General features: G+C 69.1%; 167 protein-coding genes, 1 tRNA gene and 2 pseudogenes. 68 read left to right on the top strand and 102 right to left on the bottom strand.

Going from position 1 to position 187,438, the window contains the following annotated elements; translation table 11 throughout:
• Positions 1-714 precede the first annotated feature (714 nt).
• Both ACF088_RS17520 and ACF088_RS17525 read left to right on the top strand, forming a co-directional pair.
• Positions 715-1,341 (top strand): hypothetical protein, encoded by a 627-nt coding sequence (locus ACF088_RS17520; protein WP_392376928.1) that lies wholly within the window; start codon positions 715-717, stop codon positions 1,339-1,341.
• A 532-nt stretch (positions 1,342-1,873) separates the two neighbouring features.
• Positions 1,874-2,503, top strand: a complete 630-nt coding sequence (locus ACF088_RS17525) for a hypothetical protein (RefSeq protein WP_392376644.1) — start codon at positions 1,874-1,876, stop codon at positions 2,501-2,503.
• A gap of 174 nt (positions 2,504-2,677) precedes the next feature.
• Here ACF088_RS17525 and ACF088_RS17530 read toward each other — a convergent pair whose 3' ends face one another.
• Positions 2,678-3,259, bottom strand: a complete 582-nt coding sequence (locus ACF088_RS17530; RefSeq protein ID WP_392376645.1) for a hypothetical protein — start codon at positions 3,257-3,259, stop codon at positions 2,678-2,680.
• 580 nt (positions 3,260-3,839) lie between these two features.
• Between ACF088_RS17530 and ACF088_RS17535 the strand changes: the two genes are divergently transcribed.
• Together ACF088_RS17535 and ACF088_RS17540 are read left to right on the top strand one after the other, a co-directional pair.
• Complete coding sequence (locus tag ACF088_RS17535) at positions 3,840-4,289, top strand: hypothetical protein (RefSeq protein ID WP_392376646.1); 450 nt, start codon at positions 3,840-3,842, stop codon at positions 4,287-4,289.
• 727 nt (positions 4,290-5,016) lie between these two features.
• Entirely contained in the window at positions 5,017-5,307 is a 291-nt protein-coding gene (locus ACF088_RS17540; RefSeq protein ID WP_392376647.1) for a helix-turn-helix domain-containing protein, read from the top strand.
• A gap of 394 nt (positions 5,308-5,701) precedes the next feature.
• Here ACF088_RS17540 and ACF088_RS17545 read toward each other — a convergent pair.
• Positions 5,702-6,740, bottom strand: a pseudogene (locus ACF088_RS17545) (FAD-dependent oxidoreductase); the annotation flags it as partial.
• A gap of 238 nt (positions 6,741-6,978) precedes the next feature.
• Between ACF088_RS17545 and ACF088_RS17550 the strand changes: the two are divergent.
• Positions 6,979-7,575 (top strand): hypothetical protein, encoded by a 597-nt coding sequence (locus ACF088_RS17550; RefSeq protein ID WP_392376648.1) that lies wholly within the window; start codon positions 6,979-6,981, stop codon positions 7,573-7,575.
• 376 nt (positions 7,576-7,951) lie between these two features.
• On the opposite strand, the gene ACF088_RS17555 is transcribed toward ACF088_RS17550, so the two are convergent.
• Entirely contained in the window at positions 7,952-8,914 is a 963-nt protein-coding gene (locus tag ACF088_RS17555) for a transcriptional regulator (RefSeq protein WP_392376649.1), read from the bottom strand.
• 238 nt (positions 8,915-9,152) lie between these two features.
• On the opposite strand from ACF088_RS17555, the gene ACF088_RS17560 reads away from it, so the two are divergent.
• Complete coding sequence (locus ACF088_RS17560; RefSeq protein WP_392376650.1) at positions 9,153-9,656, top strand: hypothetical protein; 504 nt, start codon at positions 9,153-9,155, stop codon at positions 9,654-9,656.
• Between the two features lie 328 nt (positions 9,657-9,984).
• Here ACF088_RS17560 and ACF088_RS17565 read toward each other — a convergent pair whose 3' ends face one another.
• From ACF088_RS17565 to ACF088_RS17575, 3 genes are all read right to left on the bottom strand, one after another.
• Positions 9,985-10,398 (bottom strand): hypothetical protein, encoded by a 414-nt coding sequence (locus ACF088_RS17565; RefSeq protein ID WP_392376651.1) that lies wholly within the window; start codon positions 10,396-10,398, stop codon positions 9,985-9,987.
• 1,916 nt (positions 10,399-12,314) lie between these two features.
• Entirely contained in the window at positions 12,315-12,632 is a 318-nt protein-coding gene (locus tag ACF088_RS17570) for a hypothetical protein (protein ID WP_392376652.1), read from the bottom strand.
• Positions 12,633-12,723: 91 nt separating this feature from the next.
• On the bottom strand, positions 12,724-13,104 hold the full coding sequence (locus tag ACF088_RS17575; RefSeq protein WP_392376653.1) for a hypothetical protein: 381 nt from the start codon (positions 13,102-13,104) through the stop codon (positions 12,724-12,726).
• Between the two features lie 424 nt (positions 13,105-13,528).
• Between ACF088_RS17575 and ACF088_RS17580 the strand changes: the two genes are divergently transcribed.
• Positions 13,529-14,068 (top strand): hypothetical protein, encoded by a 540-nt coding sequence (locus ACF088_RS17580; RefSeq protein ID WP_392376654.1) that lies wholly within the window; start codon positions 13,529-13,531, stop codon positions 14,066-14,068.
• A gap of 244 nt (positions 14,069-14,312) precedes the next feature.
• Here ACF088_RS17580 and ACF088_RS17585 read toward each other — a convergent pair whose 3' ends face one another.
• Positions 14,313-14,891 (bottom strand): endonuclease domain-containing protein, encoded by a 579-nt coding sequence (locus ACF088_RS17585; protein WP_392376655.1) that lies wholly within the window; start codon positions 14,889-14,891, stop codon positions 14,313-14,315.
• Between the two features lie 867 nt (positions 14,892-15,758).
• Between ACF088_RS17585 and ACF088_RS17590 the strand changes: the two genes are divergently transcribed.
• The 8 genes from ACF088_RS17590 to ACF088_RS17625 all read left to right on the top strand — a co-directional run bounded on the left by ACF088_RS17590 (position 15,759) and on the right by ACF088_RS17625 (position 23,470).
• Positions 15,759-16,292, top strand: coding sequence for a hypothetical protein (locus ACF088_RS17590; RefSeq protein WP_392376656.1), 534 nt, complete (start codon positions 15,759-15,761; stop codon positions 16,290-16,292).
• 13 nt (positions 16,293-16,305) lie between these two features.
• Positions 16,306-17,631 (top strand): hypothetical protein, encoded by a 1,326-nt coding sequence (locus ACF088_RS17595; protein ID WP_392376657.1) that lies wholly within the window; start codon positions 16,306-16,308, stop codon positions 17,629-17,631.
• A 1,165-nt stretch (positions 17,632-18,796) separates the two neighbouring features.
• Positions 18,797-19,069 (top strand): hypothetical protein, encoded by a 273-nt coding sequence (locus ACF088_RS17600; protein WP_392376658.1) that lies wholly within the window; start codon positions 18,797-18,799, stop codon positions 19,067-19,069.
• Between the two features lie 52 nt (positions 19,070-19,121).
• Complete coding sequence (locus ACF088_RS17605) at positions 19,122-19,382, top strand: hypothetical protein (RefSeq protein WP_392376659.1); 261 nt, start codon at positions 19,122-19,124, stop codon at positions 19,380-19,382.
• A gap of 352 nt (positions 19,383-19,734) precedes the next feature.
• On the top strand, positions 19,735-20,010 hold the full coding sequence (locus ACF088_RS17610) for a hypothetical protein (RefSeq protein WP_392376660.1): 276 nt from the start codon (positions 19,735-19,737) through the stop codon (positions 20,008-20,010).
• A 495-nt stretch (positions 20,011-20,505) separates the two neighbouring features.
• A complete protein-coding gene (locus ACF088_RS17615; RefSeq protein ID WP_392376661.1) occupies positions 20,506-20,922 on the top strand; it encodes a hypothetical protein in 417 nt (138 codons plus the stop codon).
• A gap of 423 nt (positions 20,923-21,345) precedes the next feature.
• Entirely contained in the window at positions 21,346-22,251 is a 906-nt protein-coding gene (locus ACF088_RS17620) for a hypothetical protein (protein ID WP_392376662.1), read from the top strand.
• 787 nt (positions 22,252-23,038) lie between these two features.
• A complete protein-coding gene (locus tag ACF088_RS17625) occupies positions 23,039-23,470 on the top strand; it encodes a hypothetical protein (RefSeq protein ID WP_392376663.1) in 432 nt (143 codons plus the stop codon).
• A gap of 857 nt (positions 23,471-24,327) precedes the next feature.
• On the opposite strand, the gene ACF088_RS17630 is transcribed toward ACF088_RS17625, so the two are convergent.
• From ACF088_RS17630 to ACF088_RS17640, 3 genes are all read right to left on the bottom strand, one after another.
• Positions 24,328-24,555, bottom strand: a complete 228-nt coding sequence (locus ACF088_RS17630) for a hypothetical protein (protein ID WP_392376664.1) — start codon at positions 24,553-24,555, stop codon at positions 24,328-24,330.
• A gap of 111 nt (positions 24,556-24,666) precedes the next feature.
• A complete protein-coding gene (locus tag ACF088_RS17635) occupies positions 24,667-25,617 on the bottom strand; it encodes a hypothetical protein (RefSeq protein WP_392376665.1) in 951 nt (316 codons plus the stop codon).
• 709 nt (positions 25,618-26,326) lie between these two features.
• On the bottom strand, positions 26,327-27,751 hold the full coding sequence (locus ACF088_RS17640; RefSeq protein WP_392376666.1) for a hypothetical protein: 1,425 nt from the start codon (positions 27,749-27,751) through the stop codon (positions 26,327-26,329).
• Positions 27,752-29,951: 2,200 nt separating this feature from the next.
• On the opposite strand from ACF088_RS17640, the gene ACF088_RS17645 reads away from it, so the two are divergent.
• From ACF088_RS17645 to ACF088_RS17660, 4 genes are all read left to right on the top strand, one after another.
• The gene (locus ACF088_RS17645; RefSeq protein WP_392376667.1) at positions 29,952-30,737 is read left to right on the top strand and encodes a hypothetical protein; all 786 of its coding nucleotides are present in this window, start codon (positions 29,952-29,954) and stop codon (positions 30,735-30,737) included.
• 91 nt (positions 30,738-30,828) lie between these two features.
• A complete protein-coding gene (locus ACF088_RS17650) occupies positions 30,829-31,044 on the top strand; it encodes a hypothetical protein (RefSeq protein WP_392376668.1) in 216 nt (71 codons plus the stop codon).
• Between the two features lie 539 nt (positions 31,045-31,583).
• Positions 31,584-32,366 (top strand): hypothetical protein, encoded by a 783-nt coding sequence (locus ACF088_RS17655; RefSeq protein ID WP_392376669.1) that lies wholly within the window; start codon positions 31,584-31,586, stop codon positions 32,364-32,366.
• Between the two features lie 129 nt (positions 32,367-32,495).
• Positions 32,496-33,278 (top strand): hypothetical protein, encoded by a 783-nt coding sequence (locus ACF088_RS17660; RefSeq protein WP_392376670.1) that lies wholly within the window; start codon positions 32,496-32,498, stop codon positions 33,276-33,278.
• Between the two features lie 472 nt (positions 33,279-33,750).
• Here the strand turns inward: ACF088_RS17660 and ACF088_RS17665 are convergent, their stop codons facing one another.
• Both ACF088_RS17665 and ACF088_RS17670 read right to left on the bottom strand, forming a co-directional pair.
• Positions 33,751-34,326: a hypothetical protein gene (locus ACF088_RS17665; RefSeq protein WP_392376671.1), complete on the bottom strand. Its 576-nt coding sequence runs from the start codon at positions 34,324-34,326 to the stop codon at positions 33,751-33,753.
• Positions 34,327-34,428: 102 nt separating this feature from the next.
• Positions 34,429-35,412, bottom strand: a complete 984-nt coding sequence (locus tag ACF088_RS17670) for a hypothetical protein (RefSeq protein WP_392376672.1) — start codon at positions 35,410-35,412, stop codon at positions 34,429-34,431.
• A 233-nt stretch (positions 35,413-35,645) separates the two neighbouring features.
• Between ACF088_RS17670 and ACF088_RS17675 the strand changes: the two genes are divergently transcribed.
• The 5 genes from ACF088_RS17675 (at position 35,646) to ACF088_RS17695 (ending at position 39,598) form a co-directional block, all read left to right on the top strand.
• A tRNA-Ala gene (locus ACF088_RS17675) sits at positions 35,646-35,718 on the top strand.
• Between the two features lie 207 nt (positions 35,719-35,925).
• Entirely contained in the window at positions 35,926-36,540 is a 615-nt protein-coding gene (locus tag ACF088_RS17680; protein WP_392376673.1) for a hypothetical protein, read from the top strand.
• Entirely contained in the window at positions 36,540-36,746 is a 207-nt protein-coding gene (locus ACF088_RS17685; RefSeq protein WP_392376674.1) for a hypothetical protein, read from the top strand. The genes ACF088_RS17680 and ACF088_RS17685 overlap by 1 nt, the downstream gene beginning before the upstream one ends.
• Positions 36,747-37,392: 646 nt before the next feature.
• Entirely contained in the window at positions 37,393-38,658 is a 1,266-nt protein-coding gene (locus ACF088_RS17690) for a hypothetical protein (protein ID WP_392376675.1), read from the top strand.
• 43 nt (positions 38,659-38,701) lie between these two features.
• Complete coding sequence (locus ACF088_RS17695; protein ID WP_392376676.1) at positions 38,702-39,598, top strand: hypothetical protein; 897 nt, start codon at positions 38,702-38,704, stop codon at positions 39,596-39,598.
• 77 nt (positions 39,599-39,675) lie between these two features.
• Here the strand turns inward: ACF088_RS17695 and ACF088_RS17700 are convergent, their stop codons facing one another.
• The 4 genes from ACF088_RS17700 to ACF088_RS17715 form a co-directional block, all read right to left on the bottom strand.
• Positions 39,676-40,722 carry a hypothetical protein gene (locus ACF088_RS17700; RefSeq protein WP_392376677.1) on the bottom strand — a complete coding sequence of 349 codons (1,047 nt, stop codon included), beginning with the start codon at positions 40,720-40,722 and terminating at the stop codon, positions 39,676-39,678.
• Positions 40,723-41,511: 789 nt separating this feature from the next.
• A complete protein-coding gene (locus tag ACF088_RS17705) occupies positions 41,512-41,844 on the bottom strand; it encodes a hypothetical protein (protein WP_392376678.1) in 333 nt (110 codons plus the stop codon).
• A gap of 279 nt (positions 41,845-42,123) precedes the next feature.
• A complete protein-coding gene (locus tag ACF088_RS17710) occupies positions 42,124-45,777 on the bottom strand; it encodes a hypothetical protein (protein WP_392376679.1) in 3,654 nt (1,217 codons plus the stop codon).
• Positions 45,778-46,189: 412 nt separating this feature from the next.
• Positions 46,190-46,405 (bottom strand): hypothetical protein, encoded by a 216-nt coding sequence (locus ACF088_RS17715; protein ID WP_392376680.1) that lies wholly within the window; start codon positions 46,403-46,405, stop codon positions 46,190-46,192.
• Between the two features lie 376 nt (positions 46,406-46,781).
• On the opposite strand from ACF088_RS17715, the gene ACF088_RS17720 reads away from it, so the two are divergent.
• Positions 46,782-46,934 carry a hypothetical protein gene (locus ACF088_RS17720; protein WP_392376681.1) on the top strand — a complete coding sequence of 51 codons (153 nt, stop codon included), beginning with the start codon at positions 46,782-46,784 and terminating at the stop codon, positions 46,932-46,934.
• A gap of 116 nt (positions 46,935-47,050) precedes the next feature.
• On the opposite strand, the gene ACF088_RS17725 is transcribed toward ACF088_RS17720, so the two are convergent.
• From ACF088_RS17725 to ACF088_RS17735, 3 genes are all read right to left on the bottom strand, one after another.
• Positions 47,051-47,194 (bottom strand): hypothetical protein, encoded by a 144-nt coding sequence (locus ACF088_RS17725; RefSeq protein ID WP_392376682.1) that lies wholly within the window; start codon positions 47,192-47,194, stop codon positions 47,051-47,053.
• A 91-nt stretch (positions 47,195-47,285) separates the two neighbouring features.
• The gene (locus ACF088_RS17730) at positions 47,286-47,453 is read right to left on the bottom strand and encodes a hypothetical protein (protein ID WP_392376683.1); all 168 of its coding nucleotides are present in this window, start codon (positions 47,451-47,453) and stop codon (positions 47,286-47,288) included.
• Between the two features lie 536 nt (positions 47,454-47,989).
• The gene (locus ACF088_RS17735) at positions 47,990-48,490 is read right to left on the bottom strand and encodes a hypothetical protein (RefSeq protein ID WP_392376684.1); all 501 of its coding nucleotides are present in this window, start codon (positions 48,488-48,490) and stop codon (positions 47,990-47,992) included.
• Between the two features lie 458 nt (positions 48,491-48,948).
• Between ACF088_RS17735 and ACF088_RS17740 the strand changes: the two genes are divergently transcribed.
• Complete coding sequence (locus ACF088_RS17740; protein ID WP_392376685.1) at positions 48,949-49,179, top strand: hypothetical protein; 231 nt, start codon at positions 48,949-48,951, stop codon at positions 49,177-49,179.
• 894 nt (positions 49,180-50,073) lie between these two features.
• Here ACF088_RS17740 and ACF088_RS17745 read toward each other — a convergent pair.
• Positions 50,074-50,409 carry a hypothetical protein gene (locus ACF088_RS17745; RefSeq protein ID WP_392376686.1) on the bottom strand — a complete coding sequence of 112 codons (336 nt, stop codon included), beginning with the start codon at positions 50,407-50,409 and terminating at the stop codon, positions 50,074-50,076.
• A 205-nt stretch (positions 50,410-50,614) separates the two neighbouring features.
• Between ACF088_RS17745 and ACF088_RS17750 the strand changes: the two genes are divergently transcribed.
• The 6 genes from ACF088_RS17750 to ACF088_RS17775 all read left to right on the top strand — a co-directional run bounded on the left by ACF088_RS17750 (position 50,615) and on the right by ACF088_RS17775 (position 56,385).
• Positions 50,615-51,010 (top strand): DUF6205 family protein, encoded by a 396-nt coding sequence (locus tag ACF088_RS17750; RefSeq protein WP_392376687.1) that lies wholly within the window; start codon positions 50,615-50,617, stop codon positions 51,008-51,010.
• Positions 51,011-51,601: 591 nt separating this feature from the next.
• Complete coding sequence (locus ACF088_RS17755) at positions 51,602-52,000, top strand: hypothetical protein (RefSeq protein ID WP_392376688.1); 399 nt, start codon at positions 51,602-51,604, stop codon at positions 51,998-52,000.
• Positions 52,001-52,262: 262 nt separating this feature from the next.
• Positions 52,263-52,760 (top strand): hypothetical protein, encoded by a 498-nt coding sequence (locus ACF088_RS17760; protein ID WP_392376689.1) that lies wholly within the window; start codon positions 52,263-52,265, stop codon positions 52,758-52,760.
• A gap of 515 nt (positions 52,761-53,275) precedes the next feature.
• Positions 53,276-54,859 (top strand): class I adenylate-forming enzyme family protein, encoded by a 1,584-nt coding sequence (locus ACF088_RS17765; RefSeq protein ID WP_392376690.1) that lies wholly within the window; start codon positions 53,276-53,278, stop codon positions 54,857-54,859.
• Between the two features lie 394 nt (positions 54,860-55,253).
• Positions 55,254-55,793 carry a hypothetical protein gene (locus ACF088_RS17770; RefSeq protein ID WP_392376691.1) on the top strand — a complete coding sequence of 180 codons (540 nt, stop codon included), beginning with the start codon at positions 55,254-55,256 and terminating at the stop codon, positions 55,791-55,793.
• A gap of 313 nt (positions 55,794-56,106) precedes the next feature.
• Positions 56,107-56,385 (top strand): hypothetical protein, encoded by a 279-nt coding sequence (locus ACF088_RS17775; RefSeq protein ID WP_392376692.1) that lies wholly within the window; start codon positions 56,107-56,109, stop codon positions 56,383-56,385.
• A gap of 1,040 nt (positions 56,386-57,425) precedes the next feature.
• Here the strand turns inward: ACF088_RS17775 and ACF088_RS17780 are convergent.
• Positions 57,426-57,764, bottom strand: a complete 339-nt coding sequence (locus tag ACF088_RS17780; RefSeq protein WP_392376693.1) for a hypothetical protein — start codon at positions 57,762-57,764, stop codon at positions 57,426-57,428.
• On the bottom strand, positions 57,761-58,162 hold the full coding sequence (locus ACF088_RS17785; RefSeq protein WP_392376694.1) for a hypothetical protein: 402 nt from the start codon (positions 58,160-58,162) through the stop codon (positions 57,761-57,763). The genes ACF088_RS17780 and ACF088_RS17785 overlap by 4 nt, the downstream gene beginning before the upstream one ends.
• A gap of 197 nt (positions 58,163-58,359) precedes the next feature.
• Here ACF088_RS17785 and ACF088_RS17790 point away from each other — a divergent pair, with 197 nt between their 5' ends.
• The gene (locus ACF088_RS17790) at positions 58,360-58,599 is read left to right on the top strand and encodes a hypothetical protein (protein ID WP_392376695.1); all 240 of its coding nucleotides are present in this window, start codon (positions 58,360-58,362) and stop codon (positions 58,597-58,599) included.
• Positions 58,600-58,776: 177 nt separating this feature from the next.
• On the opposite strand, the gene ACF088_RS17795 is transcribed toward ACF088_RS17790, so the two are convergent.
• The 13 genes from ACF088_RS17795 to ACF088_RS17855 form a co-directional block, all read right to left on the bottom strand.
• On the bottom strand, positions 58,777-59,319 hold the full coding sequence (locus ACF088_RS17795) for a hypothetical protein (RefSeq protein WP_392376696.1): 543 nt from the start codon (positions 59,317-59,319) through the stop codon (positions 58,777-58,779).
• A 302-nt stretch (positions 59,320-59,621) separates the two neighbouring features.
• A complete protein-coding gene (locus tag ACF088_RS17800) occupies positions 59,622-60,107 on the bottom strand; it encodes a hypothetical protein (protein WP_392376697.1) in 486 nt (161 codons plus the stop codon).
• Between the two features lie 231 nt (positions 60,108-60,338).
• Positions 60,339-61,319, bottom strand: a complete 981-nt coding sequence (locus tag ACF088_RS17805; protein WP_392376698.1) for an NAD-dependent epimerase/dehydratase family protein — start codon at positions 61,317-61,319, stop codon at positions 60,339-60,341.
• Positions 61,316-63,280 (bottom strand): D-glycero-beta-D-manno-heptose 1-phosphate adenylyltransferase, encoded by a 1,965-nt coding sequence (rfaE2, locus tag ACF088_RS17810; RefSeq protein WP_392376699.1) that lies wholly within the window; start codon positions 63,278-63,280, stop codon positions 61,316-61,318. Before rfaE2 ends, ACF088_RS17805 begins: the two co-directional genes overlap by 4 nt.
• A gap of 85 nt (positions 63,281-63,365) precedes the next feature.
• Complete coding sequence (locus tag ACF088_RS17815) at positions 63,366-64,742, bottom strand: GDSL-type esterase/lipase family protein (RefSeq protein ID WP_392376700.1); 1,377 nt, start codon at positions 64,740-64,742, stop codon at positions 63,366-63,368.
• 76 nt (positions 64,743-64,818) lie between these two features.
• Complete coding sequence (locus ACF088_RS17820; RefSeq protein ID WP_392376701.1) at positions 64,819-66,549, bottom strand: carbamoyltransferase; 1,731 nt, start codon at positions 66,547-66,549, stop codon at positions 64,819-64,821.
• Between the two features lie 64 nt (positions 66,550-66,613).
• Positions 66,614-67,783, bottom strand: a complete 1,170-nt coding sequence (locus ACF088_RS17825; RefSeq protein WP_392376702.1) for a glycosyltransferase family 9 protein — start codon at positions 67,781-67,783, stop codon at positions 66,614-66,616.
• A complete protein-coding gene (locus ACF088_RS17830) occupies positions 67,780-69,066 on the bottom strand; it encodes a hypothetical protein (protein WP_392376703.1) in 1,287 nt (428 codons plus the stop codon). The genes ACF088_RS17825 and ACF088_RS17830 overlap by 4 nt, the downstream gene beginning before the upstream one ends.
• A complete protein-coding gene (locus tag ACF088_RS17835) occupies positions 69,063-70,364 on the bottom strand; it encodes a cytochrome P450 (RefSeq protein WP_392376704.1) in 1,302 nt (433 codons plus the stop codon). The genes ACF088_RS17830 and ACF088_RS17835 overlap by 4 nt, the downstream gene beginning before the upstream one ends.
• Complete coding sequence (locus ACF088_RS17840; protein WP_392376705.1) at positions 70,357-71,472, bottom strand: radical SAM protein; 1,116 nt, start codon at positions 71,470-71,472, stop codon at positions 70,357-70,359. The genes ACF088_RS17835 and ACF088_RS17840 overlap by 8 nt, the downstream gene beginning before the upstream one ends.
• 234 nt (positions 71,473-71,706) lie before the next feature.
• Positions 71,707-72,432 carry a hypothetical protein gene (locus ACF088_RS17845; RefSeq protein WP_392376706.1) on the bottom strand — a complete coding sequence of 242 codons (726 nt, stop codon included), beginning with the start codon at positions 72,430-72,432 and terminating at the stop codon, positions 71,707-71,709.
• Positions 72,420-72,959, bottom strand: a complete 540-nt coding sequence (locus tag ACF088_RS17850; protein ID WP_392376707.1) for a helix-turn-helix domain-containing protein — start codon at positions 72,957-72,959, stop codon at positions 72,420-72,422. The genes ACF088_RS17845 and ACF088_RS17850 overlap by 13 nt, the downstream gene beginning before the upstream one ends.
• A 91-nt stretch (positions 72,960-73,050) precedes the next feature.
• Positions 73,051-74,091: a DNA-binding protein gene (locus tag ACF088_RS17855; protein ID WP_392376708.1), complete on the bottom strand. Its 1,041-nt coding sequence runs from the start codon at positions 74,089-74,091 to the stop codon at positions 73,051-73,053.
• A gap of 622 nt (positions 74,092-74,713) precedes the next feature.
• On the opposite strand from ACF088_RS17855, the gene ACF088_RS17860 reads away from it, so the two are divergent.
• Together ACF088_RS17860 and ACF088_RS17865 are read left to right on the top strand one after the other, a co-directional pair.
• Positions 74,714-75,184 carry a hypothetical protein gene (locus ACF088_RS17860; protein WP_392376709.1) on the top strand — a complete coding sequence of 157 codons (471 nt, stop codon included), beginning with the start codon at positions 74,714-74,716 and terminating at the stop codon, positions 75,182-75,184.
• 3 nt (positions 75,185-75,187) lie between these two features.
• Positions 75,188-77,008 carry a hypothetical protein gene (locus ACF088_RS17865; RefSeq protein WP_392376710.1) on the top strand — a complete coding sequence of 607 codons (1,821 nt, stop codon included), beginning with the start codon at positions 75,188-75,190 and terminating at the stop codon, positions 77,006-77,008.
• A 564-nt stretch (positions 77,009-77,572) separates the two neighbouring features.
• Here ACF088_RS17865 and ACF088_RS17870 read toward each other — a convergent pair.
• On the bottom strand, positions 77,573-78,715 hold the full coding sequence (locus tag ACF088_RS17870; protein ID WP_392376711.1) for an ADP-ribosyltransferase: 1,143 nt from the start codon (positions 78,713-78,715) through the stop codon (positions 77,573-77,575).
• 1,167 nt (positions 78,716-79,882) lie between these two features.
• Between ACF088_RS17870 and ACF088_RS17875 the strand changes: the two genes are divergently transcribed.
• A complete protein-coding gene (locus ACF088_RS17875) occupies positions 79,883-80,851 on the top strand; it encodes a cytochrome P450 (protein ID WP_392376712.1) in 969 nt (322 codons plus the stop codon).
• A 14-nt stretch (positions 80,852-80,865) separates the two neighbouring features.
• Positions 80,866-81,630 carry an enoyl-CoA hydratase/isomerase family protein gene (locus ACF088_RS17880; RefSeq protein ID WP_392376713.1) on the top strand — a complete coding sequence of 255 codons (765 nt, stop codon included), beginning with the start codon at positions 80,866-80,868 and terminating at the stop codon, positions 81,628-81,630.
• Between the two features lie 769 nt (positions 81,631-82,399).
• Here ACF088_RS17880 and ACF088_RS17885 read toward each other — a convergent pair.
• From ACF088_RS17885 to ACF088_RS17910, 6 genes and pseudogenes are all read right to left on the bottom strand, one after another.
• Positions 82,400-82,687: a hypothetical protein gene (locus ACF088_RS17885; protein ID WP_392376714.1), complete on the bottom strand. Its 288-nt coding sequence runs from the start codon at positions 82,685-82,687 to the stop codon at positions 82,400-82,402.
• A 563-nt stretch (positions 82,688-83,250) separates the two neighbouring features.
• Positions 83,251-83,598: a hypothetical protein gene (locus ACF088_RS17890; RefSeq protein ID WP_392376715.1), complete on the bottom strand. Its 348-nt coding sequence runs from the start codon at positions 83,596-83,598 to the stop codon at positions 83,251-83,253.
• A gap of 1,348 nt (positions 83,599-84,946) precedes the next feature.
• A complete protein-coding gene (locus ACF088_RS17895; protein WP_392376716.1) occupies positions 84,947-85,597 on the bottom strand; it encodes a hypothetical protein in 651 nt (216 codons plus the stop codon).
• 244 nt (positions 85,598-85,841) lie between these two features.
• Complete coding sequence (locus tag ACF088_RS17900) at positions 85,842-88,430, bottom strand: MXAN_6230/SCO0854 family RING domain-containing protein (protein WP_392376717.1); 2,589 nt, start codon at positions 88,428-88,430, stop codon at positions 85,842-85,844.
• A gap of 637 nt (positions 88,431-89,067) precedes the next feature.
• Positions 89,068-89,548, bottom strand: a pseudogene (locus ACF088_RS17905) (ribonuclease H); the annotation flags it as partial.
• A 19-nt stretch (positions 89,549-89,567) separates the two neighbouring features.
• Positions 89,568-90,227 (bottom strand): hypothetical protein, encoded by a 660-nt coding sequence (locus ACF088_RS17910; RefSeq protein ID WP_392376718.1) that lies wholly within the window; start codon positions 90,225-90,227, stop codon positions 89,568-89,570.
• Between the two features lie 292 nt (positions 90,228-90,519).
• Between ACF088_RS17910 and ACF088_RS17915 the strand changes: the two genes are divergently transcribed.
• Together ACF088_RS17915 and ACF088_RS17920 are read left to right on the top strand one after the other, a co-directional pair.
• Positions 90,520-91,965 (top strand): hypothetical protein, encoded by a 1,446-nt coding sequence (locus ACF088_RS17915; RefSeq protein WP_392376719.1) that lies wholly within the window; start codon positions 90,520-90,522, stop codon positions 91,963-91,965.
• Positions 91,966-92,174: 209 nt separating this feature from the next.
• The gene (locus tag ACF088_RS17920) at positions 92,175-92,558 is read left to right on the top strand and encodes a hypothetical protein (RefSeq protein ID WP_392376720.1); all 384 of its coding nucleotides are present in this window, start codon (positions 92,175-92,177) and stop codon (positions 92,556-92,558) included.
• A 537-nt stretch (positions 92,559-93,095) separates the two neighbouring features.
• Here ACF088_RS17920 and ACF088_RS17925 read toward each other — a convergent pair.
• From ACF088_RS17925 to ACF088_RS17940, 4 genes are all read right to left on the bottom strand, one after another.
• Entirely contained in the window at positions 93,096-93,644 is a 549-nt protein-coding gene (locus ACF088_RS17925) for a hypothetical protein (RefSeq protein ID WP_392376721.1), read from the bottom strand.
• 22 nt (positions 93,645-93,666) lie between these two features.
• Complete coding sequence (locus ACF088_RS17930) at positions 93,667-95,478, bottom strand: hypothetical protein (protein WP_392376722.1); 1,812 nt, start codon at positions 95,476-95,478, stop codon at positions 93,667-93,669.
• A 293-nt stretch (positions 95,479-95,771) separates the two neighbouring features.
• Entirely contained in the window at positions 95,772-96,542 is a 771-nt protein-coding gene (locus ACF088_RS17935) for a hypothetical protein (protein WP_392376723.1), read from the bottom strand.
• 149 nt (positions 96,543-96,691) lie between these two features.
• Positions 96,692-96,973: an HU family DNA-binding protein gene (locus ACF088_RS17940; RefSeq protein ID WP_392376724.1), complete on the bottom strand. Its 282-nt coding sequence runs from the start codon at positions 96,971-96,973 to the stop codon at positions 96,692-96,694.
• Between the two features lie 1,143 nt (positions 96,974-98,116).
• On the opposite strand from ACF088_RS17940, the gene ACF088_RS17945 reads away from it, so the two are divergent.
• The gene (locus tag ACF088_RS17945; protein WP_392376725.1) at positions 98,117-99,433 is read left to right on the top strand and encodes a hypothetical protein; all 1,317 of its coding nucleotides are present in this window, start codon (positions 98,117-98,119) and stop codon (positions 99,431-99,433) included.
• 226 nt (positions 99,434-99,659) lie between these two features.
• Here the strand turns inward: ACF088_RS17945 and ACF088_RS17950 are convergent, their stop codons facing one another.
• Entirely contained in the window at positions 99,660-101,060 is a 1,401-nt protein-coding gene (locus tag ACF088_RS17950) for a competence protein CoiA family protein (RefSeq protein ID WP_392376726.1), read from the bottom strand.
• A gap of 15 nt (positions 101,061-101,075) precedes the next feature.
• Positions 101,076-101,825, bottom strand: coding sequence for a nuclease-related domain-containing protein (locus ACF088_RS17955; RefSeq protein WP_392376727.1), 750 nt, complete (start codon positions 101,823-101,825; stop codon positions 101,076-101,078).
• 512 nt (positions 101,826-102,337) lie between these two features.
• Between ACF088_RS17955 and ACF088_RS17960 the strand changes: the two genes are divergently transcribed.
• Positions 102,338-103,180 (top strand): hypothetical protein, encoded by an 843-nt coding sequence (locus tag ACF088_RS17960; protein ID WP_392376728.1) that lies wholly within the window; start codon positions 102,338-102,340, stop codon positions 103,178-103,180.
• 1,116 nt (positions 103,181-104,296) lie between these two features.
• Here the strand turns inward: ACF088_RS17960 and ACF088_RS17965 are convergent.
• The 23 genes from ACF088_RS17965 to ACF088_RS18075 form a co-directional block, all read right to left on the bottom strand.
• On the bottom strand, positions 104,297-104,755 hold the full coding sequence (locus tag ACF088_RS17965) for a hypothetical protein (protein ID WP_392376729.1): 459 nt from the start codon (positions 104,753-104,755) through the stop codon (positions 104,297-104,299).
• Between the two features lie 114 nt (positions 104,756-104,869).
• Positions 104,870-105,103 (bottom strand): hypothetical protein, encoded by a 234-nt coding sequence (locus tag ACF088_RS17970; protein WP_392376730.1) that lies wholly within the window; start codon positions 105,101-105,103, stop codon positions 104,870-104,872.
• Positions 105,104-105,115: 12 nt separating this feature from the next.
• Positions 105,116-105,286, bottom strand: coding sequence for a hypothetical protein (locus tag ACF088_RS17975; protein WP_392376731.1), 171 nt, complete (start codon positions 105,284-105,286; stop codon positions 105,116-105,118).
• Positions 105,287-105,540: 254 nt separating this feature from the next.
• A complete protein-coding gene (locus tag ACF088_RS17980; RefSeq protein WP_392376929.1) occupies positions 105,541-106,230 on the bottom strand; it encodes a hypothetical protein in 690 nt (229 codons plus the stop codon).
• 667 nt (positions 106,231-106,897) lie between these two features.
• Positions 106,898-107,599 carry a hypothetical protein gene (locus tag ACF088_RS17985; protein ID WP_392376732.1) on the bottom strand — a complete coding sequence of 234 codons (702 nt, stop codon included), beginning with the start codon at positions 107,597-107,599 and terminating at the stop codon, positions 106,898-106,900.
• A 104-nt stretch (positions 107,600-107,703) separates the two neighbouring features.
• Positions 107,704-108,330: a hypothetical protein gene (locus ACF088_RS17990; protein ID WP_392376733.1), complete on the bottom strand. Its 627-nt coding sequence runs from the start codon at positions 108,328-108,330 to the stop codon at positions 107,704-107,706.
• A gap of 166 nt (positions 108,331-108,496) precedes the next feature.
• Positions 108,497-108,898, bottom strand: coding sequence for a hypothetical protein (locus ACF088_RS17995; RefSeq protein WP_392376734.1), 402 nt, complete (start codon positions 108,896-108,898; stop codon positions 108,497-108,499).
• A 276-nt stretch (positions 108,899-109,174) separates the two neighbouring features.
• The gene (locus ACF088_RS18000; RefSeq protein ID WP_392376735.1) at positions 109,175-109,993 is read right to left on the bottom strand and encodes a hypothetical protein; all 819 of its coding nucleotides are present in this window, start codon (positions 109,991-109,993) and stop codon (positions 109,175-109,177) included.
• A 122-nt stretch (positions 109,994-110,115) separates the two neighbouring features.
• A complete protein-coding gene (locus ACF088_RS18005; RefSeq protein WP_392376736.1) occupies positions 110,116-110,877 on the bottom strand; it encodes a glycosyltransferase in 762 nt (253 codons plus the stop codon).
• A gap of 24 nt (positions 110,878-110,901) precedes the next feature.
• Complete coding sequence (locus tag ACF088_RS18010) at positions 110,902-111,255, bottom strand: hypothetical protein (RefSeq protein ID WP_392376737.1); 354 nt, start codon at positions 111,253-111,255, stop codon at positions 110,902-110,904.
• Positions 111,252-112,499: a PTS transporter subunit EIIC gene (locus ACF088_RS18015; RefSeq protein WP_392376738.1), complete on the bottom strand. Its 1,248-nt coding sequence runs from the start codon at positions 112,497-112,499 to the stop codon at positions 111,252-111,254. Before ACF088_RS18015 ends, ACF088_RS18010 begins: the two co-directional genes overlap by 4 nt.
• A gap of 71 nt (positions 112,500-112,570) precedes the next feature.
• Positions 112,571-113,734 (bottom strand): MFS transporter, encoded by a 1,164-nt coding sequence (locus ACF088_RS18020; RefSeq protein WP_392376739.1) that lies wholly within the window; start codon positions 113,732-113,734, stop codon positions 112,571-112,573.
• An 813-nt stretch (positions 113,735-114,547) separates the two neighbouring features.
• Positions 114,548-115,453 carry a hypothetical protein gene (locus ACF088_RS18025; protein ID WP_392376740.1) on the bottom strand — a complete coding sequence of 302 codons (906 nt, stop codon included), beginning with the start codon at positions 115,451-115,453 and terminating at the stop codon, positions 114,548-114,550.
• A gap of 405 nt (positions 115,454-115,858) precedes the next feature.
• On the bottom strand, positions 115,859-116,317 hold the full coding sequence (locus ACF088_RS18030; RefSeq protein WP_392376741.1) for a DUF6233 domain-containing protein: 459 nt from the start codon (positions 116,315-116,317) through the stop codon (positions 115,859-115,861).
• Between the two features lie 76 nt (positions 116,318-116,393).
• Entirely contained in the window at positions 116,394-117,176 is a 783-nt protein-coding gene (locus tag ACF088_RS18035) for a Ku protein (RefSeq protein ID WP_392376742.1), read from the bottom strand.
• A gap of 78 nt (positions 117,177-117,254) precedes the next feature.
• Positions 117,255-117,929, bottom strand: coding sequence for a lysophospholipid acyltransferase family protein (locus tag ACF088_RS18040; protein WP_392376743.1), 675 nt, complete (start codon positions 117,927-117,929; stop codon positions 117,255-117,257).
• Between the two features lie 114 nt (positions 117,930-118,043).
• On the bottom strand, positions 118,044-118,415 hold the full coding sequence (locus ACF088_RS18045) for a fic family toxin-antitoxin system, toxin component (RefSeq protein WP_392376744.1): 372 nt from the start codon (positions 118,413-118,415) through the stop codon (positions 118,044-118,046).
• A 15-nt stretch (positions 118,416-118,430) separates the two neighbouring features.
• Entirely contained in the window at positions 118,431-118,655 is a 225-nt protein-coding gene (locus ACF088_RS18050) for a hypothetical protein (RefSeq protein WP_392376745.1), read from the bottom strand.
• Between the two features lie 218 nt (positions 118,656-118,873).
• A complete protein-coding gene (locus ACF088_RS18055; protein ID WP_392376746.1) occupies positions 118,874-119,728 on the bottom strand; it encodes a DciA family protein in 855 nt (284 codons plus the stop codon).
• Positions 119,725-121,056, bottom strand: coding sequence for an ArsR/SmtB family transcription factor (locus tag ACF088_RS18060; protein WP_392376747.1), 1,332 nt, complete (start codon positions 121,054-121,056; stop codon positions 119,725-119,727). The genes ACF088_RS18055 and ACF088_RS18060 overlap by 4 nt, the downstream gene beginning before the upstream one ends.
• Positions 121,057-121,193: 137 nt before the next feature.
• Positions 121,194-121,628, bottom strand: a complete 435-nt coding sequence (locus ACF088_RS18065) for a hypothetical protein (protein WP_392376748.1) — start codon at positions 121,626-121,628, stop codon at positions 121,194-121,196.
• Positions 121,628-122,446 (bottom strand): sortase, encoded by an 819-nt coding sequence (locus ACF088_RS18070; protein WP_392376749.1) that lies wholly within the window; start codon positions 122,444-122,446, stop codon positions 121,628-121,630. Before ACF088_RS18070 ends, ACF088_RS18065 begins: the two co-directional genes overlap by 1 nt.
• 141 nt (positions 122,447-122,587) lie before the next feature.
• Positions 122,588-123,769, bottom strand: a complete 1,182-nt coding sequence (locus ACF088_RS18075) for a collagen binding domain-containing protein (protein ID WP_392376750.1) — start codon at positions 123,767-123,769, stop codon at positions 122,588-122,590.
• 316 nt (positions 123,770-124,085) lie between these two features.
• On the opposite strand from ACF088_RS18075, the gene ACF088_RS18080 reads away from it, so the two are divergent.
• Entirely contained in the window at positions 124,086-124,985 is a 900-nt protein-coding gene (locus ACF088_RS18080) for a helix-turn-helix domain-containing protein (protein ID WP_392376751.1), read from the top strand.
• 350 nt (positions 124,986-125,335) lie between these two features.
• Here the strand turns inward: ACF088_RS18080 and ACF088_RS18085 are convergent, their stop codons facing one another.
• A complete protein-coding gene (locus ACF088_RS18085) occupies positions 125,336-126,613 on the bottom strand; it encodes an MAB_1171c family putative transporter (RefSeq protein WP_392376752.1) in 1,278 nt (425 codons plus the stop codon).
• Complete coding sequence (locus ACF088_RS18090) at positions 126,606-127,121, bottom strand: hypothetical protein (protein WP_392376753.1); 516 nt, start codon at positions 127,119-127,121, stop codon at positions 126,606-126,608. The genes ACF088_RS18085 and ACF088_RS18090 overlap by 8 nt, the downstream gene beginning before the upstream one ends.
• 764 nt (positions 127,122-127,885) lie before the next feature.
• Here ACF088_RS18090 and ACF088_RS18095 point away from each other — a divergent pair.
• Positions 127,886-128,896, top strand: a complete 1,011-nt coding sequence (locus ACF088_RS18095) for a hypothetical protein (protein WP_392376754.1) — start codon at positions 127,886-127,888, stop codon at positions 128,894-128,896.
• Between the two features lie 528 nt (positions 128,897-129,424).
• Positions 129,425-130,546: a hypothetical protein gene (locus ACF088_RS18100; RefSeq protein WP_392376755.1), complete on the top strand. Its 1,122-nt coding sequence runs from the start codon at positions 129,425-129,427 to the stop codon at positions 130,544-130,546.
• 113 nt (positions 130,547-130,659) lie between these two features.
• Here the strand turns inward: ACF088_RS18100 and ACF088_RS18105 are convergent, their stop codons facing one another.
• Positions 130,660-131,121 carry a hypothetical protein gene (locus ACF088_RS18105; protein ID WP_392376756.1) on the bottom strand — a complete coding sequence of 154 codons (462 nt, stop codon included), beginning with the start codon at positions 131,119-131,121 and terminating at the stop codon, positions 130,660-130,662.
• Between the two features lie 424 nt (positions 131,122-131,545).
• Here ACF088_RS18105 and ACF088_RS18110 point away from each other — a divergent pair, with 424 nt between their 5' ends.
• Positions 131,546-132,238 (top strand): ScbR family autoregulator-binding transcription factor, encoded by a 693-nt coding sequence (locus ACF088_RS18110; RefSeq protein ID WP_392376757.1) that lies wholly within the window; start codon positions 131,546-131,548, stop codon positions 132,236-132,238.
• A gap of 200 nt (positions 132,239-132,438) precedes the next feature.
• Here ACF088_RS18110 and ACF088_RS18115 read toward each other — a convergent pair whose 3' ends face one another.
• From ACF088_RS18115 to ACF088_RS18230, 24 genes are all read right to left on the bottom strand, one after another.
• Entirely contained in the window at positions 132,439-133,146 is a 708-nt protein-coding gene (locus tag ACF088_RS18115) for a hypothetical protein (protein WP_392376758.1), read from the bottom strand.
• A gap of 634 nt (positions 133,147-133,780) precedes the next feature.
• Positions 133,781-134,347, bottom strand: a complete 567-nt coding sequence (gene cyaB / locus ACF088_RS18120) for a class IV adenylate cyclase (protein ID WP_392376759.1) — start codon at positions 134,345-134,347, stop codon at positions 133,781-133,783.
• A 38-nt stretch (positions 134,348-134,385) separates the two neighbouring features.
• A complete protein-coding gene (locus ACF088_RS18125) occupies positions 134,386-135,447 on the bottom strand; it encodes an aldo/keto reductase (RefSeq protein WP_392376760.1) in 1,062 nt (353 codons plus the stop codon).
• Positions 135,448-135,462: 15 nt separating this feature from the next.
• Positions 135,463-137,628 carry a B12-binding domain-containing radical SAM protein gene (locus ACF088_RS18130; RefSeq protein WP_392376761.1) on the bottom strand — a complete coding sequence of 722 codons (2,166 nt, stop codon included), beginning with the start codon at positions 137,626-137,628 and terminating at the stop codon, positions 135,463-135,465.
• Positions 137,629-137,693: 65 nt separating this feature from the next.
• Positions 137,694-138,446: an HAD family hydrolase gene (locus tag ACF088_RS18135; protein ID WP_392376762.1), complete on the bottom strand. Its 753-nt coding sequence runs from the start codon at positions 138,444-138,446 to the stop codon at positions 137,694-137,696.
• Positions 138,446-140,392 (bottom strand): hypothetical protein, encoded by a 1,947-nt coding sequence (locus ACF088_RS18140; protein ID WP_392376763.1) that lies wholly within the window; start codon positions 140,390-140,392, stop codon positions 138,446-138,448. The genes ACF088_RS18135 and ACF088_RS18140 overlap by 1 nt, the downstream gene beginning before the upstream one ends.
• Entirely contained in the window at positions 140,389-141,171 is a 783-nt protein-coding gene (locus ACF088_RS18145) for a class I SAM-dependent methyltransferase (RefSeq protein WP_392376764.1), read from the bottom strand. Before ACF088_RS18145 ends, ACF088_RS18140 begins: the two co-directional genes overlap by 4 nt.
• A complete protein-coding gene (locus tag ACF088_RS18150) occupies positions 141,168-141,632 on the bottom strand; it encodes a hypothetical protein (RefSeq protein ID WP_392376765.1) in 465 nt (154 codons plus the stop codon). The genes ACF088_RS18145 and ACF088_RS18150 overlap by 4 nt, the downstream gene beginning before the upstream one ends.
• The gene (locus ACF088_RS18155; protein ID WP_392376766.1) at positions 141,625-143,130 is read right to left on the bottom strand and encodes a hypothetical protein; all 1,506 of its coding nucleotides are present in this window, start codon (positions 143,128-143,130) and stop codon (positions 141,625-141,627) included. Before ACF088_RS18155 ends, ACF088_RS18150 begins: the two co-directional genes overlap by 8 nt.
• Before the next feature lie 41 nt (positions 143,131-143,171).
• Positions 143,172-144,032, bottom strand: a complete 861-nt coding sequence (locus ACF088_RS18160; RefSeq protein ID WP_392376767.1) for a GNAT family N-acetyltransferase — start codon at positions 144,030-144,032, stop codon at positions 143,172-143,174.
• A gap of 282 nt (positions 144,033-144,314) precedes the next feature.
• Positions 144,315-146,363 (bottom strand): hypothetical protein, encoded by a 2,049-nt coding sequence (locus ACF088_RS18165; protein ID WP_392376768.1) that lies wholly within the window; start codon positions 146,361-146,363, stop codon positions 144,315-144,317.
• A 160-nt stretch (positions 146,364-146,523) separates the two neighbouring features.
• Positions 146,524-147,405, bottom strand: coding sequence for an SAM-dependent methyltransferase (locus ACF088_RS18170; protein WP_392376769.1), 882 nt, complete (start codon positions 147,403-147,405; stop codon positions 146,524-146,526).
• On the bottom strand, positions 147,402-148,403 hold the full coding sequence (locus tag ACF088_RS18175) for an NUDIX domain-containing protein (protein ID WP_392376770.1): 1,002 nt from the start codon (positions 148,401-148,403) through the stop codon (positions 147,402-147,404). The genes ACF088_RS18170 and ACF088_RS18175 overlap by 4 nt, the downstream gene beginning before the upstream one ends.
• Positions 148,404-148,429: 26 nt before the next feature.
• Entirely contained in the window at positions 148,430-148,579 is a 150-nt protein-coding gene (locus tag ACF088_RS18180) for a hypothetical protein (RefSeq protein ID WP_392376771.1), read from the bottom strand.
• Between the two features lie 181 nt (positions 148,580-148,760).
• On the bottom strand, positions 148,761-152,003 hold the full coding sequence (locus ACF088_RS18185) for a lantibiotic dehydratase (RefSeq protein WP_392376772.1): 3,243 nt from the start codon (positions 152,001-152,003) through the stop codon (positions 148,761-148,763).
• A 116-nt stretch (positions 152,004-152,119) separates the two neighbouring features.
• On the bottom strand, positions 152,120-153,922 hold the full coding sequence (locus ACF088_RS18190) for a glycoside hydrolase family 15 protein (protein WP_392376773.1): 1,803 nt from the start codon (positions 153,920-153,922) through the stop codon (positions 152,120-152,122).
• A 188-nt stretch (positions 153,923-154,110) separates the two neighbouring features.
• Positions 154,111-155,139, bottom strand: a complete 1,029-nt coding sequence (locus tag ACF088_RS18195; protein ID WP_392376774.1) for a Scr1 family TA system antitoxin-like transcriptional regulator — start codon at positions 155,137-155,139, stop codon at positions 154,111-154,113.
• Positions 155,136-155,591, bottom strand: coding sequence for a hypothetical protein (locus tag ACF088_RS18200; RefSeq protein ID WP_392376775.1), 456 nt, complete (start codon positions 155,589-155,591; stop codon positions 155,136-155,138). The genes ACF088_RS18195 and ACF088_RS18200 overlap by 4 nt, the downstream gene beginning before the upstream one ends.
• Positions 155,592-155,751: 160 nt before the next feature.
• Positions 155,752-156,456: a hypothetical protein gene (locus ACF088_RS18205; protein ID WP_392376776.1), complete on the bottom strand. Its 705-nt coding sequence runs from the start codon at positions 156,454-156,456 to the stop codon at positions 155,752-155,754.
• Between the two features lie 163 nt (positions 156,457-156,619).
• The gene (locus tag ACF088_RS18210) at positions 156,620-157,075 is read right to left on the bottom strand and encodes an NUDIX domain-containing protein (RefSeq protein ID WP_392376777.1); all 456 of its coding nucleotides are present in this window, start codon (positions 157,073-157,075) and stop codon (positions 156,620-156,622) included.
• Between the two features lie 47 nt (positions 157,076-157,122).
• Entirely contained in the window at positions 157,123-158,364 is a 1,242-nt protein-coding gene (locus ACF088_RS18215) for an acyl-CoA dehydrogenase family protein (RefSeq protein WP_392376778.1), read from the bottom strand.
• 425 nt (positions 158,365-158,789) lie between these two features.
• Complete coding sequence (locus ACF088_RS18220; RefSeq protein WP_392376779.1) at positions 158,790-159,269, bottom strand: hypothetical protein; 480 nt, start codon at positions 159,267-159,269, stop codon at positions 158,790-158,792.
• 193 nt (positions 159,270-159,462) lie between these two features.
• Positions 159,463-159,894, bottom strand: a complete 432-nt coding sequence (locus ACF088_RS18225; protein ID WP_392376780.1) for a hypothetical protein — start codon at positions 159,892-159,894, stop codon at positions 159,463-159,465.
• 157 nt (positions 159,895-160,051) lie between these two features.
• Positions 160,052-160,501, bottom strand: coding sequence for a hypothetical protein (locus ACF088_RS18230; RefSeq protein WP_392376781.1), 450 nt, complete (start codon positions 160,499-160,501; stop codon positions 160,052-160,054).
• 252 nt (positions 160,502-160,753) lie between these two features.
• Between ACF088_RS18230 and ACF088_RS18235 the strand changes: the two genes are divergently transcribed.
• The 4 genes from ACF088_RS18235 (at position 160,754) to ACF088_RS18250 (ending at position 164,677) form a co-directional block, all read left to right on the top strand.
• Positions 160,754-162,139 (top strand): Tat pathway signal protein, encoded by a 1,386-nt coding sequence (locus ACF088_RS18235; protein WP_392376782.1) that lies wholly within the window; start codon positions 160,754-160,756, stop codon positions 162,137-162,139.
• Between the two features lie 72 nt (positions 162,140-162,211).
• A complete protein-coding gene (locus tag ACF088_RS18240; RefSeq protein ID WP_392376783.1) occupies positions 162,212-162,712 on the top strand; it encodes a TrmO family methyltransferase in 501 nt (166 codons plus the stop codon).
• Positions 162,713-163,395: 683 nt separating this feature from the next.
• Positions 163,396-164,262, top strand: coding sequence for a DUF5753 domain-containing protein (locus tag ACF088_RS18245; protein WP_392376784.1), 867 nt, complete (start codon positions 163,396-163,398; stop codon positions 164,260-164,262).
• A gap of 169 nt (positions 164,263-164,431) precedes the next feature.
• Positions 164,432-164,677, top strand: a complete 246-nt coding sequence (locus ACF088_RS18250; RefSeq protein ID WP_392376785.1) for a DUF397 domain-containing protein — start codon at positions 164,432-164,434, stop codon at positions 164,675-164,677.
• A 241-nt stretch (positions 164,678-164,918) separates the two neighbouring features.
• Here the strand turns inward: ACF088_RS18250 and ACF088_RS18255 are convergent, their stop codons facing one another.
• On the bottom strand, positions 164,919-165,674 hold the full coding sequence (locus ACF088_RS18255) for a GntR family transcriptional regulator (protein WP_392376786.1): 756 nt from the start codon (positions 165,672-165,674) through the stop codon (positions 164,919-164,921).
• An 831-nt stretch (positions 165,675-166,505) separates the two neighbouring features.
• On the opposite strand from ACF088_RS18255, the gene ACF088_RS18260 reads away from it, so the two are divergent.
• The 10 genes from ACF088_RS18260 to ACF088_RS18305 all read left to right on the top strand — a co-directional run bounded on the left by ACF088_RS18260 (position 166,506) and on the right by ACF088_RS18305 (position 177,372).
• Positions 166,506-166,763 carry a WhiB family transcriptional regulator gene (locus ACF088_RS18260; protein ID WP_392376787.1) on the top strand — a complete coding sequence of 86 codons (258 nt, stop codon included), beginning with the start codon at positions 166,506-166,508 and terminating at the stop codon, positions 166,761-166,763.
• 54 nt (positions 166,764-166,817) lie between these two features.
• Positions 166,818-166,964: a hypothetical protein gene (locus ACF088_RS18265; protein WP_392376788.1), complete on the top strand. Its 147-nt coding sequence runs from the start codon at positions 166,818-166,820 to the stop codon at positions 166,962-166,964.
• Positions 166,965-167,087: 123 nt separating this feature from the next.
• Positions 167,088-167,528, top strand: a complete 441-nt coding sequence (locus tag ACF088_RS18270; RefSeq protein ID WP_392376789.1) for a hypothetical protein — start codon at positions 167,088-167,090, stop codon at positions 167,526-167,528.
• An 819-nt stretch (positions 167,529-168,347) separates the two neighbouring features.
• On the top strand, positions 168,348-168,872 hold the full coding sequence (locus ACF088_RS18275) for a hypothetical protein (RefSeq protein WP_392376790.1): 525 nt from the start codon (positions 168,348-168,350) through the stop codon (positions 168,870-168,872).
• Between the two features lie 216 nt (positions 168,873-169,088).
• The gene (locus tag ACF088_RS18280; RefSeq protein WP_392376791.1) at positions 169,089-169,532 is read left to right on the top strand and encodes a hypothetical protein; all 444 of its coding nucleotides are present in this window, start codon (positions 169,089-169,091) and stop codon (positions 169,530-169,532) included.
• Between the two features lie 140 nt (positions 169,533-169,672).
• Positions 169,673-172,102: a hypothetical protein gene (locus tag ACF088_RS18285; protein WP_392376792.1), complete on the top strand. Its 2,430-nt coding sequence runs from the start codon at positions 169,673-169,675 to the stop codon at positions 172,100-172,102.
• Between the two features lie 1,530 nt (positions 172,103-173,632).
• Complete coding sequence (locus ACF088_RS18290) at positions 173,633-174,205, top strand: hypothetical protein (RefSeq protein ID WP_392376793.1); 573 nt, start codon at positions 173,633-173,635, stop codon at positions 174,203-174,205.
• Between the two features lie 13 nt (positions 174,206-174,218).
• A complete protein-coding gene (locus tag ACF088_RS18295) occupies positions 174,219-174,743 on the top strand; it encodes a hypothetical protein (protein ID WP_392376794.1) in 525 nt (174 codons plus the stop codon).
• A 257-nt stretch (positions 174,744-175,000) separates the two neighbouring features.
• Positions 175,001-175,840: a hypothetical protein gene (locus ACF088_RS18300; protein ID WP_392376795.1), complete on the top strand. Its 840-nt coding sequence runs from the start codon at positions 175,001-175,003 to the stop codon at positions 175,838-175,840.
• A 620-nt stretch (positions 175,841-176,460) separates the two neighbouring features.
• A complete protein-coding gene (locus ACF088_RS18305; protein ID WP_392376796.1) occupies positions 176,461-177,372 on the top strand; it encodes a hypothetical protein in 912 nt (303 codons plus the stop codon).
• Positions 177,373-177,549: 177 nt separating this feature from the next.
• Here ACF088_RS18305 and ACF088_RS18310 read toward each other — a convergent pair whose 3' ends face one another.
• The 3 genes from ACF088_RS18310 to ACF088_RS18320 all read right to left on the bottom strand — a co-directional run bounded on the left by ACF088_RS18310 (position 177,550) and on the right by ACF088_RS18320 (position 179,564).
• On the bottom strand, positions 177,550-178,428 hold the full coding sequence (locus ACF088_RS18310) for a hypothetical protein (RefSeq protein ID WP_392376797.1): 879 nt from the start codon (positions 178,426-178,428) through the stop codon (positions 177,550-177,552).
• Between the two features lie 136 nt (positions 178,429-178,564).
• Positions 178,565-179,074: a hypothetical protein gene (locus tag ACF088_RS18315; protein WP_392376798.1), complete on the bottom strand. Its 510-nt coding sequence runs from the start codon at positions 179,072-179,074 to the stop codon at positions 178,565-178,567.
• A gap of 172 nt (positions 179,075-179,246) precedes the next feature.
• Positions 179,247-179,564, bottom strand: a complete 318-nt coding sequence (locus ACF088_RS18320; RefSeq protein WP_392376799.1) for a hypothetical protein — start codon at positions 179,562-179,564, stop codon at positions 179,247-179,249.
• Positions 179,565-179,835: 271 nt separating this feature from the next.
• Here ACF088_RS18320 and ACF088_RS18325 point away from each other — a divergent pair, with 271 nt between their 5' ends.
• The 9 genes from ACF088_RS18325 to ACF088_RS18365 all read left to right on the top strand — a co-directional run bounded on the left by ACF088_RS18325 (position 179,836) and on the right by ACF088_RS18365 (position 187,322).
• Positions 179,836-180,039: a hypothetical protein gene (locus ACF088_RS18325; protein ID WP_392376800.1), complete on the top strand. Its 204-nt coding sequence runs from the start codon at positions 179,836-179,838 to the stop codon at positions 180,037-180,039.
• Positions 180,040-180,154: 115 nt separating this feature from the next.
• Positions 180,155-180,496 (top strand): hypothetical protein, encoded by a 342-nt coding sequence (locus tag ACF088_RS18330; protein WP_392376801.1) that lies wholly within the window; start codon positions 180,155-180,157, stop codon positions 180,494-180,496.
• A 1,874-nt stretch (positions 180,497-182,370) separates the two neighbouring features.
• Positions 182,371-182,595: a hypothetical protein gene (locus tag ACF088_RS18335; protein ID WP_392376802.1), complete on the top strand. Its 225-nt coding sequence runs from the start codon at positions 182,371-182,373 to the stop codon at positions 182,593-182,595.
• Positions 182,596-182,658: 63 nt separating this feature from the next.
• On the top strand, positions 182,659-183,420 hold the full coding sequence (locus tag ACF088_RS18340; RefSeq protein ID WP_392376803.1) for a VWA domain-containing protein: 762 nt from the start codon (positions 182,659-182,661) through the stop codon (positions 183,418-183,420).
• Between the two features lie 50 nt (positions 183,421-183,470).
• Complete coding sequence (locus ACF088_RS18345) at positions 183,471-183,854, top strand: hypothetical protein (protein WP_392376804.1); 384 nt, start codon at positions 183,471-183,473, stop codon at positions 183,852-183,854.
• Positions 183,835-184,704: a GntR family transcriptional regulator gene (locus tag ACF088_RS18350; protein ID WP_392376805.1), complete on the top strand. Its 870-nt coding sequence runs from the start codon at positions 183,835-183,837 to the stop codon at positions 184,702-184,704. The genes ACF088_RS18345 and ACF088_RS18350 overlap by 20 nt, the downstream gene beginning before the upstream one ends.
• 16 nt (positions 184,705-184,720) lie before the next feature.
• Positions 184,721-185,830, top strand: a complete 1,110-nt coding sequence (locus ACF088_RS18355; RefSeq protein WP_392376806.1) for a hypothetical protein — start codon at positions 184,721-184,723, stop codon at positions 185,828-185,830.
• A gap of 388 nt (positions 185,831-186,218) precedes the next feature.
• Positions 186,219-186,782, top strand: a complete 564-nt coding sequence (locus ACF088_RS18360; protein WP_392376807.1) for a hypothetical protein — start codon at positions 186,219-186,221, stop codon at positions 186,780-186,782.
• Between the two features lie 24 nt (positions 186,783-186,806).
• Positions 186,807-187,322 carry a hypothetical protein gene (locus ACF088_RS18365; protein WP_392376808.1) on the top strand — a complete coding sequence of 172 codons (516 nt, stop codon included), beginning with the start codon at positions 186,807-186,809 and terminating at the stop codon, positions 187,320-187,322.
• Positions 187,323-187,438 lie beyond the last annotated feature (116 nt).

The raw sequence follows: 187,438 nt of genomic DNA on the forward strand, positions 1-187,438 counted from the left end.
CCCGGCTACGCCGGGTAACCCCCTGGCCTTCGGCCAGGGAGGCTTGGGCCTTCGGCCCTTCGCGGGTGTGAACGGTGAACTCCCGTGCTTCGCACGGGAGTTGGCGGGGCCTTCGGCCCGCGCGGGGTGCGCGGGGGGTCGGGGCCGAGGGCTGGCGCCCTCGGTGTGGCCGGGTGGGCGCTGCGCGCCCTGGGTTCTGGGGTGGGTCAACTCCTGCGCTGCGCTGCGGAGTTGGGTGGTTGGGGAGTGTGGGGTCGGGGGCTGGCGCCCCCGGGTTGGGAGGGTGTGGGGGCGCTCCGCGCCCCGGTGGGTGGGTGTGGGGTCAACTCCTCCGCTGCGCTGCGGAGTTGTGGGGTGTGGGTGAGGGTTTGCGGATTCGTTTGCTGGGGGTGGGTTTTTGGGTTTCGGGGGTTGGTTACTTTCTGTGATGTGTGAGGGGGTGTGGAGTTGATCTTGTTGGGGAGCGCTCCGCGCTCTGGATCGTGGTGGGGTGACGAGCGGTCGGGTGGGTGGGTCGAGGGGGTGTCACGTCCGTTGGTGTGGGCGGGGGGTGGCCGGCGGGCGGGCCGGGGTGGCCGGTGCTCTGGGGTGATGTCATACGGGCGCGTTGGACAGTTAGTTGAGTTGCCCTCACTCCCGGGTCGGTGTGGCCGGCCGAGGTGGGCCCGTATGCTTCTTTGTATTTTGCAAAATACAAAGAAGCTGGTGAGGGCTATGACGCGTGGTGCGCTGAGGGCCGTGAATGTCGCGGTGGATCATGGTGTTCCGCTGCTGCTGAGCGCCGCGGTGGAAGCGGAGTCGGTGCGGCGGACGGTCCTGTCGGCGGCACCGGAGTGGCGTACGTACGGACTGCCGCGGGCTGAGGCGGCCGGGGTGCGGGCGCGGTGGCGGCAGGAGGTGCAGCGGCTGCGGGCCGCGGGTGAGCTGCTGGACACCCGGGACGTCGTGCTCGCCCACGGGGTGCGAGCCGAGCTCGCGGCGCGGGGCTGGGACCGCGAGTGGGACGAGGCGCCCGAGGAGGCGTGGGATCAGGGGCGGTGGCCCGGCTCACGGAACGGCGGGTACCCCGACCGTGTGCCGGCGCGGCTCGACGAGGCGCTCGTGCGGCAGGTCGTGGCGGCCTGCTGGCACACCTCCTGCGAGGCAATCACGGCACTGCGCGCCTGGCGCGACGCCCACCCCCACATCGTCCTCCTGCGGCACCGGCCGGCCGACGGCGACGAACCCACCGGGCCCCTGGCCGAGTACGAGCGCCTCGCCGCGCAGGTCACCACCACCGGCACCATCTACCGCGCCGGCCTCACCCGCGGCATCAACGCCGCCCACGCCCTCACCCCCTGAAAGCCCAGGTCAGCCCGGGGACACCACCTCACCTACCCGCACGATGGCCGCTGGCCGGCCCGGTTGGCCGGACGGCGAAGGACGGATGTGGACGGCGTTGGACACTTCTGGACAGCTTCGGACGCCACCGAAGGAACCCGCAGCGGGCCGGCGGAGCGGCGGTCGGACACTGCTCGGACCGGGGCGCGGCCTGGGCAGGCCCCGCCGGCCGCGCCTCGGCCAACGCAGACACGCCCCGGAACACCGCAACAGCCCGGCAGCACAGGGCACAACACCTCCACCGGGCCGGCACCTCACACACCCGACCGCAAATCACAAGCCACAGACCCATGTTCACCTACGGATCGCAGACGCCAGACGGCGGCAAAACCTCCGATTGCACGGCGCGCCCCCAACGCCGGCCCGCCGGCAGACCGCCGGCCGATGCTTCACCGGCCGCGGGTCCGGGCGGTACCGGCGCCAGACCGTCACCGCGGCGCGCACCAGCCGGACTGCGTCGCCCACCGCACCCAGAAGACAAGGAAGGCACCGCGTGAGCACCGAACAGCACGACGCCGACGCCTACGGCCAGGAGCTGGCCCGCATCAGCCACCACCAGCACGAAGCCACCGCAGCCCGCTTCACCATCTTCCAGGCCCTGGCCGCCGCCACCACCGGACGCGGGCGCGCCGCCTCCAGCGCCATGCTCCTCGCCCACCTCCAGCAGACGGCCTCCCCCGCCCCGAAGGAAGCGCCGGCAGAAGCACCCGCCCCGGCCGCGGCGCCGCAGCCGGAGGCGAAGGACGTCCTGGCGGCAGCGGAGCGCTTCCCCTGGGCCCTGGCCGCCCTGGGCGAGCGGCACTGGCCGGCCGGGGAGTTCCTGGACGTCGCGCTGAGCGCGGTGCGCGACAAGGAACGCGAGGGGTACACCGAGCGCCTGGAGACGTTCGTGAAGCAGCACCGGGCCCGCCTGGAGGAGCTGCTGCGCGCGTACGGGCCGGGCAGCAAGCCCGCCTCGCACGGCCGGTACGCACTGGTCGGGCAGCCCGAGACCCTGGCCATCCTGGAGCGGATGGAGACCAACCCGTTCGGTCTGCGCGCCCAGTGGGAGAAGGAACTGGAAACCGTCCTGCTGGACGACCTCGAGTTCGCGTGGGGGCCGCGCATCCGCCTCAGCCGGTGAGCAGCCGGGAACGAGCAGCGGGCCGGGCAGGGTGATCCGGCCCGGCCCGCTGCCGTCGGGTTGTCGAGGTTCCAGCCGCGAGCGGGCGTGCAGGCGGCTTCACGCTTCCCGGGGCGCCTCCGGCGTCCCGGAACGAGAACGGCGGCGGCCGTACAGGCCGGTGACCAGCGGAAGCTACTGCGCGTCGACGCAGGGCCCTTGGGCACGGAAGCGCGCGCGGGTTTCCGGCCAGGGCGTCGCGCTGTCATGACCGAAGCAGCCCGCGCCTCCGCAAAGAGGTCGTGAGTCGCGCGCCGGCCTGCCGTTGATCAGCGCCACCCGCCCATACGCCTCGTAGCGCTCGCGGCTGTCCTCGCCGTCCACCAGATCGCCTGCGAGCTCCTGCTTGGTGCAGCGTGCGAGATCTGCGCGCGAAACGCGCCGCCTCCTGAGGATCATGGCCATGAGCTCCGCTTTGGAGTGGTCGCGCATCAGAGCGTTCCTCCGCTGGAACAGCTCGTTGGCGAGCTCGACTTCGGCTGCGGGGGCCGGCGTGATCGAGGAGCGGATGTACTCGGGGTCCTCGTCCGCATCGAAGATCATGATGCAGTGCGCGTGCGGTGCGCAGACGGCGATCTTGCCCGGATTCTCCGTCTGCGCCTCGGCGGTGGCGCGTACCCAGTTGAGGGCTTCGTGGTAGCTGAAGTGTGTGCCCTGCTCGCGCGCGGTGCGCTGGAGCTCGCGGGCGCGCTGCTGCTCGGTAGTGCGTTTGGTCATGGACGAGTCCTCTCGGCACCGGGTTCTCGCCCCCACACGGCAACCCCGGCTCGATGGGACGTCAAGGTGTTCGTCGAGCGGCCCGTTGATCCCAAAAGACCTTCCACCAGTGTTCCGGGCAGTGTGGGTGTCCGGGTGCGGTGTGGGCGTCGGCGAAGCCCAGGCATCAGCCCTGCGGGCAGGATACCGGTCCGGCCGTCGGCTCTTCCGTCGTCGCCGACGGCGGAAGAGCCGACGGCCTGCCGCAGCCCGGCGGCGCGGCGTCCGGCGGGCGAAGGCGACGATGCCGGGCAACTGCGGGCGACGGGCGGCGACCTCAGCCGGCACGTACCCAGGGACCGCGGCTTCGTGCGGCGCGACGCTCTCCCCTGCTGCAGCTGCGCGAGCACGGCCGACACGACGCCGGCGTCCAGCCGCCCCGGCCTTCGACGGTGCGATCCCGGCCAGCTCCGCACGGGGCGCCCCAGCCCGGGCCCTGCCCCGGCCGGCTCCCTCCGAGCCCGGCCGGCCGCCGGCAAGGCACCCCAGGACGCTTGGTCAATATCTTGACCGGTCAAGATATTGACCATAGGGTGGTGTCATGACCTCGAACACGCAGATCGCATTGGAGAGTTACATCAGCGCGCGGCGGGCGCTGCTGGACGCCATGCTGGCCGACCACCGCAGTGGAACATCCGCCAACGACATCGCGCACATGACGAGCACTGCCTGGTCACGCCCGATCACGCTGGACTACCTCAGCCTGCGGGACCGGGCCGCCCGGGCGCGCGAAGCCCTGAAAGCCGCCGGCCTCAGCGGCTACGTCGACGTGCGCACCACCGGCGACATCGCGGGACCGCGCCAGGTACTGCTCCAGATCGCCTGCGACCCCGTCGACATGGAACCGGATGCATGGCAGGAGCTGCCGAACCGGATCGCAGGCGCGCTCGTCGACGCACGGATCGGCTGGACCGTCTCCGGTGTCCTCGGACCTTCCCTGAACGCCCTTCTGCTGGACGAAGTCGAGCACGTGGAACTGATCGATCTGTGACCAGCAGCCGCAACGGGCCCGCCCGGCGGGCCCACCCGGCCGCTCCGCACTCCGGGGCGCCGGCCGGCACGGCGCGCGGACCGGGACGAGCGGACCGGCCGCGACGCGGGCCGCACCGGGCGACACCGGGCCAGCCGGCCGCGGTGACCGAGGCGGCCAGGGGCAGGCACTGGCGCGCCGGCCCGCTCCAGAGGCCGGCCAACCACCCGCACCGGACTGGCATAACCCTCCCCCAGCCCGCTCGTTGAACAGATACGGGGACTCCTGACCTCGATCCGGGCCGGCTCCCTCCCGGGCGCGCCCCGGCCGACTGGACGGGCGCTTCACGCCGAAGGCACCCACCGCACGCTCACCCCCGCCGACAGCCCGACGGCGTGAACCCGGGACAGCCCCACCCCACGGGCCACAACCGGACCCAGGACACAGCCGGACCGCGCCGACCTCACCAGCGTTGACCAGCACCTCGCCCAACACCACGGTCCCAGCCGGACGGCGGCCCGCAGCATGTCCGGCGGCGATCGGCCACAGGTGCTCAACGCCGCGCCAGCCGGCTCCAGCACTCCACCGGGTGGGCAAGGCCCCGGGCGCCGGCCCGCAGGCCGGCCGCGAACAGCGCGCCACGCACCACCGCCGCGGTCAAGCCCTGTACAGCAGCGGCCGGCAAGAACGCCCCCGCCGACCACATCCGAGCAGCGATCGAGAGTTCGCGTCCGTGGGACCATGAGCCATGCCGCGGAGCAACAACGACCAGCCGCCCTGCGCGTACGTGGTGGGCGGGGAGTGGCCACGTGCTGTGCTGGCCGATGACGCACCGGTCAGCGCCTTCTACGGCCAGGAGGTGGCGAAGAAGCTCGCCCGAGCCATGGAGGAGCATGAATTCGGGCTCCGCCGACTCGGCGAGGAAGCAGGCGTCGCCCACACGACCATTGGCCGCATCATCCGCGGCCAAGTGCTACCCGACATCGGCACGTTGGCCCGCCTGGAAATGACGCTCGAAACGGTGCTCTGGCCCATCTGAACCGTGCCCCATCAGCTCACACCGTGCCGCCGACCGCGGCCAGCGGCCCGCGGCGAGCAGAACCCGCACGGCTCTTGCCGACCAGACGTCCGGATCCACGACCATCTCCACCAAGTCACCCACATCAAGCGCCAGTTCCGCCGTCACCGACACCCGGCCGGCGGCCCGGCCGGCTTGATACGGCGCAGCACGCCGAGCAGCGGGGGAGCCGGCCAGCCAACACGACGCGCGGCGAGACCACCGCGGCGGCACCCGGGCGGCGGCCGCCGAGCCCGCCGGCGCGCTGCAGCGCGCCGTCCAGGAGCCGCGGCAGCAGCCAGCCCAGGACGCCCCACGTGCCGGCCACGGACGCCAGCGGACCCGCGGGACATCGTCGGCAGACCACCTTGTTCACGGGCCCGGGCAGCGAGTGGCAGTAGATCTCGGAGGGCGGGGCGGCCGGCGGGCTGCCGGCGGCGGCCTGCCGGTAGGCCCGTTCCAGCTGGTCGTAGCCCTCGGCGATGTGGAAGGTGCCGGAGAACGCCTCCCGCGGGTCCACCCCGGTGTCGCGGAGCCGGGTGAGCAGCATGTTCACCTTGAGCTGGGCGCCCTCGGCGGGCGGCGGCGCCTCGCCGAGGAGGCGGGCGAGTTCCCGCGGCGAGGCGCCCACCAGGGCCCGGCGGGCGCCGATCGTGCCCCGCTCGCAGGTGACCTCGGCGGTGCGGCCGTCGGTGGCGAGCGCAGTCACCGGGCAGCTGGTGACGATCTCCGCGCCGGCCCGGCGGGCGGCGTCGGCCAGGGCGTCGGTGAGGGCGCCCATACCGCCCAGGGGGACGTCCCAGCCACCGGTGCCGCCGCCGATGACGTGGTAGAGGAAGCAGCGGTTCTGGGCGCAAGGACGGATCGTGGGCGGTGGCGAACGTACCAATGAGGGTGTCGGTGAGGACCACACCGCGCAGCGCAGCCCGGAGTGGCCCGGCTTCGGCTCCCGTATCCGTCCGTCACCGTCGACCACTGCCGCTTGGACGCAAAGCATGTCCGAAGCTGGCCCCCAGACCCCCGATGGGCTGGAACAACTGGTCGCACTACGTCTGCGACTCGCGCCGCCGCCGACCAGGCGGCCGGCGGGGCGGCCGTCGCGTATGGCGGGGGTGTAGGGGGAGAAGGTGCGTTTGCGGACCGTGAAGCGCGGCCCCAGGTCCCGCACGATCTTCGGCGGGAGCAGGCTGACGAGGTAGGAACAGCGGGACAGACGGACACCGGCCCGGCGGACGCACGGCCACAGCGGTCCTCCGTCCTCTACAACTTCCGCTACAACGCACGCTGCGCCTCGCCCGGCAGCCGGGCACCGGCCCAGCAGACACCCTGATCGCCACGGTTGCGCCGCCGGCGTGGTCCAGCCGCTCCAGCACCGGCACCCTGCGCCCGGCGCGTGCGAGATAGGCGGCGGCGATCGGTCAGGCGTGCCCGCATCCGACGATGGCCGCGTCATACGAAGTCCGTTCCGGCATGCCCCCTGGTCGCACGTGGTGATCCCGGGTCGCCAGGTGCAGGCGGCTGAAACCTCCGGGCGGGTTGGTGCGGCTTCTTGACCGGGCCGGGACCGACTTTTAGCGTCCGGCCACCTTCCATCCCGGGCCCCGCATCCGCAGGGCGTACGGACCTACCCAAAGGCCAAGGAGGCCACCCGCCATGTCGAACACACCAGCTCCCCAGAACACACCCCAGCCCCGCAAGCGCGGCGGCCTCCTCGTCACGGTCGTTGCCGCCGTCGTCGGCTGTGGCGGGTGGGGCATCTTCACCCTCAGCGCCGGCGAGCACCCGCAGGGGCCGACGGTAAAGATCAACAACGCCTGCGCCGCCCTGATCGGCTGTACCACCTCCTCAGGCAGTCCGCCGCGGACGTCCCACGACGGGCGAGGCACCAGTCAAGAGGAGCGGCACGACGCCCCGCAGCTCATACCCGCACAGGACGTGCGCGCCCACGTTCTCGATCGGCGCGACGGGCCCGCCATCGTGCGCAGCACCCCGTCTGTCAACGGGCACTTCCTGTACACACTCGATCCCTACCACCACCCGACCCAGATCAAGATCATCTGTCAAACCTGGGCCGACGCGGTCCAGCCCGCCAAAGGAGCATCCACCGCCCTGTGGGATCGCATCGGCCCCGACGAGTGGATCAGCGACGCGTACCTCGACACCGGCACGTCCCGGCCCGTGACCAGAAGGTGCGAACAGCCGCCCGATGAGGGCCAGCCAACCGACGGGGACACCACGACGCCGGACTGAGCCACCTCATCGGGCGGGCCTCGGCCGCCGCAGCCGGCCGACTGCGGCGCCCGCCGGCTCGTCGACGCCCGCGGGCCTGTGTGCGGCGGCCGCCGCGGTCACAGCCTGCGCACGCCGCTCCTCGGGCTACACGATCCGGACTGGCCTCAAGCCCGGCCCTACCGCGCCCACTTGCAGCATGTCCGTCCTCACAGAGGACCACGTCCCACTGACATGCGGCCGGGCCCCGGCAGCCGGCCGCGCGCGGGTGCACGGCCGCCGCGGCGCAGCAGGAAGCGACCAAGGGCGGCCGGGGATGCCGGCCGGCGCACCACGCGCCGCCTCGGCCGGCTTGCGCGGAAACTTCGGGTTGCGCCGCGCCGGCGGCGACTTCGAGTCAGTGCGGGGACAGCGCAGCGCCGGTGCGGTGGGCGTACTCGGCAAGGCCGGGCAGATCGGGCCGGCGGCCGGCGACCTGGGCGGTCAGGGCACGGACGGAGGGCCGGCCGGCTTCGTGGGGCGCAGCGAGCTCGACGAGGCGGAGCTGGGTGAAGGCGCCGGCGGTGTCGCCGGCGTCGAGGAGGGCTCGGGCGGTGTCGGTGGCGGCGCGGGCCCGGCGTTCGGCGGTGGGCAGTTGCTCGGGGTTCAGCCGGCGGGCGGCGGCAAGGGCGGTGTCGAGATCTCCCAGGTGGCGGTGGATCCCGATCCGGTACAGGGCGCACTGGCCGGCGGTCAGCTCCCAGATGCCGGCCGTGTGCGGGTGGCGGGCGAGGCGGTGGGTGCTCTCTTCAGCCAGGTCCGCGAAGTCGCGGGCGGCGGCGGGCAGGTGGGCCTGGGCGGCGGTGTAGGCGGCGGTGAGCGCCACCATGCCCGCCGCATCCAGCTCCGCGGCCGTGGGCCGGGAGCCGGCCGTCAGGTGGGCGCGGGCCTCCTGGAGCAGGTGCAGGGCCTCTGGCGCACGGCCGGTGCGGCGCAGCGGGGTCGCCGCCGCGCGGGCCGCGGCCGCAAGTACCACCGCCTCGCCGGAGCGGCGGGCCGCGGCGCCGGCTCTGCTCGCGTACACGCCGGCGGCTTCGGTCCGGCCGCGCTTGACGGCCAGTTGGGAGGCCAGGACCCACACACCGGCGGCCCGGGCAGCTCCGGCCGGGCCGCCGGCGGCCGCACCGTGCCGTGCGCCGGCCAGAAGCGTAGGCAGCACCCGGCCGAGCCGGTCGTAGGCGCCGGCGGCGAACAGCCTGCGCCCCGCGGCGACGTCGCCGGCGGACAGCGGCGCAGCCTGGCCGGCCCACGCCGTCGCCGGCCACACCAGCGCCGTGGTGGACAGGGCAACTCCCGCGGTCAGCACGCTCCGTCGCTCCATACCGCTCTCCCTCTCCGCGCCCCGGGGTGCCGGCCGCACAGGCCGGCACATCGGTTGACGCTACGGCCCGCCCCGCCATGGCCGACAGGGCGCACAGCACCACATGCGCGCCCCACGAGCCGGCCAGGCGGCGCGGTGCGGCAGCAGGGTGGTGTGGCGGGCGGTGACGCCGGGCAGGTCCGGCCGGCGGGCGGCGACATCGGCCGTCAGGGCACGTACCGAGGGACGGCGGGCTTTCTTGGGGCGCGGCCTCCTCCACGCGCCGCAGCTGCGCGTACGCGGCCGGCACGTCGCCGGCGGCCAGCAGCGCGCGGGCGGTGTCGGTTGCCGCACGGGCCCGGCGCTCCGGCGTCGGCAGCACGGCGAGGACCAGGCGCACCGCGTACGCGAGGGCCCGGTCGACGTCGCCGAGCTCGCGATGGACACCGACCCGGTACAGCAGACGCTGCGCCGCCGACAACTCCCCACCCACCGAGCACCGGCCACGGGTGTGTGCGAGGCGTGCCGCGGTCTGCTCGGCCAGGGCCGCGAACTGACCCGCCGCAGAAGGTACTCGCCCGCGGTGAACAGCGCCCGCCCGGCCGCCAAATCCCCCTCCTCCAGCCGTCCGGGCCCGTCGGCGAGCGCCGGCACCGTCCCGCCCGACCCAACACCGTCCTGCGCTCCACCCGCCACCACCGCGCCGAGCCCCGCCCCCAACACCGTCCCGGGCCCCAGGGCCGCCGTGGCAATACTCCGCTGACGTGCGGCACGGGCAACGGTGCAGCTGGCACCCGGCCCGACGGGCCGGCGGAAGCAGCGGGCGCGGCGTGAGGGCAGCCCGGCCAGGTCCGGCGGCGTGCATCGGCGACGAGGCCCCGTGCCACCTGCGGGACGGAATCGGACAGTGCCGGACACCGGCGGATACCGGCGTGAATTCACCGATCGGACCCACAACCGGCAAAGTCGGCGCAGCGGATGACCGGCAAGCAGGCGCGGGCGGGCGGTGCACCAGGTGGGCCGTCTGGGCGGGCCGTCCGACGGCTCGCCCAGAAGCTGATCGTCCGCCTGTGCGCAGCCGGCCGGGTTGTTCAGGTGTCCTGTGCTTCGATCCACCGGCGCATTTCGGCGCCGCTTATGGCCTTGCCGTTGGGCAGCTCGACCTGGGCGCTGTCCTCGAAGTGGGAGTTGGCCAGCATCCGGATCAGGTGGGCGTCGTCCGGTCCGATCTCGTGTGCGTGCAGCGGGGCAGATTCAATGCCGTCGCTCGGCTCGGTGGGGTGCCGGTCGACACGTCGGCCCATGTCGCTCCGGCCCTCCGGCTCGGTGGCCTGGCCCGCACGTCGCTGCCTGCCCCGCTCCACCTCCGCCAGCAGCTCCTTTAGACGCGGATTGTCTGCCGCGCGCTGCGTCAACTCGGGTAGCACCCGCTTGTGCAGATCCGGCTCTGGCGAGTCGGAAGATCCCGGCCCGTCGGGCTGCTTGCGTCGTTTGAAGATCGCCATGACTTGTCCTCGTTGCATCGAGGGTAGGCCGAAGAGCCTACCTGGGGTCGTGGTGAACTACGTCCCGATGATCGTTTGCATGGTGTGCCCGGCTCGACAACCGCCAGGGCCTGCATGGCTTCGACTGTGCCCGGTCGCGGCTATGCACCTTGTCGGTGCCCCACGGAGTTCCGGGGAGGAGCTGCTCGATGACGAACAGCTCCCGAGACATGGCCGCATCGATGAGCGCACGTACCTCGTCCGGGGCCAGATCTACACCGGCCATACGGGCTCCTGTCCTGGATGGGTTCGGTGAAAGACCCAGGAAGTCCGCCTGGCACAACAACGCTGCCCCGCACCGGGGTTAGTCCCGCAGCCACCCAGCCACTCCTCACTGCGCCGGACCAGGCGACGAGCGACGGTCGACGACAGCGAAGCCGAAATGTCGTCGGACACAGGAGGTGGGGCCGGCGGGCCGGCCCCGGCCGGCCCCGGCCGGCGCTGGACGTCGTAGAGGTCGGTGTGAAGCCGCGCCGGGGCATGACGGCCGGAGGCGGCTCGCGTGGGCGGCCGGGACAGCGGGGCTCCATGCGGCCGGCCCGGCACACCATGCCTAGGTGACGTGAACGGGCCTAAGTGAAGCCGTAGTCGGAGTCCCAGGCGGGCCGGGCCCGGGACAAGGACAGCGGGCTCGGCGACGGTCCGGTCGGTCGAGCAGCCTGCGCGGCCGGCCCGCGGCACGGCAGCACGCACAACGCACCCCGGCTGCGCCCGCGGCCGGGGCGGCACCCCCACCCGCGCACCGGCTCGTGCCCGTCCGGTCACGGAGGCCGGCGTCGTTGGAGCACCAGCGCCGGCCGGCACCTGTGCGGGCATCGGCGGCGCGGCCAGCTGGCGCGCAAGGGCCGTTGCCCTGAGCCCTGCTCCGTCGTTGAGAGAGGTGTTCACGTCCCCCGCGAACACACGTGGCCCGGCCGGCGGCTCTACCGGCCGGGCCACGCTGTTGGAGCGTCCGCCTCGGCGTGAAGCGTCGGCTCGGTTCCCGCCGAGTGGGCATGATGGCCGGATGCCGCACAGCGACCCCAGGCCAGCGGGGCAAAGCGCCGTCGGGCGCCCCGATGCAACGGCGGTGCCGCTTCGGCAGCACCGCCGTTGGCATACCCCCACGAAGGCACCCTCCGCCTCTCGACCTCCTTGGCCGCCAGCTGGGGGCGAGCACCCTCGCCCCGGCCACCCCGGCCTCGCGCGCACGGGCAGCAGCATCGGGAGCACCTGGTGCAGGCGGCCCTACTGGCCCGCGGTGAACAGCCTCGGCGCGGCGGCGAGGACGCCGGGCGAGCACAGCCGCGGTGAAGATCTGCTGCCGCAACGTCCCCGGCAAGGCGGGGCGGTGAACATGCGGTCGTCCACGGCGACCAGAGCGCGGCGCCGGGCCGGCGGGGAGGTCATCGATCATTCTCGGGGCATTGCCGACCCGGGGGGGGAGGCGCCCGGGGAAAGTGGGCGGGGGCACCGGCACGTCAGGGTACCTTCCAGCGCTGCCTGCCTTGGGGTGGCTCGGTGGCCGTGGGCCGGGATCCAGCCGTCAGGTGGGCGCGGACCTCCGTCAGCAGGTGCAGGGCCTCGCCGGTGCGGCCGGTGCGGCGCAGCGGGATTGCCCCCGCACGGGCCGCGGCGGCCAGCACCACGGGTCGCCACAGCGTCGGGCCGCCCCGTTCGCGAGCCGCGGCGCTTCAACTCCGGCCAAACCAGCGGCCGGCTGCACCACGGTGCCGGGCCGGCCGGGGCGCAGCGGCGCGTCCGGGCGGCCACCTGCTCCCCCGGCCATCGACGCTGCACCGGCGGCGGCCGGGCGCAGCGGCGCGAAGCCGGCACGCCCTCCCGGGCCCGGATTGCACGGGAACTCCGGTTGTGGCGTGCCGGCGACGGGTTCGCGGTCAGTGCGGGGACGCCACGGCGGTGGTGCGGTGGGCGTAGTCGGCAAGGCCCGGCAGATCGGGCCGGCGGTCGGCGATCCGGGCGGTCAGGGCCCGGACGGCGGGCCGGCGGGCTTCGTGGGGCGCAGCGAGCTCGACGAGGCGGAGCTGGGCGAAGGCGCCGGCGGTATCGCCGGCATCCAACAGCGCGCGGGCGGTGTCGGTGGCGGCGCGGGCACGGCGCTCCGCGGTGGGCAGGACCTCGGTCTGCAAGCGGCCGGCGTAGGCCAGGGCGGTGTCGACGTCCCCGAGGCGGCGGTGGATCCCGATCCGGTACAAGACACACTGCTGGCCGGACAGCTCCCCGGGGCCGGCCGGGTGCGGGCGGCCGGCGAGACGCAGGGCCGTCTGCTCGGCCTGGGCCGCGAAGTCACCGGCGGCGGCCGGCAGATGGGCCTGAGCGGCCGTGTAGGCGGCGGTGAGCGCCGCATCCAGCTCCGCGGCCGTGGGCCGCGCCAGCGGCTTCGGTACGGCCCTGCTTGACGGCGAGCTGGGAGGCGAGCACCCACACGCCGGCGGCCCGGGCGGCGCCGGCCGGGCCCTGATCCATGCTGCGCGCGGCGGCGGCCAGCAGCAGCGGCAGCACTTCGTCGAGCCGCGTGTAGGCGCCGGCGGCGAACAGGCGGCGGCCGGCGGCGACGTCACCGGCGGACAACGGCCGCGTCGCGGCCGCCCGTGCCGGCGCCGCCCGTCCGGCCAGCGCCACGGCCCCCAGCGCAACTCCCGCTGCCAACAGGCTTCGTCGCTCCACACCGGCCCCTTTCCTGGACGCCGCGCCGAGCGGACGCGGACTTCGCCGACGCTACGGCCCGGTGGGCCGGCCGCAGAAGGGCGCACAAGCCGGCCGTGCGCGCCCCGCGGGGTCGTGGGCCGGTGGCAGGGCCCGGCCGGCGAACGCGCCCCGCGCCCGGGCCGAGCCGGCCGTACCGCGTGACCTTCTTCGGTCTGGCGCGTTGCCAGGTGACACGTGCGCGTAATGGCCGGCCCATGCCGGGCGCCGTGCGGCGGGGTCGCCACCGCACGGGCCGCGGCCGCAAGCACCACCGCCTCGCCGGAGCGGCGGGCCGCGGCGCCGGCTCTGCTCGCGTACACGCCGGCGGCTTCGGTCCGGCCGCGCTTGACGGCCAGTTGGGAGGCCAGGACCCACACACCGGCGGCACAGGGAGAATCAAGCCATGCTGCTGCACTATGTCCTCACCCTCCAGTGGAACGATGCCTCCGCGCCGTCAACGACCCATTCGGTGCCCGGCGTCGACGGCCCCCTCACTCTCAGCCCGGCACCACGGACAACCACAGAAGACGGCACGCTGGAGTTCAGGAACGGCATGACAAGCCAAGATGTCTTCCGCGATGTCCTCGCACGCGTGCGCACCGTAAACGCGCTCCCCGACGGCGCGGGCACATCCGTCCTCCACTGGTCGCTGAGCCCCAACGAGATCAGCGCGAGCACACCGCTGCACTATGCCCTCACCCTCCAGTGGAACGATGCCTCCACGCCCCTGGCTACCAATGTGCCCGGGATCGGCAGCATCGTCGCCTTCAAGACCGGGCCATCCACCGGCTCAGCGGAAGGCATCGTGGAGCCGGCGAAGGGCACCACCAGGGAGGCCCTCTTCCGTGACGTCCTCGCACACGTGCGCACCGTAAACGCGCTCCCCGACGGCGCGGGGATATCCGTCCTCCACTGGTCGCTGAGCCCCAACGAGGTCATCTGAACCAGGTGTGTCGTCCTCGCCCGGCGCCAGCCGCGGGTAGCCCTGCCCCAGCACGCTCGACTTCCCCTGGAGGCCGCGCCGAGCGGACGCGGGCTTCGCCGACGCTGCGGCCGGACCGGCCGGTCGCAGAAGGGCGCACGGGCTGGCCGTACGCGCCCCGCCCGCGGCCGGCCCACAAAGCAGGCCCTGCGGGCGGAGGCAGCGGCCGCAGGACCGTGACCTGTGGGCATGGCCAGGGACCCGGTCAGGTCCCACGCCCGAACAGGGAACGGGCGTCGCCGGTGAACGGCTTGACCAGGCCGCGCGGGAAAGGGCTGTTCACGCCGTCGTCCGGCTCGAGCGTGGCCAGGACCACCTGCCGAGGCCCGGGCCGGCAGGCAAGACGGTCGTGGTGCCGGTCCGCCTCCTGTGTGTCCGCCAGCGGGCCGATCTTCGTCCACTGGGTGTCGCGGGTGACGGGTGGCCCGAACTCGGTCCAGTACACGTACGGAAGCGCCAGCAGGCGGCGCACCCGCCGCAGACCGTCCGCGAACTGCTCCCCGGTCATGCCCAGGTAGGACAGCTCCCCCGCGTACCAGGTCAGTGCTGCCGTGCCGCCGGCCTCGAACCGCCAGTGCAGGTACGCCGCCTGGTTCTGCATCCTGCGGCGGGGCACGCGCAAGGCCGCCTCCATCGAGCCCAGCCAGCTGTTGCAGGGATTGCACAATGCGCCGCGTACCCACCCCGTCCGCGCGTCGTGGTCGACGGCAGACGAGGGTCTGCGCCGGCACAACTCGCAGACGGGGCGCTGCTGACGCAGCCGGGCCCGGTCGGCGTTCGACATGCGCGCATACACCAGCTCCGGTTTCCGGCGGGCCTGCCACTGCCGGACCGAAACCACTGGGACCGGGACTGCCCGGGCCCGGTGTGGCGGTTTCAACAGGCCAGGTCCGTCCGCCAAGGCTGCCGGGCGCCCGTCGCTGACCGAAGGGGCGGGCGCGGGGGCGGGGTCATCAGGCGGACGCTGGTCGGGCCCGGCGTTCAGGGGCGCGGCGGGAGGGGGCGCAGCACGGCCCCGCACCACCCGCGCCCTGAGTGCGGCCACGCATGCCCGTACGGTCATCTCCCTCTCCCCCGGGCGCTGTGCGGGCCTGGGGCAGGGCGGCGGAGCGAACGGCGGGCAGCGTGCGTGAAGCCGGGCTGACGGGCAGCAGACTCCGGGAACGGCCGGGTGCCGTACCCGCTCAGTCGCCGCAGCACATCGGGCACAGGTCGGGCATGCCGGGTACAGGGTGCTTCCCGCAGGTGACACACAGCCATTCCCGGCAGTTCGCGCAGGAATCGCTGTCCTCGTGCACAGGGGCACACCGGCCCACACAGGAGTCGACGCGCACGAGATCCTCGGGCACGCCGTAGCAGACAGGGCAGAAGACCGCGCGGTGCACAACCGGGGCTGGAGCCGGGGCTTGTGACTCAGAGGAAATGGTCATGAGCAGCAGCCTTGAGCTGCTGGCCTGTGGACAGCGGCTGCCGACCCAGCCGCGAGCGTGGGGCGGCCGTGCTCGCCCGGCAGGGGGCGTGGGCGACCGGGTCGGCGCGCCTGGGCTGGCAATGTCCCCGGGGCCGGCCGGAGGGCCTGGAGGCCGTGACCTGCCGGCCCGGTTGTCGTTGAGCGGGCGGAGCCCCTGCCCGCCTGCCGCTGGAGTTGCCCGTGCCGGTCCTCACGGCCCCGCCCGCGAACGCGCAGCCCGGCCTCGCGCCCACCGGGGACCGCGGGCCCCTCGAACTGGCCGTCGTGGACGGCGCGCTCGCCGCGGCGGAACCCGAGACCCTGGTGCGCACCGACATCCCCCAGCCCGACGGCTCGGTGCGCCTGTACGCAGCCTGGACCGACGGCGGCGGGCCCCTGGCCGACCACATCGACCGCGTCGCGCTCGCGCGCGGGCTGGACGCCTGGTCGTGGGTCGAGATCCTCACCCACAGCGCCCGCACCGCCCACCGCGGCCGGATCGAGGTGCGCACTCACCCGCTGCGGCAGGTCCTCGCCGACGTCGACCGCGGCCACCGGGGCAGCGAGGAGTACCGGGCCGGCCTCGCCCGGCTGCTGGCCGACGACGCCGTCCAAGCCGGCCGCCCGCCGCTGCCCGTACCCGGCATCCCCGCCTGGCCGGGTGTCGGCCCCCTGCTGTGGCACCGCTGGCAGCAAGGCCGGCCCGTCGTCGAGCCGCGCGGGCTGGGCCACTGAAGAGAGGACCGACGTGCCCGCGACGTTCGCCACCATGACGCCCGGCAATCCGGCGAGTGAGGCGTACGCCCGCCTCATGCACGGCGCCGCCCTGACCGATGCCGCCCGGCTCACGCCCGAGGAAGAACAGCGCTGCCAGGAGGAGTACTCCCGGATCTGGGAGCGGCTTCTGCACAACGCCGAGGTGACCAAGTGGCTGGCCCCCGGGCAGGACCTGAGCTGGCGCGGCGGGACACCACGCCGGGTACTGCGCGCGAAGGGCGGGAGCAACACGGACCTGGTCAGGCTCATCCCGTGGGTGCTGCGCGAGAAGCTCGCCGGCGACGTGATCTACGAGGACACCGCCGGGCGCGAGGAGCAGGTCACCCGCGGGCACGGCCTGGAGCCGGGCGACGCCGCCAGCATCCGATTCCGGAGCACGAACCCGGCCACCGCCGACGGACAGCCGCTGCCCGGCCGGGAGCGGGAGGTCGAGCGGTTCCTCGACCTGCAGATGATGCTCGCTGCCTACACGGCCACGCCGCACTTCGTGCCAGCCGCCGAAGCGTTCGACGCCGCCACCGGCCTGCCACCGGAGCGCGAGGCGCAGCTGCGGCTGACGGCCGAGGCCGTCCTGGTCTTCCACGACGGCGTCCCGCTGCCGGCCGTCATCGCCGACGACGAGGCCCTCCACGCCCACGCCGCCGCCCACTTCGGCGCCGGCCACGACCCGCTCCTCGGCTGGCTGATCATCGCCAACCTCCTGCACGACGGCCATTACGCCTGGGCGATGCACCCGGTCCGCCGGCTCGATGCCAACCCCGGCCCGGCCGCCCGCGTGCTGCGCACCTACGCCGCCCTCAACGCGCTGGAGGGCTGGGACACACCCCCACCGGTCCCGGGCCAGGCCCGCACCAGCGGCAAGAGCAAGAAGAACCAGCTGCCGGCGGCACAGCGGCGTCGGCAGCAACTGGAGCAGGCTGCCCGTACCCCGCAGGCCCGGGCCGGCGCGCTCCTCGGCGTCCGGGTGCTCTCCTTCACCGCACCGCCCCACCAGGCCGCCGCTCCCCCGCCGCCTCGCACGTCGAACAGGGCGCCCGCGCAGTACCGCGACTGGCGACGCGCCCACTGGACCCGCAACACCCGCGTCCACCTCCTGAACGAACACGGCCGGCCTTCCGGCCCCGTCTACGGGCCGGACGCCGTCGAGGACGTGACGTTCACCCGGCGCCGGACCCGGGTCAAGGGGATCTGGATCAACGAACACCTCCCCCCGCGCCCCGGCCAGGCCCCCATCTACGCGGTGGACCCGCAACTGGCCCGGACCACCAAGGAGGGCTCCGACCGCAGCCGCCCCTGACCGGCCCGGGCCAGGTGCCCTGGGCCGCGGCCCGGCCGGCCGCCGCGGCAGCCGGCGGCACAACGAGCAGCAGCGAAACGGCGCAGCCGGCAAGCAACAGCGGGCGGCGGCGCAGCCCGGGCTGGCAACACCACGGCCAGGGCGGCCGGCGGAGGGGCGCCGCTGCAGGTCCGGCCCCACGGCATTTCAGCCAGCCCGGCCCGGCCCACGGACACGCCGGATCGGAGGCTGGGCGCGGGCTGGTCGGTCCGTCGCGTCGAGGGGCTGGGACGGGCGGTGGCGAACTCCCTCATGCCCTCGGGTCCACGAACTGCGCGCGGGCACGCTTGAGGATCGCGGTGCCATGCCTCGACCGTGCGCCAGTCGCCGCCGCGGTACCAGCAGCAACCGCGGGCGCCACGGCCCGGCAGCGCCTGACCCGCCACCGGGCGCACCGGCCAGCTGCGCGCCGGCCCGGAACGGATGCGGCCGGCCACCGCGAACTCCCCGAACACCAGCCGCGGTTCCCCTCGGCGGGCGCGGCACGCAGCCCGGCGACGTGGTTCATCACGGCGGGACCCGTGGGCCGGTGGCAGGGCCCCCGGCCGGCGAGCGCGCCCCGCACCCGGGCCGGGTCGTCCCACATCGCGTGACTTTCTCCGGGCCGGCGCGTTGCCAGTGACACGTGCGCGTGATGGCCGGCCCATGCCGGGCGCCGTGCGGCGGCCCGACTCCGGCACCGGCGTCCGGGCCGCCACCACCCCTGCCCAGCAGGCCGTTGACGAGAATTCCAGACCGACGTCTGCCGCCCGCTGCTGGAGCGGCCGCAGAAACGACGAAGGGCCCGGCAGAGCCGGGCCCTTCGTGTGCCCCTTGGGGCAAGCCCTCTACGGGCTGATGAGTGCAAAGCGCGCGAATTGCCAGGCAAAGCACGTACCTTGCGATCCCTCCAGGGATCAATGAAGAGGCTGCGTGCGACGACGAGAAGCAACAAGCAAAAGTGAAAGTGCTGTTGCGATCCCTCAAGGGCTGATAACGGCGTCGCACACGACCCGCGCCGGCCCCGAAGGACTGGCACAGCTACGACGTTAGCAGCCTGCGGTCGCAGCGGAAGGGGTGTTCACCATCCTGGGTAGAGATAGCCGACCCGCCACACGAACCGCCCCGCCCCTGCTACCGAAGCGGCATGAACCAACTCTCTGCACAGCAGCAGAGCACCCCGGCCTGGCTGCCGTTCCGCACCGGTCACACACCGCACCGACGCACCAGGCACTACCGGCGCCGGGACGCGGCGGCCAGAGCGGCGCAGGCACCGGACAATCAGGCGCAGCCGGGGCGGACCGCGGGACCGGCCGGCGCGGGACCGCGGCGGAACGACATGTGGGGAGTCATCGTCCGCAACGGACACGCCGAGAAAGTGAAGCCGACCGTGGCCTGGCCAGGGGACACCAACACCTGACCAAGCACCCGGCGCAGCTGCTCAAGCCCGCCTCGCCACACAGGAGCTCCCCATGGACGCCGACACCAACCCTGACGCCATACGTGAGGCGTTCGCCCGCCTCCCCGAGCGCATCACCGCCGAGGAAGTCGCCGCCGCCACCGGCCGCACCGCCCACGCAGTGCGCGTTCACTGGCACCCCGCGCCCGGCTACCCGGCCGGCACCCACGACCGCGACGGCCAGGTCCGCCGCGAGCGCGACGCCGTGCTCGCCTGGTACCTCGAACAGCACACCGGCAGCACCGAACAGCCGACGCAACACACAACGGGCTGAACCCCACCGGCTCCACCCCTCGTCGGCCCGGGACCCAAGCCACCGACCGCCGACCGCCGACGAACACACCACCAGACCGCCGCCTTCAACTCCGCCGCCCACGGGCCGCCATCGCACAGCGCGCCGGGCGGCAGGCCGACCGCGAGGGCGCGCGCCACGGGCCCAGTCGCGATCAGGTCCGGCGCAGCGACGGGTGCAACTAGGACCGCCGGTAATAGCGGCACGCCCTCCCCATGCAGCCCTAACACCCGAATTGACACTTACTGCGATATTGGCTAAATTACTTATTGTGCGGTGCAGGGAACCACCCCCGCCGACGCCACCACGAACACCACCAGGGAAGGGGCCCGCGATGAGCAGCGCGAACCAGGACGTGAAGAAGACGAGGAGCCGCCCTCCGGCCGCAGCCAACGCCTTTCGCTGGGCCGAGGTGGCCGAGAAGCATGCCCGCCTCCAGAAGGAAGCCAGCGAATTCGCCCAAACCGCCCGCGCCGAAGAAGGCAACTGGTTACCCGCCGCAGGCGACGCCGACTTCCAGGGCAAGAAGAAGGACGACGCCATCCAGATGGCACTGATGTGGGCCACCATCGCCCAAGTGCAGACCGGCACGCACGAAGACACCCCCTGACACCCGCAACCGGGCACTTCCATGCGGACAGGCGCGGCCTCCTGCGGGCCTGTGCGGAGCGCGATCGGGACAGTGGGCGTGGTCGCCCAGTCGGCCGCGAGGCGGCGCAGCGCCGGAAGTACCACGCAGCCCGGTCAACATCGCCAGCACTTTCAGCGTCGGCACAAGCCTGGGCCACGGCGTGCGCCACCCGCCTTGTGGGATGCACCCCGGGCCCGGCCCGCCACATCCCCACCACCGGGCGGACGCACGGCGGGAATTGGCCCACAACCACGCCACCGGCACAATCACCGGCCAACCGACCACCCCATCGGCACCATCCACCGCCCCCCACCACCGCTGGACCACCACCACCCGCTAACCCAACAGCGCGCACCAGGAACCCGACGAGTCGATGCCGCGGAAACATTCCTCACGGTCCACCGCCCCCGGTGCCACCAGCGCCCCGAAGGCAGCTATGAGCGGCGGCGCAACTCCGCGTACATGGAGGATGGAATGGACAATGCAGAAGTTGACACCATCGGCGAGCTGGATGCTGCCCTGGCCGCGGCGCGCCATAGCGCCGAAGCCGCGCTGGCAACCGTCATCTCACTGATCGGCCAGCTCTATCCAGGGGCGAGATACCTGACCCTGTCCGCAGGCAAGGGAAGCGCAGCCATCTCCGAGACTCTCACCGCCGAGGAAACGCCGTACGTGCTGCCCGCCCGCGACGGCAAGCCAATGCTTGCGTGGGTCGTCGGCGACCGCCCCTTGGCCGACCTGCCCGAGGAAGCACAGCCTCTTCTCGGGCACCACGCCGTGGATCGGACACGCACCCTCAACAGCATCCTCACTGACTGCTGGCGGATAGGAGCCCGCTTCCCGGCCAGCTCCATCCGGCGCCACAGCACAGTCCGCCTCACACTGCGCTGACGCACCTCTCCGCCCTCCACTCCGTCGCCACGAGCACAACCCACCCACCACCGGCCGCACCGCCCACGCGGTACGCCTCCACTGCACCCGCGCCCAGCTACCCGGCCGGCCCCCATGGCCGCGACACCGTACTCGCCTGGTACCCCGACCCGCCTGCGGACGCCGGGCGGGCGGGTCAGCCGGAGAGTGCAGCATTTCGGCCGAGCCGCGGCGGGGCTCCCCCTCCGGGTGTCCGATGCGGCCGCTACGATGACGGAGCACCATCGGGCAACCGCGCCGCGCCCGGTCCACAACCTCGACGCCCACACCGCCGAAGGGGACCGCAGACGTCTGAGACTCGCGCGAGCAGCTTCGTCATGGCCTCTTCCACCTTGGACCGGCCGGCGCGTGTGGGGCAGCAGGCCGAACCAGGAGTGAGACGTCATGACCCATCGCCGCACCAGGGAGCAGGACCGCGCCGTACGCGCGTACAAGCGGCATCACCCCGGCATCACCCTGGACCAGGCCCGCAAGGCCGTCGCCGCCCGCGCCGGCCGCCCGCAGGGTCTCCCGGACCGGATCCCGGGTGTGCCTCTGCCGCGGCCCGCCGAGCGGCTGGAAGGCTACGTGAAGCGCATCGCCGCCGCGGCCGGCGTCCAACGCCACCGTGCCATGGAACTCCTCGGCCTCCAGCCCGGCACCTCCGCCACCGAGCGTCTCGACGAACTTGCCGCCGGTCCCCTGCCCGAGACCGCCGTCAGGGCCCTCGTCGCGGCCACCGGCATGACCGCCGACCAGGCCCGCGCTCTGACCGCCCCCCGCTCCGCCCGCCCGGACCTGGCGGCCGTACGGCACATCACCGAGCACAACTTCACCGCCGGGCACTACCACCGCGCCGGCGCGGACAAGACCTCAACCTCCCCCGAACTGTCGGTGACCCTGGCGCTCGCCCTCGGCCTCCGGCCCGGTACCTCGGCCACCGGCATGACCGCCGACCAGGCCCGCGCCCTGACCGCCCCGCGCACCCCCGCTGACCGGACCCCGGAACTAGAGAACCTGGCGCGGCGGCTCCTGGACGAAAAGCACATCCGGCCCGGAGGCGCGGACAAGACACGTACGGACGCGGGCGACCTCGCCCGGCTCCTCGCCGAGACGAGCGGCCAGCGGGCCCTCCTGTTCGACCTGCCCGGCAACGAACCGCGCCCGGCCCCCTACACCCCGGTCATCGTCGATCTGGACTGGCCGTCCGATGCCACCAGGCCGCCCATCGACCCCGAGGTCTTCGACGAGGTCGCCAAGGCCCTCGGGATCGGGCAGGAAGCCGAGACGGACACCCCGCCACGCAAGTAGCCGGCGGCGTACCCGGGCGGACTGCCGCGAGACGAGTAGCGCGACGCCGGGAAGGACCGGTGCGGGCGGGCAGGACCGCGGCCGGCCGCCGCAGACTTCAAACCCACCGCCGCGCCGGCCCGGTGCCAGCCAGTCAGCCGCCGCGGCCAACTGCGCAGCCAGGGACGCGAGAGCCAGCCGGGCGCGACTCCTTCCACAGGCACAACACCTCAGACGTACGGCCACCGGCCACACCGGCGGCCGGCGCGGTGCCGGCCGCAGCGCTGCGTCAAGACCGCACAGGCGCCGGCACCGCCCGCCGTGGCATACCAGCCGGCAGCTAGCCGCGGCCCCCAAGTCGCCCACACCAAGCGTCGGTTCCCACATGGCCGGCAGCCGCCAATCGCCAGCGGGCCGGGACCGGGACGGGGTGGCGGGCCCACGATGGCGGCCGTCAGCCCGACGTCCGCCCGATGGTGGCGACCTTGGACCGGCGGCTGGGCCGCCGGCGGGAAAGGCCGGCACACACAGCCGCTGCGCAGCGGGCAAAGCAGCCTGGCAGACACCAGTCGCGTTTCCCCCGCCGCAGTCACACCCTGGCAGCAGACCCTGGCAGGTCAGCCAGGCTTCTGGCCCCGACCGCACCGACCAGAAGCGGCCACCGGATGACCACACACAGCCAGCACACGGCCTCGGCGTGCCGCAGCGCCGGAAACAGGCTGCGGGCCCGCACAGTTCTCGCCAGCCAGCACCGGGGCCACGCCGCTGCGCTATTCTCCCCGCGCCGACCACCCCCGGAGAGGACCCAATGGAGCCCCACGAACTTCCGAGCCGAGACTCCGAACCCGGCGAGACCTACCTGCTGGGCGGACGACCGATGTTCATGCCCGGCCACCCCAGCATCCGCTGTGTGACCCGCAATCAGAGCGGTACGCGCTGCGTGACCAAACTGCCCTCGCCCACCCCCTGGCGACACTCCCTGCTCGCGCTCACCACCGGCAACGGCCTGGTATGGGTGCGCGCCACTCAGGTCCCCGACCACCTCGCTGATCAGTACACCGCCCAGCACTGCACCCGCCACCACACCCCTTCCTCCCCACCTGCGGACGACATCCCGCCACAGTGGGAGGTCTTCGACCCCCAGCGTCACCCCGGCGGCCACACCCTTGAGCTCCCACCCGGGCAGTGGACCCCTCTCCCCTTCGATGACAACCCCACTTTGATCTCACGGGACAGTTGACGGACCGGGCACGGCGCGGCCGAGCGCGAGCAGCAGCTCCTCGGCACCGGCAAGGCCCAAGCATCCACCAGTGCTCGCACGCCGCGCTCATCCACTCAGCGCCTCAGCCACCGCCCCGCCCAGGGCAGCCGACATCCCGGCCGGCTCGGGCCCGGCACACGCCGACGCCGGGGCGGGCTCCACCGCGTGCACAGGCCCGCATAGGCCGGCGACCTCGGTACGGACCTTTGTGCCGGCCTCCTACGAGGCGCGACAGGCCGTCGGCGACCTGCTCGGCCCTCAAGTCGCCCACCTCAAGCGCCGGTTCCCACACGGCCGGCAGCCGCCGATCACCACGTGGCCTCCACACCCACAAAGCGGCCTGGCATACACCAGCCGCCTTTCCCTCGCCACGGGCACGCCCTGGCAGCTGGCAGGCGCAGGTCAACCGGTTCCTGACCTCGACCACACCGACCAGAAGAGACCACCGGCTGATCACGCATGGCCAGCACGCGTCCTCAGCGTGCTCGCTCAACGCGACAGGCAGCGCGGTAAAACAGCACGCTTCACAAGCGCGCTCATCCAACGTGACCAGGCAGCTCGATGACCCAGCCCGAGACAGGCCGCGCAACAGCAACGCGCTGGAAGTGCGGGCCGGGCACCGGCCTACCCGAGCACACAACCCTGCCGCGCCCGCACACCGCAGTCCGGGTCGGCACCGGCACAGCCGGAAGCCGGCAATGCCCCTGGCCCGGCCGGACGGCGGGCGGCGGACGCGAATCGCCGGCCGCGGGACTTCGCCACTCCTCCACCGCTCAACGACCCGTGCAGACGCCGTCCTCCGCCCGGCGGCCGGCCCGCGCAGGGCTCCGGCCGGCCTACGACGGGGCGACGTCGTGGTGCGGGAGCGGGTAGCGGCCGCTGAGCGTGTCCGCGGCCAAACGCAGGTGCACGGACGCCGCGGCATAGCAGGGGCCGATCACGGTCAGCAACTGCTCCGGACTGTAGGGAAGTCGGTCAGCACGTTCAGCGAGATTGAGGCCAGCCTCCAGCGTGTTCGCGACGATCTCCAGAACGGACCCCATGGCACGGGCGGCGGTGGCCACGCGCGGACCGAACCCTGCCACGGGCCATGGCACTGCGCCCCGCCGACGCGCACGTCCGGCTGCAACTCGTCGAGTACCGCGCCCGCCCGGCCCCGGACCGACCGGTGCGCCCTACGGCTCGAGGTCCTGCTCCCGGGCGCGCTCGCGGGCCTTGACCCAGTTCTTGGCCCGGTACTGCGGGGGATCTTTGCGGTTGCCCGGCTCGGGCGGGTTCAGGGTGCGCACGACGGTGCAGTCCGGGGTGAGGGTCATCGTGACCTTCTTCCCGGTCACGGTGATGGCGTCGGGGCCGGTGACCACCGTGCCCTTGCTCGGCGCGCGCAGGAGGAGATCCAGGACACGCTGCAGGGCCTCGCACCGGCGCTCCACGGGCACTTCGCGGAAGAAACTGCTGTTCAGCGCGTCGGAGTGGAACACGACATGAGGCAGGCGCCCGACGCGGCGGATCCTGGCCTCGTCGGTGATCGGCCGCCGACGCGCGGGCTCCGGCGCCGGGTTGCCGTCTCGGCCGTAGTAGCCGACCGGCAGCTGTGGCCACGTCGGCTGGAGGCGTTTCGGCTGGAGGGCTGCCGCCCGGCGGGCCGCGGCCGCCTCCTGCTGCTCCTGCATCCGCTGTTCGTGCGCCGCACGGCGCCGGCGTTGCTCTTCGCGGCGCTCCTGCTGTTCCGCCTGGTGTCGGCGGAGTTCTTCGAGCGGCGCGCGGATCTCGTCGAACCAGGAGACGGCCGGCCCCACGTAGCCGACGACGTGCCGGGTCTCCATGTCCAGGAGGAAGGAGTACGGATGCTCCTTCCCGTCGGCCTTGGGGCAGCGGGCCCGCACAGTGCCGCTGGCCCCGCGGGCCAGGTGCCCGACCTGGAGGAAGCGCTCGACCAGCTGCCGGATCTCAGCGTCCGCGGTGGCCTCGGAGACGATGTGCGTGCCCATGTACTCCCGCCGGGCGTGCCGGGTGACCCTCGCAGTCCGGGCGAACTCCTCTGCCTCCTGCTGAGGGAGGACCTCGATCCGGTGCCATCGGCCCGGTGTGTGGCCGGCGCCCGGAGCTGGTGTGGAATCGTGCATGACCGGCACCGTACCGGCCCGAGGAGGAGGGGCGACGATGCCCGGTACCCGGGCACTCGCCGCACTGGTGCGGTGCCCTCTCGCCGGGTGCTCGTCATCGGGCCAGGTGGAGGGAGTTCCTGAGGATCACAAGATCCTCACCAAACGGGGCGGGCAGGTGCGGGTCCACGGTGCGTAGCCTACGCGGCCGGCCCACACCCGCGGCGGCCGAAACGCCCGGGTAGCAGACCCGCTGACCGCCCGACGCCGAGGGCCCCGGCGGCCGCGAGCAGGGTGCGGGCGTGCGCGCGGACCTCGATGTCGTACCAGGGCCGCGGCGGGGCGGGTGAGCAGATGCGCGGCCCGGATCAGGGCGTCAGACTCGCGTGGGTGGGCGACGCGCGTTTGGCGACGTCGCTGGCGCCAGACCCGCCTCCAACACCGCGGTCCACCACCGTGCTGCCGCATCCAGGGCCGCGGCGAGCGGCAACGAGGTGGCGGCCGGGGCCCGGCCGCCACCGGGCACGTCAGCCAGGGCGCCCGCGTAGTACCGCGGCTGGCTGGCCTGGCACTCAACTGGCCGACAGGAGGGCTCAGTCACAGGTCGGCAGCCGGCGGCGCGGCCGGTGAACAGCGGCAGCGGGCGGCGGAGGCACAACCCGGGGCCGGCGACACCACGGCCAGGACGGCTGGCCGACGGACGCCGCAGCATGTCCGGCCCCATGGTGGTTCAGCCGGACCCGGCCTCCACGGGCGCGGCCGACGCGTCCTGGGTCAGGAGCGGGTGCTCGGCGAGGATCTGCTCGAGCGTCCCGTAGAACGCGCCGGCCCGCGCACTCGCCGAACTGCCGAAGACCTCCCGCTCGGCGGTCATCAGCAGCAGCCAGTGCGCGCCGGTCATCCGCATCCGCTGGGCGGCCCGTACCGCGGACAGCACACGGCGCTGCTCGTTCACCTTCAACGTCCCCCGCACCGGCGTCACCAGCCGGTACGCGGCCACCGACAGGTTCTGACGCAGATGCAGCGGCACCTGGTCCCACGCCGGGGCGTCCTCCCCGGGCAGCAGCCGGCCCCGCGCGGCCCCCGCCTCCGCCCTCACCGACGGAACACCCGACGCGGACGTCGCGGGCGAGGCGGCCGGCTCGGACGGGGCGTCATCGGCCGGCCGCAGCTCTGCTTCCCTCGGCCCCGGCACAGCCGCGGGCCCGGCGCCGTCCACCGGCTCCGCCGCGTCGCCCCCGGCGTCGGGCCCGGCCGCGCAGACACGCACCAGCTCATCGACGGCCTCGGGGGCGCGGTCGGGTTCGGGAGCAGGGGCTGCCTCGGCGGAACCGGGCTCGGACACCGCGCCCTCCGCGGACACCGCGGTCTTGGCGACGGCCGGAGCCACGTACTCGGCCACCACCTGCTCCAGAACCTCGAACACCCGCTGCGCCCGCTCACTGCGCGCACTGCCGAACGCCCCCCTCGGCGCACCCAGCAACGCCAGCCAGTGCTTCCCGGCCAACCGCATGCCATCAGCCGCCCGCAGCGCGTACCGCACCCCGGCATTCCCCTTCTCCCGCAACACCGGCTGCTCCGGCGTCACCAGCCGGTACGCGGCCACCGACAGGTTCTGACGCAGATGCAGCGGCACCTTCCGCCACAACCCGTCATCCGGCCCCGGCAGCAACAACCCCCGAGCCACGCCCGCCCCAACCCGCACCGGCCCTGTGTCCTGACCGACAGGCCCGCCCATGCGGCTCTTGTCGTCCTCGAACACGGGCGCGTGCGGGGGCAGTTCCTCGACGGCCCGGCCCCCGCCCGCCGGCACCCCGGCCCCGTCCGGCTCGGGCTCGGCCCGGCCGGCGCCCTCGCACCCGCCCCCACGCACATGAGCAGCCAGCCCCGCCGGCTTCCCGGCGTACGCGCAGCCCTCGCAGCTCACCCAGCCCGCCCGGTCGATCGCCTCCTGGACCACCGAGCGCTCCGGCCCGAATCCCGCCTTGTCCAGCCGCTCCGGCAGGCTCAGCTCGCCCTCTTCGACGGTGCGCAGCGCGCCGGCGGACGTGATGTCGTGCCCGAGCACGAACCACCGGCCGATGCCCACCTCCTCGCCGCAACCGCAGAAGCAGTAACCCGTCGGCAACAGCCGCTTTTTCCTCGTCTCCGTCACAGCTCCAGGACCCTAAGGCCCCGGTAAACCCACGGTCAGCACCACCGCGCCCCTGGACCGGAACTGACCGAAAGCGACCGGACAACAGGCACGCATGACCAACACGCCCACCACACGCGCCACCGCTGCGAGCTGGCGAGCGTGCAGCAGCAACACCCCATGGCAGCGCACCAACCAGCGCAGGTGACCGGCATGCGCGGCAGACACGCTTGCCCAGCACGCTCCACAGCGCGCTATCAGACCGCGTCTCAACAGCGCGCTGCATCAGACCGTGAAAGCAGCGCGAAGCAGCACGCCCCACACAGACGCGGGGTGCGACAACGACCGGCAGCCGGCAGCGACGCGCGGCCGGCGGGGCAGCAAGCGGCCGGCGCGGCAGGGCGACGGCGTGCGGGACGGCGGCGCGGGGCGGCGGCCACGGCCCGGCGGAGGCGCGGCAGGACGGAGCCGGGCGGCACGGCCGGCCGGGGCTCGGGACACGACGCCGGGCCCGGAGCGGCGGGACGACCGGACGGGCGCGGGCCGGACACCGGTGCCCGGCGACCGGACCGGGGCGGGGCTGCGGCGGAGCACGGCCGGGGGCCGGGAGGTAGGCGGCCGCGGGGCCGCGACCGGGAACGCGCGGGACATCTGACGGACCGGGCACGGCGCGGCCGAACTCGAGCAGCAGCTCCTCGGCACAGCGGCCAGAGGCTCGGCAGCACGGGCACGGGCGTTGACCAGCAGCGCGCGGGACCGCGCAGCGGCCCGGCGACGGGGCGCGGCGGACGGCCGGGACGGCGAACGGCGGACGAGGCGAGCGCGGCACGAGCAGCAACTTCCCCTCGACGCCGGACGGCGGGGCACGCCGACGCCGGACGGCGCGACCAGCCGGCGGAGACGGGCGGCGCGCGGCACGGCTCGGCCGGGCGACGTACGGCGAGCAGCAACTCCCCATACCCACAAGCGAACAACGACTGACGGACCCGCCGGACGGGACGGGCGCGGCGACAGACGATGCCGGCCGGCCGACAGACGGACGACGGACGGACAGGCTGCCGACGGACGGACAGGCGGCGGACGACCGACGGGGCGGCCGGCGGACGGCACGACAGGGCGGCCGGCGGACGGCCGGGACAGCACGACGGGGCGGCGGGGCGCGGCGTACGGGGCGCGGCCGGGACGCGCGGCCCGGGACGGGCGGTGCGCGGGCACAGCGGCGCGGGCGCCGGCCGCAGGCACCGGACAGGAGGCACAGCTGGCGGACGGGGCAGGCGGCACGTGCGCGGAGACACAGGAGGCGGCCAGGGGGCGGCCGTTGAGCCGCGGGGCGCGGCCGGCGGCTGAGGGCCGGGACAGCGACACGGCACGGCACGGCCGCAGGCCGGGGCCGACCCCGACGACGACGGCGCGGCGCGCCGCGGTGCGGCGAGCGGCGGCGCGGGGCGACGGCGACGGCGACGAGCCAGCACGAGCACGGACCGGGAACAACCGGCCGCGACGGGCCCGGAGACACCGAGACGCGGGGACAGCCGGCCGCCGCGACGGACGACGGCCAGGCCCTGGGCAACCGGAGCTGGCCGCGACGGGCGCAAGCAGCAGGCCAACGACCCGGCACGGCCGAGCAGCACCGAGCAGCACCGGCCGCGGCGCGGCGGGCGACGGCGCGACGACGACCCCGGCGGGCACCGCGACCAGGCAGCAGACCGGCACGACGCAGCGCGACGGCACGCGGCCGACAGCCGACAGCCGCGCGACGGCAGCGCGACGGGAACGGCGGCGCGGGACGGCGGCGGACGGCGGCACGCAGACGGCGCGGGGCGCGGCAGGCGGCCGGCCGCTACTCCCCCGGACCCACACAGTCGGGCAGCAGGTGGCGGCCGGGCACGAACTGCCGGCGAAGCGGCGCGGGCCAGACCGCCTCGGGGCAGACCCTGGCCATGGTCTCGACCCTGGGCTGACGGGCGGCGGGCCCTCGCGCAGCGACTCCCGGGCAGGCTGTCACCTTCCGGTGACAGTAGGGGTTCGTGAGGCGGTAGGCTGCCGACCAGCGGCAGGACGCGCACGCCGCACGTCACGAGACGCCCGGCTCCCACGCTGCCGGACGGTGGCCAAGGACCCCCGGGTGCTCCCGGCGCGGGCCCGCGGAACGTAGTGCACCTGCCCGCGCTGATGGCGCCCGAGCCCGGCGGGATGCGTGGGGTCCCGTGACGGAGGTGTCATGACCAAGAGCGGAGCCAGCGGCCCGAAGTCCCGCGCCCGCGCGCGCAAGGAGCGCACCGGCAACAAGTACACCCAGGCCCGGCGCGGTACCACCGCCGTCACCGCCGCCGGGGCGGCCGTGCCCACCGAGGTCACCGAGGTCACCGAGGTCACCGAGGTCACCGAGGTCACCGAGGTCACCGAGGTCACCGAGGTCACCGAGATGACCTTCCGCAGGGGCGAGCCTCTGCCGCGCACCGCGCCGGACATCAACTGGCTGTGCCACCGGTGCGGTGCTGCCACTGACCTCTGTGCGCTGACGACCGACGCCGGCGAGGGGCATCTGCGGCCGTACTGCCTTTCGTGCCTGCCGCCCCCCGACCTCTACCCCGCGCGGCGGGCCTTCGCCGACCACCTCCGCGGCCTCCAGGCCCTGGCGGACTGGCCTTCGGTCGAGGGTCTCGCCCGGCAAGTCGAGGCGGCGACGGGCCACCTGGCCGCCGCCACGGTGCGCAATGTCCTGAGCGGAGCCGTCCTGACGCGCTGGGACACGGTGCAGGCCCTCGTGCACGCCCTGGGAGGCGACGGCGGTGACGTCGAGGCCGTTCTGCATCTGTGGCAGGCGGCCGACCAGGAGCAGAGGCAGGAGCAGGGCCAGGTAGTGGACAGGCTCGCTCGCCGCAGCCGCGTCGGGCTCACGGTCAAGGAGCAGGTCGACCTCGACTGGATGAGGGTGCTGGACAAGGTCGCCCGCCGAGAGGGCAGGACCGGGTTCACGCCTCACCGGCTGAGCGACTTCGACTGAGCTGCCTGCACCGGCCCGTGCCGTCACCCGTCCAGGTGGAGGTGATCGTGTCGGCGCGGCCGCGCCACATCACCTGCGCCACGGTGGGCAGATGCGCCGCCGTCCCGCCTTGCTGATCCCGCTGGTTCTCCTCCTCGCCACGGCGTGCGTCAGCGTACGGGCCGACGGCCGCCCGGCCCGGCCTCCGGCGACGACCTCCGCCGCGGTCGCTCCCTCGGAGGGCACAGCCGGAGCAGACCCGGCTGGCAGTGAGCAGCAGAACTCCAGCAGCATCAGGGCGGCCGGAGGCGCGGCCACCAAGCGGTAGCCGTCGGCGCCGGCCCGTCGGCCCCAGCCGCGTCCCCCAAATCGCCCACATGAAGCGTCGGTTCCCACATGGCCGACAGCCGCCGATCGCCACGTGGCTCCACACCCACAAAGCGGTCTGACAGACACCAGCCGCCTCTTCCTCGCCACGGTCACGCCCTGGCAGCTGCCGGGCGCAGGTCAGCCGGTTCCTGACCTCGACCACACCGACCAGAAGAGACCACCGGATGACCACGCACGGCCAGCACGCATCCTCAGCGTGCTCGCTCAACGCGGCAGTCCAGCGCGGTAAACAGCGTCGGTTATCTAGGGTCCGGAGGCACTTCACACAGGTCAGGCTGCATGGCCCGCTGTCAGGCAAGTAAGGCAAGAGGTGGCGTCGGAAACGGTTCGATCGAACCGTTTCCGAGACTGCCGGCGGTGCACAGCTCTCCGGGGGCTGGACGTCTATCGAGGCGGCGCCCCTCGCCCGCCTTGAAACTATGCCCCACGTGGGGCATAGTTTACTCAGGCACCCCGCCTCATCCCGGAGGAGAGATCATGAGCGACCTGGAGTACAGCATCGGACAGGCTCTCAGTGACGGCGTCGAGGACTACGACATCGACGCCATCGCCGCCGCCCTTCGGCGACTGGGTGTCCAGGACGTTGACGACGTGCCCGAGGAACAGTTCTGGGCCGTCGTGACGGACCATGCCCTCCCCGAGATCGAGCAGGTCCAGCCGCTCGACCAGTTCAAGGCCGAACTGGAGGAAGCGGTCAGGACCCCGCCCAACGCCCCGGCTATCTGGAAGCGCGGCGGCGTCACCCTGGAGATCAGCGGACACTCACGCGTCAACATGACGATGCCGCAGCCGCTCGCCTCCTACCGCCTGGCCGTCGCCGGCGGCGAGACGGTCGACCTCACAGCCGACGAGGTGTCCTCCTGGTCACGCCTGTGGGAAACGGTCGAGTCCCACCTCGCCGCCTGGACGGCCGACGTGGAGGTACGGCGCGAGGCGTACGAGCATGCCTGCGTCGCCGAGGCCGCCGCCGCCGAGGCCGCCCGTAAGGCGGCCTCGGCGGCTGAGCGGGCCCGCCAGGCCCTCACGGCTGTGGCCCCCGTCGGTGAGGGCCGCGCGGAGCGGGTGACCATGTCCACGGACGAAGTGGCGGAATATCTCGGGATCGCGCGTGGGTCCGTCCGCAAGCAGATGTCGCGCTGGGGGATCGAAGCGACGTACGAGCGCGGCCAGAACCGGCCGGAAGCCCGCTACCCCACGGCCGAGGTCCAAGCCAAGGCCGCCCGGCGGCCGGGCCAGGGGCACCGCAGCGACCTCCGTTGAACCGTCCCGGACAGCACTCTCGGGTCGATACCGTTGCACGAACTGGTCCTCGCGGTCGCGGGGTTGCACCACCACGATGACGGGTGGCCCACTAGGGGCCGCCCGGCCGATGCCCGAACGGAAGCGACCATGACGACGTTCAACGCCCACCCGGCGCTGTATCCCGCCCTGACCCTGTGGGGCTACTCGGGCGACTCATGCCGCGACGCGCCCCGGCCGGCGCGGTGGGAGACGGCCCGGCTGGCCGTCCAGGCTGGTCACTTCCTGGCGCTGCACACCCGGCGCCCGGCTCCGGCGCCCGAGCCGCCGGCGGATCCCGATCTCAGGGACACCATCGTGGGCGGGTGGGTCCGCCTGCGCGGGTGGCAGCCGATCGTGCCGTGCCCCCTCCCGCAGGCGCCGGGAGCGGTGGCCCCTGACGTCGTAGCGCGCCGCTTCGTCTCCAACCCGTCCGCCATGCCCGGAGCCTTGCGTCAGCTCATCGAGCGCACGGTCCGGGCCCTGCACCACCCGGACGACCTGCCCGACGGAGTGGCCCTAGCCATCGGAGTGCCCCGGCAGCCCGAGGAGTGGTGGGGGTACGCCATGAGCGGGTGGCTGGCCACCCTCACCGGCTTCGAAGGGCAGAGCGCGATGCGCCCCGTTCCGGAGGCACCGGGAGACCGGTGGGACCTGGAGCGAGCGATGGAGTGGCTGGCTTCGCAGCCAGACCTGGACCAGGTCCGCAAGGCGTTCAAGACCAGTCGGCCCGAGGTGGTCAAGGACGCCGTGAGTTCACTCGGATACGACAACCCGTCCCTGTCGGACCTGCCGACGCGCATCGTCCTGGCCCGGCTGCTGTCCCTGTACGAAGTGGCGCTGAGGCGCGGCGACAAGCCCGTGATCGACCTGGTCAAGGACGTTCGCCTGTAGACGCTGGCCACACGCAGTGCCCGGCCCACGGCGCGCGAGCGCCGTGGATGACAGCGGCGTCCCGCACGATCGTCAGCCGATGGGGACCGGCCTCCATCGAGTTCGACCGTTCCCCGGCAACAATTACCGCTGTGCCAGTGCGACTAGACGTACGTCCCGAAACATGCCTGAAGAACCCTCGGACATCTGTAAGGCACAGACTCCTGGGGCTACTTGCCAGACGCTCAAAACGCACCCGAGATAACGCGCTCCACAAGCGTGCTCTTCCAGCCTGACCAGGCAACTCGGTGACCCAGCCCGATACAGGCCACGCACCAGCAACACGCTGTAGGCGCAGGCCGGGCCATCGGCCTACCCGGGCACGCAGCCTGCCACGCCCGCACACCGCGGCCCGGGCGCACCGGCACAGCCGGAAGCCGGCAATGCCCCTGGCCCGGCCGGACGGCGGACGGCCCGGCGCGGGCCGGCCGGCCTACGACGGGGCGACGTCGTGGTGCGGAAGCAGGTAGCGGCCGCTGAGCGTGTCCGCGGCCAAACGCAGATGCACAGCCGCCGCGGCGTAGCAGGGGCCAATCATGGCCAGCAACTGCTCCGGACTGTAGGGAAGCCGGTCAGCACGTTCAGCGAGATTGAGGCCGGTCTCCAGCGTGCTCGCGACGATCTCCAGATCGGATTCCACGGCACGAAAACGGCGCCGCAGGTCCCTGTCACCGGCCTCGCCCTTGCTCCGGGCGAAGCGGAACTCGGCCGCGACGGCGACCAGCGCGCAGACGTACCGGCCCGCGGTGTGCTCCGCGGGCAGATGGTGAGGCCGCAGCGCACGACCCGCCCTGTGCAGGGCAACGTCGATCCACCCCTGCGGCATCAGCGCGTCACGGACCTCGGCAAGCACCTGGCTGGGCGACAACTCCGCTGGCGGCCGGGCGGGCGCCGCGGAAACATCGGGCAGCACGTGACGGCGCAGTTGCTCGTCGCCGGCCGGGGCCGCGGGGAAGTCCTGAGAGGCCACAAAATCCTCACCAAACGAGGCGGGCGGGTGCCGGTCCACGGTGCGCAGCCTACGCGGCCGGGCCCGCACCCACAGCCACTCGACCAAAACACCCTGGCAGCCGACCCGCTCACCGCCCAACACCGAATCGATGGCGGCCGGCTACGGGCCCGGGCCGACAGCCCACGCGCACCGGCCGGCCGGGCGGGCGGTGCGGCCGGTCAGGCTTCCCGGGGCAGGGCTGGCGGAACCGCGGGCACCCGGGGTCGTACCGCGTTGCCTACCCTCCAGGCCGGCGTCGACCGCCGACCGCTCGGCTTCGCGCGCTTCCGAGTAGGCAGCGGACGCCAGGGCGACGGCGCGCGCGCCCATGGGGGTGGTGCCGTCCAGGGCGTTGAACGCGTCCCGCGTGTCCGCGAAGGAGGCCATCACCTTGGATACGGCGCCGTCCATCTGGCGCACCCATTCCGCAGCGTCACGGCCCCACACCGTCCGCCCCGCGCTCTCGTACTCACGGTTCACCGGACGCGTGCCGTTGATGGCCTCCCGCACGGCCTTGAAACCGTCGCTGGAGACCGACCCCAGGTAGGAGCCCTTGCCTTCCGACCACGCGCACAGGTGCTCGCGCTCTTCCACACCCGCGCGCACCATCACCAACCCCGTGATGACGACGACACGCGCCCACGTGCGGCCGGTCCAACGACGCTCCGCGCGCACGTCCCAACCAAGCTCCGCTGCCTCGTGGAAGATCACCCCGGCGTTGCGCGGCATGCCCGCCAGCACCCGAGCCGACGTCTCCGCCGCCGACTCGTCTTCCTGCGCCGGAGTCTCGGCCGGAACGGCCGCTAGAGCGCCAACGGCCGGTGTCTGCGCCGTCTCCTCCACCACAGAGGCGACCACCTGACGGTTCTTCCGAACCCAGGAGGTCACCGGTCCACGGGACTTGTAGCCCTTGCTCAGGTACCGGCCGTCAAGGGTGATCACGTCGAAAACCTGCGTCATCCTGCCGCTGCGCTCCCGCAGCATACGGATGCCGGAGTAGGCAATGACCGTCAACCTGTCTGGCCCGTAGACCGCCTGAACATCACTCAGCTTGTGGTCATCGACGGTCGCCTGGAACGTATCCGGGTTGGTGACGGCGAACATGATCACTTCCGTTTCTGAAATGAGTTTTCACGGGGAGCGGGAGAGTCGGGCGCTTGCGCATGCCGCCGGTCGGCCGCCGGGGCGCCCGACCGGCGCCTCCGCGGAACCTCGACCACATGACCCTTTTAGTTTGACATGCGATGGCGCAGAAAGTAAACTTATAAGCGTCAAGAGGGGCGACCGACCTTCTGGACGCCGGACAGGGAAGGGCGGCCGACCCGACCTGCACGGCAGGCCCGTAGCTCAGTAGTAGAGCGGCCCCCACGCCGGGGGACGGTCAGGGGTGCAATTCCCCTCGGGCCACCAGGCAGCTGCCGCGCCCATGCGGCGCTCGCACTGCTCAAAGACGTCGGGCCCGTCCTCGTACGCCGAGGTCGCGACGGTGACCTGAACTGCGCCCATGCGCCGCGCCCGCGGCAGGCGCCCCGCGTCGAAATTCACCCAGTTCGCTGGAATCTGTTAGGAGTTCGCGCCATATCTGATCTGACACCCGCCGAAACTGCCTACGCATCGATGAGCACCCAGGACGCCCCTGTGACGCACTGGGACATCGCCAACGCCATCGCCGACGACACCAACGCCGAGGAGTGGAGCGCCGCCCACAGGGCCATCCTGCACCTCGAAATCGAGGGTCGCCTGGTCAACTTGTCCGCCCGCGAGTGGAGCAAGGTCGGCGTGAGAGCCCGCAGCGCCCGCAAGGGCCGTCACCGCTACCTCGCCACCGACGCCCAGTACAAGGCATGGAACCGGCCCGTGTACTCGGTGATGTGGGTGTCTTCCGACTTCATCGGCGAGACCGACGCCGACGCCTGGACCCGCGGCTACGCGCTCAAGGGCGTGAAGATCACCGGCGACGAGTACGACATCGACGGCATCCGTTCCGATGACTGGTCGCGCTACTTCTGGACCGGCCATGCCCGCAATGCAGCCGACGCGTACGCCCAGGGGTTCCTCGGGGTCGCCTACGACGTATGGGACCGGTCCGACTTCGAGGAAGACGTCGAGGACATCGCCGCCATGATCGCCTCCGTGCACGCCGAGTTCGTCGACGCCGACACCAGCGCCCCCGAGCACGCCGCCGCGATCGTGCGCAGCCTCCAGTCCCGCCGTGCCGCCGAGGCGGCCTGATGCTGTACCGGGAGAACGAGGTGAACTGCGGTCACTGCCACGAGCCGCAGGGCATCCCCGCCGACGACCACAACGGCGAGACATATAAGGACGGCGAGGTCACCTTCACGAGCGAACCGTGCATGCGCTGCCGCGTCCACAGTCTTGGCACCCAGGAGCGCTGCGATGACGACTGCCCCGACTGCGAAGACCACGGTGATGGGTGACAGCGAATCCGCCCACGAGCGCGGTGCGCAGCCACCGAGACGAGCGATCAAGACCTCGCTCGACGAGTGGGCCGAGAACAACGAGGACGGACGTATCAGCTTGGGGCGGTAGCCGCACCCGCTCCAAGCCCAGCAGGTCCGGCCGTCGGCGGGGGAAGGTGATGCTCGGGTCCTCGCGGAGCCAATCTGATCTGGTCCCCATGCCGACGCCGGACACGTCCTCGCGGAGGACTGGATATCTCGCCCGGCTCTCAACCGTGAGATTGCGGGTTCAAATTCCGCCGAAGGTACGCAGTTTGCGCGGAACGCGCACTGCTCCCGTCGTTCAACGGGAGGGACAGCGGGCTACGGATCCGGAGATCAGGGTTCGAGTCCCGGTCTCCAAAGCCGGCAGATTCCTGCCACCCCCGCCCTGTCCCCGCCTCCAGCTTCGTCACGCCGGCCCTCTTCGCAGCCCTGGCGCTCACGCGGCCCAGGGCCGCACTCGAGGTCTGGCGGAAGCGCGAGCCCCCGGAGGGGCGTCCTAAACAGCGTCCCCCTTCGCCCTGCCGTCCTCCAGCGGGACGGCTGAGCTCTGACGGGGCGGCCGCCTGCAGTCATCCGACGCCGCCCCGAACCGAAGTCGTCCGTACAGCAGAGGAGTTCCTTGTCCATCCGACGTCTCACCCAGCGTATTGAGCTTCCGCTGCCCGGCATCGGCTCCGCCGCAGCACGCGTGACCGTCCTGGAGCGCGGCCGCGTCCGCTACATCGTTCGTGCTCCGCACGTGAGCGGGACCTTCGTGGTCGTACCGGACCACATCGCGAACGGTCCGATTCTGCCGTCCACCGTCGCGGTGCAGTTCGGCGACGGCACGGAGCCGCTCGGCAGCTTCTACCGCAAGCACCGGCCCGACGAGCCGGTAGTGCACGGCGTCCGGGTCCATGGCTGGACCGGGCACCTGCACCCGGATGACCTGCCGACCGGATGGTTCCTGGGCCGTTACGCCGCCGGGCTGCGCAATGGCATTCACCATGAGCTTGCCCGCGGCACGCGGCGCCGCATCGAGGCCGTGATCCTTGCCATCGTCGCGCACTGGCGGAACCTGCCCTGTCGGCGCGCCCTCATGGTGACCGCGGCGCGTGAGAAGGCGGAGGAGTACGCCGAGCACGAGGGCAACCTCGCCGCTGCGGCGGAGGCCCAGGCCGTCGAGCTCGAGCGGGATCGCCGGGCCGTCCGTCACCGGATCTGCGCGCTGGCCGGCATCCTGCGGCGTCGGCCACGTCCCGTGCTGGCGCCACGGGCTGAGCCGGTGCAGCTGCCGATCGAGGATCCCCGCCGGGGCCCGCTCGGGCAGATCACGGTCCGCGAGGTCGCGGTGAACGCCGAGGTCGCCGGCACTGTCGTCTACGAGGTGACCGGTGCCCGGATTTCAGGGCGGTTCACCGTCGGACCGAATCGGTACCGGCCGGAGCCGATCCCGCAGGGCGTCTGGGTTGCCTACGGCCACGCCAGTGGCGCGTATTTCGAGGACGAGCGGGCGCACGCGCCCGTGGTCAACGGGGTGCGACTGTGCGGCCAGTGGGACCACGACACGAGCGACGACATCACGCTCACCGCCCCGGACACGATCGGCGCCCGGGTGCCGTCCCGAGGCTCAGCGCCGTACGCCACCGAGCGCCGCACCGCAGCTGTCGTCCGCGCGCTGGCCCTGCACTACCTGCGCCGGCCGGACCTGGTGTCACTTCGCCTGGCGGCCGCCCAAGCCAACGTCCCGCACCTACGCGCAGACACACGGCGTCAGCTGAGCGAGGTCAGGAAGCAGCTCGCCATCGAGGAACGCAACGCGCGCCGCCATCGGGCCCGCGAGCGCGAGCTCCGCTCCCTGGTCCCCCGCAGCCCGCGCGAGGACATGCCTGCCCAGGCCGCCTGACCACCACGTTCACCACCCTTACCCCGCCCATGGAGTGGAGATCATGCACAGCAACGTCATTGAACAGCGGATGCAGGAGGCGCACGACGACTTCGCCGCCCGCGGCCAGGCCGTGGCCGACATCCTCAACGCAGAGGACATCCAGGGCGGAGGGTGGACGGTCACGGCCGGGGTCAATCTGTACGGGTCGTTCACCCTGCACCATCCCGCCGGATTCGCCGTCCACGTCGCCCGCCTCACCCCCAACCTCGCTGGAGCGGCCGGGCGGCGGCTCACGGCCGACGGTCACTACCCGCGGGAGTTCTACGGCGACCGTGCTCCGACGATCGGCGTCGGACTCGACCAGCCGGCCACCTGGCTCGCGCGCAGGATCGTCACCAGGTTCCTGCCCGCGTACCTGAACGTGTGGCCCACGGCGATGCTGCACAAGCGGCGTGAGGAGCGGCACACGGCGGCCCGGACCCGGCTGAACGCGCACCTCGAACGGGCGCTTCCCACGCTGGGGCCGGGTGCCGTCGGCGGCGGCCCGAACCGCCTGCAGTCGTACGCGTCGGTAAATCACCAGGTGGAGGGGGAACGGACCATGTGCCGTGTGAAGGCCCGCCTGAGCCACCCCGGGACCTCGGTCGATCTGCGGTTGGACTGGGTGCCGGCGGACCTTGCTGTTCGGATCCTTGAGGTCCTCAATCCCGCACCGCCCTTGGAAGGCCGGATCATGCCCGGCACGCGAGCACTGAACGCCTCTCCCCAGGCGATCGCCACGCCGCAGTTCCTCGTCGGCGAAGTGGTGCGCGGGGCCCAGGCACGGCGCCCGCGCCCGCAGCTGCCCGAGAGGCGGCGCGCGATCTCCCCGCCGGTCTACGAGCCGTGGTACGCAACGAGCCGCAAGCGGCGCCCGCTCGCGATGCCACGGGAAGAAGCCGTTCCCACCGAACGCTAGCCGCACCGTCGGCGCGCTGCGCGACGCGCACGAAGCCGTCGGGATCCGGCGGACCGTCAGCCCATGCCGTCTGAACGTCACGCTCCAAGCCCCTCGCCCCGGCCAAGCCCACTTGCGGCGGTCTCGTCGGGCTGAGCGATGCCCGCGGCCGTGCGGACCTCCCGCAGCAGGACGCCGGCCTGCTGCTCGTCGACGGGGTCGAGGTAGAGCAGCATCATCAGGATCATCTCCGCACAGTTCCAGCGCTTCTGCCAGTGCGCGACCCGCGCCAGCCCGTACAGCCCGCGCAGCAGCGGCCGGTTGGACTCCTCCCGCCACAGGAGCACCCCACCGTCGTACATCGGGAAGGCGAGCGGCACCTCGGCTACGGCGACCGCGCATTCGTACCACCGGCGCGCCTCGTCCAGCACTCCGCGGTCCCCCTCCAGGCCGGCCTCGCGAACGGCGGCGAGATGGAGCTCGGCCCTCACCACGTACGCCTCGGCCGCCGCGGGCTGCTGCGCGTGCAACTGATCCAGGCGGGCGCGTGCCTCGTCCGGTGCGAGGCGGAGCAGCTCCTCGCGGGCGGCGGGCAGGAGGCTGTGGGCGTCCGGTAGCCGGTAGACGGGACGGATGCCCTGGGTGAGCACGTGGCGCCGCCACCGATCCGGCTCGTCGACCGGCTCCAGCAGTACCGGGTCGACCTCCTCGGGTTCCTCCTCCCACTCCTCGTCCTCCTCGGGGGCGCCGTAGTCCAAGGGCTCCACGCCGGCCGCAGCGAGGTAGGACGGGTCGAAGGTGTTGCCGCACGGCTGCGGCTGGTCCTGGTCGCGCGCCCGGTCGGCCGCCTTCATCGCCTCCATGCACAGACCGGAGTGCAGCAGCTCCATCGAGACCGCGTGGTACTGCTGCGGCCACATGTGCGCGCCGATCCCCGGACCCCAGAACTCGAGGTCCTGCTGCAGCAGGAGCCGCAACGCCATGTCGCAGCCGGCGGCGTCGAGCCGCGGGCCCTGCTGCATGATCCGGTCGGCGTTCTCCTGCACGGTCGTCAGAGCCTTCTGGTAGCCCATGCCCGTTTCGCGGCTGAGCCGGCGAGCGATCCGCGAGAAGTGGGTGAGGGACGTACGGGGAGTGGTCGGCATAGCGCTCTCCTGAACATGGTCCCGCAGATCGCACCGCCCACCTCGATGCACCGACAGGACCGACAGGCCGCGCGCGACAGTTGCACTTGCTCTCCGGGGCCGAGCACCGGCTCGGTTCACTCAGGACGGCCAACGGTGGGTCAAGCCGACGAGCGCGCGCCCCCTGGGACGCACCGCGCCCAGAGTAGCCGCCTGCTCGACGCCGGCGCTGGCCCTTCGAAGGTTCTCACCCCGTCGAGCAACTGCTGTACCGGCCGGGCAGCGCCCTGAGCAGCGCAACTGCGTTGTCGGCACGGTCTGTCAGTCTGGTCAGCCCCGTACCCAGCCGAGCGCCAGTGGGCCAGTTGGGCAACTGCGGGTGCATGGGCGCATCCCGTGTACGCGGCAGGCCCGCCCCACGCGCCCCTTCATACCCGCCGCCGACGGTCCGCCCCGGAAACAGCGACGCACGGATGGCACGATGGCGGGGGCGGGCGGCGGAGGCCGGGACCGGACGGCGAGGCCCCGCGACCGGGCGGTGCACCAGGGCGGCGGACCGAACGGTCCGAGGCGCAGGCAGCCACGCGGAGACCAGCGGGCAGACGGCCGCGGGCCGGGGACGACACGACGGCGGTGACCGGGCGCACGGCGGACCGGCCAGGAGCATGCGGGTGTGCAGCGGCACGTTCGGCAACTCGCCGACGCTGGTCTGTGCCGCGCGCGCGACGCTGTCCCTGGACAGCGACGATGGACCGCTTGCCACCGAAGTTGCACCAACGCCGGTTCCTGACAACGAAGTTGGACGCCTCGTCACGACTGTGTCGGGGTGCCGTGGTCCGCTGCGCGCAGGCGGGCGATCAGCTTCTCGGCGAGCCGTCGGGCTGTGATGTCAGACAACTCGCCGGGGTTTTCCTCGAATACGGCCCAGATGTGCAGGCTCTTCGCCATCACGACGTCCTCGCCCTTGCGCCAGGACCGGTTCGCGCCCCGGAACCCGACATCCTGGCCGGTGAGCTCGTCAAGGACTTCCTGCACGTCCAGACGCGCCGCCTCGTAGATGAGGCCGCCTGGGCCGTAGGCGACCTCGGCATGTCCGGTGGCGAATGCTTGCGTGAGGTCGATCCGCAGCCAGTTCCATGTCATAGCCGCCACAGTAGGGCCAGGTGCGGGAGGCAAACCCCGCTGCACCGGCATGGAGACGACGGCCTGTTTGTCCAGTGGCGCGCCGGAAATGCGGCAGCCCGCGCTGGGCAGCGGGGATCCAACTTCGCTGCCACGAACTCGCATTGGTCCAACCTCGATGGCGGACAGCCCATCTTCGTAGGCACAGGACAGTCGCGCCCTGCGAGGTGGCAGTGCCCCGGCCGCGCCGGCATGGCCGGGGCCGTCCTGCAAGGCCAAGGAGGCCCTGCCGTCCGGCGCTCAGCCAGCCGCCGTCGTCTGGGCGAGGTCCACCTCACCGGCTTCGATGAGGGCCCGGCGCAGGTGTTCCGTCTCAGCGGGGCGCTCGGCATCGGGCAGCACTGCCGCGGCCTGGAGCAAGGCCCGAGCGTGGCGGCGGACGTCGGTGTCGTACTCGGGGGAGGCGGGGCGGGTGAGCAGGTGCGCGGTCAGGCGCAGGGCATCGGGGCTGCGCGGGTGGGCGGCGGCGCGTTCGGCGACCTTGGCAGCATGGTCCTGGGCGGGGGTGTGCTCGGCGCTGCGCCGGGCCAGGAGCAGCCATACCTCGTCGGGGAGGGCGGAAAGTGTGAAGTAGCCGGCGGCGGCAAGCGCGCCGGGCGGCAGGCCGGCCTCCAGCGCCGCCGTCCACCATGCGCGCGCAACGTCCTCGGGGGCACTGGCGGCCGGGTTCTCCGCGGCGTCGCCCGGGCGGGGCCGCCCCCACAGAGGAAGGGCGAGCGGCATGAGCAGGTGGGAGACGGCCGCGGCGCCGTCCGGGCCGGCGGCCACCTCGCGCCAGGCGTCTACGGGGTCGCCGAGCAAGTCGGGCGGCCCCTCTCCGAGCAGGAGTGCGAACGCGACGCGTGTGGCTGCGCCGTGCATGTTCGCGCGCACCGCGGCCAGGAGCTGGCCGCGGTCCAGGGCGGCGAGCAGCAGCGGATCGGGGCCGCCGCGGTGCAGCCAGGTGGCGGCCGGTGAGGGGCGTTGGGGGTCGAGGGTGTACAGCTCGGGGTGGGCGGCGGTGAAGGCGGTGGCGCGGCGGTGCAGGAGTGGCAGGTGCGCGCCGATCACGGCGGCGACCGCTTCGTTGTCACTGCGGGCGGCCAGGACGTGGGCGACCAGGTGGAGGACGTGGCCGGGCATCGCGCCGTCCTTGGTGGCCTGGCCGGCGGCGTAGTCGAGGAGGCAGTCCAGCGCGCGCACCGCCGGGTGGGTGTCCAGCAGGCCCGCGGGCAGCTCCTCCTCTTCCCCGGCCGCCCTGTCGCCGGCCGGGCCGGCGGCGCCGGTCGCGGGTGTTGCCGGGGCGCCCGCGGGCGGCGGGGCAGGGCGGGTGAGGGGCTCGGCGAGGGTGTGCAGGTGGTCGAGGATGGCTGGCAGGTCACTGCCGAGGTCTTCGCCGCTGCGCCACATGAAGCTCAGGAGACCGGACCACGCCCGGCCGGCGAACTCTGCCGCGTCGGGGACGTGCGCTCTGGCGGGGGCGGGCAGGACGTGGGTCAGGGTGAGAGCGGCAAGGACAGCCTCGGCCGGGCCAGCGGGGAAGGCGTCGGGATGGCGCACGGCGGTCGCTGCGGCGGCGAGGTAGAACGCGCCGAGCTCCGGCCGGGCCAGGGCGTCGAGGACCTGGGGGACGTCGGCGGTCCAGGCGGCGGGGGCGGCCCCCACGAGGCGTTGCAGCACGAGGGCGTAGCCGTCGGCGCCCGCGTCCGGGGCGTCAGCCAGGGCTGTGGCGGCCGCGAGCGGTCCGGCCGCGGTGGCCAGCTCCCGCAGTTCCTGGAGGGCGAGGGCGGTGTGATGGCGCGACTGCGGGCGGGCAGCGGTCCGTGGGTCGGGTGGGCCGGCCGGCTGAAGCTGGCGCAGCGCGGCCAGCAGCGGGGCGAAGCCGGCCCGTAGCGGGGCGGGCAGGACCGGCGACCAGTGCCACACCCGTAGCCATGAGGCGAGCGGCTCGTCCCGGCCGTCGGCCCCGTCCGCGTCGGGCAGGGCCTGGTCGATCTCCTCGGCGGCAGGCGCCGGGCCGAGTGCCGCGCGTGCCCGCTGGTGCAGGCCGACGGCCCGCTCGGGTGGGCAGGCATCCAGCACGAGGGCGGCCAGCCGGGCGCCTTCCGGCGTCGGGCGGTTGGCCAGCAGCCGCACAGTGGCCTCGATCGCCTGCTCCCACCACTCCCCCGTGCCAGCGTCCGCAGTGCCGGTGTCGGCGGTGGGTGGGTGGGCGACGAGGTGGGCCGCGAGCACTCGGTCGTGCAGGTGCTGATCCGCGGCGGCGATCCGCGGCCATGCCCGTATCCGATCGGCGAGCGGGAGGCCGGCCGCGGCGTCCGCATCGGCAAGATCGAGGACCACGCGGGCCAGAAGCGGGCCCATGTCAAGGACCGGGCCCAGGAAGACCCTGGCGTCCAGGACGCGGACCTCGTCCAGGTCGACGGACGCGTGCCAGGACTGCGTGACGGGCGCGGCGATGTCGCGGCGCAGCAGGCCCGCCAGAGCGTTACGGGCCGCGCGGGCCCAGCGGAACGGGCCGTCGGCAGTGGTGTGGACGGTCACCACCAGCTCCCGCAGCAGGCCCGTGACGTCGTGGTCGGGCAGGCGGGCGGCCCATTCCCGCCGGAGGACCTCGGTCAGCTCCGGCAGCGGCTCGTGGCCGGTGTGCGCGCGCTGGCGCGCGGCCTGGTAGGCCAGGTAGCCGGCGTGCCCGAGGTCGACGGTGTCCTTCAGCAACTCCTCGACGACGAGGAGCCAGTCCCCGTCGCGTGCGGGCACCGGGAGGTTGCCCGCCCAGCTGGCCACGAGCCGGCGCGACAGGCTCGCCTCCTCGCTCGGAGTCCCGGCGGGGGGCCGGGTGGTGATGTGCGGGAGCAGCCGCTGGATATCGGCTGGGGTGAGGGCGCCGGCGTCGGCTAGGCGCAGCAGCGCACCCAACACGTCGGGGCCCGCGGCGGCGAGTTGGACGGCGTGAGCTGCCAGCCACGGCCGGGCGGCCTCGGGGTATGCGGTGGCGAGGTGCTCGAGGAACGGGGCGGCTGGCCAGACGCCGGCCGTCTCGTCGGCCGCGAGCAGGTGCGGGGCGTGCTCGTGAAGGAGCGGGAGCCAGGTGGCGGCCGGGCCGGAGCGGAAGAAGAACGCGGTGGCGCGCGGGTCCGCCCAGCCGGCCAGTTCCCGCGCCTCGGTCTCGCCTGGCTCCTTCAGGGCGGCCAGCTTGAGGACCCGCGCGGCGCGGCCGGGCAGCGGCACCAGCAGTTCCCGGGCGGCGGCCAGGAGTTGCCGGTACAGGCCGGCGGCGCGGGCCGGGGCGGCAACGCCGCCGTGCAGGGTGCCCGACGTCTTCCCGTACACCTCGCCCCACACTCCCAGGGCCTCCTCCTGCGCGGCACCGAGCGGGACACCCATCAGGCGCTCGGCGATCCCCGCGGCCCGGGCCCGGTGGTAGCCGCCCGGCCGGGTCAGCTGCCCGCGCAGCACCTCAGCCGCCTGACGCAGCCGGAGTTGTTCCTCGCCGCCGTCGCCGTTCATGCCCGCGCCGCCGGCGGAGGTGGCCGCGAGCGGGGCGGCGGACTGCCGCGGTACTGCGGCGGGTTGTAAGGGCCAGGCAGCCGGGGCGCAGCCAGCAACACCGCTCTCCCCCGCCGGCACCGGGCGCCTCGGTCCGGCGACGAGCTCGCCGGCCGGCGCCGCAGCCGGACCCCCGGACGGGCCGGATCCGGGGCCGGGGCGGACGTCGATCGCGTCGAGCAGGGCGGCAGCGGCATCCTTCAAGCCCACCGCTTCCGGGGCGCCCGGCAGGCTCAACAGCGCATCGGCGGCCCCGCGCAGACACGACTCCGCGACCTCGGCCGACCGCCGGAGAAGGCCACCGGTCAGGATCCGGCGCGCGTCCTGCAGAAGGTCCAGCGCCGGGTGGAATCCCCCAGGAGGCATCGCTACGGCCGCCGCCTGCTCGTTGGGCCCAATTACCCACCCACGCCACCCCGCAGCCACCGCGGGCCCGGCCACCACCTGCGGGCCCGAGACAGGTCAGCGTCCCGAGCGGCATCCTGCATGATCTCGGCGCCGCGCTGAAGGCATACGGAGCGGCTAAGCACGACGCGGGCCGCATAGATCTGCTCCCCCAACTCTTCGCTCACACCGGCGACGACTCGGTCGCCTACGGGGCGCAGAAGGGCGCTGCAAGGCCCCGGATGCCGCACAGCCAGCCGGAAGCAAGTCTGGCACCTCGCGGAGCTCGGCCGACCAGTGGGCGCGCCGGACAGGCCGGGCAGCAGGCCACGTGTGTCCACACCAGCGGGCGCACATGGCTGGCGCCGCGAGGCTGCGTAGCAGCGCTCAGAAGTCAGATGATGTGGACCTTCATGACCTCGCCGTCCTTGCGGATCAGGAGTTCGCCTCCGTCCGCACACTCCCTCTCGATATATCCCATGATCTGCAACGCCCGGTTGATCACGTCTACCTGGGACAGCTGAGTGCGTCCTGCGAGCCAATCCAGTTCGGTATTGGCCCTCGGGATCAAGGTGACGCTCATCCTCTTACCGGCCTTCAGGTCCGTCACGCCGCTCAATGTAAACCTCCCGCTGATCAAATGACAACACCAAAACGATACCACGAATGCACCAGAATTGCACCACGATAGATGTCTGCTTGAGCGTCAATTGACACTTCCTTCACGAACTTGACGCCGAGGCAACCAGGGCATCGCCCTCCGCAGAACCGAACAACCCGGGGCAGGCCGGATGTCCGAGACGGCCACTCCCGAGACCGGACAGACACCCCGAAGGACCGGGACGAGCACGGCCAGGCACGCGCCGCGCCTCACCGGCCGGGTCGTGGCAGCGGGGGCGGCGACAGCCGTAGTGGTGGAGAGTGGAACCGTGGTGAAAGGTGCCCCTGTGCAGGTGCGTCCGCCCTCCAGCCAGGGAGGGCGGCCAGTGGTGCTCGGCAACGTCGTGCTCGGCGTGGCCTACAGCCCCGCCGACGTCGTCGACATCCTGCGCCAGGCAGGCATCGAAGACAACGTCATCACGCTGGACAACCACAAGCTGATCGAATGGCAGGGCGGCGGACCAGAGACCTGGCACTGACCACCCCACGCACATGGCCGCCAGCGGAGCTGACCGGCCACCCAACACGGCCGACGCCGGCCGCGGCGGCGCGGTGCGCCTGTGCCGCGGGCACGGCGACCCGGCGCGCGGCGTGGTCAGGGCCGGGCGGCGTCGATCTCGCCGGCCTCGACCCGTGCCCGGCGCAGCGTCGTGGTCTGGGCGCGGTGGTCGTCCACGGGCAGCGCGGCTGCGGCCTGCCGCAGGACGCGGGGGCATCCGCATGCAGCCTCAGGAGACACGGCCCGCTACATCCTTCGCTCCGGCGAAGCCACCCCTGGCCGAGTGATTCACGAATGCCGCGTGGCACCGGCGAGAGGTCCTTTGCGGAGGCTACGTCGGCGCCACTCGGCGGCCCGGGGCGGACGAGTGTTCCAAACACGGGGCGGCCGGCCACGCCCCGGTGACCTCGTTGGCCAGCAGCAGGTGTTCGGCGTGCTCGTTCAGGACGTCCAGCCAGGCCGGGGCCAGGTCGGGCAGAAGAAGAACCCGGTGGCGCACGGGTCCGCCCAGCCGGCCAGCTCCCGCGCCTCCTTCTCCCTCGGGGTGCTCAGCGCGGCCCGGGCCGGGTCGGCTCCGGCGCCGTGCTCGAGATCTGCACGTACACCTCGCCGCACAACTCCATGGCCCGCTCCTGCACGCTGCCGAGCACCACATCCATCAATCGCTCGGCGATCCCCGCGGCTCAGGCCCGGTGATAGTCGCCCGGCCGCACCAGCTGCCTGCGCAGCACGTCGACCGTCGCCCGCGCCCACCCACACCTCGACGTCCGCGCCGCCCCTGCCCGCGCAACCGGAGGCCGCAGCGGCGGACGTGTCTGCCTGAGGGCCGACGTGCGCGGCTGCGCCGAACGGGTTCTTGAGCTGGCCGAGCTGGAGCAGCCGACCGGGCGGAGGCCCTGTAGCTGGCTGGACGGCCCCGCGCGCTGGTGGTCGACCAGGCTCAGTGAACTGCGAGAGGCGCGGTTTCCCAGCTGGCACCGGGGGCCGTGCCCCTTTGCATGCTCCGACCTGACGGTCAGCACGCGAGGAGCCGGCCTACCGCTCCATGCGTCCCAGGTCCTGGACCACGCGCAGAGTCTTGGGGCTCAGCCCGTGGGTCTGCGCTTCATCGCAGACCCTGCGCGCGAAGTCGGCAGCCACTCGCCGTGGAAGAATCCTCGTGTTGAAGGCACTGGAAACTGCTGTGAGCGTGATGCCGAAGTGGTAGGCCCTGGCTTCCACTTCGAAGCGATCGTCCTCCCCGGCGGCGGATGCCAAAGCGCGGGCCTTCTCCGCCAGCTCTCGCTGCTCCGAGTGGACCGTCTGGGCTGCTCCCCACGCCAGATACATCACGAACGCGACAAGCGGGATCAGGGCTGCCGTCCCTTCAGCCCCGGTCAGGGCGTCCGTGCCTGTGCCGGTCAGCCACATCGCCACCGGGCTCAGACCAACGGTCAGCAGCGGGTACCCCGCTGCTGACCCCCACATGGCCACGGTGAACCGCCGACGAACAAAGCCCGGGGACAGCAGCAATACGTGAGCCTCTTCCTGTGCCATGAGCGTCATCATGCCCGCTGACACATGACGCGGGTAGGTGACGGCCGGGCAGACGCATGCCGCTGGCCGCGTCCCGGCCGCCGCGCCGCCCGCCTGGAGTCGCCTTCGAGGTTGAAGCGCGTGGCGGTGCCGTTGATCTCGGCGCCGGGGTTCGGCTTCATGCTCGGTTTCCCTTCGGGGTGTTGGGGTGCATTAGTGCTGGCGGATCGGCTGGCGTAGCAGCGCTATGTGCTCGGTAGCGCGCTCCAGCGCCGGGGCAGGTCGGCTAGGCGCATACGTGGTCAGGCCGTAGGCATCGTACGAATTGCGCATCAGTGAGCGGCAAAAGCTCTTGACCCACTCCTGAAGCATCCTTCACCAGCTCAGGGAGCCTCCTCCGCCGGACGCTTCGGACACAGATGAGGGAGGAGTTCAGCAACCGTCGGATGCCGGGTGGGAAGCTGTGCAAGCGTGGGTACATGGAAGATGTCGATCCCGCACGACTGCACGCACGGCTGACCGAAATCCTCGCCTTCTACTTGCACAGCTATTTCAAGCAGGGGAACACCGAGAATCGGTTCTTCGCGGAGGTTATCCCGCTGGGGCGAGGGGTGCCCGATGTGAATACGCACGGGTACCAAGTCCGTCTCCCCGACGGCCAGCGGTTCACCATCGTGGCGGGTGAACAGCCGAGGATGACTACGACCTAGGGAGGGCCCAATGGAAGAGGACAAGCACAGGGGGATGACTGAGGACGAGCCGTCGGACAACGACCAAAAGCCCGGCGCCGGAACCCATCGCTCAGAAGACAGCTGAGGGCACCGTCGCGCGCGCCCCGTGACAGCGCCGGCGTCCGCTCCTGTCGCTCGAACGGGCCTGCCTGTGCCTCCCCGTAGCGCACAGGCAGGGCGTTCCGTGCCCAGGTGCACCAGCATGTAGGGGGCGGCGTTGGCTGCCTCGCATCGCCCACGGCACCTCTACACCTACAAGAGTGCGACCGGGAATCAAGGCGGATCGTCTGGCCGAGGTTGCGGGTGTCCGCAAGCACTCCGACACCGGTTCCTGCTGGTACACCTCTGGTCGAGTGTGCCGAACCGGTCGAAAGTCTCCACGGCGACCGGACCGAGGACGTATGTCCTACGACGAGCTTGACGGCAATGGCCGCCGGGACGCCGTCGGCACCCGGCGGACGCGGATGCACGCCCGCCGCAGCCGGCCCGCGTCACCGGCCGATCAGCCCCGGCGCAGCTGCTCGAGCTCAGCGATGCGCCCGCCCGCGCGGGAAGGCCCAGGCACAGACGCGCCTGAGCCTGGGCGAGCTCTGCCGACTCGCGAGGCGGGGAATGAGCGGCACCAGGTGCAACGATCACGACCGGCGTCGCTCACCAAGACACCAATGGTGACCACGAATATATGACGCTTAAGATTTGACAGTAGATGCATTTAGGAGTAAATTGGGTGATGCCAGGGAGGGCGCGGGTCCGACCGGAGAAGGAGATCGTCATGAGCGCCGATGGCGACACTGCCTGGGACTCCGGACGCGAGCACGCCGCCCGCACCGCCGCTGGCTCGTAGCCACATCCTGGCGCCCACACACCCGACCGTCACCGAAGGAGCACGGCGAGAACCGCCTGACCCGGCCCCAAGTGGCCGACGGTGCCCAATAGTTCGAGGAGGTGGCCGCCGTGAGCAGCGGTAAGCACATGATCCACGACCCCGTAAACGAGACGTTCGCCCGCCTCCCCGAGCACGTCACCGCAGAGGAAGTCGCCGCCGCCACCGGCCTTACCGCCAATGCGGTGCGCATCCACTGGTACCCCGCGCCCGGCTATCCGAACGGCACCCACGACCGCGACGGCCACGTCCGCCGCGACCGCGACACCGTACTCGCCTGGTACCGCGAGCAGTACGCCGGCGGCACCGAACAGGCGGCGCAGCACACATTACGTGAACCTACCGGCTCCACCGCCCGTCGGACCGGGCCCAGGCAGCCGACCAACGACCACCGGCGAAGGAACACCACGCCACCAGACCGCCGTCTTCAGCTCGCGCCGAGAGCAGCCGCCGCGCAGAGCAGGCGCGAACGGCCGGCGAGCGCGGGCACATCGAGACAGGACGAGAGCTCCGGAAAGGGAGAAACGGAACATGGGCTACTACACCGCGGTGTCGGGACAGATCCTCATCGACCCGCCGCTGCGCGGAACAACGCTGAAGAAGTCACCCTTCTCCAGCCCTCGGGCCGGCGGAGAGACCCAAAGGTGCCTCCGCCTGGACATTAAAGAAGAACCGGCGGGGCCTGGAGAAACGGGCGAACCGGTAGCCCGCCGCGTGATCTCCGTCCACGTCGAGCGTCTCGACGCCTTCGACATGGAAGGCGAACTCCAGGAACTTATCGACGCATTCCCCGGCCACACCTTTACCGGGCGCCTTCAGTGCATGGGTGACGACCACTGGAACGACATGTGGGGGGTCATCGTCCGCAATGGGCACGCCGAGGAGGTGAAGCCGACCGTGATCTGGCCAGGAGATGCCAACACCTGACCAAGCGCTCGGCGCAGCTACTCAAGTTCGGCGAGGTGCCCGCCCCGTTGACAGCACCACCCCAGGTCCCCGGATGCCGCGGCCAGCCCCTACCACCGCGAAGGTGGACGCAACGGCGCAGCGCCCTGCTCCAGAGAGGCGCCAAAGCCATGAGCCCTCCCCTGCGCAGGCGGAATGCCGCAGCGCCTGGCCGGGAAGGCAACGAGCCGCCGAACAACCCCGCGCAACTCTCCTGCCAGCGACAACGCACCGCACCGCGCAGACAGCGGCGGGATATCCCCAGTTCACAGACCCCAGCGACTGCGGCCGCCGACCCGGCAGGGGACCCCGTGGGGTGACGCGCGGCGGGGCCTTCGGCCTCGTCCCCGGGGCGGTGTTTCGTACCGGTCCAGCAGACGATCTCCGCATGGACCGAGGGCGGAATCTCCGTCTACGTCCCGCGCAGCTCGTACCATCACATCGACACGATCCGGGGTGCGATCTCTTTCAGCAGGCTTCCTACCCCGACGGAATACGCAACATCTACCGCTCATCGAGGATGACGCGACTGAAGCGGTAAAGCCCCAAGCCACCACCGAGAAGTGAGGACCCATGACCCGCGAGGAGTACGAGGAGCGCATGAGCGCCCTGGAAGCCGAGACGGCACGCGCACGTGAGGTACACATCGCCGCCAAGTCGCGCTTCGACGCTCTCTGCGACAAGCAGCGCGTACTGCGCACCGCATGGCAGGACCAGCAGAAGGCTGCTGCCGCGTCCGAGAAGGCCGCCCAGGCGACCGTCGCTCCGGCCGGCTTCGTCATCAAGAACTCCGCCTACCCGTGCCGTACCAAGCCCCACCGCGGCCGCCACGTCCACGCCGCCGCCTACCGGACGGGGACCGTCTCGCTGACCACTGCATGCAACAAGCAGCAGGACGAGGAGACCGTGGACCACCTCGACGAGGACACCCCCGTCACCTGCCCTCCCTGCCAGCGCAACACCCAGGGCTGACCGGACGATCGGGGTGGCCAGCCGAAGAGTCCGTGTGAGCCACGGCGCATTCGGGGCCACCGCCGTCCGTCAAACCCCATCTGGCCAGCACACGGACCGAAGGGGTGGCCCCGAAGAGCGCAGCAGGCGCACGGGCAGGACCCCGATGCACAACCTCACGGATGCGGTGTGGTCGCCTGGCCCCGCCCGTGTGCCGATGTGCTCCCCGACGTCCTGTCCGCGATCCGCGACATCTGTCCCGTCTGGACTTATGGAGGAACTCATGAAGGTGATGGAACTGGCCTTGCTCGATACGCTCGTGGGACGCAATGCGGCGATCATTGTTGACCGCCTGGGCTGGGGCGGCCGTGTGTCGCACGTTGGGCCGGAGGAGACCCGTCAAGGACTCCAGGGGCGCGAGGTCACCTGGATACACGGCGGAAGCCTTTTCGCACCCATTGGGGCCGAGATCGTTGTTGGTGGCACGTGCTACCTGCCGGGAACGCGTGCCCTTATGTACGGCCACATAACCGCCGAACTGCGCGGCGAGGAGTGGCGGAGTGTGGTCTTCCAGAAGAGGAACTTTCTAGACGGACTGGAGGCCGAGTGTGTGGTCAGCAACGACGCGCAGAGCCTTCTCGACGAGATCGATGCCGCGGTCTGTGCCACCGGTATGTGGCGGCGCTCGATCCCTGCATGTGGCGGGGAGGTCCGGCTCGGCGCGAGAGACCTGCGCGGCCTTCGCGAACTGGTCGAGTCTGCCGTGCGCCAGTCGTCCTGATAGACGACGCCGTCGAGGCACTATTCGCGCATGCGCTCGTCGAGCCGGTCGCCGGGCGGGCGCGCAGCAGCGTGCTGGCCGCGGCCAGCACCAGGCCGGCGACGCGCAGTTCGGTATCCGGCCTCGTCCAGGCCCAAGCCCACCGTGGCGCCGTCGCCGCGCCACAAGGCCATACGTGGCCCAGAAGTCCTGCCCTTCGGCTCCTATGCGGCGGGATGCCCCATGCGGGCACGCCTGGCCGACGAGCCTCCAGCCCCGGCGTCGAACAACGCCAGGTTGACCCGGGACAGTAGGAGCGACGATACGGGAGGTAGGCCGCGGCCTCAGCGGCATCTCACTGCGGTGGTGCACCAGCCCACAACTGATCTTGCCCATACCGCATTTCCCACAGGGGGCATGATACTCCGCCAGCTGATGGCCGAGGGTTGGCCCCGTGCCGCCTCGGGCTCTGAGCGGCGTGTTTGGATGTGTTGGTGATTGTTAAACCGCAGGAAACATGCGAACCGCGGACGTACTTGGACCGCATTCTGGAGCACTGGCACAAGGACGAGGACACCGAGGCGCTCGTCCAGGGGGCGCAGCGGCTGACTAGGGGTGAGGCTCGTCGGCGGCTGTTCCGATTGGGCCATGCGCTGCGCGTGCAGGGGCTCGTGCCCGGCGATGGTGTGGGGCTCTTCCTGGCCAACCGCGTGGACTCCGTGCTGGTGCAGCTCGCCGTCCATCTCATTGGCTGTCGCGTGGTGTTCCTGCCGCCCGAGCCAGGACCCGGCGAACTCGCCGCGCTGGTCGAGCAGTCCCGGGCACGCGCCGTGGTCACCGACCCTCTCTTCGCCGGGCGGGCGGCCGACGCGGCCGGCCGCAGCGTCCACGCCCCGGTACTGCTCAGCCTCGGGCCCTGTGAGCAGCAGTGCACGGACCTGCTGGCCGTGGCGGAGGAGTGCCCGGACGTGCGCCCCGACGGCGTGCCTGCCCCGGGTGCGGATGAAGCCGTCACGGTCCTCTACACCGGCGGAACCCTGGGCCGCCCCAAGCTGGCCGCGCACAGCCACAAGCTCTACGACGCGCTGGTGGGCCTGATGGACGACACCCCGCAGAATTCCGGCCCCGCGTTCTTCCCGACCATGGACCAGGGTACGGACAGGGTGCTCGCCGCTACGCTGCTCACGCACGGCAGCGGCCACCTCACCTCGCTCCAGGCTCTGGTAACGGGGTCGACCCTCATCGTGCTGCCCGCTTTCGAAGCGGGCGCGGCGCTGACGGTGCTGCGCGAGGAGCGGATCACCGCCACTATGTTCGTACCGCCCATGCTGTACGCGGTGCTCGACCACCCGGAGTGCGAGGCGGGCGCCCTGCCTGCCCTGCGGCGGATCGTCGTCGGCGGCGCGGCCACTTCGCCCAGTCGGCTGAAAGAGGCGGTCGAGGTTTTCGGGCCGGTACTCGGCCAGGGTTATGGGCAGTCCGAGGCGCTCGGGATCGCCGCGTTCGGTACGGAGGATCTCGCCTCGGAGGGAGCCCGGCGCCCTGAGCTCTGGCGCAGCTGCGGGCGTGCGATAGCCAATGTCCAGATCGAGATCCGCGACGAAGACAGCGCAGAGGCACTGCCCGTCATGCAGGTCGGCGAGGTCTGCGTCCATGGCGAGACGGTGATGCTCGGCTACTACGAGGACCCGGAGCGCACCGCGGCGGCGCTGCACGACGGCTGGCTGCGCACCGGGGACGTGGGGTTTCTCGACGCCGAGGGGTACCTCTATCTCGTCGACCGGGCCAAGGACATCATCGTCACCGGCAGCACCTCGGACAACGTCTACAGCAGGCTGCTGGAGGACTTCCTGCTCACGCTGCCCGGTGTGCGCAATGCGGCGGCACTCGGGGTGCCGGACGAGGAGCACGGGGAGGCCGTACAGATCTTTTTGGCTACGGCCGAGGGTGCTGATGTCGACCCGGAGGCGGTCAGCTCGGCGGTGACTGCCGAGTTGGGAGAGTTGTACACGCCCCGGAAGACGGTCCTGCTGGACCAGCTGCCGACAACCGAGGTTGGCAAGGTGGACAAGAAGGCGCTGCGCGCCGCGTGGACGGAGGGGGCCATGCGCACGTCGTAGGCTCCATTGTTGCGGAGCTCCTGGCTGGTGCGATGTCAAGTGCTTCGGGAAGACGGAACCTTTGTGGTGCAGCTCGGCTGACCCCTTATGCCTGTGAAAGGTGTGAAAGGGTGGAAGTGCGGCTCTACTGTCCCGGCTCCCTTCGGGAAGCTGCAGGGGCTGTGACAGTTCCTTCCTGCCTTCCGACTGACTCCACGCACCCCTGAGGGCGTCCGGCATAGCCGCGAGGCCGCAGGCCCCTATCACCGGGACATCCGGATGGGGGCCTGCGGCCTTGAGACTCGTAGCCGTCTCAAGGCAGAGCGACGTCTCGCTACAAAGCGCTCCGCCAGCGCAGCCGGACCTTTCAGCAATACCGCCTCGGCTGCCGTGCCCAAGTGCCAGACTCGGGCACATGTCAGAAGCCATCATTGGCGGCCTGATCGGTGGCCCCCTGGGTGCAGTGATTGCCCTCCTCGGCAACGTCTTCGTTGTGCGCGACACTCGATGGGGCCGCGTGAGCGCGTCTGAGGAGAAGGCCGCCGCCACCCTCCTTACACAACTGCGCCGGATACGAGCGGATGAGCGATTCCTGCATGAATACGACAAGCGCTTCAACTTCAACGAGGACTGCCTGACCGCGATCTTCGCCTTCCGCGACCGCCGTGTCCGCGACCGACTCTCCCGCTCCATCTATGTGATCACCGAAGCAAGCCAGTACCGACGCATGTTCGGGGAGGAGGGCACGCTCGAGGCGATCAGGCTCGCCGCCGTGGACATCCGCCTGTGCCTGATGGCGCGCCTGGACCGCAAGCGGCCCCCGAAACCAAGCCCCGACTGGTCAGAGGCCGTCACATCGCTCCACAATTTCACCAGCCTCAAACAGGAGGAGTTCGAAGAGGCTGAGCGGCACTCCGAAATCGAGCGCGAGGAAGCTGGGACGCCCGGCCTCTAAAGTCCTGCTGTAGATCGTGATCTTCGACGGAGTGGCCTGAGCGTGTTGCTGTCCCGGAGCGGTGCATATTCGGTGCTTGGGTCCTCCCGACGAGGAAGAGGGCTGGTCCGACCGGTAGTTGCGCGAAGAGGAAGCCCGCCTTCGGGCCTGGGAGTGGAGCGACCCTGAGGCTCAAGCAGAGGTGGCCGGAGCCCGGGCCCGGCGTCTCGACCGCTGGAAACGCGCGGACCGCTGCGACGGGTGTAACGCCTGAGTGCCGATACCATCGGGCTCCCGTACCCGGGATGGCCCGCCGGTGATCTAGGACTGGGGCATGAGCGACCATACGACAGTCGAAGGGGAACATCCGATCCGCTTCGCCCAGCGCTTCGTGATCGTGCGCCGGGACGGCGATGACGTCCAGGGTGTCCGGTTCCGGTCCGGGCGCGTCCTTGTTGACGACGAAAATGGCCTGACCACCGCAGCGTGCATCCACCACCTGATCCGCGGCTTCGGCGGTGAGCGCCGGGCATCCGTGGTGTGGGAAAAGGACCGGCCGCCAGCCCGATGCTGTCCGGCCGGGGAGCATCCGGAGACTGCGGCCGGCGCATAGCGTGATCCGCTCGACGGTGCACACTGTGTCCCGTTCGGGTGCCGGGTGGCTAGTCCCACGTGGTTCCCGAAGCCCTCTGGAACGATGGTATGACGCCTTCCGGCGCGTCAGACCACATAGACGGGAGCCTCCGGACCGGACGGTCAGCCAGCGTGGCACCAGGGTGTACGTCTATGGCCCCCAGCGCTTCGGACCCGGTCATACCGCCGGCGTCGGCCGGGGTGCCGGATCCGTCATGCAGGCCGACCATTTCTCCCGCTTCAAGGGAGCCGTTCCGCGACACCACTGGCCTGTGTTGTGTCACCAACTGGCATGCGGCAATGCGTAGCTGCTGGCGTAGCCTCGACCGCCGCGGGTTGTCGGACAGGCTCCGGGTTCTACCGGCCGCGGGTCCGCGGGTACGGACTGCGTACTGGTCCCATGTCCACGGAAGGTGCTGGTGTGGCGCCGGTGATAGCCACACGTCCGGCAGCGGGATGCCGCGGTCCGCTGCGGTGTGCACGCATGCACAGGGGCGAGCCACCGGCCCTCGGCCTGGACATGCTCGGCGCGGTGGCGCCCGCAGTCCTCAAACCCGCACATCTAGCATTCGGGAGGCTGCACATGCCCCCTCACGGAACCAGTGTGACCAGCGGTGGCCAGGCAAGGCTCGTGTGACGACCGTAGCGGTACCTGGTCCCGGTTCACACACCTCTGCATGGCCCGCAGACCAGCGGCCAAGGCTCGGGTCGCCAGTACTGCACGGCACCGAGGTGATCCCGGCAGCAGCCGTCGGTGGCACAAGGACCTGACCGGCGTTGGCTCCGGCCCAGCTGGTCGCCCCCGACGTAGCGCGTTCACCGAGGCCATCGGGAACCGTCACCTTCGACGTCGCCGCGGGTTCGCCGGCCGGGGCGGTGGGCCTGGCCGTGCTGCGAAGCCGGTGGTACGCGATGGCGAAGTCGGCCGCGCTTGCACCTTGCCGCGGGACAGCGCCCATCGGAACGCGCCATCGTGGAGATCGCCGCTGCGCGGAGGTCCTGAGTCCCTGGTAGGCACCGTCAGTCACCGTCCTCATCGACGTCCACGTACGCGCGGGCACGGACGATCGCCGCTTCCCACTGGGCATTAGCAGGCTGGTGGCGGTCAGAGAGTTCGACCGCCGTAGTCGCGATGGACAGCACGTCCCAGGCATTGCAGGCGACCAAGTCCTCGACGGACGCGCCGGCCGCGAGAGGCCGCAGCCGCTCGATCGTCTCGATCTGTGACGTGCTGAGGATGTCGTCGCCGTCACTGTGCGCATCGGAGAGCCAAACGGCGGCAGCGATGAGAATCTGCGTGGCGTCCGCGCCGATGGCCCATGCTGCGTCAACCACTTCGGCCGGAGGCTGCACGCTCATTGGGCTTCCTCTTCCTGCCTGGAACGCGGCCGGTCGACTTTGTGATGCGGGTCGTCAGAAAAGGGGTGCAGCGGCCGCTGCTGGGGGTTGAATCCGTGCTGGTGTGCGTGGTCGGCCTTGAGGATGAAGAACGATGTCTCGTCGCCACGAGGGCCGAAGAAGTACTCGTATGCAGTGCTTCCTTTGCCGTGCTCGAATCTGACGCGATCCTCCCCGCAGTGGGTTCTGCACCATGCGGCAGCCTCAGCACGGGACGGCTCGACACGCACGACCCCGTCGTCCATGTCGCACACCAGCCACGGCACCCGCCGGCCCGGCGCGCAGTAGAGGTGCCGGATGTCGTCCAGACGCGGGTAGTACCGGAGGGGCTGCTTCGGGATGTGCAGGTCTTTCAGCACCCACTGGGAGATGCGGGCGGTCTGTCCTCCCAGCGGGTTGTCGGCGTACTGAGGGGAGACCTCGTAGCGGCCGTCGGTGGTGACGTACGCCGGCGCGCGCCACCGGCGCCGAACTCCGCCGCGCCCTTGACGCTCATCTCGCGGAAGCTGGCCTGGCCGGGCATAGCCACCTGACCGGGTACGACTGCTTCCTCGACATGGAGACCACCGGAAATGCCCAGGTCAGCTCCCCGCAGCTGAAGGCCCTGTTCCTCTCCGAGGCCATCCGCGCCGGGACTCTGGTGCGGGAGATCTTCATTCCCACGGCTGTCCACGCCGACGAGCACCTGGAGCTCACCCCGGATGCCGTACGGCATGCCGCCGACACATGTGCTCGCTCTCTGAAGGGCAACACAGCGGTCATCCGCCTGCCTGCTGCGGCCCGCCACCCGCTGTGACGGACCCCAGCCTGGTGCTCGTGGGTGGTGCTGCAGCTGACCCCGGCCGCCGCGAGCAGGGCGGCCACGCCATCGGGGTATCAGAGCATCAGTATGCTGGCCTTCTCCACCGGAATCCAGCTTGCCGCTCCGCGGCTCAGTGCACGGCGTTGGCGAAAGTGCCAGCGGAGCATCGGGTCAGAAGTTTCTGGCGCGCATCACAGCCCATGATCCAGTGACGGACACCGCCACCAATTCCAACAGCTTCTCCCTCGGCTGCGTCTCCGGGACCAGCACCACCGCCTTTCTCTCCATTGCGAGCAAGCAGCGCCACGCCTCCCCGTCGGCGTCCTCCGCCGGGAAAGTGTCGAGCGGGCCCCGGTAGAGAACCTTGTGGCGACGCGATACCTCCACCTGGTCCCTACGTCGGCGCAGCGCCCAGCCCTGCTGCTCGGCGGGCGCCCCCTTGAGCTGCAGCGGCAAGGGGACGCCGGCATCTACGTGTTCGAAGCCCTCGAGATCCAGCATGAACGGCAGTGGGCTGTATGTGTCACCGACGCTGTCCGTCATGGTCGCTGTGAACTTCGGAATGAGCAGCAGCGCGGGCAACGGACTCAGTCCCGGCATCCTCACCGTCAAGGCATGCGCGGTGAACGGCAGGCCGTCCGGCAGCTCCATGGAGTCGTGGGTGAGCACGCCTGTCGGCCGGACACCTCCGTTGTGACGATGCGTGTTGGTCATGACACCTGAGCGTAGGGCTTCGGCCAGGGCGACAGCCCGTTTTTGGCCGATCAGCTTGCCCGGGACTCGACTGAGCTCACATCTGGTCAGTGGCTAGGCCGACCGGCCGGCAGACGAAGGCGCCCCTGAGTAAGCGGTCCCCCCTGCTGACGCGGCGCTCCGCTGGCCGGGAGCAGCCCGACATGGCCGATCCGAGCAACGCAGGCGCTGCCGCCCTTGACTCACCCCGTCAGGCGCGCGTACCTCGTAGGATCAGCCCAGCTGTCCTGACCAACCCTCATGCTGCACCGCCAGGGCGCCATTCAGTTCCGCGGGCGGCGGAACCATTCGCCGGACTGGCGTTGGGAGAGCGCCGTCACAATGGCGCCTCCTAGCCCGAGTTGAACGATACCGGCGGGATTGCCATGCCCCAAAGCACCAAGACCGAAGAGAATCATGAACGATGCGCAGACAATCGCCGTGACCCTTGTCCGCGGTCCGGCACTGGCGAGGTGCAGGGCGCAGATGATAACGCCTATGACTGGTACCTGAGAGCCCAGCACGGCGCCCGCCGCCACAGGGCCCGACAGCAGGGCTGCGAACACCGAACCGAGAACGGCGAGCGCTGCGGCGGCGTATGCAAACACGCGCGCGGTTCGCACCGATCCGGGCATGGGCAGTTGTCCGATGGGATATGGCTGGTCGGGCGGCGGCGGGCAGGACGGTATGTCCTGCTGGACATTGGGAGGAGTGTTCCCGCCAGATCGATTCTGATACGACGCATTCTCAAACTCTCGGTCAGCAGACATACGCCGATCCTGCTATCACTGGCCTGTGGATACGGGCTTCTGATGCGCAGACGGAAGCAGGGCAGCCGGCCGTATAAATGGCTGCCCGAAGAGGGGGCAGGCTGTGCCGGGCGATGCGACCTGACTGGCCGGCCGAACACGGGCTGCGGCGCCTCGTTACAGGCCACGTGTGGCCACAACGCTCCTCTCAGCGCTGCCGAGCGCAGTGTGGCATGGAGGGCGGCAGTGGGTTCATCCTGGCGCACAGCTGCGGAAGGTCTCGAACAGGTCGGTGGCACGGGCCTGAACGGACGCGGCCGACAGGGCCGGCCTGGCGGATAGGACCTGATCGAGCGATGTCATGTCCGCGCAGGTGAAGTACTGGTAAGCAGCCGCCCCCGGGTTTGGTACGAGCTCGATGTGCAGTGGCCTGCCGGTGGCTTCGCGGTTCAGCCGGGCGCACCACTGGACGATGTCCGTGAAGGGAACGGCGCAGCCTGCGCCGAGGTTGTATACCGCGGCGGTCGCCGGGAGCCGGGTGGTGGCGAGTTGGACGATGGTAGCGGTGACGGCTTCGACGGGGATGTAGTCGCGGGCGGCGGTGAGGGAGTCGTCGAAGACGCGGATGTGCCCTGTATTCGCGGCTTGGCGTAGGAGTTGGGTCAGGATCGAGGCCATGGGGCCCTTGTCGGTCTCGTCGGGGCCGAAGACGTTGGTGTAGCGCAGCCCGATCCAGTCGAGGCTGGTGGGGTGGCGGGTGCGCATCTGCTGGTCGAGGGCGAGCTTCGAGGCAGCGTAGGGGTTGAGGGGGCCGGAGCATCGGGATAGGTCGGTGTCTGCGTACTCAGTGATCGGCATCCGGTGGTGGAGGGTGCCGTAGACGGAGTGGGAGGAGGCGTAGATCAGGCGTGTCCTGCCGGTGCGGCAGGCATCGGCCAGGCGGAGCGGGCCGAGGGTGTTGGTCTCATCCAGTTCGGGCCCTGCTGGGGCGCGGGTGTCGCTGTTTCCGGCCTGGTGGACGATCGTGGTGAAGCGGCCGGATGCGATCTCGGCGAGGAGCGCCGGGTCGGCGAAGTCGCCGCGACGCCAACGGGCCCTACCGGCAAGATCGGTAGGAACGGGGCGTAGGTCGATGGCGGTGACTTGGTGGCCTGCGTGGTGGAAGGCGGTCACGGTATGCCGACCGATGAACCCGGCCGCGCCAGTGACCAGGATGTGGCTGCCGGGGGTCATCGGGCACCTGCCTGCTGAGCGAGACGATGGATCCGGGTGGTGGTGGAGTGGCCCTGGAGGAAGGGCACGGTGACGACTTCGCCGCCCCAGCTCTCTACGAGGTCGGCCTCGGCGATCCGCTGGCCCGCGTAGTCGCCGCCCTTGACCCAGATGTCGGGGCGCAGCTCGGACAGCACCTTCTCGGGGGTGTCCTCAGCGAAGACGATGACGCCGTCGACGCAGTCCAGAGCTGTCAGCAGCGCGGCGCGCTCGCGCTCGCCGACGACCGGCCGGTCCTCGCCCTTGAGGCGGCGTACGGAAGCGTCGGAGTTGATGCACACGATCAGCGCGTCGCCCAGGCGGCGCGCCTGGTCCAGTAGAGAGAGGTGCCCGGCGTGCAGGAGATCGAAGCAGCCGCCGGCCCCGATAACCGTCCCGCCGCGTGCCCGTACGCGGGCGGCCAGCTCCAGCGGGCCCGCCCCTTCGGGAGCACTGCGGGCGGGCGGGGCGGCCAGGCTAGCGGGCCCGCCTGCTGCGACGTAGCCGGTGGCGGCGTCGACGGCGACAGCCATGGCGTGGGAGGGCAGGCGTCCGGTGGCGAGCGCCATGGCCGCGGTGACCGCCAACTGGTCGCCAGCTCCGCACGTGTCCCCGGCGGCGGGCCGGGCCGGGACGGCCAGGGGGTGGCCGTCGGTGTCGGCGACCAGGACAGCGCCGTCGCGGCCGCGGGTAATGGCCACCTGATTGACGGGCCATGCTGTCAGCAATTGGACGGCGCGCGCGGTGTCGCCCGCGAGGTCGCGCGGTCCGACGTACCTGCTGAAGTGGAGTGCTTCGTCGGTGTTCGGGACAGCCAGAGCCGTCCCCGGAACCGGGACGGTGCCCTTGGGGTGCGGGTCCCAGACCAGCGGGCGGTCGGCCGCCGCGGCCGTGAGGGCCTGGCACAGGTCGTCGTGGGAGGTGACGCCGCGCCCGTAGTCGCAGACCAGGACGGCCGCGGCCTCGTCGAGCCGAGTACGGACCGCGTCGGGCAGCGGCCCGAGCGACAGCGGCACGGTGCCGGTGTCGAAGCGGAGCAGGGTGCGGCCGGCGGCGCGGACGCGGGTCTTGACCGGGGTGGTGCCGCTGGCGGCCAGGTCGATGACCTCGACGCCGGCTTCGTCCAGGAGGGTGCGGACCTGCGCACCGGGCTCGTCCTGACCGATGCCGCAGACGAGGGTGACGCTCCAGCCGGGGTACCGGGCGGCGAGGATGGCGGCGAGCCCGGCGCCGCCGGGCCGGTGGGCGGTCTGAGCGCCGGCGAGGACGGGGACAGGGGCTTCCGGGGAGAGCCGGTCGGCGGTGCCGGTGATGTCGCGGTCCAGGAAGACGTCGCCGACCGCCACGAGCCGCCGCGCATCGGCTTGCTCGGTGGCGAGTGTCGGTGCGGTGAGGTGGGCGTCGACGGCCGCGCACAGCAGGTGTACGGCGACCAGGTGGCACTCCTGGATGGTGGCGACCTGGGTGATATCCACGCATACGGCGTGGTCGGCGACCTCGGCGAGCGGGTTGGGGGCCGAACCGGTCAGCGCCCAGACCGTGAGGCCGAGATCCCGGCCTGCTGTGGCGGCGGCGAGCACGTTGGGACTGGTGCCGGACGTGGACAGCAGAAGCAGCACGTCGCCGGGGCGGCCGTGCGCACGGACCTGCCGGGCGAAGACCTGCTCGGGTCCGTAGTCGTTGGTGATGGCGGTGACCGATGAGGTGTCGGCGTGCAGGGCGATGGCGGACAGCGGTGCCCGCTCGGTGCGGAAGCGGCCGACGAGCTCGGAGGTCAGGTGCTGGGCTTCGGCCGCCGAGCCGCCGTTGCCCGCGACCAGCAGCCGCCCGCCAGCGGGGAGCCGCTCGGCTAGGAGGCGGCCCCAGGTCTGGAGGCGGGCGGTGTCGATCAGGGGTAACGCGGCGATGAGCGCCTGTATGTGTGCGCGGCCCGGCAGGGTCACGGGTCAGCTCCTCGAAGATCACGAAGCGGGCGGGGTGGTGGCCGGGGCGTCCGGCTGCGGCCGGCCGGCGCCGGGCGCCCCGGTGTCAGGCGCCGGCGGGCCGGTGCCGGGCGAACATCGGCGCGTACGCCTTCAGCGCGGCATGGCGCTCCAGGAGCGGGTAGTCCAGGAGCTTTTCGACGATGCGGTGCTCGGCGAGGAGCCGCTCGGTCTGCTGGAGCAGAACGGTGTCACCGAGCTCGGTCAGGTGGACCCCGTCGCTCCACAGGCCGGCCGGGTCGCCGGTGAGGTGCCGGGCGGCAGCCGTGAACGGGGCCCATACGTCCAGGAACAGCGCGCCGTGCGCGGCGGCGGCCTGAGCGGCGGCGGCGTTGTAGCGGGCGAGTTCCGCGTTCATGGAGGTGACGGTGTCGGGGTCCTCGATCGGGCCGAACGGGGTTTCGGAGATGACGACGATCCGGCGGGTGTAGCCGCTGAGCTGGTCGAGCATGCCGGTCAGGTGCCGGGTGTACTCCTCGAGGTCGACCGCCTCGGACACGCGCCCCTGGAAGCCGCGCCAGACGTCGTTGATGCCGCAGCCGAGGAACACGATGTCGTAGTCGGTGCCGGTGGTGGCCCGGTCGGCTTCGACGATGCCGGCGATGTCGCGGCTGGTGGCACCGCCCTCACCGTGGTTGCGGACGTCGAAGGCGATGTGCGCCCAGGCTGCGCGCAGGGACAGCGTGAGGCGGTGGACCCAGCCGCGCTGGGCCCAGCCCTCGACGGTGACCTTTGAGCCAACCTCGGGCAGGTTCGCCTGGGTGGTCATCTGCGCGTTGACCGCCTCCAGGTGCTCCATGATCGAGGTCCCGAAGAAGCCGACGGTCAGGGTGCGCGGGTGCTCGCGGGGCACGGGCACGCCGTCGAAGGTGCGGTGGCCGGTGGCCGGGACACCGGTGGCGACGGTGTCGGGGGCGATGCTGCGGGAAACCACGGCGTTCGCGCCGACCAGCGCGTTCGCCCCGATACGGACGCCAGCGGTGATGGTGACCTTGTTGGACAGGGTCGCGCCGGGCTCGATGACGATCGGCGCGCCCTCGAACCCGGATGCGCACGGCACCAGTTCGCCGTCCGGCGTGTTCGTGGCGCTCCGTGCGCGGTGGTTGTGATCATGGAGGTCGACCATGTTCGACAGGGCGGCGCCGGCGCCGATGGAGATGCCGACCATGGCGGAGATGAAGGTGTGCTCGCCTATGGCCACGTCGTCGCCGATGGCGATGGTGGCGCCGCGGTGGACCTGGATGGTGGAGCCGCGGCGGATGGAGACCCGGTCGCCGAGGCTCAGGTGGGCGCCGGGATCGATCTCGACCTGGAGGTCGTCGGGCAGGTCGCAGTCGTCACCGAGGGTCAGCGCCGGGCCGTGCTCGGCGCGCAGCCGCTCGGCGGCGGACTGGCGGGGCGGAGTCGTACTCGTACTGGTCATCGCGAGATCAGTCCTTCGCTGGTGATGGCCTGGGCCGGGCTCAACGTACCGGCTGTGAGCGGATGATGTCGGACAGTCAGTTCCCGGCTTCCTTTCGGATGAGGAAGGGGCCGATGGCGAGGGCATCGAGCGGGCCGGCGGCGAACGTCGCGATGGCGTCGCGAGGGGTGCACACGATCGGCTCGGCCTCGTGGTTGAAGGAAGTGTTCAGCAGCGCGGGCGGTCGTCCGGTCTGCTCGGCGAACGCGGCGAGCAGCGCCGCGTAGGGGTCGGTGTCGTCGCGGGCGACGGTCTGCGGGCGCAGTGTGCCGTCGGTGTGCACGGCGGCCGGGATGAGTCTGCGGGCGGTGTCGGTGGCCTGCCGGGCGACGATCATGAACGGGTGTGGGGTGCTGGTGCCGATCAGGTCGGGCGCCGCCTCGGCCAGGAGTGCCGGGGCGAGCGGGCGCCACGACTCCCGGTGCTTGATGTGGTCGTTGATGTGGTCGCGGGTGTGGGTGTGGCGGGGGTCGGCGAGGATGCTGCGGCGGCCGAGTGCGCGGGGGCCGGCTTCCATGCGGCCCTGGAACCAGCCGACGGTGTGGCCGAGCGCGATCTGCCCGGCGGCCGCGGTCGGTAGTTCCTCGCCGTGGTCCCGGTAGGGCAGGCCGTAGTCGTCCAGGAGGGCGCGGACGGTGCCCGGGGCGAAGGCGGGGCCGAGGGCGGAGCTGGTCATCGCCTCGCCGGGGAGGGTGAGGTCGCCGCGGCGCAGTGCGACCTCGAGCGCCGCGCCGATGGCGCATCCGGCATCTCCTGCGGCCGGCTGGACGAACAGCTCCTCGACGCCGCGCAGGGCGGCGAGGCGGCCGTTGGCGGAGCAGTTCAGTCCGACGCCGCCCGCGATGCACAGCCGGGTGGTGCCGGTGGCGGCGAGGGTTTCGCGGGCCAGCTCGGTCAGGCACTGCTCCAGCAGGCGCTGCGCGGAGGCGGCAAGGTCAGCGTGCTCGGGCCGGTAGCCGGTGTCGGGGACGGTCCGGCCGCTGGTGTAGGTGCGGGCGCGGCGGTGGGGCGGGATGCCGAGGTCGGTGTACGCGGCGGCGTAGGCGTTCTTGAGGCGGCGGTAGTAGCGCAGGTCGGTGTACTGGTCGTCGACGCTCTCGTCGGGGCGGATGCCGTAGCGGGACAGGTCCAGGTGGTAGCCGCCGGCGCGGGGGGTGAGGAAGTTGAGAGTGTAGCGGTCGGGGTTGTTGCCGTAGCCAGCCAGGCCCATGAGTTTGCCAGAGCTGGTCCAGTCGCCGAGCCCGAGGTGTTCGGCGACGGTCTCGTAGAACCAGCCCAGGCTCTGGCTGAACGGGAACTGGCGCAAGACCTTCAACCCGTCGGTGGTGCCGTGGGCGAGGGTGGCGGAGACGCCGTCGCCGGAGCCGTCGACCACCAGGACGGCGGCCTCATCGAAGCCGCTGGGGTGGAAGGCGGAGGCGGCGTGCGCGAGGTGGTGCTCGATCACGGTGACCTGCTGGGGCCGGTGGTGGCCGAACAGGGCGGGGTCGAGGAGCTCGGCGATCAGCTCGGCGTCCGTGCAGATGTCGCTCGGGGTGGGCCAGGTCGGGTTGAAGGCGATGGCGATCTCGTCGACGTCGGCCAGAGTGATGCCGGCCTCGGACAGGCAGTATGCCGCGGCCACCGCGCAGGAGCGGGAGTCCTTGTGGTGCTTGCGGCGGGAGAAGCGCTCCTCCTCGGCGAAGGCGGCCACCTTCCCGTCGATGACCAGGCAGGCGGAGGCGTCGTGGTAGTACGGGCCGCCCAGCCCCAGCACGATGGCCAACAAGATCACGTCCTTCTCTCGGGTTCTGGCCCCGACGCCGCGGCGGCGGCCGGGCGGTGTGGGGTGGTCAGGTCAGGTGGTCGAGGGTCGCCTTGAGGACGGCCAGCGGGTCGATGGTGTCCATGCAGCCGCCGACGCCGCCGCAGGCGGCCTGGTGGGCGCACGGCGAGCACGCCAGCGTCGAGCGCAGCGCGGTGACGTTCGGGGCGTGCTTGGGGATGACCTCGGCGCCGTTGGACGGCCCGAGCAGCAGCACGGTGGGCCGGTCGTGGGCGAGCGCGAGGTGGAAGCCGAAGCTGTCGCCGGTCACGACGGCGTCGACGAGGCCCGGCAGCGCGGAGGCTTCTTCCAGGGTGAGCGGCGCGTACGCCACCCGCGTCTCGTCGGCGCCGCGCATCCGCAGGTGCCGCACCAGCGCCTCGCAGGCGGCCCGGTCGGTCGGGCCTCCCAGGACCGCCAGCTGCGCCCCGTGCTCCAGGAGGCCGTCGGAGAGGTCGACCCAGTGCCGCTGGGGCCACAGTTTCGTGACCAGCGACCCGCCGAGGTTCAGGCACACCCGCGGGCCAGTGCGCTGCCCGAGCAGCCCGGCCGCCCGCCGCTGGGCCTCCTGCGGCACCTTCAGGACGTACGGCTCGCCGGCGTAGGTGTACCCGGCGACGGCGAAGTACAGCTCCGTCCAGGTCTGTTCGTTGGTGAGGGTGCGGTAGTCGTTCCAGGTGTTCTGCCGGAAGAACTGCTGCGCGGCCTCGCCCATCGCGTACAGGCCGTGGTGGGGGCCGCCGAAGGCAAGCCCGGCCTTGTGACCGGCGTCGAGCCGGTCGACCAGGGCCGCCGCCGACGGGGTCCGCTCGAAGGAGTACACCGCGTCGAAGCGGCGCGAGGGCAGCTGGGCGGCGGCCTCCCAGTCGTGGACGAGGACCTCGTCCACGTAGGGATTCATCCGCAGGATCGGCGCATTCGCCTCGTCGACGAGCCAGGCGACGTGCGCGTGCGGGTGCTCGTCGCGGATCCGCCTGGGCAGCGGGGAGGCGATGAGCATGTCGCCCAGCAGGCCCAGCATCACGATCAGCACCCGGTGATCGACCGGGTCGTGGTGCGGGCAGCGGTGGCACGGCCGCCAGAACCGGCACGGCATCCCCCCAGCGAAGTGCCGGCAGTCCGGCCGGATCTCGAACGTCTCGATGGTGTGGACGGGCCCGAGGAAGGCACCCTTGGCCGGGATCTGATCGGGGATCACGCGGCACCGCCGATCCCGGCCGCGGCGAGTGCGACGCGCAGCACCTGCTCCTCCGGCCCGGCCTCCGACGCCAGCGCCTCGGCCAGGGCTTGAGTGCGTGCCGCGGCGATGGCCGGGTCCTGGCCGTCGCGCAGCACTGCGGTGAACACCTCGGCCAGCTCGTCGATGCCGTCCTCGCGCATCCCGGCCCAGGTGACCTCCTGCACTCCCAGGCGCAGCCCGGCCGGCGCAGTGATGTGCGGCAGCGGGATCGCGTTGACGACGATCCCGGCCTCGAACAGGCGACGGGACGCCTGCTCGGCGTCCATGAGCGGCGCGATGTCGATCCACAGCTGGTGGCAGTCGGTGAACCCGGCCCTCTCCCCGGACACCGTGAACCCGCGCCCGGCCAGCGCCGCGCCCAGCCGACGGGCGTTCGCGACGGTGGCATGCGCGTACGCGGGGCCGCGGTCGTCCATCTCGGCGGCGGCCACGGCCAGGGCGACGACGTCGGCCGGGTGCTGGTGGGAGACGAAGTGCGAGGCGTGCTCGTCCAGCCGGGCCGCGAGGCCAGCGTCGTTGGTGGCCAGCAGGCCCTTGTGCGGGCCGGGGTAGGTCTTGTGGGTGGAGCCGCCAAGGCTGTCGGCGCCCTCGACGAGCGGCTGTTGCCAGGCGCCGCCGGCGATCAGGCCCAGGGTATGCGAGGCGTCGTAGTGGATCACCGTCTCGGGTCCGACGATCTCCCGCAGGCCCGACAGGTCCACGGGGAACAGGCACATGAACGCGTCCAGGTACACCAGCTCCGGCCGCGGCCCGGTGCCGAGCGCACGGTCGACGGCGTCGAGGTCGAGGGTGCAGGTCGCCGGGTCGACGGGGAGGTCCTTCATCTGCAGGCCCAGGCGGGTACCGATGAAGCGGGTCGAGCCGTGCCCACCGTCGCGCTCCGCCAGGTTGAATGCCTTGGTCCCCGGTTTCGCCAGCGCCGAGAGCGCCACGGTCAATGCGGACACCCCGGAGACGGGCTTGAGGTTCAGGAACTCGGCGCCCAGCTGGGCGCCGAGCCGTGCGGCCGCGGCCTGCTCGACGTCGATGAGGTCCTGGCGGCCCGGCCACGCCCAGTTCTCGCTCCCGTCCTTCGGCCCGGGGAAGGCGTAGCGGACGGCGGCGTCCATCAGGTGCGGGAGGCGGGCGGCGAGCGACAGCCGGTTCTCGCTGGGCACCAGGTGCAGCTGGTGGCGGCCGGCCGCGTGGTGAGCGGCCGCCTGGCTGAGGGCGGCGAGGGCGTCGGGCGGGGTGCGGGTCATGAAGCGGACTCCAGGGCGAACGGCAGGGGGTCGGTGGGGGCCTTGGCGGGGCGGAAGCTGATTCGGGCCGGGGGGCCGGCGGGCAGACGCGGAAGTCCCCGCTGCAGGGTGGCGGCCATGACGGCCAGGGCCATCAGCTCGGCGAGCGGCCGGCCCAGGCACGCGTGCGCGCCCCCGCCGAACGCCCACAGCCGCGAGGCGCTGGCCTGCCCGGCCAGGAACCGGCCCGGCCGGAACTGCCGGGGACGCGGGAATGCCTCGGGATCGAAGTGCCCGGCCGACGGGGAGTAGGCCACCCGTGTGCCCTCCTCGATCCGGTGGCCAGCCAGCGTGAGAGGGCAGACCGCCTCCCGCATCGACAGCAGGTTCGGCGCGTGCAGGCGCAGGCTCTCGGCGCGCACCGACCGGAGCACCGGCAGCCCGTCGCGCGCCACAAGCCGGTCCGGATCAGCCGCAGTCGTGCGGGCCTCGGCCGCCGCGAGCTCGGCGTGCTCGCGGTTGCCGGCCAGCTCCACCAGGCACCAGGTGAGCAGGCTCGCCGTCGTCTCCCGCGCAGCGATCAGCAGCGCCAGCAGATGGTCCTCCAGCGGCCCCGCCTCGGCCGGGGCGCCCGCGAACGCCGCCACCAAGCCGGCAAGCGCCGACCCGCCCGTCGCGTCCCCGGCGGTCTGGGCGGCCCGTCGGGCGAACAGGGCGTGCAGGCCCCGGCGGGCCGACCGGCCGGCCCAGTACCGGCGGTCCGCGTACCGGGCCGGGCCCGGCGGCGCACCGGTCGCCGCGACGAACTCCTCGAAGGCGGCGGCGAACTGTGCCGCGTCCACCTCCCCGGGGGTGATGCCGAGCAGCACACGGGCGCTCATCGCACTGGTGAGCTCGCGCACCTGCCCGTGCAGATCCTCGGTGCCGTGCCGTGCCCACCGGTCGGTGGCCGGGCCGACCACGTCCAGCAGGGACGGCACGTAGCCGGGCAGCGCCCGGCCGGACAGCGCCGGGCGCAGTCGGCGGCGAGCCTCGCCGTGGCCGTCCGCGGTGAGGTTGAACAGGGCGCGACCGAACAGGTCGTGGACCAGCGGGGTGTTGAGCACGTCCAGGCGGCCGCGCTCGGCCGCGAACAGCTCGCCTAGCCCCGCCCAGGTGCCGACCAGCACGGTGTCCACGCCGTCGACGGGCATGCGGAAGACCGGACCATGCCGGCGATGCCCCTCGTCCAGCACGCCGAGCGGATCGGCGGCGAAGCCGTCCGCCGGATGCCGCGGGAGTACGGCCGCGGGGGTAAGTGCGGCGTGCTGGTCAGACACCGGCGCGCTCCAAGGCGTTGAGCTGCCGCCCCGCGCGAGCCGTGATGGCGGCGTGGTCGAGGGCGGTCACCTTCAGCGGCGGCCGGCAGGAGCAGTCCGCGGGCAGGTCGCCGGCATCGCCGCTCTCCCCGAACCGCATCAGCGCGTCGACCACCGTGTCGGCGCAGGCCGGGCACGCGTCGGGGAAGACCGACTCGAAGTCGCTGCCGCGCAGGTTCACGCACGCCACACGCACCGCGAGCCGCTCGTGGACCAGACGCACCGCCTCCACCACCGTCCACAGGTTCGGCGGCGTGTACTGGCCGGCCTGCCACAGCTCCCAGGCCACCGTGTGGCGCGAGACCCGCGTGGGGCACAGCGTCATCCCGCGCACGCCGAGCCCGGTCAGGTAGTCCACCGACTTCACGACGTCGGTCACCGCCTCGCCCTCGCTCAGGAACGGCGGCTTGATCATCAGGTAGATCTTCGGGTCGACCCCGAGGCCGGCCATCACCGACAGGGCCCGCTCGAAGGACTTCTGGGAGATGCGGGTGTTCACCAGCGTCTCGCGCACCAGCTCGTCGGCGGACTGCAGGCCGATCCCGATCTCCAGCCGCACCCCGCCGAGCGCCTCCACAAACGGTGCCAGCACCGGCTCGGTCACGAACTGCGGCAGCGACTCGACCACGAGGTGCCTGACCCCGGCCGCCGCGACCAGGCGGGCGATCTCCACCTGAACGTCGCGGGGGATCTCCTTCGGCGCGAAGAAGCTCCCGTCGTTGTAGAGGGAGAGGACCTCGTACGCGGGCTCGCCCTCCGTCCGGGTCAGCGTGCGCCGCACCTGGTCCAGCAGGCTCTCGCTCGAGGAGCCGTCGTCGAGGCCGTAGTTGTTGTAGTTGGTGAAGGGGCACATCGTGCACGTCGGCACGCTGCACCCGCCCGACATGACGATGACCTTCTTGCGGCCCACCAGCTCGCCGCCGGGTAGCCGGATCTTGTCGTAGTCGGTGAACCGCGGCTCGGCCGGCTTGATCTGGGTTCCGGAAGTGCGCAGTCGCAGGGATAAGTCACCGATCCGTCTTCGCAGATCGGTCACCCGCACCTCAGTCCCGGGAGCGTGCTCGGGCATGGAAGTCCCTCGTTCCCCGGTCGGTCGTCCGGGCGTGCGCGCGGACCGGAAGCGCCGCACAGCCATCACGGGCCCTTAAGGAGACCGGGAGTTGCCGGGCACGGGAAGGCCGCCCGCACATCTCCAGCCCCATCAAGAGCAGACACTAACCGTAGCGAGGTGATCACGTTTAGGGTTCACCACGGTGAACCCTCGGCTCCCTGCGCATCTCTCGTCGCGGTTGGCCGGTGCGGGTCAGGTCGGCACGCCGATCCGGTGAGACAGACCGCGCAGGTCACGACGGGTGTGGGAGGGCATCGGTCGGCCCAGGCGGTAGGTGACACATTCCCGCGCGAGCGGGTCCGCCCGTAGACGCTGTGGTGCAACCCTCTCAGCCAGCAGCAGTTCGCGGGTGGCGTCCGGCTCCCGGCCGCGAAGGTGCGCCAGGGCCTTGCCCAGGTCGGCGTGGTAGGCCATGCGGCGGCCCGGGGCAGTGATCATCTCGGGGTTCAGCGCGTCCCCGGCATGCACGGCAGCGCTGTGCCGGCCCAGGGCGGCGTTGAGGCTGACACGGTGGATGCCGACGTTGGTGAGCCCGAAATTCAAGTGCCAGTCCCAGGTCTCGCCGGTGAACTGGGCGAGCCGCTTGGCCTCGGTGAGGTGGGTCTCGACATCGAGGCGTCGCACCTCGCCCGCGCGGGCCTTGTCGCGGGCGATGGCAGTGGCCGAGATCAGGTGGAGCTCGCCCAGTAGCGCATGTAGGGCGCGTGCGCCCCCGCGTTGACGCTCCAGCACCGAAATGGCGGTCGCCGTGTGCGCGAGGGCCTGCTCCGGGCTGCCGGCCGCCAGCAGCACGTGCGCGGTGAAGAAGTCCGACAGGGCCGAGTACTGCGAGTCCTCCAGCTCGGCAATCACCTCGGCGGCGCGCGTGACCGCGACGTAGGCCAGGTCGGGGTACCCCAGGTACTTCAGCAGCAGCACGCACGCCGGATGGTAGGTGCCGGCCAGCAACCGCAGCATCCGGCGCCGCGCGTGGCCCCCTGCCGGGCGTCGGCCGCGGCTCGTAAATCCGACAGCAGCGCGGGTAGTTCGGTGGCGAGCGTGCCGTACTCGGAGGCGTGGTAGAGGTTGTTGGCCCGCGCGACCCGGGCCGTCAGGAGCTGGAGCCGAGCCGCCGGGAGCCGCTCCCCGGACGACGTCGGGGCCGGCAGCCCCATGAGGGCGATCCTGAGCGCGGGGATCATGGCGTGCGCGCCTCCGGTGCTCGGATCCATCGGCGCGACCGGCTGGCCGGTCAGTTCGGCGGGAGAGATACGCAAGACGTCGGCGATCGCGTTGATGAACATCGTGCTGTCGAGCAGCCGCTTGCCGTTCTCGATCATGCTCAGGTAGCCCTGGGAGATTCCGGTCTGCTGCGCCAGGCTCTTCAGGCTCACCGCGCGCTGGTGCCGCAGCGTGCGCAGGCCAGCCCCGATCGTCTTGGCCCGGTGTGACTGCTGCTCATCCATCAACGCCCGCCCCACATGCAGAAGGTCAACAGGCTAGACCGGATCGGCTCGGTACGGACGGGCAGACGGGCATTCCTCGAAGGGACCCGGGTCACTTCATCCCGAGACTGCCCGCCATCCGTGCAAGCACCCGGACACCAGCCGCATCCCGGGCGCGAGCCCGGAGGGCACAGAGAAGTTCACGGGCCAGCGGGTCCAGCCTGACGTACAGCGCAGCTGATTCCTCGGCGGCGGCCAGTCGCTGGATCGCTGGGCCGATCTCCCCGCGTCTGGCCCAGATGCTCGCCACGAGTAGCAGCAGGTCGGCTCGCCGGGCCGACGGCATCGAGGCAGCAGCCGCCTCCAGTTCCAGGACCTGGTCCCAGTCGCCGAACTGCATCGCGCTGCCCGCCCTGGCCACCGTCACTTCAGCTGCCTCAGCCTCGATGGTGACGCGGCCAGCAGCCTCCTCGAGCAGCTGCTCTGCGTGTTGCCGCTGGCCTGCTGCGGCGTGGGCGAATGCGGCCGCGCACAGCAGCCCGACGGACCGCACCGTGGCTGCGTGCTGCTCAGCGCGATCGCCGGCGGCGCCGGGCATCCCCATGCTCGTCAGCAGTCGCACCTCCTCGGCCTCTGCGGCCTGGTCACCGATGTCGGTCAGGCGGGTTCGCTGGAGCAGGCTCCACGCCAGGTCCCGGTAGCCCAGGCGGCGCAGCAGACCGGCCGCGGCCACGTAGGCGAGATGCCGCGCTGTCACGGTCTCCTGATGATCTCCGCTGGCGGCTGCCAACTGGTCGGCGAGCTCCAGAAGCGGGGGGATTTGGAGCGCGAGCACGTGCTCATCGCCTGCCGCTTGAGCGTCTCGGGCTTCCTCAACTCCGGACCGCAGTTGGACTTGAGCCTGACAGGGGTCCACTGGCCTGCCGGGGCTGGAGTGGAACACGTGGCGACGCAGTTGCCAGGCGGCGGCACGTACGGCGGCATGCTGCGGGCCGCACGGCGCGTACGGCTGTCCAGTCAGGTCGAGAGGATCGAGGCGCAGGCCGGACGCCAGCGAGCACAGAATGTGATGTTGGTCGACCCAGTCTCGTCCGTCCTCGAGGTCGACGATCAGTTGCTCGGTGAGCCCGGGGCACCGCGCGAGTTCAGCCACCGCGATCCCGCGGCGCGCTCGCCACTCGGCAAGGCGGTGCCCTATCGAGCCGTCGCCCTCGCGGTCTGTCCCCAGCGTCACCGGGGTGCTCGCATAACCATCGGGCTCCGTGCTCGTCCGTGGGGGATGTGCGCCGATCGCGGGTTTGGTCCCTTCAGCGAGCCCACATGGGCTTCGCGGCGACACAGTAATCACAGGATCGCGCCAGAGCGAATACGCCAGGTCGATGGGGCGCTAAGGACCGGCGCTGATGCACGAGACGACCGGGCCCTGCAGCGTGGAGCGCGATCACTGAGCGCCTGTCTGGCCAAGGGCACCCGGACAGGGTGCGCCGCCGCCCGGCGGCGCCCCAAACCCGCCGGAGAGGCCGCGGCTGGAGGGTTGCTCGATCGGGTGGGCACGAACTGCGTCATGGTTCTATTGGCCGCCCCGACGCGCTGTGGCGAGCAGCCGCGTTCACGGCACACCGCCGTGTTCCCGACCGAGCGCTGGCCAACTGCGAACCAGGGTCCACAGCTCTGGCGTTCGAGCGAATCGCGGAGGTCATATTCGGATTGCGCAACCGGTTCGCTGAATGCCCGCGACGGTTCAAGCGCCCCGCTGAGGCCACTAGGCTTCAGGCGTGACTGATGCCCTGGCTCTCGACGAACCTTTGCGGCGTGCCCTGCTCGCCTACGACGCTCGGGCCCTGCATGCCGGCGGCGAGGCCGCTGTGTACGCCACGAAGTACCTGAGGGAGGTGGCTGCAGACGTCCTTGAGGCGATGGGTGCCTGCGGCGACCTGGTGAAGCGTGAGTTCGCGGCAGAGTCGTACCGGTGCCTGAGCGCGGCGGCCGAGAATCCGCTTGGTCAGTCGTGCCGTGAGCGGGAGGATCTGTTGAACATCGCGTGCCACGGTCTTGCCGACGCTCTCCTCGTCGGCCCGCAGGGGCGAGCCGACGAGGAGAAGGTGCACGAGCTCCTTGCCGAGCGGTGGACGGCATCGCTGCTGGCCTGGTCGAGGGTCTTCCCCGCCCGCCTGGACACCGTCTCCCCGCCGTGCGTCTGTGGCGCGCTGGGCACCCGTCCGGTCCTGGTGTCTGGGGGGAGTTGAGCGGTGGGCGGTACATTTCCGGGAATTTCGCGGCGCGGCCTGGCGGGCCTGGGTGTCGCGCTGCCCGCCCTCGCCCAGATCCGGATCGCCCTGACCGGCGGCCGCGGCACAGCGAAATTCCACGTGCCGCCCTCAGACCTTCGCCGCTACCACCACGGTGCCTGCCAGCACTCCAAGCCAGCCGACGATGCCGCCACCTACCCCCTGTTCGAGGTTTTCGACCGGGTCTGCAAGAAGTGCACCATCGTCCTGCCGCCCACCCTCGACGCGCTGTGGCGGGCGGCAGCGTTCGCGGCGCACCGCCGCGACGTCCTGGACCGGACGATGACCGACCGCGAGCCGCGGACCTGGCTTGGCTACGCCCGCAACGCCGCCCGCCACGAGCCCGGCGACGATATGCAGGTCACGCAGTGGCTGGAGCATGCCCGCGCCGACGCCACCCTCGCCGATGACGCCGATACCCTCGCCGATGCCTGGCACCGGCTGGTGGCCGACCACCGGGCCTTCCTTGATGTGTATGCCGCCGACTGCCCGGAAGTCGAGGCGTATAACGGGGCTCGGGACGCAGTGCGCCACTCGGCTGACTCTCCGCAGCGCCGGGCCCTGGACGAGGTGAACGCGGCAGTCGGCAAGGTTTCCCGCACGCAAGAACGGTTGTACGGGCCGCCGCCGGAGCTGGATGTCGGAGCGCTGGTATGTGGGGTGTGGTCAGCTGCGCGCTCACGCGGTCGGTCCGCGGATCAGGCCGCCGAATTGGCCCGTGCGGCGGCGGGTTCGGAGCTGGCCGGTGCCCGGGTCGTCGATGTCACCCGCCTGCCCTCACCGCCGCGTACCACCGGCAGTGAGCACACGACGCCCTCCTCCTGGGCGGATCACGAGCTGGCGTTGTGGTGGCGGGACGCGGTTGCGGAGATGTGCACCCGACTGGAGAAGGACTTCAAAGCCGAGTCTGCCGATGCTGCGGCGCGTCTGCTCCTGGTACGGGACTGGCCGTTGACCGGCACCCGAGATGCGCAGGTGGCCTACCTGGCCGCCTCTCCCGTCCTGGGCCCGGTGGTCCCTCACGGGTACCGCGATGTCGGCGACTACGTGTCGTGGAGCGGCGGGGACACCGCCGGTCCCTCCTTCAGCGCGGTCGTGGGTGCCCCGGCCCATCTGGTGGCCAAGCTGGAGAAGGAGCAAGCCGCCCAACCTGGGTACCACGAGCCGCGGTTCACCGCCGGCGGGCCGGTCACGGGCGGCACGACGGACCTGGAGAGGGCCCTGGAACTACTACGCGCCGCCTTCCCGCTGCTGCCCGGCGATGGCGAGGGCGAGGCGACCGTCCCGGCGGCAGCCGTGGCCGAGCAGCGCAGCGCCCGCCAGGCCGCCAGCGGTCTGCGCCTGGCCGGCGAGGAGGAGCGGCTCCACCGGCTCGCGGACTCGCTGCGCGACGGGTACGGCTGCTGGGTGCCTGACGAGCCCGAGGAATTGGAGCTGCTGGAGAGGCTAGTGTCCTGGCTGCGCTGGAGCGCCCTGCGCGTCGATGTGCTGTGTGGCGCAACCGGCGCAGCCGGGCATTGGGCCAGCGTGTTCGGCACGATGGAATCCGTCACAGAGGCTGGCCTGGGCTTCAGCCCAGGCGGGCGGCACCGCGCCCTGCGCATCCCCTGGCAGCGGATCGTTGCCCTCACCGGCGCCCCGCACTGGGATCGCGGGCACCGCGCCCCTGCGCTCTGGCAACCCTACGACCCCATCGCCGCACCGCCCCCGCCCTCGGCCGGGCCCGCCAAGGCGAGGACAGTCGGTCTACACGCAGTGCCGACACCGGACAATGCCGGATGAGCGCGGCCTCGCGCCGGACTGCGGAGCCGGTACCCGTGGTGCAAAGTGGCGCGGGGGGCGTGGACCGCGACCACATGATCGTTGTCCGCCGCCTCGAAGATGACTGGGAACTCGCAGTCTACGTAGCGAAGGCTGCTTCCGGAGTCGTGTGCGGCAATACAGCGGACCGGAAGGCATTCCGACGCAGAGAGTCCGCGTATGGGGGGGGCGGCGAGGCATGGCCAAGGCGCTTCCGCACCCCGTCGAGGAGCGGCTCACGCGCGCTCCGGGCCGGCGCTGCGCCGCGATGCGGGTGCGGGGGAACAAGGGGATCGCAGCGAGCATGAGTGGTCGCACCGTCTGGGCAGCCGGGCTCCCAGAGGCCAGGCCCAGCGGCAGATGGAGGGTGGGGCGCGAGCGTACGGTGGGCGGGGTTCGGCACGCAGCGGAGACGGTGGCAAGAACATGCAGGAACAGGTCCTGCGGGCGGCAGGACGGCAGGCACCGCCAGGTCCGCCACCGAGGTTGAGGTAGCGCCTGGCGGGCCGCACAGCAGGCCGAGCAGACAAGCCCGGCGTGCTGTGATCAGTAGCGGTGGGCGTCCTTGGCGTCGGCCATTTGAACCAGCATGCAGGTCTTGTCTTCGATCTTGACGCCCTCGTGGACGCCGACAACCACCCACTCCGAGCCTCGCGGCATGAGGCGCTCACGCTCCTCGTTCTCGAACACTGATATGTCCGCTACTGCTGCTCCTCGACGGGTGACTGACTCGAAGACCACGCCGCAGTCCGCGAACCCTGAGCCCTCCGAGGTGGACCACATTGTGTCGGTGAAGCCGGCTGCGACGGAGGGGCAATGCGACACGGACATGTAGGAGTCGTCACGGTAGCGGGAACCGACCGCGAAGTTTTCCCGCACCCACGACGCCACCCGCTGATCTTTGCGGACCTCAACCGGAGGCGTGAAGCCCCTGAAGACGTGATGGGGTGTTTGTGACACCCCTGCAGAGGCAATCGCGGAGTCCAAGTGCCCGGTGACTTCACGCATTGGCTTCGAGCCATAGCCCATGCTCTCGTCCAGGCTCCGTCCCTCGTACAGATGCTTGTTGATCGTGCTGTAGGCCGAGCCTGTGTAGGACTCCACCCACTTGCGCTGATCCGAGTTGAGGCCCGAGACCCACTTCTCTGACTCCGGGAACAGGCGTCCGGCCTGGTCACCAGGCAACGTCTCCCGACTCGTGCCGTCTGATAGCCCGTGCCGCTCCCAGGGCTTGGCGGGGCGGCGGGAAGCTGCAGCACGGATGATCTGCTCGGCGTGGTCGGCGGGGACCTGGTCGTAGATGACCTGTCCGTTCTCCACCCGGTATGGCCAGGGTGAGTCCGCCAGCGCCTGGTAGCGGTCGCGGTCGAGGCGGTGGAAGACGACTCGTGCGTGCGGGGGGTCGTCCTCCGCGCCCGGGTAGACCGTAGCCGCGGCGCCGAAACCCTTGTCGTTCCATGCCGCGGTCTGTCCCCCGTCCTGCCGGGGCGGCATGAGCCGTGCGCGTCCGCCAATGCCTGCGGCGCTGGCGAGAGCTCGTGCCGTGCGCGTTTCCTCAGGCGGAGGTGCTGGGACGGGCGCGTGGAGGAGCGAGGGATCGCTGGAGTCCGGATAGGGGTGTTTCGGCTTCTTGCCCCGGAGCAGCGCGCGGGTCGTCGTCGCGCAGTGTTTGGCGTTGTTCGCGAACATTCGCGCTTTTGCTTCATCGCCAGCTTCAAGGGCCTCCTGGGTCCGTGCTGCCCATTCCTGGGCATTGCTGAAGGCGTCCTCTGCTGGGTGCCCTGCGCCGGCGGCGGCCACTTTCTGTGCGAGTTGCTTCGACGAGGCCCGTTTTGCCGCTCGCATTGCGGGGTGAGAGGACGTACATCGCCTACCGCCCTTTGGAATTGACCTGCACACCTCGTTGCTCCTCTCCCAGTCGCACTCGCCTTCGCGAGGGGAAGCGATCGTGAGTTGGAGCGCTTGTGGACAGAGTCCATCAGAAGAGGGAAGCCTCATTCGCCGCTCTCAGCCTCTGTGTGACTGGACAGCGCAGTTTGCGAATGGACACCGAAGTCTGCGACTCCCCGGCTATCTGCGACCGGACCCCGTGAGCTGGGGTTTCGGACCGTCGTCGGCACCCGACGAGCACATCGTTCGCAAACTGCGGCGACATGAGCGGTGCCACCTGCACGTGCCGCGCCGTGGGCTCGAAAACTACAGCGTCCGGTCACACTCTGGTGGCGGTCGACGGGGCGTGGATGCATCGAACTCTTTGCTGTTACGAGCTGCGAGACTCTTGGGGGAGATGGGTAATTCGGGGCTAAATCCCTTAGCGCGAACAACCTCACGATGTCGTCGTCGAATCGCGCCAGCTGTCCACAGGCTCCTGGGCGCAGGATCGCTGTATGCCGACCACTTCACCTTCGTCCGCGATCAACACCGCGGCCTCCCCCACTGGAAGCGAGCGAGGCGGGGCTCACAACCGCAGGTCGCCCGGCCCACTCGCGGGCTACGGGCGTCCCGGCAATCCGATCTGAGCGATCTCGCCGGACCCCCCGACTGCCCTCGGTGGGCGATAGCACCTGACCATCGACATAAGGAGCAAAAGTGGAGCAAGCCTCGGCAACTGAGCAAACCCCGGTAGAAGTTCTGCTGTCCAGGCTGCGTGAGAAGCAGCATGATCCTTGGCCGGTCTATGACGATATTCGCGCTTTGGGGGATGTCATCCCTTCGCGTTGGGGTCCTGTGGTCACTGGGTACGAGACGTGCCGACAAATACTGCGCTCCCGGGATTGGCGGACGCCCGACCACCAGTGGCGCCGGGCTCGCGGCAACAGGTGGAATCGAGCCGCATCCGAGGAGATTGGTCAGTCCTTGGTCGTCGCCAATGCCCCCGAGCACACGCGCCTACGTCGGGGCTTGGGCCAGATGTTCGGCACTGCCACCCTGCAGAAGCTGCGGCACGTTGCCGAGGAGACCACAGAGCGTCAATTGGACATGCTGGAGTCGCACCTGGTGAAGGGTCCCGCGGACTGGAGGAGCGTGGTCTCCGAGATCGTTCCGGTCACGGCGATCACGAATTGGCTTGGCATCCCTGGGCGTGACGGCGCCAGGTTGCGCGAGTGGACACACGCCCAGTCCGCCGCTCAGGAACTCTTCCCCAGCGGTCAAGAGCTGGACGTCGCCGACGCAGCCACTGCCCGTCTGGAGCTCTTCTTCACCCACCTGATTGCCGACCGCAGAGCGCTGCAGCAGACCGACGTCCTCTCTCAATGGCTCGCCACATGGGACTCTATCGAGTCGGATCAGGAGCAGGCAGATGCCACCGTTCGCCGCCTGGCCGCCACCATCACCGCCGCGGGCATCGAGACGACCGTCACCGTACTCAACAACGTGCCGTGGATCCTTGGCCGCCATCCGGACCAAGCGAAGTGGCTCGCAGACCATCCCGAGTCAATTCCTGGCGTGGTGGAGGAGCTCTTGCGATGGGACCCGCCCGTACACCTCGTAAGCCGGGTGGCTGCAACCGATACGGAGCTCAACGGTTACTCGATCCAGGCCGGCGAGATGGCCTACATTCTCGTCGGCGCCGCTTGCCGCGATCCCAAGTGGATCACCGACGCTGCGACATTTGATATTCAACGTGGACCCGGCCGCGGAGGCCACCTTGCCTTCGGACTCGGTCCTCACTACTGCGCTGGTGCTGCGCTGGCGCGTCTGGAAGCCCAGGTCGTTCTAGAACGACTTCTCGCTCGAGGGCAGCTCCCTCGTGTCGTATCTGCCACCTGGGAGCCACGAGTCGCCTTCCGCCAGCTCAGCGAACTACTGATTGCCCACGAATAGTCCAAGGAGTTGACGTGCCAGTCCCATTGCTCGCTCTCCGGCGCGAGGGCGAAGTTGCGCATATGAGAATGAGCGATCCTCGGCGACACAACGCGCTCGGCGAACGCATGATGGACGAGATGATTGCGTTCTTGGATACCTTGCGTCGCGGGCCCAATCCGCCTCGTGTCTTGGTGCTCTCTGGAGCTGGGCCGGACTTCTGTGTCGGCGGTGATCTGACCGAGTTCGATGATCTGATTCGCCAAGATCCCACCGGCAGCGGCGTCGTTCGGTTGAGCCAGAAGGCAGCGCGACTCTTCTCAGAGCTTTCAGCAAGCGAAATGGTGACGATCGCTCAAGTACACGGGCGTTGGATCGGAGCCGGCATCGCTCTTGCCTCGGCGTGCCATCTACGCGTGGCAAGCGAGGACAGTCTCGGCTCACTTCCAGAGCTGGCGTTGCGGCTGCCCATGGCGTGGGGCGGTGCTATGCACCAACTCGTCGCCGAAATTGGCCAGTCGAGGGTGCGCCAGCTCATGCTGACCAGGGAGAGCATTACCGGTGAAATGGCGCTCCAGATGGGAATCGTCCATCGCATAACGCCCGTTGACGGACTTGACGAAGCCGTCGCGCGGTGGACCGATAGGATTCTTCGCGGCGACAGGCAGGCGACAACCACCAGCCTTGAGCTGCTGCGGAAGCCCGTTGGGGTGGGCATCGACGCCGTTCTGATGGCCGCGGCGCTTTCGGCTCGCCAGCAGGCCGGGGTCCGGGGCTCGCTTGAAGAGGGGGCGTCGTGATGGTCTGTATCGCGGCAACGGGCAGGTGACATCAGCTGCGCGCGGTGGCGAGCGTGTGCGACTGCGGTGGCCATCCAGGTCGCTGGTGAGATGGGCGGGCCGGTTGAGCCGCTGGAGACGGTCAATCGCGCCGCTTTTGCCATCGGTAGCGTCTACGGTCCAATGCAAGAACTGTCATCGTTTCGATGGAGAGCGCCTTGGCTGACCTGCGTTCCATAGATCCCCTTCTGTCCGTCGACGTCGCGTGGGAGGGTGGCTCGCGGATCTATGTTCGGTGTGAACGCGAGGGCCCGCTCGGTGTCGAACTGCGCAGGGCCGACGCCTGCTGGGAACAAGAGCCTGGAGTACTTTCGGTGCACTCGAGTAAGCGACAGCAGGTGCTGGAACTGCTGAGGGCGGATAGCGCGCGGGCCGACGACATCAAGGCACTCGGGCTGTGGGTCTCCGTTCCCTACGATGCTGTGGAAATCCATCGGCGGGCAGCACAGCTGGGTGCGGTTTACGACAGCCGGCTCAAGCAGTGGGCGCACCCCGATGAGCGAGCACGGAGAGACGTCCAGCGGCAGGTGCAAGTCTGGAGTCGGGCTCGGGCCGAAGCGCTGAGAGCCAACGCAGAGCAGGAGGCCCGTCGGTCAGGTCGCTGAGGCAGTCACGTTTCCACTGGCCGTGGGCCTCTCGACAGTTCGTCAGCGGCTCGCAGCGATGTCGAATGACGTGGACCATGATGGTCTCTTGTCCTTGCGGATCAGCAGCTCGCCGCCTTGGGAGGTCAGGTGTTCTGCCGTGCGGTGAGGAGGGTGTGACCGTAGGCGTGCATCCAGTCTCGGTGTGCCTCGTAGCGGGGGTTGGCGGGTGGGATCGGCCATATGGCCCGCCAACGCGCGCTGCGGCCGTTGGGGGCGCGTACCTGGGCCAGGCGGTCGTGATCCGCGCCATTGCCGGCTCGCCAATGTTCGAGGACCACGAGGTTCCCCGGGATGTGGCGGCTGAGCTTGGCGGTTATCTCCTCGGCGGCGTTTGTGATGGTGACGCCGATTCCGGTCTCGGTGAGAATCACAAGGTGACCGTCCTCAGCGGTTGGCCAGACCCGGAGCAGCGCCGCTCCTCCCCCGCCAGCGCAGGCCGATGGGTAGGCCCAGAACGGGTCGTCGATGACCGGGTGGCGTGGCATGCGCACGAGCGGCAGCGGCGGGAAAGGGGCGTCAGTTGGTGCGGGCAAGGTGCTCTCCAGGCTCTGGCGGCAGATCTCATCGGGGATCGAGTTGGATGACTGGTTCCGTGTGGTGCTCGTACGGCCGCGCATGCCGACTCAGGTAGCAGAAGCCCCTGGCTCTGTGCGGATGTTGTTGGTCGCATCCGGCTACGCAGGGTCGACCTCAACCCGCATTCTGGCTGTTCATCCTGCCTGGACCGAGTAGCGGATGGCCGCACGTCGTGCCCCGCGGCGGTCCCGCTGCCCCTTCGTGCCGCCCAGGTGCGTGCCGCTAGCGTTGGAGCTGCGCCGCTGCTGTGCCGCTACAGCTCGGAATCGGTTGCCGTTACCGCGGACCTTTCGTGGTGTCACTGGAGTCTCCTAATGGGGTTGCAAAATGGCTCCACCGTGCTCTGCGTCTCGCCGACTCAGCGAGCACGACGACGGCGAAGCTCAAAGGCGTGAGCCCAGTTGGGGTTTCGCTCGATGAGCTTGCGGGCGTAGAGGGCGGTGAAGTTGTTGTTCAGGCCGGGCACGCGGTGAGGGATACGCCAGCGGAGCACTTCGAACAGTGCCTTGACGCCAATGCGCGTCGCCCCGGCGTCGAGGCGCTCGGCTACGAGGCTCTCAAGCGTTTGGTAGATCAAGGGGTGCTGCTCGTCGAAGGCCAGAAACTCCTCGTCGATCGTGCTGGCCTTTCCGCCGGAGTAGGGAACGTCTATTTCCAGCCCGGGCAAGAGTTCCTGCTGTCGGGCGCCTGCTATGGGAGTGAGCATTAGGTTCCTCTCCAAGGTCCGGGCTACGGGGGGTAGGCAGAAGTCGCAGCGCATAGCGGGCGCAACGGGCCTCAGGCCATGAGACGGCCCGACAGGCCCACGAGTCCGGGCTAGTTGGCGAGCCCTGTGCGCCGCAGGTCACCACGATGAGCATGTGGCGATCATGCGCGGGGGCCCCTGTGGATAGGGCGTGACTGCTCGATGCCTCAGGACTGAAGGCAAGCCCGAATCTGCGACACTTAAGATTTTACTTCACGCGGTGTGGGTGTGCAACTCTCACCTGGCGCAGGTTCTCAGCGATGTGCCCAGAACAGGAATGCACAGCGAAAGCCGGGTTGCCGCTATTCGTTACCGAGATCGGCGCCGTGCTGTGTGGCACGGACTTCGTGTGCAACAACCAGCGGCACTGACCCCGGTTATCGCAGTGGAACGGAGATCGCGGTTCTAGATGCACTGTCAGACGTCGGCCCCGCGGCGCAGTCCGAGCCTGGCCCCAGGCCCCCGGAAAGACTGTCTGGGCCCGGTGATCAGATCGTGGCATTTCACTGGCGCGCTACCGGCAATTCAACACTCGAACCTTCAAACCTGTTTCAGGCAGGGTTTGAGCCTCAGTCATCGACAATGCCCACTGAATTCCGAAGCCCTGTGAGGCATGGATCATTTTCAGATAGCAGCGGTAAGGACACCTAGCAGCCCTTGACGCGGCTTGAGCGCTGCGGACGAGGGCCCCTTGTGGCAGTCGCTCCAGGGTCGCGAGGCCCTGCTGGGTCCTGCCTACCAGCAGCTCGCCCAGGCAGCTTTCCAGAATGAGTCAGACGCTCGGGAGACGAGTCATAGACGTACGCCACCTGATCCCGAGGAGCGGCTTGCGTACCTGTCGGCCTGGGGAGACCTCCCGGCGTTGACCACGTCTCGCCCCGTGTCCGTGTGCGGCCTGGTGAGGTGCCGCCCCGCGCACCGAGCGGCCGCGGGTCGAGTTCGACATGCCTAGCAGTGGCCTTGAGGCCGGATGCCGGCACTGCAAGCCGTCTTTGGAGGTCGCACCCTAAGCTCCGCTCGGTACCTGCGCAGGTGTGCGAGGCGGTCATTTCCGGCGTGGCAGGTGATCGGCGAGAGCGATCTCCCTCAGTCCTGCGGGCCAACATCAGGAGATCCGCAACCTGCGCTCCGAATCACGGTGGGTGCATCGCACTGGGATGTTTCATCCAGCCGCGGGCCCTCCCGCGTGGACTCCGCTCGAGTCCGCGCGGGAGGGGCTAGCTCCGTGCTGCTTCAGAGGACGGTGGTGTCAGCTGACGCCGTCCGGAAGGCGGAGCGTTCATGGAAGGCCGGCTATGGCGTGTGCTGCCTATTGGTCTTCCGCCTTTGCCGATTCATCGGCGGCGGTGGCAGTGGGGCGCTTGCCGGCCTGTACTTGCTGCAGGCGCTTCAGGGTGGCGGCAAGCATGTCGTGGGAGTCGGTGCCATCTCCTCCGGAGTCCTCAATCTTGACTTCGATGTTGACGCTGCCCGAGCGCGTGTAGGCGTATGCGCTCCCGGTCTTGTTGTGGACGAGGTAGGTAGATTCCTCGCCGACCTTTTCCTTCACGCCTTGCTTTGTCAGGTCCGGTCGATGGGCCCATGACTGGTAGGCATTCTTCGCGTTTTCGGGGGTGTCGAACTGACAGATGTTGAGGTCCATCATCCGTGATGCGGACGACCCGTTGTAGTAGTAGCTGGTGTCGCCCCCTCTCTTCCACCCTCGTGGGGATTCGCCTTCGGTTCGGCTGCAGTCATCGGCGGTGCCCGGCGAGCCCTTCCCCAGGTCACTGAGTTGGTAGCCGGCCGGGGCGTCCCCACCGGCGGGGATGGCTTGGGTGATCTCCCCCTGACTGAATGACTTTGTCAGGGGTTTATCCCCTTCACCTTGTTCTGCGCTGCCTCCCCCGCTTGTGGAGCAGGAGCTGAGTGCGAGGGCGGCCAACAGGGCTGCTGGGATCGCGATACGACGGTGTGACATGTGAAACAGGCTAACCTTCCGGATCTCAGTAGGAGGGACAGAAGTGACCAAAATTGGGGGTTAGTTGGTGGAACTCCTCAGGCCCCCTTCGGCAGCACTCTGCTGTAGAAGGGGGCCTGCATGGGGCTGGGCCGTCTGCGGGGGCTGGTTTTGCAACCACAGCGAGCCAGATTCGCGCAGTCTGAGTTCGGCCGATGCGCGACCGGAACAGAGGTGGGGTGAGGTGGGCCGGACGGACGGGACGCTATGCCAGGGCGTTGAGGAGATCGGAAGCAGCAAGGAGGTTGACCCGGCCGGCGTCCAGAGCGCCCGGGTAGAGGGCGAAAGCCTCGCTACCGCTGGGCAGGCTGAGGTCTCCACGCAGGACGTATGCCAGCTGGGCCTCGTTGATGTCCACGTCCGTGTCGCGGTCGACCTCGGGGGTGCCGATTCGTGCCGCGAAGGCTGCCACGGCTTCATCCGTGCGCCGCTGGTACACACTCACGGAATCATCGATGTGCCGGATGGCGACGGTGTTCGCGCGGCCCGACGCCTGCCAGGTGGCGAGCTCGCCGAGGCTGACGCGGGCACCGGAGGCGAATAGCCCCGTGAGTCCGGCCCCGAGGGTCGCCAGGGTGTTGGCGTGGCGGTGCACGGCATGGTTGGTTCCGGTGACGGCCTGGACAACGTCGAGCCACCGCATGGTGCGACCTACGACGTCGATGACCATCGGCACGCTGGCTCGGGCTCGCCCAGTAAGGTCGAAGCGCTGTTCGACCTGGCGCGGATCGAAAGCGTCTTCGTCCTCGGCGGTGTCGTCTCGAACCATGAGTCCGGCGAATGCCTCGTCGAGGTCGTCGAACGCGACGTTGTTGTACGAGAAGACGCTGGCAATCACATACCGGACTCCTGCGGCGGCCAGCTTGCCCAAGTCGAGATCGACGAATTCGCTGGCACCGCGAGGCGCCGGGGCGCTCGTCAGGTCGCCCGAGTGGACGGCCGCATTGCGCTCATATCGCAGGTTGGTCCAGTCGCAGGTCCCGACATGGCTCCAGTCCGAGCTGAACAGGGCGGTCGACAGGTCCAGGTCCGTGCGGCCGGAGGTGTCGCTCTCCATCCAGTGGAGGAAGAGGCGCACTGTCTGCCCCGCGGGCACGGCCAGCTCGCTGCCGCGCGGCAGGGTCATCAGGGCCCGGGAGAACGAACGCTCCGCGAACGGTGCGATCACCCCGTCGAGCGCCGCGTCGATGACCGCCGTATCGACCGGCGGGAGTTGGGACGTACGGCGCAGCACTTCGTCCGTCATGATGCGGACCGCGCGGTCGACCAGGTGAGCCGACAGTGGCGGTCGCTCGTCGTCGACGATGTGGGCCTTTGCTCCGCCCTTGGGGAAGTAGACACGGTCGGCGCCCTTGCGCGCCCGGGTGCGGATCTCTCCGAGGGCCGACAGCAGGACGGCCGGAGATACATGACCAAGGGCCTTCTCCACGGCGGACAAGACGTCGTTGGCGCCGTCTTCGTGCGTCTGCGTCAGGCGCAGCAGGTGGTCGAGTCGGCGCAGCAGTTCGCCGGGACGCTGAGCGAGAAGGGGTACGGCCGCGGCGATGTCGTTGTTGGCCAGCGCGGTCTCCACCTTTGAGGCCCACAGCGGAAGGGTGATCTTCGTGGTTGCGGTGACGGCTGGCAGGTTCTGTGCGGTGTTGCGAAGTTGCTGGGAGAAGCTGTCCGAGGTGAGGCGGAATTCGCGCAGCGCGGCGATGATGAGCGCCGCGTTGGGATAGCGGGTTGCGTACTCGAAGGGGTGCAGTCGTTCGGCAGCGCGCTTCCAAGCTACCGGGTGGCGGTGCATGTCCTCGGCGGCAAGGGCCGGGGAGAGGTTGTCAAGGACGGAGAGGAGAGCGCGACGAAGGGGCCGCGGCACCGCGGTCAGGCGCGGCATGTCGACCAGGCCGGCGTCGCCGCCGGAGCGGACGGCGAGCAGGCGCAGGATGTCGGTCGCCGTGGTGAGCCGGCTGGAGAGCGCCGGCAGCGTCACCTCGTAGACGGTGGAGTCGGCAAGGAGCCAGGACAACACGATGGCCTTGATCTCGCGGCCGGGTATTTCCGAGGGCAGCCAGGCCAGGTCGGTTTGGTCGCGGGTTTCCAGAAGAACTGCCAGATCGTCGGCGTCCTGCGGGCTCAGCGCGCCATTGCGCGAGAGGAGAGCATCCAGCTCGTGGCCGGCGTCGCCCGAGCGGGCTGTGTAGTCGCCGCCGTGGGACAGGACTCGCAGCCGGGTCGGCAGGGCACGGCCGGCACGGGACGAAGGCTGCGCCCGCTGGGGGCGCAGGAACGGCTCGTCGGCGTCGAGCTTGCGGTGGCAGATCGGGCACGCGGAGAAGTCCGTGCCGTCGAAGCAAGTGTGGCAAATCAGGTGTGCGCACGGGGAAACGGCCTGCACAGAGTTCTCCGTGCCGCACAGGACGCACGGCTGATTCGGTGCCTGGAGGAGCACCGTCAGGACACGCTCTGCGTAGAACGCGAGGGTGTCGTTCGGGGTGGTCTCCGGGAAACCTCGGAACAGGGGAGTATGGTCTCGGTCAGCGCCCAGTGCATTGTCGATGTCCGCAAGCAGAGCACGGCCCTGGGCGGTGAGCGTGTCGGCGTCCAGTTCAGTCAGGACCTGGCGGAGCCCGGCCGAGAGCAAGTAGCCGCGCTCCAGCAGCTCGGCCTCCAGCAGTGCGACGCCAGCCTGGGTTTCCAGGGTGGGCCGGCCGGTTGAGGAGGGCAAGTAGACGGAGCCGCGACGGGCCAGGAGCACCGCGGGGAGGGTGCAGTGGCTGCGCGTGGTGTCCGAGACGGTCTTGGTCGTCATTGCCGTTCCTCTCTGCCCAGTGATGCAGGACAGCATGTTGCTGGCTGGGGGGAAGTTGTTACGCGGCTAGCGGCGGAGACGGGAGTGCCTTCGCGCCTGTTCCGAGGAAAAGCGGAGGCGGCTTCTCGTTGTTGCCGTGCGCGCCGCGGAGAACCTCTGTCCCAGCCAACTCGCCGCTGTTGGGGCGCGGGCGGAGCGTCTGCACGGTGCGCGTCCGGATCTGCTCGGCTGAGATCCGCAGGCTGTCTGGCTTTCAGGTGCGGGGCGGAAAGTGAGCGCGCTCGATTCTTTTACCAGAGAGTTTGAGAAGGAAGCACGCTTCGGAGCCGCCCCGCGATCCGAGAGTACAAGCTGCGGTTCGCAACCGCATCGGAATTGCGGCCCGTGGCATCGCCACTGTTGAACCCCAGTGGCGCTGTGGATCTGCCAACAGCCGCTCCAACAGGAATGAATTTACTGCCTCTTCAGCGGCATGTCAACTTTTCAGTGTCGTCTAGTAGAGTCCCTGTTGGGTCCGCAGAGAACTGCCGGATGCCCCCAGCGGCAGCGCCCCGAGCATCTCTCTTTGCAGTTTTCCCTCGCCTCGCAAGGCCACGGCCGCTGGCCCCCTTGACTCGGGAGCGAGTGGCCTTTCCGACAGGAGGGGCGGATCCTCGAGAAGTGCCGGCCGGCCGTTGCGCACGTGCGGCCTGACTCGCTGCTCTGTCCGCAGCGGCGTTGTACGGATCGCCGTCGACTTGGTGAGCTCGCACGTGGACAAACGTGACGTCCCGGCCGCTGAGCAGCTGGTCGATGCGCATCACGAGGTCACGGTTGGCCACCGGGGATCCTGCGGAAGTCGTCCAACCTCTTCGGCGCCATCCGGGCAGCCAGACGGTGGCCGCGTTTATCGCATACTGGGAGTCCATCCGGACCTCGATCGGGGTCGCTGGGTCGACGGATTCCAACAAGTGCAGAAGGGCGCTCAGTTCGGCCACATTGTTCGTTGCAGCCCCAAGCGGTCCTGCCTCCCAGCGGTTGATGGACCCGTCGGAGCTTGCGGTGACCCAAGCCCAGGCAGCCGGGCCCGGGTTGCCTTTCGATGCGCCGTCGCAAGCAGCGATCATTCGTTGCGTCATGGCCCGTTCCTTCTGGAGATCAGTTCAGGTGGATGCCGTCGCGGCTCACTCGATACGGGCCGAGCGTGGAATGTGCGTAGTGGAGGTGAAGTTCTGTCCGGTTGCCTTCCGAGCGAACTGAGTCGCCGATGGGCGCCACCGGCCGGCGGATGCGTAGCCCGCGCAGAGCCGCAGCCGAGCAGACTGCAAAGCCCAGCAAGGTGACACCGGCTGCAACTGTCCGGCCCGCGGCAGGTGCCCCCGCCCAGACCATGGCGACGGTGAGCGCTCCCCAGAGAAGCCAGACCACACGGGCTGCGTTGCTGCGGTAGACAGCCAGCGGGAAGGAGGCCATGCCCAGAATCTGCCAGAGGGCATAGGCAGCTCCCGCAGTGAGTGGCAGGCCGGCCGCGCCTGTGTGGTCCAGCAAGTAGTGGCCGACCGGAGTCGTGACGGTGGCCAGCAAGCCAGTGTGGGTACTTCCGGTTGCCGCCTTGACGCAACCGACGGTCAAGGTGAGGCACGTGTAGAGGAACACGAAAGGAGCGACCGCGCCCATAGCCTTGATCGCGAATCCGCCAGCTCCCGGGGCCGCGTGCCATAGGCTCCTCACCGCGTCGGCAGGCCAGCTTTCGTGCAGGCGTTCGCGGCTGCTTTCAAATGCCCGACGCAGTGACGGGGATGTTGGCATGGATGTCATCAGGCTCCTTTGTCCATTGGTGGCCCGGCCAGCCTCTGCACCGAGCGTTTGAGGAGCGTAGGGAGCCGTCCCTGTGGACAGCAGGCAGGCTCCCGAATCCCGCCCCGCCGCCTCGCATGGAGTGGGAATGCAGGTTCGACGCAGCCCTGCACATCCATTTCTGCGGCACTGTTTGCCGTCTCACGCCCCTCATCCTTCGTCAATCGCGACACAGGAGCTACGACCCTTAACATTTGCCTTCGAGTCAATTTAGGAGTAAAGTTGACCTTGTTACATAAACGAAGGAGGGCGCTTGCAGAACGCTGAGAAACAACCTGTCAAGCAGGAGCACTACGCAGGACACGAGATCACCATCACCCGCATCCCCGGTGACGCGGCGTCATCGACTTCAGCAGAGCACCCGGCCTACAGACTCTTCATCGACGGCAAGGTAGTGCCCCGGAAGGGCAGCCCCTCAGCTCTCGTGCATAAAGCACGCAGCCTGATCGACCAGCGTGCAGAAGACCTTCAGATCCTGCCCCGACTGGTTGAACTGATCGACGGCCGACGTAGCCCATCCGGCCTCTCCGAGATCGGCCAGGTAACGGAGGGCGACATCGTGTGGGTCCTTGCCCGCGGCCATTGGCGCTGTGGCCTGGTCACCAAGATCGCCCGAGTCAGGGTGACCGTCTCTTACACCACTTACCGGTCGATGAGTCGGGTATTCCACAAGGTGTGCCTGCCCCGGGATCTGCGCCGCGATGTGGGGAGGCTAGCCACTTCCGCTGGCAGTTCCCGTCCGCCGGCTCAGCCTGCTGACCATGTCGCTGCGGGCACCACGGCCAGCCATGGCCCATCACAGCACCCCGAGGACACTGAGCAGGTCGCCTTCGAAGACCTGAAGGTCAACGACGTCCTGGTGCGAGGCTGTGGCGACGGGCGTCGCGCCCGGGTTCTACGCCCCGCCGAGGACTTCACAGACCCTTTCGGCCGAGCCATGCGACAGTACTGGTGCGGCGCCATGGATGGCACCGCAAAGGAGGGCTGGGTGCCATATGGCCCCGGCGGCACCACCCTGCGGCTCCAACGCGACGCGGTCGAGGCGGACTTCCGATCTGCTATGGACGATCTTGGGAAGACTCAGGAGTCCGTTGAAGCCCTCGCGCCGCTCGTGCGCCGAGCCGCGCAGTACTTCGTCGCCGCACGCGCCCACGGTCGGTTTGAGGACGCGTCGGAACACCTCGTTGTGGCCATGGAGGCAGCAGCCGTCGCGGCCACATGCACAAGCACACTCGCCTCCTTGGCCCTGCGCGTCCGGCAGCTCTGGTCCCACCCCCTCGGCAGTCACCAGGGCGCAGCCGTCGGTTGTCTGCCGCGGGATGCCGCTGACCCTATGGTCCTAGCGGCGCTGCGCGTCGTGCGCGAGGCCGGAATCACTATGGCTGTCCTCCCCGACAAGATCCGTCCGCTTTGGAGTTGGGACGCCGAGTTCGGGTCGGACGGCTCACAGGGAGCACTGGTCTGGAGCAGCGGCAGCTCCCTGACCGTTGAGTGGATCATGGGTGGGCGGTCAGGTGAGAGGTGCCTGACGCGCTCCCAGGTTCCCGCGGTTCGTGAGGTCCGCAATCTGGCCTTCGCGCAGTTGGAGGAGGTCTTTCGCGATGCCGGCTGGAACGTGGCCACATGCGGAAGCACCAACACTCGGACACGGCGCGTGGTCAGCCTCCAGGTGGGGTGCACGGCTGCCGAGCCAAGCTGACGATCGTCCTAGCGCGGATCACGCTCGGCAACCACCATCCGCTCGGCGTCGCCGTCGACCTGACCGTGGCGGCCACTGCCGTCCTCACGAGCTCCGGTCCTCGCGCTGATCTGAGTTCTATCAGGGCCCGTTGCAGCTAGGTCGCTACCCTACTCGCTACCTGGTGCTCGCCCGCCGAGGTCTCGGGCACCACCGATAGGAGGTTGATGATGAAGACGCTCGATGTGAACGAGGCACTGGCCAACATCCGCGTGCTGGCCGCGAAGGTCGTCGAATCGCACCAGCCGGGGCAGCACGTGACCGTCTGGGAGACGGTCAAGGCGATGGAGGAGGGCCAGATCCCGGCCCTCGAATTGGCCAGGGCCGTTCAGGGGCTGGACAGGTACGCCACCGAGCGCCAAAGGGCGCCGCAGGAATGGCAGCTGGGCCGCGAGCTCACGCCCGAAGAGGCCCGCGGACTGGCCGAGCGGCACCCTGAAATCGCACCGCTCGGCGAAGCCATGGTGATCAGCTTGGCCCGGCACGGCTTTCGCTGGATGCAGATGGCGGGCATCGTCCGTCAGGTCCAGGCTGGCACCTCTGTCCAGCCGTGAACGCCCGATGGGACGCTTCGTGCACACCCGTGCTGGTCTCTGGAGGCGGAGCCGGATGCGGCCGTCGTTCGTGACGAGATGGACCCGTTCCAGCATGACCGCGTGGTCCGGGCCGTAGGCCCGGGCGTCCCACCCGGCCGCGTTCGCGGCAGCCGCTGAAGGCCACGGCGGCCTGGTGGGCGAGTCGGTCGTGCGCCGGGGCCTGAGCACCGACGAACTCCTGACGGAACTCGTCCGCCAAGGCCCTCAGACGGGACAACCCACTGGGGTCCGAGTCCCGTTCCTGCGCGACCGGCTCAGCGACTTCGGCTAGCCGCCCCCGCGGGCCGCCGTGCCGCCCGCGCTGCCGGTTCGTTCCTGATGGCCCGTCTCCCACCCCGGAGCGGGCCGTCGGCATGGCATGCTCGCATGGGCAAATTCCTGTAGTCCCACTCCCCCCTCCCGGCAGCTCCACTGGGATGCCGCGACGAGCCCCGTACGACAGGGATTGCGTCACACGCTGTGGTATCCAATGCCAGCCGGGTACAGAGCGGTTGGTCACTTCAAGCGGAAGTCCGCCGGATCGAAGTCGAAGTCGTTCCAAGCGAAGCCGGCGTAGCCCCCACCCCCGTTGAAGTAGTGCGCGATCGCCGTTCCGATGATCTCCCGTGCCTCGTTTTCTGATTCGCTGCGGATGAGCTTGGCGACTTCGTCGGCGGTCAGACGGAGGGGCACGTAGCTGGAGCGAACAGCGTTGGATCCCCGGATGTCGAAGCTCGTGGTGCGGCTTACCTCGGCGTTGGTTCCGATTTCGCTTGTCTTTACCTGTCTGGCGCGCCGCTCGCGGCCGCGCTGCGTTGTCTGGACTTCAGCGGCTTCTCGCCGAAGTTGTTCGGCGTGTTCGCCGCGGGGGGTGCGAGTGCCCTTGAGCCATCGGCCGACGGTCGTCGGCGTGACTCCGTAGACGGCGGCTATCGCCTGGCGGTTGCCGCCGTATTTGCGCTCCAGTACGTGAGCTGTCTGCGTGGTGGTTCGTACAGGAGCTTGTCGGCGGAAGAAGCTCTCCCGGACTCGTGCGACGAATCCCTGGGCGTCCTCACTGGTCATGGCTGCGGCTTCTCCTTGGTTGTCAGGCTGCCTGTTCCACAGGCTTGCCGTCTGTGCCGTAGTCGTGGGTGAGGCGGGATGGGTGTTCGCGGTTGTTCATCGCCTCGATGACAGCGCCCATGGGGATGCTCGATTCGTGCTTGGCGGACCCTGGTGCGATCCCCAAGCGCAGGGTTCCTGGTACAGGCTTGTCGTTGTCACCGAAAGCCAGTAGCTCCAGAGGCGAGGGCGCTTCCGTCGCGTAGAACCAGGCGTCGACATTCACCGCGAATGGGGCTCGGCCGGTGAGCTTCAGCGTCTTGCGCATGCGCCGGTGTGCCGCGATGCGGGCCGCTGCGACGATGATGAAGCGTAGTTCGGGCCGGTAGTGCCAGGTGGCGACGACCTTCTCCAGCCATTCCTCGTCATCTGCGATAGCACGTGCGCGGTCCGTCCACTTTCCGATGCCGCCCTTGTAGACCTGCTTGTAGAGGGTGGCAAGGAGCAGAGCATCGGCCTTCTCCAGGTCATCACCGGTTTGCTTGTGGACGGCGTATGCGTCAAGGAACTCTTGCGGGTCCTGTCCGTCGTAGAGGCCCAGGTCTGCGTAGGCCCGTTTGTAGGCCGCGCGCAGCCGCCCGGTCCATTCTTTGAGGAGCGGCACGGTGTGGGTGGACAGGTACGCATCGGTGATGCCGGATGGGTCGTATCCGTATTCGGTGACCATGTAGTTGACGGTGCCCGTCGCATACCAGTCCGGCCCTAGAGGGGCTTCGCCGTGAAATGTGGCCGGGTGTGGGAGCAGTTCGTCGACTTCCAGGCCCGTGAAGTCGGCCCACCACAGCCCGGCGGTCTTCGGATCCCAGGCAGGGTTGCTGCAGTACTCCAGCGGGCCGGCGGGGAGCCTCAGAGTTTCGGTGACCGACAGGTAGGAGGCACAGGTGTCGACGACAGCGGTGTACGGCAGCGCCGCCTCGGCTTCGGTCGGGAAGCGGGCCCAGAACTTGTAGTCCTCTTCCTGGCACACCCCTTCGCCTTTGTCCGCCAGGGCGCGGGTGAGGGGGTGGCGTACGCCGGCGGCCGGGGGGATGGTGGTGTCGCCGGAAGGGAGTGCGCCTTCGCGTTTCTGGGGCTCCCATTCACCGGTCTCGTCGTCTTTGACCCACTGGACTCGGGGGCGAACCGCGTCGAGGAGCAGCATCCCGGTGGTTGCTGGCGTTGAGCCCGGTGCGATCCCGAGGTCGGACACGAAGACGCGGGTCCGCCGTGCGAGGGTGAAGGCGTCGGGCTCTCCGGAGGGGTGGCGGGCCATGCGGGCGGCTTGCTCGTTGGTGACCTTCTGCTTCTCTGTGCCTTGGCCCAGCCAGGGGGTGATCACGATGCGGAGGGAGGTTCTCGGGCCGCCCGCGGCGCCCTTTCGGCGGAAGACATGGACGGTGGGGCCGAGTTCTTCGGACAGTTCCATGCCGACGCTGGCTGCCGCGGCGAGGAGTTTCTTGTGGAGCTGCGCGCGGGCCTTGTCGGTCTTGGGCAGCTCGGCTGGCAGTCCGAGTTTCTTCACTGCGGCTGCCGACAGGCACACGATGCCGTCGCCGTTCCGGCCGGCGTCGTGCACGCGCTCGACGCGGAGAGGCAGCCCGGTGCCCAGCCAGGAGAACCAGTCGCTGAGCTTTCCTCCTGCGGGGGGCGGCACCTGGTCGATGTCCAGTGTCCAGCCGTCATCGGTGATGTCGAGGCCGACCGCCGGCCAGCGGCTGGGCTTGGCGGCCGCAGTGGTCGACTTCGAGGTACCGGTGGAGCGCGAAGGGACAGCGGTGCGGGGCGTGGCAGGTGTACGTCCGCGGTACGGGGCCACGGGCCGGGCTGCAGCGGGGTGGCGTGGCGGTTCAGGGCGGGCAGGTACAGGGGTGGCCGCTGGGGGTTCGGTTGCAGTGTTTTGCTGTTCGCGTTCGAGCTCCTGCCTACGGATCTCCTCCGCTCGCGACTGTGGTGTGCACATGTGGCGACAGCGTTTCCAGTGGGCCGCCCATGTGCCGTCACTCTGCTCTTCCCGGACGAGGTTGTAGCCGGGCCGGACGCTGCCAGTGCAGCCGGCGCAGCCTCCCAGACGTACTTCCGACATCGTTTCGCTTTTCCTTTCTGGTCAGCTCAACTCGGTGTGTGGGAGGTCGGTTGCGGGCGTACTCCGAAAATCTGTTGGAACGGGGCGAGTTCCTGGCGGGCTGTGCGGGCAGCAACCGTCCGCTCCGCTTGGTCGTTCGGTGCCACCGTGCGCAGTTCGTGCTCGGCAAGCTGGATGAGTGCGGGGCCGATGGGTCGGCGGCTGTTTGGAAGGGCTCCTGGGATTTCACGTGCCATGTGCCGCAGGAACTCCTGGACAGATGGTGTGTCGCTTCGCTGGTCTGAAGCGATCCGGGTGGCCATGGTGAGGAAGTCTCTTCGCTCCGAGTGCGGAGCGAGGAGGCGCTGTTCGAGAGGCCAGTCGCTGAGTGCGTAGAAGCCTCGCACAGGTGTGAAGGACTTCGCGTGCAAGGCCGGGCAGATGTAGCTCTGGGCGCCTGACGCGGTGGTGTATCTCCGCTCCTCGTCCCGGCGCAGGCTGGCGAGGCGCGGCCAGGGCAGATCCGATTCAAAGAATGCGCGGTTCACGGGTCGGATCGTCCTCAGCACTGCTGGGACGCCGATCAGTTGCAGAACTCGGCGCAGTTGCTCCTTGGCGGTCAGGAGCGACGGCAACTCGGTCGGGGCCGGCTTCTGGCTGGGCGGCTGTCCAAGTCTCTTGTGCCAGGCATCCTCGGCGAGGCGTAGTTGCTCACATGTGTCCCTTACGAGTGGGATGTTCCGGTTGGCATTCGCTGTGCGCGCCAAGGCTCTCAGTTGCGTCATCTCCCGCTCGAGGGCATCGAGGGCTTCGTTCATGACACCTCCACGTCGCACCAGATATTACCAGGTGTCACCAGATATGTCCTTACGTTTTGAAGTCAAGGCACCTACGTGGACCTGAACCTGAAAACGCGGTTGGGGCGGCCCTCGGGCCGCCCCAACACGTCATCTCACATCAAATGCGGCTACTTGCCCTTGGCGGCCGCCTTGAGCTTGGAGCCCGCGGAGACCTTCACGCCGTAGCCGGCCGGGATCTGGATGGGCTCACCGGTCTGCGGGTTGCGCGCGGTTCGGGCGGAACGACTGGTCCGCTCAAAGCCCAGGAAGCCGGGGATGGAGATCTTCTCGTCACCCTTGGCGACGACCTCACCGGCCACGAGGGCGAAGGCCGACAGCACCGCGTCGACGTCCTTTCGCGACACCTCCGCGCGGCTCGCGAGAGCGGCCACCAGTTCACTTCGGTTCATGCTTATCTCCTTTTCGCTCACGCCATGGCGATTCATCGGGAATTAGGAAATGCTTCCAGAGGGGCTGTCACGTGCCGTAATCCAGAGGCGCCCACAGGTTCCAGTGGGTAGTCCCTGAAGTAATGCCCGCAGTCGCGCCTGCCGGCTGCTTGGAGCACCAGCGCAAGGGCGCCCCCGCAGCGCGGAGGAGGGTGTCCACCCCCACCCGGCCAGCAGGCGTTTGAGCATCGACTGCGCAACCTGCCTCAAAGCGGTGGAAGTAGCTATCGTCCCGCTCGACTACGGACGCGCCAGCCTTCATAGGCCAGCCATCCGGTGGCGCAGAGCGTCACCGTCACACCGAGAACGAAGGTGACCACAGAGCCCGAACGCCACCCCAGAGCCGCCACCACGAACGCGACAGCGCCTACAAGGGGAAGCACCTGGGCGATCCTGGCGTTGCGCGGCTTACTGCGATGCAAAGTTTCACGCCCCTCAGGCCAACTTCCAACAGGCAACGGAATATACCTCCGTCACCCATGACAGCAGGAATGGCCTCACTCCCGTGAGGCCGCCCTGCTCAACACATCAATCTTATCGCGGACTGGCGCGATGTAAAATCATAGTGGTCACACACTTCGTCGCCACCACCCCTACCCCGCCGCGAAACCGTCAACCGGCGAGCAACCTTGACGCACACCAACCCTCTATGTAATATCTTAGGTGTCTACGTTGTTTGCGAGGAGTGGAGGGTTCTCATGCTTCGCTCCGTGTCTCCCTTCTCCACCTGTCGTTGCGCGGGTCACTCCCCCCGATGCTGACCTTGCCGCGGGATGCGAGGGGCCAGCGCAAACCTCAACACTGGCTCCTTGGGCAGAGTCCCTGCCCACACCACATCTTCGAAACGTAGGGCTCGGAGATTCTTCAGGCGCTCAGGCGGCTGTGGTTTCCAGCTGCCCGCCGGCCCTGGCCCGAACGCCCCCTCGGGCCGGGGCCGCGGCCCCGTAGCGAGTCCTGTGGGGTGCGAACGGCTCTGTCGCCGCAACGCAACAGAGTGCACACGCGTGATGGGGATGATGCGCCTCACCCCGGACACGTTGGCGAGCCGCGGGAGCCCGTCTGGCCACAAGAGTTCGAGCTCCTCCCACTCCGGAAGGGAGATCCATGTCCGTGAAGTACAGCGATGGGACGTCTAAGTTGCCGTTGCATGGTTTCGGCACCTTGACCATTGAGGTCGCCTTCCTCGACCACGGTCGCACCCGGTACAGGTTTCGTGCTCCGTATGCCAGGGGGTCCCTTGTAGTCATACCCGAAACCCCCTACGGAGGGCCGACGACCCCCAAAACCGTACGCGTCCAGTTCGGCGACGGTGTCGAGAACGTCGGCTTCTACATTCCCCGCACCGACGAGCCGGTCATCCGCAATGCGCGTATCCACGGGTTCACCGACTCGATCACGCCGCGCAGTGTCTCCCGGGGCAGCTACTTCCTCTCGTCCGACGCCAGGGTCCTGCGCGAGAACGGGATCACTCGTCGCATCCCCGACGGCGCCCGCGCCCTGGCCGCAGCCATCGTCGTAGCCGTCGTGAAGCACTGGAGTCGTCTCAGAAACAAGACCGACTTGCTTCTGGCCGCCGCTCGATACGCAGCCAGCAATAACGTGGCCCATGAGCGGAGCCAGATCAAGAGGCTGGAGGGCGAGCTGGAAGCCGTCCGCGAAGATCGGGCAGCAGCCCGCCGCCGCATCAATCAGGTGACTGGCTTGATGCGGCGGCGCCAGCCCCCCGTCCAGGCGGCCACGCCGGACATGGTCCGGCTTAGCTTCGTGGGCCGGGACGGCTCGCCATTGGGCGTGTTGAGCGTTCGTGAAGTGGAGGTCAACACCCTTCCCGGCCGCGTCGTTTACTCGGTCGAAGGCGGCAGGGTGAGGGGTACGTTCACCGTTGGCCCCGACATCTACGGCTCGGAGCCGATCCCGCGTGGCATCTACATCTCCTACGGCCGACCGACGGACTCCCGCTGGTTCCGCGACTGTACCCAAGAGCCCGTGGTGAACGGCGTCCGGTTGAGCGGAGGGTGGATCCACAGAAGTTTGAGCACAAGGAACATCACTGCCACCTCCCCCGGCTCACTGCCCGCCCTTGTTCGTCTTGGTCCAAGCCGCCACACCTCTGCACCGGCAGCGACCGCCCGCCGCGCCTCCGCCGTGCTTCGAGCACTAGCTCTGCACTATCTCGCGCGCCGTGATCAGGAGGCTCTACGTATCGCTGCGGGGAAGCAGACCGCCGCATCGAGGCTCGCGGCCGCGCGTGAGGAGCTGGACCGCCTCCGCCACCGTGAGGCAACGCTCTCCTCCGCCCTCCGGCGGCACCGAATGCGCGAGCGTCGCTACGTCGATCTTCTTGCTGCACCCAGCGACGAGCTATTGGCGCCGGTTATCGAGCTTCGGCCCCCTGTCGAAGCGCTGCGCAGGGCGGCCTGAGACGGGGCTTCTGGCTGGCGGGCGGAATAACAGACGGATGTCCTTCGCCGTTTCCGACGTCGCAGCGCTGACTACGCGTCCTGCTTCACTGAGGATGGTCGCCCGGGAAGCAGCCACCGGTCGCTCCGGTCACTCCCGCTCTGCGGGGGTGACCGGAGCCGTTGCCCGGGCGAGGTGCACCGGCGGTTGCCCACGTTGGCTGGGTGGAGCCACGTCGTCAGGGTCGCTAGGTCACTCGATGGCTGCGCCATTTCTCTGCCGGTGCTGGCTGGTCGTGGTCAGGTAGGTCGAAGTGTTGGATCCGGACTGCTTCCACGCCGGCATCAGCCAAGTGCCCTGCCTCTGAAGCGTTGCGCACATAGATCCTCCTGGTCCCGGATCTCAGCTGCGGTGTGTCGGCGACGAGGTCCGGGCAGGGGCGGACGATGCCGTGCAGGTGGGGGTAGCGTCCGAGGGCGAAGACCGGGATCCCGTAGCCGAGTTCGGGGTGGTCGTGCATCTCGCGAGTAGGAATGTGAGGTCGTACGCCCCTCTGATCGAGATGGTGCGCGACAGCGTTCATGAAGTCGTGCAGCTGGCGATCGGTCAGTACGCGCCACCAGCGCCGACCGCGCTGCTTGTTCTCGAGTTGCTGGACGCGGCGTTGTTCAGCAGCGAGTCGCTGCTGACGCTGTCGCCCTGCCCTCTCCTCTTCTCGTTGCCGCGCTTGTGCTTCCTGTGCGGTTCGCCAGCGTTCGGCTTCGGCTTCACGAGACGCACGGGCCGTCACCCTGCCGGCGTCTCTGTTTCTACGCATTTCGGCTTCGAGCGCATGGCGCTGCCCTTCCTTTTCCTTTGCCTGCTTTTCCTCAGCGCGGCGCGATGCTTCATGCCGGTCCTGGTTGCGGATGGCGTCCGCCGATGTCCAGAGCCGGTGGCGTCGCACCTGCTGGTTGTCACTGGTACGACGGACGAGGCCGTAGTGATCGAGGATCGGCTGGGAGGTGAGCATTCGGCGGTTGACCTGGTCCACAAATCGCTCCAGCGTGAGTGGGGCGGTGGTCCAGCGTGCATGTGTGTAGGAGAAGTCGGCGGGGCCGTCATCGACTGTCCAAGGCTCGTGGTGGTCTCCTGGACGCAGGCGGGCTGAGGGAAGGGCCCCCATCCACGGCGCGGTGTCGCGATCGGTCACCCAGCAGACAACGATGCCTGCATCGTTGTATTGGCGCGTGCGGGCCCAGAGCTGTTCTTGCGTGCTGTGTGAGAGCTGGGCTTCCCATGCCGTGCGGCTTGAGCCGTCCGGGGAGGTGGCCAGAACGTCTGCTCGCCAGGAGCCGTCGGGGGCACGTACTTCGAGTTCGGCGTGCCAGCCGGCGGTACGGACCGCGCTGGCGACCACCAGCTTGATGAGATGGTGCGCGAGCGATTCTCCGGTCAATGCGCAGTTCCCGGGCCGGCCGGGGTCGTGGGCAAAGTAGCGCAGTTTGCGCGGTGACAGACGCGCGTGCATCGTCCACGCGCAGTCAGGGCAGGTCAGGGGTACCCGCGGGCGGGTTCGGTGAAGCTGTGCCCAGGTGAGGCCGTCGGCCCGGGCAGGGAGGGTCGCGTCTATTCGTCCGACGTTGGGGTGGAGGGCGGTGAATGCCATGGCTGGTCCTCTCGGTCAGGCTGCGGGGCGCAGCTGCTGGTCGGCGAGGAGGGCTGTTTTGCGGATCCGGCTCCGGTTCCAGCCAGGCTCCTTCGGTAGGGAGCGGAGGTGGCGTCGTAGTTCGGTGCCCTGCACGATGGTGACGCCGGCGCTGACGAGTCCGCCGGGCGGTATATCGGCGTAGTGAACGGCGACCACGCGCTGCACGGGGTGGCCGAGTGCCTGTGCGGCTCGTTCTGCTTCCCAGTTGACGGTGTCGAGGGTGCCTTGCTGGGAGTATCGTCCGTACCAAAGGCGGCCACGGTCGTCGAGACGCACCTTGGATGTTCTCGATTTCCAAGTTTTCGTATCTACGTAAACCGGGCCACATTGTCCGAAGATCAAGTGGTCGAGGTTTGCTCTGGACCGGGGTATCTGACGGTCATGGAGCACGACCCATCGCCCGAAGCTGGTCCAGACGAGTGGAATGAGGATTCGGCGAGTACGGCGCTCACCGGCCGCACCGGTGGCCCAGGAACTCCCCTTGCTGCGGTAGATGCGGCGCAGCACCAGTGCAGCGAGAACAGCGATGACCGCGGCGCCGGCGTACCAGTCGGTGACCGCAGCCGTGAGCCATCCCGCGCCTACCGAGGGGATCGTGGCGGATGGCAAGACCCATATCGCAGTTCGGTGTTGTCTGCGACGCTCGGCGGAGCGGATGGTGTCCGCCATCGCCTGAGCGCTTGCGCCGGCGCCGCTGCGGCGCTTCGAGGCCCTCTTGGGCATCGCGATTCTCCCTCTGGTTGTTCGAGGAGTTGAGATCGCGATGTTCCGCGGAGGGGGCTGTGGACAGAAGCCGTTGCGACTGGCGGGGATGTGCACTCAACTGATCTGATTGGACAGCGCAGTTTTCGAACAGACACCGAAGCCTGCGGCTCCCCGGCTATACGCGCTGGCCCCCGGTGAGCTGCGGATTCGCACCGTCGCTGACACCCAACGAGCACATCGTTCGCGAACTATGCTGACCAGCAACTCGCGAACTGCGGTAGCCAGAAGCGCCGCCACCTGCACATTCCGCACGGTGGGCTCGCAATCTACGGCGTCCGGCCACAACTGAGCAGCGTGTCTGCCCAAGTTGGTGTGCGCGGCAGAGGGCATTGAGGAGACGATGTTGGAAGGCGCTCGGGTTGCCGAAATTCCGCTCGTAAGCGTCATGCCTGGGGGCAGACGGTGACTGTCGCGGGGAAAGGGCGTACGGTCACTGATCACCTACTTTCGTATGGGAATGGAGCCTCCCCATGGTCGACACCGCTCATGCCCCTGTGCTCAGTGAGTCCATCGCACATCTAGAGAGCGCGGTGCCACGACTCGAAGAGTGTGAGAAGCAGTTGAAGTCAGATCTGCACGCGGTGAGTCAAGAACTCGAATCGGCTCGCGAGGCGCTCAGGCATCTTCGGGCTCTTACCGGAGTGGGCGTTCTCAGTGCTGGTGAGGAGGGTGTGCACATCTCGCCGACTGCCTCCGCCGTAGCGGAACTGGTTTCAGAGCAGGCGGGCAGCGTCGCCACCGAGCCAGAGCCCGACAGCACCCCGGATCAGGGTGTGCTGGGCACCGAGGGTGCAGTGGCGTCCTTGCCCGGTCCGCGGGATGAGTCGCCGGCCAGTGAGCCAGCTGACAGCGGGAAGCCCACTGTGGTGGCACCTGAGAAGCCCGCTGGTGAGAGGGCAGCGGCCGAACGGGCGCCGCGGAAGAAGACTGGGGCGCGCAGCACGGCTACCAAGAAGTCGGCGGCGAACAAGAGCCTTCCTGCCAAGTCTTCCGCGAAGAAGAAGGCTCCGGCTAAGGCTGCGGCAAAGAAGACCACCGTAGCCAAGACTGCGGCAAAGAAGACCACCGTGGCCAAGACTGCGGGTAGGCGGTCACAGGCCGATCAGAAGCCTGGCACTCTGCTGGACAAGGCACTTGAAGTTCTGAGGAACTCCGAGTCGCCACTGCCAGTGGCTGAGATTAATGAGGCCCTGGGCCGTGGGGCCACGAAGGGGCAAATCGAGTCTCTCCGCAATACGCTCGACCGAGCTGCACGGAGCACGGCGGCAACCCGACCCACCCGGCCCGGCAGGGGCCTTTATGCTGTGGTGTAGAGCTACCGGCAGCGCCGGCGGCGGCATCCTGGCGGGTGCCGCCGCCCCTCCACGCCACGCCCTACAGGCGGAAGGCACCGCCCTCAATCAGGATGAACAGCCGATGCCGATCAGCACAACAGACAGCAGGACGGGACAGTCCCGGGCCGGTGGACTTCCGGGCGCTGATCACCGCGTTGGCCACGCAGGGGCCGGGGCTGAGCAGCGACGTACTGGAGCAACGCCCTCGTGCTGCGGCTGCGGTTCAAGGACGCCGTGGCGGCCGGGCCGCCCGTCGCCCCGACCGGCAGATCACGGGGAATGGTAGAAGCAGCGGACCAGCGACGTCCACGTCCGCCAGGTCCTGGCCGCGGTCGTCTGACGGGCGCCCAGGGGTGTCGGAGGCGGCGCGGGTGTTCCTGGAGACGCCGCGGCGCCGCCCGCCGGCCCGCTCCCTGACGAGGACCCTGAGGCCGACTGGTCGGCTCCGCTTCGTAGGCGGCACCGATCGCCGCCGGCGGGTAGAGGCACCCGCCATGATCGGCGTACCACACGCGGGCCTCGAAGCCCGGCGTCCAGGTCACACCGCCATCGGAACTGGACATCGTCGGACCGACGTAGGTGGCAGGCCGGCCGACTGGGTCCGCCACGGTCTCGCCGGGACGGATCTCCTCGTCGCCGGACGGGACACGCAGGATCCGGACCGGCTCGGACGGGTCGTGCAGTTCGCCACGCAGCGGATTGCGGATCAGCGTCACAGACAGCTCACGTTCAGCAGCGACACGTCGGTTGTATTCCGCCAGCACCTCACGGCCGGCGGCCGTGAGCTCCAGGTGTACGCCGTCCTCGTGAAAAGCGAGCCAGCCGTCGTTGAGCAGCCCGCAGGGCGGCGGATCGAGGTAGGCCGGAAGCGCGCTCGTGGCGCATGCCCGGCAGGCCCCACAGGCTGGGGCCTGCGAGGTCGGACCAGCAGACCCGGCGAGAATCGCTGTCCACGGCGAAGAACACGCCGTCGAGATCCAGATGAATCCACCCGCCCCGGTCATCGAGTACACGCGGGAGACGCGTCATGGCGAAGCCTCCTTCTTGAACTTCGCGCTGCCTCACCCGGCCGACGGCCGAGTGAGGCAGCGGTGTTCAGGCGGACGGGGACAGCTGAACGGCGGGAATGCTGTTGTCGGGTCGGGGTTCGTCGGACCACTCCGGGTGCCAGAACTTGCCGTAGTTGCCACGGTCGCTCATCGCTGGTACATACGCGCCCGCCTCGAGACCCGGCATTGCAGGGGAGTGGTCGCCCTCGGAGTGATGGTCTGCGGGGCTGATCACGACGAGGGCGTCGTCCGGCAAGTCCGTGTGCTGAGCCAGAAACTCGCGCACGTCGCGCAGGCGCATACCCTCCACGGCGACGGCGAAGGGGTGGGGCCAGCCCGGGGCGGCAGTTGCCGTGTAGAGCGTCGCCCCCTCCGCCTCGATGGACGCTGCCTCGGCCTCCGTGACGGGGTACAAGCTGCGTTCACCGCTGTCGCTGCTGCCCTGGTAGTAGCCGGCCTGGTAGTGGCCGACGGCCAGCCCCAGGGTGTCCTGCTCCAGCAGCATGAGGTGGCCGGTCGGGATGGCGGCGAGTCCGCCGGGTGCGCCCTCGACGGCGAAGGCGCGAGTGCATACTCCGAAGCTGTCTCTTCCGTAGCGGATGGTGATGGCGCTCAGGGCTTACTCCTTCAGTTCAAGGGGGGTGAAGCGGGTCGTGGTTATGTCGCGACCCCGGCGGTCGGTGTAGGAGAAGTACGGTGACTCGCCCTCAGGCGAGGTGACCTTGCCGTCGTAGATCCACCGGCCGACCCGGGCCCGGGCGTAGCGGATGTGAATGCTGACGATCTTGAGTTTCGCGGTGTCGAGCTCGGCAGGGCTGCTGGAACGGAAGGATTCGGGCAAGTGGTCCTTCACCGGTGTGAGGGGTCAGCCGTCGCACTCGACGTGCGCGCAGTACTGGCTGTCGTGGTAGCTCTCAGCGAGCAGGGCGTTCTCTGATCGGACCGCGACGAGGACGGAACCGTCGTGCTGGAGGTGGCCGGTGAACCATTCGTGATCGGCTTCAGCGCGACCGGGGTCGAGGACATGGACCTGCACGTCTGGGCCGGTGACCCGGGCACCGTTTCACAATCGGCGAACGAGACGACCCCGCACAACCAGGCGGCGCCGGCTCCGAGGTCGAACAGGCCGAAGCGGAACCGTGTGGGAAGGGCCTGGAGTAGTAGTGCCTCACCAGCAACCCCTGCGGTAGCCGCCTTCCGACGCGTGCCACCACCTCGGCACACCGCCCCTGGGCTCGCCAGCCGCGGTCTCCCACAGTTCCCCGACGCTCGGCACGACCGGCATCCTGTTCACGTCCCCTCCCGGTCATCAGCCAGGTGGCCCAGCAGGTCTTCGCGCCAGCGCAACGCGTAGGGAAGGCAGTTGGCCTCGCTCTTGTGTGTGCCGCAGGTGCGTTCGTAGCGCCCGCCCTTTGACCACGCCATACTGTCGGCGGATGCGACGTGACGCCACGAGACGGCGAGTCCGGTCCGCTTGTAGCCGAAGGCGTGCAGTCTCAAGCCCATGGAGTGCAGGTCTTCTAAGATCCAGCTCGACACCATGGTGCTGGGACGGCGGCAGATGCTGCCCACACCGACGAGGGGCTCCTCGGCCAGGTCGATGCCGGCCGCAGCGAACTTCTCCACACATCGGGCGTAGTGGGGGCGGAGCCATCCCTGGACGACCGGGATGATCGGAAGATCGGGTGCGAGCTCGCGCAGCGTCACCAGGTTCGCGACAGTGAGGTCCTGGTGCTGCTCGATCGAGAGGCCGGTCATGCGCAGCGCCTGCTCCTCGCACATGAGATCTTGCTGACTGGCCCAGGCCAGTCGGCCGACCTCGTCCTTGTACCGGCGGATCTGCTGTACGTACTGCTGGGGGCTGGTGCGCCATTCGCCGAACTTGGTGATCTCGGTGAAGCCGCCGCTGTCGAGTGCCCATGGGCCAAGGGCTCTCGGCAAGGTCTTGACGCGGGAAAGCTGGCGGTTCGACACGAACATCGGCACGCGGCTCTCCTTGAGCCAGTGCGGACGGTGGATGCCTAGCCAGAACGTCGGCAGAGGTGGTGCCGCCGGGGTGGGCTGCGCTGGTGCGATGACGGAAATAGTCTCTCCAGGAAGGATTGGAAAACAGGGGTGTTGGTTCGGCCGCGCGGGGCTTCGGCGTGGCCGCGGCCGCTCGCTGGCGGTGGCCGCAGACAGGCTGCGATTCAGCCGGCGTCGCGCGGCGCGTAGCCGCTCCGCTCGAACATGGCTCGGGCTGTGAGGTCTCTTTGCGCGGCACCGAGTTTGGTGAGCCCGCTTACCGCGACGGGACGCGCCGTGTCGATGACCGCTGCGAGTCGTGCAGCGTGGACGCGTGAGTGCATGAGAGTCGTGCCCGGCGCGCCGACTTCAGGGCGCAACACCTTGGCCGTCGCGAGTCACGTCCGACGAGCCCTGGTGAGAACCGGGGCCAAGTCCTGCCGCGGTCGGGGTGCGGGTTCAATGTCGGCGGCCGGGAGGGGGCGCCCACGGTGAATGGTGCGTCGTGAAGAGCCTGTGGACGAGGTGGTTGCACTGTGTCCGGTGCGGGGCTATCTCAGCGTGTGCATCTGCGGGTCAGAGGCAGACGCAGCGGAGGAAGGAGTCGGCCTTCAGCGGTTGGTGTCGAAGGGCCGGGCGGCCGTCAAGGCTGGTGATCGCTCGCCCGCGCCTGCGGGCAATGTGGCGCTCGGTCGAGTTTGAAGAAGCACCGTCCGAGCTCGTGTGCGGGCCACGTGAACGGGTGCCAGCCCTTCTCGCGGACGGTGACGATGATTCCGGTCGGGGATTCCTCGACCGCTTCGACCCGGACGATGGGAAAGTGCCCGCTGGCCACACCGTCGCTCATGAGGCGGTCGCCGGGGCCGGCCGGAGCCTGGACCGTGCCGCCGGTGTACCGCGTGTAGGGCACCAGGACCTGCGGGACTCCTTCTGGCACGGCCAGGGCACGTTCGGTCAGCATGTCGGTCAGGTGCTCCCTGATCAGCGGGTAGAGGCGTCGGGAGGGCGGTACCTTCTCCCCGAGTGCTACGAAGGCCAGCCGCAGCCCCTCGTCGTCCCCTGCGGGCGGGTATCCGCGGCTGTCTGCAAGGGCGAGTACGTCCTCGGCGTACTGGTGGGCCAGGTGCCCGCGGTGTAGTGGTCCGGCGGCGGGTGCGTTCGCGGCGGCGCATGCGGGGCAGGACAGTGGGGTCTCGGTGACGCGGGCCGGATCGAGCTTCTCGTACGGGTGGACGACCGCGAACCGACCCGCGTCGCAGGTCACGTCAACCAGGAACCCGGTGTGGCCGTTGAGCAGACCCTCGTGGACGACTCCGTCGTGGCCGATGAGGTTCTTGTGTTCCATCTCTTCTCGACTGCCTCAGGGGCAGCATCCTCGCCTTCGGTGTGTTCGGTCGGGTGGGTGGCGGCGAATGCGCATCATCTGCGCCCGGGGTGCCAAATGGGCGTTCAGGGAATGCAGAGACCGGTGTGGTCGGCAGGCCGCGGGCAACCATCGAGGCACTGGTGGCCGTCTCGGGCCTGCTGGGTGTCCAGCGCCTCGTGACAGTCGGTGCAGAGCGCGGGGGCGTTGGCCCACTCGGTGGCCAGGGCGAGGAAGCCGGTCCCACCGCAGCGCTGGCAGGCGTCGCTGATCAGCGACGGACGGGCGGGGCTGTCCTGCGGGGCGAAGACGGTGCCGTCCCGTCCGGCTATCTCCGTCTCGTACAGCTCGTACCCCTCATCCTCCATGAGGTCGCGGTCCGGGCCGTAGTAGAGCAGGACGGCTTCGCGAGCGTCGGTAGGCGGTGCGCTCGAACCGCCATCCATGCCAGCGGCGTTGTTCCAGGCCAGATCCACATACGCGGCGAGATCAGCCAGAGCGGACTCCTCAGTGAAATGAGGCGTCACTACGTCGTCGTGACGATCCCAGCGGCGCAGCATCCAGATCTTCTCCGCGATTGCCGCGTTGCGCAGAGCCACCTGTGCTGGGGCTGGGAGCGGCTGGCCTGCGCGTTCGACGAGCCTGGCCTGGCGGAGTCGCGTGAGAATGTCCTGCGGCCGCTCGTCGAGCGGTTCAAAGGGTTCGGCGATCACAGGTAGTCCCTCCTAGGTTCGTGGCGTTCTGCATGGCACCACGGACAGGCTTGGGAGCGCTTGGTCGGACACGATGTCCAAGTGGGCACGCTTGCCGGTCGGCGTGGTACCGCTCTGGGCATTCTGAGAGGGTGCGGGGCGCTGTTGCCAGCGCCCCGCTTCGCCGCTACTCGGCCCGCACCGGCACCAGGACGACCGGGGTCCCCCGGGACAGCAGGGCGGTGATCTGGTCGAGGTCGAGGCCGCTCGAGGGATGGGCGATGGCGCCGCCCTCGGCGTGCAGACGCTGGTCTGTCTTCGCCGGCAGGCCGCCGAGCCTGCGCAGCTCCTCGCGGATCATGTTCCGCGTCTCGGGGCCTCCGGGCACGTGCTCTCCGGCACTCTCCGCCGCGAGGTCCATCTGCACGTGGCGCATGTTCTGGATCTCTCCCTCGGAGATCCGGCCACCGTGCTCACGGAAGAGTTCCGTGGCGATGATGAAGGACTTGCGGCGGCGGTTGTAGTCCTCACAGCGGTATCCGGGGGTGCCGGAGGGGAAGATGTCTCGGGCGGTGGGCATCGTGGTCATGGAACTCCCGTTGAGTTGGCACCTGCTGGCGTGTCATGCGCTGGTGGTTGCGCCGAGGGCAGAGGCTCGGCTGCGCACCCCGCCCCTCGAACACACCTATCCAGCGACACTTAAGATATTACCCTGAGGCGGCCGCGATTGGCAACTTTGTCGCTGCCAGTACCTCGCCGACGTGCCGCGATGCGGCCGTGACGAATACTTGCCCGCTACAGCGGCCCGTCAGGGTGCGGACTGCGCCTCGGACTCCGCGGTGGATCGCGGTCCGAGGCGCTGGCGTCAGTCCGCCTTCGGCCGCCGCGGGGCTGGACCGCGCCGCTGCGCCCTACGCGCACTCCGCTGTTCGTTCGCTGCACGCTGGAGCGCGCGGAAGGTCTGGGCGCCTTGCCGCTTCCTTTGCGCCGGCAGGTTATTCGCAGGTATTCCGAGCGTCTCGGGGCCGTAAGCGCCGCGCAGATCTGACGGCGCCTGAGAGGTGTATCCAGCTTCGGCCAACGACTCCTCATCGGGGAATACGTCGACATGGAGATCCCCAGGGGCGATCAGCTCATCCTGAGTACCCCCATAGGAAAAGCGCCAGAAGAAATTCCCCGGCGGATCCTCACGGACTCGCTCGTTGAACAATGCAACTTCCTTGGTGTATGAGTAGAACACCACTTCTGGGGCGCTGCGGATTATGCGCAGCCAAGCATCCAGGTATTCCGCCGAAAAATAATCGCCACTGTCATGGATGCGAACGTGTGTTCGACTGCCTTGCGAGCGGTACCGCCGATGGGTGAGTTCCGCGGTCATCTGCCGCTCCCATGCCTCCGGCTCGTCGAGTACGTACTGCAAGTTGCTCTGGTGCAAACGGAGCACGTTGGAGAAGCGGAACGTACCTGCCCTGGCATAGCACAAATCGCGACAAATGCCAGCAGATGGACAGGTATTGTAGGTTCGGCCATCCGGGAGGCGGCCGGCGCTGGCCGGCAAACTCCACTTCCAGATCCGTTGCGTGGCGCAACTCGATCGCATCTCGCGAAGGAGGAATCGGGGGCGTTTTGGCGCTTCGGCTGACACTGGTTCAGTGCCCACCTCGGATATTGACGTTTCGCTCATCGTTCTCCTCCCATCGTTTGCTATTCATGAACCGACGGCTTTGATGTGTCGGCGGCGTGTGTGCCACTTCCTCTGAGTCGTGGCCTTAGAGGGTTCGAGGGCGGTTTGGGACGGGGCACCTCCTAGCCGGTCAAGGCTGGTTTCCGTCGAAGCTGGTGGAGGGCTTGGCCTTGGTTCCATGCAAACTGCCGGGCGTCGAATTCGGCTTGGTCCCTGTAATGCGACTGTTTCGTCCACTGCCCGGGGTGGTGTCGGTAGTGGTAGGTGATGTCAGAAAGGAGTTCACCAGCGGCGTTGCCGGTGACGCTCATGACGTAGACGTAGTCCTCCCCCTTGGTGAGGCCGCCGTGGCCTGCATAGGCCCTTGCGATAGCCGTTCGGGTCAGGAGCATGGTGTGGCCTATGGGAGGCTTGCCGCTCTGCGGCGAGGGCCAGTAGGTCCATACGTCGCCGGGCTCGTGCAGACCCGGTGGTGTGGCACATTCCCAGATCGTGGTTTCGCCGCTCTTATGGAGGTCGGCTGACATGCCCGCCACCCAGCCCAGTCCGGTTTCTTCCGCACGGTGGTAGCGCACGGCGAGAGAGTTCAGCGGCAGTACGTCGTCGTCGTCGACGTAGCAAACGTAGGGTGCGCGCACGAGGTTGAGCGATGTGTTTCGTGCTGCGGCTGCGCCCGGGGCGGGACGTGCGCAGATCCTCACCCGTGGGTCTGCGGCAATGACTGCGGGGATCGTGTGGGGATCGGCCTGACGGCCGTTGGGGGCGATGATCCATTCCCAGTGGATGTCTTGGGCGAGGAGGCTGTCGTAGAGGTCGATCAAGTAGCTGAGTCGTTCGGGGCGTAGTCCGGTTGGGGTGATGACGGCAATGCGTGGCTGCTTCATAGGGGCCTTTCGGCGGGGTTGGGCTTATGTGGGCAGGGTGGTGCGGCCTGGACGGCTGTGCCAGGGGCCGATGACGGCGGAAGGGCGCAGTGCTATGAGTCGGAGGCCGTCGGGGAGTCCGGGTGCGTAGTCGGATAGTTCGGTGCCCGCTGCCAAGGCTGCTTGGATCTCTGTCGCTGCCTGGTGCAGCGAGTCGAGAACGCAGCTTGTCGCCGCGAGGGGCCCGCACCAACGCAGGACCAAGAGGTCTTCGCCACCGACATCGCGTACGGGGACGGCGTCGGGCGCGGTTTGGTGCCAGGCGAGTTGCTCGTCGAGGACCACGATGGGGAAGATCGTCCCGCGTCCGTAGCAGGCAGCCTTCGGATAGGGCGTCATGTTGCGATTGATTCCTTTCCGGGGAGGTTGAGCAGCTCGTCGTCGGGGGCCCGCCCGGGTGTGCGGAGGTTGAAGTGCGTGATGGTGAAGCGGAACAAGCCGTAGTAGAGAACGCCGTAGATCATGCCGATGGGCAGTAGCAGCAACGGGCGTGTGGCGAGGGGGTAGTTGAAGACGTAGTCGATCGCGCCGGCCGAGAAGAAGAAGCCGGCGTGGATGCCGAGGAAGTTGACCAGGGCCAGGCTCAAGCCGGTGAGCGTCGCGTGTGCCAGGTACAGGGCGGGGGCGGTGTAGGCGAAGGCGAGCTCGATGGGCTCGGTGATGCCGGTGAGTGCGGACATCGCTGCGGCCGGCAGCATCAGGGCTGCGACGCGGCGGCGGTGGAGAGGTGGAGCGCTGCGCCAGATGGCCAGGGCGGCCGCGGGCAAGGCGAACATGGCGATGGGGAAGAACCCCCCCATAAAGATGCCGGCGTGCGGGTCATGCTGTGTGAGGTAGCAGGCAACGTCGCCCTTGACGCCGTTCCCGCAGTCTCCGGTGACGTACCAAACGATGGCTGCCGGCACTTGATGGAGGCCGAGCGGGAGCAGGATGCGGTTGAGGAATCCGAAGGCTCCTCCCCCCAGTACGGCGTGGTCGGCAACTGCTTCGGAGACCGCGGTCAGCGTCCGGTCGACGGCGGGGTAGGCCATTCCCAGCAGGGTCCCTGCGACGAGGGCCGTCAGGGCCACCAGTGCGTGCACCGCGAAGGGTGGCATCCCTCGCTTGCGCCGCTCTGCCAGTTTCCAGACGGCCAAGGCCAGCAAGGGGCCGATGATGCCGAGCAGCGCGCCGTAGGGCCAGCGGGCTGGTGGTGTGTCGAGCTTTCCGGGGGGCAGCGGGTTGAGAACGAGGACGACGCGGGTCAAGATCAGGTAGGAGACGGTGCTGGCGAGGAGGCGGCCGGCGGCGTCGGCTGAGCGGCTGAGTCCCAGTGCTAGTCCGAGGGCGAACAGCAGAGGCAGGTAGTCCAGAACTGCGGCACCTGCGCCTGAGACTACTGCGGCGAACTGCCGCAGGCCGGCTACGTGTCCGAGCATGTCCGGCTGCCCGAGGCGCAAGAGCAGCCCAGCTGCTGGCATCGCCGCGATGGGCAGCGACAGCCCTTGGCCCATCCGCCGAAGGTAGTGCAGCGCTGCGGGGCTTTCCGGATGGTGCCTCTGGTCGGGCCGGTTGGTCTGCTGCGTCGTGGTCAGCCTGCTCATGCTGTTCTTCCCAACCTGGTGTGCGTGTCCGGTTGGGGCTGCGGGGCGGGGGGCATCGAGGCTCCGAGGCTTCATTGGGCGGTGGCGCAGGTGGTGGACGATCGGCGGATGACGTGGGTCAGTGGCCAGCACAAGAAGGCTCCGAGCGCGCCCGTACTGAAGGTGGTTGCCGCGGCGAGAGCGGGGCCGCCGTGTTCGAGGGACCACGAGGCCAGGATGGGTGCGGCAGTGACGGCCCCGGCCATGGTCGCGCCCCAGATGCCGGCGTATAGGCCGTATGCGTCCGGAGGGGAGATCCGGGTCAGGACATCGCCGGCGGCAATGAACGCGATGACCTCGCCGGGGACAGCGAGTGCGGCAGGAAGGCTGAATGCGAAGACGTTGGTAGCCAGGGCTGCAGCGCCCATGCTGGTGCCGAGGATGAGTCCGCTCGCCGCAAGGAGGCCGGTCATCGGCTTGCCGCGTTGTGCCCGTCGACTCAGCCATCGGTTCAGGAGGGATGAGAGCAGTAGCACGGTGGCAGCGTTTGCCGTCTGGGTCCAGCCGTAGTCGGCGGCGGGCAATCCTGCCCTGGCCATGAGGAGTGGGAGGCCCGAGAAGAGGCTCGCGGCCGCGGTCAGCGTCGCCAGGCTGGCCAGGAGAAGCAGCCAGAGGCTCTGGTCGTGCAGCGCGGCGTGCCGTGCGGGAGGCGTCGTGCAGTTGCTGGCGAGGATGGTGCGATCGTTAAGGAAGTGCCACGCGGTCAGGCTGGCGACGGCGCAGGCGGCAGCGTTGGTCCACAGCAGTGCTGGGATGCCGACCTCGTCGGCGAGCAGACCGCCGACAGTGCCGGCGAGGGCGGAGGCGGCGTTGACTGCGAAGTTCCGTTTGGCGTTCAGGGCAGCACGGTCCTGGTCGCCCTCGTAGTGCTCGGCGATGGCGGCCGAGAAGACTGGGCGGGTGGCGTCGTAGACGATGCCCGCAACGAAGGTCGCCCCAGCCAGAGTGGTGACCGTGTGGGCTTGGGCCATCAGCGGTAGGGTGAGTGCGGCCAGGGCCATCGCTATGGTCAAGGCGGCGCGGCGGCCGGTCCTGTCGGCCAGCCAGCCCCAGAGGACCGAGCCGACGAGCCACCCGATGCCGAAGACTGCCAGTAGGCGGCCGATGGTCTGGGTGGGCAGTTGGAGGGCGTCGAGGTGGTAGGGGAGAAACGGGTAGCAGAATCCGGCAGCGCGCACGGCGAAGGTGCTGGCCATCAAGGCGCTGATCTCCGCGGGCCGGCGGCGTGGTGAGCGGCCTGCCGGGTGTCCGCCAGCCTCGACAGTTGTGGTCACATCTCTCCAGCACGCAGCGTAGTCCGGGCCCGTGGGGGCGCCGCTCGGAGGGGGAAGGGGCGGCGCCCCCGCAGTGCCGGCCGAGTCGGTATCCGCTGGGGGGAGCGGAGACCGAGCTGCGGCCGCGGTCCGGCCGAAGGACCGGGGGGTGTTCCTCCGGCCGGAGGCTTAGGGAGTTGGTTGAAGGCCGGGGTGCGTCGCGGCGAGGGGTGGCCGTGGCGGTCGGCTTGCGGTGCCGCGGTTGCTTGTCACGTTGGTCCTCTCCGTGAGTGGGCGGGCTGCCTGTGGTGTGTGCTTCTGCCGGGCGAGCTGGTGTACTGATCGGCGGGAGCGCACGTCAAAGACGCTACGAGTACAAGCCTGTGGATAATTTCCGTCGTCGCGTGCAGGTGGGGACACGGCGACGAGGTGATTGGACAGCGCAGTGGCGAGTGGATACCGAAGTCTGCGACTCCCCCGGCTATCCGCGACCGGCCGGTGAGCTGGGATTTCGCACCGTCAACACCCCAAAGTGGGAGGCGGCTTGCAAAGCCGTGTCCAACGGTTCGAAGCGCGACTGACCAGCGGTGCTGAGGGATTGCGGGATTGCGGGATTGCGGGATTGCGGCGGGAGACTCGCGAACTACCGGGGCCAGCAGCAAGGAAGCAGCGATACGGTTTAAGTAGATCGCCCTTAAAGTCCGTTTGGATGCTGCGCGGGGCACGTAGTCGGGCGCCCGCCTGAACAGAGCGCGGTCAGCGGAGCCGGGTGTCGTCGTGCAGGGAGATGCGGCCGAGTTCGACTGCGCCCTCGGAGAGCTTCCACCATGTCATCCGGGGTGCTGCCGGGCTGTTGTTCTTGATGTTGCACCTCCAGGCCGTGGCTCCGTCCCCTCGTACGAGCTGGGGGGCTCCGCCGGATGCGTACGTCTTATGCGGTCGGACCTGCCGCCCCGTCAGGCTCGCGGCTCGGCCGGTGAGTACGTCGGTGACGACGTCGACGATATCGCGGCGATGGACGGGAAGGTCGTCGCCGAGCGAAGCAAGCCAGTCGGGTCCGAAGGAGTAGGGACGCAACGGCCAGTCTTGGCGCTCGTTTTCGGTGTATCGCCAGAGCCATACCTGCTCGACTTCGTAGCGGAACTGCTTCTCGGGGTCGCTGTAGCTCGTCGGCGGTAGGGAACGTGACTGATCGCTCCGGAGTGCGCCCTTGAGGTCTCGGAGCTTCACCTGGAGCTCTCGCCTGTCGCGACGCGCCGCATTCAACCCCTCCTTGACCGATTGGAGTTGATGGCGCAGTTGGCGGTTCTCTTCGGCAAGCCGATCGTCGGCACCTCGGTCAGGCCCGTTGGACGGCTGGGCGGCCCATACGGAGTCGATGCTGTGAACGCGGGTCATGATGTACCGAATCGCTTCGGCGGCACGCCCGGGGGTGACGTAGATCAGCGGGTGTCGCTCGGCTGGATCCTGCTCACTGGCGTCCGCGAGGAAGAGGCGCACATATCCGCCGTAGGTGTGCCACTTCTGCGGCAGGGATGCGTCCAGAGCCCAGGCCGCATCCTGATCCGCCAGGACCGACACGTCTGCGCGACCCACGAGGCGTTTGCCGAGTTCGACCGGGTCGATCAGCGGCTTGTCGCCATGGCGTGGCGAGGTTGTCACGATGATCAGCGGGCGGATTCGGGAGGGGGCGAAGAGTTCTGCCACAAGCTCGGGGACACGCTCGGCGGCCACATGCCGCACACCGTCATGGAGTGCTGCCGCCAGGGGTGCCAGCTCGGAGGGTTGCGATGGGCGAGAGCGCTTGCTCGGTCGGGCAGCACGGGGCACAGTTTCTCCTCATCTCGATAGTGTGACCCTTAAGATATTACGTTCGAGGGGAGGCTTGGTCAACTCAGAAGGTCCCCGTGGGCGTGACGGCGTTTCGCCACTCCCTGGAGCACGCTGACAACAGCCCCGGCAGACTGCTGAGCAGCAAAGATCCTTGGCAAGGGCGCAGAGAAGTCACGAGAGCAGCACCAAGACGCCGGCCTTCTTTGAAGGTCAGCTCCAGCGTCGAATCGCGCCCTATGCGAGTGGCGTCAAGGCGGCGGCCGCGTCGCATCGCTGGCAGGCGGATGCTCCAGGGCGACGCAGGGCAGTCAACGCGTCGTCGAGGTCCAGCTCCTCGCCACCCTGCGGGGCGTTCGGGCAGTCGTGGTCATGCACCAGGATCCCGCCCGTGCGGTGAGGAAGCCGCTGAACGCGCCACCCCCACCGCGCCGGCGGCGGGGTGGGCGCGGGCAGCGGCACCGTGGGGACAGAAGAGTACGAGACGCCTGTCACCGGGCGCACGTGTTCTGTCTCCAGCCACACCACGTACTCGACTGGCTTCGCTCCGTGCTCTGTCGCTGACCACATCGGAAGTCCGACCTTGTGCAACCACGTCGATCGGGTCTGGCGCCGCTCATGCAGGCGTCCCCGGATTTTCTGCTCCTCATCAGGGAGGATCACCCAGATCGGCGGCGGTGGTACACAGGACGACATGCCTCCACGGTAGACACTGCCCGTCGGCTCGGCTGCTGGCGCTCCCACGGCCTCCCTGGCGGCAGTAGGGGTTTGGTCAGCGGGGCTTCCGCGCCGCCTGGACGGACTCCTCCAGCGCAGCGAGCAAGTTGCTGGTCGGCTGTGGCTGCGTTGGGGCCTCGACCTGCCGATCCGTGACCTTGGCGTCGACCAGAGCTTCCAGTGCCTCGCGGTATCGGTCGTGCAAGTCGTCGCTGGCGACTCCGGTAAATTCGCTCATCAGCAGTTCGGCGAGCTCCACCTCCCGTTCAGTCACGGGAGTCGACGGAGCCAGTGCGCCTGGATCACGCACTTCGTCTGGCCAGAGCAGCAGGTGAAGGGTCAAGACTCCGTGGCGAGGTTGGAGCACCGCCAGGCGCTCGCGGGTCCGGATCGCCACCCGGCAGACCGCCAGGGCATCGGAGCGGGACAGCACGGTGGTGAGCAGTGTGTACGGCCTCCCCGCGGCCTGGCCATCTGGGCCTGCGTAGTACGCCGTGGTGAACCTGATCGGGTCGATCTCATGGGCCGGCACGAATCCGAGCACCTGGACCTGGTGCCGTGTAGGCAGGGGAAGACGGTCCAGCTCCTCTTGCGACAGCGGCACGATCGTGTCGGCCAGCTCGTATCCACGTCCCACTTGGTCGTAGGGGATCTCCAAACCGTCCTTCTCGCAAAATCGTCGGTGTTGGAGCTTCCCGGAATCGGCCTTGTGGATCTCCCTGAGTCGCACCGAGCGCTCTTCAGTAGCCCGGTAGAGGCGGATGGGGACGATGATCAGGGAGAACGCGATCACCCCGGTCCATGCCGCCTTCGGTGGAGAAGGTGGAGTGACGTTCATACCTCCAGCGTCCGCCGTGTGCCTCTCCTCCGCACAGTGAGGCGGCGGGCGGAAGGTCGTGGTTACTGCCGTCGCCTGTCATGCCGCCAGGCCCGCTGACTTGCCCAGATGCTGGGCGGCGGTGCGCCAGGAGCGGGTGACTGCCTGGTGAGCTGCAGCGGTCGCGTCTGCGACGTCGGCGGGCAGCTGCATCGGGGCTCCGAGGTGCACGTGTATCCGCGGCCGTCGGCCCGGGGCTGTGAGAACACCAGCGATCTGCTTTGAGCGGCTCCCGGAGCTGATGCGGCGGGCGCCGGCCTGGCCGAGGGGCACGATCGGCGCTCCTGTGGCACGGGCGAGACGTGAGAGCCGTGCGAGGCCGGTGTGGAAGGTCTCAGGTTCGGCTTCGGCAGCGTCCTTGCGGCGGGGCAGCCGCCCTTCACCGTAGATCAGAACGCAACGACCGGCGCGGAGGGCGTCCGCGGCCAAGGTCAGGGCACCACTTGCGTGGGCAGTGTTGCGGTGTACGGGGATGTGGCCCTCACGGATCAGCAGGCGGCCGAGGAGGGGAATGCGCCACAGGCCGGCGGCGGCGAGGACGACGGGTTCCACATTCCAGCTGCGGCGTAGCGCGGCGAGGACGACGCCGGGGTCGATGAGGGACGTGTGGTTGGCAGCGATGATGGTGCCGGGCTCCGGGGCGGTCTCCCGATCGGATGTGATCGTCAGTCGTCCGAGGGTGGGGATGACGGCGGAGGCGAGACGGCTGAGCACAAGACTCCTGCGGGTTCAGGGGACGGGTCTCCATCTTCGATCGGAAGCGGCCCGTGTGCCTGAGCCCGCGTACTCAACTCTCCTAGTGCTTTGACCGTGTGAACGCCTGGGCGGTCAGGTTGTCCACGCTTTGAAGTGCCCGGCGATCTGACGAACGTCGACGGCGCCGGCCAGGGTCTGCTCGACAAGGTCGCCGGCTGTGTCGGTGGAGACCTTGACGGTCAGCCCGCAGACGTTGAGGAAGCCCAGCGCCACACTCAGCGCGAAGATCTCGTTTGAATGTGCCAGAGCGGGAATGCGGAGGAGGCTTTGAAACAGCGCTGCGGCTCGGTGGTGCGGCCCGTGGTAAACGGGCTGGTCCAGGATCTGGTCCCTGTGTCGGGCTACGGCTGCGGCAGTGGCGCCCCAGTCCGCCAGATCCGGCTTGTCGTGTAGCTGGTGTTCGATGATCTCAAGGAGCCAGGCGCGGTCGATCGTGAGTTGCACGGCTGGTGTCTCTGCTCAGGCAGCCTGGTCGGCGGCCGGCGGCGGCCCGAAGCGGCGGGCGAACGCGTCACCGTGTTCGTCGATGGCCGCCTGGGCGCCGTTGAGGAACAGAAGCCTGGGCACGCTGGCCTCGAGGAACCTGCCGACGAACGCGATGGGGTCGACGTGTTCGGCCTCTGCCGCCCGCTGGAACGCGGCTGCCGTCTCGTCGCTCACCTGAACCTGGAATTCCTTCGCCATGCTGCCACGGTAGCGGTCAGCGGGCCGGCGCGAGAAGGAGATGCCCACTTTTCCGGTCGCGCCTCGCCGGTGACGGCGGGAACGGCCACGGGCTCAGGGGGCGCGGCCTGGACGGCTCGCGCACGGTCGGGAGCGGGAGCCTGCCCAGGCGTCAGCGGCGTGCGGGCTGGGCTGGGCGTGGGCCCTCCTCATGGCAGGGAGGAGGTGGTGCGTGGCCCTCACGGTGCTGGGATGCTGAGCACCCTGCTTTCGTGCAGTTTTTGGAGAATCATCCGGTATTGCGTGTGTGGCGGGCGCCGTGCAGGGGCGGGGGCAGGGGGTGGTGTCGCGGCGCCGATGTTGTCACGGGCTTCGCGGTATCCGGGGTGTTTGCATTTGTCCGTACGAGGCGGTTCATTCGATCCCTGTGGCTCTTGAGGCGCGGTCGGGCGGATGGCGGCGAGGGCATGGTGGAAGCCGGCGCCTGCGTCTTCGCGTGTACGGGCCTTCGCGGGCACTTCCTCACGTACATGCCCGCGCATGGTTGCACGGGCCTTGCGGTACTCGTCCGGGACGTGATTCGCGGCGAGGGGCTCAGGTGAGGCTGAAGCGGAGTCGAGGTGTGCTGTTGATGCGGGCTCGGGACGCTTTCGGGGGCGGTGGTCCGGCGAGAGGACGTGGATCTTGCGGACGGCGCCCTCCCCCAGTGCGGCGTTGATCTGGCGCAGGAGATCCGTGGCGATCAGCTGCCCTTGGACGAGCCAGGCGCGGGATTCGGGCAGGAGATCGAGCTGGCGGGTGTCGTCGTGGAACGCCTCGGCGCGCAGTCGCTGGACGATCTGGGGGCCGACGATGGCTTCCCAGCGTTCCTTGATCGCGCCACCGGTAACTGGCTCTTCCCAGCCGCGCTCGGTGACCAAGCGTTCGACCGCCCCGCCCAGGCGCATGGGTTCACGTCCGTCACCTCGTGCGGACAGGCGGCGCGCGGGCTTGCGCTGAGCGCGGCCGCGCTCGCCGCGCTCAGCGGCGGCCTTCCTGGCGGCGAGCAGGGCACTGCGGGCAAGGTCGGCGCCCTGGGGCTCGTCGGTGCTCATGCCAGCCCCCCGTAGGTGTGGAGGACCAGGCGTCCGGTGCCGGCTATGCGCTTGACCTGGTCGACCAGGCGGTTTGTGAAGAGGCGGCGTGCGTAGGGCTCGCCGCACCTGGCGATGGTGGTGCGGATGATAAGCGGGTCCTTCTGTGCGGCGGTGCGGAGGTCGATGATGTCGCTGGGGTCCAGTTGTTCAAGGGCGATGAGTCCGTCGTCACCGACGTCGTAGGTCGGTGCATCGCCATCGGGCTCGGCGCGCTGGCCGAGTTGGGCGAGGGCGGTGTTGACCTGGCGTGTCACGGCCTGGCTGGTGGGTGCCTGCCACTGGCCCTCCCACTCGGTGTGGCGGGCCTTCTCGGCCTGGCGGGAGTCCTGCCACCAGGCGACGATGGCAGCTCGGCGCTCAGGGGTGTTGTAGAAGTCGACGGCGCCGCGCAGCCGGGCGGCGAGGAATCCTGAGGGGCGGTGGACGCGCCGGGTGGGGTTCTCCTGGCTGATGACGGCGATGACTTCGGCGGTGGTCCACCCGGCGTCCGCGACGTGGCGCACGATCCAGGCGATGCGAGGGGTGCTGGCGTGGGTCAGCCAGGGGACCTGGGTGATGAGTTCGTGGGCGAGCTGGTAGCGGCGGCCAACGGCGTTGAGTGAACGCTTCCGGCGTTCGGGCGTCTGGTTCTGCTTGCGGGTGGATGAGGTGGGTTTCCCGCTGGCGAGCTTGCTCTCAGAGGGAAGAGGAGTATCACCTGCAGTCGGAAGAGCTGAGGTAGTAACCACCAATGGGGTGCAAGGAGCTGTGTCTGAAGTCGGCGTGGCGGCAGCCTGGTTAGCGGCCTTTGTCCGCTTCCAGGGGAGAGGGCGCCGGGCCTTCGCGTGGAGCTCCTTCATGAGCGGGATTCGGTCCTTGGAGAATCCGCGCACGGAACGTATGAGGGTCTCCGACGGTCGGGTGCGCAGGCCGAGAGCCTCGTCGTAGATCGGGGGGATGGTGCGGGCGAATTCGCTGGCGCGGCCGCCGATGCCTGCGACGCGTGTTCCCTTGGAGTGGTAGGTGAGCAGGCCGGCCTCCCGCAGAATGCCCAGGTGGTACTTGACGGTGCGGGCGGCGATCTGAAGCCAGTCGACCAGGACGCGGACGCTGGGGCGGCACTCCCTGAGGTGTGCGAGCGCTCGCGCGATGCGCAGCGTTGTCCGGCCGACCTTCGTGGGGCCGTGAGAGCGGTCAGCGGCGTGGGGGCCGTAGTCGGCGAACCAGTGGACGGCCTCGAGCCACGACAGGCCGTTGGGTGCGATACGGCCCTCGGTCTCGGTGATCCACTGGTTCGCCGACCGCACAGGGCCGGCTGTGTGCCGGTCCGGCTGGGAGCCAGGTGGGGTGAGCGTGGGCACAGGATTTCCAGATGGGGGTAGGCGAAAGTGACCCTTGGCCGCATGAGGCGTCGGGTCTGCGTGAGGCCGGCCTGCTCCAGGGCTCAGTCGAGCGAGAACGTCATCTGCTCGGGCTCGGCGGGTGCCTGGGCTGAGGGCGGGAGCGAGCGGCCCGAGGTGGAGCGGTCGGCGGTGGAGCGGCCCGGCGGGTGGGTTGTGGCCTTGCGGGCCGGCGCGCGGTCGGGGAGCCTTGCTGGCCTGCCGGTGGTCTTGCGGACCGGGCTGCGGCCGGCAAGACGCGGAGCCGGCGGGTTTTGGGCGTCCTCGGCGACAATTCCGGCCAAGCGCCGGACATTCTTGACGCTGAGCTTGGTCATGATGCGAACGCGGTACTGCGACACGCCCTGGGTCAACAGTTCCATGGCGATCAGTTCCGCTTTCGCCCGGCAGACGTTGTAGACGGGCCAGGGCCTGGCGGGCTGGATGACGGTCTTGTTGTCTGCCGGGCTCTCGTCGGTCTCGGCGGCTTCGTCGGACACTAGACGCCTCCCTTGGACGAGGTGAGGTCGGCTTCGACGATGACGCGCTTGGAGTGGCCGGTGGCTGGCCAGCACGTCACGAGGGTCAACTTGGCCTTGGTCGGGACGGTGTTGGGATTGCCGGGGACAGGGAGCAGCACGTTGACGTTGCTGGGCTCTACGACGCGTATCCGAGTGACGGCGTAGGTGTAGGTCTTCCGGTCAGCGGCGGTGACCTTGATGCTCGAGCCAAGCTTGAGGCGATCGACGTCGCGGAACGGCGGATCGGCGACGCCACTGCGGTGGCCGGCCAGACCGAAGTTGCCGATCTGTCCAGGTTCCGCCGTTCCGTCGAAATGCCCCACGCCAGCGCGCAGTTGCTGGCTTCCGACGCCTTCGTACACTGGCTGGGCCCAGGACGCGCCGAGGGCCGGGATCCGCAGCACTTCGTGGATGCGTCCGCCGACGCCGACGTCGGGGTCGCTGCTCACGGTGTGCTTGTTGCCGCGGGTAGCGGGATTGCTCTTGCTCCAGCTGTGGAGGGTCTTGTGGGCCTGGTCGCTCGCCTTGCCGGTGTGGTCTGCGGCAGCCTTCTGCGGGGAGCGGGTGGTGAGCGGGTCCTGCATCGGCGTGGAGCGCTGCGCGGCCGCGGTCGCCTTGGCTTCGGCGACATGTCCGGTGCTGGCGTGGCCCCAACGCACTGCGGTCAGGCCGACGGCCACCGCGGTGGCGACAGCCGCGCCGATCAGGACGTTGCGCCGTGCGCGGGAGCGGCGAGCGGCATCACCGCGGAGGTCAGACTCGGCAGCCTCGGGGGCCTGGGGGTGGTTTTCGGGCATGGTGCATCAATCCGTCCAGCAAAGAATGGAAGGCCGAGCGGTCCGGCTGCGGGACGGCGGCGGGGCAGGAGGTGCTGGGGGCACCGGTTCGGCCCCGCCGCCGCTACTCCCGGCGGTAGGCCCGGCGGGTGAGGGTGGCGCTCAGGCGCCGGTCTGCGGCAGCACGTTGCCGGGCAGGCGCACCGGGCCGTGATGGGGCGCGGGCTTCTTCTGGATCTTGGTGTCAGTGACCGCGACGGTCGAGGCGACGAGGTCGCCGACGCTCACGCGACGGTCGGGGGCCAGCTGGTAGCCCTCCGCGGCGCGAACCTCGTGCAGCGTGTAGGTGCCGGGTGCGAGATCCTTGGCCTGCCAGACGCCGTGGGCGTCGGTCGAGCCCTTGGCGACCGTCTTTCCACTGCGGTCCTTGACTGCGAATTCCACGCCGGCCATGAGCTTGTGGGTGTCCGCGGCAGTCTTGATGACCTTCAGGCCGCCGTGGCCGGCGGCGACCTTCAGGTGCGCCGTGGCCGTGGCGGTGGAGTGGCCGCCTGCGGTGACGATGCGCTGCGCGTTGGCGTTGCTGGGCGTCTGCGCGTGGAGGGTGGTGCTGGGCAGCTTGGCTGCGGTGGCCTGAAGGTTGAGGGCGCCGGCCTTCGACGTGGTGATGGTCGTGCGGGCCGTGCCGGCAGCGTTGGTGGTGACCGAGGTTGTGCCGGAGGCCGCGCCGGAGATCTTCAGGTTCAGCTGGGTGTTGGGCAGCTTGTGCCCGGTGGCCGAGGTGACGTCCAGGGTGACAGGCACCTTCGTGCCCCGGGTGGCCTTGGTCCCGGCGTGGATGTTGACCTTGTACGGGCCGGCGAACCGCTCGGCTTCCGCCATGTACGTGGCGGCCAGCTTCTTCACCGAAGCGGGGACGTTCTTGTACGAGAGGCGCTGGAGGGCGCGCTTGCCGTTGGGCAGGGCGTAGTCGCTGCCGCGGTTGAGGGTGGTGTAGACGACCGCGTCGACTGCGGCTGCCTGCGCGTCGGTGGGCTGCCGGGTGTCCGACAGGATGAAGGCCGCGCGGTTGAAGTCGCTGTCCGAGACCTTCTGGCCGGTGGCCTTCGAGGTCCAGGACTTGAAGGGTGTGATGGCGCTGTACTTCCCGCCCGCGGCGGGGCCGGGGAGGGTGGGGTCAGCGCAGTAGCCGTGCGTGATCGCGTGCGGGAAGAGGCTGCCCGGCTTGCCGAAAGCTCCGAGGTGGCTGGCACCGGCGTGACCGGCCGAGTCGGGGATCGTGAATCCGGGTCCGAACTTGTCATAGGCGAACGCGTTGGAGGGCAGTAGAATACCGGTGCCCAATGCCACTGCCGTGCCAAGCACGATGAGCCGAGTTCGGCGGTGTGCCTGCGGGCGGGCTGTGGGTGATGCCACACTCATCCATGTCTCCCTTGGGGGATGTCAGCCGGGCCCGGCCATTCAGGTTCCTAGGCCAGTTTCATGGCCGAGCCCGGCGGCCCCGTCTCCTTTGCGAGACGGGCGCTCGTGGGTGAACGTGGTGGGTACGTGCACGGGGCAGCCCCCCACGATCATGAGAAGAAAGTTACCGTCTTCTCGTTATTTGATCAAGTGGCTAGAGTGGCCCCCACCACCCCCCGTGCAACCCAGGAGCACTTCAATGCCCGAACGTACATTCGATCGCCATGAGTTCAGAAAGGCACGCCGGGCGGCGAACAAGTCTCAGGCAGCGGTGGCCGCCGAGCTGGGGGTCAAGGAGCCGGCGGTCGCGAAGTGGGAGAGCGGTCGCACGAAGCAGCCGCCGCCGGAGAAGCTTCCGCAGATGGCGGTGATCGTCAACCTTCCCCTGGATGTCCTCGCCCCGAGAGCAGGCCGGCGCAACTTGGCCGACCTGCGGTGCGACGCCGGCCTCACCCTGACCGACACCTTGGAGGAGCTGAGGAAGACCTTCCCGAAGCTGCGGACGTCCGTCGTTGTACGCAACGCCGAGACCAAGGTGCGTCAGCTGGCCGAGCACTACGTGGAGCCCCTCGCCGACGCCTATGGCGTAGAGGTCGAGGTGCTCCTCGCGGCGCAGGAGAGGACGTGGGGCAACGACGTCCCCGAGCCGACGGTCGCGGACGAAGACCTGCCACGGACGCTGTCCGGGAAGATGCAACTTCTGATTGATCAAACCTACGGAGGCGAATTGAACCCGCCGTCCGACGGGGATATCGCCCGGACCATCAACACGATGGCCGGCAAGGTAGTGATCTCAGAGTCCGGGGTGGGCATCCTCAGGTCGGGTGGCGCTGACAATAGCCCCGTCTCGACGGAGATTCTTGATGGCCTGGCAGCGGCATACCACGCGCCCACAGGTTTCTTCTACCCTGGCGAGGAAGCCATTGCTCGAGATTTCACCAGTACTGTCAAGAGGGCTGCGAGATTGCGCGGCGTGACTCTCGCTGCCCGCGGTGGCGAGGCCGCACTGAACAGCGCTCTTCTCAAAACGGTCGACGACTTGCTCGACAGCATCGAGAAAGGCGAGCTTCCCGGAATCTCCGCCGAAGAGCTCGACTAGATACGCTCACGCTCCCGAGGACCTTTCTCGGCCAGCCCAAGTCGCGCCGGCATGACCTGAGCTCGCATACCGATACAGGTCGCCGACGCCAGCGTCCCGGCCGGCGACACGGTGATGCTCTGCCTAGCGTCGGCCCGTCGCGAGCCGGATCGGCGCCCGGATCCGGCAATCGCCGCCAGGAAGAGTCACCTGTGGCGCTCGGCTTGGAACTCACTACTGTCTCGATGCACCGTTGACGCGATTGGAATTCGTATCAGGCGTTCCGGAACTGCGCAAAGGCGTTTGCAGGCCCTCAAACGCAGTGACCTGGCCTTGGGAGCCTCAATTTCGCTTCAAGGTCAGTGAGTTGCTCAGTCGGTACCGGGACTTTCAGCGGGGCCGGAGCGGAGCAGGCTGCTGATGGCTTCCGGTGTGGAGCGGTCGAGGACCCGGCACACGTTCAGCAGCCGACTAACGTATTCGTCATAGTCGTCCCCGATGCGCGAAGGCGTTTCCAATGGCGTTCGACGGAGGCATCGTCCTCCCTCTTTCACGGTCAGAGCGGCCCGGATCCAGTACGCGCCGGCCAGGGCGCGGGCCTCGTCTCCGTGGTGCCCTTGCTCCTTGGCGAGTTCGGTGGCCCGCGAGTAGAGCTTGTCCGGTGCGTAGTAGCCGAGGGTGCGAATGACGTCGCTGATCTCAGTGACGTAGCGCTCCAGCCGAAGGTCGGCAGGCTGAAGCCGCATATGGTCCAGGGTCCAGTTCAACCAGTTGCTGCCGCGGCGGCCGGCGAGCCGGTTGCTGGGGGCTCTCACGGAGTGGCCGGGTACAGCCAGAGTCAGCTCGCGCCAGAGCGGGTACAGCGTGGCCAGTGTCCTGTGGGCCCGCCAGCCGTGGGTGAGATGCTGTCCAACCGGGAGCATGGTGCCGATGAGAAAGAGCCCGTAGAAGGCGTACAGGAGCTCGTCGCTTGTCCGCTGCTGGGCCTCGGCCAAGCGCGCGTAGCTGGGGTGGAATGAGATCGCCACAAAGTACACGATGCCGGCGATGGCGTACGCGACTCCCAGGACGAACGCGAAGGACATGACGCGAAGTCCCCAGCGTAGAGGCCAATGAGGTGCTCGCCGGGCGCTGCTGGCCCACAGATAGGAGCAGCTGACGGCGGTGGCTGCGAAGTACACGTAGAAGGTCCCCATGTAGCCGGCCAGCCAGGGCTGGCCGGCGTGGTCGGTCAAGAAGCTTCCGCCGCGGTCGATGTGGTCCAGCCCGAAGATGAAGATGACGGTCATCAGGGCGATCGAGACGGCAGAGCTCTTCGTGGCCAAGCGGTGGACTTGCGTGACGAGTCGTCGATCCTGCGAGGAATCCTGGCCACCGTCGCCTCCCTGGAGGTATACGGCAGCCTGGTAGCGCAGAAGGAGGCACAAGCACACAATGCTCAGGCTGTGCCGGATGAGTGTTGGCAGGTCGTTGACGCCGGCCAGCTGTGCCAATTCCGGATGGATGCGCATCATCCAGACGCCGACGCTGGCTGCGAAGAAGGCGGATAGATGACGCTCAGGGGCATTGCCTTCCACCGCTGAGGAGATTCGGCGCACGGCTTGGAAGACCAACAGGCCGAGAATGAAGTACGTGGCACACTCAAACATGCCAACCGTTCCGTGTACGTGGGGAGTTGCCAAGGAGCGGCCCGGACAGGCTCTCCTGCAGCGTGCTGAGGGTGATGTCATCACTGATGCCGCCTTGCCGCCGACTGGCGACATGAAGATGGTCGGCCAGGGTTTCGGCTCGTACTTCCTCATATGTCCCATAGCCGCTTCGAGCCATGACGGCACCTATGGAGAAGATCCTGTCTCGCATCTGCCGCGGCATTCCGGGAAACAGAGCGTCGAACTGGCTACGCTCCATGTCCGATCCGTCCTCGAGCCACAAGTGCCACAACTCATGAAAAATGATCTTGTTTCTGTGGAACTTGGATGTTCCGGCGACATGGAGGACCAGGTCGAGGGGGCGCGTGCTGTGGCGTACCCACAGGCCGCAGGCTCCCCTGTCACCTGGAACGTGATCATCGAGTTGGACCAGCCGGATCTCGCGTCTGCGAGCCTCTTCGATGTTTTTGATGAGCCGGGGCAGCGTGAAGGGCTCCGGTATGGGCATCTCGCGCATGATGCGCCGGCACTCGCGTCGCAGGGCGCGCTCCGAGTGAAGGTCACGGAGAGGCCACCACATGACCAGCACTCCTAAGTCTCAGGGCCCCAAACGTGGGGCTCGGTTGATAAGGCGACGGGGTCGCGGAAGCGGCATCAGGCAGAGGTGGGGGCGCCACGCGAAGGCCACGCACCTGTCGCGACGAAGGCGTGGGGCACGGGGCGGCTCATGGTGGCCGAGCGGCAGTTCTCTGCTCGGCGAGTGAGCGCGACTGGGGAAGCCGCCGGGCGGGCGCTGGTTCTACCGTAAAGAACCGGCGCGAACGTTACTACCCGTCACCTTTGGTTCGATATTTGACTTTTGGTGCGGACGGCTCGCCATCTCGCACGCTCGATCCGGGGTGGTTGACAGAGACATGATGGCGCGACGATACAGTGACCCGCCAGGCAAGAAACACGAGGTCAGCCCCATTTCCGCGATAGAGCTTCCCCCCCGAACCCCCCACGCACGGGCCCCGCGGGCAGTTGCCCCTCGGCGCGTCGGGGCGGCAGCGTTCACACTTCGGGCGCCCCGCTTCGACTCTTGCGCGTCGAGCACGTCACACAACGTAATCCCCAGTTCCCCGTTCGGTTCCGCCGCGGCGCCAACGACCGGTCGCAGCTCGGCGATCCAATTGTCATATGCCGCCCTCCTCGATTTATAGAGAACCCGTTCTCACATGATTTAAAACCTAACAAACCGTTGGGTCGGTTTGTTTTAGCGAGGAGAGCGACGTGCCGAACCACGCCGTAGACCTGAACCGCGTCAGCAAGATCCTTAGCGGCGCCCGCATGCGCACCGTCGCGACGGACTTCCCCGAACTCGGCGCACTGCGCATGCGAGCCGGGCTGCCCGAGGATCGCATGCAGGGCCGCGGGCGATCCACGCCCTACCTCACCCAGCAGGAGGTGAGCCTCCTTCTAGGCTTCATTGACGAGCGTCAGGACTGGTACAAGCGGCTGGAGTTGGGTCAAATCCGACAACCTGCGGCGACAGATCTCCGCAAGGTGAGCAGACTCCTACGCCTCACCCCAGCGGAGTGGGACCAACTGCACATCGCCCTGTTCGGCCGCCGGACACTATCAACCAACAACCCCAAGGCAGGCTTGACCGTGGACCCGATCTGGCACCGCATCATCCGCAGCAGCAACATAGCCGCCTACATCTCCAACCGAAGCTTCGATGTCCTCGACTTCAACCCCGAAGCCGACGCGCTGTTCGGCGGCATGCCAGACAACGTTCTCCGGCACTTTCTGGGTCGGCCTCACGGCCGCCACCCACGCTCGTCTCAGCCCCAGACCCCCCGGCCCTGGGGCGACAAGGCGATGTGGCAGCTGAAGATGCTCGACTTGCCGCCCCAGCCTCCCAATCGCTGTCACATGGTTGACTATCAAATCTGGGGCCTGGCTGCGACCGCCGGCCTGCGTCAGGGGCTCGCCGACCACCCAGGGGACCCGACTCTCCGCGAGATCGAAGCCGAAGTACGGGAGGACCGGGAGCTGCTCGCCATGTACGAGGGACCTGTGCACGGAGACAGGACACCCAGCGAGAATGAGCACCCTGACGGAACCCGGCGCCTGATGTACCACCCAGTGGTCGACGAGATAGGCATCATGCTGGGCGGTGTCGGCGGCCCAGGGGGCGCGCCCGGGGCCCGGGTGGTCTGGATGGAATGGTCTCCTCTTGAGTCGGCAACCGGCGTCTGTCCGCCCTCTTGTGCGATTTACCATATCCATGGACGCTGATGAGCGCAGACAATGCCTTCATGATCTCTGCACAACGCGCTACGCCAGGCGATGCCCCCAGCAGGCAGTTCAGCACCCGCCGCTACCTTCGTAGGGTCTCCAGTCCCTGGGCATCGTCCGTTCCCGCCGGCAGACGAGCCACGCTCCCGCTTGCTACCGCACAACCGCCCCTGGCAACGTCACGCCACGAATTGGACCGGGCTCCCGGCCCGTTGAGGGTTGGCTGACGTGCCTCAGCGTGCATCGGATGTTCGCTGCCGCCGTGCGGGGCCGGCAGCGGGTGCAGCGCCAGCTGTCGGTGCCAGGAGTAGCACTCGACATCGTCTCCGGTAGCCAGTAGAGCCGCGAACGAGTCGTCTCATAGTCAACGCCTTCACCACAAGTCCACACCATCTTCCTCCAGTTCACGCCGGGGCCCCTGACACCCTCAGCTGAGTGTGGGCACCCACCGGTGTCCACACGGCCGGCGCGATCACCTCGCGAGAAAGGACCCCCGTGCCAGGGGCGACGCGGGACCACACTCGCAGCGTGCAGATCGGAGCCCTCGTGGCATACGTGAGCAAACCATCGTTTTTCTACCCTAAAGAGAACCGCGTATCCACTCTGGATATTCACCGTGAAATGAAGGTGTCTGCCTCGAAGAGCCCGTATCTCGAACGTGTTTTGGGTATGGATGTCGGGGTCGAGGAACGCTACTTCGTAGCCCCGCTTGATGTGATGGCAACGCCGGGCACTCTGGAGAACCGGAACGTTATCGCGCTTCCGGTGATCAAGAGGCTTGGCGTTCGTGCTTGCCTGGATGCCATGGAGCGGGCTGGGCTGCGGCCCGCGGACATCGACTGCATCATTGTCAGCAATAGCACGCTGCATGCCTTGCCCGGACTGGACGTCTACTTCCAGAACGAACTCAATCTGCGGCCGGATATAAAGCGGATGCCTTTCACGCAGCTCGGGTGCGTCGGCGGCGCACACACTCTGGACTGGGCAAGCACACTTGCCGATGCCTATCCGGGCATGCGGATCCTGGTCGTCATACCTGAGGCGCTCAGCACGGTCTATCAGGTCGAGGACTTGGAGCTCGACGATCTGCTGTGGCGGCTCCTCTTCGGAGACTCCGCGGCCGCCTGCATCGTCTCCAGCCCGCGAACCCCTAACGCTCCCCCACCCCGGAATTCCTGCCTGCAGACACATGGCAGCTGGCAATACCTTGTCCGCGGCTCCATGGGCACCTACGAGCTCAAGACCCGGTCGGACGGCGACCACTTCCTGTCGAAGCGCGGAGCGCAAAAGGCAGTCCGCGAACTCGAGAAGCCGCTGTGGAACTGGTTGCGCACGGCCGGCCCCGATTGGAGGCCGGAGACAGTCATCGCTCATACCGGCGGGCCAGCCGTACTCAGGAATCTCGCAAAGGTGTTGGGCTTCCCGGAGGAACCAGACCACCCCCTGAACCCGCTTGCTCAAGCGTGGGAGACGCTCCGGAGATTCGGCAATTTGGGGGGCGTATCTGTCCTGCGCACCCTCCTCGAAACGGCCGAGCTTTCCCCTCGGCCTGGCAGCGAAACCCTGCTGTTCGCGATCGGTCCTGGTGTCACCAGCGCAGCTGTACGGGGCATCATGCTCGACCCCAACGACTTCGCAGCCGTCGCGTAGCGGGAGAATCCCACGCCGACCGGCCCCGTAGCCGACTGAGCGTTCCCAGCGGGCCGGGCCGTTGCACGATGGAATGCAACGGCCCGCGGCTCATCGGTCAGGCACAGGCAGGATCACGAGGTCGATATGTCACTGCTGGCCACGTGCCCGGGCGCCTGGTGCCGGCTGGACAGGAACAGCCACCGCCCCGGAGCGGGGTCCGGGACCATGTGTAGGGGCATGACCCGGGGATCGGAGACCGGGATGACCGGCCCATCGGACCAGCCTTTGAGCTCCTCGCCCGAGTAGAGTCCATAGACGTAGCGGACGTTGGTTCCCCTCGCATTTGCCGCTGCCAGTCTGCTGGCCAAGCTGGTGAGGAGCTCTCCGCCCCGTTCCGCCTGGTCCACGTTGGCCACCTCCGCAGCCTTGTCCAGTTTCATGCCCATGAGTGCCATGATTCGTGCGGGCTGGCCTGCTACGGCCTCGGACCTGCCGCCGCCGTGCACGGGCGGGCCCCACAGATCGAAGCCCGTGATCAGGTCAGTTCGGATCAGGCGGTCACCGGTCACACGCAACCAAGTTGTGGTGGTCATCCCGAATTTCCTCTCACTCGAATACCCGACCGTAGAGAGGCTTTCCTGTGGACAGCGATCACCTCTAGCGCTCGGCGTCTTGTGAAGAGCAAGCCGCATCTGACAGAGAATTACGATCCGAATCGGCGCGAGCACTTACGGGCACACAGGACCCTGGGCTTGTGGATGACGAATCGACCGAACGCACCGGCATTCTGGGCTAATCATCCAGGGCTGGCGAAAACGTCCACCGAAGGAAATGACCGGAACGGCGGTTCTTAAAGTGGATGCCGGAGGTGGACGTGCGAATGCCAGAGCAGGCGTCCGGCAAGTCACACTTGAATGATAAGATGCCTACCGTTCGGTTTTCGGAAACTGGTTTTGAGGCAGGGCACTATCCGTGGCATCCCGCCTGCACAACGTGAATGGACGGAGAAGCTCTGTGGTGGCGAAGCGCGCTCCTCAGCAGGACCGAGCGATACGAACCCGACGTCGGATTCTGCTCGCCGCTGCCTCCTCCTTCGCCGATCTGGGGTACGACAAGGCAACGATCGAAGACATCACCCGGCGAGCGGGGGTCACCAAGGGGTCCCTGTATTTTCACTTTAAGAACAAGGACGAACTCGCGTGCGCCGTGCTGGACGCGCAGCTCGAGGACATCTCCGTTCCACCGCAAGATCTCAAGCTGCAAGAGCTTGTTGATTCCGGGTATCTCCTTGCGATGGCCCTGCTATCGGACCCCATTCAACGTGGTGCGACTCGCCTTGCCCTGGATCAAGGGACCTCCCACCTCGACCGGGCGAAATCGATGAACCTCTGGGGAGAGTTCGTCGAGTCCATGTTGACGGAGGCTCGTAAGCGCGGGGAGATCTTTGGCTCGGTCCATATCCCGCACATCGCCGAGCTCTTCGTGGCGTGTTTTGCAGGTATCCAGAACCAGTCAAACGCGAAGACAAATCGGCAGGATCTATCCCTCCGTCTGACCGTATTCTGGGATACTGTCCTTCGGGCTATCACCAGGGACGATATCTTCAAGCAACTCAGCATTTATGAGTCACGAGCCAATGAAGTGGCAGATCAGATCGCCATCCTGGCGAGCAGTCAGCCGTGCGATTCCAGCGTTGACGCGTCCCATTGATCGGAAACTGACGCTGCTTCAAGGGCGAACGCCCCATGGCGTCACTCAACTCGTCGCGGGGCATCTCGGGCGTCAGGCGCCAAGTTGACGCCATGCGTATCCCTGTCGGTGAGAGTGAGCTGCACGGCAGCGGCCGAGGAATGCCGGGCAGGCCGGGAGCAGCCATACTTGACGGCACGGTTCCCAGCCTGCTCGCCGTGCTACTTTGGCTTTCTCTTCATCCTTCGACGGTCGGCCCAGGCGCGGACCTCCGCGACGTTCCTGGACTTGTGCTCGTCCGTCGCAGGGAATGGGTCTTCTCCAGCGGCGAATGTCTTCGCCCAGAACTTCAGCGTTTCAAGGGGGATGCCGAGCTCTCGCGCGAGCGACGCGATGCGAAGCCGCCCGGCCGGCCCCGCCTGAGCTGGAATCTGCTCCAGCAGCATCTCGACCTCGTCTGTATCTTCTAGGACCAGCACTTCAGCGATCCATAGCGCCGGGATCGCCTCACCCGCACGGTTGGCAATGAGAACTCGCTCGAGGACGTCGCGCTGGCCGAGGGGGAGGCCGTGCTCGTCTCGATCCGCCTCGGCCGGAGCCTTTCGGCGGATGGTGCCGGCGTGGCGCAGCAGCCAGGAACGCATAACCTGCCAGTCACGCCTTCCGTCGGTCCCTGGTCCGGGGAAAGGGTCGTTGCGGCGCAGGAGCCATGATCGTACGGCCGCCCACTCGCGCCGGCCGTCGCCGTCAGAGGCGGGGAAGGGATCAGGCGATTCTGCCCCATGGGCAGATGCGTAGTTGTAGATGGTTCGGGAAGAGATACCCAGCAACTCTCCCAGGCCGAGCGCGGTGACTCGCAGGCTCTCCGGCCGTGCGCTAAGGGCCCGTTGGGCGAGGTCTCCTGCCGTCTCGGCTTCGTTGGTGGTCATTCGGTTTCTCCCGACGGTCAAGGACGTATAAGGAAGCTGCTCCGTAGCCAGTTCGGCACCTGGTCCGCCAAGCGCGCAGCATGAAGACCTTTTCGCAGATGGGGGAGCTGCGTCAAACCCACTCGGGTCGGCGAAGGGGCGGAGCGCGGGAACGTTGTCACCAGTTGCCTCAGACTTTGAAGCGCTGTTCCCGCAAGTAGAGAGCCGGTTGGCGCTTCGTAGGCAGCGCCGCGAATGCGCACCGAGTGTGCAGGATCCGCGCTTCCGGGCGAATTACGGACCAGGAAGCAGGGGCTAAAACTTTCACAAACAGGGGAGGTGTGGTGCGTGATCAGCGCGATCGCGTGGCGTATCGGTCTCCGCGCGCGGACCGAGCGCCGAGGTGGGTTCGGTTCGCCACCACGGTCATCTCCCAGCGCTGGCCAGCCCTGTGCGCGGCCAGGAGGTAGGGCCAGCCGGCCTCGGCGAGGACCAGCCCGAGGTTGTGTCCGGGGTGTAGGGGCGCGAGGAGTTGCGGAACGGCTTGAGACAGGATCGAGGGGCCCCGCGCCTCTGGGTCAGGTGCGGGGCCGCTCGACGACCAGCGCGGCCAGATTCCTTTTCCAGTCCGGGCCGGTCACGGTTCGCCCTGTGTTCAGGCTGTGTGGCGGCCGAGCACCATGTGCGGGTAGCCAGCGTTGATGCGTTCGCCGAGGTCGGCACCGAGGCTGGCGATGAACTCGTCGAGGCGGGCTGTTGCCGCCTCGATGCTGTCGGCCTCGCCCTTGAATTCGAACTCGACGAAGGTGCCGAGGTCTGCTACCTCGTCGAAAGCGACCGCGATGTCGCCGTCGCTGGTGGTCCATTCCTCGCGCAGCTTGTCGACGACGGCGATCTTCTTGCAGTCGAGTGCATCGAGAACATGGGTGACGGCCTTCGGGTCGGAGACGACCGACTCGTACTCGTCGCAGTGGGTCTTGATCTCAGCGTCGATCGGGTGCCACCGCTTAAAGTTCAGCGACGCGGTGTTGTCTTCGACGCGGACCCGCAACCACTCGGAGATGGAGGCGGGGGCGAGGAAGTCGCGGTGCGGGGCATTGTAGTACGTGTCGATCTGACGGGATGCCTCACCCGGCTTGGCCTCCATGCCGGTCAAGGTGCCCTTCAGGGCGTGCGCCGGGCTGTGGAGGCGGAACTTCTGCTCGACTTCGGTGTACAGCACTTTCGCATCCTTCTAATAGGGGTGGTGTGTCAACTCGACTAACGAGTCGAGGTGTTGAACTGCAACGCCTTCATCCTCTCGTGCACGGGAGCCATGACGGCCCGCAGAGCGTCCACGTCCTGGTCGCTGAGCGGGTCCGTGGCGTTGGCCAGAGTGGTACTGATCTGGGAGGCGTTGCGGAAGCCGACCAGCGCCACCGCGTCGGGGCTGGCGTGCACGGCGTACTGGATGGCCACGCGGGCGAGGTCCCTGCGCCGGGGCCCGAACCGCTCTCGCATCTGTTCCACGGCTTCCTTGACCAGGACAAGGAGGCCAGGGTCGAGCGGCTTGCGGGAACGGTGATCGCCGGGTCCGAAGCCGTCGGACCGGTAGGTGCCCAGAAGCAGGCCCTGTGCGAGGACCTGCTTCACCAGGACACCGACCCCCTCGGCCGCCGCGAAAGAGAACACGTCGGTCTCGCCCAGCGCATACGGCGCCATCATCAGGCTGTGCCGTAGCGTCAGCACGTTCGGGCGAACCGCGCGAAACAGCTCGAGGAACCGCCGCGCCTCGGCGTGGTGCGGGTGGTCGGGCTGCTCGGCCCACTCGGCTGCGAACCGGTGCGGGGCGCGCATGGCGACGGCGCGGATGAGCCCCTGTTCGCGGAGCCGCTGGACGGTGACAATCGCCGGCCGCAGGTAGGCATCCCGCTTGCCGAAGTCGCCGCTGTGCAGGTGGTACAGGTCGACGTAGTCCGTGCCGAGGTTGTCCAGGCTGGTCGCGAACTGGTGGTCAATCTGCCGGGGCAGGTACGGGTGCCGCGACGTGCCGGCGAAGTACCCAACCTTGGTGGAGATGACGATGTCCTCGCGGCCGCCGGTGGCGCGCAGCATCCGTCCCACGAGCCGCTCGGAGCGGCCCATTCCGTACACGTCGGCGGTATCAAAGAGGGTCACGCCCCTCTCGCGGGCGCGCAGCAGTCCCTCAAAGGCCATGTCCGGGTCGACGTCGCCCCAGCCGACGGGTTTGCCGTCGTTGACGGCCGGGCCCCCGATGGTCCAGCAGCCCGCGCCGACGAGCGACACCTTCCGGTCGAGCCCTGGAAGTGTTCGGTAGTCCATCACTGCTCCTAGGAATCAGGTCCCGCAGGGGTCTGAGGCGTTGATCAACTGCCAGCTCGTGGCTTTCTCCCACCGGCCGTGCTCAGCGGTGAGGGTCGTGGCGTGCTCGCTGCGCAGACGAGGGCCCAGCAGGTCGACGGTGGTGGACATGCGCTCGCGCAGGCGGCCGATGTGCTCCTCCAGCAGGCCGCCGATGTGTTCGGTCAGCTCCCGCTCGGGGTTGGCGCCGGCACCGTCTAGGGGTCGGGTTTCGATTGCGGCGATCATGTCGCCGAGGACCGTGTAGGCAGCGTCCTTGAGGACGATGCGGGCGCCGCGTACCGCGTCGCGCTGAGCGCCGTCGAGCACCTTCTCCAGCGATTTCAGCGTGTAGTCCAATGCGAAGTTGCGGTCGACCCACAGCTGAGCCCAGGTGCTGGCGACCCCGATCCGCCAGTCCGCGAACCGGGCGTCGACTCGGCCCATCGACGGCCGGACCTCGCCGGTCAGCCCCGCCTCCTTCGCCTTGCGTGTGTAGGCGGCTCCGATCAGGCACTCCATGCTGACGAGCGAGTACGAGATGCCGGAGTGCAGCGGCCGGCCGGTGGTCGCCTCGGTCACGAATGACTCGTCGCGAACAGCAGCGACGATGTCGGCCGGGGACATGCCGGGCTGGGGGCGTAACAGCAGGTCGGTGCGGCCCTGGAAGGCGTACGTTGCCCGCAGCTCGTCCAGTGTCATCAGGTGGTCGAAGGTGATGTACGTGAAGCGGGTCGGTACGCCGAGCGCGGAGAGGGTCCGGATCGCGGTCGCGTTCTGGGCTCCGGTGGTCTCCTTGTTGAAGCGCGTCAGGATCGAGTCGACGCCGGACTCCACGCCGAACAACATCCGGCGCAGACCGTGCTGGTTGACGAGCGCGCGCCACATCGCGGCCCGCTCGACGTGCCATGCGATGTCGCGGCCGGGGTCAACGACCTGGTCGATACGGCAACTCGATTCCCACGCGTATCCGGCCTCGTGAAGCCTGCTGGCGATGTCAAGCGCTCGGGGCCCGGCGTCATCGCCGCGGCCGATGAACTCCTCATCGACCAGGTACAGGGTGCGGCTGATCTGGGGGTAGCGGTCGAAGACCTTCCGCAGCTCGCTCAGCATCCACGGCAAGCCCTCTGGGGCCGCGCCGGACCAGGTGCCCTTGTGCCCGCGGGGGCAGAAGGAGCAGTAGTTCGTGCAGCCACGGCTCGTCTCCAACTGGGCCACGCCGTGATGCTCGAACGTGTCCGGCAGCAGGTCGAGTTCGGGGAAGATGTCGGCCGTCGCATCGCGAGCGACCGGCTTCGCGGTGCGGCGTCGTTGGAGGGGGATGCCGCCCCCTAGGACGGCTCCGTTGTAGCCAAGCGCCGGGATCTGCTCGCGCTCGATATCGCCGTGCCAATGGGCTAGGAGTCCTTCGATCGTCGCCTCTCCGCCGGCGCGGGCGACGAGCAGGTCCGGGTAGCGCTTCAGCAGCAGACCTTCGTTCCGCGCGACCAGACTGCCCCCGACCACGATCGTCGGCGGCTCCGGCAGGGCGAAGGCGATGTCCAGCAGCTCGGTCAGCAGATCGTGCTGGCCGAAGGTCGCTGACAGGCCGAGGATGTCCGGGGTCTCCATCCGCACCCGATTGATCAACTCCTCCAGTTTCACGCCGAGCTGCATGTCCACCAACGAGACGGTGCCGAGCAAAGTCGAGCGGGCGGCTCGGGCCACATCAGAGATGCCGAGCGGGAAGCGGGGCAGGGGGAAGAACTCCGGGTGGTACAGGGCCGCCAGGAGCACTTTCGGCCGGGCGAAGCGGTCGACTGCCGCGTCGGTGAGCGCGGTGGTCGACAGCCACGAGGCGGGGTCGTCGAGGTGCACCTGGCCGTGCGTCCATGCCGGCCAGCTGCGGGACTGATGTGGCTGTCCCGACAGGTCAGCTGCCACCCACGTGTGGTCGGGCCGTTCAACAAGGACCAGTCGGCGATCGAGCGTTCCGGTCACCCGGACGCGTACGAGGTCGTTTTGCAGGTATCGCTCAAGCCACTTCGCCAGACGCCCGGGGGCCAGGAGCAAGCGCTCCAACTCGGCATTCTCGCAGTCTGTGAGTTCAGGGCCGGCCGGGCAGGCGGTCTGGAGAGTGAGGATGAGCCGAGCTAACGAGTTCTTCGTGTGCTGATCACCCATGCGGATGTCCTTCGTGAGGGCCCGCCGTACAAAGGCGGGCAACGGGATGTCTCTGGGCGAGCCGGTCAGAGGCCGGGTGCCGCGGGAGGGAGGTCGGCGTGCCGGAGCGGTATGTCCGCTTGCCGGGCGGGTTGCGTGGCGCAGTGGCGATTTGCGGACGGCCTGACCGCGCCGGTCTCCGGCAAGTGCTGGAGCCGGGCCTGGCACCACGCGGCGAGGTCGGCCGGGGTGGTGAGCAGGTAGTCGGGGGCGGCCGTCGTCAGGTCGTCGAGATCGGCGTAGCCGTAGGTGACGGCTACGGCTCGCAGGCCAGCTTTGCGGGCGTGCAGGACATCGCTGCCCGTATCGCCGACATAAGTGGTCGCCCCGTGCTGGGCACGCAGCGTGGACAGCTTGTCTGCCTTGCTGCCGGGCGTCTCGCGGCAGATCAGCACGCGCGGCATCGCGGCGGGGTCGATGTCGCGGTGAAGCAGGGTCTCCACCGTGGAGCGGTGGCTGCCAGTGAGGATTCCGTAGCCCTGGACCCTCGCCAGGTCGGTGAGGAGCCCGATCAGTTCGGGGATGACGCCGTATGGATCTGATGCGGCTGTCCGCGCGGTCAGCTGAGCGTGGCGCTGCCAGAACTCCTCGGCAACCCGGTAGGGGATCCAGCGGGTCAGCGAGGCACTGAGCACGCCCTGATACACGACGGGCAGATCATCGGGGCCCGCGAGGTCGGGGAGGTCCCACAGCCCCATCTCTCTGCGGGCGTCCTGGTAGCAGCGCCAGGCCCGATGGCGGGAATCGTGCAGCACCCCGTCGAAGTCGAAGACCAGCATCAGCGCGCCTCCTTCAAGGACACGAAGGGCAGGCCGCACCAGGAGACCAGGCCGGTGCGGGGCAGTAGCCGCGCGAGCTCCCCCAGCCCGTGCCGCTCCCGGGGCCAGGCCGATGCCCCGGCCAGCGGGGCGAGCAGCAGCGCGTTGCCCTCCCGTACTGGGAGGAAGCGCTCGCCGGCCCACTGCGCGACAGCCTTCTCCGTCGTCTCCGTCTCCTCGGCCATAAGGTCGGGCCCTTCTGCGGCGGGGGCGCCGCCGAAGGGCAGCCGGGGCTGCACGAGCGCGCCCGGGGCCTCCTGCCACCGCTGCACAATGGGCGCCGCCGCCCAGCCGGGTGGCGCGTCGACGCCCAGGACGTGCTGCACGAGACGGGCCGCGTCGCTCATGCTGCGTTGGAGCCGGTACGCCTCGACGGCGGTCTCGGCCGCGCGTTGGGGGTTGTAGGTGCGCGGCAGCTGCTCGCCGCGGGCCGGCCCGTAGCACAGCAGGGCGACGGCGAGCGCTGCGTGCCAGGACCGGCCGCCCGGCAGATGCCGCGCGACGCTCTCCGCGACGACTTCCAGGCTGCTGCCGAACGCCACGGTGAGCGCGGCGAGGTCGAGCAGCGGGGTGAGCAGCTCGTTGTCGCGGCGGTAGGCGTGGGCGAGGTGCCCGGTCTTGCGAAGACGTCCGGCGTCGTCGAGGAACCATTTCTCCGCCTCGCACCGGTTGTCGGGCAGCGCCGGGGCGAGGGCGGCCAGCAAAAGGTGCAGTCGCGCGGCGGCCATCGCGTTGTCCGCACCGGTCAGAGCCCGGGCGACCGTGTGCAGGACCGCGGGCATCGGCCCGCCGGTCGCGGCTGCCTCCACTGGGAGGTGCCGGGCGCGGGCGAGGACGTAACTCACTGCCTCCTCCAGCCGGTCGGGCCCCGGCTTCTGGCCGAGCGGCCTGGTGGGGGTGAGGTCCTCGCTGACCACGAGCGCGGGTGCCACGGCGAGGGTCGCCGGGGGAAGGGGGCTGCGCAGGCCGGTGGCCACGGCGCGGGCGGCGTCGCCGAAGATGCCCGGCGGCGCCCACCCTGCGACCGCCGGCCGGATGCCGCAGGGCGTGCGCAGGCGGACGGCGGCCCTGGCCGGGGAGCGGCGTCGCACTCCCGGCCACGGCGTCAGGGCGGAGTTCTCCCGCCCGGGCACGAGACCGTCCAAGACCGGCGGCCGGTCGGTGCCCAGCCAGTCGGCGTCGCCTGTCAGGTAGGCGGACAGGGCATCCGGCTCCAGGCGGCGGGTTGACTGCCACTGCTCGCGCGGCAGGACGGTGACCGCGATACCCGCCTGGCGCAGCCCCCGCACGTCGGCGACGTCGAATACCGGCACCAGCACCTCGACCCCGGCCGACCCAGGCTCCTCCTGGGCGAGAGCCAGCAGTGTGTGGCCGGTCAGCGGCGGATCGTCCACCAGCAGCACCCGCCGATTGCCGGCCTGGAGCTTCTCGCCGGGCCGGACGCTCGTCACCCGCACATCGACGCCCGCGGCCTGCAGGTGGGTGGCGACCAGCGGGGCCAGGTACGCCCCGCCGGTGCGCACACCCGCCACGAGGACCGGCCCAGTCCAGCGCCGGGCCTCCTGCCACGTCTGGGCCAGCCTGATCGCATCCGGCCACTCCACTCCCTGGACGGCAAGGGACGCCGGCATGCGTACGAGCGAATCGTCCCTCGTCAGCCGGTTGGGGATGCGGTCGTACTCGGGCGCGATGAGGATGTCCTCGCCGGCCGCGAGCCGCCGGGCCGCGCGGCAGGTCTTGTCCTTCAGAACCCGCGCTCCTGGCAGGCCGGTGTCGCAGCAGCGGATCCACAGGGCGGCGAGCGACTCGTAGCAGCGCAGCGTCGGCATCGGCTGCCCCGCCTGGGCCGCGAGGTCCCGGGCGAGGTGGCCGATGGTGAGCGGCCTGATGGCCGTTCGCCTGGTCATGCGGTGGCCCCGCGGCGAGCCAGGGCGTGCACCAGGCGGCCCAGCTCGCGGTACGGGCTGCGGGTGGAGGCGGCCCACTCCACCGCGAGCGCTGCCTGGTACTCCTCCTCCTTGGGCGCCCAGTCGTCGCGGTGGTCGTGGAAGATCCGCACGCCCTGCCACAGCAGCGGGGTGAGCCCGTTGGCGCGGGCGACGTCGTCCAGGTGGGCGGGCGTGTCGCCGCGGGTGGTGATGCCGAGGTTGCCCAGGCTCGCGGCCTGCCCGCTCTCGATCTGCGTCTGCGCCGAGTCGTACTGGCCGCGCAGGGCTTCGCGCACGCCGACGGCGAGCAGGTTCTTCGTCAGGACGCTGAGGAGGCCGCCGCCGGCGACGAGCCGGGCGAGGTGAGCGATGGGGGCTACGGAGTCGGGCAGGTACATCACGACGCCGTGGCAGCACACCGCGTCGAACACCCCGTCGTCGAAGGACAGGGTGTAGATGTCGCCCTCGGCCAGTGTCACCCGTTCGGCGAGCTCCGGGGCGGCGGCGACGCGCTCCGCCGCGGTGGTGAGCATGTCGGCGGACTTCTCCACGCCGGTCACCTCGTGTCCAGCGGCCGCCAGGCGCAGCACCATCTCACCGTCGCCGCATCCGACGTCCAGGACCCTTGCTCGTCGGTCGCCGAGCTCGGCGAGGACACGGCGGGCGGTGATGTCGTGCCGCAGGCGGCCGCGGCCGCCGTTGGAGTAGGCGGCATACGCTTTGCCGACGGTGGCGAAGTCGGAGGATGCAGCGGTCATGATGTGAACTCCTTCTCAAGATCGGGCCAGTGCTCGACGAGGAAGCGGAACGAGGGGTAACGGCCTGAGGCCAGAGCGGCGCCCGCCTTCCCTGCGGGGAGGAACGCGCCTGCGCGTACGGCTTGGCGGATGCGGACCAGGCGCGGTATTCGCGCGGCCAGCTGTGGCACCCGCTCCCGCGCCTGGGCGGGCGGGAGCCAGGCGGCCAGTTGCTCAGGGCGCATCTCCTCCCACACCACGACGTCCACGAGCTGCCCATCCAGGTGCATGGCAAGGAAGTGCGGCACCGCTGTCGCCCCGGGCGCGGCGCCGCGGTGGCCCAGCACGGTGACCGTGCCGGGATAGCCGGTACGCAAGGTGATCAGGTGGTCGGCGAACACAGCACCGAGCCGACAGGACAGGCAACCGCACACCGACTGCACGCCGGTGACGTCGTTGAGCGTGAAGATCCGCTCACCCACAACTGCTCCCCGCGGCGGGGCCGTAGAGGCGGTAGTAGTCGTCGACGATGTTCGACTCGGCGAGGATCTCGTTGGTGGCGGCCAGGTTGTGGCCGGGCTGCAGCCTCGTATCCCCGCCGGCCAGGGCCACCGCGCCGACCGCGAGGCCGGCCAGGACCAGGTCGACGTAGCGGTTGGACAGGGACTCGGCGTAGTGGAAATTGATCGGCATCCCGTGCCCGAGGACGAGAATCTCCGGGCCGTCGGCCAGCTGGTAGCTGGTGCCCAGCACACCCCTGTCCGTGAGAGCGGAGCTGCCCTCGCGCAGCTCGTCGAGGGCGAATTCGAAGTTCCTGCTGGTGGTGCTGACCAGAAATGAGCGTGGTGGCAGGAGCCTGGCCTGGTCCAGACCGAAGCTGCGGCTGCCGGCGCAGCCGATGACCAGGCGGGGCCGGTGGGCTGTCACCAGGACGTTGAGGGAGCGGCCGGTGAGGAATCCTTCTTCGTGGGCGGCGACCAGACGGGTGATGTCGGCGTCGAACACCGCGACTCGCATGCGCCGGCCGTCCAGGACGCGGGCCACTTCGTGGCCGATCCGTCCGAAGCCGAGCACGAGGGCGGCCTGGCCCTCGAACTTCTCGTCCGGCAGCAGTCGCAACGTGTTGCGGACGGCCGCGTCGGCGATGCCGTAGGACTCGATCATGCCCTTCATGTCGCTCTCGGCCACGCTGAACAGCGGCAGCGGCAACTCAAGGCCCTCCACCTTGCGGATGCCGGAGGTGGTCTGCTCCACCAGCCCGATGAAGTGCCCGGCCCGTTCAGGGAGATCCCGCAGGACGGCGGGCAGGACGTAGCCGCCGTCATCCATGACGACGCTGCGCTTGCCCGCCGTGGACACGCGGCCGATGTGGTCCTTGATGCCCTCACCCAGGTCCCGGTAGCGCCACACCGCGATGCCGTGCCGCTGCACCAGATGCGCGTCCACGCGGTGGGTGTGGGCGTAGGGGTACTCCTTGTCGATCACGGTCATGTGCGCTGGGTCCACCCCAAGAGCGAGCAGGCTGTCGACGAGCACGAGGAAGTCGCGCATGTGGTGGATCGTCAGCAGTACTCCGACGCCGGCCAGTGGCTTGTGTGGCCAGCGGTCGGCCAACTGGCTCGTTAGCGGCAGCTCAAGGACGGCCGCGGCGATCTCGGTTGCGGTGAATGGCAAGCACCGTACGGCCGAGAAAAAGTCTTCGGCCTCGGTCGGTGTGCCCCGCTCGAAGGTCGCGACGAGGCGATGGGTGTGCTCGGCGGCCGCCGCCGGTTCCGCAGGGGTGGCCAGGGCCAGCCGTCCGTGGCCGCCGTCGGTGAGCGTGCACATCCACGACGCCGACACCTCATCCCACCGCATGCCCAGCACGCCGGGGCTGACAGCGAGGCGGGCGGCCAGCTCACTGGCCAGGTGGCGGGCCTCGCTCGCGCTGGCTACGACGTCGACCGCATGGATGAGCGGCGGTTTCACGAATGTGGGCATGGGGCCCTCCTGTCGAGAAAAGGGTCGAAGAAGCACGGAGGTCAGCGCTTGCCGGGAAGGGTGAAGGTGCGGCAGCGGCCGATAATGTGCATGCCGCACGCGACGAAGTCGGCGGGGTCCTGTCGGGTCACCGCGCGGACGGTCGCCAGTTGCTGACGGGCGGCCACGGTGTGCGCCGCGGTGATCAGCCGTCGGCGGACACCTGCCTCGGCGGCCCACACCTCGGCGAGCAGCAGTTCGCTGCCCGTCGCATTGCGCTGGGCCAGCGCCAGTAGCAGCGACCCGGTTTCGGTGTCGAGCAGCAGATTCCCGGGCTGGAATCGGGCGTCGTCCCGCCACCTTCGTAACGTGGCCTTCGCGAATACCTTGTCGTGGTGGGCATACCGGTGGGCAGCGGCCGCAACATATGCCTCTAGCTCCGGGACGCTGGCGGCGGTGACGGCTTCGTGGCTGGCTGCGGCCGGCGGACCGTACAGCACGGTGATGGTGTCCTGCGCCTGCCAGCCGGCCCGGGTGAAGAAGTCGGCGGCGCCATCCCGATCGTCGGGCACGTCGGTGGTCACCAGCGGCCACTCGGTCGCGTCAACCACCCTTCTCAGCAGCAGCGATCCCAGCCTGGACCGGCGGGCCGCTGGTGCGACGACCGGGCCCCACAGGCGTGCCTTTGCCTCACCGGGCTCGGGGCGGCGCACGGCGCACCAGCCGGTCACCTTCTGTCCGTCCCGGGCCACTGCGAGCATGGGGGGCGCGCTGGTGAGCGCGTTTGTCAGCCTGGAGCGCACCAGCGGAACGCTGACCGGCCGGTCGTCGCTGAACCCTGCGATACACCGCTGGGCGAGGCCCGCGATTTCCTCGCACAGGCCGTCCTCCAGCACGTCGAGGAGGTCGATGCGGCCAGGCATTCTTGCATTTTTATCCATGAAAGTGCCCTTCGAAGTGGATGACGGAGAAGGGGGATGCGACTCAGCTGCCGCACACTCATGTAGTGGTTGACGGGCCAGGGGCCGGGCCGGGAGGTCGGTCGGCGGACCGGTGCGAGTCAGCGGCGGCTCTTGCCCAGGGCGCGGACGGCGCACCGAGTCCGGGCCTCCCGCTGGTGGCGACCACGGCGCAGCCGAGTTCCGTAAGGCATAGGGGCAGCGCGTCGCAACGACTTGCGTGGGCCGTTGCCGCCGTGCCGGCCATCACACCACCGGTCCGTCCAACGAATCGGCCTGTTCCGGACTGGCCGATGGGGTCACTTCGTGACTCCTTTCGGTGCAGCTGCTAGTCCTCGTGTACGAGTGCACTACCGGTCGAGGTGGCGGTAGGCCCTGGGGAGGTTGCAGCGCATGCTCCAGCTGCCGCAAGCGTTCGGCATCGTCCGGGCGGATCACTGCATACAGGTCGGCCGCCTCGCGGTAGCACGCGTGTGCTGCTTCACGCGAGCCGCGGTCGCGGTGTGCGGCGCCCAGCATCTCCAGGGCGCGTGCGCGCCACCGGGTACTGCTCGCGGCGACGAACACTTCCAGGGCCTTCTCCAGCTCGACGACGCCGACGTCGGCCCGGCCGAGCTGGACCCAGGCGTGGCCATGCAATGCGAGCGCCCGGGCCGCGTCGTACGCGTCGTCGACGTCCATTAGCGTGGTGTGTGCCTCGGCGAACTGCGTGCGTGCGCGACGCAGCTGGCCGGCGACGAGGGAGAGTTCGCCGAGCAGGATGGTCGCCAGGGCGACGCCGCGTCGGTAGCCACACCCTGTCCACAAGGTCACCGCTCGGGTGAGGTGCTGTTCGGCGGGACCGGGTTGGCCAGCATCGTGGTGGACGGTGCCCAGCCCGAGCAGGGCTTGCCCCTCATCCCGCGCATCGCCCTCTGCTTGAGCGTCGTTGAGGGCCTGGGTATACCAGTCGATGGCGTCGGTGAGGTGGCCCGCCGAGCTGAGGCCGATGGCGCCGGATAGCAGCATCTGCCGCACAGCGGCCGCGTTGCCGACACGGCGGGCGGCGGCGACGCCAATCTCATGGGCCTGGGCCCACAGGGTGTATGGGTGTCGCCGGAGGAAGAGCGGCCAGAAGGCATCTACGAGCTGCCAGGCGACCTCGTCCGATCCGATAGCTACCGCTGCTCGTAGCACGCCCAGCAGGTCATGCTCATGTGCTTCCAGCCAGGCCATCGCTCCGGGATCGTCGTCGAAGACCGCCGGCGCGTGGGTAGGAAGGGGCAGTGCGTGGCGGAGCGCGCCCTGGGCCGGGGTGAGCCGCCGCTGCGCCTGGGTGGCGACCGCCAGCATCCAGGAGCACAGCCGCCGTACCGTGCCCTCCTGCTCGGTAGGACCGTCGTGCTGGGTGGCGAGGGTATGGGCGTGCTCACGTACGACCGCGCCCATGTGGTAGCGCGCCACCTGCTGGTGTGTGGGATCGCGCGGTTCCAGAAGCTGCTCGTCGGCGAGGTCCTCCAGAACCCTGTCGGCCTCCCCCCGCCTGAGGCGGCAGACGGCGGACAGCATGTGGGCATCGACGCAGTTCACCGGCAGGAGTCCCATCGACCGGTAGACACCTTGAGCAGTTGCCTCCAAGCCGGCGTAGCTCTGGGTCAGTCCCGAGGTGATCGCCATCAGAGCGGCTTCCTTATGGTGGGGGTGAGCAAGTGCGTCGGCGGCCGCCGCGAGTGAGCGCGAGGGGCGGGCCTTCAAGCGGGCGCCGGCCAAGACCAGTGGCAGAGGCAAGTGAGCGCAGGCGTCGACCAGCTGCGCAGCGGCTTGCGGCTCCGCGGCGATCCGCTCGGCACCGACGAATCGGCCGAGCAGTTCCAGGGCGGCGGCCGTTGAAAGTGGGCCGAGCGAGTAGTGGCGGGCTCCGGCGGCAGCCAGAGTCCACAGCGCGGTGCGGCTGGTGACCAGGGTCACGCAGCCGGGTCCGGCTGGCAGCAGCAGCTGGACCTGCTCGGCGGTGGTGGCGTTGTCCAGGAGCACTGCGAGACGGCGGTCGCAGGTGACCGAACGCCACAGCCCCTCCAACTCCACCTGGTCAGCGGGTAGGGGCTCCAGCCCGAGTGCCCGTAACCACTGCCGTAGGACCGTCTCCGCCCCAGGTGGTCCTGGGGAACTGTTGAGGTCCGCATACAGCTCCCCGTCCGGCCATGCGTGCTGCCGCAGCCACTGGTTGGCCACACTGCTCTTTCCGACGCCCGCGATCCCGCTGATCACCGTCACGGTGCCGCCGTCGGCATAGTCGGCGTCCAGTGCCTTGGCCACCTCGGACCTGTCGGTGAAGTGGCGTGTAGCGGGCGGAAGTTGCCGTGGCCGTGGATGGAGTGGTGCTGGCTGGTGGTAGTGGATGCCTCCGGAAACCGTTCCCGCCTGCACGATGAGCCCGTTCAGCTGCGCTGATCCCTCGATCCGGTTCACTGTCATGTCATCGCCCCGCGCTGGGTGTGGAGGGGGCCGCGGTGGCGAGAGCTGCATAGGCGAAGGAGAAGTCGGCAGGGGCCATCTGGCGGAATCGTCTGTCGGGCTGGAGCGCTGAGGGAGCGCGCCATTGCGCCGTGGGGACGATGCCAGGCGGCACGAGACTCCATGAACCCAGCAGCGCTTGGATCTGCTCCAACGACCGCGGCTGATAGGCGATCCCGGATGCGGCGTAGCACTCACCGAGGGCCTGCATCGTCTGCGGGGCCATATCCGTCGTGGCGTGGGTGATGGAGATGGCGCTGCCGACGGGGAGCCGTCTGCGCAGCGTAGTCATCACGGCATCCGCCGCCTCGAGGCTCATCCAGGGGAGGAGGTCGTGCGCCAGAACCGCGATCGGCTGGTCACGGTCGAAATAGTCGAGCCCGGGGCCAGCGAGCAGGTCGTCCATGTTGCGGACATCTGCCTCGACCGACCGGACATTCGAATCTTCTTCCAGGACCATGCGCGCGTGGGAGCAGACCATGGGATCGTCATCGACGTAGATGACACGCGTGTCATCGTGAACGCTGCTGGCTGCCTCGTGCGTGCGGGCCGGCGTATACCTCCCCCTCTCGTCCCGGTCGTACGTTGGCAGCCCGCAGCCCAGGTCCAGGAATTGGCGGATGCCGAGGTCCTGCGCCATCGTGATGACGGCGCGGGGCCCGTACTCCTTGTTCTCCCTCACCATCTGCGGCAGCCACGGAGCCTCTTGGAGCAGGAGTTCTGTGGCCGCCCGGTCGCAGGCATAGTTGTCGGTCTCCCCCACCAGGTGGTTCTCGATGCGAGCGACGTTGGGGGAGGTAAACCAGCCTGCGGGCAAGCCTTCCCGCTCTCCATGCATGGTCATCGTCGAGGCTCCTCAGCGACGCGGGTGTGGGTGGAGGTCGTCTCCGCAGGCACGCGCGAGGTGCTCTTGCCATGCTGGGTGGGGGGAGTGCAGGAATGCTCTCGAGCCGATGACGAGGGGAGGAGCCGAGTGTCCCGGTAGCCGTTGTGAAGTTCCAGGGCTCCCGACCCCGACCTCGCTGCGTGTGTATTGAGGCACGCCTGGGCACGCCGCGCCTCCCGAGGAGCGAGGGTGGTGGCGATTTCACCGGGGTCGATGAACTCGGCCTGCAACGAGCCGTGCAGTGCAGATTGCGGGAGCGCGGATGAGCTGGCGCCGTAGAGGTAGTGGACTTGGGCGGCGGCGTGCGACGGGTGATGGCACCAGTCGATGCACAGGAGCTTGTCGAGTAAGAGTGGCTGGTCGATCGCCTGGTGTGCGAAGCGTTGAGCGGCTCTTTGCGGGCCTTCTCCGGTAGCGGTGTCGAGGGGGCCACCCGGCAGTCTCCACGTGTCTGTTGTGCCATTTCGCACGATGAGGAGGCGGCCGTGAGGGTCCGTGATCACGGCGCTGCAGGAGATGGCTGCGGTGGCGTGTGGAGTCGCGCCGAGATAGGCAACGGTCCCCGCAGTGAGGGCCCGCAGGCCGGCGGCAGCTCGGTGCCGTGATGGTGATGGAAGCAGGAAGCGGACCCTGGCTGTGGGCAGGATCCGGACAGTGCCGCGGGCGTGCCGTTCGGCAGAGCGTGCCTGGTCCTGGGTGAGCGGGCTGGTGGCGAAGATGTGGGTGATGACGGAGCCGGTGGCACGGCCTGCTCTGTCGATGCCCAGCAGTCGTCCTGTCGGCAGGGCCAGGCCCAGGGGGCCCAGGGTGTCGCGCAGGATCCGCTCAGCCGCAGCCTCCGGGGCCTCGTGGCTGCGTGCCAGGCCGCCAGGCAGTTCCAGGTGGCCACGGGCATTGGTATCGGTGAGAAGCACGTGGTCTTGGGGAGCGGCTACCAGGATCGTCGTTGCGACCATGGGCTGAGGGGTGCGGAGTGGTCGCTTCATGAGCGTGCCCTGCTGGCCGGGCGGGAGGTGCGGAATTGCTCACGGTAGGCCCTGATGCTGTCGAGAGTGACCTGTGCGTGGCTCTCTCCGAGTGCGGCCGTGAGGTATCCGTCGTGGATGAGGCTGGAGACCACTCGGGGCTCCATGCCGAGCATGGTGGCGGCCTGAGGGAGGGGAATGGTCAGGGTTTCAAGGGATGAATTTGGCAGTGTCATGGGATCCATAGCCGTAGTGGTGGACAGGCGACGGGCGGGGACTTCCACCGGCCCGGGGCGAGCTGGGTGTGTAGGGAACTGCAGGTGGCGTGCTCAGAGCGCCGCGACGGCGCTACCGCTGGGGCCGGTTGACCCGTCGGCTGGCTGTGCGGGCGGTGTAGGAAAGTGCTGCGGCGCGCGCGAGGTGCAGCGCGGTCCGCCCGTCTTGTGCCGGATCGCCGAGAGCACGTCGGCCGTGCTCCTCCAGCAGGGCGTCCAGGACGGTATCCGCATTGAGCTCCTGATGGGGTAGGAGCCTGCGGTAGGCGGTAAGTGCGTGCCGGCGATCTGCCCAGCCGTCTGTGACCGCATCGCCGGCCCGTGCGCGCAGCGCCGCCCAGTCGCCGTTCGGGTCCAGGAGGCGAAGCGCCTCGTCTCGGACGGCACGGGGCAACGCCGGCACCGGGATCTTCGGCCGTGTGGCGAGGTGGCGCAGCCCCTCGTCCACGCCACCGAAGCCGGTCGCGATATCGAGCAGGTGTGCGGCGGTGATCACCTGGGGATCGACCGTGTGAGTGTGGGTGAGGTGCCGGGCGACTGCGTTCGAATCGGCTGCCGCGCAGCTTTCTGCGGCCTGCAGCAGGTCGCCACTCCCCCACCGCCCGACGTGGGGCCGGTAAGGGAGCAGTTCGAGATCGGTCAGTGCCCCAGTTGAGGTGAGATGCCCGGCCCATCGGCCGAGACGCTCGATCACTGGTCCTGGCTCCAGACCGTTGGAGAGTTGGAGGTACAGCTTCAGGCCGGGGGAAGGGTTCTGCGTGGGCCGGAACCACCACCGGAGATGCCCGAGTTCGGCGAGGAGAGCCGGCAGGTGGCTGGTGATCAGTTCCTGGCGCTCTTGCGTCGGGCAGTGCAGCTGAGCGCAGACGTAGGGGGAGGTGCCTGGCAGGTGGGTGGTGCGGCGTGCCATGGTGGCGCCGGTCAGTCGCGGCGCGGGGCGTGGCGGGGCTGCCCTTCGCATCAGTGTGGCGACCTCGTTGGGCCGGCCGTCGCACCAGCCGAAGGCGTCTTCGTCGGGTGCCTCGGTCAGGGTGATCGGCCCGAATTTCGGCCGCAGCGTCTGGTCACGCAGCAGAGCCAGGTGACCTGGGTGGTCAAGGTCGAGCCGCAGGCGCATGTCGTAGTACGTGAACTGGGCCAACGATGGAATGTCCAGGCGGTGACGTAGCTGCGTGAAGGCGTCTTCCCACTGGGCAGTTGAGGCATCTCGGCCAGGAAGGCCAGCCGGGTCCAGGTGCCAGGTCGCCGGGCTCAAGATGGTGCTGCCGTGACGCAGGCGAGGCAGAGCGGGCAGGCGGTCGGCGAGGCCCCAGTCGAAGGGCTGAACCTTACCGGTGGGGGCAGTGATACGCGCCACCTGCCCGCGTACGAGTTCGTCGAGGAAACGCGCAGTCCAGGGGGTCTGGTACTCGATCTGTACTGGTTGAGGGCTCGCCGCTTCTACGACCTGCCCGCGCGAGAGGGAAACCAGGTGGAGGTGCTGCCCGTCACAGAGGACGGCGAGATCGGACAGCGCAATGATGCCCGGCGCCGGGGCTCGGTGTTCCGACAGACTGATCAGGTTCGATGACAGCTGGGGACAGCGGGCGATATTGCTCGCCCTAGCCCGTAGAGCGGGAAAGCTCAGTTGGGCCGGCGCAGCACCTTCTACGCTGGTGGGCCGGTGGGCGAGCGCGGTGAGTAGAGCACTGGGGCGAGGGCCGCAGGCAAGCAGGCCAGCGAACCTGCCGCCCGTGAAGTACCCCTCGCCGCGGCCGACACCACGCACCGCGAGTTCGAAGTCCCCGGCGTCAAGCGCCTGCTGGGAGGGAGAGTGGATCTCGAAGAGAAGCTCCGCGTGCGGTGGCGCCTCCATTGCCGCGGGGTCACCGACCGAGAGCTGGACGACCGTCTCCTCATCCAGCTCGAGGTCCCGCCGCTCGATGACAGCTTGGTGGGCAAGCGCCAGCAGCAAGGTGTCTCGTGAGGCCGTCGGTCGAGGCGCGGGACGGGTGCCATGGAACCCGTCAGGGAGGCCGATTCCGCGTCCGACGTCAAGCAATTCGGGGAGCGGCACCAGCGTGTTGGGCCCGTAGCGATCCAGGAACCGCCTGCGGTAGTTCTGCCAGGCGGGTGCTCCGTACGGTTCCGGGCTGAGCCGGGCCAGCAGCGTGGTGGCCCGCTCAGCCTGTTGTGCCACGGAACCAGGAAGCGTCACTTGCCCGTCGAGGGCCACGTCGACCGAAACGGGCACGGGCGCCGGGTCCAGGGCGGCCATTCGCTCACGCAGCGTCATCCGGTGGGAGTCCCCTGATGCGGCCGGCTGCTGGTTGTGCGCGGCCATCATCCGGTGGATCTCGCGCAGCTCGTCGACAAGCTTGACGCTCTCCGCCCCCTGCTGGATGCCGGCCCGGTCCAGTTCGGTGACCAGGTAGCCCAGCGGGTCTGCTTCAGTCGCAGGCGCATGGAGGCTGCTGATCAGGACCCGGCGAGCGATGAGCTCGTCCAGAAGGCCGCGCGCCGCTGCCTGGTCGCTGTCACCGCGGGCCACCAGCTTGCCCAGCAGGTCCCGGTAGGGGATCGGAGCCTCCGCCGTCTCCATGACGGCCATGACCTGGGGAGTACGCCGGATGGATACTTCGCGGACCGCGGACGTCTGCTCCGCCGTCGTGCGGGCCTGCCACGGCACCACAAGCCACGCCCCACGAACGACGGCGATGTTGTTCGCCATCAGCATCAGGTGCTCGCGGATCTCGGGGACCTTCTCTAGGCGCGAGACGACGCCGGCCATCCAGGCGCCGTCGGCTTGCGCCACCGCCCTGTGTCCCTCTCGCCAGGTGACATCGGTTCGTGCGCCGAAGGAGCCCTCCGCGACCCCCGCGAACAGTCCCAGTGGGGTGGGGCGTTGGAGGCGCAGGCAGTAGGACGCCAGCGATAGCGCGACCTTCCGGGCTGTCTGTGCGTCGGGCGTGTCCGTGCGGGCGGTGAGTACGTCGAGTTCCCGGCCAAACGCCTGACTGGCCTGGCAAACCGCGTCGGCGACTTCCCGGACCTGCCACGTCCGCCGGATCCATTGGCACACAGCCCGCACACCCTGCGGTGAGCCATCATCAAAGTTTGGCCAGGACGGGACGGCCACGTCGGGGTGGTGCACAGCGCGGACCAAGAGCTCAGGGGCGCTGCGGTAGCGCAGGCTTCGGGTGGGACGGTGGAGGGCGGGCGACGGGGCCTGGGAGCCGTCATCAAAGAACATGGTCGCGGCGTCAGCGGTGCCTGGAGCGTCGATCTCTCGGATGTCCAGCGGGCCAACGGTGGTCTGGGTGGGGAAGTGGGTCACGATGCAGCTCCGATATGCGGGTGCTCGGTGGAGGGGCATGGGTCGCGCGCCTGCGCTCGGCTGTGTTTCAGGCGGACGCGTTCCTGTGGCTCTGGGACCTTGAGATCCACAGGACGTCAGGTGCCGAAAGCCACAGAGGAAAGTTGGATCGCGCTATCCACGAGGGCGACGTGGGTGAATGCCTGCGGGAAGTTGCCGACCTGCCGCTGGGCCTTGGGGTCCCACTCCTCCGCGAGCAGGCCCAGGTCGTTGCGGAGCGAGAGCAGCTTCTCGAAGAGCTTGCGGGCCTCGTCCCCCCGGCCGATCATCGCGAGATCGTCCGCGAGCCAGAACGAGCACGCCAGGAAGGCACCTTCCTCACCCTCCAGGCCGTCCACGCCGAGATCGTCCGCGCCGGACGTCGGGTAGCGCAGCACGAAGCCGTCCTCGGTGGACAGCTCCCGCTGGATCGCCTCGATCGTGCCGATGACGCGCTTGTCGTCCGGCGGCAGGAAGCCCATCTGCGGGATCAGCAGCAGCGAGGCGTCCAGCTCCTGGGAGCCGTAGGACTGGGTGAAGGTGTTGCGTTCCTTGTCGTAGCCGTTCTCGCAGACGTCCCGGTGGATGGTCTCGCGCAGGTCCTTCCAGCGCTCCAGCGGCCCGTCGACGTCCCCGGACTCGATCAGCTTGACCGTGCGGTCGACCGCGACCCAGGTCATGACCTTGGAGTGCACGAAGTGCCGGCGCGGGCCGCGGACCTCCCAGATCCCCTCGTCCGGCTCGTCCCAGTGCTTCTCCACCCACTGGATCAGCTTGAGCTGGAGCAGCGAGGCGTAGTCGTTGCGGGCCAGGCCCGTCATGTGCGCCAGGTGCAGCGCCTCGGTGACCTCGCCGTACACATCGAGCTGGAGCTGTCCGGCGGCGCCGTTGCCGACCCGCACCGGACGGGAATTCTCGTATCCGGGGAGCCAGTTGAGCTCGTTCTCGCCCAGTTCCCGCTCCCCGGCGATGCCGTACATGATCTGCAGGTTCTCCGGATCGCCGGCCACCGCCCGCAGCAGCCACTCCCGCCACGCCCGCGCCTCTTCGCGGTAGCCGGTGCGCAGCAGGGAGGACAGCGTGATCGCGGCATCCCGCAGCCACGTGAAGCGGTAGTCCCAGTTGCGTACGCCGCCGAGACACTCCGGCAGGGAGGTCGTCGGTGCCGCGACGATCCCGCCGGTCGGCGCGTACGTCAGCGCCTTGAGCGTGATCAGCGAGCGCACCACCGCATCGCGGTAGGGGCCGTGGTACGTGCAGTGCTCGACCCACTCGCGCCAGAACTCCTCGGTCGCCTCCAGCGACCCCTCCGGGTCCGCCACGGCCGGCGGCGGCTTGTGGGACGGCTCCCAGCTGATCGTGAACGCGATCCGCTCACCCGGCGAGACGGTGAAGTCGGAGAACGTCGTCAGATCCTTGCCGTACGTCTCCGCCGCGGTGTCCAGCCACACCGAATCGGGCCCGGCCACCGCCACCGTACGGTCGTCCACCTTGTGCACCCACGGCACGACCCAGCCGTAGGAGAACCGCATCCGCAGCTCGGAGCGCATCGGGACGCGGCCGCTCACGCCCTCCACGATGCGGATCAGCTGCGGCGCGCCATCACGGGGCGGCATGAAGTCGATCACCCGGACGGTACCGCGCGGGGTGTCCCACTCCGATTCCAGGACGAGCGAATCGCCCCGGTAACGCCGGCGGTCGGCCGGTGCGGGCCGCCCCCCGGGACCGTTGACCGGCCCCATCCGCCAGAATCCGTGCTCCTCCGTGCCCAGCAGCCCCGCAAAGACCGCCGGCGAGTCGAAGCGGGGCAGGCACAGCCAGTCCACCGTGCCGTCCCGGCACACTAGAGCGGCGGTCTGCATATCGCCGATAAGTGCGTAGTCCTCGATGTGGCCAGCCATGTATGTCCATTCAGCGTTGGGTGATGGGGATGGTGGTGCGGTTTCAGGTCATTCAGTGATGCGGTAGCGGCCGCCGAGGTGGAGAGATAGCTGGCGGCGTTCGCTGATCTCGGCCTCCCCCGCTGACGGCGTTCCTGGATTCGGGCTCGTGCCCACAGGGCCCGGAGGTGCCCTGCTGGTTCGGTGGCTCATGCTGTGGCTGCCTGACCGAGCGGATCGAAGCGCCGGATGGCGTCTTCGACGGCTACGGCACTGTCCTGCCGTCCCATGGCGCACTGCTCGGCCTCATCAAGTGCCATCTCCCACGGCGTCCCGGCCAGAGGCCCGGTGCGATAGGTGACGCCGGAGGTCTCGCAGGCATACAGCAGCTGGCCGTGCACATGGATTGCCTGGAATGCGCCTACCTGTGTGGTGAAGACCGGCAGCGCGGCGGCGTCGCCGAGCACTCGTAGTCGGAGTGCGCCACGGGTACCGAGGCGTAGCAGATGGCGCAGTTGCTCGGCTGTCGCCGTTGGGCCCACGGTTGGCCGTTTCAGTACGGCGTTGTCCAGGATGAGGGTGGTGGGCTGCCCTCCGTTCTGGCGGCGGTCACGCTCGATCGTCGGCTCCCAGCCAGAGCTTGTGGGGCGCGGTGCAATCGCAGCGGCGTAGGCGGGCGTCTGGAAGGCTCTGGGGATGATCGTGCTGCTGACGTAGCGCAGCTGGGTGGCTGCGCGTTCACACCATGCCAGGCGGTCGGTCCAGCCCGGCCCCATGTCCTTGAGCTCTACGCGTCCGAGTTTCTCGGGGGCAAGAAGCTGCAGCAGCCCTCGTGCACGCTTCTCGTCTACCCTCCAGTCGGCCAGGCGGTCAGCCAGGTCGGACGTTGTCGGAAGATCTCCGTACGCAGCCTCGACGGACGAGGAGACAGGGCTGTGGGTGGGCGGCCCCTGGTTGGACAGGACGGCTAACGCGATAGCGCCCACCAGTCGGGCCGGCGTCGGTGCGCCTTCCAGCGGCGCAGGGCGTGCGGGCAGTGGTCCCCTGACAACATAGGTGCCACGTCGGCCGCGGGTGAGCAGGTTCGCCGAGGCAAGCATCGTCAAAGCGTCGCTGGCCGTGGGGATGGTGGCGCCGAACTCCTCAGCGACCTCATGCACCATGATCCAGCTGCCGCGCGGGTGCGTGCCGTCCTCAATGCGGTCGCGCAACGTCTGTGCCGTCGCGTCGGCGCTCACTTCTCTGCCTCCGGGGCCCGCAAGACCTCGATAAGGCGGCGAACGGCTCCCGCCGGCAGCTTCCCCAGATAGACAGCCGCATCGTGCCCGCGGCCGCAGTCCGCGAGGTAACCGGCGTTCAACGCATGGCCTGTGGCCTGCTCGAAGGCGTGGTCAAGAAGACTGGCGATGTGCTCGCCACACTCTTCCTCGTGAGGGACAAGGTCCTCAGTCTGTGCCCCCAAGCGGGCGGCGATCGCCAGAGACAAGGGCATCGAGAGCAGCGTTCCGGGACGGAGCTCGTGGTCCGTGAGACGAATGCTTGCACAATGCGAAGCGTTGAATCCCAGCTCTGCGAAGGTCGCGCGCAGAGCAGTTTCGACTTCGTGCAGACCCTCGGGGTCTGCTGCTGCGCGGATGATTCGCACACCGGTATGAGCAGCGAGTTCCGGGTCGTCGCCGGCGTGGGTCACAACTCTCCAATGGGGCAAATTGGGAACAGAGGGCGAAGCTTGAGGCAGGGGGTAGTCCGACAGGCGCAAACGTGGTGATGTCGAATGGCGGCCCAGACATGCTTGGCACTGGAGCCGAATGCTGACGGATCGGTGTGCGGTATTCCTGAGCTGAAGCTGGTCAGGCCGACAACGCCAGTGACGAGGGGTCTGGCTGGGCCTGGTGGAGCCTCCGTACGAGCTGCCGGGCAACAGTCCGGTCGATCGCCGGCTCCGTCAGCTTCACGACCCGTGCCTCCAGCGCCTGAGGGGGGTCCGTCGACGTGTAGACGGTGCCGTAGTAGCCAATGATCTCGGAGGTCCGAACTCGCAGGGCGATGAAGCCCCGTTGCAATGCATCGCAGGCACGAACTGCTCGGTGCGCACACCGGAGGCAAATCGGCGGGTTGGCTGTCTCCACATCCTTCGGCCATACGGCGTTTGTGAGATCGGGTCCGACCGGGAGGAGCCACAACATGCCGGGCGGGGTGAAGCCCGTAGCCGTGACGTGGGGGTCCTGGATGTCGGGGTCCTCCGCGCACCCGCAGCAGCGCAATTGGTCCATTGCGTAGACCTGCCGGTGTGTCTGGTGTGCGCCCCAGTCGAGGTCACCAGTGCACGTTCCTCCCCAGCGCTGGAGCAAGACGTTGTCAGGGTCGCGATCCTCCGGCATCTCGTGGGGGCCGTAGGTCACGGCGAGGTTCCGGTCGAGGTGTACAGGCAGTTCGACAGGGTGCTCATCGCAGCCCGGCGCGATGAAGAGCCCCGGCTTCCGGGAGCTGACGCCGGTGGGACCCGCAGCTGGTGAAAAGGGCTGGCGGTGGTTGATGACGGATGGCAGGAACACGATGGCGATCCCTCGATACAAGACGGGGCAGGTGGCTGCGTGGAGCTGTGGCTGGGGCGCCAGTGCGGGTAGTGGCCAGCGACAAGCACCACCGCTACGGCGACCACAAACACGCCGACCTTGGCGACGAGGAGGGTCCGCGCGAAGCGGCTGGCTGGGCCTGTCACAGTTCGGCGAGTCCGCCATGGGCGGGAGCGTCGAGCGCGGCTTCAACGAGTCTGGCTTGATGTGGTTCGCAGAGCCGTTCCAGCATGTGACGTGTGACCCAGGCGTACGCGAACCGGCCGTCGGCGCATGGGGGAAGTGGGGTGTGTACGTCGTCGGTCATGGAGCCGCAGTCGATGACGATGGTGAGCGCCGCGGGCTGGCCAGGTTCGGTGGGCGGGATCTGCTGCTCTACGAGGTGCTGTGTGGCCGCTGCTTGGAGCCCGGTCTCCTCCTGGAGGGCTCGCTTGGCTCCGTGGGCGGGCGACTCGTGGTCGCCGAGTGCAACGGCGGGCAGCCGGAACCGAGGGCGGCCCGTGTGGTCGGCCGGGAGGGTCATGAGGACCGCGTCGTCGCGGCGCCGGCGGACCAGGGCGTTTGCGGTGCGGACAGCGGGAGCGTGTGATGTGGGCATGATTGTCTCCCCTGCGGGTGTGGACGGGGTGGGGCACGAATAGCTGGTCACTGGTCCCCCGCACTCAGGGATGTCAGTGGTGGGCCGGGGCGCGTCTGAGGCGGGGGTGCCGGCCCGGCTGTCGCGATTCGGGTGGACCACTGCGTCTTCGTCTCGCCGAGGGCTGTTTCGCCCAGGCGCAGCAGCTGGATGTCGGAGGTGCCGGCCGGGGCGAAGATGTGGTGGGCGTCGCGCAGGAAGCGCTCGATGGGCCGGTCGGTGAACAGCCCGCACGCGGCGTGGATGTCCATCGCGTCACGCGCCGACTCCAGCGCCGATTCCACGTTGACCAGCTTGGCGTTCATCAGCTCCGCGTCGCACGGCAGCCCCTGGTCCAGCAGGTGCACCGCGTGGTACGCGGACAGCCGGGCCAGCAGCAGCCGTGACTGGATGCGGCCGAGCTTGAGTTTGATGTTGCCGAGGTCCGCCAGCGGCTTGCCGTAGCGCTGCCGCTCGGCGCAGAAGTCCGTGGTCTCGTCCAGCACCGCCTGGTGGATGCCCAGCGACACGGCGGTGAGGTTCGGCCGGCCGTACAGCACGCTGGAGGAGTAGGCGACCGACAGCCCGTCGCCCTCGCGGCCCAGCAGATTCGCGGCGGGGACGCGGCAGTCGTCGAAGAACAGCTCGCCGAAGCTGAAGCCGTGCAGCCCCATGGCGGGCTGCTGCGGCCCGACCCGGAAGCCGGGCCGGTCGGACTCGACGAGGAACGCCGACAAGCCCCTGGACCCCTCGCCGGTGCGGACGACCACGCCGTGCAGATCGCCGACGTGGCTGTTGCCGACGTAGATCTTGCGGCCGTTGAGGACGTAGTCGTCGCCGTCGCGGACCGCGGTGGACGTCATGCCCAGCACATGGCCGCCGGACTGCGGTTCGGTGACCGCGATGGTCGGCAGGCACTCCCCGGCGGCTATCGCCGGCAGCCAGGTCTTCTTCTGCTCCTCGCTGCCGAAGTGGACGATCTTCGCCACGCCCAGCTGCGACGCCTGCACCATGGCGCCCATCGCCGCGCTCACCCGGGAGAGTTCCTCGATGATCAGCGTCTTGGCGACATGGCCCGCGCCCATTCCGCCGTAAGCGCGGTCCACGGTCGCGCCTATCCACCCCTGCCGCGCGATCAGGCGCGAGAGGCCGTGTTCTGTAGCCCGGTACCTTTCCATGCGCGGGACGAGCGGAGCGATCTCGGTCTGAGCGAACGCCCGTAGTGTGCGCCTTAGTTGGTGATGCGCCTTGGTCATGAACAGCTCGGACATTCGGGTCACCTAGTCGAGCGGGGCTGCACGCTGGCAGCGCGGGACGGATCGCTTCCGAAGCACGCCGTGATCGGCGTGAGCCGACGAAGGGGCCAGGGGCGATGGGTCGGACGATTCCGGCGTTGTGGTGGCTGCTGTCCTCCCCGGCGCGCCGGTCCCAGCGGGGTGGGTTGCGGAGCGGAGCGCCGGGGAGGACAGTTCGGTCCTGCCCATTTCGGGGGATTGCGAGGGCAGGACCTGCGCTGCCCTCACGGGTGGGCAGCGCCTCGGTGCCGCGCGAAGCGGCTGGCTTTATGGGACCTACGGTTCCGGCGGTCTGGCGCCTGAGCCCGGTGGGTCCTTGCGTGGGCTGATTCTCCTTCGCGGCCCGAAGTGGATCAGGGCCGCGAAGGCCCCAATGAGCAGGGTGGTGACGATCGCCCGTGTCATGTGTTCAGCGCCTCCCCGAAAGTCACCTCGAGCGGGTCGTCGATCCGAAGAGCTCCGGTCTCGTGACCGCGCAGTACCGCGTGTTGCTCGTTCTTGGCGACCAGCCGTGTGAGGAGCAGGACGTTGAGCTCACGCGCGTCATTGACTGGCAGAGGTGCAATGCCGGCGTACATGTCCAACGACAGACCGCAGGCATAGGCGCGCAGCAGGTCCAACTGCCAGTATGGCAGGGCGATGTCGGCCGAACGGGTGACTGGGATGAGTCCCTGGGCGATGGCGAGGTGCACGGTCTGCGTCCATCGTGTTCCTGTACCGCCGTTGAGATCTCGGCCCAGAGCAGCGAGAGCTCGGCGGGCCTCCATCGAGGTGAGGTAGAGGCCACGGGCGGTCAGGGTGCGTTCATCTCCGCCGTGTGCCAGCTCCTGAACTGTTTCAAGGGCGTGCCTACTCACGGTCAGGCGTGGAAGCGCGGTCACTGCGCCCACCTCCACGGCTTCCCCTGGTCGTGCCGAGGGTGGCCGAGGCAGGCTCGTGGCTCGCGCGCAACCGGCGCTTCCAGCGCCGGTGCCTGGTCGAGCCGAACCGCGACAGCACCGCGGTGCAGGGTGCGTTCTACGGTCGTTCGCGCGCTGGAGACGGTAAGGCGGCGATCTTCGGTCAGCGTGGTGTTCACCGTTCGACTCCCACCAAATCCAGCAGGTCGGATGCCGTCAGGGCGCAGCGACGCAGGTAGCCGATCGCGGCAGCCGATTCCTGCGACGGGGGCTTCCGGCCCAGCTGCGCGACTCGGCGCAGCCGCCCCGCCGAGGGGGCTGCAACTGGCGAGGAGGGTTCGTCCAGGACCCGTTGGGCGTTGCGCAGGGCCTGCCTCATGTCGTCGCCGGGGAATTCCTCGGTGAGGAGTGCAGGGACGGCCGTCAGCTTCTCCAGAAGCTCAGTGCAGCGCTGGGTAAGCCGGTGTAGTTCGGTGACCTCGAGGGTGACGTGGCGTGCGGCGTGCAGGCCCAGGACTTCCTCGAGGAGGCCGTAGGTCTCCTCCGCCTGAGCGACCGTCTCGCAGATTTCCCATTGCACCAGGCGGTCCAGGACTCGTTGGACCACACCAAGGTCCGGGCCTGGTGTTGTGCGTCCCACCGCGGGCCTGGCAGAGGGCGTCCTGCGAGGCAGACCGGGCGGATTGGCTGGGACTGCGGGCTGGTCGAGCGCGGCGGTAGCGGTCACGGAGATCTCCATAGGGGCGGGGAGTTGACGGCGGTCGTTACGAACGGCCGTGCAACTGGAGCGCGCGTTCCAGGCCGGGACGCAGGTTCTGGGCGTCCGCCAGCTCGATGGGAGCGGGCGTCGTGGCGCACCAGGGGGGCGTGTCCCACCGCACGCCAGGCGTCGGCGGCAGCGTGATACGGCCGGCCGGGCCGGAGACGACCGATACGGCGTCGAGCCCTTGCAGGCGTAGCGCGGCTCCTGGCTGGACGAGGAAGGTCACGCTCTTCCCGTCCCGGAAGCTGGGGATGCGCGGCACCTGGGAGTAGTGGCGATCAAGCCAGATGAGCGCATCGCACCCCGCAGCGTACGGGAGGTTCACAGCGTCGAACGTATCCGCGCACAGCGTCTCAATGACGGTGTGCGGCTGTTCACTCAGCAGGTGCGCAGCATGGTCAGCGCTGAGGGATGCGCCTTCGGCCAGCAGAGGCCAACCGAGCAGATCCATGTAGGCGTGGACCAGAGCTGAGCCGTCCCTCGTTCGCGGAGGCCAGACGGATGTCGTCATCGTGTTCTCCAGGAGCTGTGTAGCGCCTCGTCGACGGCGCGAAGGGATCGAGCGGATTTGCCTCTCTGCGGGGGCCGTTGGGTAATACGGTGCACATTGAGCGAACCGCTTCACAGGGCTCGCGGGTACCCCGAGGGGAGCCCGGATGCGGATAACGCTGATAAAGATCGTTTCGGGGACAGGGGCGCAATCGTGGCGCGTGCACGCAACCTCCAGTTGGAGGCCGTCATCCGCGAGCTCGGCTGGTCGCAGGACCAAGTCGCCGCTCACTACCGGCGCACAGCCGCCGAGAACCCGACCAACCCAACGAGCACGGTGTCGCGTGTGCACATCAACGCTTGGGTCCGCGGTAGCCGCCCCAAGGAGCCCGTGCCGTCTACCTTGTGCGAGACGTTCTCCCGAGCGCTGAGGCGAGTCGTCACGCTGGCCGACATCGGGATGGCTCCCGATGGAACGGACGTGACGGCACCGCCAGGATGGGACGTCGACACAGTGACCGCGCTGGTGGACCTTGGGAGCAAGGACTTGGACATGGACCGACGGCAGATGCTGGTCAGCACGGCCTACTCCGCAGCAGGACTCGCGCTGCCTCCAGATCAGTGGTGGGAGCAGCGTCTGAAGCAGGCGCAGGCCCGCCGACCAGGAATGGAGCGCACCGTCACGTCCTACGACGTCGAGGGCATCCGCGAGATGACGACCTTTTTCAGTCAACGCGACCAACGCCGCGGCGGCCGAGCCGGCCGCATCGCCCTCATCGCCTACCGCACTGAGGTGGCTGAGTGCCTGCGTGGACGGGCAGTCTCCGAAGCTGTCCGCCGAGACCTTTACGCCGCCGCCGGCGAATTCGTCTACCTTGCTGGCTGGACCGCGTTCGATGCGAATGAACACCCGCTTGCGCAGCAGTACTTCCGGCTGGCGACACAGCTGGCCGCTGAGGCCAACGACGGCCCGCTTGCCGGCCACATCCTGCGGGCCATGGCTCATCAGGCGGTTGATCTCCACCAGCCGGCCCACGCCCTTGAATTCTCCGAAGCCTCCATGGCCCGGCGCCGATACACCGAAGCTACCCCTCGCGAGAGGGCGCTGCTTGGGGTCGTCCACGCGCGCAGCCTCGCCGCCGCCGGACGGAAAAGGGATGCGGGGCTCGCCCTGCGCCGCGCGGAGGACGACCTGCGCAATGCCGGCACCGGGACAGAGGAGCCGGACAGGGTCTTCTTCTTCGGCGAAGCCAGCCTTGCCCACGAGACGGCGTGCGCCCTGCGGGACATGGGCCATCTCGAACGCGCCGAGGAACAGTTCCACCGCAGCGTCCGCACACGGCTCGCCCAGCCCTTCGCCAGGACGCATGTGGTCACCTTGGGATACCTCGGAAGCGTCCAGGCCCGTCGCGGGCATCTCGACGAAGCGATCGCGACCTGGACCAAAGCCCTGGACTCGATGGACGGTGTGCAGTCGGGCCGGGCGCGGGAGGCCGTGGTGCAGATGCGTCGGTCGCTCTCCCCCGTCCGAGGGCGCGGCGGAAGCGCTGCGGCCGATTTGGACGAGCGGGCTCGTGACGTACTGCGGCGCGTAGGCTAACCGCGCCATGCCATGAAGGCTCCGGCGCAGGGCCCGACAGGGTGGCTGCGCCGGGTGAGATTGGGGATTGCGATGACGGACAGGGCTGAACCGCAGCGGATCGAGGTCGAGACGATCGCCACGGTAGTCGGAGGGCACCTCACTCCGGCCGACGACTACCAGGGTGGCGTCGAGTCGATCATCCGCCTGCACGAAAAGTACGGGCCACAAACTCTGGCAGGGCTGGAGGGCTTCTCCCACCTCGTGGCTACCTGGCATTTTCATCTTGCCTCGCCGTCCGACGTTGCCTGGCACCTGCGCAGCCCCCGCGGCAATCCCGCGTGGCCGCAGACGGGCATGCACGCCCATCGCAATCACCGCAGGACGAACCAACTGGCCATCTCGTACCCGAGGCTGCTGAAGATCGAGGGCCTCGACCTGCACGTCACAGACCTCGACGCTGTCGACGGCACCCCCTTGATCGACCTGGGACCGTGGTACCCGGCCATGGCCCCCCGCGGAGAGGTGTTCGCCCCGGAGTACGTCGCCGAGATGCTGGCAAACTACTGGAAGGACGCTGGGGAACGCGGCTAATGCCTCCCTCATGCTGAGTCCTCCCCCGATGGTTCCAAGTCGTCGTAAGAAGCCAGCCATCCAGCACTCTTAGGGTCGCCGTCTGCCTGACAGGGACGCACCCACGCTTTGTCCTTGTCATAGACACCGGGGCCAACCACCACCTGGACCTCACAGCCCCTGGTGGTGTCATGTGCGAATTGATTGGGCTTCGGCCGCCATCCCTCGCGGTTCGGCTCCCCAGCCATCACTGCACCCCTCGCCCCGTGCCAGGCGCGTTCACCGTCCGCCGGTGTAAGTGGCGCCTCCTCACGGGTGAATGCCGTTCCAGCCCAGCATGCTGCTTTCGAACAGGGAACTGGGTCTCGAACTGACCGAATTCAGATGCCAGGCCCACTTGGGGGTTCGAGGCGTGTCTCGTGAACTTCGAGGTTTGAGGCATTGCCGATCCTCGTCGTCGATGTGGGGCAGGAGTCACGCAGAGCAGTCACTCAGAGTGCAACTTCCGCATGTCTTCTGTAGCGACGTTGCGAGTATGGCAGGGGAATCTTCTCTGCGTAAAGCGCGTCTGAGAAATTTTCGCAAGAACCCTCTTCGCCGTACGGCCGGCCAAGGCGCAGCTATCGTCAACTCGACACGACGCGCGATGATGACCTCTTCACAGGCCGCCAGCTCGGCCGCAAGTCCCCTACGAAGGAGCACAGATGGCAGCCACAGACGAAAGATCGGTAGCCCTGTGCCGCATCCTGCTGGGTCTGCGACTTCGCCGACTCAGGGAAGAGCGGGGCCAGAAGGCGTCCGCAGTGGCGAAGCAGTTCGGTTGGTCGACAGCGCGAATGACCCGACTCGAGACGAAAATGACCGCCGTCGAAGTCGGTGACGTCCGCCTGCTCTGCGACCACTACGAGGCACCACGCGAACTACGTGACGAGCTTGAGAACTACGCCCTCATCACCAAGACCAAGAAGGGCTGGTGGGAGAGCAAGCCGTTCAAAGAGACCGTTCCTGCCTGGTTCTCGGCATGCCTCGGCCTGGAGGCTGCCGCGAAGCAAATTTGCATCTACCAGTCTGAGTTCGTGCCTGGCTTGGTCCAAGACCTTGGCTATGCGCTGGCGATCCTCGGCCTCTCTGACGCCGACGACGGGACGGTCGAACGTCACGCGGAGGTCAGGGCGAAACGACAGAGCATTTTGACGCAAGCACAGTTCGCTCCGCAGGTGACGATGATCCTCAACGAGGCGGTCATCCGACGGCCAGTGGGCGGGCCAGAGGCCATGCGGCAGCAACTCGATCGGCTGTTGGCACTGGCGGAACAACCCAACATCACCATTCTCATCTTGCCGTTCTCTGTCGGGGCTCACCCCGCAATGAACGGTCCCTTCACCATCTGGAACTTCGATGACGAGACGTTGGGAAGCCTGGCGTACTTGGAGAACCTCGTCGATGGAGGTGTTCTCTCGGACCCCGAACTCGTTGCCCCGTTCATCGACACGTTCGGAAAACTTGAGACGCTGGCGGCAACTGAGGAAGAGTCCCTAACCATGATCCGTTCTGCGGCGGCCATCCTATGAGGCGCGCCTGCCGAAGCTGTAGGACAAGGACCCGCCGGCTTGGCCGGCTGAGCGTACAGCGAGGGCACGCGCTTACCGCCAACGCTCCCGCTCCCCACCTAGGTCCTGCCGAAGCTCTGCGGGACACTTGAGAGCAACGCCCAACGCAAGCAGTGGCGTCCACCTTCCGGTGGGCCACCACCATGCGCATATCAGACAAGGAGATTCTTCGTTGAAGGAAGAGCGAAAGTGGCATAAGAGCAGCTATAGCGGGCAAAATGGGGGAGATTGCATTGAATGCGCCATTCCCTCTGAAGCGGTAGTGCTCGTACGAGACTCCAAAGACGCCCGCGGGCCGCGCCTTACCTTCCCCGCTCAGGAATGGTCGAACTTTGTGAACGCCGCCGTGGAAGGCTCGTTCACGCCCGTCACATGAGGCATTGACGCGGAGACGTCCACCTGGGGTCTCGCAACAGCCGAGAGCGTCCCTCCTCAACCACAGTGAGGAGGGACGCTTCGTCGTTCTACTCTCCCCTTCCACGACGCGCGTGGCAACCACTCATCTCTGCAGGCGTGTTCAGTGAGCTGCGACCTCACAGTGATTTGTGACCCTGAGGGCGCGAGCAGGCGAAGGGAGTTAGCCGGGAACGGCTGGCCTCTTACCTAGCCGCGCGGCTTCATACCGTGTATCCATATTTAAGCACGTATGAGGCAGTGTCCAGCATCGTCTCTTCGACGCCGATCGGGCCCCGATCGTCGTATGCAGTCCGGTACAGCCTGAGGACGAATCGGCCGACAGGGATCGACAGAAGGTCCACATCTTCACCCGTCGGCATCTGGCTTCGTGCTTCGACCTGGATGGCTGCGGGGTGCTGGTCCAGGTTCCTCAGCGTGACGACCATGTCGTTGGAAACGGCCTGATTGAGCTTCGCCCGCTGCGCGTCGGTCAGGAGCCTACGCGGCAAGAATGTGCGGACGTATCTGACTGGCCTGCCCTCCACGGAGAAGCGGGCCGCTAGGCGTACGACTTTGTCGGCTCCGGCTTCGAGCCTCAACACCCTGGCAACGCGCTGTGGCGGCTTCACCTCATCGACGGTTACACGGTCGATATCAAGCGACTGCGCATCATCTGTCTCCCAGATGCCGCCGCCTCCCCAGTGACCACCCATCTCCCCTGGGAGAACTGGGAACTGGAGGGAAGGCAGCTCTTGGCGATACACCCCGGATCCGCGACGCCCCTCCAGATAGCCCTCTACCTTGAGCAGTTCCACCGCACGGTTGATAGTGGCCGCGCTGGTCTTGTACTCAGCGGCTAGAACGTCCTCAGCCTCAAGGCGTTCGCCGGGTTGAAGGCCACCCGAGTCGATGGCCGTGCGGATTTGGTCAGCAATGCGCACGTGCTTGGGCTGCATAGGTGCCGGCGCGTCTGTCATGAATCTCCCTCTGATTCTCCTTAGCCACCCGATCGTACGGGTGGCCGTCCCTATGGGCCCTCTACTCCACGCTTCCCAGGGACGTCAGGGGCCTCAAGACTCAAAGTTCCCTAGGGAACTTGCGTAGTTCCCTAGGGAACTTGCAGAGTTCCCTAGGGAACTACTTGATCTCCCTAGGGAACTCTGCTTCACTTGATCCATACCAACAGGGCATCGCAGAGATCCTGTTCGGCGACAAGGCGCTGGCTCTGCCTCGTTTTCACGTACCTCCGTCACTCGATGACGGCTCGGGACGTGGCTACGAGGGACCGGCCAGGACCGAATCCCCACCTCGCGACCGCGCAATGGGCGCACATGCACCCGCCGCTTGCGCACTCAGGTGGACAAACCGCCCTGAAACCTCCCCCGAGGGGGCCGAGGGAAGCGGCCGCACTTTGAAATCTCCACAGCGTGATCCACTGCCGCACGACGACCGTGACCAACCGGTCGAGGCGGTGGAGAACAGCCGGCCGAGAAAGGGCTCCACGCCCACAACGCATCGCGCAACCGGCTCAAAAGAACGACGCGGCACACCTTTCACCGCCGTACCGCCCAAGGACTGGCCTCCCCGGCGTAGCGGTCCGCGTCTAGATGAGGTCAACGCGCGCTGGAAACGCGCATCCGGTTCACCAGTAACCGCGGTCGTGGACGCCCGCACACCGTGGCGAGCGCCCACGGCCGCGGCCACTGGCACCACCACCCCCGCCCGCTACCCGCACCTCCAGGTGACGAGGCAGCCGGGGGCTTATCCGAACTGCCCGCCGAGCCGGGCAGCAACCGAAGGAGGAACAGATGGACTGGCGCTACAGCGCAGTCTGCGCAGAGGAAGACCCCGAACTCTTCTTCCCCATCGGCAGTACGGGCCCCGCCCTGCTGCAGATCGAGGAAGCCAAGGCCGTCTGCCACCGCTGTTCCGTCATGGATCAGTGCTTGCAGTGGGCACTCAAGTCCGGCGAGGACTCCGGCGTCTGGGGCGGCCTGAGCGAGGACGAACGCCGCGCCGTGAAGCGGCACGCAGCCCGCAACCGCGCCCGCACCACCACCGCTTGAACCTCACGAGGAAAGGTCCACAAGAAGAAGTCGTTCCTCCGGTTCCTGCGCACCATGCAGGACCGCCTCGGCGGTTTCACACGGCTGACGTGCCCCGACTGCACGGCGCAGATCCGCTTCCGCGGGCTCTCGGAGACCGAGGCCGCCATGTACCGGGGACTCATGTCGCAGCATCTCTCCGAGCACGGACAGCGCAGCTGACCGGCTCAGCCCAGCGAGCAGTCGACAGTGACAGGCCGCAGGCGGGTCCTGCGAAGACAGTTAGAGCAGCTCTGGGCGCCCCCAGAGCTGTCTCACAGGTTCCTCGGCTGATCAGGAGATTCTGTGACCAGCAACATGATCACACTCACGCCATATCGCTCCGTCGATCTCGGGCACCTGGAAGTCGCCGCCCGATTCCCCGCGCGAGGTCCAGCTGCCAGCGACGAACAGGAAGCCTTCGGGAAGCTGCTGGCGTACCTGCGCCAGGACGGCGACGCCCGGGCCCGTCGCGGCGGACGAAGCGCCGCCCGCACTGCGCAGGAACGCAGGGAAAAGGTCAACGGCCGGCTGCTCGCGGTGGCCGAGCACCTCGGCTCCCGTTCGCCGGCAGAGCCGATGACGGACGCACTGCTGCGGCTCGTCGTCGAGCGCTTCTTCGGCCCGGCAGACGTCGAGATCCTCCTCCGACTTCTGCCGACCGCACGGGCAACCCCCCGCGGAATCTACGCCGCACGTCTGCGTGACCTCGCGACCACACCCACCCCGGTGTCGGCTACTGCCTGACCCACTGCGTCGAGGACGCATGACGTCCTGCTGATTCGACGCAAAAGCCCTGGCCCGGAGTACGCGCTCCGGGCCAGGGCCCTGTCCGCAACCTCACCGAACTGAGGAGCAGCAGTGACCCATCCTAGCGATGACACCGAGCCTTCCGCCTCCGACCCCGAGAAGACGCCGTCCACCCCGGCCGCCGCCGAAGGGCCCTCCTCCCCAGCCTCTTTGGCCACGATCTCTGACAGGGTGGCCGCCGTGCGGTACCGCAGCCGGCTCGGATCGCACTGAAGCCCGGGCTCAACTTCCGCTTCGCCGGCTCCGCTCCTCCAAGCACCGCAGCGACGACGGCCGTCCAAGAACGAGACCGCCAGAGCGCCCAGGCGCCGATCGGCGCGGCTTCAGCTCACGGACACCGGCCGTTCGCCGGTGCAGCCTCCCAGTCCCCAGGCCCGCAGCGAAGTGTTGCGAAGGAGACCTGAAGTGCAGACCCAGCCGGCGTCCACCGAGGCAGTTGCAGGATCGGACGCCCATCAGCACCCAGTCCTGTTCCACCGGGATCGTGAGAGTGGCAACCTCGTACCTCTCGACCCTGCCGCGGTCGAAGCCGCTGTGCTCGCCGCACGGGCACGACGCCGGCGTCTGTTCGCTCACCAGCAGCCGATCCGGTCTGAGTGCGGCAAGCCGTAGGACGCGGAACCTCCAGATAGCCCTCCGGACCGAGGGACGTCTGTGTGCCGGTGGCGACCGGCTTTCCCGTGCCTGCGGGCGCGGGAAGGCCGATGTCTGAACATCCCGCTCTTCACTCCCCATCCCCTCTGGCTCAAGGACCTCATGAACGCCACCAACATGACCATTCCCGACGCTTTGTCCAATTCGTTGACCACGGCGCTGGAGGCAGCCCGCGCCGCCGCTTCGAGCGCCGCGCACGTCGCCGCATCCGCACTCATCGCGGCCACGGACGGCGCAGGCCGCCTTCACCGGACCTGGCCGGGTGAGGGCCCCGATGCGTGGTTCCTCGTGGACGCGCCGGGGTTCAGCGCCCACCTGCTGCGCGACATGCCCGGCACCGCCCAGATCCACTTCACCGGCCTGTCGCAGCAGGCGTACGAGAGCGTCCGCGACCGTGTCCTGGAGGCCGACGAGTGCCTGCACGACGACGTGTGCGAGTGCCTGGAGAACCCTTGGCCGACGTGGCGTGAGCTGGAGGCAAACTCCGAGGAACGCGAGGTCACCGACCGGTCCGGCGAGGAGGTCGGGCTCGCCCGTGTCGCTTTCGGCCGCACCACGCTGACCCTCTTCGAGGAGCCGGTGGATCTGGTGTACGAACTGGTCCGCCTGACACGCGTAACAGACTGACCTGTCCCGACCGCACTCTCCAGTAGCCGCCCGCCCTCGAAGCTGAGGCCCGGGCAAGTGCCCTCGAGATGCCCACGTCGGACTGAACGGGCGGCCTCGTGCCCGACGTCTTGGACGCTCGTCGTCGGCCGTCTGCCGACGACGTAACGACCACCTCCCCCGATTCGCACACCTGGGCCCCGCCGACCGGCGGGGCCCTCTCGCATGAGGAGTCCCATGAACCGCACGGCACGCATAGCAATCGCCGCGACCATCACCAGCCTCGGGATGGCGCCCATCACTGCCCAGGCCGCCATCCCCGACCCGGGGCCCACCGGCACCCACACCGAGACTCGGATCGACCCGGCCACCGGCCGGTCCGCCCCGGCGGAAATCACCGAGTACCCCAGCGTCACCATCCGCCCTGGCCGCCCGACGGCCTCGGGCCCGATCACGCCGGCCGTCGGCACCGGAGGGCTCTTCCTGCGTGGTGCGAACGGCTCGGTCAAGGGCCTCATGGCCGAGGGCGACCGGGCACGATTCCTCGCCTGCCACCCGACGAACCCCAACTTGGCCCTGGTCGTCCAGACCACGCACGGAAACGGTGGGTGGGGCGCCTACACGGGGTACGTGACGATCGGCGCCACCACGGCGCCCAGCTCCATCCCCTGCGGCGGTTAGCCGATATCGCTGCGCCTGGCCTGAGGGCAGCAGGCGGGGAGCTTGCCCGCCTCGAAGTAGCGGGCGCTTGAACGAATTCGAATCGCGGGCCGGGCCTCTCTGGAGGCCCGGCCCGCGCTTTTTTGTGAACGGAGGCAGGTGTGTCCCGCCAGTCCAAGAGGAAGAGGAAACAGAATCAGCCGTCGACGCCGCGGCGGCGCACGGCCCCGGCCGCGCCGTCCAGCCCCGAACCGAGCGAGGCAGCGGTGGAGGGTGCCTGCGACAGCGCCGCGAAGGTCATGCTGCGTGCGCGCCTGGCCGCGGCCGTCCGCGGCCGGTGCTCTCAGCTGGCAGCCGAGGAGATAGCAGCCGAGGCCCGAGCCCGGGCCGACGCCGTGCTCGGGGACGCTGAGCAGAAGGCCCAGAAGGTCACTTCCGAGGCAGAGCAGACTGCCCAGGAGGTCCTGGAGCGGGCCGCGGGCGAGGAACGGCGGCGCATCGGTGAGGCTGAACAGCGGGCGGAGACGCTCCTGGCTGAAGCAGGCTTGCGCGCCGCAGCCCTGGCAGCGGAGGCCGAGGATGACCGCCGAGACGCTGAAGGCTGCAAGACAGAGGCCCAGAAGACGGCCAACGCCCTCACCGACGAGGCGCGGCGGGCCGCCGAGCAGGTTCGTCAGCAGGCGCACGCCGACGCCGAGGACATCATGGACGCGGCCCGGCGTGAAGGCGACGGAATCCAGGACAAGGCTGCTGCAGCGGCCAAGTCGGTGCGCGCCGAAGCCGAGAAGGCCGCTGATGATCTTCGGGAGGAGGCACGGGCAGAGGCGGCCCGGCTGCGCCGCGAAGCTGCGGAAGTACTTGCCGCAGCGCGTTCGAATGCCGAGGAAGATCGTGCCGCTGCGCAGCACGAGGCGGACAGGGTACGGCAGGAAGCCAATTGGGAAGCTGAGCGTCGGCGTACCAAGGCGGCTGACGAACTGCAGGACGCCGAGCGGCGGGCGCACGCCCTTGGGGCGGAGGCGGACCGCAAGGTCGAGCTCGCCTCCGCAGATGCTCAGCGTTCGGTTGCGGATGCCAAGGCCGAGGCCAAGCGACTGCTCGATGGGGCGGCGCGCGAACGGGCCACCGTGATGAAGGCGGCCACCGAGGCTCTGGCGCAGGCCAAGAGCCGGCAGGCGGAGGCGGAGGCCGACAGGCTCGCGGCGCAGGCCGATCGGGAACAGGCCCAGGTGCTGATGCGTAAGGCGACCGATCGCACCGAACGCCGTCTTGCGCGCAAGGCGCTCCGTAGCGAAGCCCGCGACCATCGTCGCGACAAGGCGGACGCGCGGAAGCGGGAGCGAGCCGAACGGCGCGCGGAGCGCACCCCCTTGGCCCGCCGGTATGCGCGGCAGGTGATGGTGGTCGGTCCGATCACCGCTCCGATGGCGGTCGCGTGGACGGGCCAGGCCGGCTTCGCCGAGGACATCCTCGGCTGGGTCATGCCGTTTACTCTCCTCTTCGCCGCTGCCTGGGAGTTGTCGACGACCTTCGTGGGCTGGATGTACCACGAGGCTCGGAAGGCCGGCGACGCCGGCACCATGTACCGCGTGGCCACTTGGGTGTTCGCGAGTGGCGCCGCGGTCATGAACTACTGGCATGCGTCGGGCGCGGTGACCGGCCGGACTTGGGATTGGTCGCGGCACCGGTACGTGGACCACATCACCTACTGGCACGCCACGCCGAAGGCGGTGAGTTTCGCTGCGATGAGCCTGGTCGGCATCATCCTCTGGGAGCTCTACGCATCGTTGCTCCACCGCAAGGAGCTTCGCGAGAAGGGGATGGCGGCCAGGGCCCGGCCGAAGATTCCCGTCATCCGGTGGGTGCGGTTCCCCCGCACCTCTTTCACTGCCTGGTCCCTCGCCATCACCGACGCCTCTCTCAAGACGTTGGATCGGGTCTGGGACGCTGCTGGGCAGGAACTCCATCGGCAGCGGGAGATGTCGGCCCGGCAGCGGGAGCTGGTGGCCGCACGAGCCGGACGTCCGCTTCCTCGGACGTACAGGGTCGTGCCGATCACCGCCAGTCTCACTCCGGTCGGCATTCCCGCCCTCGTCGGAGTCAAGACTGGTCTCACGACGAACGACGGCTTGCCGGTCCCCTCACAGAAGGGGACGCGAGCCTCGCTTGAGACGTCTCACGAGCCTCATCTCATGAAGGGTGAGACCAGCGTGCCCAGTGAGACTGAGACCACGGGCCGTGAGACTGAGACGGGACCTGAGACCGCCATTGAGACGGAAGTCCCGGTTGAGACCAGTGCACGTGAGACTGAGACGAAGCCGAAAGCCGGGACTGAGACAGAGGTCCCGGCTGAGACTGACGAGGAAGGCAACGTGGTCTCACTGGGCAGCGCGCAGGCTGAGATCGAGTTCCTGGCGCGTCTCATGTGGGAGCGCGGAGGAGCCAAGAAGGTCTCAGTCGCTGAAGCCGAACGAGCTGTCACAGGCGCCCGGGCGACCGCTGGCCGGCGCCGGACGGCTGCAGCTCGCCTCTATGACCGCTGGAAGGCCGCGGGGGCCAAGGGCACCAGCACAAGCTCTGAGACCGGTTGAGTCTCACTGGCCAGGTCTCAATCTCAACGCGAGACCTGGCCAGCGAGACGTACTTCGTGAGATGAAGCCGCTGATCTCACGTCTGTGAGACTGAGCGGATGAGACACGGTTTCGTGAGACTGAGACGACAATCTCAGGGCACATGAGACGGATTCAGTGAGACGACGCTCGCGCAATGAGATGAGACTCGCTCCGGTGCCCTGAGACAACTCACGGTGTGATGAGCGGCGCCGAGACGAGTGAGACGCACCGGCGTCTCACGGCCGAGCGAAGTCAGCGATGAGACTGTCTCATCCCACCTGAGATCGTCACGCGCCCGAACCGAAACGAGCCGGCACCGGCACGGGCACGGGCAATGAGACAACGCCGCCTGCCCAGCGCCCTCTCGGGCCCGCTCTACGGCCTGCGGTGCGCCTGCATGCCAACCGCAACTGCCATGGCCGCGTGTAAACGCCAAGACCGGAGGGCCTCGGCCCTCCGCCGGTGTGGAGTCTTCTCTGCGCCGCGCCGGCCCTGACTTCCCATCCCACCGGTAGTTCCTCGGCTATGAGCCCAGGTAGGCGCCGGTAGGCGGTGGTAGGGGCGATGGCCGCCCAACTACCGCGAGGGGAGCGGCTGCCCTGCAGCCACCGTGATCTGCCGTCCCGACCATGGAGTCCCCCATGCTTTGGCGTCCTCTTGCCAGCTTTCTGTCTCACCTCAAAACCTGGCACGCGCGCTGCTCTTGTCCACGTCACCGGGCGAAACAAGGCATCGGCGAGCAGCCTCTACCTGTAGGAGACGGCGACGTCACGAAGTCCGACCCGCTTCCTCCGGAGGACTTCGTGGCTCCCCTCCCGGATCGCCCGGCAGGACCAGTCGATCCGCGGCTGCCCGGGGCCGATGAAGTCGAACTCCGGGAGCGCATGATCCGGGCGATGCTCACATGCGGGTGGGAGCGCATGACGGACCACCACCAGAAATGAGCTTCAGGACATCCGGCTGAACCAGGGACTCCTGACGAGCCGCCCCGGCCACGGTGCCGCCCGCTTGGCACCGGCCGTGAAACACCCCACGAGCCGCTGCTCATGCCGGCGTGCTGCCCGCAGAGGCGCTGTCTATCGCCGCGACGCAGTGCACCCACAAGCGGCTGCACGACCGCCAGGAGGCGCTTTGAACATGATCCGGTGGTGGAGCTCCCACCGCCCAGCCGAAGGCCCTCAGGAGGGCACACAGGCCCCCGGAGCTGACAACAGCGACCGTGGGTCGTGGCTCACCCGTATTGGCGCCCTCACCACCCCGCGGGGCGCTCAGGCTCAGGCGCCTGCTTCCCGTCCCTCTCTCCCGCGAGTTGATCCGCAGAACGCCAAAGAGGCTCCGTCGATCTGGAAGGAGCCGCGTGAGCTCGCCCTCGCGGACGAACAGTCCCAGGCGACGACGGCCAGCGCTACGAGGGAAGCAATCGCCGTCAACGACGGACGCAACGTCGATGGTGCGGTGAAACGGCTCGGGGACTGGATCGCAGCAGCAACCGGCGGCTCGAGGCCGACGGTGATCCCGCCTGAGCACCCTGAACACAGCCGGACCGAGGAGGACCTGGAGCTCGAAGAGCGACTGGCCCGGATCCTCGGCCAGGCCGTCGAGCACCTGGGCGATCTCTACCACGACGAGCGGGCACGGGACTTCCCCGACCGGGTCCGCGGCCATTTCAGCGAGTGGTACTACGACACCCCGCTTGTACCGGAGACAGCGGAAGAGAAGAAAAAGGGCAGGTGGCGCCACACCGGCGGCATCGGGCGGCTCCTGTACACCGGAGTCATCGGATGGATCTCGTGGCGACTGCACATTCCGCACTTCACCAACCACCAGATCTGGGACTTCGCCGAACAGGGCGAGGGCGTCGGCGGCGGCATGGTCATCGGCTGTGCCGGCGTCCTGGTGTGCGTTCTGCCCGCTGTCTGGAGCATTCGTCGCGGCCGCCGCTTCGACGACGGTCTCGCTGATGTCCTACGGCACCGCGTGACGTTCTTCGCGCCCCTCCTCGGCGGCCTCGGCAGTGTCCCCCTGGCCGGCTCGATCCTCGGGCTCGCCCTCTACACGCCGGGCCTCGGCGTCCACCTGTAATCGGAGTATCCCCATGATCAATTACATCGACATAGCAGCCCCTGCAGCAGCCAGCGAGGGCCTGGGCAGCTTGTTCGGCACGATCGGAAGCGGCGGAATCGCGCTGATCCTGACCGCCGTTCTGTACTTCGGCATCAAGGAACCCAAGAGCAAGGGCGGCGGCGGCCCGAAGGGCAAGGGCGGCGGCGGTGGCGGTGGCGGGGCCAAGGTACGGCACCGGCTCGAATGCGACCCGGCATTCTGGGTCGGCTACAGCGCCGGAGTCTTCTACACCACTGCCGGGAACATCTGGGTGCACGCGGGTGAGGCCAGCGTCTCGGTGTCCAAGCTGCTCACCCACGACACCTTCGGTGACGCGGGCCTGGGCGTGGCTGCTGCTCTTCCCGTCGTCTACATGTACTACCGCAAGCCCCGGGTGGGCGTGGCCGCGCTCATGGGCATCTTCTGCGCTACCGCATGGGCTCGGGCCGGGGGCATCTGGAGTCTGCCGCAGACCCTGGTAGAAGCCGCCGCCCAGGCCATCGGGCTGGCCGGCTGATGAGAACCGCACCGGACGACACTCCCGTCGGCTCGCCACGGCGAGCCGACAGCTACCAGGCAGAGACAGAGGTACCCATCGACGACCTCACGCCCATCGCCGACGACCATCAAGCAGAACCCCGCTCTGACGCCGGTGACCTCGCCCCTGACACCCCCTCTGAACCGCCCGACCGCCTGCCCGCGGCTCCGTCGCCTTGCCGGCGGCTGCCAGAGCGGGCCCAGGCTATCGCGCAGCAGACACTCGCACGGATCCTTGTGCACGCGGACGATCCTCCCGGCAAAGGGGAACGCCCGCGCCTGTCACTGCGCGCGCTGTGCATCGAACTCGGCCGCCCGTTCAAGGGCGGCTTTTTCGTTGCGCGGGAGATCGTAGGCGGCTCCGTCACCCTCATCGGAATGGGCTTCAAATGGCTCTTTGAAGACGGCGTCTCCAGCGCTGGAGGCCGCGCTCTTCTCGTCGGTATCGGGGTCTACGTAGCCGGTCAGGAACTCAATGGGGACTCGGTGCTGTGGGGTTGGGGTGTGTGCGCCGGCTTCCTGGCCTGGCTGGCAGCGGCCTGGATCCACTCGCCCCACCGGCAGGACGGCGACGCCGCAACCGCGCGAAATTCTCCCGCCCCGCGCTCTGCCGGCAGCAACGATGCCGGGGCGGACGAGGTGAACGGCTCAGATATGGAGGAGTCGGAGGAAGTCACTCCGGAAATGGCAAAACAGGGGCTGATCGACGTTATCGCCTACACGGCAGAGCAAGTCGAGTTCCGCAAGAAGAAGAGGGGGGTGCACCTGTCTGAGATTCTCGAAAATCTCCATGCCCGACAGTCTCTCCTCCAATGGGATGTGATAGATCTGCGGGTCTACTGCGAGAAACAACTTGGAGTTGAGATCCAGGACGTCAACCGCAAGGAGGGAGGAAAGCAGAAAAACCGGCCGGGAATCCGCTACAAGCCCCTCTGCAAACTCCTGGAAAGTCCCATCGCCCCGGCCCGTGCACGGGAAGTGCCGGCGGAGCAGGTGCCGGACCTGACCCCCAAGACGCCCCTTCCGGGTGACGGGACACCACCCGCGAGCGGTGCCGCAGACCCGCCCGCCGGGTGAGCTCCTCGGCCGTTCCCGCCAGCTCCCCGGCCGCCGCTCCAACAGCGCGGCCGGGGGCCGCACCGCGCCGGCCCCGCCCCCACCCCCGCGGGTCACCGCGATCGCCTAGATAGCGCACCTACCGGACCTCTGACCTGCAACAACTACCAGCCAACTACCACGCCTACCGGTGACCTACCCCTCCACCTACCGGTATCGTCCGGCACCAACCACCCCCGTAGGCAAGGGAGCTGACGTGCCGCTGTTTCGCTACGCACACAGGTGTGGCCAGTGCCGCACCACGTCCCGAAGGCAATTTCGCTCCCTTGCCGCTGCGGAGGCCAAACAGCAACAGCACCGCGACGACTTCCACGGTGGAGACATCCCTGACCACGATTACATCGTCCGCCTTCCCTTCGACCAATCCCGGCACAGGGGAAGCGATACTCCTTACATTTCGTCGAAATTCATCCTGATCGTCTTGGTCGTTGTATTACTTGCCGCTCTAAATCAATGCAGGTAGCAGATCCTCAGCTATCGCATGCATGCTGATTGGCGGTCGACGTGCAAGGGGCGGATGACGACTCCCGAAGCGCCGTGCCGCTACCTCTGCACGGTCTAGCCTCCGAAAGGAAGTGCCCGTGACTGAGAACAACGCAGATTTGCCCAGGCTGACTTTGCCGAAGCTCGTGATGAACCCAGAGCTCCCGGAGCGGCTGCAAAAGGCAATCCGCATTTCCGAACACCGCGATCTGCTCGCCCCTGACCCTCATTCCGAACCCAGTCCGTGGCTCGGCCTTGTCGCACCGATCCGCGCCAAGACCGTGCTGTGTGTTGCGGCCTTGAGTCTGGCCCAGCCCTGGCGATTCGTCGAAGGGTTGAGCAGCGTGACCATCCTGTTGCAGGTACTGCTCGGTTTGGGATGCTGGTCGGCCATCGCTGTAGCGGAGCGTCGGGCAAGGCGCCGGCATCTGCTTCTACTGCGCGAGGCGCGCGACGCTTACGTCCTCCCCGAAGAACTGGATGAGGTCACTCGTGAGCTGCTGGTCCGGGCGTACTCGGCGGTTCGCCTCGTCCTGTATTCGAGTGTCCATCGTGAGGATCTCATCGACCGTCAGCGGAACGAGCAGATGCTCCCCGCCGAGGTGTGGGAAATCGCCGCGGGTCTCGCGTCCTACCGCCGGCTGATGGACAAACTGCCGAAGACGGGGAAAGGGGAACAGGCCGAGAAGCAGCTCCACGAGCAGCGCCGGAAGTTGGGGCTGAGCTTGGGTGCCATCGAATCCACAGTGATCGCGCTGGAAGCGTACGCCGTGGAGGTCATGAAGGCTGATGCGCGGTACGCAGAGCATCAGCAACTTCACGAACTGGCCGAGTGGGAAGAGGAGGTACTCGACCTCCTGGCGCGGTCAGCTCGCGCTGACCATGCCGTAGCCGAGACACGCCGTGTGGCTGGTGAAGCTGCTGCTGTCTCCGAGGCCCTCACCAGCGCGCTGCGTTCGGTCCAGGAGGCTGCTGTAGTTGCCCTACCGGCGCCCCGGGAAGTGCATTGATCTTGCCGACTAGCTCGTGGGCGCCGAAGAGCTGAGTTCGTCCTGCCGGTGAAGACTGGGTGGACATGAGGTGGGCCCGACCTGCGATGCAGGTCGGGCCTCTTTTCTATTTGCCCTGGTTCGCTCGACCGGGCCCACTGCCAAGAGTGGAGATGTGGCGTACGTGCCGTCGGCCTGTCATCGCGGGTCAGGCACGGTCCTGGTGCAGGGTGCCGGCGGCAGGCTGGGAAGGGCGCCGGCAGTCAGCGCGGCGACTGCCGCACTGGGCACGTCGACTATCGGCTCGATCAAGCGCATGGCGCGGCGGTAGGCAAGGTGGCGCTCGTGGGCATTTCCGCTGATGCCGAGGGCTGTGGTGAGCAGCCGGCGGGCCTGCTGGACTGCTCGGCGTTCGTTCGGCGGCAGGAGGGCGGTGCCCTGTTTGCGGGCGTGCCGGTCGGCGGCCTTCCAGGCCAGTTCGAGTTCCTGGACCGATGAGCGGTAGCCGTCGCTGCGGTCGATGCGGGCTTCTCGTGCGGCGTCGAGGGACCGGATGAGCCGTTCGGTTTCGGGGACGGTGACGTCCGCGAGCGCGGGACGGTCCAGGACAGCCAGAACGTCGGTGGTGAAGGCGGCGTAGGCGTCCAACACGCGGTCGTGGCGACCTTCGGTTTCCGCCCGTCGTGTGCGCTCCCTGGCACGCCGGCGGGTGTACCGCTGCAGGCTGCGGGCGGTGATGGTCAGGGCTGCCAGGACGGCGACGGTCACTGCGCATGCCGTGAGCGTTTCCCACGGGAGGTGGACGGCTGTGGGAGTGGTGGAGTGGTCGGGGTGCTGCGGGTGCGGGCTGGGGTGGGGGGCAGCTGTGTGTCCGTCGGTATGTCCGACCAGCGTCTCCAGGAGGCGCTTGGCTATGTCGAGCATGGGCTGTGGAAAGCACACGCATCCTGCCAGGACGGCGCAGCCGAAGAGCGAGGCCGTCAGCTGGCCCCACTCTTGTTTGGCCCGCATGCCGAAGGCGCGGACCACGAGGGTGATCAGAAGGATGTCGGTGATGACGTTGATGATGAAGCGCATGGTCCCTCGCAGGTCAGGTCCGGCTGAGGCGGTCAGCCGCCGTACTGACGATGCGGTGTTCTGTCTGTGGACAGAAAGCAGCGCTGGGCGGTGGTCGGCGTGATGCCGATCACCGCCCAGCGGGTTGTATGTGCCGTCAGATCTTGTCGCCGACGTGGGTCTTGTTCCAGAGCTTCTTGCTGACCTTCTTCCACCCGGTGCGGTCCCCGTCCTTGAGCTTGAGCTCCCAGACGGCAGGGTGGTAATCGAGGTCGGTCTGCACGCGGCCGGCGAACACCCGGTCGCAGACCTTGTGCTTCTTGGGGGTGGTGGGCTTCTTCAGCTTGGGCCCGCTGGGCTTGGTGCGGCTACCGCTGGAGCTGCCGAAGCTGCCGCTTCGGGAGCCGCCGGAGCTGCTGCCGCCGCGCGAGCCGGTCAGGGCCGCCTTGGCGGTGAGCGACATGGTGGCGGCGTTGGTGGTTACGGTGCGGCAGTTCTTCTGGCGGTAGGTGTTATGGAAGACGGGGGTGGCCGGGCGCGCGGAGTGGCCGCGCTTGTCCTTGACTATGCCGTGCTTGATGGGGCCGGAGCTCCCGCATGCCGTGAGGAGGACAGCCGTTGCGGTGATGGTGCTGGCGAGGGCGATGCGGTGGGTGCTGGAAGTCATCGTGGGTGCCTCTCGTGAGTTGGCGAAGTGCGGCCTGCGGCTGGAGCGAACTCGCTCATGGATGTGGCCGTTCTACGGTGCTGCGGGTGTCCTGTGGACAGTGGCAAGTGCGGTTGCGTGGCGCTGGCTGGCTGGTCGGGGCCGCTGCGGCTGACTCGGCCAGCCAGCGGTGTCAGGCGGCCAGGGGCTGCAATTCGCAGTGGATGGTGTGAGGGCCCTTCGCGTCTCCGTCGTCGACGGTGTAGCGGACGGTGAGCGGGCGAAGGTGGCGGGCCTGGTGTGTCGCCTTGGTGACGATGGCGTCGAGTCGGTCTGTGGCGGGGATGCCCGCTCCGCAGGTGCACACCACCCAGTACTGGCGGTCTCCGTGGCGGCGACAGGCCGGTCCGGAGTTCCGGCCGGTGGCTTGGTGCGGGCCGGTCAGCGGGCAGACGCTCCCGTCTTTGTGCATGGCGGTGATCGTCGCGGTGTGGGGGGACTTCTTCTTCAAGTTCTGATCTCCCTTGGTCAGGGGCCGGTTGGCGCGACGTGCGGTGTCCGGCGGGAAGTAGGGGTGCGAGCAGGCATGGGAGTGTCTGGCGCTCTGGCACCGGTGAGAGCAACTGCCGCAGCAATTGACACCTAAGATATTACTTCGATTGATCACGCGAAGGCAAGTCGCGACATCGAGGGCCGCCCCACCTCGACACCTTTAGTTTGACTTCACATCGGAAGGCGTTGTAATCTCTTAAGTGTCAAGTAAGCCCAGGGAGGGGTGCCGCATGAAGAGCGAGAGCCACACCGCCGGAGCCATCAAGGCCCGTATGTCCACGATCCGGCAGCTGGCCGCCACTGCCCGGGCGAACCGCGACTTCCGCGCCGAGTACGCCCTCGACGGTGAACTCACCCGCCTGGGCCAGATGCTGCGGAACCTCCGCCCGGCCCCCCAGTACCCGGACGACCACTGCTGCACCTCATGCCCGTGACCTGTTGGTGCTCGGTCCGGTCCGGACCGAGCACCAACGCGACCGGGCTTGGCCGGACGGCTCGCCCGATCTCGTCCGGACACCTACACCACTTCCCACTCCTAAGGGGTCGTTGATGCTTCTTGAATCCGCCCGGAACTCCTACAACTGCGTCGATGCCTCTGACGTTGACCGGTTCATCGAGTTCCAGTACGGCCGCCCCTACAGCGTCGCCAGGGCCGTGGACAGCCTCGACCACGACACCCTGCACATCGCCGAGCTGGTCCTCACCCACCCCGCCCACGTAAGTGACGGTGAGGTCGTCCCACGCCCGGGCGTGGGGCCGGAGGCCCTCGCCGAGATAAAGGCGTGGCAGAACGGCACAGCACCCGAGCCGACCCCCGAGCTTCTGCTGAGCGATCTGGCCAGCCGTGCCCTCATCCCCGCCGGTGATTACCTCATCGACATCTGCCTCTGACTGAGCAGGGGCAGGCCCGGGTCCGGGCCTGCCCATCCCGGCTCCTTGCCAGGCTGCGTGAATCACACCCGTCTCATCGCTCGGCGCTTGCCGGAGCATCAGGGCCTCCGTAGCAAGGCGAAGTACCCCACCATCCACCATCGCCCCGGAGCCCGTTTGCCTCGCCAGCGCCGTCTCGGCCCCCGTCAGGAACGTGCACTGAACAACCTTGCGGCCCTGAACTCTGCCTCCTGGCAACGCGGGTGCGGATGGCAGATCGGCTCTCCCTCGCAGACCGAACGCATCCTGGACTCGCTCACCGAGCGAGGCTTCGCGACTAAGGCCACTGCTAGCGGCCTCTTCCGCGTGACGGAAGAGGGGCTCAACTACCTCGGCTGGTACACGTGCCACACCTGCACCCGCCTGACCCGCCGGCCCTATCGGGGGCACTTCCTGGGAACCGACAGCCACACCCGATGCGAGAGCTGCTTCATGAAGACCTCCATCGGGTTGTGTGAGCACTGCTCAGGCCAGTGCCAGAGCTTCCGGCCCGGCCCTCGCCTCAGCGTGTACCACCTTTCCGTCAGCCGCGTCTGCCGCGACTTCCTGATCACCGTGCCTGTCCATCCGGTTACCCCGCTATGAGCAGTTGGACAGCGGTGGGTCCCGCGGTTCGTCGCCCCTGTCAACAACGCATCGTTAGGAGCAACTTGTACCGCTACGAGCAGATACCTCTTCCACACCACCCTTCTCCGGCAACCGCATGGCGTTGGGCCGCAGACTTCGATCAGACGGCCGATGACATCGAGGCCGGGAAGGTCCGAGCAGCGACCGACTATGACGGCCACCCCTTCCGGCCTGCCGAACACCGCGCTTTCGCCGCCGCCCTCCGCGTCAACGCTCTGGTCGGTGTCCTCACCATCGATGGTGTGCCGGTGATGGGAGAGGGGTGGGTCCTGCCGCCTCATCCGCTCCGGGTTTCGCAGAACGGCAGTTCTTTCGGGTTCGGCGACTGTCCGGCCGCGGTGGGGTTCCCCCTCCTGCCCGACCTCGGCGACGTCGTCTCTGGGTTCTACCGGGCCCTCGACTACACCGTGCGGGCGTGCCGCCGCGGGAATCCCAGGGCATCCGGACCGCCGGCGTGGACCCAGGCGTCTTGCCGGCCTTGCGCCCGGTGGGCCGACCAGTACCTCACCTCGCTAGCGCCGACACGTTGACCCAGCTCTCACTCGCCAGGGCCGAGGTCTCACATGCACCGTGTGGATGCCGGCGTTGCTCTGGCGCGCTGCGGCCGGTTGCCACCCGACACCCATCTATGTAATATCTTAATTGTCAAGATAGCCTTTTGGGGTGTCATGCCTTCTTTCCGGTGCAGCGCCACGACACCCCGGCCACCACCGCACCACCACTGCCTCGCGGGAAGGAGAGCATCCCCATGCCGTCCCTTCCGGCTCGGCCCGGCAGGACTGCTCCGGCCGGCGCCTTCGTGCCCCGGCCTCCTCAAGTCCATGTATGCACGCGCCGAGGAGCCCGACGGTCGCAGCAACGGCGACCACGACCGGCTCCTCGGGCAGTCGGAGTGCATCCTCGACTCGCCCTCGTGGACAGACGGCCTGGCACCGTCACCGCTGAGGCCAGCCAAGCTCACTTTCTGGCGGTCACCGGCTGCTGTGTGACCGTCCTGGCGGGTCTCCGCTACGCCGGGCTCGCCCGGGACGTCTGGGCCCCGGCCTCCACCATCGTCTGGCCGGAGCACGCGGCGTCGGCGACCACCTCGCACACTTCGCCGGCCAACCCCGCTCTGCGGCGCCGGAACGGACCGTATCCACAGGCCCGGCCCGTCAGTCTCACACCGTGCGCCCCGCAAGGGCGATCTAGTCCCTAGGAGCGACCACATGACCTACACCCCCGACACCGCGACCGTGCGGCAGCTGGCCACCAAGATCCTCACGGATGCCGTGGGCGACATCGAGCCCACGACCGTCGACGACACCCTCCTCTACTGGGACCGCGCGCCGGCCGACCCCGCGGACTTCGACGTCCTGCGGACGGCCGTGGGCGAGGCCCTCGACGCCGCCCAGGTCCGCATCACCGTCAGCTGGCCGGGGACCGCGGCGTAGCCGCGGTCCCCACGCCTCCACCACATCCGCCCGGGCTCCGGCCCCCTCCGCAAAGCGAGATCCATGTTCAACAATCTGTTCTCCCGTTCCGTCTCCCAGCCCACGCCCGCTTCCCCGGACGCCCCCACCCCGGCCCCGCCGCCGGCCGCGGTGCAGCGGACCTCGGTCACCGACCTCATCAAGAAGGCCGACGTCAGCCTGCGCAAGAACGACCTGAACGGGCAGCGCGCCGCGGTCTATCTGGTCCTGGACCGGTCGGGGTCGATGCGTGGCCACTACGGCGACGGCTCCGTGCAGTACCTCTCCGAGCAGACCCTGGGGCTGGCCCGCAACCTCGATGACGACGGCACGGTCCCGGTCGTGTTCTTCTCCACCGCGATCGACGGGACCACCGAGGTCAGCCTCGACAACTACGCCGGCCGTATCGAGTCCGCTCACCGCGGGCTCGGCCCCATGGGCGCGACCCACTACGAGAAGGCGATCGACCACGTCGTCAAGCAGCACCTCGCCTCCCCGGCCCACGCCAAGGGCATACCTGCCCTGGTGATCTTCCAGACCGACGGCGGCCCCTCCAAGCAGCACGCCGCCGCGGCGGCGCTGCGCGCGGCCTCCGTCTACCCGCTGTTCTGGGCGTTCGTCGGCTACGGGAAGAAGATCGAGTTCCTGGACAAGCTGGATGAGCTGACCGGCCGAGCCGTGGACAACGCCAGCCACTTCCCTGCGGCCGACCCTCATCACGTGGCGGACGAGGCTCTCTACGACCACCTGAGCGTTCAGCTCCGAACCTGGCTTGTGCAGGCCCGCGCCAAGGGAATCGTGCGCTGACCCACCACAGGGCCGGCCGTGCGCGGCCGGCCCCTGGAGGAGGACATCTCATGACGTATACGAACCCCGAACCGACGTACGCCCGCGAGGCCCTGCGCGCCGGCACGCTTGTCTCCGGCCTGCAGCTGCTGCTCGAGCACATCGAGCGCGAACCGGCCCTCGGCCAGGCGCTGTCACTGATCGACACCACAGAGCTGCAAGGCCCGCTTGATCGAGCGGGCCTGGACGCGTTGCTGACCGAGGCCGCGGCCGAACAGGAGCGCTGCGTCGCGCTCGCCGAGCGTGACGCCCGCCGCCGCGAAGCCGGCCGACTGCCGGGAGCACGGTGCATCTGTGGAGACTCCGACACCGCGCACACCCGGAGACTGAGCGATGACGGCCGGCTTCCCTGTACCCGAAAAGGCTGCTCCTGCCATGACCTCACCTTCGCCTGACCACCCGCTGCGGCCGGCGTCCACGGACACCGCCACCGCCGGCGGCCTCCTTGGGCCTGCCGATCAGCCCTGGGCCGTGTGGCTCTCCGCTTCCGGCGACATCCTGCCGCGCCCCAGCCGCGATGCAGCTCTGGCCACGGCCGCGGCCCGCAACAACGCCTACGCCCAGGCCGCGGATCGCCAGCCGTGCTACGCAGTGGTCCTGCAGCACGGGCGACCCTGGCGCGGTGAGGAGACGGCGCCGGGAGCTCGGGTGAGCACCGATACCCGCAAGGTGCATCTCCAGTTCGCCGAGCTGCTTCGTGAGCAGATCTTCGCCGGCCCCCTCCAGCCGGGAGACCGTCTCGCCGCGCAGCGTGACCTGGCCGCGACCTATGGCGTCGGCCTCAAAACCGTCCGGCAGGCGCAGCAGGTGCTCATGGATGAAGGTCTGCTCACCCGGACGAGTGGCGGTGTCGCGGTTGCTGCAACTCCACCTGTGCCGGTTCAGCCGCTGCCCGGCCTCGACCTGGTCCCCACGCAGCCGGTCACCGGGCCGGCAACCCCGGCCGCGGGCAGCCACCGCGGCACAGCCGCCTACCGGCGGCTGGCGCGACGGCTCGAGGAACTCATCGAGGACGGTGCTTACCCGCCCGGCTCGGCGTTCCCCACGGCCGGGGCATTGGCCCAGCAGCACGGGTACACCATCGCCAGCGCTCAGGAGGCAGTACGCAGCCTCAAGGACCGGCGTGTCCTTGTCACCGGTCCCCGCGGTGCCACGGTCGTGGCCCATGTCCGGGGCGCCAATGTCAGCAGCACAATCCCATGGGGGGACACCACTGACGTAATCTCAACCCCGACATACGGATGAAAGACAGGAAGGCACCGTGACCAGCAAAGAACTCATGAGCCTGAGCGACATGGCGCACGAGCTCGGCGTCGCCCCCGAGGCCGTACAGAGATGGCACCATTTCGCGCCGGATTCTCCGGAGCGATCCACCAGGCCCGTCTCCGCGCTCAAAGACGTCGCCGCGGCCATGGAAGTCGCGGTGCCGAAGGCCGATGCGAAGGAGCCGCGCTACCCGCGGGACGTCTTCGTGGCGTTCTGCAAGGCCGTCGGCTACATGGACGAGGTCGGCAGCCTGACGGCCGGCTTCCTGGACGAAGCCGGCAGCGTCGTTGCGCAGGATGGGGTCGAGCACAAGGAAGTTGACCGTTTTGTGCCGGTGGCCCCGACCATCGAGCCGGGTCCGGAGCAGCGCTTCCGCTACTACGTCAACCACGTCTCCGAATTCACGGGCCTGCCGCACAGTGCTGTTCAGCGGTACGCGCGGTGTGAGCGGGCCGCGCTCTCGTTCCCTGCGCCGGACGGCTTGGACGAGGTGGGCCGGCCGTTCTGGTACCTCCAGACGTTCAGCATGAGCCTGAGCGACATGGCGCAAGAACTCGGTCTCCCCCGCCAGACCGTGCAGAAGTGGCACCGCGCTCCCGCGGCCGGCCGGGCGCGGCCCACCACGCCTGTCTCCGCGCTCAAGGCCGTCGCCGAGGCCATGAGCATGGCAGTGCCTGAAGCCGATGCCCGGGAGCCGCGCTACCCGCGGGACGTCTTCGTGGCGTTCTGCAAAGCCGTCGGCTACATGGATGAGGGCGGCAACCTCGTGCCGGAGCTCCAGGAGCGGATCCAGCAGAAGAAGCGGGGCCGCTGGAGGCCGGTGCGCCCCACCATCGAGCCTGGCCCGCAGGAGCGCCGACGCTACTACATCAACCACGCTTCGGAGGTAACTGGGCTTTCGGAGCAGAGCCTCCGGGTCTGGGCGACGCCAGGTGTGCAGGCGTCGGGGACGCGGTCGTTCCCCGCTCCTGACGGTTTGGACGAGATGGACCGCCCGTACTGGTTCCTCGAGACGCTCCAGGGCTACAAGACCCGCCGACAGCGGGCCGAGCGGAGGCTGCCGGCGGAGCCGAAGGGCACGGACAGCGCCGACAGCGATGCCTGACCTGCCGACGGGAAAGGTGATTGACGTACCCGGCGCCTGACCGAAGGCGTCGCCAGCGGGCAAAAGCCCAACGGGCGGTATCCGTATCTGAAGCCGGTGCCGTGACGAGCGAGGTCGCTCGTCACGGCACCGGCTTTTGTGGTTGATGACGCCCTGGCCGGCGCCAGCGGCCGGTTTCGCCCCGCCGCGGGCGACGCCCGGAACGGCTCCGCACCCCTTCTGACCTGGAAAAAGAGCCACACCTGTGGTAATATCTTAAGTGTCAAAGGGTGAGTCTTTCTCGACTCCCCGAACGCCCCCTGACCGATGCTCGCACCTCACCTGCAAGGTCTCGGAGGCTCCGGCTGCCATACGCAGCCCTCCCCGTCCCCGGTGAAAGGACTCTCGCTTGGCTGAAACGATCGACTTCATCGGTGAAATCCACCCGCTGCTCACCCAGTTCCGACAGATGACGGCCCGCCACCAGGCCCAGATCGACGGCTACCTCGACTCCGACGGCGAACTGACCGACGAAGTCCGCCAGGACTTCAACGAAGCGAAGAACGCCCACAACGCCGAGGCGCACAACCAGCTGGTCAAGGTGATCGAGCGCCTGACCGACCTCTGCGGCCCCCCGGTACCCGGCCGCGCATACACCCTCACCTACGCCGGGCCCGAGCGTCACGACGGAGAAGCGCCGTACACGTTCGTCGTCAACGGCCAGGACCTCGACGACGCCCGCCGTATCCTCCACACCCTCCCCTTCTTCCGCGAATGGTACGAGGAGCAGCGCGACTGGAACGCACCCGAGCAGGACCCGGACGTCCTGTTCCTCGCCTCCCCCCGCGACAGCCATGCCGGAATCCCGGACCTCGGCTGCTACAACGACCTGCGCCGCGAGCAGGCCGCCCTGTGGGAGACCGAAACCGTCACCCGCGAACTCGCCCCTGTGCGCCCCGAGTTGGAGGGCTGAATTTTGAAGCACCCCTTCGCCACCATGACCGACCCTCTGGCCCGCGCGCTGCTGCGGGCCGCCGACCTGGTGACCACCCGCTCCAGCCTCCCCAACCCGATCGTGCTGGCCCGCGTCACGCTCAACGCCCTCGCCCTGCCGGACGCCTCCGGCGCCGACTTCTACGACATCATCAGCGAGTCCGCCGACAGGCACGGCTTCATCTGGGGCCGGTGCGCCGAGTGCGGTGTCCAGCTCGGTAGGAATCCGTACGAGGAATGGCCCCTGTGCCAGGGCTGCGAAACCTGGGAGTGCGCCTGCGCCTTCGAGAACCCCGGTGACCAGGACGCGTGCGGTGGCTGCCACCTCACCCGCGACGGACAGGGAGAGCCGATGCCGCCATGCACCTGTGGCTGCGACACCACCATCGGACACTACGGCGACTACGACACCGAGTCCTCCGTCTCCCGCCAGCACCGCATCGACACCGGGCGCTTCCTGCGTCCCGGCGAAGCGCTCGACCACGACGACACCCGGATCACCCCAACGACCATCGGCTGAGCACCCCTCGCCCGCGCGCCGGGCCCACCCCGCCCGGCGCGCCCCCCCCCCCCCCCCCCCGCCCGCCCCGCCCCCCCCCCCCCCCCCCCCAACCCCCCCACAACGTCCACTCGGCC

Source organism: Streptomyces sp. NPDC015125 (genome assembly GCF_043080045.1).
Lineage (GTDB): Bacteria > Actinomycetota > Actinomycetes > Streptomycetales > Streptomycetaceae > Streptomyces.

Bases quoted from the DNA above. Each gene is read 5' to 3' on its own strand.
- ACF088_RS17520 (WP_392376928.1), top strand. From the start codon at position 715: ATGACGCGTGGTGCGCTGAGGGCCGTGAATGTCGCGGTGGATCATGGT.
- ACF088_RS17530 (WP_392376645.1), bottom strand. From the start codon at position 3,259: ATGACCAAACGCACTACCGAGCAGCAGCGCGCCCGCGAGCTCCAGCGC.
- ACF088_RS17535 (WP_392376646.1), top strand. From the start codon at position 3,840: ATGACCTCGAACACGCAGATCGCATTGGAGAGTTACATCAGCGCGCGG.
- ACF088_RS17540 (WP_392376647.1), top strand. From the start codon at position 5,017: ATGCCGCGGAGCAACAACGACCAGCCGCCCTGCGCGTACGTGGTGGGC.
- ACF088_RS17550 (WP_392376648.1), top strand. From the start codon at position 6,979: ATGTCGAACACACCAGCTCCCCAGAACACACCCCAGCCCCGCAAGCGC.
- ACF088_RS17555 (WP_392376649.1), bottom strand. From the start codon at position 8,914: ATGGAGCGACGGAGCGTGCTGACCGCGGGAGTTGCCCTGTCCACCACG.
- ACF088_RS17565 (WP_392376651.1), bottom strand. From the start codon at position 10,398: ATGGCGATCTTCAAACGACGCAAGCAGCCCGACGGGCCGGGATCTTCC.
- ACF088_RS17580 (WP_392376654.1), top strand. From the start codon at position 13,529: ATGCTGCTGCACTATGTCCTCACCCTCCAGTGGAACGATGCCTCCGCG.
- ACF088_RS17585 (WP_392376655.1), bottom strand. From the start codon at position 14,891: ATGTCGAACGCCGACCGGGCCCGGCTGCGTCAGCAGCGCCCCGTCTGC.
- ACF088_RS17600 (WP_392376658.1), top strand. From the start codon at position 18,797: ATGAACCAACTCTCTGCACAGCAGCAGAGCACCCCGGCCTGGCTGCCG.
- ACF088_RS17605 (WP_392376659.1), top strand. From the start codon at position 19,122: ATGGACGCCGACACCAACCCTGACGCCATACGTGAGGCGTTCGCCCGC.
- ACF088_RS17610 (WP_392376660.1), top strand. From the start codon at position 19,735: ATGAGCAGCGCGAACCAGGACGTGAAGAAGACGAGGAGCCGCCCTCCG.
- ACF088_RS17615 (WP_392376661.1), top strand. From the start codon at position 20,506: ATGGACAATGCAGAAGTTGACACCATCGGCGAGCTGGATGCTGCCCTG.
- ACF088_RS17620 (WP_392376662.1), top strand. From the start codon at position 21,346: ATGACCCATCGCCGCACCAGGGAGCAGGACCGCGCCGTACGCGCGTAC.
- ACF088_RS17625 (WP_392376663.1), top strand. From the start codon at position 23,039: ATGGAGCCCCACGAACTTCCGAGCCGAGACTCCGAACCCGGCGAGACC.
- ACF088_RS17635 (WP_392376665.1), bottom strand. From the start codon at position 25,617: ATGCACGATTCCACACCAGCTCCGGGCGCCGGCCACACACCGGGCCGA.
- ACF088_RS17645 (WP_392376667.1), top strand. From the start codon at position 29,952: ATGACCAAGAGCGGAGCCAGCGGCCCGAAGTCCCGCGCCCGCGCGCGC.
- ACF088_RS17650 (WP_392376668.1), top strand. From the start codon at position 30,829: ATGCGCCGCCGTCCCGCCTTGCTGATCCCGCTGGTTCTCCTCCTCGCC.
- ACF088_RS17655 (WP_392376669.1), top strand. From the start codon at position 31,584: ATGAGCGACCTGGAGTACAGCATCGGACAGGCTCTCAGTGACGGCGTC.
- ACF088_RS17660 (WP_392376670.1), top strand. From the start codon at position 32,496: ATGACGACGTTCAACGCCCACCCGGCGCTGTATCCCGCCCTGACCCTG.
- ACF088_RS17670 (WP_392376672.1), bottom strand. From the start codon at position 35,412: ATGTTCGCCGTCACCAACCCGGATACGTTCCAGGCGACCGTCGATGAC.
- ACF088_RS17680 (WP_392376673.1), top strand. From the start codon at position 35,926: ATGAGCACCCAGGACGCCCCTGTGACGCACTGGGACATCGCCAACGCC.
- ACF088_RS17685 (WP_392376674.1), top strand. From the start codon at position 36,540: ATGCTGTACCGGGAGAACGAGGTGAACTGCGGTCACTGCCACGAGCCG.
- ACF088_RS17695 (WP_392376676.1), top strand. From the start codon at position 38,702: ATGCACAGCAACGTCATTGAACAGCGGATGCAGGAGGCGCACGACGAC.
- ACF088_RS17700 (WP_392376677.1), bottom strand. From the start codon at position 40,722: ATGCCGACCACTCCCCGTACGTCCCTCACCCACTTCTCGCGGATCGCT.
- ACF088_RS17705 (WP_392376678.1), bottom strand. From the start codon at position 41,844: ATGACATGGAACTGGCTGCGGATCGACCTCACGCAAGCATTCGCCACC.
- ACF088_RS17710 (WP_392376679.1), bottom strand. From the start codon at position 45,777: ATGCCTCCTGGGGGATTCCACCCGGCGCTGGACCTTCTGCAGGACGCG.
- ACF088_RS17735 (WP_392376684.1), bottom strand. From the start codon at position 48,490: ATGGCACAGGAAGAGGCTCACGTATTGCTGCTGTCCCCGGGCTTTGTT.
- ACF088_RS17740 (WP_392376685.1), top strand. From the start codon at position 48,949: ATGGAAGATGTCGATCCCGCACGACTGCACGCACGGCTGACCGAAATC.
- ACF088_RS17750 (WP_392376687.1), top strand. From the start codon at position 50,615: ATGGGCTACTACACCGCGGTGTCGGGACAGATCCTCATCGACCCGCCG.
- ACF088_RS17755 (WP_392376688.1), top strand. From the start codon at position 51,602: ATGACCCGCGAGGAGTACGAGGAGCGCATGAGCGCCCTGGAAGCCGAG.
- ACF088_RS17760 (WP_392376689.1), top strand. From the start codon at position 52,263: ATGAAGGTGATGGAACTGGCCTTGCTCGATACGCTCGTGGGACGCAAT.
- ACF088_RS17770 (WP_392376691.1), top strand. From the start codon at position 55,254: ATGTCAGAAGCCATCATTGGCGGCCTGATCGGTGGCCCCCTGGGTGCA.
- ACF088_RS17775 (WP_392376692.1), top strand. From the start codon at position 56,107: ATGAGCGACCATACGACAGTCGAAGGGGAACATCCGATCCGCTTCGCC.
- ACF088_RS17780 (WP_392376693.1), bottom strand. From the start codon at position 57,764: ATGAGCGTGCAGCCTCCGGCCGAAGTGGTTGACGCAGCATGGGCCATC.
- ACF088_RS17790 (WP_392376695.1), top strand. From the start codon at position 58,360: ATGGAGACCACCGGAAATGCCCAGGTCAGCTCCCCGCAGCTGAAGGCC.
- ACF088_RS17795 (WP_392376696.1), bottom strand. From the start codon at position 59,319: ATGACCAACACGCATCGTCACAACGGAGGTGTCCGGCCGACAGGCGTG.
- ACF088_RS17800 (WP_392376697.1), bottom strand. From the start codon at position 60,107: ATGTCTGCTGACCGAGAGTTTGAGAATGCGTCGTATCAGAATCGATCT.
- ACF088_RS17805 (WP_392376698.1), bottom strand. From the start codon at position 61,319: ATGACCCCCGGCAGCCACATCCTGGTCACTGGCGCGGCCGGGTTCATC.
- ACF088_RS17815 (WP_392376700.1), bottom strand. From the start codon at position 64,742: ATGACCAGTACGAGTACGACTCCGCCCCGCCAGTCCGCCGCCGAGCGG.
- ACF088_RS17830 (WP_392376703.1), bottom strand. From the start codon at position 69,066: ATGACCCGCACCCCGCCCGACGCCCTCGCCGCCCTCAGCCAGGCGGCC.
- ACF088_RS17840 (WP_392376705.1), bottom strand. From the start codon at position 71,472: ATGCCCGAGCACGCTCCCGGGACTGAGGTGCGGGTGACCGATCTGCGA.
- ACF088_RS17850 (WP_392376707.1), bottom strand. From the start codon at position 72,959: ATGGATGAGCAGCAGTCACACCGGGCCAAGACGATCGGGGCTGGCCTG.
- ACF088_RS17870 (WP_392376711.1), bottom strand. From the start codon at position 78,715: ATGTTCGCGAACAACGCCAAACACTGCGCGACGACGACCCGCGCGCTG.
- ACF088_RS17890 (WP_392376715.1), bottom strand. From the start codon at position 83,598: ATGCTCACTCCCATAGCAGGCGCCCGACAGCAGGAACTCTTGCCCGGG.
- ACF088_RS17895 (WP_392376716.1), bottom strand. From the start codon at position 85,597: ATGTCACACCGTCGTATCGCGATCCCAGCAGCCCTGTTGGCCGCCCTC.
- ACF088_RS17900 (WP_392376717.1), bottom strand. From the start codon at position 88,430: ATGACGACCAAGACCGTCTCGGACACCACGCGCAGCCACTGCACCCTC.
- ACF088_RS17910 (WP_392376718.1), bottom strand. From the start codon at position 90,227: ATGACATCCATGCCAACATCCCCGTCACTGCGTCGGGCATTTGAAAGC.
- ACF088_RS17920 (WP_392376720.1), top strand. From the start codon at position 92,175: ATGAAGACGCTCGATGTGAACGAGGCACTGGCCAACATCCGCGTGCTG.
- ACF088_RS17925 (WP_392376721.1), bottom strand. From the start codon at position 93,644: ATGACCAGTGAGGACGCCCAGGGATTCGTCGCACGAGTCCGGGAGAGC.
- ACF088_RS17935 (WP_392376723.1), bottom strand. From the start codon at position 96,542: ATGAACGAAGCCCTCGATGCCCTCGAGCGGGAGATGACGCAACTGAGA.
- ACF088_RS17940 (WP_392376724.1), bottom strand. From the start codon at position 96,973: ATGAACCGAAGTGAACTGGTGGCCGCTCTCGCGAGCCGCGCGGAGGTG.
- ACF088_RS17945 (WP_392376725.1), top strand. From the start codon at position 98,117: ATGTCCGTGAAGTACAGCGATGGGACGTCTAAGTTGCCGTTGCATGGT.
- ACF088_RS17950 (WP_392376726.1), bottom strand. From the start codon at position 101,060: ATGGCATTCACCGCCCTCCACCCCAACGTCGGACGAATAGACGCGACC.
- ACF088_RS17955 (WP_392376727.1), bottom strand. From the start codon at position 101,825: ATGCCCAAGAGGGCCTCGAAGCGCCGCAGCGGCGCCGGCGCAAGCGCT.
- ACF088_RS17960 (WP_392376728.1), top strand. From the start codon at position 102,338: ATGGTCGACACCGCTCATGCCCCTGTGCTCAGTGAGTCCATCGCACAT.
- ACF088_RS17965 (WP_392376729.1), bottom strand. From the start codon at position 104,755: ATGCTGCTGGAGCAGGACACCCTGGGGCTGGCCGTCGGCCACTACCAG.
- ACF088_RS17980 (WP_392376929.1), bottom strand. From the start codon at position 106,230: ATGTTCGTGTCGAACCGCCAGCTTTCCCGCGTCAAGACCTTGCCGAGA.
- ACF088_RS17985 (WP_392376732.1), bottom strand. From the start codon at position 107,599: ATGGAACACAAGAACCTCATCGGCCACGACGGAGTCGTCCACGAGGGT.
- ACF088_RS17995 (WP_392376734.1), bottom strand. From the start codon at position 108,898: ATGACCACGATGCCCACCGCCCGAGACATCTTCCCCTCCGGCACCCCC.
- ACF088_RS18000 (WP_392376735.1), bottom strand. From the start codon at position 109,993: ATGAGCGAAACGTCAATATCCGAGGTGGGCACTGAACCAGTGTCAGCC.
- ACF088_RS18005 (WP_392376736.1), bottom strand. From the start codon at position 110,877: ATGAAGCAGCCACGCATTGCCGTCATCACCCCAACCGGACTACGCCCC.
- ACF088_RS18010 (WP_392376737.1), bottom strand. From the start codon at position 111,255: ATGACGCCCTATCCGAAGGCTGCCTGCTACGGACGCGGGACGATCTTC.
- ACF088_RS18015 (WP_392376738.1), bottom strand. From the start codon at position 112,499: ATGAGCAGGCTGACCACGACGCAGCAGACCAACCGGCCCGACCAGAGG.
- ACF088_RS18020 (WP_392376739.1), bottom strand. From the start codon at position 113,734: ATGGCCAGCACCTTCGCCGTGCGCGCTGCCGGATTCTGCTACCCGTTT.
- ACF088_RS18030 (WP_392376741.1), bottom strand. From the start codon at position 116,317: ATGTCGTCCTGTGTACCACCGCCGCCGATCTGGGTGATCCTCCCTGAT.
- ACF088_RS18035 (WP_392376742.1), bottom strand. From the start codon at position 117,176: ATGAACGTCACTCCACCTTCTCCACCGAAGGCGGCATGGACCGGGGTG.
- ACF088_RS18050 (WP_392376745.1), bottom strand. From the start codon at position 118,655: ATGGCGAAGGAATTCCAGGTTCAGGTGAGCGACGAGACGGCAGCCGCG.
- ACF088_RS18055 (WP_392376746.1), bottom strand. From the start codon at position 119,728: ATGAGCACCGACGAGCCCCAGGGCGCCGACCTTGCCCGCAGTGCCCTG.
- ACF088_RS18070 (WP_392376749.1), bottom strand. From the start codon at position 122,446: ATGCCCGAAAACCACCCCCAGGCCCCCGAGGCTGCCGAGTCTGACCTC.
- ACF088_RS18080 (WP_392376751.1), top strand. From the start codon at position 124,086: ATGCCCGAACGTACATTCGATCGCCATGAGTTCAGAAAGGCACGCCGG.
- ACF088_RS18085 (WP_392376752.1), bottom strand. From the start codon at position 126,613: ATGTTTGAGTGTGCCACGTACTTCATTCTCGGCCTGTTGGTCTTCCAA.
- ACF088_RS18090 (WP_392376753.1), bottom strand. From the start codon at position 127,121: ATGCCCATACCGGAGCCCTTCACGCTGCCCCGGCTCATCAAAAACATC.
- ACF088_RS18105 (WP_392376756.1), bottom strand. From the start codon at position 131,121: ATGACCACCACAACTTGGTTGCGTGTGACCGGTGACCGCCTGATCCGA.
- ACF088_RS18115 (WP_392376758.1), bottom strand. From the start codon at position 133,146: ATGACCACCAACGAAGCCGAGACGGCAGGAGACCTCGCCCAACGGGCC.
- ACF088_RS18125 (WP_392376760.1), bottom strand. From the start codon at position 135,447: ATGGACTACCGAACACTTCCAGGGCTCGACCGGAAGGTGTCGCTCGTC.
- ACF088_RS18130 (WP_392376761.1), bottom strand. From the start codon at position 137,628: ATGGGTGATCAGCACACGAAGAACTCGTTAGCTCGGCTCATCCTCACT.
- ACF088_RS18135 (WP_392376762.1), bottom strand. From the start codon at position 138,446: ATGCTGGTCTTCGACTTCGACGGGGTGCTGCACGATTCCCGCCATCGG.
- ACF088_RS18140 (WP_392376763.1), bottom strand. From the start codon at position 140,392: ATGACCAGGCGAACGGCCATCAGGCCGCTCACCATCGGCCACCTCGCC.
- ACF088_RS18145 (WP_392376764.1), bottom strand. From the start codon at position 141,171: ATGACCGCTGCATCCTCCGACTTCGCCACCGTCGGCAAAGCGTATGCC.
- ACF088_RS18155 (WP_392376766.1), bottom strand. From the start codon at position 143,130: ATGCCCACATTCGTGAAACCGCCGCTCATCCATGCGGTCGACGTCGTA.
- ACF088_RS18160 (WP_392376767.1), bottom strand. From the start codon at position 144,032: ATGCCTGGCCGCATCGACCTCCTCGACGTGCTGGAGGACGGCCTGTGC.
- ACF088_RS18170 (WP_392376769.1), bottom strand. From the start codon at position 147,405: ATGACCATGCATGGAGAGCGGGAAGGCTTGCCCGCAGGCTGGTTTACC.
- ACF088_RS18175 (WP_392376770.1), bottom strand. From the start codon at position 148,403: ATGGTCGCAACGACGATCCTGGTAGCCGCTCCCCAAGACCACGTGCTT.
- ACF088_RS18180 (WP_392376771.1), bottom strand. From the start codon at position 148,579: ATGGAGCCCCGAGTGGTCTCCAGCCTCATCCACGACGGATACCTCACG.
- ACF088_RS18190 (WP_392376773.1), bottom strand. From the start codon at position 153,922: ATGGCTGGCCACATCGAGGACTACGCACTTATCGGCGATATGCAGACC.
- ACF088_RS18210 (WP_392376777.1), bottom strand. From the start codon at position 157,075: ATGCCCACATCACACGCTCCCGCTGTCCGCACCGCAAACGCCCTGGTC.
- ACF088_RS18215 (WP_392376778.1), bottom strand. From the start codon at position 158,364: ATGTCCGAGCTGTTCATGACCAAGGCGCATCACCAACTAAGGCGCACA.
- ACF088_RS18230 (WP_392376781.1), bottom strand. From the start codon at position 160,501: ATGGATCTGCTCGGTTGGCCTCTGCTGGCCGAAGGCGCATCCCTCAGC.
- ACF088_RS18240 (WP_392376783.1), top strand. From the start codon at position 162,212: ATGACGGACAGGGCTGAACCGCAGCGGATCGAGGTCGAGACGATCGCC.
- ACF088_RS18245 (WP_392376784.1), top strand. From the start codon at position 163,396: ATGGCAGCCACAGACGAAAGATCGGTAGCCCTGTGCCGCATCCTGCTG.
- ACF088_RS18255 (WP_392376786.1), bottom strand. From the start codon at position 165,674: ATGACAGACGCGCCGGCACCTATGCAGCCCAAGCACGTGCGCATTGCT.
- ACF088_RS18260 (WP_392376787.1), top strand. From the start codon at position 166,506: ATGGACTGGCGCTACAGCGCAGTCTGCGCAGAGGAAGACCCCGAACTC.
- ACF088_RS18265 (WP_392376788.1), top strand. From the start codon at position 166,818: ATGCAGGACCGCCTCGGCGGTTTCACACGGCTGACGTGCCCCGACTGC.
- ACF088_RS18275 (WP_392376790.1), top strand. From the start codon at position 168,348: ATGAACGCCACCAACATGACCATTCCCGACGCTTTGTCCAATTCGTTG.
- ACF088_RS18280 (WP_392376791.1), top strand. From the start codon at position 169,089: ATGAACCGCACGGCACGCATAGCAATCGCCGCGACCATCACCAGCCTC.
- ACF088_RS18295 (WP_392376794.1), top strand. From the start codon at position 174,219: ATGATCAATTACATCGACATAGCAGCCCCTGCAGCAGCCAGCGAGGGC.
- ACF088_RS18310 (WP_392376797.1), bottom strand. From the start codon at position 178,428: ATGCGCTTCATCATCAACGTCATCACCGACATCCTTCTGATCACCCTC.
- ACF088_RS18315 (WP_392376798.1), bottom strand. From the start codon at position 179,074: ATGACTTCCAGCACCCACCGCATCGCCCTCGCCAGCACCATCACCGCA.
- ACF088_RS18325 (WP_392376800.1), top strand. From the start codon at position 179,836: ATGAAGAGCGAGAGCCACACCGCCGGAGCCATCAAGGCCCGTATGTCC.
- ACF088_RS18330 (WP_392376801.1), top strand. From the start codon at position 180,155: ATGCTTCTTGAATCCGCCCGGAACTCCTACAACTGCGTCGATGCCTCT.
- ACF088_RS18335 (WP_392376802.1), top strand. From the start codon at position 182,371: ATGACCTACACCCCCGACACCGCGACCGTGCGGCAGCTGGCCACCAAG.
- ACF088_RS18340 (WP_392376803.1), top strand. From the start codon at position 182,659: ATGTTCAACAATCTGTTCTCCCGTTCCGTCTCCCAGCCCACGCCCGCT.
- ACF088_RS18345 (WP_392376804.1), top strand. From the start codon at position 183,471: ATGACGTATACGAACCCCGAACCGACGTACGCCCGCGAGGCCCTGCGC.
- ACF088_RS18350 (WP_392376805.1), top strand. From the start codon at position 183,835: ATGACCTCACCTTCGCCTGACCACCCGCTGCGGCCGGCGTCCACGGAC.
- ACF088_RS18365 (WP_392376808.1), top strand. From the start codon at position 186,807: ATGACCGACCCTCTGGCCCGCGCGCTGCTGCGGGCCGCCGACCTGGTG.